The organism is Alteromonas sp. 4NS20-0143 (genome assembly GCF_057542855.1).
Window position 1 is genome coordinate 1 of the sequence record NZ_BAAJLR010000003.1, and the last position, 230,686, is coordinate 230,686.

A 230,686-nucleotide genomic window follows, 5' to 3' on the forward strand; every position below is an offset into this window, starting at 1 on the left:
TGCTGCAACCTCACCGTAAGCCGTTGCTTCTTGGTGACTCACTCCGTTTGAGTGAGGTGCGCATTATACGCTGGAAGTTTTTGCTGTCAACACTTTTTGAAATTTTATTTTCTGAAATGTTACTTCGAAACTCCCGCCTTTACTGGCCTTAGAGGTTAGTAGAGACTTGCTTCTCTTGCTAAGAGCTGGGTAAGTCGTTTTGCTTTTCCCCCGAAGCGGATGCGCATTTTACTTATCTCTAGCCCGCCGTCAATAGCCTTCTTAAAATACAAAGCAAAAAAGCGACCAAGTGGTCGCTTTTTAATCTTTTTGTCTATTTATTGTCAATAACGATAACCGTTCATCTGTGTTTAACACAAACCGTGTCGTTTTCACGGCTTTCACTGCGCCTAACACATCTCCCGTCTATGTAACCTTATCGTCATCGTTAGACTGAGTATTCGTATTGCTAGACTCATTTTTAAAGTCGGCATCTTCTTCATGGTCTCCAACAACATCATCCAAGGTAACTTTATCTACCGTTCTAAATGTATTGATTGGACCAGCGAGCGCATAAAGCGCAAACACTATAAAGAGAACCAACGCTGGCTCTGTTGCCACAACAACAAATATAAGCAGCACTAACAATAATGCAACGAAAGGTACTTTGCCGTGCCAATTCACTTCTTTGAACGAGTTATATTTAAAGTTACTCACCATTAATAACCCAGCCAGACCGGTAACGGCTGCAACAACAAGACCATAGTCTGTACCGACCACGTCGTATTCAACACCAACCCATACCAAGCCCGATACTACCGCAGCCGCTGCTGGACTTGCTAAGCCTTGGAAAAACCGTTTATCTGCAATACCCACCTGCGTATTAAATCGCGCTAGTCTTAAGGCAGCACCAGCGACATAGACAAATGCGGCAAGCCAACCTAGTTTTCCTAATTCAGTTAACCCCCAATTGTAAGCAACTAATGCTGGCGCCATACCGAATGACACCATATCAGCCATAGAGTCATATTCGGCTCCAAAATCGCTTTGCGTGTTTGTCATTCTTGCTACTCGGCCATCTAAACCGTCAAATATCATGGCAATAAAGATAGCGACCGCTGCAGCCTCGAATCGACCATTCATTGATGAAACAACCGCAAAGAAGCCCGAAAACAGACCCGCAGTAGTTAGTAAATTGGGAAGTAAGTATATCCCTTTACGCTTTTGTTCAGACATAGGTCCTCATAATTTAGCTTACTTATTTGTTAATTATTTCATATATATCACGCCGCGCATAGGAATAGAGAAATCGCAGGCGATTAAATTGCAGATAACAGAGTATGCGAACGCATACCGAACAATCATCTTGATACATCTACCATTACCGAACCATGTTGAAGTTCCTCGCGCAAAGCGCAGAGAGAACTTGTCCCTCTCAATTTATATAGGAAAATTGAAATGCGGTTAAGTTCGATAATAAAGATGTCTATCCTCACGACCGGCCTGCTGGCAATAAATGCTGCAATGGCAGGAAATCACAACAACAAAAACTATTCACATTGCAATATGACGTCAAAAGAGGCTTCAAGTGAATGTAATTCTCCTCTAGGTGAGAATGTTTACAATTTAGTGGATCACGGTATGGTTGAAAGTACTGATGCGTCCTCGTCTAAAATTTCCATTGGCGGAGTTAATATCGCTATTAGTGGATGGTCTGATACCTATGGATATAACGATGACATTGTTGTAGGTGCAGATAGCTATAAAATTTCTAATTACTATGGATATGGTGTAACGAATAGCGACTGGGAATCGTCAAGAAACTCTCCAGATCACGCAATCGACAATATCAATACGAAAAACGGAAATTGGCAAGATTTTGACTTTATTCTGTTTTCATTCGACGAAGCGGTATCACTTACGGGAGCAAGTTATTCTTGGGTGTACAATCAAAATGATTCACAAGTATCAGTTGCTGCTCTCGACAATATAGATACATTATCTTCTGGGTCGAACACTTGGGGCGATATTGTCAGCAACGCTGTTTCGTCATCGTATGACATTATAAAATATGATACTACCGACTCACATTTCAAATACACGTCAGAATTTGGGTTAAGTGCCTCCGCTAAGTATTGGCTAGTCGGTGCTTACAACACAGTGTTTGGAGATATTGGCGGTAACTCTTACGATGATGCGTTTAAGCTCACCGGCGTAGGCTTTTCTGTTAATGACTCCCCTTCCACTACTGAAACCACAGCCGTAAGTGAACCCAGTGCAGCGGGACTGCTCTTAGGATCAGGATTGCTTGTTATGTGGCGTAGAAAACGCAAGGCATCCCGCATTTAGACTTTAGGATGAAGCTGGCAGGTCCGACTTGTCAGTTTTTTTTACGCAATATTTCCTAAAATTAATTAAAGCTAATATATTCAGCAATATACGCCCTGGCACAGAATATGCTTATCAATGCATAGTAGTATAAAAATTTTGCTCCACCATCAGGGTAGTTTCATCAATGAATAAATTGAATTCAGTATTAATAGCAGGGATTCTGCTAAGCTCTCCAACACTTGTGTCAGCCACAGACTCACACATCGAAGAATATCGCTACGACATGATAGGTCAGGGTGTACACAGATCGATTGACGCGAACTCAAGTTCGATTCAAGTTAATGGCTCAGACATATTTGTCTCCTATTCAACCTGGGCAGATACCAATTGGTCTGATGATGATGGTGACGACAGAGTGATTCAGCAAAACGGGCTTGATTACTCAGGGGCGGACTTTGGTTACGCGATGAGGAACAAAGACCACGGTAATGGTTTGGACGACTGGCATACAATTGATAACAATCAAAGCGACATAAAGTTTGACTTTGATATGGTCCTTTTCTCTTTTAGTGAAAATGTGACTCTTACAGACACATCGTTCAAATACTTAACGGGTGCAGGAAACGAAAACCAACTTACTGTCGTCGGTTTCGATAGCGCAGATATCTTTAAAGGCACTAGTTCGAAACAGACAACTTGGACGGACATTGCGAGTTCAGATGCAATCACGTCTGTGTTCCATACTAAAATATCATCAAGTACAAATGGTAAAGGAAATTACTCGGTAACCTACCCTACTACGTTCACTGAAGCCAAATATTGGTTGGTGGGTGCGTATAACACTTTCTTTGACCCGACAACAAGCGAAACTGATATATCTGGTTCTGGGTTTAAATTATCTGCACTTGAATTTTCTGTAGATAACACTCCTACTACCACAACAGACGTTAGCGAACCAGGTGCTCTTGCATTAATGAGCTTAGGTCTTGGTTTAGTGCTTTACAGACGCAAACGTCGCGCTTAATTGTTTTAAAACAGTTAAAAAACACGTATCTTTAAAAGGTGGCTTAGGCCACCTTTTTTTATGCTATTTTTATGCTTGAGTAAGGCAAACCCAAAGGTAACTATGAACTTGTTTAATAATAAAAAGCGCTTTGTTAAACGCGCTCTCTTCTCTGTCATCGCCACCTCTTTTTTAACAGTGAACGGTTTTGCCACAACATCAGAAGATTACGAAAAGGCGTTAACTGCGTTCAATCAAAGTGAATATGACGAAGCCTATATACATCTTAAAAATAGCCTACAAAAAGACCCTGAAAATTTAGCCGCTAAAATTCTGATGGGAGAAATCCTACTTATTAATGGTTACCTTACCGCTGCAGAAATAGAGTTTGTTGAAGCATTAGAGATGGGGGCCGATATCAATTTAGTCGCTGAGCCCCTAGGAAATACCTGGCTGTTTTTGAACAAATACCAAGATATCGTCGATTTTAGCGAACTTGACAAGCTCTCTGGTGACTCTGAACAAGAATGGCTGCTTATTCGCGCCACGGCTTGCATTCGTTTAGAGGATGAAGCTTGTGCGCTTAAAGATTACAACGCATTGTTATCTCGCGTCCCCAACTTTGTGCCTGCGATAAACGGTTTAGCCTCCATTGCTCTACAAAACGAAGATTTAACGAAGGCGTCGACGCTTATCAACAGAGCGATGAATGCAGAGCCAGAGAATGCGATAACGTGGCGATTGAAAGGCCAACTCGCTTATCGTCAGGGCGACAAGGATGCGGCAACTGCACACTTACAGAAAGCATTAACCTTTAATCGAGACGATCCAATTGCTTTGCGTAATCTTGTAGATCTTTATTTAGAAGCTAAAGACTACGACACCGCTAAACTGTTTGTTGACGAGATTATCGAAGATACACCGAATGATCCTCTTGCTATTTTGCTCAATAGCTGGCTGCAAAGCAGAGACAATAAGCAAGCAATAGACAATGAAAAGCTAAAAGAGCTCAATGAGTTTATGGCGCAGTTAGACCCAGACCTTATTACCTCACAGCCAATGCTGCTGTATATCAGTGGGCTGACTAACTTTTTCAATAACAATATGGAAACCGCAGCTAAGGATTTCACCACTTACCTGCAAAAAGAACCTGACGATCTGCAAGCAGTGTTGATGCTAAGTCAGGTTTATATGGCCACGCAGCAGGATAAGCAAGCGCTACTACTTCTTGAACGCCATCAGGAAGCGCTTATGGAAGACCCCGATTCAGCGCTTATGCTTGGCAATCTATTTATTAGCCAAAACAAAGCGTTTAAAGCAGAACGTTTACTGCAAAACTTAGAATATAAATACCCTAACGAAGGCAAGTTACAGCTTTTCAAAATTAAGCTGATGGCCGCAAGGGGCAAACGAGAAGAAGCGCTTTCTATATTAGAAGACAATCTACCCGCGTACCGTGACAACGCGGGCTTCTTATTTACCTACTCACTAATGAACTTACAAGCCGAAAAATTCGAGAAAGCTCTTAGTGGCGCAGAACTCCTTGGTACCCTATTTCCGGATGAAGCGGAAGTGTATAACTTGAAGGCCGGCATTTTAATCCGTCAGGGACTTCTGGAAGAAGCAAAAACCAATATTGAAAAAGCGCTGGAACAAAACCCCACGTTATTCCCAGCGAAATTCAATTTAGCCGCCACGCAGAGTAGATTAGGCAATGTCGAGCAGTCTAATGAGCTTATCGAAGAGCTATTGACGCTATCCCCTCAGCACAATGAAACATTGATGCTAAAGGCATTTAACCTGTCAAAAGAAGGTGAGTTAGATAACGCTAAACAAATTTATCTCGATATTCTTACGCTATCACCATCAAACATGGCGGCAAGAGAACGAGTTTCATCTTTATATCAGCAACAAGGCGACACCAAAAGTGCGCTGTATCATTTAGATCTTCTGCTAAAAGACGACTTTGATAACGCTGACTACCTTCTTCGCAAGGCAGCCTTACAAATACAAACCAACGAGCGAGCTGATGCAGAGAAAACACTAAGTATTGTCCGCAACTTTATCAACGACGATGCCGGTAAGTTAATCACTTACATGGAGCAGGTTCGAGCCATAGGTAATAACGAGGCAGCAGAGGCTGCTATGGCAAGAGCCTATGAAATTGCCAATAGCAATACATTTGTGACCCTACGCTACGCCAGTTTATTGTTAGATTTGCAAAGCAATGATAAAGCAAAACGATTACTTGCCAATATTTCGAAGGAACAGCAACAGAGTCCGGTCTATCATTTCTTAACGGGTAGGCTTAATGCTAACCTGGGCAAAAGCGAGTCCGCAGTTAACGCCTATAAGCGCGCATTAGCAATTGATCCAAGTTTTGCCCAAGCGTTTATCGCTATTTATAACTATGCTCTTAACGAACAGTTTGTCGAAGTTTTTCTAAACACGGCCCGTAAAATGGTCGAAGAAAACACTAACAATCTACTAGCCAAAAATTTACTAGCGCAGTATCTGTTTTTTATTCGTGATTTTGAGGAGTCAACGGCTCTCTATGAAGAACTCGTCAAAGAGCCTAACCTTTTAAACCCAGCTGAAGCTTACAATCGATTAGCGATAATGAGTATAGAAGCGTCGCTGGTGACCGCGAGAAACTATGCGCAAAAAGCCTATGAACTACAACCAAACTCAGCAAGCATTTTAAATACCTACGGCCATATAAAAGCACTGCGGGGTGATTATGAACAAAGCTTACAAATGTTGCGAGACGCTTTTGCTAGAGACGCAAAGGATCCAAACATTCGCTATCACCTTGGGTTTACCCTTGCCAAGTTAGGTCGTATTGATGAAGCGAAAAAGGAGTTGGAATATGCGGTAAATGTAGAGCGCCCATTTTTCATGCGCCCTAAAGCCAAGGCACTGTTAGAGAGCTTATAATAGAACGCTGATTACGCGCTTTTCAGCTCTCGCTTTAGCGCTTTGGCTTGTCTTGGCTTGGCTTGGCTTGGCTTGGCTTGGCTTAACAAATTTCTATTAAGAGCTACCTGATTCAATACAAACATATAACAAACACTACCCGCAACATGCGCAGTTACGGGCGTGTTTTTCCATTTTGCCAATCCCCGGGTTAAACGTATTGGTGGGGTCTAATTCTTGATAAAAGCGTTGTAATGTAGCCTCTGCACCATATAGATGCCCTACATTATGCTCAGCTGGGTACTTTGCTCCGCGATTATCGAGCAGCGCTAGCATGTCAGCCTTAACCTGCTGAGCATCGGCCCCCTTTTTCAGTACATAGTCTTGGTGGAAGACATGGCAAAAAAAGTGACCGTAGTATAAGGCTTTATCGATATGCCGACTTATATGCTCAGGTAAGCTTTCTAGCCAGTTTTCATCGTTGCGCCTAAGTGCAATATCAAGGGCTAATACTTCTCCTACGTTATCTTCGTTAAGAGTTTGATAACGCATGGCTGCGCCTGCAGCAGCAAATCGCAACAAGAAAGCTTTCGACGCTTCCTCTTTATTGCAAATAATAAATGCGCCTTCTCTCTTCTCTGTATCGAAAAGATTACCTAAGTACCGCTTCGCTTCCTCTATTCCTTGATTACTCATTTTAAGAATAAGATGGTGTTCGTACTGGTCTCGAAATTGGGTTAAAGAATTAGGTAAAAACTGAGGAAAAAGACCACCCGCCAGCTGCATTGCTTTGTCGGTTAAAAGGTTAGGAAACACTGTTGAACGACGAAGCAACGCATCAATGCGGCCTTTAGCGGCAAATAATTTGGGAAGTGCTGCTGTACCTAAGTGATGAATACACAGGCAGGTGTCTTTTCCATACTTTTCTGCAATGTTGAACATGTCCCTATGCAAATACTCCCCCACTTCGGGAAGTTGCGAGAACTGAGCTAACATGTCCCGTCTGATTTGCGTTAACACCGACGGATCATTAGTGCCAATATAGAAGGTTTGCTCTTCTTGAGGTACTTCAAAAGTATCAACAACAACAGCGAAAATGGCTATTTTGCCAGCGCAGCCGCTGGCCTCGAATAAACGAGATGGGTCTGCGTTAAAGCGGCTAGGCGTATCGGCGTGAGTATTTCGTACTATCTCTTCATAATCACTGGCCGATGCTTTTTTATCAGTCCGTATTTTATCTTTCGCAAAATTGCCCGATGAAAGGTTTGCAATTATGTCTTCTGGCGTGTCACCCAATTCAATGCCCAGATGATTGACCAGCCCCAGTTTGCCATTGTTATCTACATGGGCGTAAAGCGATAGCTCAGTATACGCAGGACCGCGCTTAACCAGTGCACCGCCTGAATTATTGGCTATTCCCCCAACTATTGAGGCTCCTAAACATGAAGAGCCAATGACAGAGTGTGGCGCCCGCCCCAATGGTGCTAATTTCTTTTCAAGCTTGTGTAGAGTCGCACCAGGAAAGCTGATGGCTTGCTGACCATTATTAATGAGAACGATATCGTTCATCGCTAATGTGTTGATGACGACTACAGGTCTATCGTAATCACTGCCACTTGGCGTAGACCCTTCGGTAAGCCCCGTGTTTGCCGCTTGCATGATAATAATGCACTTTTCGGCTACGCAAATTGTAAGGGCTTCCCAATATTCCATAAGCGTTTTAGGGAAAAGAACAGCGATAGCATCACCGCCGCCTGAACGCCAGCCCGTCCTGTAGTGCTCGGTAACTTTACTGTTTACAGACACGCTGTCATCACCTAACGCACCTTGAAACTGTTCAATAATACTGTTTATTTTCACTGCCGCTCTTTTTTCACTTTCATTGTTTATGAATTCCTATACTACCGCCTCAGCACAAAGATGCCCATTAAATACAGACACAAAAAAGCGGGTGTTTAACCAACACCCGCTCGTTGTTTACCGCGCTAGCTTAGCTGTTTTTTTTAAAGCATTAACTCAATAAAAATTCGGCTACCTATTCATTCACAATAAACAATTTCTCATCGTTGGCATCTATCTTAACCGTAGACTCTGGCTCTAACTCTCCTGAAAGCAATTGCTGCGCTAACGGGTTTTCTATTTGAATTTGAATCGCCCGTTTAAGCGGCCTTGCCCCAAAGATAGGGTCGAAACCTGCTTCGGCTAGCTTGTCCATTGCGCGGCCAGTAAGGGTGAGCTTATACCCTTTCTCTGCAAGCCTCGCTCTTAATGATGCAAGCTGTATTTTTGCAATCGCCTTTATCTGCTCTTTGCCCAAGGGATGAAATACAACAATGTCATCAACACGGTTTATAAACTCAGGGCGGAAGTGCTGGCCCACCACATTCATCACCATCGACTTCATTTCATCGTACTGGCTTTCATCGTGCTTATCTTGAATGACGTCTGAACCAAGATTAGACGTCATGATCACTACGGTATTTTTAAAATCTACCGTGCGACCTTGGCCATCTGTTAGTCGACCATCATCAAGCACTTGAAGCAGAATATTAAATACATCAGGATGAGCTTTCTCCACCTCATCTAAAAGTATGACTGAATAAGGCTTACGGCGAACGGCTTCGGTTAAATAACCTCCTTCTTCATAGCCAACATAACCAGGAGGTGCACCGACTAAGCGTGAAACCGAGTGCTTTTCCATAAATTCAGACATATCTATTCTGATCATGGCGTCTTCGGTATCGAACATAAAACCGGCCAGCGTTTTACATAATTCAGTTTTACCTACGCCCGTAGGCCCTAGAAACAAAAAGGAACCAATTGGTCTATCGGGGTCTGCTAATCCTGCTCGAGAGCGACGAATCGCATTAGATACGGAGTGCACTGCTTCTTCTTGGCCTACCACTCGTTTGTGCAGTACATCTTCCATGCGCAATAACTTATCTCGCTCACCTTCTAACATTTTAGATACTGGGATGCCGGTCCATCGAGACAATACATCTGCAATTTCGTTGTCTGTTACCTTGTTCTTAACAAGCTTGGTTTCACGGGTTTCATTTTCAGCGGCGTGCTCTAATTTAGCTTCAAGCTCTGGAATTCGCCCATATTGAAGCTCAGACATACGATTGAGATCGGATGCTCGACGAGCTATCTCTAAATCTAATTTAGCTTGCTCGAGCTCAGACTTTATTGTCTGCGTGCCCTGCATGGCATCTTTTTCATCAAGCCATACTTTTTCGAAAGCCGCATATTTAGTTTCCGCCTGCTCACGTTCAAGCTCTATCATTTCTAAGCGCTTATGACTGGCATCGTCCGTCTCTTTTGCTAACGCTTGCTCTTCTAGCTTTAATTGAATTATACGACGCTCAAGCCTGTCCATATCTTCAGGCTTAGAATCTATTTGAAGTCGAATACTTGATGCGGCTTCGTCAATTAAATCGATGGCTTTATCAGGTAGCTGTCTGTCGCTTATATAACGATGAGACAAACTTGCAGCCGCTACGATAGCAGGGTCGGTAATATCAACAGAGTGATGGAGCTCGTAACGCTCTTTAAGGCCACGCAATATAGCAATCGTGTCTTCAACACTTGGCTCTTCCACTAATACCTTTTGGAATCTGCGCTCTAATGCTGCATCTTTTTCTATGTATTGACGATACTCATTGAGAGTGGTCGCTCCCACACAATGAAGTTCCCCGCGAGCGAGCGCTGGTTTAAGCATGTTACCTGCATCCATGGCGCCATCGCCTTTACCGGCTCCAACCATGGTGTGAAGCTCGTCAATAAAGAGAATGACTCGTCCTTCTTCCTTCGACAGTTCATTAAGAACCGCTTTTAAACGTTCTTCAAATTCACCGCGGTATTTAGCGCCAGCAATTAATGCTCCCATGTCTAAAGACAGAACTCGCTTATTCTTAAGCCCTTCGGGAACTTCGCCGTTAATTATTCGCTGTGCAAGGCCTTCGACAATTGCCGTTTTACCCACACCTGGCTCACCAATTAATACCGGATTATTCTTTGTACGACGCTGCAACACTTGAACAGTGCGGCGAATTTCATCGTCTCTGCCGATGACTGGGTCAAGTTTGCCCTGCTCCGCTCGTTCGGTAAGGTCGGTAGTAAATTTTTCTAATGCCTGGCGCACATCTTCAGCATTGGGGTCGGTAACTGTTTGACCGCCGCGCATATCATCAATTGCTGCCTCTACGATATCTTTGGTCACGTTAAGGCTTCTTAAAATTTCACCGAGTCGACCTTTATCGTCTATGGCGGCAACAACAAAAATCTCAGAAGTGATGTAGTCGTCTTTGCGCTGCTGTGCAATCTTGTCACACATATTCAGTAAGATAACGCTGTCTTTGCCTAACTGGACTTCACCGCCAATACCCTCAATGCGAGGAAGCCTTTCTATCGCCTGGCTTAACGCAGAACGCAGTGCGTTAACGTTAATTTTTGCTTGGTCAAGCAATGGTCGCACTGAACCGCCCTGCTGATTGAGCATGGCCGTCATTAGGTGGACAGGTTCGATATATTGATGGTCTCGACCCAATGCGAGTGATTGAGCATCGGATATAGCGAGCTGAAATTTACTGGTAAATCTGTCTAATCTCATAACCTCAACCTTAAAATGAATATTTCTTTATAGTCTATTTATGGGAGCTTATGAATGACGATTCAAGTAAGTAATGACAAAGATGATGAAAAACTTGATTGAGCGCAAAGTTAACGCAGGCCAATAACACTCACAATTCGACCTGTAGCCTGGTAATTGCTGTGCGTGGCTTTTCGATGGGAGTAAAACAAGTCGCTGCGGCAATAGGTACAATAATGACTTTGCTCAACGTGTTTAATACCAAGGTGTGTTAACTGCTGATTTGCTATGTGAGGTAGGTCTAACAGATACTTACCCGCTTGTTTTTTTGGCGTTACGCAGTTTTTGTAATAAGAAAATTTGTTGGCCAGCGTTTCGTTAACCTCGTAACACTGTCCACAAATGGCAGGGCCAATCCACGCTATGAGTTGCGACGGGTCAGTAGAAAAGTGCGTTACAGCATTAGCAATAATAGTGGCTTCCAGTCCCTTCCATCCGGCATGGATAGCTGCAACTTCCCTTCCTCTATTATCGCTTATCAATACCGGTACGCAGTCTGCTGTCATCACCGCACAAAATTGCGCCGAACGTGAAGAGAATGAGGCATCAGCTTCAACAGATAGCGTGGGCAAAGTGGCAACGGTGTTGCCATGTACTTGCTCTAACCATGTTATCTTATCGCTATGTGGCAAGCGCGCGCGATTCTCGCGAACGCTGATAATGTCATCGCCCACATGCGCCCCAACGTTGAGCCCCAGATAGTCACTTGTGCCCGAATTTTCTTGAGCAGTTTTAGCCTGAGCACTTTTACTCTGAGTAGCTTTACCTTGAGAAGATTTACCTTTACCTACTTGGGCGCTGCTATCTACTAGAGATTTATTGCTAACACCGCCACATCGAGTGGATGTATAGGCCACTACATTATCGGGAAAGCACTCTGGAATTATGAAACGCTCAGCGGATGACATGTGGCTAAATCATGTCTTCCGGATTGTCTTTTGTATCCTGTCTAACCGCTTCTAATAGCGACTGCATGTCGTTGGGCAACGGTGCTTTGAACGTCATCCATTCTTCACTTTCAGGGTGGAAAAACGAAAGTTGTGCCGCGTGAAGAGCCTGTCGCTGAAAACCTCTCAATGCATCGATAAAGCTTTCAGATGCGCCTTTAGGTAACCGAGGGCGTCCACCATAAGTTTGATCGCCTAGCAAAGGATGCTTCAAATGCGCCATATGTACACGAATTTGATGAGTTCTACCTGTTTCAAGCTTTAAGCGGATGTGCGTGTACGCTCGAAACTTTTCAATCACTCTAAAGTGAGTAATTGCGGGTTTACCATCTTCTCTTACGGCCATGTGCGTGCGCTTGGTTGCATGACGACCGATAGGTTCATCCACTACACCACCAGCAACCATGGTACCCATTGCAATTGCTTCGTATTCCCTACTCATCTCTCGACGCTGAAGCTGGTCGACTAAATGGGTTTGCGCTGGTACGGTCTTCGCAATAACCATCAGGCCCGTAGTGTCCTTATCAAGGCGATGAACAATACCTGCACGAGGAACGCGATCGATGTCGGGCACGTGGTTAAGCAGCGCGTTAAGCACGGTACCGCTTGGATTTCCGGCCCCCGGATGAACGACTAAGTCCGCAGGTTTATTTATCACCAAAATATGCTCATCTTCAAAAACGATGTTCAGAGCGATATCTTGAGCGACACTTGTTACCTGAACATCCATTTCTGCGCGAACGGTAATAACTTCGTCTATTTGCATTTTATGGCGTGGAACCGTGATAACCTCGCCATTTACTGCAACGTTGCCATCCTGAATCCAAGTTTTTAACTTTGAACGTGAATATTCAGGGAACAAATCGGCCAAAGCCTGATCTAAACGTAAACCAAAATGGGCGGCTTGTGTTGAAGCCTCTAATTGAATTGTGTTTGGCACTTGCGTCATGACACCTAACATTGCGTGTAAAAAGGGTATTATAACAAGTATTCACCCTGTACACTGCGTTGTTTGCGAATTTGTATGGTTTTTCTCATCGTTAGTACGTTAGAATGCGGGCAACGTGTTGTTGTTTAACACATGAGCGTAGACAGCGAAGTATTAAAACTGTTTAGCAGGAATATAGAATTATTATGAAATCATTTCGTCTTTTAGCGCCAGTTTTCCTAGGCGCTATGGTGACCTTAACGGGTTGCAGCTCTTCAGAATCTGAAGAGGAAAAAATTGTACTTGCAAACATGGGTGCACAACAACTTTACGACAGAGCTTCTGAAAGCATGGAAGTGGGCAATTTTAGCGCCGCTGCCCAAACGCTTAGCGCACTAGATTCTCGCTATCCTTTTGGCCCATTGTCTCACCAGGTTCAACTCGATCTTATCTACAGTTATTACAAGTCGGGTAAAATTGACGAAACATTGGCGACAGTTGACCGCTTTATTCGCCTTAACCCTAATCATTCAGATGTAGATTATGCGTACTATATGCGCGGGTTAACGAATATGGAATCAGACAGCAATCTTTTTCAAGAACTGCTGACAATTGACCGCTCGGATAGAGACCCATCAAAATCTCGTCAAGCATTTGAAGATTTCAGACGGCTAATTGAACAATACCCGAACAGCAAATACGCTCCTGATGCTAAAAAGCGCATGCTGCACATTAAAGACAGACTAGCCAGATATGAAATTGCTATTGCTCGTTTCTACATGCGCCGCCAGGCTTACGTAGCAGCAGCGAATCGCGGTAGGTATGTCATTGAACACTTTCCTGATACAACTCAGGTGAAGGACGCCCTTGAGATAATGGTGTCGAGTTACGAACAACTTGGATTGGATGACTTGCGTTTAAACGCTATGAAGACGTTGAAACTGAACTTCCCAGAAAGCGACTTTATCAGCTGATAAGGTTGCTGCTAACATCCACTAGCTCAAAGCAAAAAAAACGCACCATCGGTGCGTTTTTTATTTGTTGGAGCTTTTTCTAGCCTATCTGAAGAACAGATGACTGAACGGGTTGAGCAATCGAGCTAAACCTGACGTGAAGTGTAATGGCTGATCCACAATACTGAAAACCAAACACCCTTCCTTCGTATCCGACTTAGGGGTGTGGGTCTTATTACCATCCATAAAAATGAAATCGCCAGTATCGTAATTAGCTAAACCATCACTAAATTCACCGTCGATAACCAACGTATACTCAGTACCTCTGTGGGTATGCTCAGGAACACTTCCGCCACTGCCCATAAAGATAAAGTTCGCCACACCTTGATTACCTAAATCAACAGGTGCTTGCCAAAGCTTTCCGACCAAACTGGACCAATTGCCCGTTTTGTCGATATAGCGATGCAGTGTACGTGGTAATTTAAAGGTACGACCATCTAGCTCAATCGTTACCGACCTCTCTTTGAAGCTGCTCGTCTCTTTTGGTGTTCTAGCATCAGACTCTATTGACGACGGTGCCTGCGTTATTTGAGACAACATATCGCCGAACTGAGCGGACTCGTCAAAACTTTCTTCTATTTCTAACACCATGTCAGCCGCTAGGCTTTCAGTTTCGCTTTCAATTCGCATTTGACACTGCTCACACATGTCACAGTGTGCAGACACCAATAGCGATACAGCTGGCGTAAGACTGCCCTCAACGAATTCTGTAATCTGTTGAGGACTTGGGTGAAACTTAATCATTGTCGTTCAGCATACCTTTTAAACGTTGAAGTGCTAGTCGAGTTCTCGACTTCACTGTACCTAATGGAATAGATAGTTCATTTGCAACTTCTTGCTGAGATTTGCCATCTATATAGATAGCTTCAATTACTGCTTTTTGTTTAACCGGTAACGCTTCAAACATATACCCAATTTGCTCGAGCGTAACTTGCTCGTCAAGGGGAGCTTCGTTTAAATCTGCAGTTTGTTCACACAATACTGGCCACAAGTCATCAGAGCATACGTCTTCTTTTCTGTTTTGTAGCTTGCGCAGCATATCGAAACGTATGTTTCGTGCAATTGTGAATATCCATGTAGATGGCGACCCCTTTTCAGCATTAAAAAGGTGGGCTTTTTGCCACACATTAGACATTGTGTCTTGCACTAGCTCCATCGCTAAGGCCTCATTACCCATTTGTTTTAATGCGTAAGAGCGAAGGCGAGGTGCAAAATAATTAAAAACTCGAGAAAATGAGCGTTTACAGCGAGCGTCAGCAACCGCTACAAGGTATTCAGACATTTCGGTAGCACATTCTTTTGGTTTGATTGTGCTATTGCTTTGTTCCAATGGAATTCCAACTAACATAATATTCGTCCGCTTTTCCGTTTTGGTTGCATCATACTACGGCTTTTTGACTTAAAACGTTCGGAGAAATCGCACTTTTCGCGTTACGATTTTGTAATGAAGCTGTCATGTTGTTCAAATGACGCATTAACCTATTAATGTAGACAGATACTTTAGCAAGTTAGTGCATTCTCGTTGTTCGAGAAAATGCTGCTTTTGCGAACCGTCTACCGGTAATAGTTCTAGCCATCTATTTAATACCCAGTTCGGACTATCAAATTTCGGCTCATCGTATAACGATGCTAACTCTTCATAATTCCCGAATATTTCTTTAAGTCGCTCGTCCATAGGCGCTATTTGTTGAGTTGATAGGTCACAGTTCCATGAATCGATGGGATTACACACCCCCGTTCTCAATTCATCATGCTCGACAGCAATGTCTTCGACCTCAACTAGATGAGAACCAGCAACCTTTATGCCAAGCAAGCCATCGTCAAGCATATCAAAGTCGACCACCGTGGCGTACGTACCTATTTTATGTATATGTTCATTCGCCGACTTATCGCCGTTGGCATTTAACATACACATAACAAACCCTTTGTTTTCGGCGCATGCCTCTTTAACCATGCGCACATATCTGGGCTCAAAAATTCGTAACGCCATTCTACCCTCTGGTAACAGATGGGCAGACAATGGGAATAAGGGAAAACGATTATTACTCATACACCACACTTCCAAGAATACATAAAGAGTTACGGTAGTGGGTATGAATTGGATCCATATGAGAAATATTTTCACACTGTCTTTTTTACTCTTGATCTAATCTCTAGCAGAAGCGGTAATGTTGATAAGTTCATCGACTTTTACATTAGAAAGAGTTAATTAAATTCAAGAGCTTGTGTCATCTTTTGTAACGAGTCATTCTTTATAATAAGAAAACACACGAACACAGTAGCGCTGAACCTTGCGCACTAATAGCACACTAACACTGGTACACGGGCTGTATAAGATAAGTCATATATTGATTTATTTGATCAGAACCTATTACCTGAGAAGTAGACATGCCAAGGCGTGCAGAGGATTTAGTATGGAAGTCATTCAACGATTTTGTAAAATTTACACAGATATTTGTAAAATATCCACCGAGGATCTTAATGAGATTTATTCACAAAATATCGTATTCATTGATCCTATCACCACCCACCGAGGTCTTGATGCGGTGAAGTCATATTTCAGTAATCTTCTTGAGCAAGCCGAGACCTGTAAGTTCGATATCGCTAACATACTAGAATGTGCGCCCTCAAAGTGTAACGTTACACATATTGCAAATTGGACAATGACCTTAACCTTAAAAGGAAGCGATAAGGTTATTACTTTAGATGGAACCACTCAACTAGGAGTGAAAGACGACATCATTGTTTATCACAAGGATTATTACGATTTGGGCGAAATGGTCTATGAACACGTACCTTTATTAGGTTTCGTGATTAAGAAGATAAAAGGAAGGCTGGCCAAATGACAACATTGCTAATTACCGGAGCAACATCGGGGATCGGAAAAGCACTTGCTGAACATGCAGCTCAAAAGGGTTACGAAGTAATTGCGTGCGGCAGAAATGAAGAAGCGCTCAATGAGTTAGCACGCCATGAGAACATCACTTCATGTCAATTTGACGTGTCATCACTTGATGATACTAAAAATGCGCTAAAAGACATTCAGTTTGATATCGCAGTGTTAAATGCGGGTACCTGTGAGTATGTCGATATAGATCAATTTGAATCCGATATGTTTCGCAGAGTATTCGAACCTAATTTTTTCGGTGTAGTTAACTGCGTGGATGCCTTCATCCATAACCTGAAGGCAGGTAAGACCTTAGTGATTGTAGATAGTATGGCTAGATTGCTTCCCTTTACTCGTTCACAAGCCTATGGCGCGAGTAAAGCAGCATTGCACTATTTTACGAAAAGTCTTGAAGTAGACTTGCACGACAGGGGCGTCAAAGTACAAGCTGTGTCGCCTGGTTTTGTAGAAACGCCGTTAACAGAAAAGAATGATTTTGATATGCCAATGAAAATAACGGCTCAAGAAGCGGCCGAAAGTATGTTGAAAGGGATTGAAAGCGATAAACGTACGATCTTTTTTCCGAGAATGTTTGGCTATATATTAAGGTTCATGAATGTATTACCATCAGGTCTGCAAAAGCGATTGTCCCTATCCATGCGCAACGACAAATAAGTAGTTTAAGAGAAATATAATAATGACAAGAAAAGTAGCAATCGTGGGTACAGGTATCGCAGGTTTAACATGTGCTCACCTTTTAAATAAGAAAAACGACATCACTGTTTATGAAGCAAATGATTACATTGGCGGCCACACAGCAACAAAAGCTATTGTGGATGAAGGTGAAACCCACAACATCGATACCGGCTTTATTGTTTTCAATGATTGGACATACCCTAACTTTATTAAACTGATGACCACCCTTGGCGTAAAGTGTCAGCCAACTGAAATGAGCTTTTCTGTTACCAGCAAAAAAGCCAACCTTGAATATAATGGCAACACAATTAATAGTCTTTTCGCGCAGCGGAGAAATATTCTTCGCCCTAAATTCTGGCGCATCGTTCGCGATATTCTCAAGTTCAATAAAGCCTGTAAGTCAATGGTGGCCGAAAAGAGAGATACCTCTGCCCTTACGCTACAAGACATTATTGACGAGTTAGGGTTAAGCGATGATTTCGCTCGTTATTATATTTTGCCAATGTGCGCCGCTATTTGGTCGAGCAGCCTTGAGCAAACGCGCCGCTTTCCCCTTACCTTTTTCCTGCAGTTTTTTAATAACCACGGTCTCCTCAACATTACCGACAGACCACAGTGGTACACCATCGTTGGTGGTTCTAGTCAGTATATTGCGCCGTTAATCGCTCCTTTTGAATCGAAGATAAAGTTGTCTTGTGGTGTCAACAAAGTGACTAAAGACGGCGAGCTATGGTCCGTTACCGATGCAAAAGGTGGCGTGGCACATTTCGACGACGTGGTATTTGCCTGTCACAGCGACCAAGCATTAGCCATGCTGGATAATGCAACGGCCTCACACAAAGATATTTTGGGCAATATACCGTACGGCGAGAATGACGTGGTTATGCACAAAGATATTGGGCAATTGCCAAAGCGTAAATTAGCATGGGCTAGCTGGAATTATCGTCTTAAAGAAGACGCAACAGAAGAAATGCGCCCCGCGTCTGTCACTTATGACATGAATATTCTTCAGCGCCTAACTGCAAAAAACACCTATTCAGTCACGCTGAATAACACGAGTGAAATAGATAGAAGCAAAATTCTTGGCGAGTATCGATACTCTCATCCTCAATACAGCGCTGACATGGTTAATGCACAACAGCGCCGTTCTGAAATTTGTGGCGTTGATAATTTACATTTTTGTGGTGCATATTGGTACAACGGCTTTCATGAAGACGGTGTAGTGAGCGCCTTAGACGTATGTAAGCGTTTCGGTGAGACACTGTGACGGCAATGCATATAGAAAGTGCAATATACAAAGGCAGTGTTTATCACGAACGCTTTAAGCCAACGAAGCACAAATTTGTTTACGACATTTATTTATTTTGGTTGAAACTAGACGAGTCAGAACTCAACGCGTTATCAGAGAATTTAACACATTTTTCAATTCGCAAGTGGGCGAGAGCACGGTTTAAACGCAGTGATTACTTAAGCGATGATGGGAAACCTTTAAAAGACGCAGTGCTTGAAAAGATGACATCGTTAAACGGCGACATCGCGTTAGATGGCGACGTATTTATGTTGGGACAATTGCGCATGTGGGGGCTGTACTTTAGCCCTGTGAATTTTTACTATCTCAGGCAAAGTGACGGCTCGTTTAGCCACATGCTTGCGGAAGTCAGCAATACACCGTGGAATGAAAGGCACTATTACTTAGTCGATTTATCGACACAAGAAGATACGCCTAAAGCCTTCCATGTGTCTCCATTTAACCCAATGGACATGACGTATAAATGGCGCATAACGCAACCTTCAGATAAGCTATCATTGGTGATGGATTGCGTTAGAGCAGACAAAGAATTCTGTGCGGGAATAAATTTAAACAAATTTACTTTAGATAATGCGAATCTAACTAAAGTAATGAGACGTATACCTAGTATGACAATGAAAACTGTATTGGGAATATATTGGCAAGCACTTATGCTATTTATAAAAAAGACGCCTTTATATACACACCCAGAAAAGAGTCAGGAAAAATAAAAAATGTCTTTTGGTGAATCTGTATTACTCTCTACATCAGAGGTTTCGTTTGTAGACAAAACCTGTAGAACGCTGTTTCTTAAATGTTTGAAGCACCTCCCCCTTGGTAACCTTACTATTCAAGAAAATGGCGACACTATTGCAACGTTTGGCAACGAGCAGGATGAATTATCGGCCGTTGTTAATATTAAAGACGTAAAAGCTTATCGAAGCCTTTTGCTTGGTGGCAGTGTTGGTGCCGGCGAAGCCTACATGGATGGTCATTGGGACAGTAACGACGTGACCGCTGTGGTGCAGGTGTTCGCACGTAACCTGCCCACACTCGATGAGTGGGAGAATAAGTTTAAGTGGCTTACAATGCCCGTGATGAAGTTACAGCACTTTGCACGCCGCAACACCACTAGCCAAGCCAAAAAGAATATTGAAGCCCACTACGACCTGGGCAACAAACTCTATACCCGCTTTCTCGATGGTACAATGATGTACTCATCAGCAGTTTATCCAGACCCAAACGCCTCGTTAAACGAAGCACAGAATCATAAGCTTAAAACCATATGCGACAAGCTTAAGCTCAATGAAAATGACCATCTTTTAGAGATTGGCACAGGCTGGGGTGGATTGGCAGTATATGCAGCGAAGCATTATGGCTGTAAAGTCACCACGACCACAATATCTGAAGAGCAATATGCGTGGGCAGAAGACTGGATTGCGCGAGAACAACTGCAAGATAAAGTGACGCTTCTCAAAAAAGACTACCGATTATTAGAAGGTAAGTACGACAAACTTGTTTCGATTGAAATGATAGAAGCAGTGGGTCGTTCGTTTTTGGGTAATTTCTTCGAAAAGTGCTCGTCCCTGCTTAAAGAAAACGGTCTTATGCTTTTACAGTCAATTACCATTGATGATAGACGCTATGAGAGCTATTCAAAGAGCGTAGACTTCATTCAGAAATACATTTTCCCAGGTGGCTTTTTACCTTCTCAGTATCAACTTAATGCCCATCTTAAAAAGCATTCAGACATGATGATCAGAGACTTGCACGATATCGGTATCGATTATGCAAAAACACTAAATCACTGGTACGAAGCATTTATCGCTGCAAAAGATGACTTGCTTCAAGACGGATATGATGAACGTTTTGTTCGCATGTGGACCTACTATCTCAAGTATTGCGAAGGTGGCTTTTTGGAGAGAACTATTAGTACGGTACAGCTTGTTATTTCCAAGCCTCAATACAGAGACTTATTGGCCCGCGGAAATTAATTAGAATAAGAGTGAGGCCAAATTTACAGGCCTGGCAAACAAAAAACGACGCAATTGCGTCGTTTTTTTCTGTCTTTTTCTCAACGAATTTTTTTCTGACTTTTACCATCTGGCTTTTATCAACTGACCTTTATCAACTGGCGTTTATCGATTGAACAATCAAACGATGAGTGTCGGTTTTATTTGGCAGTCTTAATTGAAAGGCTTAAATGAAAGACTCAATTAAAAAGCTTATTTGAGAGCCTTATCTGACATCAGTCACCCTAATCATCGATGACGGAAATAGGTTTTGAAATCATAGGCTCGCCTTGGTTTATATTAATCTCAACCCGTCTATTTCTTGCCCTATCGGATGCTGATGTGGCATTTTCCACAATAGGATTGGTATCGGCCATCCCTACTACCGACATGCGGCTTTCGTCGAAGCCAGGTGCAGTTCGCATGGCCTCAGCAACAGCAACGGCTCGCTGAGCAGACAAGTCCCAGTTCGAGCGGTACAGCTCGTTTGCGATATGTTGCCCGTCACTGTGGCCGGATATGGCTATCTCACCTGGTACATCTGCCAGCAGTGTTCCGATTTTACGAATAACAGGCTGAAACTGTGGCTGTAAGAACGCAGAGCCCGCTGAAAACGAACCGTTTTCACGTATGCGAATGGTAAGCTGTTGACCTAACGACTCCATCTCAATTGAGCCATCGAGAATTTGTTTTTGAAGCTGCTGGGCCACTTTTTTCATTAACTCAGCCGTCTGAGACTCCTCTGAGCTTTGCGATGCGGAGGAGGACGAGTCTGTTGCAGTTTGCTGCGCTTGGCCGCCTCGTTGTTCGCCGCGTTGTTTCTGCCTGCCCCCAGCAGAGTCTTCATCACCTGCTTGAAACTCCAGCATCTGCTGCGTCATTTCAATGGTTTGCTGTTGAATGGTTTCAATTGGCGTAGGATCTGGCTTTCCCGGTCTAAACTCCATCGCAATAACGCTGGTGCCTTTTGGAATATCTTTCACTTCTATCTTGTTTTGCACACCAAACGCAAAACTCATAGAGCCTGCTATTTGCTTAAACTTAAGAACATCCATTTCTGAAAATGAAAGAAGCAGTACAAAGAAGCACATCAGCAACGACATTAAATCGGCAAATGTCCCCATCCACGCTGGGAGGCCTTCGGGTGGGCACTTAGGACATTCTTCTTCAGCCATTACTCTTCCTCACCTGTACTGCGCTTGCTCGCCGCTAGGTAATTTTTCAAGATGCCATCGATAACGCGAGGGTTTTGACCATCGGCTATACCTACAATTCCGTCTAGAATAAGGCTTTGATTCAGTTTTTCTTCAAGTGCCCGGTTAGATAATTTAACCGCGATAGGCAAGCATATAATGTTAGCAAAGAAGGCGCCGTAGAGAGTGGTAAGTAGTGCAACCGCCATGGCCGGGCCGATAGATTTAGGGTCGTCCATGTTAGAGAGCATGGCCACCAAGCCTATAAGCGTTCCTATCATTCCCATTGCTGGCGCAACGTCGCCCATACCTTTAAAGATAGTTGCCCCAAACTCATGTCGGTCGGTTGTCATCTTAATGTCTTTTGACAGCGTTTCTCTTACTACCTCAATGTCGTGACCGTCAACGAGCATGTCGACGCCTTTTTGCATAAATTCGTTACTTATTTCTGCTTCTTCTAGGGCTAAGAAACCACCTTTGCGGGCTGCATCAGCCATTTCTACAATTTTCTCGATAAGCTCTTCTGGCGTATCGATTTTAAACATAAAGGCTTTACCAGCCACTTTACCTGCACCAAAGAATTGGCCCAACGTGAACTGAGATAAAACAACAAACAAGCTTCCACCGAATACGATAAGAAGTGAAGGCACGTTGATAAACATACTCATGGTACCGCCCATCAACATCGCCATTACGATAAAGCCGATGGCTCCCAACATGCCTATTACGGTTGCTAAATCCACTCACTCTTCCTCTTAAATATGCAGCTAGTACTAGTGATATACTCTGATTCTATCGGCAAAGTATAGAAAATCTATAACAACATTGTTGAAAAATATCACAAATATCTCCTGTCTTTTACGCAATAGTAAATATTTAATGACTTTGTTGATAGCGATAACTATCTAGGTCGCTAATAGTATGTATAGCCTAACTTCATTATGTGTAATGTTTGTTGAGTAATCTTTTATATCACTACCATTTAGGGCGTATTAACCCTCCCTGTATATTTTCGCAACAAAGGTCAACACGTGCAAAGCCGCCCAAGCTTCGACAGGCTCAAGTGTTGACACTTCGAAGGCTGCTACACGAATGAATGACGCTGAGTAAAACTGGTCTTTACTAACTCAAAGAGACAAGGCCAAGCATTTGGTCAGACGCTCTGCCGGATGTTCGATATTGGGACAAACCATTTGACCCATCTGCTACCGTCCGTTAATGTGCGCCATATGGTGATTTTGCCCATTATCGAGCACTTTTATGACAAAAAAAACGGATACCGCAACGTTTGAAGAAACGCTTGCTGAATTGGAATCGATCGTCGATGAAATGGAAAACGGCGATTTGCCGCTAAATAAAGCATTGGAAAAATTTGAGCGCGGCATAGCGCTTTCTAGACAAGGCCAAAAGTCCCTTGAAACTGCTGAGCAGAAAGTACAAATCCTGCTTAATGAACAAGGCGAAGAAACACTTCAATCGCTCCCTGAGAGTGAGCAGCCCTAATCTGCTCACTTTTTAACTACAGGTAATTTAATGAATTTCTCTGCTCTGCATCAGCAAGTTAAGCAGCAAACTGATGCGTCTTTATTGAAACTAATCGAAGAACTTCCCGATTATGCACCGCAACTGAAGGCAGCCATGCGCCATGCCCTTCTGGCGGGCGGCAAGCGCATGCGACCACTACTGGTGCATGTTGTGGGCAACACTCTCGACGTACCAAAGAAAGATCAAATGGCCATTAGCATGGCTATTGAGTGTGTGCACGCCTATTCACTCGTGCACGATGATTTACCCGCTATGGACGATGACGACTTGCGACGCGGCATGCCTACTTGTCATATCGCCTTTGACGAAGCAACAGCAATTCTCGCAGGCGACGCACTTCAAACACTTGGGTTTAGTATACTCGCCGACGCTGAGCTTAGCGATTTTGGCGATACTAAACGCGCAAGGCTGCTTAGCATACTTGCAAAATGTGCGGGCTATCACGGTATGTGTGGCGGTCAAGCCATTGATTTAGCAAGCACTGGGCAAACCATAAACATTGATGCATTAAAAATGCTTCATAGGCTTAAAACCGGTGCACTGCTTCGCGCTTGTGTTGAGATGATTGCCACTGTTTGCGGCACTTTAGACAAGCAGTCAGAAGCTGACCTTTTGGTGTTCGCCAGCAACATTGGCCTCGCATTTCAAGTCCAAGACGATATTTTGGACGTAGAAGGTAGTAACGAGATTCTTGGGAAACCGGCAGGTTCTGATGAAGCCCAGGGAAAAAATACCTTCCCTGCAAAGCTTGGATTAGATGGTGCGAAAGAGGAACTGGCAGTGCTGCATCAAAAGGCACTACAACCCTTAGCCCGATTACCTTACAATACAGACAGTTTAATTGCGTTTAGCGAGCTTTTGGTAAAACGTGACCACTAGCCACGCGCCATGTTGAAAAAGATAATAAATAAATGAGTTTAGACCTCCAACATTACCCCACGCTTGCCCTTGCGCAGACGCCGGACAAATTAAGGCAGTTACCTCAAGAGAAGCTGCGCGAACTTGCCGATGAACTTCGCGAGTACCTTCTGACTTGTGTAAGTCAAAGTAGCGGACATTTTGCTTCTGGTTTAGGCACGGTGGAATTAACCGTGGCGCTTCATTATATCTATAACACGCCGTTCGACCGTCTTATATGGGATGTGGGCCACCAAGCTTACCCCCATAAAATAGTTACGGGGCGCGCAGATCGCATGTCAACCATTAGACAAAAAGACGGATTGCACCCTTTCCCTTGGCCTAGTGAGAGCGACTACGATACATTTGCAGTCGGTCACTCCTCTACGTCAATCAGTGCTGCTTTGGGTATGGCAGTTGCTGCAGAGAAAGAAGCAAAGGGCCGTAAGATTGTATCGGTCATTGGCGATGGTGCTATGACGGCGGGTATGGCTTTTGAAGCGCTCAATCATGCAGGTGATATCAAAAAAGACATGGTTGTTATCCTCAACGATAACGAGATGTCTATTTCTGAGAACGTAGGAGCCCTAAATAGCCATTTGGCGCGCCTGTTAACAGGTAACCTATTTAACTCTATACGCGACGGCGGAAAGAAGCTATTAAGCAATGTCCCACCCATTAAAGAGTTTGCTAGCAGAGCTGAAGAGCATCTTAAGGGAATGGTTGTTCCGGGTACTATCTTTGAAGAGCTTGGCTTTAACTACATTGGTCCTATAGATGGGCACGATGTAAACGCAGTGGTCGATACCTTACGCAACATGCGAAAATTTGAAGGCCCTCAACTTCTTCATGTTGTTACCAAAAAGGGGAAGGGCTATGCGGTTGCTGAAGAAGATCCAATTAAATTCCACGCGGTGCCTAAGTTTAACCCTGCCGATAACGCACTACCAAAATCAAAAGCAACCGCACCCACCTACTCCGCTATATTTGGCGAGTGGCTGTGTGATATGGCGGCCGAAGATCCCAAACTCATGGCGGTAACGCCAGCTATGCGTGAAGGCTCGGGCATGGTGGCATTTTCTCAGCAATATCCCGAGCAATACTTTGACGTTGCCATTGCAGAACAGCACGCCGTGACCTTTGGTGCAGGTTTAGCCAAAGAAGGCCTCAATGCAGTTGTAGCTATTTACTCTACGTTTCTTCAGCGAGCTTACGACCAGCTTATTCACGATGTAGCCATACAGAATTTACCCGTGCTTTTTGCTATAGACAGAGCCGGTATTGTGGGTGCTGACGGCCCTACTCATCAGGGCGCATTTGATATCGCGTTTTTACGCTGTATTCCAAATCTCATTGTAATGGCGCCCTCAGACGAAAACGAATGCCGCCAAATGCTATACACAGGCCATTTAGGTAACCAGCCAGCTGCCGTACGCTATCCTCGTGGCTCAGGCATGGGCGTAACGCCCGACAAAGTAATGACAGCACTAGAGATAGGAAAATCACGCACTTGTCGAGAAAGTAAGGCCAAGGAAAGCCAGCGCGTCGCCATTCTTAACTTTGGGTGCTTGCTCCCAAATGCACTTGAGGCGGCAGAGGCCGTCGACGCAACCGTTATTGATATGCGCTTTATCAAGCCCCTTGATGGCGATGCTGTTTTAAAGGCTGCACAAGAGCATGATGTACTTCTGACACTTGAAGACGGTTGTATCATGGGCGGTGCTGGTAGCGCGGTTATCGAACACCTTCAGCAACACGGTGTAATGAAGCGAGTTAAGATGCTTGGTCTTCCTGATAGTTTCATTTTGCAAGGCACGCAGCAAGAAATGTACGAAGAGCACGGATTGGATGCAAAAGGCATTGTAGCCAGCGCTTCTCAGTTTTTGGCATAGCTTTTAGCAACTGAGCTTTTAACAACTGGGCTTTCAGAGTTATAAACTCTAGCGCTAAAAAAAGAAATAGATACGAAAAAGCCCGCAATAATGCGGGCTTTTACTATAAGTCTCGTCAACTACCCTCTTGCACACCTTGATAAAACAGATGGCTTAAAAGCATATGCCTTTTTAAAACAGGGTAAGTACGGCAGGATACAGGGTTACACAAATATGCAAGCACGCGCATGCCATTGCACCTGCGAGTAGGTCATCAAGCATTATTCCCGTACCGCCATGTAACCGTTTATCGATAACGCCAATAGGCCAAGGCTTTAGAATATCGAATAGTCTAAATAACACAAACCCCAAAACGAGTGTTGATGCCGTTAGCGGTAAAAATAAAAACGTAACAAACATGCCTGCAATTTCGTCCCACACGATAGAACCATGATCGTGTACCTGCATATCATCAGCCGTTTTACCGCACAGATAAATGCCTACGACTGAAGCTATAAGCGTAACGGCAATGAAGGAAGGCGCAGATAGCCCCATACACAATAAAAGCAGTGGGATAGCGGCGAGAGAGCCAAAGGTTCCCGGCATAACGGGGACTAAGCCACTGCCAAACCCAAGTGCTAAGAAGTGCACTGGGTTCTTCATACTTACTCTAGCTCGAAACTCAGCCTGCATGTTAAATGTCCATATTAAAAGGTATGCTCGTAGCCTGTAGACTGCTTTGGCGTGTACTTTTCGTCATTTTTAAACAGTGAAAGCTTATCGTTGTGGCCAGTAAGCTGACCAATACACGTTGCCTTCACGTTTGTACTCGCGATAGAGGTTTCAAGGCTACCGCGCTGCTCTTCCGATACGGTAAAAATGAGTTCGTAATCGTCACCAGCAGAAAGCGCATATTCTATGGCTTGATCCTGTGATACCGCACTTGTTAGTGCTCTGGATAACGGCAGACGATCAACGTGAAGATTAGCACCACAGCCAGATGCACTTAAGATATGTTTTAAGTCGGAAATAACGCCATCAGATACGTCGATACAAGAAGATGCAATACGGCGCATTGCTGTTCCAACCGCAACGCGAGGTGTAGGGAAATAATGCCTATTTATCAGCACGTCTCTCGCCTCGCCGGCAACGTCTAGCTTACCTTGTAAGATATCTAAACCGGCACCTGCATCGCCCAGTGTACCAGTAACGTACACCCAATCACCGGGTTTGGCGCCACTGCGGGTCAGTTCTGAACCTGGAGGGATAAAACCTTGTGCAGTGATAGTCATGGCCATAGGACCTTTAACCGTATCACCACCAATTAGCTGTACAGAGTAGTATTGGGTAAGCTCGTAAAGACCGGTAACAAAGTCACTTAACCATGCTTCCTTAACCTCAGGTAGGGACAGGGACAGGCTGATCCAAGCTGGCTCTGCGCCCATAGCTGCCAAGTCACTAAGATTGGCTGCAACGGCCTTGTACGCCACTGACTTAGCGGGCGCATCTCTTAGAAAGTGGACATCTGCTACAAGCGTATCAGTAGTTACTGCGAGTTGCTGATTTTCAGGCACCATAGTAACGGCACAATCATCACCAATACCAATAACTACGTCTCGTCTTTTATGACCGCCAGCAGAAAAGTAGCGGCCGATAAGGTCGAATTCTTTCACGGTAATTTAGAAACCTTAAGTAACGTCCAGTGTCACTGAAATAGGTTAGTCGCGCTCGTCTTTTCGCAGCGTTTTCACTGCTTTGTCGAGTGCACCATTGATGAATTTGTGGCTGTCTTCAGCGCCGAATGATTTAGCTAGTTCAATAGCTTCATTAATGATGACGCGATATGGCACATCGATGCGCTCAGTCAGTTCCAGCGTAGCTATACGAAGAATCGCTTTTTCAATGGCGTCTAACTCTTCTGGCAATCGGCCAAGGTAAGGCTTAATCGTCGCATCCAAATTACTTGCGTTGTGTGCCACTCCTTTTAGGAGCGCTTGGAAATATGCCATATCAACCTTCTGCATATCATTACTGGTAGCTAACGCCAGTTCAATCTGCTGAATATCGTTATGACTCATTTGCCATGAATAAATGCCTTGCAAGGCTAATTCACGGGCTTTACGACGAGCTGAAACTTTCACTAAATAATTACCTTAAAGCTTTTCAACAGCATCGATAACGTTAACCATTTCTAGCGCGCCAAGTGCAGCTTCTGCACCTTTGTTGCCAGCTTTGGTTCCTGAACGCTCGATAGCCTGTTCAATTGAATCTGTTGTGATAACGCCAAATGACAAAGGTACGCCGTATTCTAACGAAACTTGCGCTAAACCTTTATTACACTCACCCGCTACGAAATCAAAGTGCGGTGTGCCGCCACGAATAACTGCGCCAAGTGCAATGATGCCGTCAAATGACTTTTTCTCGGCAAGTTTTTTAGCCACGATAGGTAGCTCATAGGCACCCGGAACACGTACTACTGTGATGTCGTCTCCACTTACTTCACCATGACGCTCTAGCGTATCCAGCGCGCCTTCTAGTAGGCTTTCAACAACAAAGCTGTTAAAGCGTGAAACTACAATAGCGAATTTTTTACCCGTAGCGCGGATGTTACCTTCAATTACTTGCATGTTTTCATTCCTCGAGAAAAAGCGGCGCGAAGTATACCACAACTGCACCTAAACTGAATCGATTGTTTTTTTATCCAACGACTTTGTTCGCCGCAGCCCAGAATCGTTTAAACTAGGTCGTTTAAACTAGGTCGTTGAAACCTGTGTAAATAGACAAAAAGTGCGCATCAGCACACTTTTTGTTTCTAATATAACGGTCATGTCACCAACGTGTTTTTGTGATAATTAAATTTAAAAACACGTTATTTCTACAATGACCTGTTAGTCGTGAACGTATTCTACAACTTCTAGACCATACCCTGATAGAGCATGGTACTTTATGGGTTTACTCAATAAACGCATCTTGTGTACGCCCATCGATGCCAATATTTGACTGCCCACACCAATAGTACGAGATGATCCCTGCCAGTCAGCACCGGCTGGCTGTTCGCCTCTGTCTTCAGCAGCGAAACGTCTCACTTGATTTTCTATTTGTTCATCTTTACCGAGTAGAACCAGCACGCCGCCTTCGTCTGCTATTTTTTGCATACCTTGAGAGAGCGTCATCGAGCGGTTGATACCCCGTGTAGAACCAAGCAGATCACTAAAAGTGTTGTGAAGGTGAACACGCACTAACGTTGGCGATGTTTCAGATACTTCGCCTTTTTTGAGGGCAAAATGAAGCTGATTGTCGATACTGTCTTTGAATGTATGCAGTTCAAAATCGCCGTATTCAGTAGGAATATTGCACTGGGCTACTTTCTCTATGGTCGTCTCATTCAAGTTTCGGTACTCGATGAGATCGGCAATGGTGCCAATTTTCAAATCGTGCTTCGCTGCAAACGTTTCTAGCTCTGGTCGACGCGCCATTGTGCCGTCTTCATTCAGAATTTCAACGATAACACCTGCGGGCTCAAGTCCAGCCAAACGAGGCAAGTCTACACCCGCCTCAGTGTGACCTGCACGATTTAACACACCACCCTCTTTAGCGATAAGCGGGAAAATATGACCTGGCTGAACAATATCCGTCGCCTTAGCATCTTTGCCAACAGCAGCCTTGATTGTTGTCGCCCGGTCTGCCGCTGAAATACCCGTAGTAACGCCAGTAGCTGCTTCTATAGAGACAGTGAAATTAGTAGAAAACTGAGCTTCGTTTTTGTCTACCATAAGAGAAAGGTTCAGTCGGCGACAGCGGTCCGGCGTCATAGGAAGACAAACAAGGCCCCTTGCATGCGTTACCATAAAATTTATGGCTTCTGGCGTCACATGTTCGGCCGCCATAATCAGATCGCCTTCATTTTCGCGGTCTTCATCATCCATCAAGATAACCATCTTACCCTGACGGATATCTTCTATTATTTCTTCTGATGTGTTAAATGCCATATTTTATACTTCTTGTAGGGTTATTTTTTTAAAAATCCGTTCTCGGCTAAAAACGCCATATCAATACCTTTTTCTGCAGGCTCAGCAGCTTTATCGCCAAGCATTAGGCGCTCTAGATATCGGGCAATGACATCAACTTCCAAATTGACTTCGGTGCCAACCTTATAGGTGCCTAGTACTGTTTCCTTTAACGTATGAGGGATGATCCACAGCATAAACTCTGCACCATTCACTTTGTTTACCGTTAAGCTGACACCGTCTACAGTGATACTGCCTTTGTGTGCAATATACTTAGCAATTGCCTCTGGAGCCTTGACCCAAATTTCAACGTAATCAGTGTGCTTAATAATTTGGCTTACTTCCCCCACACCATCTACGTGACCGGAAACAATGTGACCGCCGAAGCGATCCGTAGGACGCATTGCCTTTTCCAGGTTTACGGTAGAGCCTGCGCGATAATGCTTAAACCCGGTCAACTTTATGGTTTCAGTAGATACATCTGCGCAATAGTAGTCATCGCCAAAGTCAGTTACTGTTAAGCATACACCATTTGTGGCAATACTATCGCCAAGGGCTACATCAGACATATCAAGATGCTTGGATGATACCGTTAACCGGATATCTTTACCCCGGTTATCTAGCTTTTGAATTGTGCCTAATGCTTCAATAATACCAGTAAACATAGCTGTCCTCGTTGCCGCGTTTAATTACGCGGACTCATAGTGTCGGGGCGGTACGTAAGCTTAATATCGTTACCAACCTGACGATTTTCAATAAGAGAGAGCGAAATAGATTGTTCAATGGCCGTAAAACTAGGCAACGTGACCATGCTTCTTCCTTTATTGCCCAGCAAAATCGGCGCTTGATAACAAATCAATTCGTCCACCAGCCCGGCATCTAAAAGTGCGCCGGCAAGTCCAGGCCCAGCTTCAACCCACACTTCATTGTATTGCTTATCACCTAAAGCCTGCATAAGCGCGTGCAAATCAACGCGTCCCTGATTTTCCTTAATCAAAAGATAATGCTGTGCGTCCGTGTCCATATGCGCTTCGCATGTTGCTATAAGCGTGGTGTGCGCGTCGTTCAAGCATTGGTACTCACCATTAATCACGCCCTTGCTGTCAACAACAACACGAGCAGGCTGCCTAATTTCGTCCAGCGGATAGTCACTGAATTGCGCCTCAGATGGCCTAACCAGTAAACTGGGGTCATCGGCTAAGACGGTGCCAGAACCTGTGAGCACACAGCAGCTTTGTGCACGGTGACGCTGAACATCTCGTCTAGCCTGAGGCCCGGTAATCCACTGACTCACGCCGTTTTCTAACGCTATTTTTCCGTCTAAACTAATACCTAACTTCACCCTCACAAAAGGTGTTCCGGTAAGCATTCGCTTCACAAACCCCGGGTTGAGTGCAGCCGCTTCTGCAGCCATTACGTCACTCACCACTTCTATGCCAGCTTCTTGCAGCTTGCGGATACCATTGCCACTTACATTAGGATTGGGATCTGTCATCGCAATCACCACCCTTGCAACGTTTGCATTGATAAGCGCTTCAGCACAAGGGGGAGTACGACCGTAGTGGCTGCAAGGTTCAAGTGTGACGTAGGCAGTGGCGGCTTCTAAAGATTTTTCATGGGACTGTCGAGCTTGGTGTAGTGCATGAACTTCGGCATGGGGAGTGCCAGCTTTTACGTGATACCCTTGGCCAATACATTGGTTGTGTTCATCAACAATAACGCAACCGACTCTCGGGTTAGGCGACGTGGTGTAACGGCCCTTTTTTGCAAGTTGAATGGCTTTGGCCATCCAATAATAATCAGATTTAACGGTGTTTTGCTGCACGTGGTGTCCTGTGGTCAGTCTCCAAGCCTCGCAATTTCCTCACCAAATTCTCTTATATCTTCAAAGGATCGATAAACGGAAGCAAAGCGCACGTAGGCAACTTTGTCTAATTCCTTCAATGCTTTCATAATGAGAGTGCCAAGGAATTCGCTTTCAACCTCTCTTTCGCCGGTCGCACGAAGTTCGGATTTGAGGGATAATATACATTGTTCAACTTTTTCTGTGCTTACAGGACGCTTTTCTAGCGCTCGCTGCAGCCCAGCTCGTAGCTTATCTTCGTTGAACGGTTCGCGGGAGCCGTCTCGCTTGATCACACGAGGCATAACTAATTCAGCCCCCTCAAACGTAGTAAAACGTTCGTGGCACTGAGCACATTCTCTTCGTCTTCGTACCTGATACCCTTCTGCAACTAAGCGAGAATCAATAACTTTCGTTTCTTGCGCTGAACAAAAAGGGCAAAACATAGAATATCCTTTATAATTGCGTACTTAGGCTGATGCAAATTGCAGAGATGCAAGAGTGCATTAGTACCAAAGTACGCAATAAAAGACAAACCTATTTACTTACGAGTAAACAGGGAACTTTGAGCATAGTTCAACTACTTCACCTTGCACGCGCTTGATGACAGACTCATCGCCCATGTTATCAAGTACGTCACAAATCCAAGTAGCAACTTGCTGTGCTTGTTCTTCTTTAAAACCTCTGCGAGTGATTGCAGGACTGCCGATGCGAAGACCGCTCGTGACAAACGGTGAACGAGGATCGTTAGGCACGGAGTTCTTGTTCACTGTAATGTTTGCTGAGCCTAAAGCTGCGTCAGCGTCTTTACCAGTGATGTCTTTGTCGATCAAATCAAGAAGGAACAAGTGGTTATCTGTGCCACCAGAGACGATGTTGTAACCGCGCTCTTGCATCACTTTAACCATTGCTTTTGCATTTGCCACTACTTGCTGTTGGTATACTTTAAACTCAGGCTCTAGCGCTTCTTTAAAGGCAACTGCTTTTGCTGCAATAACGTGGCAAAGTGGGCCACCTTGGTTACCTGGGAATACTGAGCTATTGAATTTCTTGTATAGCGTTTCGTCGCCGCATGATGAAAGAATAAGACCACTGCGAGGACCGGCCAAAGTTTTGTGGGTAGTCGTCGTTACCACATGCGCATGTGGAAGTGGATTAGGGTAAACACCTGCCGCAACTAAACCTGCTACGTGAGCCATGTCCACAAGCAGATACGCGCCTACGCTGTCTGCAATTTCGCGGAACTTAGCCCAGTCAACAATGCCTGAGTATGCAGAGAAACCACCAATGATCATTTTTGGCTCGTGTTCTTTCGCTAGGGCTTCAACTTGCGCGTAATCAATTTCACCGGTTTCATTGTCAAGTCCGTACTGAACCGCATTGTAAGTTTTACCAGAGAAGTTTACATGTGAGCCGTGAGTAAGGTGGCCGCCTTCAGACAGGCTCATTCCCAATACCGTATCGCCTGCATCAAGCAACGCCATGAAAACAGCAGTATTTGCTTGTGAGCCAGCGTGAGGCTGGACGTTAGCGTATTCAGCACCAAACAGCTGCTTCGCTCTATCAATGGCAAGTTGTTCTACTACGTCAACATGCTCACAACCGCCGTAATAGCGCTTGCCCGGATAACCCTCAGCATATTTATTGGTTAATTGAGAACCCTGAGCTTCCATCACACGCGGACTACAGTAGTTTTCAGAGGCTATTAGCTCAATGTGATGTTCTTGACGCTGAACTTCATTGGCCATTGCTGTGGCTAATTCTGGATCAAAGTCAGCTATGTTCATTTCGCGAGAAAACATGGGGGCTCCTTAACTGCGATTATTTATGGCACGGTAAACAATGTTGCGCAAAAAGTGCAATCCTCAACTTGATGAGTCATGCTCAGACAGCGTAATTTTGGAGCCATATTCTAGTCATTTTCGATCACTTGTATACCGCTTTATGGCTAAATTAATTTAAATGGCCTAGGTTTAACGTAAATCCTCGGCTACAAGCACATCAGACCTGTTTTTCCAGTGCTTTCACTCGGTCAAATAGACTCCCAATTTTTTGTAGTCTTACCGTGTTTTTACGCCAGTCAAGATTGGTTTGAGCAGGCTGGCCTGATGAATAAACCCCAGGTGAAGTAATATCTTGCACCACCATTGTAAACCCTGTGATTTGCACATTATCACAGATGCTTATGTGCCCATTTACACCACAGCCACCCGCTATAATTACGTGTTTACCGATGTTGCAACTTCCTGCAATGCCTGTGGAGCCGCAGATGCAAGAGTGATCGCCAATGATGCAGTTATGGCCAATTTGCACCTGATTATCAATAATTACGTTATCGCCAATTATTGTGTCGTCTAAGGCACCGCGGTCAATACTGGTGCTTGCTCCAATTTGACTGTCATCGCCTATGCGTACCGAACCCAACTGAGGAATAGGTAACCACACGCCTTTATCATTGGCGTAGCCAAAGCCCGACGAGCCAACAACTGTTTGGCTGTGAATAGTCACTCGCTTGCCTATTACCACGTCGTGATAAATTGTCACGTTGGGGTAAAGCGTACTCCCTTGACCGATGTGAGTTCCCTTGCGTACCACGGAATTAGCGCCAATGCTCACGCCGTCTCCGAGTACTACATTATCTTCAATGATAACGTTCTCACCTAAAGAGACATCACTTCCAAGTCGAGCGGAAGACGCAATAATAGCGGTTTGAGCAATGTTTGATGCTACCGCAGGCGTGGTATCAAATAGCTGAGCGATACGCGCAAAGGCAACATGAGGGTTGTCTACAATGAGCGCTGCACACTGTACATCGCCTTTTACCTTATCGTGCACAATTACCGCACCAGCGTGTGTTTCTGCCAGCTGGGACTTGTATTTAGGGTTGGTCAGAAATGAAATCTGATGATGTTTAGCGCCTGCTAAAGTGGCAACTGAGGAAATAGGCGTAGTGCTGTCTCCTTGTACAACCCCACCAACATGGCTGGCAAGCTCGGCTAAACTATAGGTACCTTTATTAATGGCTGTCATACACTTAATTACCTGTTAACAATTTCATATTTAAATACACACGATAGAAGATGAGTGATCAGCACTTTTTCGATTCAAGCACCTTGCTCACGAATTTTTTGTATGCGCTTTTATCTGCTTTGAGCATATGTTTTGTATCACTATAGCCTTTTAAAAAAAGCGCTTGGGCTATAAACCCAAGTATCTAGCAAGCTCTCGCAAATTCGCAAATATGTTGCCAAGTTTATCCTAAATACTGGAGTGCTCCGATGCAATTTTCTGTACTTGCATGCTGAACGCACAAAAAACCATCAAGCACTTACTTCCATGGCGTTACAGACTAGCGCACGCTATAGTGTTGCGAGTACACTATGGTCAATTTTATCACCAAATCATAATCATCTGATTTTTCACCGCGTTTTAGCGAGGTTAGAGCATGGCTCAATACGTATACAGTATGCATCGCGTTGGCAAAATTGTGCCACCGAATAGACAAATTCTTAAAAATATCTCTCTCAGCTTTTTCCCAGGCGCCAAAATTGGCGTACTCGGTTTAAACGGTGCCGGTAAATCTACGCTTTTGCGTATCATGGCAGGTATCGACACCGATATTGAAGGTGAAGCACGCCCTCAGCCTGGACTTAAAGTAGGCTACTTATCCCAGGAGCCTCGTCTTGATGAAACAAAAGACGTTCGCGGCAATATTGAAGAAGCGGTAGCAGATGTTAAACATGCGCTCACACGCCTTGACGAAGTGTATGCAGCCTATGCCGACGCAGACGCCGACTTTGATGCCTTAGCTAAAGAGCAAGGTGAACTTGAAGCGATCATTCAAACCAAAGACGGGCACAACCTTGAAAACGTGCTTGAGCGTGCTGCCGATGCGTTAAGGCTTCCTGCGTGGGATGCTGATGTAACCAAGCTATCAGGGGGTGAACGTCGTCGGGTTGCACTGTGTCGCCTACTTCTTGAAAAACCTGAAATGCTGCTATTAGACGAACCCACTAACCACTTGGATGCAGAATCTGTAGCGTGGCTCGAGCGGTTCTTACACGACTACGAAGGCACCGTTGTGGCCATCACCCATGATAGATACTTCTTAGATAATGTAGCAGGATGGATTTTAGAACTTGACCGTGGTGAAGGCATTCCATGGGAAGGCAACTACTCATCGTGGCTTGAGCAAAAAGAGAGCAGACTAGAGCAAGAAGAGCGCATTGAGACTGCTCGTCAAAAGAGTATTAAACAAGAACTTGAATGGGTTCGCTCAAACCCGAAAGGTCGCCATGCCAAGAGCAAGGCCCGTATGGCGCGATTTGAAGAACTCTCGACGGGTGATTACCAAAAGAGAAATGAAACAAACGAGCTCTTCATTCCACCTGGTGAACGTTTAGGCGATAAGGTTATTGATGTATCGAACCTTAAAAAGTCCTATGGCGACCGCGTGCTTATTGACGATTTATCGTTCAGCGTTCCAAAGGGCGCTATCGTTGGGATTGTTGGTCCAAACGGTGCGGGTAAATCTACCCTGTTCAGAATGCTAACGGGTGCAGAGCAGCCTGATGCGGGAAGCATCGAGCTGGGCGATACTGTCAACATTGCCGCCGTTGAGCAGTTCCGTGACCACATGAATGAAAACAACACGGTATGGAAGGAAATCTCGGATGATCAAGACATCATTCGAATTGGTAACTTCGAAATTGCCAGTCGCGCCTACTGCAGCCGATTTAACTTCAAAGGTAACGACCAGCAGAAGTTTATCAAAGACTTGTCAGGTGGTGAGCGTAACCGAGTCCATTTAGCAAAGCTACTTAAAGCTGGCGGGAACGTGTTGCTACTGGATGAGCCCACGAATGACCTAGACGTAGAGACGTTACGTGCACTTGAAAATGCCTTATTGGAGTTCCCTGGTTGCGCGATGGTTATTTCGCACGATAGATGGTTCCTAGACAGAGTAGCGACTCACATTATGGATTACCGTGACGAAGGCAATATTAACTTCTTTGAGGGTAACTATGCCGACTATGAAACATGGCTCAAGCAAGAGTTTGGTAAAGATATTGTGGAACCTCACCGCTTGAAGTACAAGCGCATGTCTAAGTAGTTAATAACATCGTTGTGAACAACGCTGATAACCTTAATGATGCGTTAATAGCACGCTGACAACGCAGCTATTAACTCATTAGCATCAGTAAACAGCATTAAGTAACAATTTACAGTATTAAGTAACGATAAGGCCCTCTTCAAACAGAGGGCCTTTTTGTGTTACGACACGCCTACTAGCAGCCAAAATGAACAGCATCTCGCAAATTATTATTTCTTTACATTGATAACCCGCCGTTATTCGCTAATACTGTGGTTAATAGGACTTAAAGAGATAAGAGAGCATGACAGATAAGCGCCAATTTCAAAGGGTTGCATTAAATGTTCCGGGAAAGCTTGCCCACAACGATAGCGAAATAGATGTCATTGTTCATGATGTATCCCTACAAGGGATTAAGCTCCTCGCTACTGAGACTGAACTGGCGAAATTGCCTTTCGATAGTCATGACCCATACGTGGCTAACTTTAGGGCCAACGAGGATAGTCCTCTCATCACTCTGTATATAGAGCAGCTTTATCGACATTCAGATAGCCGCAAGTCGAAGGTATCTTTAGGATGTAAGGTGTCACAAATGGACATAAATTGCGTCAGTGCCCTGCGACGTTTAATTAGTTTAAATAGCCCAGATAACAGCATTGATGAAAAAGATCTCAATGCGTTGGTCAATGCTGTCTATGAACACGGTAATTAACACTTACTTGCAGATAGACCTTATCTTACTGTTCCAACGCATCTAGTGCTTCTGACAAACGGGCTACCGGTATTACCTTCATACCCTGCATGGCTTGCTTCGGCATATTAGCTTTTGGCACTATCGCACGTTTGAATCCGTGCTTTGCAGCTTCAATGATGCGTTCTGTGCCGTTGGGAACAGGCCTAATTTCACCAGCTAGCCCCACTTCGCCAAAGACAATAAGATCGTTAGGTAGCGAACGATTTCTAAAGCTTGAAATCATTGCTAATAGCAAAGCCAAGTCGGCACCGGTCTCTGTTACTCTTACCCCACCCACTACATTCACAAACACATCTTGATCGTTCATTTGAACGTTGCCGTGCCGATGAAGCACGGCAAGTAGCATCGACAGCCTATTTTGATCAAGGCCCACCGCAATCCGCCTTGGATTAGACATTTGTGAATAGTCTACCAGCGCTTGAATTTCTACAAGTAATGGACGGGTGCCTTCCCAGATAACCATAACGCTAGAGCCTGGGGTTTCATTTTCGTCACGACTTAAAAATATGGCAGACGGATTTTTTACCTCTTTTAAGCCTTTTTCAGTCATCGCAAAAACGCCCAGCTCATTGACCGCACCAAAACGGTTTTTATGGCTGCGCAAGGTGCGATAACGACCATCGCTTTCCCCTTCCAACATCATGGAGCTATCAATGCAATGCTCGAGCACTTTGGGCCCTGCAAGGTTGCCATCTTTTGTCACGTGGCCAACGATAAACATGGCGATATGATTTTGTTTGGCAAAACGGGTTAGATAGGCTGCTCCCTCTCGAACTTGAGACACGCTACCCGGTGCTGATTGAACGTCTGCAACGTGCATAACTTGAATCGAATCGATAACCATTATTTTGGGTTTTTCAGTCAGTGCTAGTTCACAAATTGTTTCGACGTTGGTTTCGGCTAGCATCATTAAGTTGTCATCGGGTAGGGACAAACGTTTAGCGCGCATGGCAACTTGCTGTAGCGATTCCTCACCGGTCACATACAGTGCCTTCTCAGTCTTCGCCATTTGGCACATTACCTGAAGTAAAAGCGTGCTTTTTCCTGCTCCGGGTGAGCCACCAATTAGCATTGCTGCTCCTGGAACAATGCCGCCGCCAAGAACCCGGTCTAGCTCTTTAAAGCCTGAAGAAAAACGAGGCAGCGCTTCGAGGTCAATGGCGTTCAATCTTTCAATCTTTGCCGCAGTTTGACCCGCGTACCCAGCGTTGACTTGACGCGTATTTTCTTTGGCGCTAGCCACTACAAACTCGCTGATGGTATTCCATTCTTTACACTCTGTGCATTGCCCCTGCCAACGAGGAAACTCCGCACCGCAGTCTGAACACACATAAGCAGTTTTACGTTTTGCCATTTTCCAGTTTTATCCACAACTTAAAAAGAGTATTCTATCATTAAACGGCTTTGGAATAAGTACAAGGCTTCTTGAATTTAAAGATGAAAAATGGACTTACCCGAGAAATTCAAAGGTTAAGGTCTTTTCTACCACGGCCGATAAAAACTAAAATGAAAAATGTAAACAACAAAGTTGCGCATAGATGAGTCAAGACTTAGCACAGTACGCTGACATAATCGAACAGTTAAAACCAATGGTGAACGAGCCTGAGTTCAACCAAGTTTTACTGCAAGTTGCCTCTGATATCCCAAAGGAAAAGCGCTTCCTGATTAAAATGGAAGTAAAGCGTCTTGCAAAACCTTGCATGCGCACGATTGACCTGCGTGGAAACGTAGACGGTAAATGTAAAAAATATCCCCATGAAGGTAGAAATCACTACATGGACGATATTGCCGTCGACAAGTTTGAAGAGCAGCTTCGAATATTTGGCCGCTATACGTATGGTGTTTATGAGGCTGTGCAAAGCACAGAAAATAACTTTCGCTTAATGCAGGAACGAGAGGTTGCACAAGAGCGGGTAGAAAAAGCACGTCCAGAGTTAAAGAAACGCTCGGCAGTATTAGAGCAATTCAAAGTACCTACCGTTAACTTACTAGACTACCGACAGCGCAATACCGAACGAATGAACTTCGCGGTAGCGGTAGAGATATTTAATAAATATAACGAATCAATGCGCGGCCTCAGTGTGGACATTTCTCTTGAGGGTCTGCAGGTCAAATTGTCGAAAGACACCATTTTCGAGAAAGGTGAACTACTTTTTATCTACTTCAGAGGACTCGAAAGTGAGTTCACGATGGATAAGAAAAACGGTATTGCTTATAAGCTGGTCAAAATCTTCACCAAGAACGACGTGAACTACCTCGCATTGCAGCGAGATTCAGACCATCCAAACAAAAGCTTTGATCAATTTTTAGAAAGTTTTATTCATGGCAACAAGCGTCGCTATAAAGTGAATATGAATAACACTATCGAAGCGATAACCAGTAAAACCTCTGAACAGTATTTTTCACCGCGCAGCCCAACATTACCGATTTATATCGATGTTGTGAATCAAACCTTGGTGCCCCGTTTTGCCATGATGAACGAGGTAAACCGGGAAACGTTACAATACTGGCAGGATGAAGAAGACAACTGCCGATTAAACTTTCTGCTGACTCAAGAGCGACTCAAACGCCTATTGCAGAAGTCTGAAGAAGTAAGAGAATGCTTTGTATACAGCTTTACCCATCTACAAAACAGTAAAGTGTATTTTTATTCGGCTTCTTTTGAAGAGTTAATGCAAAAAGACCTGCTTAAACAAGTGTTCTTGGGGTTCGGCTCTAAAAAAGCGAGCTGGAGGGTGTATAAGATAGCGCTTACCACTATGGTACCTGAACAGGCGCATATCCCCCTTTCCATCCCAGATTCTGTTGGGAGTAAAGTAAAGAAGCTCAATACTCCGCTTTCTGCCAGGCTTATGTCGAAGCTTAAAAATTTGCGCTACCTTGCCCATATCACCGATGTCACATCGATAACAGGGCAAGAAACTTACAACGATTTTACGTTTAATCGAGACAATCTTTCGCACTTGCGTAACTTTGGTCACCCCCGAAACCGTCCTACTGCTGACATTCAAGTTGTGCGATTCAAAAATGAAGAGTTAAGAATTGAGAGTCGCTATCGATTACGCACTCATATAGAGGCGCGTTTCAGTGGTGATGACACCGTTCATAAAGGTGTGAGCGAAGATATCTCAGTTCATGGTTTAGGCCTTCGAGTAGAGTTAACAAAAGAGTACGCCGGTAGCTTAGAGGGGCGGGTAGAAGTCGCATTCCCTCGCCTTCAAGCCATTACCACTTCGTTTGACGTCATGCAGTTACAGTACGAAATCATTTACCACAATGTAGATAAGAACATTCTGCATTTGAAAGCAGCACCGGGTGATGAAGGTAAAACAGCACGAAGCTTTTTTGAAGAGCTTATAAAGAAAAACAAAGCAAACCTGCATGCGGAGTCTGACGAAGAAGAGATCCCGGGTATGGGACAAGCGCTTCGCTGTATTAATGCTAGAAATGCTACCTCTCTTTCTTTTCTTATGAGCAAAGAAGGCGTTAGGTATACACCGCAAGCAGGCATCATTGGGAAACAAGATGAGCGAGTCACGCTTCTTACTACCCAGTACGCAGAGCGAGGCAAAGTCAATCTGGAATTTTTATTCCGAGATCGAAAGCAAGATTCCCCTTTTGTGCAAAGCGGCGTGAAAACCGTAAAGCTAGAAAACATGCCGTTGCGACAAGAACTGTTTGTATCTTTTGACAATAGCCAGAAAGACTCACGCATGGCTATTATTCCTCGCTACTCTCACAAATTTGAAAGCAACACACAGCGACAAAATTTCATTAAAGAGGCAATGAATCGAGGACAATTTATTGCCATACACGTGATGCTTACCACCACAGGCAAACCCGACCTATCAATGCTGCAGACAGAAATAAATTACGTCACTATGTATGCAATGCATAGGGCAAGAGAGCTTGAGAAAAAGATGTGGAGTATTGCAGCTTGTGCCCACCTTGTGGACGTAACCGATGAAGTATTAGTACGCTATGGTTTTACCCCAGCTGAAATTGCACAGAACCGAACGCTGGATGGGATGACTCAAACCCACAATCCGAAACGCACTTTAGCTGGCAGCGGGATTAACCTAGAAGGCGCTGGCAGTGAAAACAGCTCATCACCCCAAAAACCAGAAGCTCAAAACCCACAAAACGCCTAAAAGAGGGAGTCACTCCCTCTTTACTATTCGCTATAGGTTATTTATCTAAAAAGTAAAGCAAGCTGTGAAGGCTGCCTACACGTATGGCAACATCAGCCTTCTCGTTCACCACAGGCTTACCGTGACACGCTACACCAAGCGCCGATGTCGCCATCATGACAAGGTCGTTAGCACCATCGCCCATGGCCACAGTTTGGGTATCTGAAATATTCCATTTTGACGCCAGCTGTTTCACTGTTTCGGCTTTCACATCAGCGTTAACCACTTCGCCTTCTACTTTCCCAGTTAATAGACCATTTTCGATAACTAAGGTATTGGACGTGGCGTAATCAAGCTCTAATCTACGTTTTAAGTGATCAGCAAAATAAGTAAAACCACCCGATGCGATAGCTAGCTTCCAATTGTGCTTTTTCAATTCACTAAGTAACCCTTGAATGCCAGGCATAATAGGCAGGCTGTCTCTAATCTGACGCAGGTGCTCAACGGGCACACCCTTAAGACACGCAACACGGTGATGTAAACTTTCGTTAAACGCAATTTCTCCACGCATCGCCTTTTCTGTGACTTCGGCAACCTCCTGACCAACATCTGCCAACTTGGCAATTTCATCAATACACTCAATACCAATTACGGTGCTGTCCATATCCATGACTAACAAGCCCCCTTCAGAAAGAGAAGGCTGAGACTGCTGTACTCCAATATCAACGTTAAACGTTTCAGATAAGGCACCAAGTAGAGATTTTAAGATTGACGTGTCTTCGTCGAGCACATTTCCTTTTACCACCACCACATCATCACCAAATTGTTGATGTAAATGATGAAAAGTTAGACTTACTGTATCAAAGTGCGACTGGGTGTCAGTTAAAATATTGCCGACAATGTAGGGTGTAAGTGCCTGTCCTATAATAGTCATTGAGGCGTGAAAAGACGCATCACTTTGCTGCATGGCAATTATACCCGCTAGCGTTGAAGCGCAATGCATATCGTCTGCTGCGTTATCACCTAACAACTGTTTAAACGTGTCGAGCACTGGGAAATCCTTAAAAGTAGAAGTGGTTACATGCTACCGAATTGAGCAGAGTAATAAAATATCCGCTTTCAAATTAGTAAGATTTATCCTACTGTTACACTCATATTTACCCGTTAACGGAATTTCATGTTGGCAAAGGCTGAAACCAACTTATTGACCTCGTCAGCAAGTTATTCTCACTCGCTATATACCGTGGTTAAACGACTGGTGCATACAGTGCTGGCAAGCCTGGTAGTTGGCTTGCTTATTGCCCTGCTACTTATGCTTCAACGTTATCAAGAAGAGTGGCTACTTGCCCAAACCGAGTATGCCGGCAGTAGCGCTGCACGCCAATATGCAAAGCTTGTTTCCCCCATTATAGATACTACTGGTAATGCGAATTCCGACGCTAATTCTATTAACGATGCTACAAGAGCGCTGGCACTTAAAAGTACAGCCACTGTGTTAACCCAAGAGCCACATATTCTTGGCATTGCTATATTTGATGAAAAAGGACAGTACATTGCGCCTTTGCCAAAAACCGAAAGTGTCGTTGCTCTCAGCCAGTCTCAGGACGTGCGGCCTCTTACGTTTGTTGAGCCTATTGTAAATAGTAGCGACAACGTAATTGGTTACGTTCATATTCACATGAATACAAAAGTGATATTAGAAGACCCACTGGCCCTGCGAGCTCAGCTGCTGCTCATTGGGGTTATTGTTTTATTTTTAGCATTGGTGATAGGAATTTATTTAACCCGGGGCTTCTACAAGTTTAGACCTTGGGTAATCAACAAATTCGCCCAGTTGGGTAATGATTAATATTCATCACTATTTGCATCAAATAGTTTAAAAAAGAGATGGCTTAAAAAGGCGTGCATAGTTTGCAGATGTTATCGTATTAATCTCATTAGGCTCTATATCAGAGAGGCCTGAGAGGGCTGCAACCACATCTTTTAGGTAATGAGGCATATTCGGCTGACCTTGCCTACCTGACATTGGCATATCGGGCGCGTCGGTTTCAAGTAAAATACTCTCTGGATGATACCGAAGTAGATAAGCCACCGTATCTCTCGTTTTCTTAGCTCGCTCGTAAGTAATTGTGCCACCAATGCCTAAACAAAATCCTCTGTCTATATAGCGCTTGGCAACATCTGTACTGCCTGAAAATGCGTGGACAACACCCCTTCCCTCAAACGAAGATGCCTTCAAGGCTTCTAGCAGCAAGTGATGAGACTTTCGGTGGTGTAAAATAACGGGAAGCCCAAAAGAATCCGCTATATCTAAATGAGCATGTAACACCTGTTTTTGAACATTCATATCAACAGGAATATGACCGTCTAACCCTGTTTCTCCAATGGCTGAGAAACAGCCTTGAGCTGAGGATAAACAGCCTTGAGCTGAGGATAAACAGCCTTGAGCGGTGGATAAACTGCCCTGAGCGTTGAATAAACAGCCTTGAGCGTTGGATAAACAGCCTTGAGCGGCGGACAAACAGCCCTGAGCGCTGGATGAACTGCCTTGAGCTTCGGAAAGAAAACCTTGAGCGTTTTGTGAAGCCCCCTCAGCGACAGACAGACTTTCCTTAGCATTCACCGCCGCATCAGCAACGGCTTCTTCAAACTGTCTGAGTAAAGGAGGAATTTCATCGCGCTCTTTAGGCAGGAAGTAAGGGTGCAAACCAATGGCGGTATCGATGGGAAGCATATCGCAGTAGGGCTGACTGTTATAACTACTAAGCACTTTCCAAGACTCTGGCGTGATGCCTGGCACCATTATTCGCCTAACACCATTTTGCTTAGCCTGACGCAGCACTTCAGTAAGGTTACCCCCCAAGGGGGCCAAGTTAAGATGACAGTGACTGTCTATCATGTACCCCCTCCCCTGTACTCACTTCTTCGTGTAACAGTATTTATGATCTTAAAGTGCTGCTGATCATTGGACAAATGCTATGGCATTAGTCGCTGAGTGCTCCAGCTACCAGCTTCATCAACGTTGTATTCTATACGATCGTGAAGCCTATCTTCTCCGCCTTGCCAAAACTCAATTTGATGCGGGACAATTCTAAAGCCCCCCCAAAAGTCAGGCACAGGAAGCTCTTTGTTCGCAAATTTGTCTTTTAGCTGCTTAAATTGGGTAAGCAGGAGTGCTTTACTGCTAATTGGCTTACTTTGCTTTGAAGCATAAGCCGCTAACTGACTGTCTTTGGGACGGGAGAAAAAATAAGATGCATTTTCGCTGGTGGATAGCTTTTCTACCGTGCCACAAACACGCACCTGCCGCTCCATAAAAAACCAAGGAAAATGACACGATACTTTTGGGTTTAACGCAAGCTCTTTGGCTTTTCTACTTCCTAAGTTTGTAAAGAAAACAAAGCCGTCTTTATTTACATCTTTTAAGAGCACTATGCGCTGCGAGGGCTGACCGCTAGCATCCACTGTTGCCACTGTCATGGCTGTAGGATCTGGAATATTCGCATCAATGGCATCTTGCAGCCACTTATCGAATAGTTGAAAAGGTGTGTCGGTAACGTCTGACTCGCTCAAGGTTCCCTTTGAGTATTGTCTACGCATATCTGAAATAGCCATTAATTTCTCCTGCGCAATGCTCTAAAACAGTAAGAACGACTTTTTATAAAAAGTCATACTTTGACGGTAGACCATTGCGCATAAACAAATACCAATAAGACGTTAAAAACGAACAACCATCAGGAAGGGATCACACCAACTGCAACGACATGTAAATGGGTATTAAAAGTTGCTGTCGTCGCCGTATCCAAGAGAGCGCAACGCTCGCTCATCGTCAGCCCAACCCTGCTTTACTTTAACCCAAAGTTCTAAGAACACTTTATTGTCGAACAGGTTTTCCATGTCTTTACGGGCATGCTCGCCTATTGTTTTAAGGTGCTTACCGCCTTTGCCGATGATCATGCGCTTTTGCGTTTCACGTTCTACCAAAATAAGCCCGCTTATTCGGTACACGCCATTTTCGGCCATTTTAAACTGCTCAATTTCAACCGTCGTCGAGTATGGAAGCTCGTCACCGGTAAAGCGCATAAGCTTTTCGCGAATAATTTCTGCGGCCATAAAACGGCTAGAGCGATCAGTAATATAATCTTCAGGGAAAAAGAACTCGCTCGGCGGAAGAGACTTAGCAACTAACTCGCGAATATCATCCACCATTTTGCCCTGCTTAGCGCTAATTGGAATAATATGTTCGAAGGTATGCTTCTCGCCAAGCTGTCTAAGGTGGGATACAAAACCTTCTTTGTTCTCTACTTTATCCATTTTATTGACGATAAGGTAACAGGGTAGTTTTGATTGCTTTACCTTTGTCAGCACCATTTCGTCGTCTGCGTTCCAGCGATCACCTTCAATCACAAAAAGAATCAAGCCAACTTCTGCTAGCGAGCTAGAGGCGGCCCGGTTCATGTACCGGTTAATGGCACGCTTTTCATCTTGATGCAGCCCTGGCGTATCCACATATATAGCCTGATATTCACCGTCGGTATCAATACCTAGTATGCGATGTCGCGTCGTTTGCGGCTTTCTAGAGGTAATGCTGACTTTTTGCCCTAATAAACGGTTGAGCAAGGTAGATTTACCCACATTTGGGCGGCCAACGATAGCCACTAAACCACAGCGTGTCTGCGGTTGTGAATAATGTATTTCATTGTCATTGTTAGTCATCGAGCTTCTCCAGCGTTAGACGAGCTGCTTCTTGTTCAGCTTTGCGACGGCTGTTTCCTGACGCTTTAACAGGCTCAGGTAAATTTTCAACCGTGCAGCTAACTTGAAAGACCTGCGCATGATCTTTCCCAGAAATCGACAGCACCTCATAGGTAGGCAGAGGTAATTTTCGTCCCTGCAAAAACTCCTGTAGACGTGTTTTGTTGTCTTTAGGGTGAGCGTGGGGATCTAATTTATTAATACGCGTTTCCCACAGTCTGTCTATAACGTGGCGCACCTCGTCCATACCAGAGTCGAGATAAATTGCACCAAGCAACGCTTCTACCGCATCGGCTAAAATAGAGCTGCGACGATGACCGCCACTTTTAAGCTCGCCGGGACCTAAGTGAAGCAATTCACCCATACTCGCTTCACGAGCTAGTTCGGCTAACGTATCGCCTTTCACCAGCGTTGAACGCATACGGGTTAGTTTGCCTTCAGGCACGTCTGGAAAACGCTTGTATAGCGTCTCGCCAATAATCATTCCCAATATGGCATCACCTAAGAATTCTAGGCGTTCATTGTGCTGTTTTGCCGCACTTCTGTGCGTAAAAGCTTGATCGAGTAAAGCGATATTATTGAATGTATAGTCTATCGCCTTATAAAGACGACGATATTTATCTATTCCTTGCATTAACGAATGCCACCTGTACGCTCAAATCGAACGCCTGTTGGGATCCATGTTGGCAACATATCTTGTGGCTTACGTTCAAATTCAAACGAAACCCAAATTGCTACCGCTTTACCGACTAAGTTCTCATCGGGTACGAAACCCCAAAAACGGCTATCACGACTGTTATCGCGGTTATCACCTAACACGAAATAATTGTTCTCAGGCACAATCCATTCGTTGCGGCGCGTTCCCGGTTGCGTATAAAAATTCACTGGAGAAATATCGCGCAGCGGATGGCGTAAAATATCGTGCTCTATATCGCCAAGCGATTCGGTATAACGCATTAGCTGCGCCATATCTTGAACAAATTCACCACGCTCTTGGAAAGACAAAGGCACAGCCTCAAGTGCAGGACAGTTTTCGCTCTCGACACATTTAGGCTTTATGTACACCTGCTTATTTTGATAAACCACAGTATCGCCTGGCATGCCTATTACGCGCTTGATGTAATCGATGCCGGTATCCTCTGGATACTTAAACACCACCACATCGCCACGCTCTGGCGCTCCGGTCTCAATCAGCTTACTGCGAAATACAGGGTCTTTTACACCATACGCAAACTTTTCAACCAATATAAAGTCGCCAACAAGCAGTGTGGGCATCATTGAGCCAGACGGTATTTGAAATGGCTCATATAAAAATGAGCGCAACACCAGTACAAAGGCAATAACAGGGAATATTTGCTGCGATGTATCAACAAGATACGGTAACTGTGGATCTTCACCGTAATTGGCATTCTCGGCTACTGCTGACGCCTGTAAACGGGCTTTGCGCTTTGGCGCAAACACTACACTGTCAACCAGCCAAATAAGCCCTGTAATCAGCGTCAATGCAACCAAAATCAGGGAGAAGTAATTTGCCATTATTTACCTACCTTCAATACGGCAAGGAAGGCATCTTGCGGCAGCTCAACGTTACCAATCTGCTTCATGCGCTTTTTACCTTCTTTCTGCTTTTGAAGTAGCTTTTTCTTACGGCTAACGTCGCCGCCATAACATTTTGCAATAACGTTTTTGCGCAGCTGTTTAACCGTGCTACGAGCAACAATATGGTTACCAATAGCCGCTTGAATAGCAATATCAAACATTTGACGAGGTATAAGCTCGCGCAACTTCTCAACGAGTTCCCTACCGCGGCCTTGAGAGTTCTCTCTGTGGGTGATTACCGCTAGCGCATCAACGCGCTCAGCGTTAATCAAAATGTCCACTCTCACCATGTCTGAAGTTTGGAAGCGTTTGAAGTTGTAATCGAGTGACGCGAAACCTCTACTTGTTGACTTCAAGCGGTCGAAGAAATCAAGTACTACCTCTGCCATTGGCAGTTCGTAAGTCACAGCAACCTGCTTACCGTGATAAGTCATGTTGGTCTGCATACCGCGCTTCTCAACACACAAAGTAATAACGTTACCAAGGTATTCTTGAGGCACCAAAATATTAGCTTCAACAAGGGGCTCGCGAATTTCAGCAATGTCGTTTACTGGAGGTAATTTCGCCGGACTATCAACGGTGAGTATTTCGCCTTTAGTGGTCTCAACTTGGTAAATTACCGTTGGCGCTGTGGTAATCAGGCCAAGGTCATACTCTCGCTCGAGACGCTCTTGGATAATTTCCATGTGAAGCATGCCGAGAAAGCCGATTCTGAAACCAAAGCCTAGCGCTGCAGAGCTCTCTGGCTCGTAAAATAAAGACGCGTCGTTTAGGCTCAACTTTGCCAGCGCATCACGGAAGTCTTCATAATCGTCTGAACTGATGGGGAAGATACCCGCGTAAACCTGCGGCTTAATCTTTTTAAATCCAGGCAGCATTTCGGTGGCAGGTGCTTTTGCAAGCGTAATGGTATCGCCCACTGGCGCGCCCTGAATGTCTTTTATGCCGGCAATAATGAAACCAACTTCACCAGCGCGAAGAATACCGGTATCTAGCGCTTTAGGTGTAAACACCCCAATTTTATCCACTTGATGGCTTTGACCGTTAGACATAATTTGAATTTTGTCTTTCTTGTTGAGTTGCCCCTCAACAATACGTACCAATGAAACAACGCCTTGGTAATTATCAAACCATGAATCGATGATAAGCGCCTTTAGCGGCGCTTCTCTGTCGCCGCCTGGCGGTGGGATTTTATTGACGATAACTTCGAGTACGTCTTCAATACCAATGCCGGTTTTCGCTGAACAGCGAACTGCTTCTAGTGCATCAATACCGACAATGTCTTCAATCTCTTCTGCCACACGGTCTGGATCCGCTTGAGGTAAGTCGATTTTGTTTAGGATAGGCACAACTTCCATATCCATCTCAATGGCGGTGTAGCAGTTTGCCAAGGTCTGTGCTTCCACGCCCTGCCCCGCATCAACCACAAGTAGCGCGCCTTCACAGGCAGCTAGTGAGCGAGATACCTCATAGGTAAAGTCAACGTGCCCTGGAGTATCGATGAAATTAAGCTGATACGTTTCACCGTTTTGGGCGCTGTACTCTAGCGTTACGCTCTGCGCTTTTATTGTAATTCCACGCTCTTTTTCTAAATCCATGGAATCTAGAACTTGCTCAGCCATTTCGCGAGTTGAAAGCCCGCCACAATGCTGAATAAGACGGTCTGACAATGTCGATTTACCGTGGTCGATATGGGCGATAATACTGAAGTTACGAATGTGCGATTGTTGCATAATGCTGGAATTTACCTGCAGAAAAATTCATTAAACGAAAAAAATACTGCGCGCTATACGTTAAGACGTAAACGCGGCGCGTGCGGATTTTACCCATTTATGGGCGGAAAAGCGAATTAGCAGCGAGTATATTTTGCTAAACAGCACAAGCCATGAGACGAGACAGTAAAATTCAGCCTTAAAACGGCTTTTTACTCACGTTCTAGAGGTTCTGCTTTAAGCAGAACAGGTCGATACTTTGCAGACTCTACCCGCTGTAATTTCTTAGCCGTGTATCGATACGTGAACACCGTTACAATAATGCTTGGGAGTATTCCCCATAATTCATGATTTAAACCAATCATAGGCAAAAGGTAAGAGGCTAGCGAGAAGCAGCCAATAAACATAAATAAAGGAAGTAGATACAGCCATGCCGAGGCACTTAATACGCCGGCCTCGGGCACACCAATAGTGACACTCTGACCAACAGAAACCGTCATTGGTGTAGAGACCGTTAAGCGCTGCATTTTCGGGGCAAGCGCGCGAGATATAGCGCCCGTACCGCAATCGCTTTGTGCCTGACAACTGCTACACGTCGATTTGATTGCTGACTCTACAGTGACGCTATCACCGTCAATAGCCACCACCCTAGCGGACTCTTCAATCATTGCTGTTATTTACCGCGCTAATTGAGGTGGCAATCGCCTTTGCCGTTTGAAGTGGAATTTCGCCTAACACCGTTACCTGTGCTTTACCTGCTTTTAACGTAAGAAACGTACTCACCTCATTGCGCAAAGCGATATCGCCTCCCAGTGCATCCTCAATGGGTTGAACATACACAGACACATCTACCAAGCCATCACTGTACATTTTATACTCTACCACCTGACCGGTCAGTGCTAATCGTCGTGTGTCTCGTTTCACCTCTTTCATACCCACAGGAAGGTAGTTAACTTCCCACCCATGAGCGCGAGATTGACTGCTTGCCATCATAATTGGCTCCGGCAAAGACGACGGATTAATTCTGCCAAAATAGGGAGAAGGCGATGCCATTACAGAAAATGCGCTAATTTGTATTTGTTCTAGTAATGCGCCCTGTAAATCCAGCATATTAAGTTTTAATAGCATGCCCGACTCTTCATCAAGCCAAAGCTGGTAGCCAAACCGGGTGTTATCCCTGCTCACAATTCTAATTTGCTGTGCAGAACGTCCAGCGACTCTAGCCCGGCCAACTAATACAAATTCGTAACTTTCTAAGAGCTTCTGTGGGTTATGAAGAAGAATATTGGGAATGGGCCCATTGATAAAACGAGAGCGAATACTGTAAGGCTGTGTATCAGGCTCAAATACACTCACGATACCGTCAACGCGAATAAGCTCGCGGCCTGGTCCATTTTGTAAATTCAATTGCTCTACTTCAGTGCCATCATCAAGTACGCCGTGACGCCATAAATATGGCACCGTTTCTTTACCAACGGTGGTTTGAACAAACGATACCTGGTAATTGGCAGAAGATATGAGTGATTGAAGACGCTGTAACCACTGTACCGGTGTTTGCAGTGCGTTAGTTTCTCTCTCTACCACCTGCTCTGTTTGTTTTACTGTATCTGTTTTCGTCTCTCTTTCTGTTGCGCTTTCTGTTGCGCCTTTTGCTTGGTTATTTGACTCAAGGCTAGTTGGAAGAGACGAATCGCTTGATTGCGCATGAACACAGAGAGGCGTGAGAATTAATAAAGCCCCGGTGATGAGGAGAACAAATTGGTTACAGCGCATTTTCCTTGCCTTTAAAACAGACATACCAGCACGTGCAAGTGCTGGTATGCGAAGTTACTAATAATAAATACTAGTTGAAATAGTGGCGTTGCCGCAATCGCCTATGGGCGATTAGTATCGTCAGAGGCTTTTTCTTCCTCTTCGGCCTGCACCTGTTTCAATTTTATTTGTTGCTCATGGTCGGCAATAAGCGCGTTAATTTTACGCTTCTTCTCAAGCACTTCATTCATGTCGTTGCGTGGCAACGTCCGAGTTTGCTCAAGACTTACCGGCGCTAAACCACCTTGAGGACCCGCAGTGGGTGCCGTCATAAATGGCTCTGAAGGCGCTGGCTGGTTCAGGTGCTGAACACCTAGAATAACAGCCAAAGCTACCGACGCTGCAACGGCAAATTGACCAGATTGAGTTGCAAATGGAACCACATTCCCAATGATTGGGATTGAGCGCCAGCGAGACTCTTTTGGTGCAACAATCGCAGGCTCATCTGCCAAGGCCGCAGCAATGCTAGCCGTAATATCCATTTCTGGCGCTACGCTTGCTTCTTTGCGCATGGTACCACGGATGACATGGTATCGCTGCCATTTAGCTTGAAGCTCTGCATCATGCTTAATCGCGTCGATGATTTTATCGTCTTCTGCTTCACCATCCATGAATGCGGACAATTTTTCTTGCTGTTGCGTCATATATTCATATCCAGATCGTTTTGATCGTTAACTACCCTAACACAGCTGTTAGTCATCCCAAAAAAGAGAAAGTTCATCTTTTTTGAAGTTTATTTAAATTAATTTTCCAACAGCGGCTGAATAACCTTATCAATGGCTTCTCTCGCCCTGAATATACGCGAACGAACGGTACCTACAGGACAAGACATTACACTGGCAATTTCTTCGTAGCTTAGCCCTTCAATTTCACGCAGCGTTATCGCCATACGGAGATCATCAGGCAGTTTTTCCACCACTTTAAATAACGTCTCTTCTAGCTCATCCGAGAGCAAACTCCGTTCGGGAGTCGATTGCTCTTTTAGGGCGTCACTACCTTCATAGTAGTCGGCTTCTTCAGCATCCACATCGCTTGCGGGGGGCTTTCGACCTTGAGAAACGAGATAGTTTTTAGCGCTATTTACCGCAATGCGATAAAGCCAGGTGTAAAAGGCACTGTCTCCGCGAAAATTGGGGAGCGCTCTATATGCTTTTATAAAGGCTTCTTGTGTTACGTCAGCAACATCACCTGTATTTTTAACGTATCGAGACACTAGGTGCATAACTTTGTGCTGGTAACGGGTTACCAACAAGTTAAATGCGTTTTTATCACCACGTTGTACTCTTTCCACCAGTTGCTGGTCGGTTACTTGCTCGCTCATTCGAGCCATTACTCCCTACTTCATATCCACAATAGCTCTATTAAGCCTGCTTATAGACGTGTTCTATTTAAAAAAGTTCTGTTAAAGCATTAATTATTTTAAATAATACCATGTTCACGCCCTAAGAATTATTGTGTTTTGTCACTCATCCTTTAGACTTGCTGAACCTTTGCTCGTATATATTGATGTAAAAATACATGAAATCTGGATCGTCTTCACTAACTTCCACACCAAATGCCATAGAACATCGATGTGATGTGTTAATTATCGGGAGCGGCGCAGCTGGGCTAAGCCTAGCGTTGAGGCTCGCTGACCACTGCCAAGTTATTGTTTTGAGTAAAAGCGACCGAAATGAAGGCTCAACACGTTACGCCCAAGGTGGTATTGCTGCTGTATTCGATGAACAAGATTCAATCGATGCACACGTCAGCGACACGCTAATGGCCGGTGGCGGCCTTTGTGAGGAGCCAGCAGTTCGCTTTACCACCGAACGGGCAAAAGCGGCTTTGGAATGGCTAATTAGTTACGGAGTGCCGTTTGACAGAGAAAAAAGCGAATCTGGCGAAGAGAAGTTTCACCTAACCCGAGAGGGCGGTCATAGTCATCGCAGAATATTGCATGCCGCGGATGCCACCGGCGAAGCGCTGCAAATTACGCTTAACGATGCGGTATCTACCCACCCCAACATCCATTTCTTTGAGCGCTATAATGCCATTGACCTGATTCCATCGAAGACCGAGAAAAATCAGTGCGTGGGTGCGTATGTATGGAACCGTCAGCAAGAGCACGTTGAAGTTATCCGCGCGCCCTTTATTGCCTTAGCCACCGGCGGCGGCAGTAAAGTTTATCAATACACATCAAACCCAGATGTATCGAGCGGTGACGGCATTGCAATGGCCTGGCGCGCCGGATGTAGAGTGGCAAACATGGAATTTAACCAGTTCCACCCTACTTGTCTATTTCATCCTCAGGCGCGAAACTTTCTCATCACAGAAGCATTGCGCGGTGAAGGCGCTAATCTTTGTCACGCTGATGGCACTCGCTTTATGCAGAAGTTTGATGAGCGTGGCGATCTTGCGCCCCGTGATGTGGTTGCAAGAGCCATAGATTATGAAATGAAACGCTTGGGCGCAGATTGCATGTACTTAGACATCAGTCATAAACCTGCCGATTTTATTGTTAAACACTTCCCTAACATCTATCGCAAATGCCGCTCCTTGGGTATCGATATCACCCGTGAGCCAATTCCGGTGGTACCGGCAGCGCATTATAGCTGTGGTGGTGTGATCACCGACTTTAATGCAAAGACCGATTTAAACAATGTTTACGCTATTGGCGAAGTCGCCTATACCGGTTTACACGGCGCAAATAGAATGGCGTCAAACTCTTTACTGGAATGTGTGGTGTTTGCCAGTTCAGCAGCAGAGCACATTATTAGCTGCCTCCCCACTAAAGATAGTGACGAAACTATTGCCCCTTGGGATGAAAGCCAAGTATCAAACTCAGACGAAGAAGTTATTATTCAACACAACTGGCACGAGCTGAGACTGTTTATGTGGGATTATGTTGGTATTGTTCGAACCGATAAACGGTTAGAACGTGCTATGCGACGCATTAAGTTGTTAGAGCAGGAAATTACCGAATATTACTCCCACTTCCGAGTAAGTAACAACTTACTTGAGTTGAGAAACTTGGTCACAGTGGCAGAGCTCATTGTGCGATGCGCTATGGAAAGAAAAGAAAGTAGAGGCCTTCATTTTAATCTGGACCACCCAGAACAGCTAAGTGACACTAAGCCAACCGTGTTGGTACCTAATAACCAGCTGTCCGGAGAAAGCGTTGGGGCACTCATCACTGAAGGAAGCTTCAGCGATATGCGTTAAGCTTTAGACGTTAAGCGCCAACAAATAACTCGCTAGCTTTGCCCTGTGATTAATACCCTGTACTCGATGCTTTGTACTAGATGCTCTCTACTCAAGATAAGGTACACAGTGGTAATGTTAAACTCTAAAGGTGAGCGTTAAAGTAATCGGTAACGCCCACCTTTTTTAATAATGCAAAAACGCGTGTAAGTGAGTTATTGAGTCTTTCGCACTGGTCACTTCTAGCTCGGCACTATGTTTAACAAACGGGTTAGCACGCGACTTTGATGTTGCGCTTGCAGAACTAGTTGTTTTTTTACTGAACACCGTCAATTCATTTGGTAAATAAACGGGCTGTTTAAACTTACACGACACTTCTTTGATATAGCCGTTGCATAACGCTTTATCACCGACTGAGCCCTGCTCTTTTTCTGCGTTATCTGTGCTTTCGCCATTGGCTTCGACAGTGGCTTCGTCGGCAGTATTGTCAACAAATTGCGAGATTACACAGGCCAGTGTCCACATTCCGTGGGCAATAGCAGTTTTAAAGCCAAATGCCTTTGCAGAAACAGCCGATAGATGAATGGGGTTATAGTCTCCCGAAATAGCGGCATAGCGCCTTCCTGTGTCTGCACTTGCAGTGAGCGTTGATACTAACTCTCGCTGTATGGCCTCATCGCTCTTATCGGTTGAAACGTGCTCAGACTGCGCTGCTCTTGGAGCAACATGCACCGCTTTCACCTTAACTAAGTAACTACTTACAGCTTTATAAACGCACTTTCCGCCTTGCAATGCGTCAAGTAAAACATCCACTTCCCACCCTCTTGCATGAGGTCTAACATCACTAAACCTAACCCGACACTCAACAGGCTCAGAGAGATCGCAGTGCTCAAAAACCTCAACCTTGTTGGCGCAGTGAATTAATCCAAGTAAAGGAAACGGGCTTTGTTTGTCTAATAAACAGCGCATTTGCAAAGGAAGAGAAAGCATTTGCAGATATAAAGGATGAACGTGTTCACTCGCAGGCCAAGCCACTTCCTGACAAAATTTACCGTAGTGTTTATTGTCTATATTGAGGGTTTTGGTGTAAATGCGTTGCGGTAACCGTGGAGGTTTGAACTGCATTAACTGTCGCTTATCAACGCGCTTAAACAATGATTTTGTATATTCACGAAACATTCATTTTGTCCCTAAGTCCATATCCTTTTCTGACATAAATTACCGCTCTACATAATCTGCGATAATCACGTTCAGAACATTCGTTTTTCAGTACCCAGCAAAAGTGAGCGTGATCTTTATCGGACCATTTTTGTTTTACTCGAGCCATCTCCAGACAAATCCCCCAAGGGAAAAGCTGAGACGCACCGTGAAGCTGAAATATATCATTAGTCTGAGAGCTGGTAAGTCTTTTTCTTATCAGATTCATAAACTTGTCACAAGAGACGCCGTCTACAATATGCACGACACCCTCGTCCGACAACATCAAATCCAGTTGATTTAGAGAATTGGTCTGCATTGATTGACTTGGCTTTGATTGACAAAAAAGCGAACAGTGAATCCATATAAGAAGCAGGGGGAGCGTGAGAGCAATAAGAGTTGTCTCATCAATCCACGACAACAGACTTGATGGCAAACATTGCAATACGACTAACAGTAGAGCGGAGAGAGTGACGCGGTTGAACGTCACTCTATAAGGTGAGTACGATATGTGTATTCTATACTTTGACACGATTGACGACGGTTGAAATCATCGCCGCTAACTCAGGGTCGTCGCATTTTTGATGACCCATTATCCACGCGAACAAATCAGGATCGTCGCTTGTTAGTAAACGCTCGAAGGTGACTTTTTCTTCGTAGCTTAATTCGTCGAACGCTTGCTCTACAAAAGGCAGTAATAATACATCTAGTTCAAGCATGCCGCGGCGGCATGCCCACTTTAATCTCGCTAATCGTTTGGGTTCAAACATATATTCTTTAACCTCAATTGTTATCATTAAATAGTACCACGCGTGTCACCGAAGGATCACTGCTCTTTTGGTCTGATAAGCAATTAACGTAAAGAATTTACGACTGCCTGCCACCTCCCCCTTGATAAATCAGCTTTTTGCCATACCTTGAGATTATACGTTTCTAAAAAGAGCGCCATCATGTCACTAAAAACGCTAGATGCACTACCACAACATTATGCTGTAACACTTGGCAACACCATGATTATATCCCTCGAAGGTGAGCAAGTGGATAGCTATCTGCAGGGCCAACTAACTGTCAATATTAATAAGCTAGATGACAAGACGGTACGGCACTACGCCCATTGCGATAACAAAGGTAAAACATGGTCAACGGGGTACCTGGCGCGATTTGGCTCAAAAATACTGCTACTGACTAATGAAGACGCTGGTGCACGTACCCTGGCTGAGCTCAATAAGTACGGCGTATTTTCAAAAGTAGACATCGTTGATAGCAGCAGCGAATTCAGTGCTTTTTTTGTTTCAGGCGCTGAAGCGGTAGCCCTTTTAAGCAAACATTTCCCTGACGTGTCTCTAGACGAAACCGATAGCGACGGTTCTCTTATCAGTTATCAAAACGAGTATGGGCTTTGCTTTAAAACCGATACCGCGCAACAGGGGTACTTCGTAGTTCTGCACCAACAAGCTAGCGACGACGTTACAGCAAACATAGCCAAGAACGCACTTCCCTGTTATGCACAATCGGTGTTTGACGCCATAAAAATTGCTAATGCCCACGCGACAGTCAACGGAAGTACAGTGGGTGAATATGTACCGCAGATGCTAAACGTACACGCCCTTAATGCCATTGATTTTGATAAAGGCTGCTACATGGGCCAAGAAGTGGTGGCGAGAACCCGTTTTTTAGGGAAAAACAAACGTGCTGCATTCAGTTTTTGTATTGATGGAAATGTTGAGGTTTCTGCAGGAGACACTATTGAGAAGCAGCTTGGCGATAATTGGCGAAGAGCAGGCTTGGTAACAAGCGTTGCCCGTTTAGATAATGAAACTCACTTTATGGCGGTACTTTCTAACGATACCACCCCACAAGATTTACACAGGTTGGCTGATAATGAGGCTGTAACCTGTTACCCTTATGCTCTGCCGTACAGTATTGAGCAACAAGCCAGCAACATCATAAAGAAACGTCGCTGATTTTACGGCAAACGATTTACATTCATTACCCACATGGGAAAACTTAGGATTTTATATGACTATTACCTCTGATAGCGTTGTAACACTTCACTATACTGTTTCAACCGAAGATGGAACCACATTGGATTCTTCTGAAGGAAAAGAACCGCTAGTCGTGTTGCTTGGTCAACGCTTCCTTATTGAGGGACTAGAAGACGCATTAATTGGAAAAGACAAAGACGATAGCTTCAACGTTTCTATCGAGCCTGAAAAAGCATACGGAGAGCGTGTAGACGAGTTAGTTCAAACCGTTCCTCGTTCAATGTTTGAAGGTACAGAAGTTGAAGTAGGTATGTCTTTTCGTGCCACTACACCACAAGGCGAACAGTCTGTCATTATTATAGAGACCAATGATGAAGAAGTGGTTGTTGATGGTAACCATCCTTTGGCGGGTATTCCATTAACGTTTGACGTTAATGTGGTAGATATTCGAGAAGCGACTGAGCAAGAGCGCGAACATGGACATGTGCACGGACCTGAAGGTTGCGGACACGACCACTAAGCCACACGCTATAGCGAAAAAAAAGGGAGCAGCACGCTCCCTTTTTTGTGCGCTTTTACAGGGTTCGATTAGATAGCGTCTTCGTTCTGCTCACCGGTTCGGATTCGAACCGCACTTTCTACGTTATAAACGAATATTTTGCCGTCGCCAATTTTACCTGTTTTGGCAGCCGACTGAATAGCATCTAATGCTTGTTCCACGCGCTCGTCGTCGAGCACTAACTCAACCTTAATTTTAGGGAGGAAATCGACTTGGTATTCAGCGCCGCGGTAAAGTTCAGTATGCCCTTTCTGCCTGCCGAAACCTTTTACCTCAGTAACGGTCATCCCTGCAATACCGACTTCAGCTAATGCTTCCCTTACATCGTCCATTTTAAATGGCTTAATGATAGCTTCAATTTTTTTCATGACTACAACTCATCATAGATTGTTGGAATGGGTACACGCTTGTGCTGTGTACGTTCATAAATATAAAGCAATTTCTCTTCCACTTCAGCGGAAACTGGCTTACCTTCCAGAAAATCATCGATTTGATCGTAAGTCATTCCCAGCGCTTGCTCATCTGCTTTCTGTGGAGACAGGCTTTCCAAGTCTGCTGTAGGGGCTTTGGTGATCACGTTGTGAGGCGCACCTAAATGCGATGCCAGTGCTCTAACTTGACGTTTACTTAAACCAAAAAGCGGGGCTAGGTCGCAAGCACCGTCGCCGTATTTCGTATAGAACCCTGTAATATTTTCAGCCGAATGATCGGTACCTAGCACAAGCCCATCCACCATGCCGGCAATCTCATATTGCGTGACCATACGCGCTCTCGCTTTAACGTTGCCTTTCACAAAGTCTTGTTTGGCAGTACTGTCAGGAAGCAACCCCGTCTCTTTCAGTGCGTTTGTTGTAGAAGTATGTATGGCATCAACGCCTGGCTGAACATTGACGGTCACAGAATGTGAGGGTTGAATAAAGTCGATAGATTGCTGTGCATCATCTTCATCAGCTTGGGTGTCATAAGGAAGTCTGACTGCTATAAACTGGTAGTTTTCATGATTTTCTTTATTCAATTCATTGACGGCAAGCTGTGCTAATTTGCCCAAAGTACATGAATCTATCCCGCCGCTAATACCTAGCACTAAAGAGTTTAATCCTGAGGTGAGCAACTGTTTTTTTATAAATGACACTCTTCGCGCTACCTCAAATTCAACATCGATTTCAGGAAGCACTTGCATCTCTTCAATAACTGCTTGTTTTTGCATCATAATATCCACATGTTTTTTAAGCGTCTTAGTCAGTGAGTTTACGATATTATCCGTATAGATGTTAGTGGCAAGATTAAATGCCACCGTTAATCGTAGTACGTGTAGTAGGCTTATCATAAAGACGTATAGCGAACTATGCGCAATAGAAGTAAAACATACGCTATGCCCAACCACTTTAGTGTACGCTAAATGTTGGCGTTTTTGTTTATCAAATTCTGCATACGGGATTAAAAAAGTGTCAGATTTTGACCAAGAACTTTGAGTAATTATGATAAAAAGTCGAATGAAAAATAATAGACAGGTTACAGTAAACCAAGCAGGGCTAACCCTGCTAGAGCTGCTCATTGCCATAGCGATTGTTGCTATTATGCTGACGACGGTTGCCCCTGCTATACAAAGCATTCTGATAAAAAACAGGATCACTTCAGATCTTAACAGCTTAAGTGCAGTGGCCCAGCGTGCTCGATTTACAGCAGTAGATGAGCAATCAAACGTAGTTATGTGTCCAACCAAAAATTACACAAGCTGTGTGAGCAGCTGGAAAAACGCCACCATGATTTTTGTTGATGACAATGGTAACGGCTCCCGTGATACTTCTGAAACGCTTATCACCACCAGCGATCCACTCAATAGCGCAAATACAATTTACGGCATATCGGGCACTATCACCTTCAACGAGCAAGGCGGCATAAGTCAAGCAGCCACCATTACGCTCTGCCCAAAAGACAATAGCAGCGAATATGCGTCAGCACTGCTTCTCTCGCTGTACGGCCGAATTTCAGTGGCCATAGACAGTGATGGAGATGGCACGAAAGAAGACTTAACAGGCGCAGATTTGAGCTGTTCATAAGTAAAGTGAGCTTAATGAGCTAACCAACACTGCCTTGGCAATAAAGCCGTGTTGGTGACAACAAGCGTCCGGCAAGGGGCCTTGCTATCAAAATACGTGAGCACTGCCTTAAACTCGTAATGGCTATTACTGCTCGCTACTTCCTTAATTTTTACACCGCCAGTGTCTATGTTAGGTAACTTTGATAGCGGAACAAAGGCTCCGCTACTAAGCCAATACCGCGACTGAATGGCCTGAAGTTTTATCATGTGGCTTTTCGCCAAATAGCGAGACGTTACCCTTTTCCCTGATTCATAAGACTGCATTGTTAATGTGGTTAAAATACCCACAATACACAATACAATTAACAGCTCAACAAGGGTAAGCCCTCTCTTTTTAAAACAATTACCTTCCATAGTACAGATTACCTGCGTCTCAATTTCCCTATAGATTAACCATATCAATTCACCCTATATGGCATAACCGACCCCAAGCATGGTTTATAACAACGCCGTTAAGTACAAACAGCACATAGCTGGTTTAACATTACTAGAGCTAATGGTCACACTCTCCATCTTCATTATTACACTGCTTTTAGCTGCGCCTTCCTTTGCACAGTGGCACGAGGCGAACAAGTTTAAACAGGCTCTTCGTCATATCAGTAGCCTTGCAGAGACTGCAAAAGTAGTCGCCGTAGCCTCACAATCAAATGTGTCATTTGTGGTAGACGTTACTGGTGGACAATGTGCGGGAAGTAGCCGACTAGTATCCTGTGATTGCTCAGCCCCCAGTGCCTGTAGCATTGATGGAAAAGAGTATGCATTCTTAGCAACGCAATCAGGAATGACTCTGACAACCGCGAACAATAAGAATCGCATTGTTACCTTTAGCAAATTCGGCGCGGTAAACTTCTCAAACAATACGACAATCACGGTAAAAAGCCCGTCTCATTCTGGCAAGGTGGTGATAAGCGCCTTAGGACGAATTAAACACTGCTCCACATCCAGCCTAAGCGGTGTTGCCACATGTTGAAAAGTAAAGGGTTTAGCCTAGTTGAACTGCTTGTGGCCACTGGTATAGCAAGCACTTTACTGGTTTTGGCGTCCCGTCATACTGCATTCTTTTACAGTGCGCTGTTAAAAGTTCAACATACCGTTGCCATTGAAGCCGAAATTCAGTCACTGCAGCATGTTATTACTGCTCACTTAGAACAAGCAGGCTATATAGAGCAACCAATAGCGACACAGCTTGCCGTCTCTCATGCAAGCCTGCCGTCTATCGATGTTTCTCGTTTTAGCTCCGAAGCGCCAAATAGCTGTTTTACCTTCTCTTATGACAAAAACAGTGACGGCACTATTACGCTTACCCCAAATGAGTTTTTTGGTTTTAGATTACGAAATAAGGCTATTGAATATCGCGTTGGGAAACGAAGCTGTTCGCAAACTCACTGGCAAGACTTAACCGACACCAAAGATGTTAGCGTGAGTGAATTTTCGATTACCCGATTGCATGTAAGTGGATGGGGAGTTGCCTATGAAATATACATCAAAGCCTTTAGCAGTGTATTTTCTGGCGTTGAAGCCTCAACAACATTTATTGTGGAGGTGGCCAATGTTAAATAGCGCGTTGTTGAGTAGCTTATTATTCACTCGCTCTTTGTTAAAGAGCATCTCAGTTACAATGAAGACGCTGTGCACTTACCGACGAAAACAGCAAGGTCTTTTTATTATTTCGTCTGTGCTTGTACTTCTGAGCATTGCGGCATTCACCTTAACTAGCGTAACCGTTGCAGTTAGTGACTTTCAAGCAATTCAGGAAGCTTTAGGAGTTACCCAGGAACGCTACTTAGACACAAAAAAAGAAATGCGCAATATTAGCTCTCAGCTTCGTACTCAACCTCCCAACACAGTTGCACTAGGTAATACATCAATAGCACACACTATTGTATCTAGTAATTATCTTGGCGATGACGTTCAAACGGTGAAAGCCTTCGATATAGCGCTGCATCACGCTAAAACCGATACCAAAGTTAAACAACGTTTTTTACGATACCCATCGTTTATCAAAATACCTACAAAACTACAGGCCACCACACCAGATACACACCTCACCCAGTGGCTTTTTAACAGAAGCGCTTCTGCCCTAGTGCCAACCTATTTTCCGTTAAGTGTTGTTGCAAGTTCATGTACCGATTTAGATGAGGCAACCATGCATTGGATTAACGGAGATTGTGAACTTAACAACAACGACGTAGAGCATAGCAGCAGTACAAATCCGATGCTGCTTATCATTAAAAACGGTCATTTAACTGTGCTAGGCGGAACGTCTTTTTACGGCGTGATCATTTTATTATCAGACAATGGAATTGCTTACTCTGCGACAGTGGAGCACGGTGCTAGCATAAATGGAGCTCTCACCTCCTCACATACTATTACTTTGCAAAATGATGGTGCCGTCACATACTCGCCACATCTTTTGCGCACTCTTCAACGGGCACCCAAGCTGGCTAAAATTATTGCTGTTCCCGGTAGCTGGCATGCACAGTTTTAATGCAGCCATAAACACTATTTTGAGAGACAGAGAGATATGATGAAAACCATGAGCAGAATGTGTTGTGAAAACCGACATCATTTAAATAGAGAGCGCGCGCAACACGGAGGCGCATTGGTTGAAGTACTTATAGCGACTGCCCTATTTTTATCAGTCACAGTGGGTATGGTTGGAGCGTATACTCACACTGAATCGCTATGGATTGCCATTTATGACAAGAAGCTTTCTCGCAATACCGATATAAATACTGCGAGAGAGCAAATGATGATTGATAGCTATGAGCAAGCCTGGGCCGATGTTCAAGAATTGGGCCATTTAACACGTATACATTAACAATAATCCCTTAGCTTATCTTCTTGTAGTTTAAGCCTTAAGCGCTCCCAATAGTAACTTAGCAAGACCAACAGTACTCGCCAGTGTCTAGTGAGCCATTGTTGTTTCTATCCCAACCTTTTCGACCATCGCTGAAGTAAAATAAGGCGCCATCGTCTGCTTGCCCAGAGCCGCTCACAGGCGTGGCCTTGAGCTCATAGCTAGTGGCATTTGCGGCAACGATCGTTAAGTTATAGCGCTTGCTTGCCGCATTTTCAGATGATGGTGAATAGGTGGCAAATACAGCAGGCGCCCCCGTGTTGCTTCCACTACTGCCAGCGCCTTCATAACTAAACGAACCGCTTTGATGCCGCTCCATGGCAGCAGCAAAGGCGAGTAGGTCAGCTTGCCCTGTTCCTCTGTAGCCATCAGCTATAACCCCCTGATAAGAGGGATATGCAATACCTGCAATGATGCCAATAATAGTCACTACAATCATTAGCTCAATCAGTGAAAAGCCCTGTTGTTTTACCTTACTCACAATTATTGCTCTCGCTCTGTCTCTGAATGCCAACTTCCGCGCTGAATACGCTCGAATCGCCCGTAAATATTCTGCCCCAAACACTCAAAGGCAGAGGTACATGCTTCGTCGTTTCCGTCCTCATCTACTTCAATAACAGCAGAAACACACTCTGTACCTAAACACACAACCGGACTGGTAATGCTCTCAATCAGAATTTTGGTTTCTGGCGCAATCCCCGTCTGTTTGAGATCCGCAGCACGGTCACCGTCATCAAGAATACCGTTAATATTTAGGTCTGTAAGGGCATTACCGTTAAACAAATTAACCAAGTAAGCCCGACTGTTGCCAGTAGGCGGTGCACAGGCACTCGTGCTACTTGAAGATGGCACATACGTAGTAAAGAATACTTTATAGTCAATGATCAGCGGTGATGACAATACCTTCTCCCCCCCAGTGGAAAGATTGAGGTACCATCCAGCTTTATTGGCAAAGTCCTGAGCTGCAATCTCTCGCTCAGACTCAACCGAACTGGTTAATGCATGGCTGGTTGCGTTATACATATCGCTTTCAAACACCGTTGACATAAACTTATAGTCACCGTCTGTATCGCGGTTGAATACGCCGTCGTCTTTAAGCATGTAGAAGTTGTCTTCCACCGCAGTATCCAACGGTGATGCACGCCAGCCACTGCCTAATGCCACGCCGTAATACAATTCATCACCTAAAGCGACTTCGGACACATCAGGACCGTAATAGAAACGGCGATTTGACTCTGCAGTATCACCGCCAAAGTCGGCTAATCGAGCGCCCTTGATAAAGTCGGCCCCTGTTTCGCCATTATAGATATCAAGTCTAAATAGCTGCCCGCCAGTATCGGCCACGTACATATGATCGGCCAAACCATCGTTATCCCTGTCAATCACAGAAATTCGACCTGGAATACTGTATTGCATGCTCGTTAGGTTTAAATTGGCATCAGCATTACTGGCATGCCATAAAAGCGCACCGGTATCGGCATCGAACATAAAGACAGCATTACCAAAGTTATCGCCGCTCCTAGTTACTCTGTTATCTTGAGCATTGTCATATCCGCCGCCAACAATCATGACGTCTTTTACCACGCCCCCTATTTTGACTTTGGTAATTGTGGGTCGAGACCAAGTTTCGCCAAGCTTACTCAAACTACCAGTGCCACCTTCAATTTTGTACACTAATTTTGGCGATGTCTTTTGCGTCACATCAAAAACATAATAGTTGCGGCCACCTCTACGCATGCCAAGATAAAGATACATCTTGTTGCCAACAGTTCGCAGTACCATATCCCCATCAAGCCCATACTGATGATCATAAGAGGAGATATTTTCATAGAGATAATTAAGATTAGACAATAACTCTCTTGGCATTATGGCGAAGTTTTCATCGCCAGTCTTTGTATCTATGGAGTGCAACATACCGTGATTGGTTGCCACAAATATGGCTGAATCGTCTGTACTGTAATTCACAATTATAGGTTGTGAGTGTATTGGGTCGCCCATTCTAGAGACAAAGTCACTGGTACTGCCATCACCGTCCTCATCCTTAACGTCCACGCCGCGCGCCCATTTCAATAAAACATCTCGAAGCGCCTCGGAATCAGTTTCACTAACAATAGCTAAATCTGACTCAGTAATAGAGCTATTGTCTTCGTGCAGTTCATTGTTGCTGCTAATTATAGCGCCAGCCTCATCGAATACGTAGAGGTTGCGTTCAGACGTGAGTTTGCTTGCAGCACCGCCATTTCTTACATCGCTTCCGTCAGCAAACACAGACCAGAAACTATGCGAACTTTCAGAGAAAAAGCCGGTAACACTGTCTACCGCACTTGAATCGTTTTTATCCAAAACGTCTTCACCGCTCAATCGATAACGTTTCAAATTCCCAGGCCAAACAGCACCTTCACTGGGCTTAAATAAAGCGAAATAAAGCTCATCTCGATGGGTTAATCGGTTTAACTGGTTTACCGCCACACCTGGCGATACAAAGGTGGCATTAACGTCCTTAACAGAGCGCAATATGGTATTAAACGCTTCTAACAAATCTTCGCTGTTATCCGCTTGGTAGAATCCGCCCCCGCTTTGAATAGCAAGCTGATTTAAAAAGTTATTTGCAGTACTGTTAGCAGCAAAACCTATAGTGTGTGTTATCACCCGAGGGCCAATGGCTGAGGTTTCTGCTTTACTGATATTTTTGACTAAATTTAGCCCACATTTTTCATCACCGTTGCCTGTGCAGGTTTCCCCCAAAAGGGCTTGAATTTCATCAACGCTGTGATTATTGTTCGCCTCACCGTCTGATAGCAGCACAATATGATTATTCGTTTGACATTGAAGGTCTGAAACAGGAGAGATATAAGTAGCACCTACGGGAATTCTCTCGTTGATACAGTCACTATCGGACAGGTTTCCCTCGTTACAACCAGCAGGCCTTATAGGATCGCCACCAAGGTAAGATAACCGGTGGCTAACTCGGGTATTCCGCCTAACATCATCGCCAACTCCACTCTTACCTCTCTCTAGTCCATAATAAACTGAGTTTCCACCGAAGTAATTTGCTGCTTCATACAGGGTATCTACAATTGGGGTAAACCCACTTGTACTTAACTCGTCCACCTTACTGATTAAATGCTGTCTAACCGTAGAGGAAGACCCCGGAGTTGCTGCTCCCTTATATTTAACAATTAGACGTGGCGCCCCTGATGGTTGTCCATTGTATGAATATGCTCCCCGTCTACCGTTAAAATTGTTGAAGATAAATGCCATGTTGTTTCCAGGTTGCCATCCAGAGCGGTCAACAATTTCCTTTACTATGTTACTAATGTCAGGAGTACGATAGGCGCTATTTTTATAGAACTTTGGCATGTTCCATGTGAGCCCAGATGTTTTAGGAAGATTTTTTAAATTATTTTTATTATTTGAGCCGAATGTAGTAATGCTATCCCGTTCCACGCCGCGAATAAGCATACTGGCATTATTCGCCGTATTTGTTTCATAAGCTGTGAACTCTAGATAAGCTTCGTCAATCGTAGCTCCTTGGGGAAGATTGAGATTATTAAAGCGAACACCGACAAAGTTATTCCAGTCGTTTCTAAAGTTCAGATAACTCCCAGTGTTAGGTTTCCCCTTGGTATCTTCTTCCATATTGTCTGATTGACTAGCTACTTGGTAAACACTTTCTCCCTGTGTGCAACCAGTAGCAGTTGAATCATCGTAAGACACAACCAGTTGCGGGGCACCACTTACACCCTCGTCAATAGCTCTCACACGGCGGTCGCTTAATCCTGTAATACTACTGCCCTCAATAAGTACATTAAGGTCTTTACCACCGCACCAATCGTTAAGGTCGACGACTTCTTGTATAACACCGCTGATATCTGGCGTGGTAATAACCTCTCCTGTTGTGGGGAAGCTGTTAGCTGCCAACCACTCTACGTTTGTGGCCGTTTTAGGTCTTGAGGAGAGGTTGCTTGAAGATGAACTAAACGCTGTAGTGTCGGCCTGGCCCTCTGCAGAAATCACTAAGGAGGTGTCAGCAATATTAAACCCTTCTGACGTAAACCGAATATTAGCGCTCACAATCGTGGCGCCTTGGGGAATTTGCAGTGTTTCAAAACGAAACCCTGAGGTAACGGTATCGGTACCTTTACTGAGGATAACTTCATTTGAAGATGTTGTTACCGAGCCGTCTATCTCATGGGCATCGTTGTTACTTGAGCCGGTAGATACTACAATTTCAGGGCGAACCGCATTATCTATATCCTTGACAGGATATAGAATTGGGCCACCGTAATCAGAAAAACGCATAAGCCCAGCATTGATATTCGTCGCTGAACCGAGAGCATTTTTTAGTGCATTTTGTACGCGCAGCATACGGGACTTACCAGTACCATCTTTCCCACTCATACTTCCCGACGTATCCATGATAAAAATAACGTTAGGGTTGTAGGTTACTGCGCTATCCGCATTTCCAAGATAGATATCTAAATCGTCGCCAATGGCAGAAAATGCAATGCAGCTAAATAAAACCGTTGATGTGAAGTAACTAATTAACTTTTTCATATTACTACCTATTGAGATGCTGGGCCAAAGACCGACGCGGCGAGTGAATTTGCTACCACCGAAGGCTTACCGGAAACCTTCCCACATCCTCTAATAATAAAAACATGACAGTTAACATTGCTGCCACCAATAACGTTGCTCGAGCCTCGACAAGCCTGTTCTCGTATAAAAGCAGTTCGAGACCAACTCTTAGTCGACATAGACGACTGATAATTTCCTGAAGTAACGTGACGACTTCCCGTAGTTAAACCACCGGCAGTCATATGCCTGTCCGTCCAGTCTCCTTCATCAAAACAGCTCATTTCATCTGCATTAGGGTCGAAAATAGTCCCCTGCCTTGCCTCTGAAAGCGGATCGGTTAACGTATCGTCAGCAAGTAACACTTCATCCTCTGACTCAAAGAACACTCCGGCTATTGCTGATTCGGCCGCATCAAATGCTAGACCGCTTTGCTGCATCGACATGGCCATTTTCGATTGCGATAAGCTGCTAGTGACTGCGCTCACACCTAATACGGTGATAGAAAGCAGTACAAGTAGTGCAAACACCATGACTAAACCACGCTGTTTCATCGTGAACTCCTAACAAAATTTTTCATATTGCGAAGCGCAAGTGTCTTAGAAAAGACCTGATAGTAATGTGCTGTATCCATGGTTTTTGCGGCTTCGTTAAGTAATGCAAATTTTTGTGCGTTCGTTTGGCGCACTTCATTTTGATAACTCTTTAACATGAGCGCCCACCGAAGTGAGACAACCTGTTGATTCAATGTACGTAAGTTTCCAATCTGGTCAGATGTAACGTAAGTAACCGCCTGCCCCTGTGATGTCGTTACCGTATCTGACACGCCAAATTGAATTTGAAAACTTTCGATATTATCTAATAAGGTAACCGTTACTGGAGACACCGTTTGAGATTTAAGGCCGCGAAGTACCCTTCCATCAAAGCCAGTGCATTTAAGCTCACTGCCAACAACAAAGTAATGATTCACCACGTGAAATTCGGTGTCCACCGGGTAGCCATGTCTGCTGCCGGTACAATCATTAGCAGCCAAAAGATTCACCACTAGCTTGTCATTTCCACCGCTAGTGGTTTGAATACTGCCTAGCGTAGCGCTGTTAATGAAATCTCCGGGGATGGCAACAGGATTATTCTGAATGTAGGCTGATTCGGCTACAGTATCCACGGACGTATCCACGTTGGCAGTGATAAGGTCGTAACGACCCACTTCGTAAAACTCACTCGACAGTCGACTCATAATAAAACGACCCGATTCCTGTACTTGCGACACCGCCTGATTGAGTTTATTTGTTACGCTGCTGCTTACCAATACCTGAATGATGGCACCTGAGATAATAAGTCCAAGGGTGAGGGTTATCATTAACTCCACCAATGAAAAACCGCCTTGGTTAGCTCTAGGTGCGCTGCTTATGTAATTATTGTTCATATGATCAGTATTGAAAGAAACACTGCTTTTGGAAACACGCCTTTTAAAAGAGCGGCTCTTAAACAAAATAGCTAAGCACACATTTGAGCGCCTCATAACGTAATATCCTTAACAACACAGGCATTACTATCGCCGGTATCCGGATTACATCGGCTATTCTTGGTGTATTGTCGCGTGCTCGAAGACGCAACAGGCCATGTCAACATCACTTCAATGCGCGACCCAGTGCTGCAGGAATAAATATCTGCACTATTATTGTCATCGCAACTCACTGCAATCTCAGTTTGTGGGTTAGTTTGCACCGCCGAGCAGGATAACGCCCATCCATCGTACTCTGCCATCTGCAGTTCTGTGCAGTTATTACTTTCGCAGTTGGGAACACCGGCTGGGCGAGTTAGACAAAAGCACTGATAAGGTTGGCTAGAGCCGGTGCAGCTTAATGTGGAGAAGTTGTATGAATTGCTGGAGAAATAGGCATTATTTACTACCATACCATCACCAACAGTCGCAGGCCGTGCTGCTGCGCGCAAACGCTCAGCCACTTGTGCGGCAACTAATTCGGCTTGTGTTCTACTAATTGCATCTTTATTGGCAAATGACCCGGTAAATTGAAGCGCAGCAACACCTAACAACCCTACAGCAAGAATAAATAGGGTAATAAGGATCTCAATTAATCCTACGCCTCGTTGCGAGATAATGGGGTTATCCTTAACGTGCTTCATTGTTTCCTTATGCGTTGCCATAATTGTCTAACCAACTATTAGTCATTTACATTAATGCCAGTACAGCAGTTTAGACGGTAAGCGTACTAAAAAAAGTATCTTTGATGATTAAAACGTATAATTTAATAACATCATGCCTTTTAGTTTTTTCGCTCTTAATACCAAAGCTAAGCCAAATATATTTACCATCTCTCTCGAAATCTCTTGGCCTACGCAGGTAATCAGCAGGATTTTCATCGACAAACGTATTAGGCAGAAGCAATATTATCGGTATGATTATCCATTCTTTTCTGGTTTACGCCAGTAGCCTTTAGCATAAAAAAACCGCAGTAAAAACTGCGGTTTTTTTTAGCTTCACTGAGGTATTGTGATAGCGCCTTGATAGCTTTAGTCTTTGCTACCTTTGTTAAGCGAGTGCAACGTTATTGCGCTAAAACCTACTTGCTTGTACCCATTTGCTTACGCCCACCTACTTACACTACCTGCCTTACTCGAAGCTCTTTAGGCACCGCAAATTCAACGTTCTCTTCTCTACCCGAACGTTCGGAAGCAGAAACGGCTCCCCATGCTTTAAGTCGATCCACAACCCCTTGCACAAGTACTTCAGGAGCCGAAGCGCCAGCGGTAACGCCAACATGGTTAACATTTTCTAGCCAAGACTGTTGAATGCAGTTTGCATCGGCAATGAGATATGCTTTTGCGCCAATCTTCTCCGCAAGCTCACGCAGACGATTGGAGTTAGAGCTATTCTGCGCCCCTACTACCAACAACACATCACAATCTGTTGCCAAATCGCGTACCGCATCTTGTCGATTTTGCGTAGCGTAGCAAATATCGTCTTTACGAGGACCATTAATAGCGGGAAACTTCGCGCGTAGCGCGTCGATAACGTCAGCGGTATCATCTACCGACAGCGTAGTTTGACTGCAGTAATAGAGCCTTGACGGGTCTTTGACCGTTAGTTTTTCAACATCGCTTTCTGACTCGACAAGGTAGATGCCGCCATCTTCATTGCTATATTGCCCCATAGTGCCTTCAACTTCCGGGTGCCCTGCATGCCCAATTAAAATGCATTCAGTTCCAGATTTACTCGCACGGGTGACTTCCATATGCACCTTAGTCACTAATGGACAGGTAGCGTCAAATACTTTCAGGCCTCTCGAAGTCGCATTTTTGCGCACGGCCTGTGACACGCCATGCGCCGAAAAGATAACAATGCTGTCGTCTGGCACTTCATGAAGCTCATCCACAAACAGTGCGCCGCGCTCGCGAAGCCCATCAACAACAAACTTGTTGTGCACAACTTCATGGCGTACATAGATAGGCGGTTCAAACATCTCTAAAGCGCGCTCTACTATCGTGATTGCGCGGTCAACGCCGGCACAAAAGCCTCGTGGATTAGCTAAATGAATTTGCATAGTTATTTCTCGCCTTGAGCGCTAGCTCCAGATTTAACATCAACAATCTCGACATCGAAGACGACGGTTTGTCCTGCAAGCGGATGATTAAAGTCAACCGTTACAGAATCTCCCGCGACACTTCGGATTATGCCTGGAATTTCCGAACCATCTGGCTGAGCGAATGCCAAGATCATGCCTTCTTCGATGCTCAGATCTGAGCCGAAGCGGCTTCTGTCCATGTAGTGCATATTGTTTGGGTTAGGCTCGCCAAATGCATCGTTCGCTTCTAGCGTGAACGCTTTCTTATCGCCTTTTTTCAAACCTAAAAGACAGGCTTCAAAATTAGGAGTAAGGCTTCCATCACCCATTACCATTTTCGCCGGCTTATTATTAACCCGGGTACTGTCCGCCGCAGAGCCATCTTCTAACTTCAAGTCGAAGTGAAGGATAACTTCGCTGTCATTACCTATTACTAATGAGTCTGTCATATCTATTCCGATTACTGCTGTGAAGTTTTGCTGCTATCAGCCTGTGGTTTGTCTGTATGTTTATCACCGTTCTTAAACATATCTACAATCAATAAACCTGCTCCAATAAAAATTGCACTATCGGCAATATTGAACGCAGGCCAGTGCCAATTGTTTACGTAGAAATCAAGAAAATCGATGACATAACCATGCACTAAACGGTCGTAGACGTTACCAAGTGCACCACCAAGAATAAACGCAAAAGCCACTGGTAAAAGCTTTTGTGACCGTGGCGACTGTTTAAGCCACCACAAGATTACCGCACTGATACCGATGGCGATAGCGGTAAAGAACCAACGCTGCCATCCACCGGCATTGCTCAAAAAGCTAAATGCTGCGCCGTAGTTATGTACATAAGTCAGGTTAAAAAACGGAAGAACTTCTATCGATTGATACAAGTTCATCGAGTCTAACACCGCATACTTGCTCCATTGGTCAAGAACAAATGCCACCACGCTTATCCATAAAAAACGCAGACCAGTTTGACTAAAGAGCCTATTACCTGACACGTTGGAATTAGGCATATTGACGAACTTCCCCTTCGCCATCAATGTTGGTTACACAACGTCCACACAGCTCTTCGTGGTCAGCATGAGTACCAACATCTTCTAAGTGATGCCAACAGCGCACGCATTTTTCGCCTTTCGCTTTACTCACACTCAACCACAAACCATCAACATCGGTTTCTTGCGCGTCAGCAGGCTTACTGTCAACAAGGGTCAGTGACACACCTGAGGTAATCAGAACGAAACGAAGTTCATTGTCGAAGCTTGAAAGCGCATTGTATAAAGACTCTGTGGCATAAAGACTGATGCTTGCCTCTAACGAGCCTCCTAGCTGACCTTCTTTTCGGGCTTTTTCCATTGCTTGGTTAGCGGCGTCTTTCACGCTGATAACGCTATGCCAAAGGTCATCATTAAAGGTGTCGCTTTGTGTGAAGCCGTTAAAGCCTTCGTACCATGTTTCAGTAAATACGAATTCACTGCGTTTGCCAGGCAGTGCTTCCCAGATTTCTTGGGCTGTAAAGCTGGTGATGGGACCAATCCAGCGAACTAACGCTTCAATGATATGGTACATGGCAGTTTGGCAAGAGCGACGTGCTATACCGTCTGATTTAGCGGTGTACTGACGATCTTTAATAACATCAAGGTAGAACGAGCCAAGCTCAATCGAGCAGAAGTGGATGATTTTTTGCGTTACCACAAGCAAATCATACTTTTCATACGCTTCAAAAAGTTCGTCTTGCAATGCTTTTGCTCGTGCAACAATCCAGCGATCTAACGCAACCATTTCCTCTTCGGCTACCGCATCTTCCACATTAAATCCGTTGAGGTTTGCTAGTAGGAAACGAGCCGTGTTTCTAACCCGACGATAAGAATCTGCTGCGCGTTTTAAAATTTCATCAGAAACCGCAATCTCACCGCGATAGTCTGTCGACGCTACCCACAAACGCAGAATATCGGCGCCTAGCTTATTAGTCACTTCTTGTGGTGCAACCACATTACCCACAGACTTAGACATCTTCTTACCGTGGGCATCAACGGTAAATCCGTGAGTGAGTACTTCTTTGTACGGCGCATGACCGTGCATTGCAGTTGACGATATGAGTGACGACATGAACCAACCGCGATGCTGATCTGAACCTTCTAAATAAAGGTCAGCACTTGCAGGAAGGTCTTCTCTACGGTCAACCACAAAGTAATGGGTGACACCAGAGTCGAACCATACGTCTAGTGTGTCAGTCACTTTATCGTAGCTATCCGCATCGCTGCCTAAAAGCTGTGCATCGTCGATGTCCCACCAGGCTTGAATACCTTTCTTCTCTACTTCTAACGCGACTTTTTCCATGAGAGAGGAAGACTGAGGATGCACTTCACCAGTGAGTTTGTGAACGTAAAGTGGAATAGGAACACCCCACGTACGCTGACGAGAGATGCACCAGTCAGGACGCCCTTCCACCATTTTCTCAATGCGGTTTTGGCCCCACTCAGGGATCCATTTGGTTTGCTTAATTTGCTCTAACGACTCCCCGCGCAACCCTTTATTATCCATACTGATAAACCACTGCGGCGTTGCACGGAAAATAATTGGCGTTTTATGACGCCAACAATGTGGATAGCTGTGCTCGTATTTCACGTTCAAAACAAGGTTTCCCTTTTCTTGAACAGTGTCGATAATGGATTGGTTCGCTTTAAACACGAACTGACCTGCAAATAACGGCGTATTTTCAAGATACACACCGTTATTACCTACTGGGTTATACACCTCAATATCGTATTGCTTGCCTACATTGAAATCGTCAACACCATGAGCAGGCGCAGTATGTACACAACCCGTACCTGACTCAGTGGTCACGTGGTCGCCAAGAATAAGTGGTATTTTAATATCTAAAAACGGATGATTAACCTTAAGCTTATCTAGCGCTTCACCGGTACATGTTGCTACTTCGCGGAATTCGTCTACACCGTAGCGAGTCATGCAGCTTTCAAGCAAGTCTTGAGCTACCACATACCAATCGTTTGAAGGCTGAACTTCAACAATGGTATAGGTTAATTCTGGGTGTAAGCTTATCGCGCGGTTTGCAGGCAATGTCCACGGTGTGGTGGTCCAAATAACGACCCCAGTATTGTGAGCAAGCAGTTCGCTTTCTTCCACGCCAAATGCCGACGCGATGGCTGCTGAATCTGCAACCGGAAATTTCACGTCGATAGCTGGCGATACTTTATCTTGGTATTCAACTTCTGCTTCAGCTAAGGCCGAGCCACAGTCTGTACACCAGTGAACAGGTTTAAACCCTTTTTCAAGGTGCCCTGAATCTACAATTTTACTTAACGCTCGGATAATGTCGGCTTCAGAAGAAAAATCCATTGTTTTATAAGGATTATTCCATTCACCGAATACGCCCAAACGCTTGAAATCAGCCATTTGACCGTCTATTTGTTTTTGCGCATAGTCGCGACACTTTTGACGAAACTCGGCAGCGGTGACCTTTTTACCTGGCTTTCCTACTTTTTTCTCAACCATAAGCTCAATAGGTAAACCATGACAATCCCACCCCGGAACGTAAGGAGAGTCAAAGTCAGACAGGTTTTTTGACTTAACAATAATGTCTTTGAGAATTTTGTTAACCGCGTGTCCAATATGAATGTTGCCGTTCGCATAAGGAGGGCCGTCGTGAAGAATAAAAGGCTTTTTACCTTTTTTAGCTTCGCGGATCTTGGTATATACCCCTTTTTCCTGCCAGTCTTTAAGCATCTTTGGCTCGCGCTGAGCAAGGTTACCACGCATAGGAAACGCAGTTTCTGGAAGGTTCAATGTGGCTTTGTAATCACTCATAAAATTGTTTTATCCGGTTACCTTAAGTTTCATCCAATGTCGTTATGACACTGCGAAGGCGTTAAATGATGCCGCTGCACTTGCATTTAGTTGCATTTAAATGCGCGCTGCGACTTTATCACGATTAACTATGCTAACAACAGGCGCGCCTTGGCGGCGTCAGCCTGTATTTGATCTTTTAATGCTTCAAAGGAAGCAAACTTAATTTCATCTCGTATTTTTGCCATAGGCAGCACGGTGATAGGCTTACCGTATAAGTCTGCCGACAAATCGAAAATATGCACTTCTAACTGGTTTCTAACCCCATTCAATGTGGGTCTGGTACCAACGTTTGCAACCCCATTATAATGTTCACCGTCTATGTCCACCCTCACCGCAAACACGCCGTGAATAGGTGTTTTAAAACGCTTAAGCATGACATTAGCTGTAGGAAAGCCTATGGTCCGGCCTTTCTTTTCGCCGTGAACAACTCGCCCGTGAATAGCAAACGGACGACCTAGCATTTCTGTTGCTAGGCCAAAGTCGCTTTGCGCCAGTGCATCTCTCACGGCAGTAGAGCTTATGCGGTGGGCATGCATAGTGAAGCTTTGGGTACTAACCACATCAAAGCCGTAACGGCGCCCGGCAGCCTCTAGCATGGTGAAGTCGCCTTTGCGGCCAAAACCGAAGCGAAAATCATCACCTACAACAAGAAATTTAACGCCCAGATTATCAACCAACAAATCGTGGACAAAGGTATCTGCGCTTTGTTTTGCAAATTGAGCGTTAAAGCGCACGGCAAGCAGCCTGTCTACGCCCTGCTGGCTTAGCAATTCGTACTTTTCCCGAAGTGGGCTGATACGCGCGGGTGCCTTTTCTGGCGTGAAAACTTCCTCTGGCTGCGGTTCAAAAACCATCACAGTGGCGGGCAACGACAGCGAGCTCGCTTTCTCCATCACATTAGCGAGTACTGCCTGATGACCTCTATGTACGCCATCAAACTTGCCAATGGTGAGAATACACCCCTTATGGTGAGGTTTTACATTATTTAGCCCGCGGATAAATTCCACTGTTAACCACTACCTTTTTAACTGCTAGAAATTCAAAGCTCGCGATTATAGCTGACCCCGCCCGAATTACCAAGCGCCGTGCCAAGGAGACAAGCGTTCCAGCAATCAGGCAAATTCCCATACCGACGGGCTCAATTTTCACGATTCTTGCCCTTATACTCGCTATTTATTCGCCACCACTTCGAAAGTGCCGAGGTCTCATTCCCAAAAGCACCATGGTAGTAAGGAAGCCACCTACGGATAACAAAATGGTTAGCCCCACGTCTATCATTTGCTCAGAGAGTGCTAGATCGAAGAAAGCGAGTCCACGGTCGCGATAATAAATTAACGCTCCCATAACGGTGCTTGCTATCACGACACGGGCAATAAACAGTAGCGAAGTTCTACTTAACTCGAACACACCTTGCTTTCGCAATGTAATGTAAAGCAGCGCTGCATTTAGCGTGGCTGACATACTCGTTGCAATAGCTAATCCGACATACCCAAATGGAATGGCAAAAATGAGGTTAAACACCATATTGGCAATCATGCACCATATACCAAACCTAACGGGCGTTTTTGTATCTTGGCGGGAATAAAACCCCGGGGCCAGTACCTTCACCAACATAAAGCTTATTAAGCCAAAAGAGTAAGCGGTTAGTGAATAAGAGGCCATAATAGCGGTTTCTGCGGTAAATGCGCCCCGCTGAAAAATCACGGTCAGTATTGGACGTGCCATCGTGCCCAGGCCTACCGCCGCGGGTATGCCTAGCAAACACACCATTCGAAACGCCCAATCAATATTCGCAGCGAATGCTTTTGGGTTATTGGTGACGTGATTTCGAGATAGCGTGGGCAGAATGACAGTGGCAATAGCAATGCCGAATAAGCCCAGTGGGAACTCGAGTAACCTGTCGGAATAATATAACCAGCTGATGGAACCGGTCACTAAAAAGCTGGCGATAAATGTATCGAACAATAAATTAATTTGGCCGACCGAGACGCCGAATAATGCGGGGATCATCAGGGTGCGTACTTTAACCACGTTCTCATCGTGCCAGCCCCATTTGGGTTTTACCAATAGGCCCGCTCTGAATAAAAACGGCAGCTGAAAAAGAAATTGCACTATGCCACCAATAAATACACCCCACGCGAGAGCAAACGCGGGTTGTGACATACTGGGCGATAGGTATATAGCACAGGCGATAATACATACGTTGAGCAGTACGGGGGTAAACGCAGCAACGGCAAATTTATTTAATGTATTTAAAATGGCACCAGAAAGCCCCGTTAATGAAATGAAGGCGAGGTATGGGAAAGTAATTTTGAGCATGGTTGAAGCAAGTTCAAATTTATCCCCCGCTTCATCACCTTGTAGCCACGCAACAAACCAGCCGGTGCCAAATAATGCTGCAAGTACCGGCGATGCAATAATGCCCACAATAGAGACAATAAAAACAATTCCACCAAGGGTGCCGCTTATTTTAGCGACAAATTCTCGTAGTTCTTTCTTATCATCATTATTGTGAACTTCTGTGAGCACGGGGATGAACGCTTGAGCAAACGCACCCTCAGCAAAAAGCCGACGTAGAAAATTAGGAATTTTATTGGCAAAGAAAAATACATCGGCGGCAGCCCCATCACCCATTAGTTTAGCAACGACAACGTCTCGTACAAGACCTAAAACCCGTGAAACTAGGGTCATTACACTGACTATTAAGCCTGATTTGATTAACTTCCGTGACACGTGTGCTTTCCGATAGAGTAAACGAAGGGGAGTGAGCGGATCATGATAACCAAAGGCGCTAGCAGGTGAAATGATTTATTCAAAATAGTTGTGCATTTCTACGTATTTTATTGCTATAATCCGCGCCCGTTATGGGATGCAATGTTTAGGCATAGCTTTCGCGATGAATGCGCAACGTGTTGAGCACATTTACTGTTTTTTGCAGAGACTGTGTTTAATAGATTGTGCTTTCAAAATAGCCATCGATTTACATCGTTAAATCGTTTGACAATTTAGCGATTGGTAGGCACAATCCGCACCCTCGTTTTTGACATGAATTTATTTGGGAGTTACACCTTGGCTAACATTAAGTCTGCTAAGAAACGTGCAATCCAAGCCGAAAAGCGTCGTCAGCACAACGCTAGCCGTCGTTCAATGACTCGTACAAGCATCAAAAAAGTAGTTGCTGCTATCGCTAATGGCGATAAAGAAGGTGCACAAGCTGCATTATCTGCTGCTACTCCAGTACTTGACAGAATGGCTACTAAAGGCTTGATTCACAAAAATAAAGCTGCTCGTCACAAGAGTCGCCTAGCTGCGCAAATTAAAGCACTAGGTTAATCTTTACGATTAGCAATTAAAAAGCGCCCTAGGGCGCTTTTTTTATGTCTACATTTCTGTATACATGCTTTTTATATCCAAATGCTTCTTAAATCCAAATGCTTTGTAAAACCCAAATTCTTTGTAAAATCAGGTACATTGATAAAAAATGCATTGATAAACAAATGCATTCTCTTTATGAAGAATGCACTCGCTCCCTATCCCACTAACTCATTTTTCTTATTGTACTTGCAGGTGCAATGCGCATTACCCAGTGCAATAGTGCCCACGGCCAGCTAGGTACGAAAGCACTTGCCTTTTCTTTTTCTATTGCCTTGACCATTGCCCGACAACCCACATCGGTATCAACGATAAAAGGGACTTTCTCTACTTTTTCATTGATTTCACTGCGAATAAAGCCTGGATGAATACAGGTGACTTTAATCGGCGTGTTCATCACATCCATGCGTATTCCTTCAGACAGTGATGTAAGGCCGGCTTTAGTGGCCGCATACACGGTCATGGCACGCCTAAAGCCTCTCACCGCGCTGATTGAAGATATAGTTACTAGGTGGCCACTGTTCTGCGCTCTGAATATTGTCATCGCCGCTTCGCATTGTGCTAACGCTGACACAAAGTTGGTGGTAGCAGTTTGTTTATTCGCGTGAAAATAGCCCGTTCCTACAGATGCTCCCTTCCCCATACCGGCATTAACAATAACTCTATCAAGGCGTCCTAAATCTTGTTTAAATGCATCAAAAACCTCAAACACAGCGTCGTGATCATTAACGTCTAAAGACCGAATAAACACATTGATATCTGGGTTAAGTTCGAGTAACTCTGCTTTTAGCGTTTCAAGGTTTTCATAGCGCCTAGCACACAGTGCTAAGTTGCGACCTTGTTTAGCAAACTCAATGGCCATCCCTTTTCCAAGCCCAGAGCTTGCCCCAGTGATCAGAATATTTTCTCTTATAGTCATTATTTTTTTCCTGATGCTTTTATGGCCTTGTTGCAGCGCCACAGTAAGTAATGAATAAATACCCAAAAACGCTTAAACGCCGGGTTATTAGTTTGTCCGTGATGATAACGATAATAAATTTGCTGAGCGATCCCCGCTAAACGGAAAAGCCCATACACTTCGTAAAACGTGAAGTCTTCTACGTCAATATCCATCTTCTCGCAGTAGTAGGCGACAACTTGCTTGCGGGTAAACATACCCTCTAAATGTGTGGGCTGACGACGAGTAGATTGGGCTAAAAAGTCATCATCGGCATCAACCCAATAAGCTAGTGAATTTCCCAAATCCATAAGCGGATCTCCAAGGGTTGCTAGTTCCCAATCAAGCACCCCAATGATGTCAGTGTAATTATTTGGGTTAAGTACAACATTGTCGAAGCGAAAGTCGTTGTGGGTAATACATATACGTTCCTTGTCGGGCATGTGTCTTTCAAGCCAATGCATTACCTTTTTACCTGAGGGTACATTCCACGTTTTCGCTTTGCTGTAGCGCGCACTCCAGCCGCTAATTTGTCGCTCAATATAGCCCTTTCCTTTGCCTATGTGAGATAAACCGGCTTTCTCATGGTCTACCTTATGCAGCTCAATTAAGCTATCGAGCACATTGGTGCACAGCTGAGCCGTTTGTGCTTTTGTTGTGTTCAAATCTCGAGGTAGATTTTTGCGCGGTATAATGCCAGTGAACTTTTCCATCAGGTAAAAATCGGCACCAATAATCGATTCATCTTCACAATAGGCGTACATGGTTGGCACATAGCGATAAACCGGTTTTAGTGCTCGCTGAAGTTTATACTCTCGCTCCATATCGTGAGCACCTTTTGCTTTTGTGCCCGCCGGGCCTCGTCGCAAAATCATCGATGCATTGGGGTAATCTAAGCAGTAAGTCCAGTTGGATGCTCCACCTGCATACTGAGTTACTGCAGGCTCAGTTTCACAGCCATTACAACGGCCTTTCATGGTGTCATCGAGATTATCTTTAAGCCAATTATTTACCGCTTCTGCGCTTAGCTCTTCACCACTTCGCACTTGCTGTGCTTTATCTACAACGCCTTGGTTCATTCTTTCTCCGCTTTACACAGGTTAATGCTTTGCCGTTCTCGAGCTTTTGGATAAAGGACGTTAGCTGTCTCGCTTATCCATTACTTGCTTCATGGTTTTGGTCTGCGACAGCATCATTTTCAAATAGCGCGTCGATGACAACAGCTTTTTCAACAAAAAGGCGCGCTTACCTTCTTTGTGCGTCAAAATAAGAAACTGCTTAGCGTTTACTTGCTGGTAAATACTTAGTGCTACATCCTCTTTGCTCATGTCGGCTTTGGCGAAAAGTTTATTCAGCATTTTATGTGATGCAGGGTTGGCACTTCGCATCGACTCATCAAGATTAGTCTTGAAAAAACTGGGGCAAACCACACTCACCCCAATGTTATCTGGCGCAAGTTCCAATTTCATTGTTTCAGAGAAGGCCACCACCGCCGCTTTCATGGCGTTATAACTGCCCATATAAGGGATAGGCGTTATTCCGGCCTGCGAGGCAATATTTACGAAGTAACCGTGCCCCTGGGTTTGCATCAGTGGCAACAGCGCCCTACTCACTCGCACCATGCCTAACATATTGATATCGAATACCCATTGCCACTGCTCTGGCGTTTCATCAAGCAAGCTGCCGCCGGTGGCAACGCCTGCGTTGTTAAATACATAGTCGATACCCTGCCATTTAGCGCTTATCGTGCTGGCAAGTTCGTTAACATTCGTTTCCGATGTGATATCGCAGGTAACGTAGAAGGCGTCGGCTCCTATTAAGGTAAGTGCCTCGACGGTCTCATTGCCGCGAGCCTGATTGATGTCGGCAATACAAATTTTTATCCCTTTATGCTTTTCAGCCCACTTAATGGCAAGTGCCTTGCCCAGCCCGGTTGCTCCACCGGTGATGACGATACGCATAATAGTTCTACTCTTTGTTGTTACTGTTATCGAACATGGAAAACGGCATTGACCACGACGCTTTCGTATTGCTTTCTTTGCGTTGAACAAAAGCACTGGTTTGTAATTTCATGCTGACGCATTGATTTGTAACTTCATGGTGACGCATTAATTTATAACTTCGTGCTGAAGCACTGGGCGTAACAAGATACACACAATTTTTACATCTTGGAGTTTACCTTTTTTGCAGATGAATTCAAAAGTGTGATTACCAACAGATGCTGCGCAATCAGCCACATATTGTCTATCGGCTCTTTAATATTAGGTGCACATCTTCCTATGTATCCAGTTCAGAAATACGCACTGTAAAATAAGTGACAAAAAAGTATGTCAAAAACGTCACATTAGGTTGCTAGTGTTTGCAAAAAAACGAGAGAAGCTATGTTTACTGTCAACGACGTTTTAAACAAACATTATCCTCAGGTCGCGAACAATCCTCTTTTATTCAAATCGCTATCTTTCGCGCTAAGCCATCTTTTACACGAAAAAGAAATTCAGGCGTTTGGCGACACGTACCCGCACTACAATGATATTGATTTTGTTGAGCAAGTACTGGCGTATTTTAACGTCAGCTATTCCGCAAGAGACATCGAGAAAGAACGAATTCCTAGTGAAGGTCGTGTAGTGATAATTGCAAATCACCCTATTGGCTCTCTTGATGCACTTGCATTAATTAAACTCGTGAGTGAAGTTCGACACGATTTAAAAGTAGTCGCAAATGAAATGCTTATGGCCATTGAACCGCTGCACAGCATGTTGCTACCTGTGAACAATATGGAAGGCGGAACCCCAAAGCAGCATTTGTCAGCCATTCACCATCATCTATCACAGGAAGGTGCAGTATTAATTTTTCCCGCCGGAGAGGTCTCCAGACTTAGACCTCAAGGGGTTCGCGACACGCGCTGGCATTCAGGTTTTTTGCGCATTGCCCGTCACGCTAAAGCCCCTATTCTTCCCGTGTATATCGATGCTAAAAATAGCCCTATTTTTTATGGCGTGTCTATGATTTACAAGCCGTTGGCGACTGCGCTACTCGTGAAGGAAATGTTTAAGCAGCGGCGTAAACATTTGCCCATCCGCGTTGGGGAACTCATTGCATTTGAGTCTTATCAACAGCCAACTATAGCACTAAAAGAAAAAGTGAAGTTGTTTAAACGACATCTTTACCGCATAGGCAATAACAAAAAAGGCGTATTCGAAACCCAAGCAGCTATTGCAATGCCAGAGGACAGAAAAGAGCTCTCACGGGCTGTTCGCGCTTGTGAACATTTGGGGCAAACCGCCGATGGAAAGTCGATTTATCTTTATCAGCATACTCATTGCTCTCCCATTATGCGTGAGATAGGACGTCTTCGAGAAATAGCATTTAGAGCGGTTGGAGAAGGCACTAATAAGCGACGAGACATAGACCAGTACGACTCTCACTACTATCACCTAGTGCTTTGGGATGAGCGCGACCTAGAGATTGTAGGTGCCTATCGTTTTGGCGACGCCCAAGCGCTTAGCGAAGAAGGTCACCCTACGGGTTTGTACTCCGCTACGCTGTTTGATTACGATGAAAATAATGACGCCCTATTTGAGCATGGCCTAGAGTTAGGGCGAAGTTTTATACAACCTCGATATTGGGGAAAGCGAAGCCTCGACTATCTGTGGTTCGGCATTGGCGTTTTTCTTAGTCGCTATCCAAAGTACCGCTATTTGTTCGGGGCAGTGTCATTAAGCAATGCCTATCCTGATACTGCTAAGGATCTTTTAGTGCAGTTCTACTCAACATACTTTCCGGCTAAGTTCGGCAGTGTCACGTGTAAACAACCTTTTTGCCCCGCAAGAGAGCCCTTGCATGTGTTTACAGGTGACGATTATAAAGCCGAATTCACCATACTTAAGCACCTACTCGCTAATATGGGCGTAAATGTTCCCACGCTGTATAAGCAGTATTCAGAAATAGCGAAAGCCGATGGTGTCGCCTTTTTAGGGTTTAACGTTGATCCAGATTTTAACGACTGTATTGATGGTCTTGTGGTGGTTGATGCATTGGCAATTACTGAAAAAAAGCGCAAACGATACCTATGCCACGATGAGCTAAAGGCAACGGCTTGAAGACAGTTTAATAATGCGTCTTGAGCATTGAGAGACGGCAATAGGGCGTGTTGATATTAGCGGCTGATTTTTACTGTTAATTTTCACAGTCAATCTCTGCTACACATGTTCACAGCAAAGATTAACCCGCCCAAGTAGAGAATGAAATATCCGTTAGGTCGTTGGCATTTAATACCATACATTGATATAACAAGGCCTGAAATAACGTTTAGTCACTGTGAAGTGCGTAGCTTAGGGCCTTATATGATAAAAATAATTGTACTTATTCCACTTATTCTTTCGCTGCTGTGGTTCGGCTACTTGCAGGCAAACAAATATTCTTTAGAGCAAGGTAAGCAAGGCTTTCTCTATATTCTTGTGCTTAGTGGTGTTATCGCATTATTTTATACAGTGATGATATTTTTAACCCATTAACGGGCATTTTAAACACCTTTTCGCCATTTAAGCCTTATCTCATTGGGCTCAGTACTGCATGTCGGCCAACGGCGCTCTTTGGCTGCTTACAAACTAATAACTAGTGCGCCGCAACATTTTTTGGCTTTTGGCTTTTGGCTTATAGTTTCTAAGTTTCCCCCTCGCTTTATTTCTTTTTTATCTATTTCGCACCGCCGATAGTGGCGGTTTACTTCACCTCAGCGCTGATAATTTCGTTGTTGTGAACTTTGCAACCAGCATAGCGTAGTCATCTATATAAAAAATGTTTAATCAACACATTGCTCTTCATCTGTGTCATTCAAGCAGTTCAGCGAAGCGGTTCACTGAAACAGGGCTTAGAACGGCTGATAAAGAATCTATAGCTTGCTGTGATTACTGTGAAATATAATCACCTGTTAAGGCTTTCCTATGGGGCGCAATATAAAAGGAACTATTGAATGTCTGATAAAATGAAATGCCCCATCGCCGGTGGTTACGAGACCATCGAAAGTAAACGTATTGGCGGTGCGATAGGCACTCCTCCTATGAATGCGAATTGGTGGCCCGGTCAGCTGCCAATTGAACTTCTGCACAGCCAATCTCCATCAGCAAACCCGCTAGGTGAAGATTTTGATTATCCCGCTGCGTTCGCTTCTCTTGATTTAGACGCGGTAAAAAAAGATATTTTGGAACTGCTGACCACATCGCAAGATTTCTGGCCAGCAGATTACGGTAACTATGGCCCTCAGATGATTAGAATGGCGTGGCACTCTGCTGGTTCATACCGCGTATTCGATGGGCGTGGAGGCTCAGCGCAGGGGCTACAGCGTTTTGCACCTCTTTACTCTTGGGAAGACAACGGCAACATCGATAAGTCAATACGCCTATTACAGCCTATTAAGCTGAAGTACGGTGACAACATCTCGTGGGCAGATTTAATTATGCTAACGGGCAATCTTGCGCTAGAGCAGATGGGTTTCAAAACCTTTGGCTTTGGTGGCGGACGCATTGACTGCTGGGAGGCTGACGACGCCACCTATTGGGGCCCAGAAACTGAAATGGCCACTCAAGACAAGCGTTGGACAGGTGAGCCTGGTACAGAGGACTATGATCTAGAGAATCCGCTTGCCGCGTCTCGTCAGTCGCTTATTTATGTTCATCCAGAGGGCCCCTTTGGCAATATGGATCCCATTTCGTCAGCGCAAGAAATTCGTATTACCTTTGGAAGAATGGGTATGAATGACGAAGAGACCGTTGCGCTTATTGCAGGTGGTCACGCGTTTGGTAAAAGTCACGGCGGCTCGGATAAATCGCATCTAGGCCCAGAACCAAGCGGAGCACCTATTGAAAGCCAAGGCCTAGGCTGGTTAAACAGCAATGGCTCGGGCAATGCCCAGTACACCACCACAAATGGTATCGAGGGAGCATGGACATCAAACCCTACCCGCTGGGACCACGAATACCTAAAAAATCTATTTAAATTTGAGTGGGAACAAACAGAGAGTCCGGCTGGAGGTAAAGCATGGCGTCCTAAAAACGGGGAAGCTGCTGACCTTATACCTGACGCACATGTAGAAGGACTTCGCCATCCTCCTATGATGATGACCACCGACATTGCCCTTATCAAAGATCCTGCTTATTTGAAAATATGCGAAAAATTTGTTGAGCAGCCAGAACTCCTCGACGACGCATTTGCCAAGGCGTGGTATAAATTAATCCATAGAGATATGGGGCCTAAAAACCGCTTACTTGGCCCAGATGTGCCAGACGAAAGCTTAATTTGGCAAGATCCTATTCCAAAGTGCGACCATGAACTCATTGGTGAAGTTGACATTATTGCGCTTAAAGCCAGTATTCTTGCAACTGAACACAGTATCTCTGCGTTGGTAAAAACTGCATGGGGTTCTGCCTCAACGTTTAGAAAAACGGACCTGCGCGGCGGCGCCAATGGTGCACGAATTCAGCTTGAGCCAATGATCAACTGGGAAGTTAACAACCCTACCCAACTTAAAAGCGTACTCGAATCACTTAAAGAGATTCAAAAAACCTTTAACGATGCGCAAACAAGCAAACGAGTTTCTATTGCCGACCTTGTAGTATTAGCAGGTAGCGCAGCAATAGAAAAAGCAGCACAAGAAGCAGGCGTTGACGTTACCGTACCTTTTGAACCTGGGCGGATGGATGCTACGCAAGAGCAAACCGACGAGCACAATATCTCGGTTCTTGAGCCTCATGCCGATGGCTTTAGAAACTATGTAAAAGGTAAGTATGGTGCAGATACTGAACGCATGTTAATCGACAGAGCTCATCTGCTTGATTTATCGGCTCCTGAACTCACTGCACTAGTTGGCGGCCTTCGGGTTCTAGACACCAATTACGACGGCTCTCAACACGGGGTGTTTACGCAAACACCGGGGGTATTAACCAACGACTTTTTTGTCAACTTGCTAGATATCAATACTAAGTGGAAGCCAGTGACCGAAGACAATGAATTGTTCGAAGGGAGCGATGTGACCACGGGTGAGAAAAAGTGGTCTGCCACGCGGTGCGATCTTGTGTTCGGATCGAACTTACAACTAAGAGCAGTATGCGATGTATACGGTGCCTCAACAGGCCATGAAAAATTTGTTCATGCTTTCGTAAAAGCGTGGCACAAAGTCATGATGCTAGACCGTTTTGAACTGCAAAACGAACGGTATCGCAAATAAGCACTGCTTGTTCGCTAACGCTATCAAGCTAACAAAAAGCCCGGCCACATTATGCTGGGCTTTTTCTTTTACCCGCTCGGACACGCTTTTTCTAAACAAGGATGAAATATCACAAGGTTATGACAACATTTGATAATAACTACGTACAGGTACGGGGCTCTCGCGTTCACAATTTAAAAAGCCTCAATGTAGATATTCCAAGAAACAAAATTGTGGCATTTACTGGAATTTCTGGCTCGGGCAAGTCCTCTCTCGCCTTCGGCACGCTTTTCGCCGAAGCTCAACACCGCTACTTAGATTCGGTATCACCCTATGCACGACGGTTGATAGACCAAGTTGAAACTCCCGACGTAGACAGTATTGAAGGTCTTCCCCCAGCAGTGGGACTGCATCAGCAGCGAGGTGCTCCTTCAATCCGTTCATCAGTAGGCAGTATTACTACTATTTCTAATACCCTACGCATGCTGTATTCACGGGCAGGTGATTATCCGCAAGGGCAAACTATTATTTATGCTGATGCCTTTTCACCGAACACGGTAGAAGGTGCCTGTGAAACATGTCACGGGATAGGTAACGTATTTGATGTTACGCAAGAAAAGCTCGTGCCCGACCCTAGTTTAACAATTAGAGAAGGCGCTATTGCAGCGTGGCCTGGGGCATGGCAGGGCAAAAACTTAGTCAGAGTATTGCTATCACTTGATATTGACGTAGACGTTCCATGGACGGATTTGCCCGTAAAAACCCAAGAGTGGATTTTATTCACCGATGAAACGCCTCAAGTGCCAGTATATCGGCACTACAACTTAGCGCAGACACGTAACGCATTCGCAGAGGGTGAGCCTGCCAGCTACAAAGGAAAATTTGTTGGTGCTAGACGCTATGTGCTTGATACGTTTAAATCGACCCAGAAAGAAAAAATTAAACAGCGTATTGCAGAATATCTAGATGTGTCTATCTGCCCTAGTTGCGAGGGCAAAAAACTGAAAGCTTCGTCCCTTTCCGTAACAATTTGCAATCTGGATATCATCGAATTTTCTCGTTTATCCCTTAGCGATGTAGTGACTCATTTAACCACCTTAATGAACAATGTAGATAGTCAAAGTAACGAACGCGCCATGGTGATCCGTAATTTAGCCAGCGATATTATTGCCCGTATCACACCTATAATATCTCTTGGCCTTGGCTACCTCTCGTTAGAGCGCAGCACAACCACCGTCTCTGGTGGTGAATTACAGCGCTTGAGGTTGGCGACTCAAATTAAATCTAAATTATTTGGTGTGGTTTACATCATGGATGAGCCCTCCTCCGGATTGCACCCACATGATGTCAATGCGTTACTCAGTGCTTTTAGTGAATTGGTAGATGCTGGAAATACGGTTTTTGTTGTAGAACATAACTTGCGCGTTATACAGCATGCGGATTGGGTCGTGGATATTGGCCCACATGCGGGTGTAAGCGGCGGAGAGCTCATATTTAGCGCCCCAGCTGACAAGCTCAAAGACGCACCCGACTCTATAACCTCTCGTTTTTTATTTGACGATTCTCTCGCGCTGACTCACTTCAATAGAAAACCCACGGGATGGCTTTCGCTAGCACATATTAATAAAAACAACCTGAACGACTTCCACTGTGATTTTCCTCTTGGCACTATCACCACGGTAACCGGCGTGTCGGGCTCTGGAAAGTCGAGCCTAGTTAGCCATGCATTAGTCGAGCTGATTAAGCAAGCTATTGGCTCTGACAAATCGCAAAGTACGCCAGCAGGTAAAGACTTGAGTGAATCTGCATTGTTAAGAGGTAACGAGGAAACGCCTGTAGAAGGAACGATAACCAATGGTATAGAGCAGATTAAACGGTTAGTTGTTGTTAATCAGGCGCCAATAGGCAGAACGCCGCGTTCAAACCTAGCAACTTATACTGGCCTTTTTGACCACGTTAGAAAATTATTTGCAGCGACTGAGCTGGCGAAAAAGCGTCGATATGACGCGGGACGCTTTTCATTTAATACCACAAAGGGGCGTTGTGAAAATTGTGAGGGCGTAGGCTTTGTATCGGTAGAACTGCTGTTCATGCCCAGCGTCTATTCGCCTTGCCCAGTGTGCGATACCAAACGGTACAATGAAGACACCCTTGCCGTTACGTGGAATGATTTATCGATATCAGATGTATTGTCGCTTACTGTGTCTGAAGCCCATTGTATATTTGCTAACGAGCCGCCAGTTTACCGCGCTCTTGATGCACTTCAAAAAGTGGGGCTTGGCTATTTGCGCCTTGGTCAGCCTGCGACAGAGTTATCAGGCGGAGAAGCGCAAAGGATCAAACTTGCAACTGAACTAAAGCGCGCTGAAAAAAAGAATACGCTTTATGTGCTTGATGAACCTACCACGGGGCTTCACCCTGCGGATATCAGTTTATTGATGAAACACTTAAATGCATTAGTCGATGAAGGCAGTAGCGTGATAATGGTAGAACACAATATGAAGGTGGCATCAGCAAGTGACTACGTAATTGACATCGGCCCAGGAGCGGGCGATGAAGGCGGTTCAGTTGTGGCGCAAGGAACGCCTAGCGAAGTGGCTACAAGCGCGGTGAGCAAAACCGCACCGTTTTTAAAATAGAAGGTTGCAGGATAATAACCACATTTTATTTAAACGTAATAGCAGCATTTAAATACACTCGACATAAACGAGATTGATGTCGTCATAAAGAAGCCCTCTTTATGTCAACATATTTCAGGACAGGTCACAAACATAAAAAAGGGGCACTGTTTAGTGCCCCTTTGAAAGTAAACTTACTTTTAATACGCGTTAAACGCTTTCTGCAATAGTAACGTCTGCTTGAGAACGAAGCGCTTCAATGTACTGTTCGTACAAACGCTGTCCCTTCATCTGACCAAGACGTTCTTTAAGGCTATTGCCTAACTCGGCTTCAAGTACCGGCGCTGCATTAACCCCTTCTAGCTGAACTACCGCAACGTCACCATTCATGGTGGTTGCCACGTCAACACTTCCCTCACCTTCAGGTGCAAGAGCAAACAAGGTCTCAACAACCGCAGCAGCTAGTGTGCCACCGTTTCTAGGAACAGCCTTTGCCGTTTCCCACGTAGCAGACTTTTCAGATAAAAGCGCTGATACATCTTCACCGGCTCTTACTTTCACAGCAACATCTGAAGCCCAAGCCTGTGCAGCTTCTCTTGACTTCGTTGATTTTACTGAAGCGGTAATACTGTCGCGTACTTCATCCAGTGACTGTGTGCGCTGTGGCTCATGCTCAATGACACGAATCGCAACAATGTTTTCATCATCTAACTCGATGATGTCGCTGTTAAGACGCTCTTCGATAAGTTCTGGAGAAAAAGCGTCGTCTAATAGCGCCGGAAGATTTAACTCTTCTGGTGCCGTATTGCGACTGAATAACGCTGTTTCTTGCACTGGAAGATTAACCGCGTTAGCTGCATCTTCTAGTGTGTCAGGTACTTCAAACGCTATCTCGGCCAATGTATTTTGAAGCTCAAAATACTTTTCCATTGCTTGGTCGTAAAGCAACGACTCGCGAATATCACTGGCTACTTCTTCAAATGATTTAGTTTGCGCTTCATTGATATCAGTCAGTTTGATGATGTGGAAACCAAAATCCGTTTCAACAATATCAGATACGTCGCCTACGCTATCTAATGCAAATGCCGCCTCATCAAATTCAGCGTCCATCATTTCTGGCGTTATAAAGTCTAAGTCACCACCATTTTCAGCAGAAAAAGTATCGTCTGAATTTTCTGATGCCAGTGTGGCAAAGTCAGCACCGTTATCAAGCTGGGCTTTTAGTGCCTCTACTTCCGCTCTTGCAGCATCAACATCATCACCTGATTCGATCAAGATATGAGAAACGCGGCGTTCTTCTTCTTTACCGTAGCTAGGTAAATTCGCTTCGTAATAAGTACGAACTGCATCATCGTCTACAGACACTCTACCTTTAAGGTCTTCTACACTTAACTTCACATAAGCAAGCTTAACTTTTTCTTCGGTATCAAACGATGCAATGTTGTTGTTATAAAACGTTTCGATGTCGGCTTCAGACACTTCTACCGAATCGGCAAAGCTAGCAGCGCTTACCATTAGGTATTTTGCGTCGCGAGTTTGGCGTTGAAGCATGTTTGCCTCTTCCACTTCACTATCTAGTGCAAAAGCTGAGGTAGTCAGTGCAGCAGCCAACTGATTTTGTGTCATTTGAATGCGAAGGTAATTACGAAAATCTGCAGGTGAGAAACCGTTTTGACGAAGGATAGTTTGAAAACGTTCGTTATCAAATTGACCGCCAAATTGAAATTCTGGCATTTGCACTATGGTTTCGCGAATTTGTTCATCGCTTACACGCAAACCAATCTCTGATGCTTGTTGCTGAATTAGCTTTTCTGAAATTAAGCGATCCAACGCACTACGTCTAAAGTTTGCAAGGTACTCTTCACTGGAAAATAGTTGAGCTACGCTTTCGCCAAACTGTGATTCCATTTGCGCGCGCTGATTTTGATACGCACGGTCTAGTTCTTGGGCCGAGATCTCTTCGCCATTTACCGTAGCTACTGCAGACGTGCCTGGCGATGTAAGGTAACTTCCTACACCAGCAAATACGAAACTCAAAACGATTAGCGCAATGATTGCCATCGCCCATGGGCCTTGAGAACCTTCTCTGATTCTTTCTAGCATGATTATTCTTCAACTCCGTTGCTTACTACTGATACCTGACAATACTTTTTCGCAAAACGATGTAATAGCTGTCACTGGTAAAATAAGCGATGATTATAACCTAATGCCGATGAAGATAAACGACCTAAAACAAACTAATCTGTGTGTTTCTAAGACTTTCTTATTAGGCTTAGTGCAAGGTAAACGTTATTCGCGGCGGGGTTATTAATTATGTTGTGTACAAATAAAAAAGGCGATGGACTAGCCATCGCCTTTTTCTATATCTTTTGACTTAGTTACAAGCGTCTTTCAGAGCTTTACCGGCTTTGAAAGATGGAACTTTCGCAGCTGAAATCTGAATAGTCTCACCAGTTTGTGGATTACGGCCACTGCGAGCTGAACGTTCGCGAACTGAGAAAGTGCCAAAGCCCACTAGTGCTACTTGGTCGCCGTCTTTAAGCGCCGCAGTTACTGAGTCAGTGAATGCGTCAAGTGCGCGCCCAGCAGCTGCTTTAGAAATATCTGCACCAGCAGCAATTTGGTCGATAAGTTGAGACTTGTTCACTATTTTGATCCCCTTCAATTGTTATTATACTGTTTGTCCAAAAAATTGGTTTGGACGTTATAACAAGCTTGATTGTTAACATCAAGCATCTGTCACAATTAATTAACTTTTAAATTAACCGCTGCAATCCCTTTTGTGGCAAGGCTTTAAGCGATAACCATTTTAAGGTAACACAACTTTTCGGTCTTGAAAGCCCTAATTTTGAAAAAATCGGCAATTCTTTAATTTTACGTACATTTTTTAATCAAAAAGTACAAGAAAATGGCTACAACCCTTTAAAATTAAGCATTGTAGCCATTACTATTTACGATTTCTTTTCTACCTTAAAACTTTCCACGGGCTCCTGAAGTGCAATGTCGAGGACGTCATCAATCCATTTTACTGGGTGAATCGCCAAATCTTTTTTCACGTTATCAGGAATTTCTTCCAAATCACGTTCATTGTCTTTAGGAATAATGACCGTCTTAATACCGCCTCGGTGAGCTGCTAGCAGCTTTTCTTTTAGGCCACCGATGGCAAGTACTTCACCACGTAGCGTTATTTCACCCGTCATGGCAACTTCACACTTCACTGGGTTGCCAGTGAGTGACGACACCAACGCAGTGCACATGGCGATACCGGCACTTGGACCATCTTTAGGTGTAGCACCTTCTGGCACGTGCACGTGAATGTCTCGTTTTTCATAGAAGTCTTCGTTAATACGAAGCTTTTCTGCACGGCTTCTTACCACCGTCATGGCGGCCTTGATTGACTCTTGCATTACGTCGCCAAGAGAGCCTGTAGAGGTCATTTTACCCTTACCTGGCACCGATGTAGTCTCAATGGTAAGTAAATCGCCACCAACTTGAGTCCACGCCAAACCTGTCACTTGACCAATCTGGTTGTCTTTGTCGGCCTTACCATAGTCAAAGCGCTGAACGCCAAGATAATCTTTTAGATTGTCCTGAGTGACAGACACTTTGTCTTTGTTCTTTTTAAGAAGAACGTCTTTCACCGCTTTGCGGCACACCTTGGATATCTCACGCTCTAAACTACGTACACCCGCTTCTCGCGTGTAATAGCGAATCATGCCGATAACCGCGGAATCAGTGATTTCAAGCTCTTTGGCTTTAAGACCATTGCGCTCCATCTGCTTACCAATTAAATGGTTTTTCGCAATGTTCAGCTTTTCATCTTCGGTGTAACCAGATAGACGTATAACTTCCATGCGATCCAGTAACGGGCCCGGAATATTCATGCTATTTGATGTAGCAACAAACATTACATCAGAGAGATCGTAATCCACTTCTAAATAGTGATCGCTGAAGCTGTTGTTCTGCTCTGGGTCAAGCACTTCTAGCAGGGCTGATGCCGGGTCGCCGCGCATGTCAGATGAAATTTTGTCGATTTCATCAAGCAAAAATAGCGGGTTCTTCACCCCAACTTTCGCCATTTTTTGAACTAATTTACCAGGCAGTGAGCCTATGTAAGTACGACGATGGCCTCGAATTTCTGCCTCATCTCTCACGCCGCCTAGTGCCATACGCACATACTTTCTGCCAGTTGCTTTAGCTACAGACTGACCCAGTGATGTTTTACCTACACCAGGAGGACCCACCAAGCACAGGATTGGACCTTTCAGCTTTTTAACTCGTTGCTGAACGGCTAGATACTCTAGAATGCGTTCTTTGACCTTCTCAAGACCGTAATGATCTTCATTGAGCACTTCTTCAGCTTTTGCCAAATCTCTTTTCACAGGAGAACGTTTGTTCCATGGAACGTTCGTTAACCATTCAATGTAGCTGCGAAGCACTGTAGCCTCTGCAGACATTGGCGACATCATTTTCAGTTTTTGAAGTTCTGATTTGGCTTTGTCTTCTGCTTCTTTAGGCATTTTGGCGTCAGCAATCTTTTTCGCTAGCGCTTCAAATTCGTCAGGTGCATCGTCTAGCTCACCAAGCTCTTTTTGAATGGCTTTCATTTGCTCATTCAAATAATACTCGCGCTGGCTTTTCTCCATCTGTTTCTTAACGCGGGTACGAATTTTCTTTTCTACCTGCAACAGATCGATTTCGCCTTCCATAAGCGCCATTAAGTATTCAAGACGCTCGTTAACGCTTTGCATCTCTAATACTTTTTGCTTTTCCGTCAGCTTAAGCGGCATGTGAGCTGCCATCGTATCTGCTAAACGTGCAGCGTCCTCGATGCCGTTAAGTGAAGTGAGCACTTCAGGCGGTATCTTTTTATTCAGCTTTACATAGCCTTCAAACTGAGAGACTGCAGAGCGGATGAGAACTTCTTGTTCACTCTCTTCAATGCCTTCATCATCAATTTGGTCAACGGCAGCAACAAAATAAGGATCGGCTTGTTTATAGCTTTCGATTTGGCCACGTACACTACCCTCAACCAATACTTTCACGGTTCCATCAGGTAGTTTCAAAAGCTGTAAAATAGTCGCTATGGTACCTACCGTGTAGATATCATCAGATTCCGGTTCATCAACGCCGGCATCTTTTTGTGCTACTAAGAAAATTTGTTTGTCGTTTTCCATTGCCGCTTCTAGGCAGCGGATGGATTTTTCACGCCCTACAAAAAGGGGTATGACCATATGCGGGTATACGACCACGTCCCGCAGGGCAAGCACAGGAATTTCAATGCGATTTTCACGCTCAACTGTCATACTTGTTCTCAATTTATTTCCGATGTCGTTTTATATGGGGATGTAAGAGCAAAGTTCAATCAAAACTTATTAAAGTGCGTTAATTCCTTACCATCCCTCACCTTTTGCTTCAACACAAAGCAAATTAGATACGTGAATTAGATATTATCGATTACATTGCGTCGCGTTTATCATTAGCTCACACAAATACCATTATCGATTTTTGCGCTTAAGGCAATAGGCAGAGGGCAGATCTATATCAAAGGATGGACTTTATCGTGCTGTTAGCTCAAATAACAGACAGCTTAGCGGGCATAGCGCCGAAAATTGGACGCGGTGGGTAAGGCTCAAATATCAGTGCAAAATAATGTGCTAGAAACAAAAAAGGCCCAGAAGGGCCTTTTTTCAGCAAATTAATCGCTATTCAGATGCTGCTTTTTTCTCATTACTGTCGTAAATCAAAATAGGTTTAGACTCGCCGCGTATAACAGTTTCATCTATCACCACTTTACTCACATCGTCGGTCGACGGGAGATCGTACATTGTCTCGAGCAACACAGCCTCGACTATAGAACGAAGCCCACGGGCACCGGTTTTACGCTCCATTGCCTTCTTCGCAATAGCGTTTAACGCGTCTTCACGGAACTCAAGCTCAACGTCTTCCATTGAGAAAAGTGCACCGTATTGCTTGGTTATCGCGTTCTTCGGCTCGCGAAGAATTTGAATAAGTGCTTCTTCGTTTAGCTCTTCTAAGCTTGTTACTACAGGTAAACGACCGATAAATTCTGGAATTAATCCGTACTTCACCAAGTCTTCTGGCTCAACTTGCTTAAACAGTTCACTTATTTGCTGACCGTTTCCTTTCGACTTAACCGTCGCACCAAAACCTATACCTGTGTCTTTTTGTGCGCGTTGCTCAATCACTTTATCGAGACCTGCAAATGCACCACCACAAATGAATAAGATTTTGGACGTATCTACCTGCAAGAACTCTTGTTGAGGGTGCTTTCTTCCGCCTTGTGGGGGAACAGAAGCTACTGTGCCCTCAATAAGCTTCAACAGCGCTTGCTGTACACCTTCACCAGAAACATCTCGTGTAATTGACGGGTTGTCAGACTTACGAGAGATCTTGTCGATTTCATCAATATAGACAATACCGCGTTGGGCTTTTTCTACATCGTAGTCGCATTTTTGTAAAAGCTTCTGAATTATATTTTCAACGTCTTCACCCACGTAACCCGCTTCGGTTAGCGTAGTAGCATCGGCCATGGTAAATGGAACGTCTAACAATCTAGCTAGTGTTTCAGCAAGAAGTGTTTTACCGCTTCCCGTTGGACCAATAAGAAGAATATTACTTTTACCAAGCTCTACGCCATCGTGAACATCACCATTGCGCAAGCGTTTGTAATGGTTATAAACCGCTACAGAAAGTACTTTTTTAGCGTGGTCCTGCCCTATCACATAATCGTTAAGATGCTCGTGGATCTCGGCTGGTTTAGGTAAAGCATCCTGCTTTTGCTTAGGCGCAATTTCCTTGATTTCTTCGCGAATGATATCGTTACATAATTCAACACACTCGTCGCAAATGAATACCGACGGGCCTGCTATCAACTTTCTCACTTCGTGCTGGCTTTTGCCACAAAACGAGCAGTACAGTAGCTTGTTATCACCGTCACCGCTTTGCTTATCACTCATTACTTTTGCCTCTGCCTTGCCTGAGCCACACACTAAATCACACGATATTCTGGCTCAGATTTACTATAACTATACTACTTCGTTGCAGCAACGTCAGAACGGTTTGCCAACACTTGGTCAACTAATCCATATTCTTTTGCATCAGATGCATTTAAGAAGTTATCACGATCTGTGTCTTTTGCTACTTTTTCGTAGTCTTGACCGGTATGTTCGGCCATTAGGCGGTTTAGTTTTTCTTTGATATAAAGAATTTCTTTCGCGTGTATCTCAAAATCTGATGCTTGGCCTTGGAATCCGCCGAGAGGTTGATGAATCATCACTCGAGAATTAGGTAGACAGTAACGCTTGCCTTTGGCACCCGCTGAAAGCAAAAACGCTCCCATGCTAGCCGCTTGGCCCATACATACTGTGCTTACATCAGGCTTGATAAACTTCATGGTATCGTAAATTGCCATACCTGCTGAAACTGAACCGCCAGGAGAATTGATATAAAGGAAAATGTCTTTCTCTGGATTTTCCGCTTCTAAGAACAACATCTGCGCAACAATAAGGTTGGCCATGTGATCTTCAACTTGCCCCACTAAGAAAATGACATTTTCTTTTAATAGGCGAGAATAAATGTCGTAAGAGCGCTCACCTTTAGAGGTTTGCTCTACAACCATTGGAACAAGTGCATTCATAGGGTCAAACGGAGTGTTAGTCATAACTACCTTTATTATCTTGCGTTAAAAACAAAAATGCTCGGAAGGCTCCGAGCATTTAAGCAGTTGCTGACAAGTAATGTCAATCAGACAGTAAAAAATTACGCCTGTTTGTTCATTACCTCGTCAAAAGCTTTAGTTACTTCAGTAACTTTAGCTTGCTCAAGAACCCACTCGATAGCTTGCTCTTCTAGCGCAACGTTCTGCATTTGCTGCATTAGCTCTTGGTTGTTGTTGTAGTACTCTACAACTTCACTTGGATCTTCGTACGCTGATGCCGCTGTTTCGATCATCTCTTTTACGCGTTCTTCGTCAGCTTTAAGCTCGTTTTGCTTAATCACTTCACCTAGAAGTAAGCCAATTGAAACACGACGTTTCGCATTGTCTGTAAACAATTCAGCAGGCAGGTCTGGAAGATTTTGACCACCGCCCTGTTGGCTGAAACGCTGCTTCGCTTGTTCGCGAAGTGCATCGATTTCTTGATCGATAAGCGCCTGTGGAATGTCAATCTCGTTTGCATCTACTAGCTTAGAGATAACATCTTCTTTTACTTGTGCTTTAAGCGTTTGGTCTAACTCGCGCTGCATGTTCTTACGAACTTCTGCTTTAAGTGCGTCAACGCCGCCTTCTTCAACACCGAATAGTGTTGCGAATTCTTCGTCTACTTTAGGCAGTGCCTGACCTTCAACTTTCTTAATTGTCGCCTGGAATACTGCATCTTTACCTTTCAGGTTTTCTGCGTGGTAGTCCTCCGGGAAAGTCACTTCAATAGTCACTTCGTCACCCGCTTTCGCGCCAACAAGTGGTTTTTCAAAACCAGGGATCATACGGCCTTGACCAAGCTCTAATGAGAAGTCTTCCGCTTTTCCGCCTTCAAACTCTTCACCGTCGATAGTGCCAACGAAATCCATGACTACTTTGTCATCTTTCTTCGCTTTACGCTTAACTTCTTTCCAAGTCGCGTGCTGCTTCTGAAGCGTTTCCATCATGTTGTCTAAGTCTTCGTCAGTAATCTCTACCGCCGGCTTTTCAATCTCGATGTCGCTTACGCCCTTCACTTCAACTTCAGGGTAAACTTCAAAAGACGCTGTAAATTCTAAATCTTTACCATCTTCGTCTGTCGTTAAATCAAACTTCGGCATACCAGCAGGCTGAATTTTTTCTTGAATAACTGCTTGGTAGAAGTTTTGCTGCATGACTTCACCAGAAACTTCTTGGCGAACTGCTTGGCCGAAACGTTTTTTGATTACGCTTACTGGAACTTTGCCAGGACGGAAACCGTTGATGCGCTGTGTTTTCGCCAACTGTTGTAAACGTGACTTAACTGCTGAATCAACCGTGTCAGCTGGAACGGTGATAGTAAGACGGCGTTCTAAACCCTGGGTCGTCTCGACTGAAACTTGCATTATATTACCTCAACTATACGCCTTTTCAGGCGTTTTGTTTTCAATCCCCTCTCCCGTCATGCTTAATAAGCACATCACTCGGGGTAGAGGTCGTTAAAAATCGTTTATGGGTTCAAAATTGCACAATTCAAATAAGAATTTAAGTGTGTAAACACGCAACTTGAAATAAACGTATTGGTTAAAAAAAGACGCGGTAGTATACAGCCGCACACTTTGAGAGTCGAGAGGCAAAAACACGCTTTTAACATCGTTTTGCGCAATAAACGCGCAGAAAAGCAGAATTATTGAAAATTCGCGCAGAAAGCTATTAGAAATGATAAAAATAGGGAGATAAAGCAGTGGTCGGTGAGACAGGATTTGAACCTGCGACCCCTTGTACCCAAAACAAGTGCGCTACCAAGCTGCGCCACTCACCGACAATAGAAGTGCTGAAAAGCTTTTGAAAGAAGCTTGAACTTATGGTGCGGAAGGAGAGACTTGAACTCTCACGCCGTGAAGCACTGGAACCTAAATCCAGCGTGTCTACCAATTCCACCACTCCCGCGAAAAAGTGGGGTGGACGATGGGACTTGAACCCACGACAACCGGAATCACAATCCGGGGCTCTACCAACTGAGCTACGCCCACCACTGAGGTGTTATAGTTTACATGTGAATTGATAAACATGTAAACGTAAAGATTCTATCGATGTGGTCAGGACCTACCTGACCCGCATGGCGCGCCCGGCAGGATTCGAACCTGCGACCCACGGCTTAGAAGGCCGTTGCTCTATCCAGCTGAGCTACGGGCGCTCGACGAATCTTTTTTCTTTACAAACGTTCTTGTAAAGACCTCTGCAAACGTTGTTGCAAAGAATTGGTCGGTGAGACAGGATTTGAACCTGCGACCCCTTGTACCCAAAACAAGTGCGCTACCAAGCTGCGCCACTCACCGACAATGTAACTGCTTTCGAAGCGTTTTGCCTCTGTGCCGTTACGGGGTGCGAATATTACTGACTTGCCCCCACCTCGTCAAACACTTTTTGAAATAAAAAAATCAACCGCTCATAAAGCGTGCATTCTTGTGTTTTTTTATACAAACCGTATGCTTTTTGAACGTAAATTTGAGGTATTGGCCGTGGGTAAGCCGCGAAAACTTAAATACACAGATGACTGGAAAGCATAATTAAAAAGCACAAATGAAAAAAAGAATAGAAAATAAATTATTAAGCGCACTTGATATCTGCTCTTCTTAATTAGATATTTTAGAAAAGTGTCCTAAGTACTGCTTTTAAGAAGTCAAACTCTCTCCTTATCAGTCTTTAGTCAAAAGCTCAGATTTACCGAAATAATAAACTGGTTTCATATATTGGTTTTGTGAAACAATAAGCAACACTCATTAATTACTTTATGAATTTGTGTTTATGACTGCTCACCTAATTGATGGCAAACTAATTGCCAAGCAAGTTCGCCAGCATGTTGCTTCTTACGTCGACTCATTAATAAAAGCGAAAAAGCGTCAACCCGGCTTGGCCGTGGTTTTAGTTGGCAGTGACGCTACCTCTCAAGTCTATGTATCGAATAAACGAAAGGCGTGTGAAGAAGTAGGATTTATATCTCGTTCTTTTGACCTTCCATCAGACACCACAGAAGAAGCCCTTCTTTCATTGGTAGATGAGCTTAACGAAGACAAAGAAATAGACGGTATTCTTGTTCAATTACCGTTGCCAGCAGGACTGAACGCCGAGCGTGTCTTAGAGCGCATTCACCCGCACAAAGACGTAGATGGGTTTCATCCCTATAATATAGGCCGTTTAGCGCAACGGATACCGGCCCTTCGCCCTTGCACCCCTAAGGGCATAATGACAATGATTGAATCAACGAAACGCCCGGTAAAAGGTTTAGACGCGGTCATTGTTGGCGCATCAAACATTGTTGGTCGCCCAATGAGTCTTGAGCTGTTGCTGGCGGGATGTACAGTAACCACTTGTCATAAGTTTACGCAAGACTTAAAGAATCATGTTCAGCGCGCTGACTTGCTGGTCGTTGCCGTGGGTAAGCCCAATTTCATTCCTGGTAGCTGGATAAAACCTGGCGCCATTGTTATTGATGTGGGTATCAATCGTGTAAGCGACGGTTCATTAATTGGTGATATTGAATTTGAGCAGGCAAAAGAGCGTGCTGGATGGATAACGCCGGTGCCTGGCGGCGTAGGCCCGATGACGGTAGCAAGTCTTATTGAAAACACACTAGAGGCGTACGTAAAGTATCATTCTTAGTAGCGTTCTTAGTAACGTTATTGCCAAAGTTACAACGAGCATCACATACAACCTATGCGATGCTTTAAGTAACGCATTAACCTAGCGCTTCATAGAATGGCCTAGCTTATAGCTGGGCGTTTTCTTACAGCACACTCTTACAAACTTGATTGCTTCTTTACACTTGAGGCACATATTAGCGAACAGTGTTATTTGATGAAACCAGTTGAATCTTCAGGCGCTAAACAAGCGACACAGCACTCTAATGATGAGAGCTCTGGTAACGAGCAATCTAGCGACAGCCACGCACATTTCATAGAGGCGACTATGAAATGGGTTGATGACATTGTTATTCACCATAACTTTTGCCCCTTCGCGTCCTTCGTAAGAACGCCTAATCAAATTCATTGTTGTGTAATTGCAGGCAATACCGGTGATGTACTAGAAGCACTTTTTGAGGAATTAAAGCGCTTAGATAATGCTGACGATATTGCAACAACCCTTATAATTCTCTCAAATACGTCTTTCACAGACTTTAATGAATACTTAGATGTGCTGTCTATTGCAGAGGCCATGCTTCACGACTGGGGTTTTTCTGAGCGCTATCAGCTAGCCAGCTTTCACCCGAAGTATGTTTTTGAGGGCAACAGTATTGATGACTCTGAAAATTACACTAACCGCTCACCTTATCCGCTCTTACATATAATTCGAGAAAGCGACATTACTCGTTATATGAAAAATGAGGATGATGCACAAAAGATATATACCCATAATATCGCAAAAGCCAACGAGCTTGGCTGCCCTTATTTTGAAAAAACGTTGTCGTCTATCAAACAAGCAAAAAACAACAAAGATTCAACAAAATGACGATAAACGATGAATTTCGCATTAACGCAATTGCCACCATAGCAACACCATTCAAGCAAAAATTTGCGGTACCTCGGCAGGCTAACCTAAGCGCAGCAAAGGGAATTATTTCCTTTGCCACCGGTTTTGACGATATCAATATGCTAAAAGGTATCGAAAGTTACAGCCATCTCTGGCTTCTATTTGTATTTCACGAAACGATGGAACGAGGGTGGAAAAGTACTGTTAAAGCCCCTCGTTTAGGCGGCAATGCCACAATGGGAGTGCTAGCAACGCGAAGTACCCATAGACCCAATTCTATCGGTATGTCGGTAGTAAAGAATAATGGTATTCATACTATCGACGGCAAACCAAGATTAGTGGTTGAAGGCATAGATTTAGTAGACGGTACTCCCATCATCGATATTAAACCTTATCTGCATTACGCCGACAGTATTCAAAACGCCACAGATAGCCTTGATCAAATGCGTCCTATTCCTCAGCGACCGGTAGAGTTTTTAGATGAAATTTCACCACAGCTTCTAAAAGCCTGTGAGCAACACAGCGATTTCAAACTCCTAGTGCGTGAAATTTTAGCCCAAGACCCCCGCCCCGCCTATAAGCAAAACACAGAAAGTGATGACAAAACCTATAGGGTAACCCTCTACGATCGGGACATAGGATTTATGGTGAAGAACGGCATTGTTGTCGTCACACAGATAAATACAATATAAAACACACAGTATGTAGCGTAATGGCTCGTACTTAATTAGAATACATAAGATTAAATTTTATTTTACAGGAATACTGTTTTACATGCGCACTAGTCAATATTTGCTCGCCACGCAAAAAGAAACACCTGCAGATGCAGAGGTTATCAGCCACCAGCTAATGTTACGTGCTGGTATGATCAGAAAGTTAGCGTCGGGGTTATATAATTGGCTTCCTTCAGGCCTTCGCGTTCTCAATAAAGTGGCCAATATCGTTCGTGAAGAAATGAACAAAGCCGGCGCAATTGAAATATTAATGCCTGTTGTTCAACCTGCCGATCTCTGGGAAGAATCTGGTCGCTGGGAAGAGTACGGCCCAGAACTACTGCGTGTGAAAGACCGCCATCAGCGTGATTTCGTTTTAGGTCCCACTCACGAAGAAGTTATTACTGCTCTTGTACGCAATGAGGTGAGCAGTTATAAGCAGCTTCCGCTGAACCTGTATCAAATACAAACCAAATTTCGTGATGAAGTTCGCCCTCGCTTCGGCATTATGCGAAGCCGCGAGTTTACGATGAAAGACGCCTATAGTTTCCACTTAGAAGACTCGTGCTTAGAAACTACCTATCAAAAAATGTACGATGCCTACAGCAATATCTTCACCCGTTTGGGCCTAGATTTCCGTGCTGTTATTGCCGATTCTGGTTCAATTGGAGGTAATCATTCTCATGAGTTTCATGTATTGGCAGACTCTGGTGAAGACGCCATTGCGTTCTCTAATCAGAGTAACTATGCGGCAAATGTAGAGATGGCTTCTGCTACTGCACCTGAAAAAGCAATGGCCTCTGGCGCTTCGCGTGAGACTAAGCCTGTGAGTGGACACACTTTAGAAGAGGCTCTTAGCAGTATTAATATTGCAGCGAGCAACGCAGTAAACGTGTTCGTAGTGAAGGGTGCTGAAATCGATGAAGGCAACGCCGATGCTGCGCTAAACATTGATGAAAAATGGGTTGCACTTGTACTTCGCGCAGACCACACACTCAACGATGTCAAAGCAGAAAAAATTGATAGCGTTGCTACACCGCTAGTTCAGGCCTCTGCTGAAAAAGCAGCACAGGTACTAGGTGTTTCTCCTTTATTTGCCGATGCAACCACCTTAACTATTCCTACCTTTGTTGATTCAAGCGCAGCAGCGCTAGCCGATTTTACGTGCGGTGCTGGAGAGCAAAACAAATTAGCCATTAATTCAAATTGGTCTGAAGAGATTAATGCGGTTGATATTCGTAACGTCGTCGCCGGAGATGTATCTCCTGACGGTGAAGGAACACTCGACATAAAACGCGGCATTGAAGTGGGTCATATTTTTCAACTTGGTAGAAAGTACTCTGAAGCCATGAACTGCGGTGTATTAAGCGAAACGGGTAAGCACCAAACGCTTACCATGGGCTGCTATGGTATTGGAGTATCTCGTATTGTTGCCGCCGCTATAGAACAAAACCATGACAAGTTTGGTATTAAATGGCCTGACGCCATCGCACCTTTCAAGGTGGCGGTTATCCCGATGAACATGCACAAATCTCATCGCATAAAGGAAACGGCTGAAGCTCTTTATGAAGCGCTTCTAGCACTTGGTATAGACGTACTTTTCGACGACAGAAAAGAGCGTCCAGGTGTCATGTTTAATGACATGGAATTAATTGGTATACCTCATAGTATTGTTATTGGCGAAAGAAACTTGGATAATCAACAAGTTGAATACAAGAATAGAAGAACTGGCGATAAACAGTTATTAGATATCAGTGCCGCTAAAGACTTTATAGCCGCGCTCTAACTTCTGGCGTTGCCCAAATAAGTAGATGATGGGGCTTAGTATATGCGGTTAACATTTTATGGCGTTAGAGGTTCAATTCCGACTCCCGGTGCGGACTTCGTGCGCTATGGCGGAAATACTGCGTGTGTGCATATTGAACTTGAGGATGGTACCGATATCGTCCTCGATTCAGGCACAGGCATTCGCTTACTAAGCGCTCAACTTATTCAAAAGACGTCGCCAATTAATATTTTACTTAGCCACAACCACTGGGACCATATTCAGGGCTTTCCCTTTTTCACGCCGATTTATCAAAAAGACAGAGAAATAAATATTTTTCCAGGTCAGACTAATCTCGATGAACCAGATCAGATACTTCGGCAAATGGAAGGCTCTTTATTTCCCGTTCCACGAACTGCTTTACACGCAAAGATAGACATTGTGCAGCTACCAGCGGAGCAAGAAAGCTTTACTGTTGGCAGCGCACATATTAAGCGTGTACCAATGAATCATCCAGGTAAAGGAAGCGCCTACTGCATTGAAGCCGATGGATGCAAAATAGCGTACATTACTGACAACGAGCTCTATCCTCCTTACAAAAAAGAAACTGATTTTCAGACATTTGCTGCCTTTGCTTGCAATGCCGACCTGTTGATCCACGACGCCCAATATATGGGCTCAGATATGCCAGCTAAAAATGGCTGGGGCCATTCTGTTGCTGAAGAAGCGGTGAAACTTGCTATGGCAAGTAACGTTAAACAACTCGCTTTATATAGTCACGACCCAGAGCGCACTGACGACGACATTGATTTTGTGGTCGCGCACTGTAATGACTTTGTTGTTGCGGCTGAATCCCCGCTAACCATATTTGCTTCGGCTGAAGGTCAAACATTGAACTTCAACAAGCCTTAATTTAAACCTCAACTTAGAACCTTAAGATCATAACCCGGAGAGTAAAAGGTGAATTTAAAGCCTTTGTTTTTTTTAATTACATCTACGTACATTTTACTAGGTGCAAATACCCTTGCGCATGCGCAGGAGTCAGACTCAAGTGATGAACAAACAACATCTAGTGCTGCTAAGGAGGAAGACAAATCTGATTTATCTTTAGCTATTGAAGAAGGCATTGAAGTTATTGATATCATCAAACGAGATACCACAACAGAAAGTGCGCTGGATAATAGAATAGCAGGTGATAAAGAAGCCCTCGATAATGTGTTTGCTATTACTCAGCATCGTCAAAACTATCTACTTCCTTTTACGTATGTAAAAAACCCAAACTCCGCGGGTAATGAGGAGTTAACGGAGGAAAACGTAGACAGTAAAGAGGCAAAATTTCAGTTGAGCATGAAGCTGCCTTTATATCTTGAGGACACGGGTTTTGACGGACTGTATTTTGGTTTTACGCTTACCTCGTTTTGGCAACTCTATAATAGTGAAGTGTCTAAACCATTTCGTGAAACCAACTACGAACCAGAAATTTTTTGGCAGAAAACCGGTGACTACTCCGTATTAGGCTACAAATTTAATACCTTTCAATTAGGCTTCAATCATATGTCTAATGGCCAGAGCGGGCTTCGCTCTCGCAGTTGGAACCGCATATTTGCCTCAATTACATTTAGCGATAATGACGATATTTATTACTTAAAAACATGGTATCGCGTGCCAGAAGATGAAAAAGACGATCCATTAGATGCCAGTGGTGATGACAACCCAGATATCGAAGACTTTTACGGCCGCTTCGAGCTTGGCTATGGCAGAAAGATTGGCGCGTTTAAGATGCTCGCTCTTGTTCGAAATAACTTAGACTTTGATGAGAATAGAGGCAGCTTTCAACTGGATATGACCTACCCTATTTCAGACCGCTATGAGCTGTTAGTGCAATATTTCAACGGCTATGGCGACTCACTGATAGACTACAATCGCTCACAAGAGCGTATTGGCATAGGCTTCCAAGTAACGTTCCTTTAAGGTCTATTGGCAACTGCAAATAAGGTTTTACATTACTTGCAGTAAAGCTGGAAACCGCTATTCAACAACACCCGCGGCGCGATACAGTTGTATGTGCACATCAACAAGCGCCGCAATGTCCCGTTGATATCCCCCTCCGATTACCGCAGCAATTGGGAGCCCCTCCCTCTCTGCCAAGTCGAAAATAGTTTTATCTCTGTGATACACACCCTTTGTAGAAATATTTAATAGCCCCAAATCATCATTTACATGCACATCTACGCCAGCATCGTAAATGATGGCATCGGGCTGAAATTGGCGAAAAGCGAGTGTTATAGCCTGCTCCAACGTGGTGAGATATTCATCGTCCTCGGCCGCTTTAGGGAGGCCAATATCAATGTTGGATACCTGCTTTCTATGGGGAAAATTCTTTTCACCATGAAGAGAGAGTGTAAAAATGTCGTCATCGTTTTCGGCCAGCTTAGCGGTGCCGTCACCTTGGTGCACATCTAAATCGATAATAAGTACGTTATCAATGCCCTCGTGAGATTGCATCGCCTTGGCTGCCAAATACAAATCGTTGAATAGGCAAAAACCCGATCCGAAATCGGCAAAAGCGTGATGATAGCCGCCGGTCAAATTTAAGGCTTTGCCGGTCTCTATGGCAAGATTAGCAGTTTGGATTGTTCCGGCCACTGCGGTGCGCGTGCGCTCTATCAGTTGCTCAGACCAAGGGAAGCCTATTCTTCGCATCGCCTTTTTATCAAGGGTACCTGTGGTGAGTTGCTCCACATATTCAGGTGAATAGAAGCGTATTAACTCTTCGTTAGTCACTGGCGTTGGGGTGCTAAAACGTGATGGGCTCACTCCTCGAGCAATTAACTCATCTCTAATTCCCACGTATTTCTCGATTGGAAACCGATGCCGGTCTGGCAGAGAGAGTTGGCTATAGATGGGGTGAAATACTAGGGGTATCATGAAGTCGCAACAACCTTATAAACAGCATTAGTGGCAGAGGAAGCCAATGCCTCCTCAGTGAATACTGTCAAAGCAGGCTTAGCGGGTCAAACTGTTCACCACCTTTTCAACGTTGTATGACATATTTTTCATAGAGCGAGACATATCGTCACGCTGGGCGAGCTCGTGATAGCGCTCGGCAGAAGTCACCACACTACCAATAATGGATTCAACTTGCCCTAGCACCGCCTCTTGCTCATCAGCGGCTTCATTAAGCGCTACCACAACACTGGCTGTCTCCTGAATGTCTCTCACAACGGTATTTAGTCGTTCGAGGGCCGATTCCGCCTCAGCGGCGTTGGTATCGGATAGCTGTTTACCAGTATTCATGGCGGTTACCGCACTCATTGCCTCTGACTCGAAGCTGCTTAGAATATCGTTAATCTCTCTGGTGGACTGTTGCGTTTTCGCCGCTAACGCTCTTACTTCATCAGCAACCACAGCAAAACCTCTACCGTGCTCTCCGGCCCGCGCAGCTTCAATGGCAGCATTAAGTGCTAATAAATTAGTTTGGTCTGCTATTTCATTGATCACATTCACTACTTTTAAAATGTTAGTACTGCGAGATTGAAGCTCAGTCACAATGTCACTTGATGCTGTAACGGTTTGCGCAAGTTGCCTAAACCCAACGTTGGCTTTTTCGAATGTGGTGTAGCAACTTGCTACATTTTGTTCTGAATTGTTGGTGGCTACCGCTACCTGATCAGTGATTGCTACCAGATTTTGCACAATGCCCTTTAATTTATCCGTGCTAGTGTCCAATGAACGAGACGTGTCTCTTTGCTCATTGGCCCCTTGCATAATGAGGTCACTGACACTGGCAAGGGACGTAAATGCGCCGCTCATTTCCTTCTCGGCATCTTTTAATTGCCCTACCGATACGTTGAGTTTCTGTTGCAAGGCCCTTGCTGAATTCGCCAGTACACCCAATTCGTGGTCGCTGGTATATGTGAGGGCGTAGTCATAATCGCTGTTAGCCAGGTTAGAGATGCATTTAGCAACCTCTTTGGTAGGGTTGATCACCTGTGAACGTAGCCTTGCGATAACATAGCTTAACGACAATATTGACAGCACAATGGCGGCAAGAAGAATAAGCCACAGCATGTTACGCGTACTTTGCTTGAGTTCCTCTATCGCCGTGGCCGACTGTAGTGCTATGTCATCAGCAATACTGCCTAGAAGTTTGGCGGGTTCTCTATCGATTCCTCGTACATAACTATCACCGACTTTAGGATCGAAGCCTGAATTGACAAAAGCGTCGTACCCTTCGCGGTATTTGGTTGCCATAATGCCATGTGCTTTTTGAAACTGGCGAATCTCTGCTTTTGCTTCATTACTGATTACATCATTTTGCAGCATGGCACTAAACTTTGCTTGAATGTCACTTTCGCGCTGCTTAAACCGCTTCCAATACTTTTCTCTATCGGCTTTGTCATGGCCTCGAAGTAGCACATTCTTCCACTCTTGTACCTGAGTTTTAAAGGTACTTAGCACATCGTTAACGTCGCGCTCAGACTGAACCAGCGTATTTTCAAGTTCATCAAAAGCATTCAGTAGTGTGAATGACTTTAAAATTGACGCACCGTTGAGTAAAACAAGGAGAAAGAAACTGGCGAGGACGGGGGTAATAACCAAACGGCTTATACTTGTGTACTTGAACACGACATGACCTTTAACTTAAAGATTAACAGCACTATTAGATGATATTTTTATGACAGTTGCGTTACGCCAAAGGTATAGCAGGGTATACTTATTACTTGCACTTTATACCTATTACTTATTATGAAAGCGCATTGTCTTAAAAATAAGTACCTAAAAATCTAAAGCGAAAACCAGCACAGTCTATAAACTTTCGCTTGCGTAAATATAGTTGAGATTAAAAAGAATTGAGATTAAAAAGAAAGATGCGGTAGAAATAAAAAAGAGCCACGTGGGTAATGCCAGTCAGTTAAGCTGACTGGCATTTTTCTTTTTAGTAGGGTACTTGCTAGGTTTGGGTTTGACGCACCGAGGGTATAACCTGTCTTCTCGCCTTGTTGGAAGCTCGTAGTAAGTCAATTGGTTGATGAGGTTTTCATACAACACGGGCAGTTTTCCAGGGCTAGTGAGCACTGTCGTTAGTAGGAATGCCACGACCGCGCTTGAGCATCCGCTGAAGCTGAGCTGATTTGGCCAGATGCCTTTGCGCGTTGCGGCTTCGGTCATTGCCACTCTTATCAAGTTATAGGCAAGCAGTAATCCCCATAACTCTTGTTCAACCATGTCAGGACGCTTGCTCCTAAGCGTATATTCACTGTTCAGTAGCGTTTGTTTCATTTCGCGATACCCTAACTCAATCTCCCAGCGATGGGTGTATAAGTCTACAATGTCTTCACTGGGGTAGCGCATTACATCGGTAAGCGAGGTCAGAATTCGGCACTCTTTCCCTTTTATTTTCTTCGTCACCAGCCGCGCCTCAACTTCGTCTGGAAGCCCAGGGAACTTCTTTCTCGCTTGAGGTGTAGTTGTCAGTTTAACCCGTTTATCTACACGGCTATAACTTTCTAATACTTCAAACTGAAGCCCTTTTCTGGCGGGTATCATCCAGTGCCTTTCTTTTCCAGCGTTTTGCCACTGATGAAGTAAGCCTAAGGAATAAAAGCCACGGTCAAACATGGTCAGTGAATGATTAGGCGTATCGCTAATCAGCTGCTCTGCTAGCACCATCTCATTCGATTTGTATTTATCAAACGCACTGCTGATGAGTTGGTGGCTTGTCAGTTCCATTTGGCAGACCATGCGAATCTGAGGAAATGCAGTATCACCATGTTGAGTACTGCCAGAGCCATACTTATCGAGGTTTTCAGCGGTATCTGCCGTTCGCCAAACGACACCATCTACTCCGAGCAAATTCAGTCCGTTCCATGTTTCGAATTCATGTTGTTGATACCAATGTTTAGCCATCTTTTTAAAGGATTGTTCTACAGCCTCGGTTCCTAGGCGCTGTCGCGCCTGAACCATTGCGCTTGGCGCAATAAGGGGGGCTTTACCGGGGAGTGCGATATCCATCTTAGTGGCAATATTCCACACAGATTCCTGTCTAAAAAGGCTCATTCCCATGACACACCACATCACCGATTCAAGCGGTAAGCGACGCTTTCTGACCGTTGCCACACCTGCATCAACAAAAGCTTCATCAATGATAGTTGGGTCTAAGAAAGCTGAAAGCTTGTCAAATGAGTGAAACTGAGTACTGGCATTAAACGCGGTGTCTAAAGCTGTTTTAAAATTCATAAAAAAATCCGATGGCGAATGCTCATCGGATGGGTGATGATTACGTGTTCTCAGTTGATGGCGGTATGCTAACTCAACGGCAGATGTACTCGTGTTGGCGGGAGCTGATGTTGCTTATGGGATTGCCTGATTACAAAGATGACAACTTAACGTTTTACTCCCTTCGACATTTTGGAATTACTGAACGGGTTAGGTCTGGTGCCAAGTATCAAGACATAGCTCGAATTGCTGGTACATCGGTCATGCATATAGAGAACACTTATCTACATGCAGATGATGAAATGGATTTAGTTGTTGTGCTGAGTCGAAAATCAAAAAGGCTACTCATTTGAAGTGAGTAGCCTTTAAATAGCGAACAAACAACGTTTATTTAAGAACTCGTTTGCGGCGAACTGCCATACCTATCAAGCCTAGCCCAAGTAATGCAAACACTGAGGGCTCTGAAACATGTGTAGCTTCACCGACAGCAAAGGTATCAATAGTAAGAAAGATGCTATTTGCAGTAATAGGGTCATTTGGTATAACAAAATCGAATTCAGCAATGTAGTTTCCACTAATTGAACCACCGTTGGCAAGAATATCTTCGGCTGATAGAGAAAAAGTCCAAGCATCACCCAGTTGATCGATGCGAGCTTCTTCAGTCATATCAACTGTGCCGTTAATGCCTGTTCCACTGACTCGAGGATTATGAAGACCTGACAGCAAGTCGCCAGTCGTGAAATTAAATACATCGACTTGAATTCCTACAGCGCCATCAAAAATTGAGCCTGCGACACCGGAGAGTAATGCATTGATCGTGAATTCCACATTAAACGTGTACTTCCCATCTACGCCAGCTGTGTCTGAACCGTCATAGGCATAACCTCCAACTGCAGCATTGGCTAAACCACCGACGCTTGACCCAATGGGCGTTCCGGTGAGGTCGAGAAGAAGACTTGCGTTGGTGTTTGCACCACCCCACGCGGTACCATCAACACCACCACCTAGCGTAAATGTGAAAGGCGAACCAACAGAACTTACTGCTGAACCCTCACCCCAGGAAACGCCGGCACCATAGGTTTGACTGCCGGTAGTACCTCCACCGTAGCCGTTCGGATCGTCCTGCCCAAGGCTATTATTAACATCACCAAAACCACTTGCAGAAGGTGCAGCAGGCAGATTATTGCTTTGGCTATAGAATACCGAACCAGTGCCTTCAAGGGGGCGCACTAAATTAGCGCTGATTTCTGCGTCGAAAATCAGACCAGCAGTTGCGTTTGTACCGCTCAATATAGTTGTGAACATTATGGCAGACTTCAATACAAGTCCAAGTTTACCTTTCATTTAAAACTCCTGCTTACATTCATGAAACCGCTTTTCCAATAAAATCGCAAAAAACAAGCCAAAGCTTAAGCGATTGATATTTATTATATATATTAACGAAAAAATTAAATCTGTAAAAAAAACTGACACATCATGGCGAACAGGTGTTCTATTCCCCTAAAATTACTGATCTGACCATTCCTCGCTTACTCAACCCATCATAGTTGGGAGTATTTTTACTAAATTGAATGATTATAACGAAAAAGGCACAGCGTAAGCCAAGTTCAACATGCCGTTGCCGATGGTCTAGGTAAATCTGAACCATCTCAGAAACGGTGATACTGAATACTTTTTTACCAGCATTAACCATTGCTGTGATGTCAGCCCATTTGTTCTTGGCTCGGGCTATGGCAGTTCCCAAATGCTTTGTGCGCAATGACTCACGATAGTAGGCACCTTCACCACGAACACGCATACGAAATTGCCAGACGTCTTTGCTTTGTTTGGTGCGCAGCACTATAGCTTCACCATCTAAGACTTCGTGGCGTTCGGTGATATAAGTTGGATTGGACTTACGGCTTTTACTTTTTGAACTGGTTTTGGAATTGGGCATGGCTTTTATGGTCTGCAATAGCAACAATTGTTTGTAAAGATGCTAAGCATATAAAAGCCAGAAGCCTTGTTAATCAAGGCCTTGCATAGTTGTAAGGCCTTTTTATTGATATGAAATACCCATATTGATCAATGGGTTATGCGGGGTGTTTTTATTCCCACTCAATAGTAGCAGGTGGTTTACCTGAAATGTCGTATACCACACGAGAGATACCGTCTACTTCGTTGATAATACGGTTAGACACTTTACCTAGGAAGTCGTAAGGCAGGTGTGCCCAATGCGCCGTCATAAAGTCGATAGTCTCAACAGCGCGAAGGCTAACTACCCAGTCGTATTTACGCGCATCGCCCATAACGCCTACAGAGCGTACCGGTAAGAATACGGTGAATGCTTGGCTCACTTTTTGGTATAAGTCTGCGGCGTATAGCTCTTCAATAAAGATAGCATCGGCACGACGCAAGAGATCGCAGTACTCTTTCTTAATTTCACCAAGTACACGAACCCCTAAACCTGGCCCAGGGAAAGGATGACGATATAGCATGTCGTAAGGCAGGCCAAGCTCAAGACCAATTTTGCGCACTTCATCTTTAAATAATTCACGCAATGGCTCAACAAGCCCGAGCGCCATATCGTCTGGGAGACCGCCTACGTTGTGGTGAGACTTAATAACGTGGGCTTTGCCCGTGGCCGAGCCTGCAGATTCGATTACATCAGGATAGATAGTGCCCTGAGCTAACCATTTAGCATTAGCAAGCTTGCCGGCTTCTTCATCAAAAACGCGAACAAATTCGTTGCCAATGGCTTTGCGTTTAAGCTCTGGATCTTCAATACCTTCAAGGCGCGCTAAGAATCTTTCTTCAGCATCGATACGAATGATATTTAAACCAAAGTGGTCGCCAAACATCTCCATAACTTGGTCGGCTTCGTTTAATCGCAACAGCCCGTTGTCAACAAATACGCAGGTAAGGTTTTTGCCAATAGCGCGATGTAAAAGCATGGCCGTCACCGAGGAGTCTACGCCACCAGAAAGACCGAGTATGACCTCATCATCGCCGACTTTTTGCTTAATGCGCTCAATCGCATCTTCAATTATCGCACCCGCAGTCCATAGCTTTTCACACTTACACACGTCCATGACGAAATGCGTTAATAATCGCATGCCCTGGCGAGTGTGGGTAACTTCTGGGTGAAACTGTACACCGTAGAACTGTTTTTCTTCGTTATACATAGCCGCATGAGGGCAAGACGCAGTCTGGGCGATGGTCTCGAAACCAGCAGGAATAGCAGACACTTTGTCGCCGTGGCTCATCCATACATCAAGACGAGCTGCTCCGTTATCGCCGATAGCATCTTCAATCTTATCTAGTAATGGACTTGGTTTAATTACCTCTACTTGAGCATAACCAAACTCACGCTTGTCTGACCCAAGCACGCCGCCGCCAAGCTGGTGAGCCATGGTCTGCATACCGTAACAAATTCCGAAAACAGGAACACCGGCCTCAAACACATAATCAGGTGCTCGCGGTGACCCTTCTTCGGTTACCGACTCTGGACCGCCTGACAATATGATCCCTTGAGGATTAAATGCGCGAATTTGCTCTTCGGTTACATCCCAAGCCCATAGCTCGCAGTAAACGCCTATTTCACGCACTCGACGTGCTATTAGCTGTGTATATTGCGAACCAAAATCCAAAATAAGTATTCGTTGAGCGTGTATGTCTGAACTCATAAAAAGCCTTTTTTTCTTTTCAACCACTAAGCCACACTGTGACGTATTACGTCATATGGCGTCATATAGCGTGGGCAAAGTGTTTGTAAACAACCTGTCCGAGGCATGGATGCCGAGGCCAAGCTCCCATGGGTGGGTTTACAGCGTGGTTGTGTTAGACACTATACCCACGCTGAACGATAACTCGCCTTAACCTAAACGGTAGTTTGGCGCTTCTTTCGTAATACTCACATCGTGCACGTGGCTTTCACCCATACCCGCTGACGTTACGCGAACAAACTGTGCTTTGGTATTAAGCTCTTCGATAGTAGCGCACCCGGTCAAGCCCATTGCTGAGCGAAGGCCGCCCATTTGCTGATGAATAATATTGGCAATCGGTCCTTTATAAGCAACGCGACCCTCAATACCTTCTGGTACTAATTTTTCAGCATTATTGGATTCTTGGAAATAACGGTCTGATGAACCATGGCTTTGGTTCATGGCGCCTAACGACCCCATACCGCGGTAAGATTTGTAGTAACGGCCTTGGAAAAGCTCAACTTCACCCGGTGCTTCTTCGGTACCTGCAAGCATGCTGCCTACCATCACGCAGCTTGCACCTGCTGCTAATGCTTTGGCGATATCACCTGAGAAACGAATACCGCCATCAGCAATAACTGGAATACCAGTCCCTTCAAGCGCTTCTACCGCATCGGCAACGGCAGTAATCTGCGGCATACCACAACCGGTTACAATACGGGTTGTACAAATTGAACCCGGGCCTATACCTACTTTCACTGCGTCTACGCCCGCATCCGCTAGTGCTTTTGCACCTTCACGAGTGGCGACGTTACCAGCGATAATTTGTACATCAGGGTAATCTTGGCGTACTTTCTTCACGCGGTCGATAACGCCTTGGGAGTGACCATGTGAAGTATCAATTAATAGCACGTCAACACCCGCATCTACTAATAGTTTAATGCGTTCGTCAGTACCTGGGCCAACACTAACAGCCGCACCAACACGCAATCTACCTAGTGAGTCTTTACAGGCATTTGGTTTGTTTTCTGCTTTTTGGAAATCTTTTACCGTAATAAGGCCGGTAAGTTTGAATGCGTCGTCCACAACAAGAATTTTCTCGATGCGATGCTCATGCATCAAGTCAAGAACCACGTCAGAGCTAGCGCCTTCTTTCACCGTGACAAGGTCGTCTTTGCCCGTCATCACGTTACTAATAGGAAGCTCTAAGCGCTTTTCGAAGCGAAGGTCGCGGCCTGTCACAATACCAATGAGGTTATTTTCTTCATCGGTAACAGGGAAACCTGAGTAACCTTTGCTTTTCGATAAAGCAATAACGTCGCCAATGGTCGCGTCTTTAGTTACTGTAACAGGGTCGGATACTACACCGCTCTCATACTTTTTAACTTCAAGAACGTGTTTGGCTTGCTCTTCAGGCTTCATGTTTTTATGAATAAACCCGATTCCACCTTCTTGTGCCAATGCAATGGCTAAGGGAGCTTCAGAAACCGTATCCATGGCGGCTGACACCATAGGGATATTCATTGTCACATTGCGCGTAAGACGCGTTTGTAGACTTGCTGTGTGAGGGAGGACGGTTGAGTGGCCAGGAACTAGCAACACATCGTCAAAAGTAAGGGCTTCTTGGATGATACGTAGCATGCAACAACACCTATTCAGTTGAGGGTTAATTGCGGCGTGATTGTAGTGTTTTTTGGTTTTAAGGTAAACTCTATTTGTATTAAACCATGTGATTTTTTTTATGTTTACAAATTCGCCATCTACATCTCGACAAATTTTAACAGTAACAAAGCTAAATCGATTGGCTAGAACCGTGCTTGAAGGCGAAATTGGCCTGATTTGGCTGTCTGCTGAAATTTCCAATTTTGTCTGTGCAGCATCAGGACATTGGTACTTCACGTTAAAAGACAACAAAGCACAAGTACGTGCCGCCATGTTTAAGGGCTCAAACCGCTCGGTGCGTCAGCGCCCGAAAGAAGGCGATAAAATATTAGTGAGAGCGTCGGTGGGTCTTTATGAGGCTAGAGGCGACTATCAGCTAGTTGTTGAACACATGGAAAGTGACGGTGAAGGCGCTTTAAAACAGGCCTTTGAAGCGTTAAAGCTGAAACTCAACAATGAGGGGCTGTTCGACGCGTCAATAAAACGAAGCTTACCCACCTATATTACTCGTATTGGCGTGATCACCTCATCAAGTGGCGCCGCCCTTCACGACGTACTTAGCGTTTTAAAACGTCGAAGCCCGCAAACACAGGTTATTGTGTACCCCTCAATGGTACAGGGGGAAACTGCACCGGCTCAGCTTATTCAGGCTCTTAAGAAAGCCAATGAAAGAAATGAAGTTGACGTACTGCTTTTAACCCGTGGCGGTGGTTCGCTAGAAGACTTGTGGTGCTTTAATAATGAGGCATTAGCGCGAGAAGTGTCGGCCAGTCATTTACCTATTGTGAGTGCTGTTGGTCACGAAGTCGATTTTACTATTTCTGATTTTGTAGCCGATTTGCGTGCTCCAACCCCTTCTGCTGCCGCTGAGCTTTTAAGCCAAGATTCGAACGAAATTGTGCAAAAGCTGGTACAAAAACGCCAGCGTTTACACCGTGCAATTTCACAAAAGCTCGTGAACAACAAACAACAACTGACCATTCAACGTCAGCGATTACAAAACTTACACCCACAGAGTAAAATACAGCACCAATGGCAATCACTAGACCGGTTACAGCTGCAATTACTGCACAAAATGCAGCGAGATATAGCAGGCGCTGATAAACAACTGCAATCGCTAACTAGCCGGCTGAATAGACAAAACCCAGCACAACGCCTTGCGCAATCAAACAGTAACTTGGCCTACGTGAAAACGAGATTACTCAATAGCATGGCCGCGCTGCTTGGCACCAAAAAGCAACAGCTGGCCTCAAATGCATCATTACTTCAATCGGTAAGTCCACTGTCTACGCTGGCAAGAGGTTACAGTATTACTCTCGCTGAGAACGCTGCGATAACCAGTGTGGAGGCGGTGAATAATGGCGATACGATAACAACCCGAGTGACTGACGGTGAAATAACCAGTACAGTAACCAAAACGTTAAAGGAATAACTCAGCCAATTATGCCGACCTTTCGCAGCTTCGCTTTTCGAATAGCCTCCTTGTCTCTTGCTATGGTTTCAACTGGAGCACTCCTTTCTATTGGTACTTTTTCACCCATAGCACACGCCGTTGTGACCAACCCTGCTGTAAATAGTGTTTCTGCACCAGTCTCTGTGTTTTCCACTTACCCGTCGTCTGAGCTCGTGGCCTTGTGCAACGAGCCAGAGAGTCGCTGCGAAGAAGATAGTATTACTCCCGACGAATTTGTGTCTGCCCTAAAGGCAACCTCATATTTAACCTCGCTGCAGCCTTATGCAGAGAATAATGACTACGAACTGTTGATAGCCAATGTGGGGAAAGTATCCACTCAATTTGCTGAAATTACGCTGCAGTGGCGAGGAATGGAAATAAACTCCCATATTGTTAAGACAAGTGCACAGAAACAGGCTGAAAGTGGAAACCTTCAACATGCCGAAACGCTAATTAGGCAGTGGGAAGACAATGCAGTCAACGAAGGAATTTTTACAGCAGAATTCCTTTATCGCGCTCTTGAGGCAAGTAATTACCAGCATGACTTAGCAGTGCCTAATTCATTTGGGCAGTTTACTAAGCTAGACACCCAACTTTTTGCAGATCCATTTAGTGGCGCCATTACCCGATATACTCACCCTGCTTATGAAGATGCCCTCATTGATGTGATTGTTTACCCGTTTACACACAAAATAACTGAAGATGATCGCACGCTGTTAAACGAGCAACTCGATGTCGACCTAGCAAAAGCGAGTGCGGTAGCTAAAGCACAGCAACTTACTCTTACTCTCTCTAGCCCAGCAGCACCATATAAGGTAAAAGGAATTGCCGATGGGTGGCGACTTGGCATTACGGCTGAGTCTGAAAAAGCCCCCACACTTTATGCATCTACCTACGTATTTAGAAAGCACGACAAAATCATAAAAATAGCCACCACATTTCCTACCGATTTCTCAGATCCACTCGTGGATGAGCTAATACAGCGTGTTGATGTACCAAAAGAATCGTTGTTAATGAAGCGGGTTCGAAAGCTGTTATAAATAGCTATCCTAAAATACTGCTGTTCTGAAATGCTGCTGTAAAGAAATTGTTATTAAGCACGAGACAGGTATAAAACGGTAAAACTGAGCTTTAAAACAAAAAACCGACGAGTTACTCAAAAGTAATCGTCGGTTTTTTACTATTTTGCTCGTACTATTTGTCTTTATAGAAAGACATCATGCGACGGCGTTTACGCTGCTGCGCTAGCGTTAAGTTATTTTTCTTGCCTTCAAACGGGTTGGCCCCTTCTCTAAACTCAATCTTGATGGGCGTTCCCATGATCTCAAGTGCTTTTCTAAAGTAGTTCATTAAGAAGCGCTTGTATGAGTTAGGTAAGTCATCTACCTGGTTACCGTGTATAACAATAACAGGAGGATTATACCCTCCCGCATGGGCATACTTCATTTTAACCCTTCTGCCACGAACAAGCGGTGGCTGATGGTCATCTTGAGCCATTTCCATAATCTTAGTGAGTATTGATGTGTTAATGCGTTTAGTCGCGCTTGAGTACGCTTCCTGAACCGATCCAAATAGATTACCCACACCCGAACCGTGAAGGGCCGAAATAAAGTGGATGCGTGCAAAATCGACAAAGCCTAAGCGTCTATCCATTTCACGCTTAATATCGTCTTTCACATCGCTACTTAATCCATCCCACTTATTGACCGCTAGTACTAACGAGCGACCAGAGTTTAAAACGAAACCGAGCAAGCTCAAATCCTGATCGGTGATCCCCTCACGAGCATCAATAACCAACAGTACTACGTTCGCCTCTTCAATGGCTTGTAGGGTTTTAACAATGGAAAACTTCTCAACCGCTTCGTTGATCTTCTTACGCTTTCTTACACCAGCAGTATCGATAAGAACATATTCCCGTTCATCTCGTTCCATAGGAATGTAAATACTATCGCGGGTCGTACCCGGCTGATCAAAAACCACCACCCGCTCTTCGCCTAAAATGCGATTGGTTAGCGTAGACTTTCCAACGTTCGGTTTACCCACGATGGCAAGCTTGATAGGTAAGTCTTGAAGTCGTTGACGCTGTGCTTCCGCATCTTCTTCGCCTTCAGGCTCGATATCATCCACAATTTCCATGTCGGGAAAGTCGGCTTCAAGAGGCGCTAAACCGTCTTGTAGCAATTGACTCACACCTCGACCATGGGCGGCAGCAATTTGCTTAACCTCACCTAACCCAAGCTTGTAAAACTCAGCACTCTCACTGTCGCCGTCAATACCGTCTACTTTATTAGCAACGATAAAGACTTTTTTGTTGATGCGACGAAGATGGTCGGCTATGCCTTGATCTGCTGGCAGTAACCCTGCTCGTGCATCAACCAAAAACATCACAACATCAGCTTCTTCAATGGCTAGAAGAGACTGCTGGGCCATTTCAGCGTCGATACCTTCTTCATCACCCGTAATTCCCCCGGTATCCACTACGATGAATTGACGTCTTTCGAATTTGGCTTGGCCATATTTTCGATCTCGCGTGAGACCAGGGAAATCAGCAACAAGTGCATCGCGAGTGTTTGTAAGACGATTAAATAAGGTCGATTTTCCGACATTGGGACGGCCAACCAGAGCAACAACGGGTAACATTTATCAGATCCTAGAGGTCATGAAAGCTAAAAAGCATAAACCGCAAGCGTTTAATAACGAAGTAATCAATGCTTTAGATAATAGCATCAATGGCTCGTTGACAACTTGCGGTTTTGAATGTGCGCATTATACCCTTTAAGGGGGTTAATACCAATTCGGATTCATCACCTATGAGTGATGAAGAACTAATAACAAGGCTGGAAACGAAAAAGCGCCGTTATGACGGCGCTTTTTAGGTACTCTACTTGAGGAACCTCTCTAGGGAACCTTGACCGACGCCACTACACCGTTGCGAGTAATAGCAACTATCGCGCCTTCAACAACGATGGGCTCTACGTAAATAGAGTCATCTTCGTCATCGCCACCCACGTCTAGACGGGCAACAATTTCACCACTTTCCTTTTCAATCCAGTGCAGAAAGCCCCATTTATCACCCACAACCACATATTCACCCACAGGTGTTGCTGCCGTTAATGAGCGCTGCTTAAGCGTGCCTTGCGACCAAAGCTCCACACCATTTCGTCTGTCTAAGGCATAAACGTTAGACGCGTTATCGACAACAAAAATCTGATTACCATCAATATTTAGGTTGCGATATGAAGAGTACTCACGTTTCCAGATTACACGACCTGAACGCAGTTCAACTGCCGCCAACGTACCATTGTAAGACACAGTATAAATAGTTCCGCCATACAGCACAGGCGTGGTGTCAATATCAACAATACGCTCTAATTCGGTGGCACCTGAAGGCGTAGAAATAACGGTTTCCCATGCCAATACGCCAGTATCAATAAGGTTAACCTGAAGCTTGCCCGTTGGGGCACCCACAATCACACCGCCGTTTGATGCTATGGGCCCTGAAATACCACGTAATGTTAACGGAGGTGTATCGCCTTCATGACGCCACAGCTGCTCGCCGGTTCGTGTATTAAAACCGAATAAGCTGCCTGCGCCGGTGTTAACCACTAAAATACCGTCATCGGCTGCAGGAGCTGCTAATACTTCACCTGGCACGGTAGCATCCCACACTAGTTCGCCACTTTCGGCGTCTAGGGCAGCAACATAACCGTTTTCAGTGCCAACAAAAACATGTCTGTCAGCAACAAAAATACCACCAATACGGGCACTTTCACCACTGCTCCACAAATTGCTAACAGAGCTCAGCATGCCCTCAGTGCGAAACGTAGCAAAGTTCTTTTCCCATACTACGTTGCCTGTTTCGGGCTCCATGGCAACAACATTGCCGTGGCGGTCTGCAGCATAAAGTTTGTCGTACGCGTAAACCGGCTTAAGGCGTGAAAAGTAATGATTGACACCATCACCGATATCTCGCTCCCACTCTACCATTGGAGAAAACTTAGCTTCGATGGGCTTTAAGCGACGAATTTCAAGCTCTTCTTCATCAGCGAACCAGTCAGAAACGGTTGAACAGCCAGACAAAGTAATTGAAACCGCCAACGCCATTGAAATGGTGCGGGCAAATCGACCCTTACGGCCACAGGTGTTGTGAAACAAATTGCGTACCTCTTTAATTTTTATCAGCCTTTCGACCCAAGCTTACTGAGCTGCCGCAACAGCTAGATTATCAAGCTTCATTTGCAGCAGTGGGTTGTTGGCATTTTTTTCTAATGCACTAGAGTATGCTAAACGCGCGTCATCGAACTTATCTTGCTGCTGATATACATCGCCTTTAAGTTCGGATACTTCTGCAGAGAATGCGTCGTTTGATACATTGCCAAGCGTAGACAACGCAGCATCGAGCTGGTTCATTTCAATTTGCACACGGGCTAAACGAAGAGACGCTAATTCTTTCATTTGCGCATTTTCAGCAAATGTAATCACTTCGTTTAAATGAGAGGCCGCAGTGTCTAAATCACCTGAATCAGCTGCTTTTTTAGCGGCTAGTAAGTTAGCAATACTGGCATACCCGGTATCTTTATTTTCTTCGATAAACGATTTCAGACTGGCACTACTCCCCTCTTCTGCGAAGGTTTCTACTGCCGTTTGATAAGCAACAGAAGCAGCTTCTTTGCTTTCAATTTGCATATCTGAATATTGACGCCATCCGAAAAGACCACCAAGGCCTAAGGCAGCACCCACAATGATGGCAGTGCCATGCTCTTTCCAAAAACGCTTAATCGCTTCAACTTGTTGTTCTTCTGTTGCGAACTGTTCCATGATGTCCTCTTCTTATTTTTCGCTCAGCAGTTTTAAAACCGTATCTGAAAGGCTTTCAAAACTCACTGTAACTTGCTCTTGACCATCGCGAAGGGGCTTAACGCCTACTTTGCGTGATTGCATTTCGTCCGAACCTAAAAGTAGCGCTAGACGAGCACCGGTTTTATCCGCGCGCTTTAATTGTTTTTTAAAATTTCCGCCGCCACAATGCATCATGATACGCGTATCAGGCAATTGATTTCTCAAGTGCTCTGCGACTTCAATAGCATAAGACTGGGCATCATCACCCATAGCGGTCACATAGACATCAGCGAAACTGTCGTCTTGGCCTTCATCGGTCAGCGTTGTTAACAACAACACTAAACGTTCGATACCCATTGCAAAACCAACCGCCGGTGTCGCTTTACCACCAAGTTGCTCTACCAAACCATCATAGCGGCCGCCGGCGCATATTGTACCTTGTGCGCCTAAGCTATCTGTTACCCACTCAAACACCGTTCGATTGTAATAATCTAAGCCTCGAACTAATCGCGGATTCACTTCATAGGCAATGCCAACTTCGGTTAATCGTGCACAAAGAGTTTCAAAGTGCGCTTTCGATTCTTCGTCTAGGTGGTCGATAAGAGAAGGGGCATCGGCGATAGCAGCTTGAACGTCTGGATTTTTGCTATCGAGAACGCGCAGTGGATTAGTTTCCAATCTACGAAGTGAGTCTTCATCCAGCTGATCCGCTCTAGCCTTTAAGAATTCAACGAGCGTGTCGCGGTAAGCAGCACGAGCTTCATTAGAGCCTAGCGTATTGATTTGCAGCGTAACGTGCTTTTCGATCCCAAATGATTTCCAAAAACGAGCGCTGAGTAAAATAACTTCTAGATCAATATCTGGCCCATCTATTCCGTATGTTTCTACACCAAACTGATGAAACTGACGGTAACGACCTTTTTGTGGACGTTCATGGCGAAACATTGGACCCATGTACCACAAACGTTGCTGTTGGTTATATAACAGCCCATGTTCATTTCCGGCTCTTACGCAGCTGGCAGTTCCTTCAGGACGCAGCGTTAAGCTATCGCCATTTCTGTCCTCGAACGTGTACATCTCTTTTTCAACAATATCAGTGACTTCACCGATAGAGCGTTTAAAGAGGTCGGTACTCTCGACAATGGGCGTGCGTATCTCTTGGTAACCGTAATTCGCCACAACCTGTCGAAGTACAGATTCTACTTTTTGCCATGTACCGGAAATCTCCGGTAGGCAGTCATTCATGCCTCGTATTGCCTGAATAGTCTTAGCCACTTGAAATTCTCATACTGCTAAATAGTGAAAAGCCCCGCATTATAGGGGCTTTGGGAACAAACAACAACGTTGCAGGCTTAGTCTTTTACCGATACCTGAATTTTGTTTTCTTCGCTCATCCGCATTGCTTTCGCGCGAATTTTGGCTTCTAACTTATCAACGAGGTCGTCGTTAGCTAAACGCTCTTTTACGCGCTTGCCATCTTCGTACAAACCACTCATGTTGCGAGCGCCGGTAAGCCCTAAATCTGACACTTCAGCTTCTCCAGGACCGTTAACAACACAGCCGATAATAGATACGTCCATAGGCGTTAAGATATCTTCAAGACGCTCCTCTAGCGCATTCACTGTGCCTATCACATCAAACTCTTGACGAGAGCAGCTAGGACAAGCAATAAAGTTGATACCGCGAGAGCGAATACGTAAAGACTTAAGAATATCAAAGCCTACTTTTATCTCTTCTACAGGGTCGGCAGCAAGAGAGACGCGTATGGTGTCGCCAATGCCCTCGGCGAGCAACATTCCTAGCCCTACAGCGCTTTTAACCGCGCCTGCGCGCTGTCCGCCGGCTTCTGTAATACCGAGGTGCAATGGCTGATCAATTTTTTGCGCGAGCAGCCGATAGGCACCAACGGCCAAAAAGACATCTGATGCTTTCACGCTAATCTTAAATTGATCAAAATTGAGTTTGTCGAGAATGTCCACGTGACGCATGGCAGATTCAACCAGCGCTTCTGGCGTAGGCTCACCGTACTTCTCTTGTAAATCTTTTTCTAACGATCCGCCGTTAACCCCAATTCGAATAGGGATATTGTTGTCTTTAGCGCAATCTACTACAGAGCGTACGCGCTCCATGTTACCTATATTACCGGGATTAATACGCAGACAATCCACGCCATACTCGGCAACTTTTAAAGCAATGCGATAATCAAAATGAATATCTGCCACCAAGGGCACGCTTACTTGGCGCTTAATCTCTTTAAACGCTTCGGCTGCATCCATGGTTGGCACGGAGACACGCACAATGTCGCCGCCTACAGCTACAATTCTGTTAATCTGCGCAACAGTTGCAGCAACATCTGTAGTGAGCGTATTCGTCATCGATTGAACAGCAATGGGAGCGCCATCACCTATAGGAACATTTCCCACATTAATACGTGTGGACTTTCTGCGTTTAATAGGGCTTTCTGCAAACATCTAAATACCTATAAAGGAAGCGTGAAGCGAGCTATTTTTCCATTTTGAAACGATGAGATATCTGCTAGCTCGCCATTAACTGATATGCGCACATTATCAGGTGCGCCTAGTGTAACTGCAACAGGAGGAATACCTTGAATGTCCATAACCCGTCCCTGTTGCTTTACGCCAGTGGCGATAACCTCTCCGGTGGCATCCGCAATATTCACCCAACAATCTTCACTGAACGTAAAGGTCATGGATATAGGCGCAGCGGTCTCATTTAAACTTAAATCGGCGTCTTCCTCTTCTGTCATGCTGCTAACAAGCGCCGTGAGATTATTGCTGTCGTTAATTTCTGATGGCGGCGCTGAAATTGCACCGTTGTCTAGACCGTCGCGACTTGTAAGGTTAGAGGGAGAATTTGATAATGCTGACGAAGGAGCACTGCTAGTGTCTTGAGCATTTCGAGTTGAATTATCGCCAGACATTGATACAGCGCCTATAGAGGTTTCATCATCAGAGATTGAAGATTCAGGCTCTGGCGAACGTGCCTTCGCTATAGCTTCCTCTTTCACCGACTCGATTAACGATGAATCTGTCGCGGTGTCGTCTCCAGGCTGCTGGTACCACCACAACACCACGCCACCAATAATAATTAGCAGAATAATATAAGTCACCATCATCCAGCGGTCATCATGTGTCTGTTTTGCGACACGTTTTGAAAAGCTTTGAAGCTTATCGGATGACGGTACTTCAGATTGATTATGATAGTGCTCAAAGGCTTCAATAACCTCGTCTGAAGGCAACCCTAATTGCTTAGCGTAATTTCGAACGTATCCTTTTGTAAACGTAACCGATGACTTCTCATCAATAACATCATTTTCTAAATCATTGATTTGAAATGTTTTTAAGAAAAGCTTACTGGCAATTTCTTGTTGTGAGAGACCTAACGCTTCTCTGCGCTCTTTTAATAAGGCCCCAGGACTTGGCGTACTTTTTTCTTGTTGCGATGTGACTTCTTGACTCGCGTTTTCTTCTGACACCATTAACCTTTATTCCTCCTGCATACTCGGTGGTACTAACCAAAGCTTCTGACCAGCAATAATAGCGCCAGTATTGTCTAGGTTATTCCACTTTTGCAGCGTAGACATCCTAATATTGTATAGCAACGAAATACGATATAAGTTTTCCGCCTCTTTTACTACATGGAATTTACTCGTTTGGTCGGATAAATCAGGCTTTGCAGCGACATTTTCATTATCTGCATCTCGCGCCGCGGGTTCGCCCGCTTTCATCTTGTCAGCGCCAAGCTCTGAAGCGGCTGATTGGGCCACTGTTTTTGACTTTTCATCAGAGTTCGACTCTGGATCAGATTCAGGGGCTGGCGCTGATTGAGTTGACGGCTCGTCGCTATTCACAACTAACACTGTTTGCTTTGTGGTTGGTCTTAGTATCGAGCCACTCTGATTTGCACTTACACTGTTTCCATTTCTTGAATCTTTCACCACCGTCTTAACGGTTTTAATTACCTTCGCATTTAAATTTGAGCGCTCTGCTAAATAGCGTTTCGCTAACGTACTATTAGGAAATAACGACAGTAACATATCTCCATAACCCTTTGCGGCGACGTCATCTTTCTGACCCTTCGCAATATCAAATGCTAACCACAATGAATCAGGTGATACTTTGGCAACCCGTTCGTAACGACGAAGGGTAGATTTTGCCTTTTGCCACTGCTCAGTAGCGACGTAAAGCTCGGTAAGCAAGAATAGTGTTTTCGCGCGAGCGGGTTGATGCTTAAGCGCGTTCTCAAAATACGCAATGGCGTCTTGGATATTATTTTGTGATTGAGCGCAGAGGGCTAAATTTTCGTAAGTTTGTGCAGCATTTGAATACGAGCGATTATCGATAGCGCGTAGAAAATATGTTTTAGCTTCGTCGTACTGACTGTTCTGGCATTTAAATGCGCCAAAGCTGTTGGCGATATCACCGTTGTTAGGTTCAATATCCAGTGCGGCAATATAGTATTCCTCAGCACGCTGATTTTCCCCTACCAGTTGGTAGTAATAGGCCATTGCATATTGTACATCGGCCGAGCGCGGATCAAACTCTATGGCTTTATCAAGGTTGCGCTTCGCTTGAGTGTAATTGTTGTTTTGAAGGTAGGTAAGACCTAATGACATGCGCGTTCGAGCCGCTTCCTCAGGATCGAAATCAGCGCTGTTAATGCCTGTTTGGCTACTGCTTACACAGCCCACTATGAATAGCGATGCGCCCACTAACGCGGCGCGCATGCTGCTTTTTAATCCTTTTTGCAATCCAGTTGGCATAGTCTTACCCTAATATCTTAATGATTATTGGGCCATTTTTACTGAAATCGCTTCGCCCTTCACCTGTTTTTTTAACATTCTTTTTGTTCTATCAACAACGTCGCCTACTAATTGACCACATGCAGCATCAATATCATCGCCTCGAGTTTTACGAACAACTGTTGTAAAGCCATATTCCATTAGCACTTTAGCAAACCTATCTATTCTAGAATTACTAGAACAGGTATACGGTGAACCTGGATATGGATTAAATGGAATAAGGTTAATTTTACTTGGCGTATCTTTCAGTACTTTAGCTAGCTCGTGTGCCTGCTCGGTACTGTCGTTAATGTGAGAGAGCATAACATACTCAACCGTCACTCTGCCCTGGTTTGCCTTAGACTTTGCCAAATAACGACGTACGCCAGCTAGAAACGCTTCAATATTGTATTTTTTGTTTACCGGTACAATCTCATTGCGCAACTCATCATTCGGCGCGTGTAGTGAAATGGCTAACGCTACGTCAATCTGATCGCCCAGCATATCCAGCGCTGGCACTACACCTGATGTGCTCAATGTGACGCGACGTTTTGACAAACCAAAACCAAAATCGTCTAGCATGATGTCCATGGCTGGAACCACATTTTTAAGGTTGAGTAAGGGCTCGCCCATTCCCATCATGACCACGTTGGTAATGGGACGTTGGCTAGTATCTTTTGAAAGACCTAAAAATGTAGCTACGCGCCAAACCTGACCGATAATCTCGCTCACACTAAGATTGCGGTTAAACCCTTGCTGGGCTGTACTGCAGAATGTACATTCAAGGGCACAACCTACTTGTGAAGATACACATAGCGTGGCTCGCTCTTCCTCAGGGATCCAAACAGATTCTACTTCTTGGCCGCCCTCAAGTGTGAGTGCAAACTTAATAGTGCCGTCGCTGGCCTCTTGGAAATAGGCAATTTCGGGGGCTTTTATCTCGCAATTCTCAATAAGCATGGCACGAAGGTTTTTATTGAGGTTACTCATTTTCTCAAAATCACTTTCGCCTTGCTGATAAATCCACTTCATTAATTGATCAGCTCGAAATGGTTTCTCTCCTTTTTCCTTGAAGAAATTGCGCAAGCCTTCGCGATTTAGATTTAATAAGTTTGTTTTTGCCATGAATAAAATGACCCTTTTACCTTGCGAGGATTACTACCTCGAACTGCTTAATTGAGAGTGCTAGTACTGTGTGTTGTACTGAAGAAGCGACTAAAGACAGTCACACTTTTGCGAACAAGTGTGACTGTCTTTAGTGCTGCACATAAAACATAGATGCTTACGCTTTTTACTGTATTACTTCCTAACTTTCGCTAGGTTGCGGTTAAGCCGCTTGTACACGTTTTGCTAAACCTTCACCTAACCTTTGTAGTAAGGGTTTACATTAAACATTTGCGCTTAAAATTTGTGCAAATTCTACCATGTATGCCTTCGCATAAAAAGTAATACCAGTCCGCATTACCTTCACGCACTTCAGATATAAAAAAACGAGGCCGGAGCCTCGTTTCAGAGTTTGAAAAACTCTACTTCGATTTGACTACGTACTTAGCGAGTACGTGGGCAAATTTCTTCTTCTGAAAAGAAGTATGCAATTTCACGAGCAGCAGATTCAGGTGCATCAGAACCGTGAACCGCATTTTCGTCGATTGATGCAGCGTAGTCAGAACGAAGTGTTCCAGCAGCAGCATCAGCTGGGTTAGTTGCACCCATGATTTCACGGTTAGCTAGAACAGCGTTTTCGCCTTCAAGAACCTGAACCATAACTGGACCAGATGTCATGAAATCTACCAAAGCACCAAAGAAAGGACGTTCTTTGTGTTCTGCGTAGAAACCTTCCGCTTGCTCTTTGCTCATGTGTAGCATTTTAGAAGCAACAATGCGAAGACCAGCAGATTCAAAACGGTTGTAAATTGCGCCGACTACGTTTTTTGCTACCGCATCAGGCTTGATAATCGAAAAAGTGCGCTCAAGAGCCATGTTTTTTCTCCAAACAAATAAGTGTGTTTTCAATTTTGGCGGCGAATTATAGGCAATAATGACCGCAATGACTAGTGACTATTTGTAAAGCGACTCAGTCACCTTGAGCTTTAACGTTTTGCAATGTCTCATGAGCACATTAACGCATTGCTAATTTGCTACCAAACCATTGTACTTAAAGTATAAATTGCAAGAACGAGATTCATATAAGCAAAATACTAAAAGGTTAATTTCGTCTTTAAAAAAAGCCCGCCTACACGTTCGCGCGAGCCAAATCTTGTATTTTGCCTACGATGGCTCGAAGTCCGTTACCACGGGTGGGGGTAATATGACGCTCTAAATCTAAAGCTTCAAAGTATCCGTCCACATCAAACTGTGTGATGTCTTTCGGCGATTTATTGTTATAGGCAGCAAGCACTAGCGCCAGAAGGCCTTGAACAATGACCGCGTCGCTGTCTACATCGAACGTAATTTTACCGTTATCGAAAGATTCGACCAACCACACACTACTCTGGCAACCTTTTACCAAATGCTCTGGTGTCTTCTCACTTTCTGGTAAGCCAGGAATGGACTTACCTAAGTCGATAATATATTGATAGCGCTGTTCCCAATCATCGAAAAACGCTAAGTCATCAATAATTTCTTCACTGCTAGGCAACTTCATCGTTTGTCCTGTTTTTAATTTAAAAGAAAAGGCCAGCTTCTAGCTGCGCTTCTTCACTCATCATTTCACGAGACCAAGGTGGATCGAATACGAGTTCAACATTCACTTCATTGACATGAGGAACCATAGCAACGCGATACTCTACGTCGCCAACCAATACCGGACCCATGCCACATCCAGGTGCGGTTAATGTCATATCAATATCCACAACCCCACTCTCTTGTTGAATATTTACGGTGTAAATAAGCCCGAGAGAAACAAGATTAATAGGAATTTCTGGGTCAAAAATGGTTTCTAGCGCGTCCCACACTTGCTGTTTGCTTATGTTTCCATCGCTAGGCTTGTCAAAACTAAGCACCATTTCTTTACGGCCAATGGCCCCAGCATCGGTACCGTCGATACGGTACATATTGCCTTTCCAAGTAATGGTATAATTGCCACCTAACTCTTGGGTAATGCTGACGAATTCGCCTTCGGGGATAACAACAGGATTCCCCGCCGGTACCAAACGCGCTTTACATTCGCGCTCAGTTACCACCATTTTTTGCTTCATAAACTGCTAGTGCTCTATTGTATTTACGTGAGATCGTATTCTTGTGAGACTGTGTACTTGTGAGAATATGTGCTTGGGAGATTAACCTACGTTAAAGCTCTCGCCACAACCACACTCATCAACTACATTTGGGTTATTGTATTTAATCACCCCGTTAACACCTTCTTGCACGTAATCAATTTCAGTGTTTTTTAGCAGTCCCGTTGCATCAGCAGCAATAGCCACGTTTAGCATAGGTGAGATCTCAATAATTTCATCATCGTCTTTTGCGCTATCTGCAAAATCCAGCACATAGGCATATCCAGTACAACCACTCACTCGTGTTGATAGACGAATTAACTGACCAGGCTTTTCTTTAAGCTTACTTTCGAAATGCTTAACGGCACTGTCTGTTAGCGAGATGAGTTGTGTACTCGGTACAAACGTTTCAACACTCATAATGCCCCCTTAGGCCAACATCATTTTAGCTTTTTTAAGTGCAGCAAAAAGGCTGTCCACTTCTTCAAGCGTGTTATAAATTGAAAATGAGGCGCGGGCAGTTCCAGGAATACCAAAACGCTTCATTAATGGTTGCGCACAATTGTCGCCAGTGCGAATTGCAACACCTTGCCTATCGAGAATAAAGCCAATATCTGCAGGGTGTGCACCGTCGAGTAAAAAGCTTAACACACCAATTTTATTCGGTGCAGTGCCGACTATTTTCATTCCGTCGAGGGCTTCTGCTTGCTCTGTCGCATAAGACAAAAGAGCATGCTCGTGTTCATGCAACGCGGCTATATCGAGCTGCTTAAACCACTCAACCGCAGCGCCCATTCCGATAGCACCGGCAATATTTGGCGTACCTGCTTCAAGTCTATTTGGCAGTGATCCCCAAGTAGCCTCGTGGTAAGTGACGTCTTTAATCATCTCACCGCCTACTTGCCACACTGGCCAAGACTCTAAAATTTCTTTTTTACCCCACAAACAACCGATACCTGTAGGACCGAAAAGTTTGTGACCAGAAAAAACATAGAAATCGCAGCCGATGTCTTGAACGTCAACACCGCCATGAGCAATTCCCTGAGCGCCATCAACAAGCACCCAAGCGCCTACTTGCTTCGCTTTTTCTGTCAGCGTTTTAATCGGGTTTACCGTACCTAACGCATTTGATACGTGAGGAAATGCCACTAGCTTAGTTTTGCTTGAAAGCAGCTTTTCAAACGCATCAACGTCAAGTTCACCACTTTCGAATATGGGCACAATATTGAGCGTAGCACCCGCTTTTCGACAGGCTTGCTGCCAGGTAACTAAATTCGCGTGATGCTCAAGCTCTGTCACCATGACTTCGTCACCCTCAGCTAAAAGCTGAGCAAGACCGTTTGCCACTATGTTGATAGCTTCGGTTGTTCCTGCGGTCCAGATAACTTCTTCACGGGCATTCGCATTGATAAAGCTCGCTACGCTCGCTCTCGCGTTTTCATAGCGACGGGTTGCCTCATCTGACAAATGGTGCGCACCGCGATGTACATTAGCATTTGTGCCAGTATAAAAATCGACAATGGCGTCAATCACCGCCTGCGGCTTTTGCGTTGTCGCAGCGTTATCTAAATATACCAGCGGCTTCCCATCTACCGTTTTAGAAAGAATAGGAAACTGGGCACGAAGTGCAGCAACATCTAAGCTCATTTCACCTCCATCTGGGAAAAACGTTCACTGAGTAACGGCTGTAACCATTCGCGGATTGCGCTATTTGGCACGTCGTTAACCAACTCCTGAATAAACCCAAAATTAAGCATAACCAATGCTTTGCTGCGCGGTACACCGCGAGTAAGCAGGTAATAAAGTGCTTCTTCGTCAATTTCAGCTACGGTTGCACCGTGAGCACACTTAACGTCATCAGCATAAATCTCTAGTTCAGGCTTGGTATTAATCACACCGCGGCGAGAAAGCAAAAGATTGCGGTTGTTTAGCTCTGCCAAGGTTTTTTGAGCATCGCGGTGGATATGAATTCGGCCATTAAATACAGCGCGAGCCTTATCCCCCACAATACCCCGTGCATTTTCTTCCGTGGTACCGTTTGGCATTGCATGCTCAATGGTTGAGTGAAGGTCGAACAACTCACCTTCCGCCAACAAATAAATGGCATTCATTTTGGCATCGGCAAACTCACCAGCATGATGAATATCCACATCGAGGCGAGATAAATCACTTCCATAACCTACCATAGTAGAATTTAAAGTAGAGCGATTGTGTAATTTGAAGTGGCTTCCACCAAGCTGCTTGGCCGCTGCCGTAAACATGGCAAAGCGGTAGTGCTCTAGATGGGCATCATCGGCAATGTCGTATTCAGCAAAAGCAGTGGTTAAACTATCGGTGTCACCCACGCCTTGCTCAATCACAGTGGCGCTGGCACCCTTTGCTACTTTTACAACAACACGGGTATGTGCATCGACGTTTTGCGTAGCCATGTTAACAATACGCACTGGTGTATCAATTTTGGCATTTTCTTCAACGCTGATAAAAATACCGTGTTCACACAATGCATCATTGACTAAACCAAACATGTGTCGAGTAGGCTTAATTTGCCCGTAAATACTCGATATTGCTTGCTGAGTTGCCTTATCGTCGTGCTTAAGCGACGTGATTCTCATGCCTTTTGGTACATCTAGCGTATTCACTTGCGTGATCAATACGCCGTCAACAAACACCAAGTCGATAGCATTTAGGTTATCGATCGCGGGTACCGGCAGAACGTCTGCCTGCGTTGTCGTTTTTGCTTCACGCTTTTCTACAGAAGTAAGCGGCGTAAAACGCCAGCTCTCGTTTCTACGAGCTGGCCAACCATCGGCTTTTAATTGAGTTAAGGCCTGCTGACGCACGGGCGCTAAATAATCGTCGAATTGCGCCCCATCAATGACCTGTTGTAGCCATTGACTCATGCCTCTGCCTCCTCGTACGCCTTCCCTAGGAATGCGTAACCTTCTTTTTCCACCTCGTGAGCAAGTGATGCATCACCGCTTTTCACAATTTTGCCGTCGGCAAGAATGTGCACAAAATCTGGTTTGATGTAGTCAAGTAAGCGCTGATAGTGCGTTACTACTATGAAGCTACGCTTACCGTCGCGCTGGCTATTAACGCCATTAGCAACAACTTGAAGAGCATCAACGTCAAGGCCTGAATCTGATTCATCAAGAATGCACAGTGACGGCTCTAACAAAATCATTTGCATGATTTCGTTACGCTTTTTCTCACCACCTGAGAAGCCTTCGTTAACACCACGCTTAAGAAAATCTAATGGCAGCTGCACTTGTTTGCAGGCTTCTTTAGCCTTTTTCAAAAACTCAGCAGCTGTCAGAGCTTCTTCACCACGTTCTTCACGCATGGCATTTACAGACTCTTTCATAAATTCCATGTTGCTAACACCAGGAATTTCTACTGGGTATTGAAACGCTAAGAACAAGCCTTCACGGGCACGCTCTTCAACTTCAAGGTCTAGCAAATCTTTTCCATTAAGCGTTACGTCGCCTTCGCTCACTTCATAACCATCACGACCTGACAAGACATAACCTAACGTACTTTTACCGGCACCATTGGGGCCCATGATAGCGTGTACTTCACCCGGCTTAACTTCTAGGTTAAGACCTTTAATGATGTTTTTTTCTTCTACGCTGGCATGTAAATTCTTTATACTAAGCATTGATTACCCCACTGAACCTTCAAGACTAATTTCGAGCAGCTTGCCGGCTTCTACGGCAAATTCCATTGGCAGCTCTTTGAATACTTCTTTACAAAAACCGTTAACAATCATAGAAACGGCCTTCTCTGTGTCTAAACCTCGTTGGCGACACAAAAATAATTGTTCGTCGCTTACCTTCGATGTTGTCGCTTCGTGCTCAACTATTGCCGACGGGTTGCGACTTTCGATATACGGGAACGTATGTGCACCACACTTATCGCCAATAAGCAGCGAGTCACACTCGGTAAAGTTACGCGCGCCGTCTGCACGAGGCCCCATTTGCACGAGACCGCGATAAGCGTTGTTACTTTTACCTGCAGATATTCCTTTTGAGATGATGGTTGAGCGCGTATTTTTGCCCATATGAATCATCTTCGTACCGGTGTCGGCCTGCTGGCGTCCACGAGTAAGCGCTACAGAGTAGAATTCGCCTACGCTGTTGTCGCCTTTAAGGATACAGCTTGGATACTTCCACGTTACCGCTGAACCAGTTTCAACCTGCGTCCATGAGATTTTAGCGTTGGTGTGTGCAATTCCGCGCTTGGTCACAAAGTTGTAAATACCACCTTTACCGTTCTCATCACCTGGATACCAGTTTTGAACAGTGGAGTATTTAATCGTGGCGTCGTCCATTGCAACTAGCTCGACCACCGCGGCATGCAGCTGATTCTCATCGCGCTGCGGCGCAGTACACCCTTCAAGATAGCTCACATGACTGCCTTCATCGGCAATGATTAACGTACGCTCAAACTGACCGGTGTTCATTTCATTAATACGGAAATAGGTGGAAAGCTCCATTGGGCAACGAGTGCCTTTTGGAATGTAAACAAATGAACCGTCAGTAAACACAGCGCAGTTTAGCGCAGAGAAGTAATTATCCGTACGCGGTACTACTGACCCGATGTACTTTTTAACAAGGTCTGGATACTTTTGAATCGCCTCAGAAATTGGGCAGAAAATAACGCCAGCTTCTTCTAGCTTAGAGCGGAACGTTGTGACCACTGATACAGAGTCAAATACTGCATCTACTGCAACGCCTGCTAACATTTCTTGTTCGTGCAGCGGAATACCTAACTTTTCGTAAGTACGCAGTAGCTCTGGGTCTACTTCATCTAATGACTGAGGCTTGTCTTCCATACTCTTTGGTGCCGAGTAATACGAAATTGCCTGGAAATCAATTTTTGGGTATTCCACATGGGCCCAATCAGGCTCTTCCATTTCACGCCACGCATGATAAGCCTTTAGACGCCATTCGAGCATCCACTCAGGCTCGTTTTTCATTGCGGAAATGCGACGAATAATCGACTCATCTAGGCCGCTTTCAAACGTGTCCGATTCGATCTCTGAATAAAAACCAGCATCGTACTTTCTTTCTAACGCCTGTTCGATCTGTTCACTCATGTTTGGGTCTCGCTTGTTTGCCTGCATTTGCTGCCTAAGCCTTCCATTCACCTTGGCTTGGAAAATTACCCCACGGTCTTGGTAATTTCCCTTAATTCACCGCACAAACCTCGTGCAGTAAGCATTTTACAATGGTGGCAGCCTTAAAAATTGGTGCGGCATTATATAATACCTGAGTAATCCACTCAAATATTCAGCGACGTATTTTGCGCTACTTGCTTTAAAAAATCTTAAGCTAACGCCATTTGCCGCAATCGGTTTGTTACATCTGTTACTTTATTTACTACGTAATCGATGTCGTCTTGGGTCGTAAATCGTCCCACACTAAATCGAATTCCTGCATGAGCCAGTTCATCACTTCGCCCCAATGCTTTAAGCACATACGAAGGCTCTAAACTTGCCGATGTGCATGCTGAGCCAGATGACACAGCAATATCATTTAGCCCCATCATCAAACTTTCGCCATCAACATTGGCAAAGCTGACATTTAAAATACCTGCAATGCGCTTTTCTTCATGGCCGTTTAGGTATACACCCTCAATCTTGCTTAGCCCATTCCACAAAGCGATACGAAGCGCTTTAATACGCTCGTTCTCAGCTTCCATGTCTCGACTCGCTAATTCGAGTGCTTCGCCCATACCCACAATTTGGTGCGTTGCCAGCGTGCCCGAACGCATACCGCGCTCATGACCACCGCCATGAATTTGTGCTTCTAGGTTAATCTTAGGACGGCGGCGAACGTAGAGTGCCCCCATTCCCTTAGGCCCGTAAAACTTGTGTGCCGACATCGACAGAAGGTCTACCGGAAGCTCATTGAGGTTTATGGCAACCTTACCCACACTTTGTGCTCCATCCACATGAAATAACACACTATGTTGACGGCAAAGCTTTCCAATAGATTCGATGTCTTGGGTTACACCTAGTTCGTTGTTTACATGCATTACAGAGACTAAAATAGTGTCGTCTCTAATTGCGCCCTCTAGCTCCGATAAGTTAACTAGGCCATCGGCGCCTACCGTCAGATAAGTTACGTCAAAGCCCTGTGCTTGCAAATACTCACAGGTATCAAGCACTGCTTTGTGCTCAGTATTAACGGTAATGATGTGCTTGCCTTTCGATGCATAGCCATCGGCGACGCCTTTTATCGCTAAATTATTCGACTCGGTAGCACCGGAGGTAAATACAATTTCCCTTGGATCGCAATTAAGTGCATCGCTAACCTGATTACGGGCGATGTCAACGGCTTCCTCAGCCATCCAACCAAAGCGATAACTTCTTGATGCAGGATTGCCAAAATTACCGTCAAGAGTTAGGCATTTCGCCATAACTTGGGCAACTCGCGGGTCTACGGGAGTTGTGGCGGCGTAATCTAAATAAATAGGAGTAGATAGCGTCATAGTCATCAATGCCTTTTTTAAAGCCTAATGCTTACTTCAATATCGTTAGCTATATTGCGAAGTGCAGTATTGTTGTCTTGGCGCCCCGCCACCTCGCGAACATCATGCTTTTCCATTAACTCACCAAGAGTAATAGAGTGTAAAAAGCTTGAGATACGATCGCTTAAATCCTGCCATAAACTGTGGGTAAGGCAGCGATCGCCTCCCTGACAGTCAGCCTGACCTTGGCAACGTGTGGCGTCGATTGATTCATCAACCGCTGATATCACCTCGCCGATGGCAATCTCATTAGCGCTGCGGCCAAGTAAATAACCACCGCCTGGACCACGCACGCTGTCGACCAACTGCTCTTTGCGCAATCGGGAGAATAGCTGTTCTAAGTAAGATAGCGATATTTCTTGTCTTTCAGATATATCGGCAAGGGGAACGGGGCCACGCTTTGAATGCAATGCAACATCGAGCATTGCGGTTACCGCATAGCGACCTTTAGAGGTAAGTTTCATTATTGTCTCCCGCCTTTATATGAATAGCGGAATTTTCACATACCTGACTAAAATGGTCAAGTATAAGACCCAGTAATTTAGTCAGGTATTATTTCACAACAATTGTGTGGAGTTATTGGCGGAGAAGTTTGTGAAGCACTCGTTGATCGAACAAATTGTCTGAGTCTATGCCGTTAGCCTTCTTAAACTGCTTAATTGCTTCATGAAGTTGATCGGTAAGTCGTCCATCTACCTCCCCCTGATAAAGCCCTTCGTTTTTGAGGGCCTTTTGAACGCTTTCAACAACTTGCTTATAGACCTTTATGGAAGAGCCGTTTAAACCAAACTCTTGAGCACCAACGTATTCAATAATACGATTATTAAATAACTCATTTATCATTTGTGTGGATGCCTGGAAGTAGCTTAGATTAGAATTGCTACCGCAGTAATGGAACACATAATTAGAAAGTGTTTCGATACTTTCCCAAGATGTCACATCAAATGTATCGGGCCAATGTTGATTCTGACCAGTCATATATCCATTCAACCAACCCGCGAATAGATATTTTTGTGCATCATTTTTTTCAATAGCAGTTCTAAAGTCGCTACATGATGTATTCCCAACTCCCTTTACTGCGAACTTACCGTTCTTATCGATCGCTTGCGCATCAAAAATAAAAATAGATAATAAACAAATCACAGTAAAATATTTCATAACAAATCCTTTTTTAACAAGCCGCCGAAAGACTTCAGCGGCTGGTAGCATTTTAGTTAACGCTTTCTATCAATTCTTAAGTTTTCTGCGAACAAAAAACACGCTTGAAAATAAAAAGAGCGCCAACATTCCAGGTTCATTAACTTCTGCATCTGGGAGTGAATCTACTGTAAGAGCTGTCATTAGTAACTCAGACGCATCACCGGTCCAGTCAAGAAACAAAGGAAATGCAGTGGCGAATTCTGGATCCGCTACATCTAGCAACCGGTCAAGACCTACTAGACTAAATTCTGATATACCACCACCTAACGCTGCAAAATCGAAACTTTCTCCAGGGCTCAAAACTTCTACAACAGTTCCATCAACCACTAGTTCAATGTCACCAAACCCTAGTGCGGCACTTGGAGCCTCAATCCCTGAAAATGATGCTCCACCGGTTAAAGCATATTCAAAGCCATAAGCATATGGTGGATCAAACCAACGTCCAGGCTCAGGCGAAGTGAATACAAACTCTCCTGGAGCTGGAACGAAAGGTAATACAGGATTATCCTCATCTGAACCAGGCTCTATTCCTCCTACTCCACCAAAGCCGAACAGAAATGTAGCAGGTAGGCCAGCATCTGGTGATTCTGATTGCTGACCCAATGAATAAACATCTGCGTTTAGTAGCTCAAGGGCGGCGATTGCAGCATCTTCTCCAGCTGCGCTCCCGTAAAAAATATTGAACGTGCGGGCTCCTCCAACTTCAATTTCACCAAAAGCAAAATCAAAAACTGAGCCATGGTCGGCTGGTCCATTATCTTCGAAATCCACATTAACAGTCGCTGGGTCTACACTTCCAGCTGAAATTAATGGATTAACGTTAGCAAAGCCATTATCACTGGCATATCTTACATTGCCGCCGTTTGATTCCAAATTTGCTTCAACGCCAACATGAGTTACGTACTCGTTAAACTCAGTTGGTGGAATATCCCAATCCATTGCTCGTCGATAAACTACATCGTTAAGCACACTGTCGGTATTATTAGAAATAGTAATAGAAGCTTGAAAAACTCCTTCAGCCAAGGAACGACCATACGCATGTTGAACGCTAATTTCTGCGGCACTCAAATTTACATCCGAAGTAGCTGAGAACTCAGTAGACCCAAAAGTACCACCAGTCAGACCACCAATGCCACCATTGTCTACGCTAGCCCAGCCCGACACTCTTGTTTCCGTGGTAGTGGCTGCAACGCCCCATCCTTCGCATAAGCACCCTGGAGCGGTTGAATCCCCCAAACCATCTCGCCACAGTCCAACAGGCGCACCACTAAATTCTGCTATAAACTCGCTGGATAAACCATCAATGGAATTTGGCCTCACGTTGAGATGGCCTTCGTTATTTACACCTAAATAGGTATCGCCGTATTTTATAATAGTCGACGCTTTAGCTATAGGTATACTAATGCAGGATGCAACAACCGCTATACCAAGTAGCGTTTTACTGTTTTTCAGAAAACTCATATTTCAATCCTTTTATATGGAATCATCGCCACGCGCTTCATGTTGAAAGCACTTGACCACAGCAAAAAACGAACCAACCGGTAAGCAACTGAAAAACAAAGAAAAAATAAAATTTCATTTAAAAGGAGTAAAAATTACTGACACTTTAAATTTAAATGTGTGGCGAGTCTATTAGATTACAAATAAAAAGATCTAGGACAGTCAAATCGCTGGATCGAATGACTTATGGGTACTGCTATCTTGTTGAGCTTCATTTAACTCAAAGCCAGTATCAGCAAAATCTTCCGCGCTAATATTATGAAGGTTTTCTGTACACACATCGCCTCCAAGGGACTGAATAACCTTACACATCTCTTCTACTTTTGTGTCCATCTGGTGCATATGCTCAAGCATGATGCCCATTGCATTAGCTACTGGGTCAGGATTATCTGGCGCTACGGCATAGGCGTCGAAGCCGTATTTCTGTGCAATTTTATCTCTCTGAGGATTTAAAGAAGCACTCGCGTCTTTTTGCTTAGTAACAATAATTCTACCTGGAATACCCACCGCCGTAGCGCCGTCGGGGATATCTTTCACTACAACAGAATTTGAGCCCACTTTACCATTTTCGCCAATGGTGATAGGCCCAAGTACTTTTGCACCAGCACCTACCACTGCGCCGTTTTTAAGTGTCGGGTGACGCTTTCCGGCTTTCCAACTGGTTCCGCCTAATGTCACACCATGGTAAAGCGTAACGTCGTTACCAATTTCAGCGGTCTCACCAATAACCACTCCCATACCGTGGTCGATAAATACTCGTCGCCCTAACGTGGCACCTGGATGTATTTCAATACCCGTTAACCATCGATTAAATGTAGACAAAGTACGAGCCAGCCACTTCCACTCGGCTTTCCATAATTTGTGACTAATTCTGTGCAACCACACGGCATGCAGGCCAGGATAATTGGTTAAAACTTCAAACGTATTGCGCGCCGCTGGGTCGCGATGAAATACGCCTTGAATGTCGTCTTTTATTCGGCTAAACATGCTTTACTCATTACTGTTCTGATTAATTATTTCTCTGATCAATTACGATCCTGACTCGTCGTTTGAGCTGCTGATTCATCTGTCGTTTCTAATGAGGACGCTTGGCTAGCATCGTCATCACTTGCTTTAACCGACTTATCGATTGACGCTAAAATACCGCGCAAAATATTAAGCTCCTGTGATTCAGGACGAGAGCGATTGAATAATCTGCGTAACTTAGTCATAACCACTCCGGGGTGGCTCTTACGGATAAAAGAAGTTTTTTCCAGTGTAGACTCAAGGTGCACGTAAAAGCGCTCTAAGTCTTCGTTAAGAGGATATACCTCTTCAACTTCTGGGTAAGTTTCTCTATTCAAGTAGGCCATACGGATTTCATAACACAGAGTCTGTACCGCCGCTGCTAGGTTTAGTGAACTGTATTCTGGGTTTGCCGGGATACACATATGAAAATGGCACTGCTGCAGTTCTTCATTGGAAAGCCCGCTGTTCTCTCGGCCAAACACCAATGCGACGGGGTATTTACTGACTTCTTGTACCAACTTTTCACCACAGTCTCGTGGTCCTAGCATTGGCCATGAGTGAGTGCGAGAGCGTGCAGAGGTGCCAACAACAAGTCCACAGTCTTTTACTGCTTCTTCAAGGGTGTTGACAATTTTCGCATTGGCTAGCACGTCGCCTGCACCCGCTGCTAATGCGCTTGCTTGACCATCAGGTTCATTCACTGGGTCAACTAAATATAAGCTACTTAGCCCCATTGTTTTCATGGCGCGTGCAGTAGAGCCTATATTTCCTGTGTGAGAGGTGTTAACCAAAATAATGCGAATATTTTCAAGCATGCTTGCGATACCTATTTACTGAATAGTGAGTTGTTTTGTCTTATTACGGCTAGCGCTTAAAAAGCGGTGCCTTAGAAGGCGACGTTCATATGCTCTTACATACTGTGCTCTTACAAGCAAAGCTCTCAATAACTAGGTTAGTGACACCCAGTTCTAGCAACCTTAGCAGCAACAAACAGCCTGCTATAAGAGAATGGCAGGGACGTCTTTAATTAGCGCAAAGTGTAGCACAGCAGCGGTATAGATGGCTATTGGCTTACTTTTGACTCACTTGCCTATGACTCAATAATTTGCGGCATTAGAATTAGTGGTTACTAGGTGTATTTTGCACCGTGTAGCAGCACATGGGTAGCACCTAAATAAAGTGATAAAAGAAGACCTGCTAAGCAAATTCATTTGCATCGTTCATTGATTCTGTTAGACTCCGCCCGTTTTCGAGTTAGGCAAGCTATTTTTTGTACAGTTTTAATGCTGTTTTTAACAACATTATACAACTTGAACATTCTACAACTTGCGTAATTCATTGGTCTTTTACAATTGGTGGTTTATCTATGCATCCTATGCTGAATATTGCAGTGCGTGCTGCGCGTGCGGCTGGAACAGTTATTGTTCGTGGTTTTGAAAAACATAATGAAATTGCAACAGAGTCGAAGGGGTTGAACGACTTCGTTACTCAAGTTGACAAAGACGCAGAGCAAGCGGTTATCTATAAAATTCAGCAGTCATACCCAGATCATTGCTTTTTAGGCGAAGAGTCAGGAGAGATACTAGGCTCGGACACTGATTATCAGTGGATTATCGACCCGCTAGATGGCACCGCCAATTTTGTGAAAGGCATTCCTCATTTTGCTGTTTCTATTGCACTTCTTCATAAAGGCCGTTTAGAGCAAGGCGTTGTATTTGACCCAATCCGTAGTGAATTATTCACAGCCAGTCGCGGACAAGGCGCTCAGCTTAATGGTTACCGTATTCGAGCATCAAAGCCTCGTGATTTAAGCGAAACCATTATTGCTACTGGTCTGCCGTTTAAAAACAAATCACAGTTTGGCGAATATGCCCTTAGCCTTAATAAAATTTTCCACGAAGTGGGTGATTTACGTCGCGCAGGAAGTGCTGCACTTGACCTAGCATACGTTGCTGCTGGCCGTCACGACGGTTATTACGAGCGCGGTGTTAAGTCTTGGGATATTGCAGCGGGCGAGTTAATTGTTCGTGAAGCGGGCGGTTTGGTAACAGACTTTAAAGGCGGAAACGATCCACTGCACAAAGGCGAAATCGTTGCTGGGAGCGGCAAAGTAGTTCAAGGCCTCGTTAAGCACCTTAAGTAAGAAAACTTAAGTAGGCCACTTTAAAGTGCCTTATAAATAAAAAGGTCGCTGTTTACACAGCGACCTTTTTTTGTTTTTGCTTTTGTACCTACTTTTTATTCAGCCTATTCCTGACTTCCTTTTGAGTAGTCGGCGAAAGGCTAAAGCGGCTCTTGGTCAGCGCCCTCTTTCTCCACTTGTGGTGGCATGAGGTCTTCTTTGCTGATACCCAGCGCTAAAGCAACAGAACTTGCAATGTAAACCGATGAGTAAGTACCCACTATCACTCCAAATAGAAGAGCTGTTGCAAAACCGTGTATTAGTGCGCCACCTTTGTAGAACAAGGCAACAAGTACTAGTACGGTGGTTAACGAGGTAATTATCGTACGGTTTAAGGTTTGAGTCAGCGATATATTGATGATATCAATTGGCTCGCCTTTGCGAATTTTACGAAAGTTTTCACGAATACGGTCTGATACAACAATAGTATCGTTAAGTGAATAACCGATTACCGCAAGTACCGCAGCAAGTACCGTCAAATCAAACTCAATTTGAAGTACTGAAAACAAACCTAAGGTTAAAATAACATCGTGGGCCAAGGCCGATACCGAGCCAAGGGCGAAACGCCACTCGAAACGCATTGCCACGTAAATTAGAATACAGATAAGTGCTACTAGCATGGCAAGACCGCCCTGCTCTGTTAGCTCTTCACCAACATTTGGCCCGACAAACTCAATACGACGCATGTCAACTGTGGTACCGTCAGCACGTAACGCTGCAACAACTTGGTTACCAATAGTGACCGCTTTTACACCATCGCGAGGCGAAATGCGTATCAGTACTTCTTGGCTGCTGCCAAAGTTCTGTACTATGGCATCTTCAAAATCAGCGTTATTTAACTGAGCGCGAATTGACTCTAAATTAGCACTGTCTTCATAGCCAACTTCAATCAACGTACCGCCGGTGAAATCCAGTCCCCAATTCAGGCTATTAACGCCTAAAGAAACAAACGATCCCAAAATAAGTACAGTAGACAGCACCATCGCGGGAATGCGAAGGCGCATGAAATTGACGGTGTCGGCTAGTTTTAATAATTGCATGTTACGCTCCTTAAATCGCCAGTTTCTCTAAACGTTTTCCACCCCACACTGCGTTAACGATAACGCGCGTGACTAAAATAGCGGTAAACATAGAAGTGGCAATACCAATCATAAGCGTAATAGAGAACCCTTTAATTGGACCTGTACCTACTGCGAACAAAATAAGACCCGCAATAAATGTCGTGATATTCGCATCCAAAATCGTTGAAAATGCGCTATCGTAACCGTGATGTATAGCTTGTTGCGGACTTCGACCATCGCGCAGTTCTTCACGAATACGTTCAAAAATAAGCACGTTCGCATCTACCGCCATACCAACGGTAAGTACAATACCCGCCATACCAGGTAGGGTTAGTGTTGCCCCTGGGATCATCGACATAATGCCCACAATCATGACCAAGTTAGTCACCAGCGCCAAATTGGCCACAATACCGAATGCCTTGTAATACACCAACATAAAGGCAAGCACCGCAAGTAAGCCGTAAACAATGGCTTGAGTACCCAGTTCAATATTCTCTTTACCCAAGCTTGGCCCTACTGTGCGCTCTTCAACAATTTGAATAGGTGCAATAAGCGCACCTGCGCGAAGTAATAGTGCAAGGTCGCGGGCTTCCTTTGGCGAGTCTAACCCAGTAATTTGGAACTTGCTGCCAAGCTGTGCACGAATGGTAGCCACTGAGATAACTTGCTCTTCTTTTTCAAAAATAAGCTTATCTTCTTTAGTGCGCTCACCGGTTGCCTTGTACTCAATAAAGACGGTTGCCATCGGCTTGCCGATATTGCCACGAGTAGAGCGTGACATCTTGTTGCCGCCTTCAGAATCAAGAGAAATATTGACGTTAGGCAAGCCGTATTCGTCAACGCCGCTGTTGGCATCGATGATGTGGCTACCTGTAAGCATAATGCGCTTTTCCAAAAGCTGTGGCACACCCTGCTGGTCTTCAATAATTTGAGAGCCCGGCGGCACGCGGCCGTTTAGTGCATCGCGAACGTCGTTTTTCTGATCAAGCATGCGGAATTCAAGCGTAGCTGTGGCATTCAAAATTTCTTTTGCACGTGCGGTATCCTGAATACCTGGAAGCTGCACAACTATGCGATCAGCACCCTGTTTTTGAACAAGAGGCTCGGCCACACCAAGTTGGTTAACACGGTTACGGATAATGGTAATGTTTTGCTTAACCGCATTGTCGCGAATTTCTTGTAGCTTGCTTTCGGCAAACGTCGCTCGTAACGTCAGGTCATCAACGTCGTTAAACGTTAAGTCACGGCTTTGGTTACGCAGGAAAAATTTCGCTTTATCAAGCGCGTCTTCGTCGCGAAAGGTAATATCGATATGATTGCCCACTTGCTTAACGCCGCGATAGCGAATGTCTTCACCGCGAAGGGATGTTCTGAATCCGCTTTCCGCGTCTTCTAACGATTTAGTGATCACCTCAGACATATCAACTTCCATAAGGAAGTGGACACCACCACGAAGGTCTAGACCAAGCTTCATTGGCGTTCCGCCTAAGCTCTCTAGCCACTCAGGGGTATCAGGCGCTAGGTTCATCGCTACAAAGTAGTCGTCGCCAAGCAGCTTCTCTAGGGTTTCACGGGCAACAAGCTGGGTATCAGAATCTGAAACGCGAACAAGTATTTGCTCATTTTCGAATTCAATGCGCTTAGGCGTAATTGATTTTTCAGCTAGTGCAGACTCAACTTGCTCTACCATTGATTGGGTAACAACCGCATCGCGGCCTGCTGAAATTTGAACGGCGTGATCTTCGCCATAGATATTGGGGAGGGCATAAAGTGCGCACATTGCCACCACAAATAGCGCGCTTAATACTTTCCATATTGAATTTTTGTTTAGCACTGGATAATCCTTTCGTGCCGGTGCCGAGAAGCGTCTCGGCTCCGGCGTTTTTTACTTACAGCGACTTCATTGTGCCTTTTGGCAACACAGCAGTAACTGAAGACTTCTGCACAACTATGTTGCTTGCTTCGTTAAGTGCCATTTCAATAAAATCTTTATCGTCAGACACTTTTGTGATTTTTCCTACTAAACCACCTTGTGTTAGCACTTCATCACCTTTGCCAAGTGACGATACTAGGTTCTTATGCTCTTTAACACGCTTCGCTTGTGGGCGATAAAGCAAGAAATAAAAGATAAGACCAAACACTGCCAGCATGATTATCATTTCCATGCCGCCACCTTGTGAAGCACCACCAGCTGATTGTGCGTACGCGTTTGAGATAAATAGACTCATAAAATTCCCCAAGTATTCTCGTTATTCAAATATTTTCGTTATTATTTCGTTGTTAGAGTGCCGGTACCGGCAACCCTCTTTGTTCATAGAAATTATGTACAAACTCGTCCATTGTGCCTGCTTCAATAGCATCGCGCATACCTTGCATAACACGTTGGTAGTGACGCAAGTTATGAATAGTATTCAATCGTGCGCCAAGTATCTCATTACACTTATCTAAGTGATGTAAATAAGAGCGAGAATAATTTTTACAAGTGTAACAGTCACAATTTTCATCTAATGGTGATGTATCGTTGCGATGTTTAGCGTTTCGGATCTTAATAACCCCCTCGCCCACAAACAAATGACCATTGCGCGCATTACGGGTTGGCATAACACAGTCGAACATGTCGATGCCGCGACGAACCGCTTCCACTAAGTCCTCTGGCTTACCTACGCCCATTAAGTAGCGAGGCTTATCTTCGGGAATCTTTGGCGCTGTGTGATCGATAATGCGGATCATGTCTTCTTTAGGCTCGCCAACTGATAACCCACCAATGGCATAACCGTCAAAACCAATCGCTTCTAACCCAGCAAGAGAGACGTCACGAAGACCCTCATACATGCCGCCTTGAATAATACCGAACAATGCAGCAGGGTTGTCACCATGAGCCTCTTTGCTTCGCTCGGCCCAGCGAAGGGACATTTCCATAGACACTCGCGCTTCCTGCTCGGTGGCTGGGTAAGGCGTACATTCGTCGAAAATCATCACAATATCAGAGCCCAGGTCTCGCTGAACCTCCATCGACTTTTCAGGTGTGAGTAAGATCTTTTCGCCGTTAATTGGCGAGCGGAACGTTACGCCCTCTTCGGTGATCTTACGCAGGTCACCTAGGCTGAAAACCTGAAAACCGCCTGAATCGGTAAGAATAGGCTTATCCCAGTTCATAAAATCGTGCAGGTCACCATGCTGGCGAATAACACCCGTGCCCGGGCGAAGCATTAAATGAAAGGTATTACCCAAACAGATATGTGCCCCACTTTCTTTCAGTTCTTCCGGGGTCATTCCTTTTACCGTGCCGTAGGTACCTACCGGCATAAACGCTGGCGTTTCGACAACACCGCGCTCAAATACAAGACGCCCGCGCCTAGCGCGACCCTCTGTTTTTAATAACTCAAATTGCATGTAAGAACTTTCCCATCTTTGCGCACTCTTCGCGTTAAGTATAAAAGTGCTTTTGATATAATCGGTCTATAACGTGCGCCTGATAAAAAACGTGCGCTGGGTATAAAACTGGGTTTGAAATCATGGGGCGGGATTATACCAGTAATTTACGCGAGATCATTCCCTGTATCTATGTTTCTATTGAAGTGAACGAATATCTGGCCGTAAAAGAGGGTAATTAAGAATGAACGGCATTTGAAAATAGATGTTTGAGAATAGTCGTTTAAAGTAGAAATTGAGGGAGTTATCTAGGGAGTTGTTTAGATAGCTATTTAGGAAGCTAAGGAAAGCGCTATTTAAAAGCGCTTTCCAGAGAATCTATCCGAGAAGCCATTCCAAGAGGCTATTCTAAGAAGCTATTACAAAAACTCCGAACTAGCTTCTTTCGATAAACATGGAATCGCCATAGCTGAAGAATCGATATTCCTTATCAATGGCCTCTTGGTATGCATCCATCACATACTCTTTAGAAGCAAACGCACTAATAAGCATCATCAAGGTAGATTCTGGTAAGTGGAAATTAGTAAACATCGCATCCACTACTTTGAACTCGAACCCCGGATAAATAAAGATTTCAGTGTCATCGTAAAAAGTGCCAATGACATCACCATCGCTCCGCGAAGTACTGAATTTCGCCGCCGACTCTAAAGAGCGCACCGAGGTGGTACCTACGGCAATAACTCGCTTACCGGCTGCCTTAGTCTGCAGTACAGCATCCACCACGTTTTGTGGTACCTCAGCATATTCGGCATGCATTTTGTGCTCGGTAATATTATCTACTCGCACTGGTTGAAATGTTCCCGCCCCCACATGCAAAGTGACAAAGGCCAAGTTAACGCCCTTCTCTTTTAGCGCGTTGAGAATGTGTTCGTCAAAGTGTAAACCAGCGGTTGGCGCTGCTACCGCACCTGGCTTGTCGTTGTATACCGTTTGATAGCGTTCTTTGTCTGAGTTTTCATCAGGTCTGTCTATGTAAGGCGGCAATGGCATGTGCCCGTGAGCTTCTAATAGCTGCAAAACGGTTTCATTGTGGTCGAATTGCAAAATAAACAAAGCATCCTCACGGCCCGTCACGGTCACATTAACGCAATCTTCTAAAACAAGCTTTGTGCCTGGTTTAGGCGCTTTGCTCGCTCTCACGTGAGCAAGGGCGGTGTTGTCTGCGGTAATGCGTTCGATAAGCACTTCTACTTGCCCACCCGTTTCTTTCTTCCCGAGCAATCTGGCTGGGATAACTCGTGTGTCATTAAATACAAGCAGATCGCCAGGTTCAACAAGAGATAGCATATCAGCGAACATTGAGTGGGTAACGGTTCCCGTTTTTCCATCTAAACGCAAAAGGCGGCTAGCAGCACGCTGCTCAGTAGGATATTTCGCGATAAGTTTTTCAGGGAGCTCAAAGCTAAAATCAGAAAGTTTCATAACGTGGTGAGATACTCTTCTTACTTAGTTAATTTTAAGTTGCACAGTGCAGTCATTTCAAGCAGTGATTACAAGCAGTCGTGACAATAACCACAGTAAGTACAATAATAAGCCATTAAAATAAGGGCAATTAAATAACGAGAAACACGTTAAAAACAGTTAAAAACTATAAACGTCTTCGCGTAGGTGTTCGCGTAGGTATGATGTCATATAATCCGTTATGAAATTTCATACCACTTACAGCTGATTAAAATTAGTACAAACCAGCTTAATCGGTTAAGATGTAGTCCAGATAGTGATGATGTTCTCCCTGACAATTCTTTATCTTTGATACCCGGCAACGTGCTGGGTATTTTTTTGCCTGCTGCTTTTATGTCAGTCGGCATATTGACCGTCACATTAGCCTTTGACTCTCAATTTACTGCTCGTTTATTTGTACTTGCTATTGTTCCTGCTATTTCTATTATCATACCAAGATCATGGCTGAAGGTCAGTTAAGATCTCTTCTAGCACAGCGGCGTCTAAAGGCCGAGCTTTAAGCACATAAAGAACTTGCAGCATTAAATCAGCCCCCATAATACCTTTATTCACCTTATTTCTTAAATTATCAGCACTCTGCTCGATATCAATTGCAGCGAGCCGCTGGCTTAAGTCTTGATATTTCACGCCTCGCACAGACATTTCTGACTTAATCACCCGCGCTACGGTTTGTCTCCATGCATTTTTAGCACTTAATTCTTTGTTCAAAACCTGCCTCCACAACCCTTAAATTCCTCACTAAAAGCATCACTAAAAAAGACTCTTTTGTGACGTATGATTTACAAAAACACACTTTTTTACACTTAAGGAGCATATTTGTTATTGACGATTATGGCACAATGGATATACACTTCAAGTCAAGATGTTGGCGAAGATGAAAAATACTGGTTACAGTAGCAATGCCGAAGGTAACGGCACCTTTTTCATTTACGACATTATCGCTTCAATAATTTAAGGAGAACACTATGAGTTGGGAACTGGAAAGCATCGAAGCCTTACTAAAAGAGGTTGATGACTTTGTGGTAACACGAGAGGAAAATTGCTTACTCATTGCTAATCAAGATGGCATCGATGCCTGGCTAGCAATCAGTGGTGAGCAAATTTTAGTAGAAAGCCTCTTGTTTGCTGCTTCAGAAGTGAAAGACAAGCACGCGTTAGACCATGAAATACTGTCTTCTCACATGGTGTTTCCACTCACAACCGTTGGAATATCAACCATTGGTGGTGATGAGTACTACACCGCATTTGGTGCGCTAAGTGCGCAGTCTAAAGGCGAGAGTATTGTTATTGAAGTTGAAACCTTGTTTCAGAACGTTGCATCTTTCTTAGATGCTTACGAAATGCACCTTAACTAAAATTTACTTCGAAGGAGAAGCAAATGTCAGTGTGGAAAAAGTTAATTACCGCAGTAAAGGGTGGCGCTACCGAAGCAGCGCAGTCAGTGGCCGACAGTCAGGCCATCCGAATTCTGGAGCAGGAAATTAGAGAAGCGAAAGAAGAGTTACGCAAATCTGACCACGCACGTACTCAGATTCTTGCAAAATGTAAGCTTTCGCAGCAAAAAGTAGAAAGCTTTGATTCATCCATCGCAGAATATGAAGCACATGCTAGAAAAGCAGTAGACAATGATCGTCAACTTGCCCTCGACTGTGCACAAAAGGTGTCTGAGCTAAATGAAGAGCGAGCGCAAGAGCAGTCATATCTTGACCAGTTTAAGCAATCGGAAAAGCAGTTAGCGCAAAACATTCAGCAAGCTAAAGCCAACCTTCGCCGCCTTGAGCAGCAGGTTGATATGGTGAAAGCCACAGAAAGCGTGCAAAAAGCACAAGTTGCAGTGTCATCACGACACATGGGCGCAAACAGCAAAATGAAAACGGCCACAGAATCACTGTCCCGTATTCAAGATAAGCAAAAAATGCGTAATGCTGAGCTTCAAGCCGCCGAAGAGCTAGCGGGTGAAGAATCGAGTAGCGATCTTGAAAAACGACTGGCTGATGCGGGCATCAAGGGCGGAAAAACATCTGCTGACGATGAACTTGCTAGAATTTTAGGCAAGTAAAGAGATAGCAAAAAGGGGGAGCGTTTACGCTCCCCCTTTTTTTAGTTTTAGCACGGCTAGACAAGTTAAACGCTTCAAGGCACAGTTAACGCACGGAAAACACGGGTTACTTCTTTTATGTCCCCATGGATAAAACTGCGCAAAGTCATGCTGCAGTATTTCGCTGAATCTCGCTGGTATACCATTTTAGGCGTAACGGCGTTTTACGCAGTAAGTAGCTATTGGCTGCTTTATGCTGCAAATGAAAATGAACTCATTAACAGCGTCGACTTCTTTTACTGGTTAGCAGTAACGGCCTCGACAGTGGGCTACGGCGACTTGTCGCCGGTAACTTCGGCGGGAAAACTCATAGTGGCGATATACGTCATTCCGCTGGGCTTAAGTATTTTTGCCATGGTTATTGGCCGATTGGCCGCGTGGGTGTCTGAACAATGGAGAAAAGGGTTATTGGGTATGACAAGCTTAGATGTTAACAACCACATACTGGTTATCGGCTGGAATGAACAGCGAACCATGCTGCTACTTAACCTCCTGTTACAGGAGCGAAATGCAATGAGCCCTAAACCTGATATTGTGCTGTGCGTTAAAGCCGATATTAGTAACCCCATGCCCGGTGTTATCGAATTTGTCAAAGTAGACTCGTTCAACAAAGATGAAGACATGGACAGAGCCTGCGTTTCCTCGGCGTCGACTATTTTGCTAGATAACCCTTACGACGACGTCACCATGACCACTGCGCTTTATTGCACGAAGCGTAACCCCGATGCACATCAAGTGGCATATTTTGAAGACGAAAGCTTAGTCGACCTGCTGCAAGACCATTGCCCTAAGGTTGAATGTACCCCCAGCGTTGCCGTTGAAATGCTGGCAAAATCAGCCTTCGACCCTGGCTCGAGCATGCTGCACCACGACCTGTTGAGTATTGATGAGGGCCAAGCCCAGTTTTCGGTAAAAATTCCAGCGTCGAGCCCTGCAATCTCAATCGCAAAGTTATTTATGAACTTGAAACGCAAGCACGACGCCATATTTATTGGTTATGCGCCCCGCGGGCAAGTGAAAGACATGGTGGTGAATCCTCCATTAGAGGGCACACTGAATCCAGGTGACACCCTTTTTTATATTGCGCTAAGTCGAATCAATTCGATTGACTGGTTAACGCTGGACGCAGATTAGCCCGCAAACTAGGCTGTCAAAAAGGAGCCTCCATATGTTTGGTAAATTGTTTAAAAAAGCGAAACCTTCAGCACCAAAGACGCCTGAGGTGATGGGGCTATATTTAGGCGGTTCGTTTGAACTCGATAACCTTAAAATGTCGCTGCTAGAGCCATCGCTAACCATAGAAAAAGCGGCTCGCTCGCACCTTATACAAGCTGTAGGCGAGGCCCCCCTTGACACCGGCGGCACCATACTCAGATTTTATACCGATGACGATGGGTTTTTGCAGGTAATTCTCGATGGCGGAATGAGTGAAAACCACGTAACCGACGTCAAACTCTGGCATTTTTACGACACACAAACCATTGGCAGTGATGCGCAGTGGAATACGTGCTTGTCATCAATTATTAGCCAGCCAACCTATGACCTAGACGGCAACACCTTCACTCGCGTTTGGGGTGCCATTGGCGATGAGTCTCCCCCTGTGGCAGTAACAGAAACCACGTATGAGGAAGACGGTGATATTAGTAAAACAGACCAATTTATGATGCTTTACGAACGTCCAATAGATAATGAACGGGTGGAAACCCTGCTAGTCGTTGGAGAAGAGAAGCAAGTAGGTAATAATTTAGACCGATGCTTGGTAATTTCAACGGGCGTTGATATTCAACCAGCAGATATAACTATTAACGGATAGGAACAAAAAATATGACGGATACAATCATGCAATCACTTGCAGGACTAGATAACTTTGCTTTGTACTTTGGCCTTTCAATCCTGTTCTTATTTATTTTCAAATTGGTGTATGCGTTAGTCACACCGCATGACGAGTGGAAACTGGTTAAAGAAGACAAAAACGTTGCTGCAGCCATTGGTTTTGGAGGCGCTATTATCGGTTTTGCTATTGCTCTTGGAAGTGCCGCTTCAAACTCGGTTGCCGTAATCGACTTCGCCATTTGGGCCATTGTTGCCGTTATTGCTCAGTCTCTGGCTTTTGCTATTTTACGATTTAGCTTCATGCCAAAAATTGCTGAGCGCATTAACAACAACGAAATTTCTGCAGGTGTGATGCTTGCCAGTATGTCAATTGCCGTAGGCTTGCTCAACGCAGCATGCATGACCTATTAGGGAGCCGCTATGACAGACTCAACAGACAACACAAATAAACAGGGCCCGCTTGGCTCTACGTCTTTTGGTAGCAACTGCGAAAGTAGCTATAAAACCAGCTGTAAGAGTAACGTAACCAGCGAGAGCAGCTGGATGAGTACTCAAGCATTACCTGAGACGAACGCTGAGCCCGAAGCAAAAACCAAACGCAGTAAGTACATCAATTTAAGCCGGATGCGCAAAACGTTTAGCGTTAAACCCTTGGCGCTAGGCGTGGCCAGCGTAATGCTTTCTGCCTGTGGCGCCGAGCGAGAAGAAGCTAAGATTTATACATCAATTGATGACTGCAAGCAGGATTACCCTGATGCACTAGAAAAGTGTGAGGCAGCCTATAAAACCGCAGCTGATGAAGCGCTGCGCACAAGCCCACGATTTAATTCAGAATACGACTGTGAATACGAATTCGGCCCTAATCAGTGCCGCAACGTCAATACAAGTGGTGGCAGCTTTTTCATGCCGTTTATGGCAGGTTACATGGTGAGTTCACTGCTCTCACCAAACCGCTATTATTCACAACCTCTGTATACCTCATCTTCATACAACTCGCCTTTTCGCTCACGGTGGATAACGGCCGACGGACATGTGTTCGATGGCGATATTCGAAAGCGCAATTACCAAGTAAGTAAAGATCAGCTGAAACCAAAGCCTACCGTTAACCGCACTATGAAGCGAGGCGGCTTCGGCAGTAGCGTGCGCGCTAAATCGTCATGGGGTAGCAGTAGTCGCAAAGGCGGATGGGGCGGCTAGAGTGTTTAGAATGCCCTGCCAGCCGCGGCCAAACTGGCAGCAGCTAGCCTCAGAGTTCGGCTTTCATTTTCATACCATGTACGGACAGCCGTATTGGGATGAAAATGCCTATTATCAGTTTTCGCTAGCGCAAATTGAAAACGATATTGAAGCTCCCACCGCAGAATTGCATCAAATGTGTTTAGCAGTGGTGGAGAAAGTGGTTAACAGCGAATCATTACTTCGCCGGTTTGCCATACCCGAACAACACTGGAATTTGGTCCAATCAAGCTGGTTTAATGCCGCCCCCAGTCTATATTCTCGTCTAGACCTCGTTTATAGCGGTTCGGGCCCTGCAAAGTTACTAGAAAACAACGCCGACACGCCCACCAGCTTATACGAATCAGGTTTTTGGCAGTGGCTGTGGCTAGAGCAGAACGTGGATAATGGGAAACTGGCTAGGCATTCAGATCAATTTAACAGCCTGCAAGAAAAATTGGTTCATCGATTCCGTGAAATCGCCAAGCATTATAATATTCAGCAACTTCATATGGCCTGTTGCAAAGATACCGATGAAGACAGAGGTACCGTGCAATACCTTCAAGATTGCGCGGCAGAAGCTGGGCTGCTCACCGACTTCGTGTTTATTGAAGACATCGGCATTGCAGATACTGGTGTGTTTACCGATTTAAACGACAGTCCCATCACAGATTGTTTTAAGCTTTATCCGTGGGAGTTTATGCTTCGGGAAGAATTCGGCGACGCACTAGCCGCTGCAGAAGTGAATTGGCTAGAGCCTGCTTGGAAATCTGTTTTATCGAACAAAGCATTGCTTCCTATGCTGTGGAAAATGTTTGAAGGTCACCCTAACCTGCTACCATCGTATTTCAGCGATGAAGCTGATAAAGCGGTTGCGGCGGGTAAATGGATTAAAAAACCATTGTATTCACGGGAGGGGGCGAACGTTTCGATTCTTCAAGATGGCAAAGAGGATGAGCTAAGCAGCGGTCCCTACGGAGAAGAAGGCTTTATTGTGCAGGCCTTTGAACCTTTGCCCACCTTTGGTGATAATTACACGCTAATTGGCAGCTGGCTGGTAGATGATATGCCTGCGGGAATTTCAGTCAGGGAGGATACGTCTGCCATTACACAAGACCTCTCGCGCTATGTGCCTCACATTATTTTATAAACGAAAGGTTTTATGAACGCAAGAGTCTGTAAACGAAAGACTTTATGAACGCAAGAATCTGTAAACGAAAGATTTTATGAACGCTAGAATCTGTAAACGAAAGATTTTGTGACCATGTGCGCTCTAAAACCCATATTACTTGTACTACATTCTAGCACCGCAATATTAACACCGTGCTACTCACAATATTTATTTAGCATTATCGTAAAGGACACGTTATGAAGTCGCTATCGATGCAGCTGCGCATCATACTTACCATAGGCGCACTGTTAATTTTAATTGAAGTGGCAAACCTTTTAACGGGTAATTCACTCAATGCCTTTGGCGTTGTGCCACGCTCTTTAAACCACTTGCCATTTATTTTTACCGCCCCTTTTCTTCATGGCACTCCTACACACTTAATGGCAAACCTGTTGCCGCTAATGCTATTCATGTGGCTAACAATGCAATGGGGCAAGCGTACTTTTATTATTGCTACTATGTGTGCGCTGCTTATTGGCGGCCTCGGCGTATGGCTGTTTGGCCGAAGCGCAACCCATATTGGGGCTAGCGGCATGGTATATGGATACTTTGGCTTTTTGGTATTGGCTGGATTTCGAAGTAATAAGATTCGATATTTGCTCATTTCTTTGGTGGTCGCTGCGCTATACGGCGGAATGTTAGTCGGCGTGCTCCCCACATCGAAGTTTATTTCGTTTGAATATCATCTATTTGGCTTTCTAGGTGGGTTATTTGCCGCTTGGCACTGGGCACGGAAATAACTTTCCGTATAATCACACTACAGAATTTGAAGTTACAGATTGATATGTCAGCAGTACAACAACCTCAGCAAAAAAATCAGGGCTTTTTTGGCAACCTCGCCTTTAATATCATTATTCCCGTAGTGCTCATGAGCTATGCAAGCTCTGAGGACTATTTAGGCCCTGCGTGGAGCATAGTGGCGGCGCTAAGCTTTCCCATCGGCTACGGGCTTTATGATTTAAAGCAATCGGGTAAAGTGAATGGTTTCTCTATTCTTGGGATTATCAGCGTACTGCTTACCGGGGGATTTAGCCTATTAAAACTTCCCGCCGAGTATATTGCGATAAAAGAAGCCGCAATCCCTGGCCTTATTGGCATTGCAGTTTTAGTCACTCAATATACTGAAAAACCCTTAGTTAAGATGTTGATATTAAACGACCAAATTATCAATTGGCCTCATCTAAATCAGGTACTTGACGCCAAAGGCAAGCAGGTTGAGTTTAATAAAAAAGTGGCGGTAAGTTCGTATATTGTTGCAAGCTCTTTCTTTTTGTCTTCTGCGCTTAATTACATATTGGCAAAAATGATACTCGTCAGCGAACCTGGCACAACGGCCTACACCGAAGAGCTTGGCAGGATGACAGCACTAAGCTACCCCGTGATCGTCATTCCCAGTATGGTGTTACTGATTGCTGCATTGTGGTATCTGTTTGCTCAAATAAAGAAAATTACGGGTGAAGAGCTCGATAACTTTATTAATCAGTAGTGCTATTAAAGCGAATCTTTAGACCTGCTCGATAGGTGCCGCACCATATCTCTTGATTTATGTAGTACGGCAATTATTATCGGCTTTTCATTTGGAGGTGAAATGTAGGAGGTGAAACGTAGAAAACGAAGTGCTCTTTTACAATCGTAAATTTTACGTCGGGGAGTGTTTAAGAATAATGTTTACAGACAACAACATTTTTACCAATCTTGTCGAATTGGTTTCTCAATGCAGAGCGATATAGGTTTACTTGTGTTTCACCCCAGTTTCTTAGGGTATACCTAACTATTTCGCGAATATCATTTTCAGCATCTTTTGATAGAAGATATGAAGCCAAGTTACTGATCTGCTATCTCTTCATCGAATATTTCATCGAGTGTTTTGTTTGAAATGGCACCGCTTAATGCGCTGTTGGTCCTTTTATTCAAAAGGCTTTCCAACTTTTTAAATGCCTCAGATTCCTCGTGTGAAGGCAATGCACATTCTAACACATAGGTTTTTATGCTCTTGCCCTGAATAGCAGCTGCTGCTTTAAGAAACTGGTGCTGTTCTGCAGTAATATCAATTGAAAGTCTCATAGATAACTCCATAGGGGCGATGCTGAAAACGATAGTTCAGATACAACATTATGTCAATTTGTTGTTTTTCAATTTACCTCTCTTGCCCCCATTTACCATTATTCTTATTCTTGCTATTTTTTACTGCTCCAAAAGTGGTGAGGCAACGTAATCCTATCAGTAAGACGCAATAATAGAACAAGTTAATAGTTAGATTGAGATAGAAGGCTAGCATAAAGTTGGCGTCGGGATTGCTTTTTGAAAATCCTCCTGAGTTGCCAACCTGCGACCCTGAATAAATTGTTCTTTACTTCTATTACTCAAAACGGTCCCCCTGTCACCTATGTTGAAAATTGAAAAGTTAACAAAGTCGTTTGAAGGCGTTAGCGCACCTATCCTTTGTGATTTAGACCTTTCGGTACATAACGGCGATTCCGTGAGTATTCAAGGTGCTTCAGGGTGTGGCAAATCAACGCTGTTATCGCTTATTGCAGGCTTTGATACGCCTACCTCAGGTGCCATTTCAGTTAACGATTATTGTTTGTATGAAAGCAGTAAACGCCCATCTCAGGACGCTCCCTCCAATGCCCGTAATCTTGCTGCGGCTGAAAAAGGTATGGTTGGATCAGCGCCTGTTTTAAACAATGTAGTGAGAAATAAGCACAATGTGGATGACTTTCGAAAGAATCATTTAGGGATCGTATTTCAAAGCTATAACCTGTTTGATTGTTTTAATGCATGGGACAATATTGCTTTTACCGCACGATTAAAAGGTAACTACAACCCGCAATATCAAACTGAACTTATGGAACAGCTTAATATTTTGCCTCTTGCGAAAAAGCCAATATCTCAATTATCTGGCGGTGAGCAACAGCGCTGTGCAATAGCAAGAGCACTGGTACACAAGCCCTCTTTAATACTCGCCGACGAACCTACCGGTAATTTAGATGAAGCCACCAGCCAAGCTGTTTCCGATATTCTCTATGACGTTTGCAGCGCGATGAACACAACATTACTGGTTGTGACACACAGCCCTGATGTGGCTCAAAAAGCGAAGTTCCCATTGTGGCTACATAAAGGCAAATTGAACGAAGAAAAAGCGCCGATTAAGGAATTGCAGTGAACGTACTAATTGGCGCAAAAATGGGCGCAATAGTGAGAGCATTAGCAAGCGCAGTCGTTAATACAACAGCTAATACAATAGTCAATGCAATAGTTAATGCATGTGTCAAACCGGCCCATTATTTAAATGATGAAGTGTCCCTTTGCATAGAACCTTAAACCTCACCCTTAAAGCCCTTTTAGCCATGTCGCGGGTAAGACCGTGGGAGCCACTGCTCATCATGTTTGCTATCATTTTAGCAAATGCAGGCCTCATTACCGTGCTGCTCATTAACGAAGGCGCTTCGCAAGGTGAGCTAGCCAGTAGCCAATCTTCTATTTTCAATGGCGGTACTATTGTTTTTGTCGACAAGGCTGCTATTTCCAACAGAGCTGTTGATGAGGCTGCAAGTGAGCCTCAAATAGGTAAAGTGGATGAAGTGGATAAAGACTACTCACTCAGCAAAGCTGACTATGCCAATTTGAGAATGGCAGGGTTTACCCAACTGGTAGCGTTTAGCGAAAGACAATACAGGTTTTCATGCGCTGAAGGTGACAATAGCGGTAACCAAGTAGAAACGTCGCAAGAAACTTCAGAGCTGTCTCTTTTGGGAATAGATAACCAAGCCCTTTTTAGCTATCCAGCTGCTGGGGATAACGCAGACTCAATTTCAAATAGCATGGCTGGGTTAATATCAACAAATGGCGGCTCTGCTCAGCCCTATCATGTTGTGGGCGCCATACACCCAGCGACAAAATCAAAGCTCGGCTGCGATGTCTTGTTTTTCAGTGGCAGTCAAAAAGGTGGTCAAAAACGCAGTCAAAAAGGCAGTCAAAAAAATAGCCAACTAGCCAGTGGTGACACACAAGACGGCAAAGCTTCTTCATCAGGAGCTTCTTCATCAGGAGCTTCTTCATCAGGAGTTTCTTCATCAGGAGCCTCTTCAGCTGCCGCTTTACCTAAGGGGCCAGCTGAAGCGGCAGGTAAAACAGCAGGTGCATTGCCGCCCTCTTCTGACATCACTTCAACGTCGTCATCCTCCTCGGCCACTGTTGTGCAATTGAATGTGAGCACCGCAGTGCCTCAAGATACTGTTGTTGTGTCGCTAGCAGACTTTTATCGCCGTAATATTACTGAGCCTACCTGGCCCCTTTCGGGCTTTTTGTCCTTACAGACTCTCTCACAAAACGAGAAACTAGACATACAACAAAGGCTTCCACAAACCGTTGTGTTTGAAGATATCAGTACGCAGCAAGACACCGGCTCGTTACCAGATAGCTTTAAGCTGAATTTATGGGCTATGGGCGCGTTAATGGCCGTAGTGGCTCTCTTTATTGTGTTAAACGCGCTGAACTTGATGTACAGAACTCGATTACCCAACATTATTAGAATGAGGCAGTTGGGCATAAGCAGCCGCCATTTAACTACTGCACTACTTGCTGAGCTTTTACTTTATTGCGTATTGAGCGTTCCCATTGGTTGCGCCGCCGGTTTTTATGCCGCGTCGATGCTTTCACCCATTATTAGCGGCACCTTTTCTTCTCTTTTCGATGCCGTGTTTATTACCCCTGACGTCAACCTAATCAGCACACTCGCGCTCTCGGTTTTTGTTACCTTTTTATCGCTGGGCATATTTGCACTCATTCCAGCAAAACAACTCTTCACTGCATTAAGCACAAGCAAAGTAAAAGCCGCCCAGCCTATGGGAAAACGCTCTGTCCTTGTTTGGACAATAGCTGGCATTTCCCTATTAGCCATTACCCAAGCGTTGATATCAAATACGCTACATGCGCTGCTGTTTGTTGCACTATTATTGCTGGTAAGCTGCTCTCTGGTGATTATATGGTTGCCAATATTGGCCAACGGTGTGATGAAGGTTACGCCACCTAGTAAACCCGTTTTACACTTTATAGTGGCAAGTACTGCACATCTTTCTTCTCGTACCCGTCTTGCCGTATGTGCTTTTTTCATTGCGCTTACTGCTAACATTGGCATGAACGTTATGACCGATAGCTTTCGTGCAGCTACGGAAAGTTGGCTAACTCAGCGATTGTACGCCCCTGCGTATTTGTACACCGATAAAGCACTCTCTGAGCTTGTTATACCCGAAGGCGTTACCTCAACGCCATTGCTACGACTTCAAGGTAAACTCGTTGCCCAGTCTAGCGCTAATAGCAGTGGCTCTAAAAGCGCGGACGCTTCCACTGTTTCAATAAGCAGTTATCCTACCCATGATAATGGTCGTAATGCCCTTGTTGTAGACTCAAGTGCTCCCAATGCATGGGCCAAGTTTGAAAGCGGTGAAGGCATTTACATTAATCAACAGCTTGCGTTTTCCAATGATGTTTCACTGGGCGACACACTTTTTCTTGAAGAGATGAAGGCTGCCAATATCGATGAGAGCTCAAACAAAAATAACCATCGTTTCTTCAATAAACCACCCTCTTTTACCGTATTAGGCATCTACCCAGATTACGGCAATATGAAAGCGCAATTGCTGTTACCACTATCAAGCTTTAATAGAGATACCATTGGTGACGCCGCATTTTCTGGCGTGCTTGCTATCTCTTACGGTCAATCTACTTTCCCAGCTAATACACCTGTAGCGCCTCAAACCTTTGAGCAGCAGGAAACAACACTCGCTACCCAGGGCAATCTCTACAGCAGAGAAGAATTACTCACGCTTTCAATGGATACCTTTGATAGAACGTTTGTCCTTACTGATGGCTTAAATATCACAACGTTGCTTGTAGCGGGGATCGCCTTTGCAGTATCACTAAGTATATTATCGCTCAGTAATGCATCATCACTAAATGTGCTGCGGGCACTTGGGGTTAGTAAAACAGCAGTGAAGCTTAGCTTACTGGGACAATATATCTTTCTATGTCTACTCACCGCCTTACTAGCCGTACCGTTTGGTATTTATCTAGCCTATGTATTTATTTTCAAAGTTAATCGACTTGCCTTTAGCTGGGTGTATCCGCTAGCCGTCGACTTTGGCGTTATCGTAAGCAGCGTAACGGTGTCGCTCGTAATCATATGCTTGGTAATTGCCCTTCCACTAGGCCGGCTAAAGCCCAAAGTAGATTTACGACAGGATGCACCGCTATGAAACCAACGCTTAACCTGCTCTCAGAGATTTTTCCTACGCTCACAAAGAGAGCCGAGCCCTTCAAATTTTTCTTTCAAGTAGCAATGGCCGTTTGTGTATTGACCTGCAGTGCTTGCTCAGATGCGCCAGCACCTTCTCGTTTCTTTGGAGACCTATCAAAAAGTAACTCTGAAGATAGCTCTGAGAATAAGTCTGAAGATGGCAGTGGCAGCGACTCTTCAACCGGCTCGTTTCAATCTGTGAATAAAACAACTCCTTTAGCTTTCCCTAAGGATCATGGCAGCCACCCTGATTATCAGCTTGAGTGGTGGTACCTAACCTTTGTATTAGAAGATGATGATAAAAACGAATACGGCCTACAATTTACTTTGTTTCGATTTGCTACCGAAAAAGAAACTCAGATTGCAAGCTCATGGTCTACGCCACAGCAGTGGATGGGACATGCGTCATTACACTCAAAACACGAGCACTTTTTTGAAGAGCGCTTAGCCGCTGGAGGCGTAGGAAACGCCTTTGTTAAGCCAGCCCCTTTTAACGCCGTTATTGATGACTGGTCGTGGCAATCAAAAAACGACTCCCCTTTTCCCGCAACATTACAATTCTCTATCAATAACAACGTAGATATTGCTCTGTCACTCACAGCCAACGGCCCATTCGTGAAACAGGGTGATAAGGGCTACAGTAAAAAAACTGAAGACGCACGCCTTCGCTCCTACTATTACAGCCAGCCATTTATAGACGCAAGCGGTACTATTGATATCAATAACACAGCGTTTAACGTGAAGGGTTTAGGCTGGTACGATCATGAATGGACGAGCCACCTTGCTAACAGCAATGCCATGGGTTGGGACTGGTTTTCACTGCATTTAAACAACGGCAGTAAGCTGATGGCGTTTCGTATGCACGCCACTGGTGCCGGTACAAAAGATACAAAAAATAGAGGCAATGAAATATATACGACAGCCTCTTACATCACGGCATCAGGAGATAAAGAAACACTAGCATTGAATGAAATCAGCATAATGACTTTAGATAATGAACAAATTGCTACGTTAAACAACGAACGCGATGTGCCCACCACTTGGCAAATAACCATTCCTAGTAAAGGTGTGGATATTACTGTGTCGCCATTTAAATCTGGCCAGTGGAATAACAGCGTATTTGCGTATTATGAGGGAAGAGTAAGTGTCACCGGCACCCATAAGGGTGCTGGCTTCATGGAATTAACAGGGTATTGATAAATTGACGCTACCAAGGTTCGTAAAACGCGAGCCAATTAACGCGCTAATAAATAGACCAGTTAATTCGCTCACTTAACGAGGTTAATGCGGCCACGCCAAGTTGAGAGTTCCCGACACTGTTAAGAGCTGGCGAAAATACGCAAATGGTAAAGCGCCCAGGAACAACAGCTACAATACCACCACCTACCCCACTTTTACCTGGCAAGCCTACTTTAAAAGCAAAGCTGCCTGCTTCATCGTACATACCGCTAGTGGCAAGCAACGCATTAACCTGCTTAGTTTGATAAGGGGTTAGCACTTGCTCATTGGCACACGCTGACATGCCTCTATTGGCAAGAAAACTAATAGAGCGCGCCAAGTCTTCACAGCTCATCTCTAAAGCGCAATTATGAAAATAGTTGTGCAATACATCTTCAACTTCATTCTCAAAATTACCGTAAGCCTTCATTAAGTAGGCCATTGCCGCATTTCTTGAGCGATGCTGAAATTCCGACTCAGCCACCACCTTGTTCACCATAATTTCGCCGTTACACGATAGACGACGAACAAAGTCCCGCATAGCGATATGGGGAGAAGCGAAACGGGACTGCACCATGTCGCTGACTACTAATGCACCAGCATTGATGAACGGATTTCTTGGCATCCCATTTTCGTACTCAAGCTGCACTAGTGAGTTAAATGGCAATCCGGATGGCTCACAACCTACCCGATCCCACATGGTCTCGCCATAGTGATTAATAGCGAGTACCAAATTGAACACTTTCGAGATACTTTGAATAGAAAACGGCACACCGGCATCGCCAATCGACGTAATCTGGCCCTGAATATCGCAAATCGCAATGCCGAATTGACGTGGATTAACGGTTGCAAGGGCAGGAATATAATCAGCCACCTTACCCATACCCAGCATGGGCTCTACCTCGTCATAAATATCTTGAAGTAGCGCTCGCATGTCATAGTTCATCAAATCAATTTCTCCACCCAGTTACATTTATGGCGCACTCAACGTGCTAATACCTCATAAAGCCTCAAACCCGCGTTGAGTATCTACCTCAATAAACTATTTGTTTAAAGAGCTACCGTCTAACAAGGTAAATATAGTTTTGGCAATATCCGTGTTGTCTATTTGCCCGGTAAACGACGTGGCACCTGCACCAAATGCAAACACTTCAACATCAACACCGGTATGACCTGTGGTAGTCCATCCTGTGTTTGTTTTAATATCTAAAAAAGTTTTTACTGCAGCGTATCGGGTTTCTTCATCTTGATTTGAAACACTATCTAACATAGCGAGTTCTTCGCTGGTAAGCGACAGGCCTAATTGTTTTGCAGCGTATTCGCCCGGCATGTCTTCATCAACCATAGTCGCGGCTATAGTGCGTGCAGAAGCGGACATATTATGAAGATACTCTGGGCTCCAGCGGTAATCGCCACCAGCACCAATGGCCAAGCCACCCGTGCTATGGTCAGCGGTAAGCACTACCAATGTGTCTGGGTGCGTGTCTACATACTCACGCAGATACTCCATGGTTTGAGCTAAATCGTGCATTTCTGCCATGGCAGACCCCACATCATTAGCATGACCAGCCCAATCTACTTGGCTAGCTTCAACTAATAAGAAGTACCCCTTATCATTTTCAAGGTGCTTGATGGCATGTTCAGTAAGATACGCAAGGCGATCTTTGCGGTTATCGTCTAGCACCGCCGGAAGGGCGACAGGAGCGAATAAACCAATAACATCGCTTCCCGCTGGAATGGATGACAAGCCTTCGTAAGAGTCTGCGTATTCATAGCCTTCATCAACAAATTGCGATAACAGGTTTCTGTCTTCTCGCTTAAAATAAGCTGTTCCACCGCCAAGCATTACGTCAGCGACAGGCTCGCCATTTACGCGAATATCGAAAAAATCGTCGGCTATTTCGTTGTAGTTTTTGCGGCTTTCATTGTGTGCGATGTAAGAGGCAGGCGTGGCGTGAACAATCTGCGAAGTAACGGCCAGCCCAGTCCTCATGCCCTTTGATTTTGCATAGTGCATAACAGAATTAACAGGCTTTTTATCAACGTCAACGCCAATAGCGCCATTATATGACTTCACGCCAGTTGCAAGTGCGGTGGCCGCGGCGGCAGAATCGGTCACGTAACCAGATACTTTAGCAGGATACGTCGAAGCGTTGCCGAGAAGAATGTCATCGAAAACCACGCTCTCAATTTCAGGCGTAGCAGCATTATCGACATAATTGCGATAGGCGGTGGTATAGGCGGGTCCCATTCCATCTGCAACAACCATGATGATATTTTTCGGCGCGTTTGTTGGTGCGACTTGTTGAGCGTTATCGACACTTTCAGTCATTGTACAGCCTGCAATGAATGCGACAGACAAACTGCTTACTAATGAGGCACGTAATACGTGTTTAACCATGTTGAACTTCCCTGGGTAATAACATGCGCAATGTGTTTAGCAAAACGAAACGGCGCATACTGCTAAGTAATGTATTTAGAAATCATTGTTTTAGAAATCATTGTTCACGCCTGATCGTCTTGGCGCTTGTTGCACTTTAATCACTATAATACAACGACAAGTGAGGCTTTAACTAAAGCGCCGTCATGTATAAGTCATTGTTTATTAATTTAAAGATACCCTCTTTTAAACGATATTTATTTAGAGGAGTATGTGTTTACAAGTGCGTGTACTAATAAGGCATTGCTTTTCTTTATACAATTGTAAAGCAGACTCACCCCAACAACAAAACTAAAAGGTCGTAGGGGCGATGAAGTGAGGATAAAATAAGCACAAAGGCAGAAGCTGGCACAAATTTTTAGCGCTAGCGTGTATGGTTAGCTCATAGAATTGAATTTTAATCAGCTCGTGTTGCAGGGTCTTCTCTGAGATCACGTGCTTAAGCGCAGAGCCTGTCTATCTATCATGGAGGTGCTCTACTGTTTTTGCTCCGATAGATACTCGCGCATACGTTGCTGGGCAACATCTACCAGCATATCGGGCTGAAATTTAGAGATGAAACGGTCACAACCTACTTTTTCTACCATTGCATCATTAAAACTGCCGCTTAATGATGTATTAAGCGCAATAAACAATTTACTCATTCTTGGATCGCTACGAACCTCAGCAGTTAAGCGGTAGCCATCCATTTCTGGCATTTCGGCGTCAGTGAACATAAGCAAAATTTCGTCACAGGGGTTTTTACCCTCATCAGCCCATTGCTTTAACAATGCCAGTGCTTGTGCACCGTTTTTGCGCTCTATAATAGTAATACCCAATTGTTTGAGGGTATCGCTTATTTGTTTTCTTGCCGTACTGGAGTCATCCACAATGAGCACTTTTTTATCAATAAAGTGGTTCACAATGTCAGTGTCGAGAATCTCTTCAGAAATTGAAATATCGTAGTCAATGATTTCAGCAAGCACTTTTTCAACATCGATGATTTCTACCAGCTCGGTTTTACCTTCAACATTCACTTGCGTTATGGCGGTTAAATAGTTCGACTTACCCATTCCGCTAGGAGGCGGCTGAATGGTATCCCACGAGGTGTTAACAATGCTTCTGACTTGACCAATGATAAAACCCTGAACACTGCGATTATACTCGGTAATGATGACGTTTCTGGCAGTTTCGTCCGTGGCAACACCACGCATTTTAATCGATTGGCGCAGATCGATAACCGGGATCGCACTGCCTCTATAATTCATCACGCCTCGTAAATTATCGTGGGAGCCCGGCATCGCATTGAGCTTAGGCATATCGATAACTTCTTTGATTTTAAATACATTCATAGCAAAAATATGACGTGTACCTAGCTGGAACATCAGTAGTTCCAACCTATTTTCACCAACTAACTTGGTTCTTTGGTCGACAGACGACAATACACTTTTACTCATACTACTCACTTTTGTTTAGTATTCAGAGGGCAATGAAACCAACGCACTCGTTATCAATGTTACAGCGTGACGGGCTAGACTATCAGCCTTAACGACTGGTATGAATAGATTTGCACTAAAGTCTAAGCCCTAACGCACTCTCTAATGCACCATCTAATGCAATCTCCAATTCCTCCCCAATGTAATATCCGATGTGATAACCAAAGTAAGACCAATTAAAGCTACTTACCCCAAGTAATGAATATTTGGTGCACCATCCGCCATATGAGTGAACTTGCTAGTCGATTTTCCCGTCCACTTTTGGGCAGAGTTGTTAGCCCTTTTAGATGAAGTCTTATCCACTACCTTTTAAATATAGCCGTAAATGGCAGAATCTTCCTATTTTATTGGAGATGGATAACTAGGGTCTCGTCACCCCGCCGCATAGAATTTTAGCTCTATGACACATTGTATCGCTGCCACGCTCAAAATAGTCATAGCTTGTTCTTAAAGCCTGTCCTAAAGCCAATATCAAACCCAAAACCGATTTCAATTCAGTCGGACATTTGTCCTAACCATTCTTATATAGCCAGATGATTTTCAACACCATTACATTCACAAGATAAATGACGGCAATGCAAAATATATATTTCTATTATTCCGATAACCACACTAGGATGAAATGGAACTCACGGAAACGCCCTACAGCTGAATAGTTACGAACGAAAAGCAAGCTACATAAAAAACGCGTTAACGTAAAAATATAATCATAGACGGGAGAGACGCTCATGTCGCAATACCAACAAGATATTGATAACTTCGCAACTTTAAAAGCATCACAAAAAGGCGCATGGGAAGGTATTAATCCAGAATTCGCCGCTCGCATGAAGCTTCAGAACCGTTTCAAGACCGGTTTGGACATCGCTCGCTATACAGCGGCCATCATGCGTCAAGATATGGCAGACTACGATGCAGATTCTTCGCAGTACACTCAGTCGTTAGGCTGCTGGCACGGCTTCGTTGGTCAACAAAAAATGTTGTCTGTTAAAAAGCATCAGGGTACTACAAGCAAAAGCTACTTATACTTGTCAGGCTGGATGGTAGCGGCTCTTCGCTCAGAATTCGGTCCTCTTCCAGACCAATCAATGCATGAAAAAACATCGGTTTCATCACTTATCGAAGAGCTATACACATTTCTTCGTCAGGCCGACGCTCGTGAATTAGGCGACCTTTTCCATAAACTTGATGATGCAAAAGCGAAAGGCGGCGACGTTGCAGCCATTCAAGCAGAAATTGAAAACTATGAAACCCACATCGTTCCAATTATTGCAGATATCGATGCGGGCTTTGGTAACGAAGAAGCGACTTATTTGCTTGCCAAGCAAATGATTGAAGCTGGTGCATGCTGTATTCAAATTGAAAACCAAGTATCAGACGCTAAACAATGTGGTCACCAAGACGGTAAAGTTACCGTTCCTCATGAAGACTTCTTAGCGAAAATTAACGCGGTACGTTACGCGTTTCTTGAACTAGGTGTAGACGACGGTGTTATTGTTGCTCGTACCGATTCATTAGGTGCTGGCCTTACACAAAAAATACCGGTATCTCAGTCTGAAGGTGACCTTGCGGCTCAGTACAATGCGTTCCTTAAAACTAGCGATGTTGGCGGCGCTGACGATGTTAATGAAGGCGACCTTATCCTTAAGCAAGGCGGGAAGCTTGTTAAGCCAGAGCGTTTACCAAATGGGTTGTTCAGATTTAAAGACGGCTCAGGTTTCGACCGCGTTGTTCTTGACTGTGTTACATCACTTCAACACGGTGCAGATCTTCTTTGGATTGAAACTGAAAAACCTCACGTGGGTCAAATTGCGGAAATGGTTAACGCTATCCGTGAGCAAGTACCTAACGCGAAACTGGTTTACAACAACTCACCATCGTTCAACTGGACGCTTAACTTCCGCCAGCAAGTGTTCGACGCGTGGAGTGAAGAAGGTAAAGACGTTTCTGCTTATAACCGTGCAGGCTTAATGGCAGTAGAGTACGACGACACAGAACTTGCTGCTGCAGCTGATGAGAAAATTAAGAGCTTCCAAGCAGACGCTGCTCGCGAAGCCGGTATTTTCCATCACCTAATCACGCTTCCGACTTACCACACCACGGCGTTGTCAACTGACAACCTAGCTAAAGGGTACTTCGGTGAAGAGGGTATGCTTGCTTATGTACGCGGTGTTCAACGCCAAGAAATTCGCCAAGGTTTAGCGTGTGTTAAACACCAAGCAATGGCAGGTTCAGATTTAGGCGATACGCATAAAGAGTACTTCTCTGGTGATGCAGCGCTTAAAGCATCAGGTGATGACAACACAATGAACCAATTCGACGTTTAACGGAAAGTTCCCAACCTTTCCTTTACTGGGCACCTTCGGGTGCCCTTTTTTATAGTTATTCATAATATTTATGTTATATCTTGCTAATTTCATCATTAAAAAACTGAATAACCTTGCTCGTTTTACGAGCTATGCTAATTAAACAATTAGAATCATGAACTTAAAGTAAGCAGTCAAATTTTAATTAAGACTAAACGCTTATCTGACAACAGACACAAAACGCTTTACAATACACTTCTTTAATCATCTTCAGAAAGAGCATTACAGCAATGAATATAGCGAAGGTCGATCTTAATCTATTGGTTTATTTAGATGTCTTACTACGAGAGGGCAGCGTAACAAAAGCGGCAAACCAATTGAGCATTACACAGCCGGCCATGAGTAACGGCTTAAAGCGTCTTCGCGACTTATTTAAAGATCCTCTTTTAGTGCGAACAAGCGACGGTATGACCCCCACTAAACGCGCATTAGAACTTCAGCCTATTATTCGCGACGTGCTCGGCCGGTTAGAAAGTTCCATTCAGCCAGAAACCGAATTTGATCCGCTCACCAGCGAGAGAACCTTTCGTATCATGACTAGTGATTATGCCGAAAGTACGCTATTGCTTGAACTTGTTGGACGCTTAGCCGAACTGGCGCCAAATATTACTTTAGATTTGATTACACCCAGTGACGTGACATTTCACGATGTAGAGCAAGGCAAGGTAGACATGGCGATAAACCGCTTTGACGAACTCCCCCTTTCGTTTCATCAAAAGGTGGTGTGGTATGACACCTTTAGCTGCGTAATGAGCGCCGACCATCCTTTAGTGCAAAAATGTGACTTAGAAAGTTACATTAACGCACAACACATTTGGGTAAGTAAGACAGGTTTTGGCGTGGGCGTTGGTATCGACCCAAATGAAGTTCAAAAGCTTGGTTGGGTAGACGCAGAGCTCACAAAAATAGGAAAGCAACGGGCCATTCGTGTATTTACACGCCATTATCATGCGGCGCTTCAAATAGCGAAAAAACAAAAGCTTATTGCAACGTTGCCCAGTAAAGCAGCGAAGCTTTTCAAACACGATCCTGACGTGGTTATAAAAGAGCCTCCGTTTGATATTCCTCCTATTGCGCTGAAAATGGCATGGAGCGCACTACTTCATCACGACGCAGGTCATATTTGGCTACGCCGATTAATCAGTGATGTTGCGAGTGAAATGAATGCTGTTTAGTTGCAAATTACTATACTGGAAACACTAACATTCACAAAAATTATGACAGCAATACAAACCATAAATTAAAAAACTATCTCTATACGCACTACACTAGGCTAAGACTTTACTAAAACGTACTTTACTAAAATGTACTTTACTAAAAGTACAGTGAGCACGTAGTACATGCTTACCAAGTAAAACATTTCCTAGTAACACAATGTATAGAGGTAGTTATGCAAGGATATATCACGCACGGTCGACTTCAGGTTGCAGCGCAACTTGATAGCTTTATTAACGATCAGGCCATCCCAGGCACAAAAGTTCAGCCAGAATCATTTTGGAAAGGCGCTGAAGCCCTCTTTGCAGAATTCATTCCCCAAAATCGCGCACTACTTGAAAAGCGTGAACAGCTGCAGCGCGCTATCGATGATTACCATAAAGCAGGAAACCCCGCCCCGGGTAGCGAATATACCGCTTTTTTAAAGAAAATCGGTTACCTAGTAGAGCAACCTAGTAATGTTGCGGCGGCTACCACAAATGTGGATCCTGAAATTGCCACCATGGCAGGGCCTCAGCTTGTTGTACCTATCAACAACGCACGTTATGCGCTCAATGCGGTTAACGCGCGTTGGGGTAGCCTTTATGACGCGTTATATGGCACCGATGTTATCGGGACAGAAAATGGCGCTGAACCTGGCAAAGCGTATAACCCAGTTCGCGGCGCTAAAGTGGTAGAAAAAGCCAAAGCTTACCTAGACAGCATGATCCCCCTTGCAAAAGGCAGTCATGCAAATGCTGTAAAATACAAAATAGAGACGGGGAAGCTGTCGGTCCAACTTACCGATGGCGATGTGACTACGCTTGCCAATACCGAGCAGTGGCAAGGTTACCAAGGTGATATAAGCGCACCCTCTGCACTATTGTTTGCGCACAACGGCCTGCACTTTGAAATTCAAATAGACCCCACCCATCCTATTGGTGAAAGTGACTCAGCCAACGTAAAAGACGTTCTCGTTGAAGCTGCACTCACCACCATTATGGATTGTGAAGATTCAGTTGCGGCAGTAGATGCTGAGGACAAAACATTAGTTTACAGCAACTGGCTTGGGCTAATGAAAGGCAGTTTGCGCATTGAGATGACAAAGGGCGGCAAAAACATTGTGCGCGCTATGCATAGTGACCGTGCCTATCACCCGTCAAAGCACGTACCATCAGAAAAAACGACGTCACAAAACGAGCTTGTGCTATCAGGTAGAAGCTTGATGTTCGTTCGTAACGTAGGTCACTTAATGACAAACAACGCCATGCTGTTTGATGGCGAAGAAGTGCCTGAAGGAATAATGGACGGACTCATCACTTCTCTCATCGCAAAGCACGACTTACTCGGCAACAGCGATTATACAAATAGTCGTGAAGGCAGCGTTTATATCGTTAAACCTAAAATGCACGGGCCCGAAGAAGTGGCATTTTCCAATGTCTTGTTTGAACGTATTGAAGAGATTATCGATGTACCGCGTAATACGCTTAAAGTGGGCATTATGGATGAAGAGCGCAGAACCAGCGTTAACCTTCAAGCCTGCATTGCTGAAGCACAATCGCGCGTAGTATTTATCAATACCGGCTTTTTAGATCGTACCGGCGATGAAATTCATACTTCTATGTTGGCCGGCCCGTTTGCAGAAAAAGCCTCGTTAAAAGCAATGTCGTGGATTAAAGCCTACGAAACCGCAAATGTGGCGGTTGGTTTACGCTGTGGATTGTCTGGCAAAGCCCAGATAGGGAAAGGCATGTGGCCAACCCCTGATGAAATGCAAAACATGATGGACGCGAAGATTGGACACTTGAAGGCTGGCGCGAACACCGCATGGGTACCCTCTCCTACTGCAGCTACACTGCATGCCCTTCACTATCACGATGTGAACGTGTTTGACGTGCAAAAGCAGTTAGATGAAAACTTCGACGGTTTAAACGACATTCTCACTATCCCGCTTTTAGAAGACACTTCAAGCCTTACCCGTGACGGTATCAAACGTGAGATAGATAACAATGTTCAGGGCATTTTAGGCTACGTTGTTCGCTGGGTGCACCAAGGTGTAGGGTGCTCGAAAGTACCTGATATTAATGATGTAGGTTTAATGGAAGACAGAGCCACACTGCGTATTTCTTCGCAGCACATTGCCAATTGGTTAGAGCACGGCATTGTAAGCGTTGACCAGGTTAAAGAATCGCTGTCACGCATGGCTGTGTTGGTAGATGAACAAAATGCCAGCGATGCTGAATACATTCCAATGACGCCAGACTTGGAAAACTCCATTGGGTTTCAGGCCGCTAGCGACCTAATATTTAAGGGTAAGGAGCAACCATCGGGTTACACTGAGCCTCTACTGCATGCTAAAAGACGTGAAATGAAAGCAAAACTGGCGCAGTCATAATACTACTGATGCACTATGACAAACGGGTGCTTTTTAGCACCCGTTTTTTCTTTGTAAAGCAAAGGCTAATCATAAAAAAACTCAAAATATAAGTGGTGATTTATCGTCTCTACACTATGATTACTTTATGCATTAAATACTCTATAAACCTATCGCTGCACGCAATAACTATGAGAAAAGCATGCCAATAGAATCTGTACCCAATACGCGTATTGTTCCTATCTTTTCAGGCGGAGGAACTCGCCTTAGTGCACATATTGGCATCATTAAAGCGCTGCAAGACATGAACATCGAATTTTCCACCCTTGTTGGGGTATCTGGCGGCTCTATTGTTGCGTCATTATTTGCCAAGGGTTATTCCGTTGAGCAAATGCGCGAGCTAGCGCTTAACACTGACTTTAAGCAGTTTACTGCTTTCAGCCTGTTCAGATTACTTCGAGAAGGCGGTTTGTCGTCGGGAGATGTATTCCAGCAGTGGATTGATGAGCAACTAGAAGGCGCAACGTTTTCAGATATGCCAATGGCCTTGAATATATTAGCGACCGATGTGAATGGTGGTGGGCCAGTGCTGTTTAATCGGGCAACTACGCCAGACATGAAAGTGTCTGAAGCGGTGAGATATTCTATGTCTATTCCCCTAATATTCTCATTTAAGCCGTTCAAAGAGTACTTGCTGGTAGACGGCGCCATCCTATCAGAGGACGCACTATTTGAAGATTGGCAGGGTGACGGCACACCATCAGTATGTTTTCGCCTACAAAGCACCATGCAAAAACGCAGAATAATTAAAAAGAATGTATTACAGCTGCCCCAGTATGTGGGCATGCTTATCAGAACGTTTATGACGGCAATGTCTCGGGAATATGTAAACGCCCGTTATTGGCACAACACTGTTGTGGTGAATACAGGCGAAATTTCAGCGGTGGATTTTTCGCTAACGCCAGAGATAAAAAATACCCTTTTCGACCTTGGGTATTCTACAACCCGTGAGTTTTTGCCGAAAAAATACGCGGGATATATTCAAACAAATGGGAGGAGCAGCGGCCAAGGGGAAACTGGGCAAAAGAACACGGTGTTTTAACTGCTGCTGAACGCACTAATAAACGCTAAGCGACTGAATCGACTCAGCACTGTTGCGAGAGTCGATTCGCTTGGCCATCTACAACAACTGCAAGCTTAGATGTTGTAAAAATCTCGATACCAATCAACAAACGCTTTCACACCTTTGTCGATATTCGTTTTTGGCTGGTAGCCAGTGTCAGCCACTAAGGAAGACACGTCGGCGTAGGTGTCTGGCACATCGCCAGGCTGCATAGGTAACAGCTCTTTTTTAGCCTCTACACCTAATGCTTCTTCTAGGGTTTCAATGAACCGAAGCAGATGCACTGGCGTTTGAGCACCAATATTGTAGACCTTATAAGGGGCCTTACTGGTGCTTGGATCGGGTTGCTTGCCATCCCACTGCTCATTTGGCGATGCCACGTTATCAAGGGACTTTATAACACCTTCAACGATATCATCAATATAAGTGAAATCACGGCGGTGATTACCGAAGTTGTACACTTGAATAGTGTCGCCTTCTAAAATCTTTTTCGTAAATTTAAACAGCGCCATGTCAGGTCGGCCCCAAGGCCCGTATACGGTGAAAAAGCGTAAGCCTGTGGTGGGCAAGTTATACAAGTGACTGTAAGTGTGCGCCATAAGCTCATTGGCTTTCTTCGATGCTGCATAAAGGCTAACTTGATGGTCTACATTATGCTGCTCTGAGAACGGCATAGTTTCATTAGCGCCGTATACAGAGCTAGATGAGGCATACACTAAATGACCCACGTTATTGTGTCGACACCCTTCAAGAATATTCACAAACCCAACAATGTTTGAGTCTACATACGCATTGGGGTTTTCAAGTGAATATCGAACGCCAGCCTGCGCCGCTAAATGCACAACACGGTCGAATTTATGCTCTTCAAATAGCGCGGTCATTTTGTCCCGCTCTTCTACACCCATCTCGATAAACGTGAAAAGTGACGCCGCATGCGAAGCCTTGATATGTGCTAAGCGAGCGTGTTTCAGGTTAACATCATAATAGTCGTTAATATTGTCAATCCCGACAACATGGTCACCCCGATTAATAAGATACTGTGATACTGCTGCGCCAATGAAGCCTGCAGCGCCGGTGACAAGAATTTTCATAGTCCATTTCTTTTAGGTTTGGGCTTTCTGAAGAAGTACTCTCCGAAAGCAAGCTTAACTAAATTGCGATACGTTTTATAAGTTACTTGCTTAAAAAGAATATGAAGTGGCATTTTTGAGCAGTAACCTAAAACATAATTGACGCTGTCCCATAGCCATCTTCCATCATTTTGAATAAATAAGGAATTTGGCACTATAGCTTTTCTAAGAATAAAGTGTCTCATACGGATGTAAAGCGACAAATTAGCAGATGCGTGCTCAGAACCGATTTCGGTATTAAAAAAGTCGTCTAACAATAATGACAAAACTATCCATTCTTGTTCGAAACCTTCTTTGATAAACAGTGCCTCTGTTTCAGCGACGTTTTCACTCTCGCTTCCTTCGCCATAAAGCAGCACGAAAATGTCGGTTAAATCACGCAAGCCATTTTTTACATCTTCATTTAAAATAAGATGAAGGGCCGAGTGCAGAACGAGCCAAGCCCTCGAGGGAATGGTGGAAGAAAACTCACTCTCAGATTCACTGCTATGTATCAACGCATGGATATCTAATAATCGTCCTTTTATCGGAGGGATCAACGTATGATGAACATCAAGAACAACACCTTCGTTATCATGTTTCAAAGGCGGTATTTCATGTGACCATTCGCGGTAATACTTATCATCATGCTCGTCCATATTTTTAAAGGACCAACCAGCAACTAACAGAGCCTCCTCCGCCTTATCAATATTCTCTTTTTCAACACAAATATCGATATCGGTCATCAACCGACCCATACTATTTCTCTTGCTACCAAGAATGTATGCAGCGCCTTTTAAGAAAACAAACGGGATATCTATCGCATCAAATAGATGAATTAGCTTCTTACCCTGCACTTCTGTTTGAATGACCTGCGCATTGGCAAAGTTGATAGCAGACAAAAACATGTCTTCACAATATTCAGGAATACAGTAGAGTTGATTGCTTCGCTCTAAACGATGATAAAACGACGCTACAAGAGAATTTTCTCGCAGCACGCGAACAAACGAGTTCCATTTGTTAGCATCAAAATCATCAAAGCCTTTTAAGTAACAGTATGCATTTAAAAATTGCTTTTGGCTTAGCATACTACTCAACCAACCCACTCAAATAGTCATCTAAATCGTGTGCGTCACTATACTCAATCTGCATAGCTTGGCACGATGATGATATTTCACTGAGTGCTGAAAAACCCTGTTTGCCCATAATATTATAATTAAAAGCATTTCGGAGCAGCATGGCAAAAGTCTCTACACTGGACATCATTCTAATTGTTGTTTCTTTATGAGGGACATAGCGAGGAAAAACCACAAATTGAGGCTTTGATGGTACAAAGTGTCTAAATTGCTCACAAGTATATAGTCTGGCGTGTGCAATATCGCCCTTGTGAGTCCCACGCGTTATATTCGATAAATTGACGTTTTCACATAATGTACTTATCACATCAATTGATTTATTTTTCAAAGACGCTGGCCTGTACAAAGGAGACACCTGCAATGTGTTTGGGTCTATCAATGCCATTTCGTCAGAAAACATTTGCCAACCAGAGTAGCCTAAATAAGTAGCAAGAGTTGATTTTCCAGACCCCGATGAGGCAGGGAATAAAATAGCCTTACCATTCTTTACAACAACGGATGAATGCAAGCTTAGCTTAGTATGCTGATATGCCGCTACAGCCCAGTTCATAGCCCACTCAATCGAAGGGAGGAGGTGCTGATCTGAAATAGGGTTAAAGGGCTTTACGCCTTCAACGCTAATAATGCGCTGGCGACGAAAGAAACGGCGCAACGGCGACGTGTTTTCGATGGAAAGGGAGAAATCATAAAATCCATCTGTCTCCAGCGTTAATCTCTCTAAGTAAAGATGACTAAGTTCAGAAACAACAGGAGCAGAAAGGCCTTTAATAGAAAATGTATAGGGCCCGCTATCAATAGCTATAGTCAACGCTAAAAAATCCTTGAGCCACCAGTTCGCTTTTTATTTTACACCTAGATGGCTCATCAGACGACAAAAGGCGATGTAAATTAGGAAATTCTTTTTCTATGGCTGAGGTAACAAGCACTACCGATGAGTAATCGCTTTTCAGCAGTGCTATTCCCGAACCATCTTCAAATACTGTGAACGCCTCCGAGCTTTCGGAATCCAGCATTTTAATTCACTTTTAGAAGCGCTGAAGCCTTAATACTTAAAGGGTTACCAAACAACCCAGCTATCTTGGCCGTTAAGTCACTCGCAAAACCAGCGTCAGTGACATTTTCTAATACTACCGAAAGCAAATGTTCGCAATAAGTTCTTTCATTATAACCAGCAGGTATTCCGTTACAGAAGCCCGCTTTGAGATTAAGGTAAAGCGCTGCCACGTTTAGCGCAACGCCAGAACCGTTTTTGAGCTCATCGAGCACATTAATAGATGAAGTGTTTGCTTTACCGTCAGCTCCGACACCCGACACGTAAACCAAATCGATGTCAGCTAAATCTTCCAACTTAGAGCGAACAGCAAATAGCTCGCCCATGTGCCAAAACTTGCTAGCATCAAATTGCGCTTTTAATGTAGATTCAGACACTTTTGAAACATTAGCGTTTTTTGCGCCGTCTAGCTTTTTCAGATCGCCCTTTAATTCTGTGGACATCAAACTGCCGTTCCAGCCCACAATGTTCGTGATTTTGAACGCGCCATCGTAACGAAAAATTGGAAATTCATAGTGCACCGGCGAAGTCACTGAATAGTCTTCATCTAGCCATGTAGTTTTAGTAAACATGCCGCCAATGATCCCTCGTGCTTTTGCATCTGGAATTGGCGTGCGGTTTGAATTCATAGAAGTAAATACAGTATTGAATTGCGCTGCACTGAATCCTGTTGGGCTTACATTGGTTGAAGGATCCTCTTCAGGCGAAACACGACAAACGTTTTCTAGTGCTTGAGAACCACCTGAAACACCTGATGCATTGCACGCCCCCCATACCGACTTTGACGGGATGATTGTTACACCTGCAATTGCTCCAGAAGCCTTAATAAACTTGCGGCGACTATTCTTATCCTGATTATTCACACTCTTACTCCAAATTCTTGCCGTGATTAACACGAAACTTTAAATCTAACATGCAAAAAGTGCACCTAAAATAAATATATTTGAATTCATGAGCTTACGCTCTTGTTCCGATATCGTTGTAAACTAATTTGACACTTAGCGTTTTACTATTCTTTCGACATGAGGTTTAGTACATGCCTCACTGGTATGGCATATGATATACCTGTCGGCGCAGAAAGTGCACTTTCCTTTGTGTCTTTTACTAACACTTTATTTATCACACCTATTATATTGCCGGTAGCGGGGTCATAAACTGGGCTCCCACTATTACCAGGATAAGCAACAGCATCTAATTGATAAATTAAACTTGGGTTTTCTATTCTAGCCAACATACGCGACGTTAATTGGTTTGAATTATGAGCCGGTATGGCATCGGGAGTAATTGCCGATATATAACCTCTATGGGTTGCAGGATATAAACCAAGAATTGCACCAATCGGGAACCCAGTAAATGCGACCTCACTCCCAGGCGGTAAAAGAGCCTCGGTTGATAAATGAACGGCTGTCAATTTTTCATCTAATTTAAGTAGTGCAAGATCGTGCTGAGGGTCAATTTTTTCTAGCGTCGCTTTTATCTTTCTAACTTTGGTTCCTCTTCCACTTAATACAACGAAATGCTCCACTATAGAGGGATCTAATACGTCAGATACAACATGATAATTTGTGATAGCGTAGCTGCCATCTCCTACTACAAAACCTGTGCCTTGTATTTTTGGAGTCGAGTATTTGATGGGCGCCTCTATGGCAATAGCGAGGGTGCTGTTCGACACTTTATTTACTACGACAGGAAATTCTGCAGCGCTTGTCAACCAAGACATAGTCGCTGCAGAAAAAAACAATAAGAAAAGTATTAATAAGGGAAGAAGGCGAGGAGAATTCATGATAGCTTCAAAATTGAGACTCAATAAACCAAGACTAAAGCACCTAGGCCTATAAAGCAAAATGATTGTTTTTCGTGATATCATCTTTTTCTTAATCTCCCCCCTAAGTATTTTCCTTCTCGTGACTTTTTCTACCTATGCCTTTTTGAAAAGGGGGAGGCTGGCGATTGCTAAAATATTATTGATCTCGAACTTTGTTTTGATAAGCGTTTTATCTCAGCCATGGTTCGCCAACCTGCTTCTATATCCTTTAGAGTATCAACTACATGATGATGGGCGTTCGCTAGAGACTGCATCAGTTATTCATGTTCCAGCGTGTTATTACCAAACAAGTGGAGACCAACCTGAAGTATCAAAATGGCATGAATGTTCGATGCAAAGAATGATTAAGGCTAAATTTCTTTCAGCTGATCTAAATCTTCCAATTGCCGTGACCGGCGGAAACTTTCTCGCAGACGAAGACATAAATTTTGCTGAAAAATCAGCAGAAATGCTGGTAAGACTCGGTGTATCATCAGACAAAATCACTATAATACCTAATGGTTATTCAACCTATTCAGAGGTAATTGCGCTCGCAAGGCGATATGAAGGACATAACGTAATTTCAGTTACTAGCGCTACACATAGCTTCAGGTTAAAAGCCATGATGGAGAGAACGGGATTAAATCCTATAATTTCTCAAGTGGACTTTCACAGTTCAGGCAATTTAGAGCTATATCTAGCTATTCCATCACCTATGGCGTTAGAAAGAATTAGAAGAGCACTTTATGAATATATAGCTATCGCAAAGTTTAAAATAGTCGGAAATTAATATAAAAGGTTAAGATATTTTATATAAAACCTTTGCTAAACTGGTGAGAAGAAAAGAATTCTGCTCGAGAAAAAATTCAGTGACGAAAAAAACAATAATAGCAAAAGTAAAGCAATTAGTGGGAGCCCGCAGTAAGCTGGGAAAGGCACTGTCGGGCTATGAAAAACTACAAGAAGCCAAATTCATATCAACTCACTTTTCAGAGTTTTTGGAACCTGTAATTGCCAGAGCGAACACTTCAAGGCAAGAAAGTTACAACATCAGACACAGGGTTTACTGCGAAGAGCTAAACTTCGAGGCACCCCGTGAGAATAAACTTGAGACAGATGAATTTGATGAGTACTCCTCTCCTTGTCTAATTCGGCATAAAAAGTCTAAGCACTTCGCTGGAACAGTTAGGCTCGTTAAGCCGCAAACATCATCACAAATGCTGCCCATTGAAAAGTTCTGCTTAAACTCAATTACTCATAAAACCCTGAATCCGACCAACTTTCCAAGAAATGAAGTTTGTGAAATTTCTAGGCTAGCGGTGCCCCTCGAATTTCGAAAGCGTCAAATGGATAAATTTTCAGGAGCAGCGGTTGGTGTTATCAATCAGTATACCTATTCAGAAAATGAATTAAGATGTTTTCCATTTATCGCTGTAGGATTGTATTTCACGGCCGCAGCAGTAATATTAAATGAAAATATTAGCCACAGTTACGTGATGATGGAGCCAAGACTTGCGAGAAGCATGAAACTAATAGGCATTAACTTTGAACAAATTGGGCCTGTGATTGAGTATCACGGTAAGCGCGCTCCTTTCTATATAAACCCAAAGTTATTCTATAAGAGCTTACGGCCTGGTTTTTTAGTTATGTTAGAAAACATCAGAAACTCAGTAGATTAATTAAGGATATTACATGTTCGAATATGACTCAGCCTTCTCCAGAAATATCGGATGGGTTACAGAAGATGAACAACGAATCCTCAGTAAGAAAAAAGTAGCTATTGCTGGCTGTGGAGGAGTGGGATTCGAACATGCTGTAACATTGGCTCGCATGGGCATTCAAAACTTTAGCTTGTCTGATTTTGATTCTTTTGAAATACATAATATGAACAGGCAAGCAGGCTGTTTTCTAAGCTCGCAAAATGAAAAAAAGTTAGACGTATTAGAAAGAACACTTTTAGACATAAACCCAGCGTGCAATATCGAGAAATTCAGTGACGGCATTAATAAAGAAAACTGCAACGAATTCTTGCTAAATGCCGATGTCTATATTGATGGTCTCGACTTTTTTGTTCTTGAAGTCAGAGAAGTTATTTTTACATTGTGTCAATCACTTGGTATCCCTGCACTCACCGCTGCTCCGTTAGGCATGGGAGTTTCATTTCTATGTTTTACACCTGACAGTATGCTGTTCAAAGACTACTTTGGTTTTAAAAAAGCGAAAAACATTGAAGATAAAGCTATCCGCTTTTTACTGGGACTTAGTCCTCTGATGCTTCAAAAGAATTACTTGGTAGACTCATCTCGAGCAAATTTCAAAGAGCAACGGGGCCCTTCTACTCCATTCGCAGTTAAGCTATGCTCGGGCGTAATTGGTACGAATACATTAAAGATACTGTTAAAAAGAGGTCCGGTAGTAACTGCACCACAAGCTCTGCATTTCGACGCATACCACAACAAATTAAAAATTACTCGTCTCTCATTCGGCAACGATGGCCCCTTACAGAGAATCAAACTCAAGCTTGCTCGTCATTTGCTACTGCGCTAGATAATTAAAAACAACAGCTTTAGAAGCGTAACAATGCGCTTAAATTTCAGAGTTTTTTTCAATCAAAGCCTTAGTATCCAAATATGACTCGTTACTTGGATCTGCTTTAAGAGCCGCATTAATATATCGTTCCGCAGAATCAAGCTCTCCTTTCTGGTATAGAATAAAGGCAACATTATTCAATGAATCCGGACTTTTATTTAGTATGGCTCGTGGAACAGAAAGGTATGCATCCAACGCCTTCTCTGGCTCATTCTCAACACTTATCATTGCAAATAGTAGCACTGCATTGCTATGGCTAGCGAACGAGCTTATGTGCTGCTCCAAAAGAGCTGAGGCTTTCTCTACTTGAGCACTTTTCAAGAAAAAATACGCATAGTTTATTGTAATCTTCTCTGTTGGCGAAATCTCATATGCTTTATCCAACAATTCTCTTTGCAGTATTCTATTGCCCTCTAACCCTGCTATTCTCGAAAGCTCATAGAACAGCTCTCCGTCAAAAGGGTTCTTTTCAACGAGAGCGTTTAAAAGTAATTTAGCCTTTGAGACTTCATTCTCGGCCAGATAAGCTCTCACTAATGCTCTTTCAATAACCTCTGTGGACGCCTCTGTACTTGAAACAGGCTCTAGTACTGCAATCAACTGTTCATGCTTTCTCTCTGCTAACAACAGCCTTGCTACTGCTTCAAGCGGCACTGAAGAATCAGAATCTATGCTCCACTTTTGCAAAAACTTCACAAGCTCTTCGCTACGCTCAGTAGCAAGTAAGGAAGATATAACCAAATTTGTTAACGGATCCTGAGTACTATGAGAGTAGTTCGTTGGAACGATTTGCAGAGCTTCATCAAAGGCCTTCGCCTCAATCATTTTTTGACTAAAAAAGGCTTTTATTGTTAATGGCTGTGCTGATACATTCCGCTTTAACCATTCTAGACTCGAACCTTCTGAGCCCTGCAACATCGAAATAGTTTCCAGAGAAAACAAATCTAAACCTTGCTGTTTTGCAACTTTTCTCAATTCATCTAAATTCATTTTAATAGCAGTATGTTCGGATGCACTCAAGGCAAGATTTAATGTCGCATTTGAACCTTTACCCTCTACTATCATTTTTTTTGCCGCTTTATAAGCGTCTTCATAGCGTTTTTCAATGAACGCAATATTAATACTGATGTGCCCTCTTACACTCTCATCCTGAATAAACTCATTAAACTTTCTTGCTGATTCGGTGTCTTTTTCTTTCAAACTTTTGTAAATGAGCGCAATAACGACCCGCTCATTATCAGGATCTTTATCCATTAACTTTTCTAATGAAAGTGACGGTTGTTTATTTAATGAATCACTTATTAAATTTTGTGTAGCAACTGAATAAATATTGTCTGGATACATTGATGACAAGCTATCAAAGAGTAGTGCCGATAGATATTTTTCATCTTTCTGCTGGCTTAGCCTGTAGGTAATTCCTGAAACGATTGATGCCACATCGCTTTTAACATTTCGCTTGAATACATCTTTTTCTAAACGCGCGAAAGAGCTTTCGTCATCTAATTTAACCGCAGTAAGAAGTGCAAAAGCTGTTGCGGCACTACTTTCTGACGTTCGAATACTTACACTTAGAAGATCATTAAAAGCTGTTTCATAATTCCCAACAACATATGCACTAACACCTCTTAAAAGTTTGGCCTGTAATTCAACTTCGTTGGCTATTTCTGCCTGACTGGCATTATTATACGCATCCTCAACACGCCCCTCTCTGAGTGCGGTCACCCCAAGGATATAATTACCGTACGGGTGACTTTCTACAACATCGGTCAGCAATTGTCCGTATTCTTTAGCAATTTCCCAGTCACCAGCAGCAACAGCACTTCGAGCTATAAAATATATACTTCTTGCATCTCTAGGCCTTAATGCGAAATAGTCTTGAAAAGCGATCAATGCTTTCTCTGGTTGAAACAGCCTGTGGTGATATATGCCCTTGAACCAAAGAGCGTCTGCATTTTTTTGATTTTCGTAAAGTGCTTTATCAACAAGTTGAAGCGCCTTTTGAACTTCATCTTTTCTCGCAGCTAGTAATGATTGAGAAAGAGATGAATAGCTTCCTTCACCTAATTTTTTTGAAATCTTATTTACTAGACGAATATTATTTTGCGAGAGCGCAGCGTAAAGCGCAAAAAATTGCCCCATTTGATTAATCGAATCAGATTCTGCGTATAAGTTTAAAGCATAATCATATGTTTCATTTAAAACTGCACTTGCTATGAGCTCATTCGTAAACTTCAACTCTCCTACTTCTTGAACTTTTTCAAAGTTGCTTTGAGCATCAGGAAATGAGCCGCTTTGGAACTGAGCATTTGCTAAAATTATGCGCGCTTCTGTATCCTGAATGTTTTTTTGTAAAAGAGACTTAGCAATTACCTGAGCGCTTTTGTAATCATTATCAAGAAGAGCTTGCTTCGCCTTTTCTACCTGTGAACTATCAGTAGGTGAACAGGAAATAACAAAAAGGGTAGTTAGGAGAATTTTTACAGCGCGCATTTATTTGCCTCAATTAAAAAAGGGCCACATATGTGACCCTATACTAACTTACAGTTTCGTTTTCTTAAAAGAACTTTCTGCGAAGGCCTAACATCATAAGACCTAAACCGCCAATTAACAATGAACCTGGTGCAGATGCGTTAATTACCGCGTTGCCGTCTAGCTCTGTAGTTCTTGCTAATAGGTTGAGGTCACACGCAGCGAATCTGCTATCAGAATCACAACCTGCAGCTTGACGTATTGTTGCGCGAAGGTCGTCCCAAAGGCTATCTGCTGGGCCATTGCTGCCGATGATGCTCGAACAACCACCGAATGAAATATCATCAGGGTTAGTTCCACCAACTCCAGGACACGTATTAGCATTAGCAGTTACTTCTGCAGCTGTTAAGTCTGTTCCTGTGAAGTAATATAGCTGCTCGCCGTTTGCATTGCCAGCAGGGTTTGATGTACCCACTTCGCCAGACTGAAGTGTACCTGGCGCTTTATCAGCCTCTTCAATCGTAGTATTAAACGTAAGAGTTGGTGGTAGTGCAGAACCATCGCTTAAAATGTCTGCAAAAGAATTTCCATACTGATCGAAAAGAAGCCCTTGTTCAGCTTGAATCAAGCTTCCAAGCACTTCAAGGTTAACTCCCCCAGCAAGGTTTAACACTGTGTTATTAACACCAAAGGAGCCGGCAAAACCTACGCGATTGCCATCAGTGTCAGCTAAGAACAGGTTAAAAATACCTTCCGTCAAGTTCGCCGCTAACAATTCGTCAGATGAACTACCATCGAGTGTCGTTTCATTGTTGACCGCAGCAATGTCATTACAGAGGGTTTGAAAGACAACAGAAGTGCTTGTACAGCCGTTTGAGTCAATAAAGATTTGATCAATATATTCGCTAACAGATATCCCTGCGCTCGTTGCTCCAGCTTGCAAGTTAGCAGCAGCCTCACCGTCGGTAACTATCGCATCACCGATCAAAAGGTAGTCAGCGACTAACGTGTAAGCTGCAGTAGAAGTTGCTCCAAACGAAGCTTGCGAAACACCACCAAGAGAAAGTTCGCCAATGCGAAGGTCAGTACCGAAGTCGAATACAAACTCACCATTGTCAACGAACCCACTTCTATCTTCGTCTATGTAATAAGAAACAGGGAAGAAAGGCGGTAAATCGATAGTATCGAATTCAACTGTACCATTTGCTCCACTTACTTTGCTGTAATCTAGCGTCACTACGCTGGCCGCTGCAGATGCAGACATAGCCAAGCTAATCATTGTACCTAAAAGTAACTTTTTCATTGTTTGCCTCCAAAGCGGCGTCATCAAGAATCGATATTACCAAAGCAAGCAATAAGCCAACTTTAAAAAAACCAATAAAAACAGCACCCTATTTAATTTCCATTATGTTCCTATACTTTAGTTGTAAAAAAAATCGACAGATATAATTAGTAGATAATTTTTATTGCCAGCTTTTATTCAGGAGTAACTACACTTTGCGATTAAAATAACGAGTTTTACGCAATATAGTTTGGTACCTTAGAACTATGTAAGAGCCAAATGGTTGATAAACAATGGCAAAACCATTTAAAAAGATAGGCACTGTCAAACTTTATGCGAACCCATCAATTGAGTTTTTTAGAAAGATTTGGAGTGCTGTCTTCGACGAATCGGGCATATCAAGTCCTTTTTTAGATTATCGTTGGATTGGTAAGTGGTACCATACTGTCACCTCTCCGCTTCTTTTTGCCGTGTATTTTGTAGACTCAAAACCAACAGGCGCATGCATAGTTGGAGAAAAGATTAAAAGCTCACGCGGATTTACTTTCAAGACTGCACTTATAAATCAGACAGGAATTGAGGAGTTTGACCAAGCGTGGATAGAGTACAACGACATACTTTGCCCTATTCATTGTAAATCAGACTTCATTTTCAATCTTTCAAAAATGCTAAAAGAACAAAAATACGATCTTCTGCATATTTCAATGATTTCAGAATCAGCGGCTTTTCACGTAAAGAACACAATTACAAGTTACGTATCCTCGGACATAACTCCCGGGTACTCTACAAAATTAATAGTAAACGGCGAACCATTTTCATTAGATAGTCTTTCAAAAAACACCCGCTCAAAGATAAAACGGAGTGATAAAAAATTAACTGCGCTATATGGCCCTATTTCTGTAGAAATAGCTGAAAATATTGAAGAAGCAAACTGCTTTCTAAAAATACTCGGCCAATTCCACAAAGAGCAGTGGTCTAGAACAGCAGACGGTAGTGGTTTTGACAACACTTCATTCCTTGAACTACAAAAGCTTCTCTTGAGCTCTTCAGAATTAATTGAAATTGCTTGCGTGTCTGCAGGCCAACAAATTTTAGGGTTAAGCATTAACTTATTGTATGAAGGGAAAGTGTTTTTCTACTGCTCTGGCATAAACCATATACTTGCATCAAATCACATTAAGCCAGGCTATACTATGCATACGAAGCTGATGCATCACTACGCCCAAAGAGGCTTTTCCGAATATGATTTTTTAGGAGGGGAAGCACAATATAAACAAAGCCTCTCGAGCAAAATTTATTTGTTCGAGTCTTTAACATTACCTTTAGGTACGTTTAAAGGGAGAATTGCTTCGCTTTATTTAAGAACTTTAGAACTTTGCGGTCGAAAATAGATGAAATAGGCTTGGTATCGATGGTGTATTGCCAGACATCATATTTTAAAAGCATGCCTTCCTTATTACTTTAGCGGGATTCCCCCCAACAATAACGCCCTCTGGAACATCATCAACCACTACAGCGCCAGCCGCCACAATACTCCCAGCCCCAACATTAGCCATCACCAACGCGCCATTGCCTAGCCAACAATTTTCGCCTATTTTAACTTTGGCAAATGTACCGCCCTGGTCCTTTATTGGCTTTGAAGGGTCTGAAAAGTTGTGCTGCCCTTTTCCACTCATGATATGGACACCACTACCTAATAATGTGTTCTTACCAATGCTGCATTTGCCGATATTGCATTGAGGCCCAATATACACACCCTCATCAATGCTCGTGTCTTGCTGAGAAAACAACGTACCAAAAGAAATAACCGCATCAGGAGAGCATTTTTTAAAAGCAAACCGATAGAAGCCGCTGCGTAAATAACTACCCAACTTGCCAGGTAGCAGCGACAGAGCTTGACTATAACTCGCTATCAGAGCATCTTTATTTACAAGCAACGACAATAGTTTATAAGAGATCGTAACAGGGCTAATAAGAAGCGCTAAAACCCAAAAAACAATATGCTTGATAAGTTGCTTCATATTCTTTCCAATGCCTGTTTAAGCGGCTGTAACTGCTGATTCCAAGAATATGTGCTGTGTAACGCATTATATGCGTTATCTGCTAGATGTTGCGCTGTGTCAGTTTTTTTTACGCAATCTACACAGGCGTCTATAAAGCTGCTTTCTTCGTTTGCAATATACATAGTATTCTCACTCGCATAGCTAATTCCCTCGGCCCCCATGCTAGTGGTTATCACGGGTAATTTGCATGCAGCAGCCTGTAGCACTTTGTTCTGAACGCCCCTCGCAAGTCGAAATGGAGCAACAAAGGCAGTCGCTTTATGAAAGAAAGGCAGCATATCGTCTACAAACCCAGTAACTTCAATCGCTTTGTCTCGCTCTGATAGTTGCTGTATCTCTTTTGTCGGGTTCATGCCACCTACTGTAAAGGTGGCGCCAGGCAATCGTTGCTTTATTGTTGGCCAGCAATACTCTACAAACCACATAACTGCGTCTACGTTTGGTTTATAATCCATAACACCAGTGAAGAGAAAATTTGTGTCGTTCGCGGGAGTTGGGGCAGGAAAAAATGCAGAAAAATCTAACCCGTTTCCTAGTACTTTAACCGGTTTGAACGCACTCACTGTTTTTTCAAATAATCGGGTTTCTTCTTTCGCAATAAGGAATGTGTCTTCAAAGTCTCTATTTGCTCTAGATTCAAGTCTATTTATTCGCTTACTCTCTCTACGATATATCGCGCTCATAGGAAATGAACTTGACTCAGCATATTGTCTCCATTTATCAGAGTCTACATCCATCATATCCATAAAAAGCGCACACGTTCTATCGTTATAATTAGAAGCCTTGAACACATAGTATCCAAGACTTGAAGCGCTAAATAATAGTGCGTCGCAGCCATTTATTAAACGGGCATTCACTTCTTTTTGAAGCGCACTGCTATAAAACGCGCCAACGCTAATAGCTTGCCGATGTAGTAGTGCCCAACTATAGCGCTTAACTTTGTGAGGAAGAGGGAATACTGTCACCGAAATATCTAACTTCTTACCAAGTTCTCTTGCGTCGGCACTATCTTGTTCGTTTTCACCTAAACAAAGAACCTCTACGCAATAGCCTAGCTGAGTTAAAAACTCAATCTGATGATAAGTACGAAGCTTTTCGCCTTTATTAGGCGGGTAAGGTACCCGTTGAGATACTACAGTGATGTTGCGAAGCTTCGCCATTATTACGTCCGTTAGCAAAATTTTTAATTCCCGTTGCTATAGTACGTTGTAGGCTGTAACTCGTCAAAATAACGAATAGTAGAAGTTTTAATTCCAAAAGATTTACTTTGCCTTACACCTAAGGTTAAAAAGCTCTGTTAGCATTTTTCTAGCCTTGTTACCCCCCTTTTTGTGCGATCGTATGAATAGGCAAACACATTGGCATTACATACCAAGTAATATAAAGTATTATCGAGTTGTCAAACCGCCTATCACGGAAGAAGTATAAGTAGCCCAATGCAGCATATTGTTTTTAGTTTACGTAACGCGAGTTCGCGCACACAACGCGGCTCATTCTGTGTTGGAGTGCCTTGCCCTGAAGGTATGTTCTCGGTTTCAGAACCACTCGAATTAATTGATGAAAATGGTGAGTATGTAAGAGCTTCACTGGAAGTTCGGCATTTGTGGCACAACGGTTCAATAAAATGGCTATACATCACGGGTATAACTTCTATACCGTCAAATGAAACCATAAATTACTCGCTACAACTGGCTAAAGTCATTCAGCCTACTTACATTAATCCCGTTAGGCCAAGAGACTCGAAGGGCTTAATAGACATCACGCTATCAAACGGCAAGATGGTTACGGTAAATCGCAATCATCCAGGTTGTTTAAACTTCAATAATGAACTAACAGCGTCGTTAACCCACTACAACGACAATAAATACAACGCCCTGCACTTTGTGCATATTGACGAATTTAGTTATGAAGTGTTGCGAAGCCATTGCCATGACGTTGCAGTAAGAATTAAGCAGAAAGCGCAGTTTGAGATTCAGAACAAAGCGCTGGATATTGAATATCAAAGTACGATTGTTTTAGCTAATGGTGACGTGTTAAGCGACATAACCATAACAAATCCAGCGGCGTCACTTCATCCGAATGGTCAGTGGGATTTGGGCGACCCTTCATCTATCTATATAAATGAGTTGTCACTATCTGTAAGTAAACAAGCTAATACACTAAATATCAACGATGAAAAGGTACTTGAGACTTTTGCAGAAAACATCAACATTCATCAGGCCTCCAGCGGAAAGGCACATTGGCAAAGCCCTGTGCACGTTAATGCAGCAGACCAAGTAAACTTAGCCCATAAAGGCGTTAAAGTTTATCGCAATGGTGAACTGGAATACGAGGGGGATCAATGCCAACCGCTTGCCACATTTGAATTAGATGACAACTCAAATTTTGTGCTTGAAGCCAAAGAGTTTTGGCAGCACTTTCCCTCAGCAATGACCACAACAAAAGATAGTACGCTTGTGAGCTTAGTAGGTGCTAAAGGTAGCGAACCACAAGAGTTACAACCGGGAGAGCAGATAACCCGCAGTGTAACTTTTTCGGCAGGCCCACTTACCACCTTCGAAGTAACACTGTGCAAAGATTGGGTTCAGCACACTTCATGCCTTCCCTTTACGCCCTTTAATGCCCCTCAACAGCTGCAGCAACTTGTGGAAAAAGGAATAAAAGGCGACAACTCATTTTTTCACAAGCGTGACAGTATCGATGAATTTGGCTGGCGGCATTTTGGCGAATTATATGCCGACCATGAAAAGGCGTTGGCCCCAGACGCAACTTACTTTGTCTCTCATTACAACAATCAGTACGACCCGCTTTGCGGCATGCTATATCAATGGACGGTGAGTGGCGATCAGCGCTGGAAGGAGTTAGCAGATAACTTGGCAAAACATGTTGCCAATATTGATGTTTATCACACCTCCCTTGATAAGCCTGAGTACTCTGGGGGGCTTTTTTGGCATACCGATCACTATGTACCTGCACATACTGCAGGCCATAGAACGTATTCAAAAAACCAACCGACAGGTGTATACGAAGACCACGCTGGCGGCGGCGGCCCAGGCGGACAGCATTGCTATACCAACGGCTTGCTGCATCACTACTTATTAACCGGAAGCAGCACCTCCAAAAACGCTTTGCTAGAAATTTGTGACTGGATAGGAAGATACTATGAAGGTGATGGCACGCTGCTAAATGCGTTATTGTTGGTCAAAAATTCAGGAACAGAAGGCCTTAAAAACGTAAAAACAGGTCATTACCCATTAGACAGAGGAACGGGTAATTATCTGCAGGCTTTAATGGATAGATATGCTTTATTAAGTGAAACAGAAGATTTAAAAAAGTGTGCACATATCATCCAGCACACGGTGTCGCCAATAGATGAAATTAGTGAGAGAAATTTAGACAATGTTGAAGCAACATGGTTTTATACTGTCTTCTTTCAGGCAGTTTGCAGGTTTATTCAACTTAAAGAGCTGCACCAGCAAAATGATTACGACTATGCCTATGCAGTTAAAGCACTATCGCATTATGTAACCTGGATGGTTAACAACGAATATGTGTATTTAGAAAAGCCTGACATTTTAGAATTTCCGAATGAAACATGGACAGGTCAAGATTTACGAAAGCTTTGTTTACTCGCTTTTGCCAAAGCCTACCTACCAAACTTAGTGAGCGAAATAGAAGACAAAAAGCACGAATTACAAACCAAGATTATTGATAGACTTAATAGCACCGAAGAAAGTGAAACTACACGCCTGCTGTGTTTAATGATGCAAAACATGAATTTTGAATCTTTCGAGGAAGTACCTCGCCCCATGTTGATAAACAACAGCATTAAGATAGAAACACACTCAGAGAGTCTTAGAAAGTTTCTGTTTACTTCAATTCGTAATTTTTCCCTTAGCAAAGAACGCACCCAAGCAGTAAAGCGCTTTGCGCAACTTCAACAATGGCTGGGTAAACCGTGAGAGAGCTAAAATGACCACATTAATTAGCTTTATAATCCCTCACAAAGGTAGAGAGAAGATGCTTATCGACACCCTCGATAGTATAAAGCATCAAACCCTGCCAGCAGATCAATTTGAAGTGGTTCTTGTTAGCCAAAATACCAATGTATCGCCTAGGCTCAAAGAGTTTGAGCAGTTCTTTTCTTTAAATATCATTTACAACGACGATGCAAAAAGTATTTCGCATTCTAGAAACCTAGGCGCGGAAAAAGCGACAGGGACTTATTTTGCATTTCTCGATGCTGATGTCAGTCTTGCAAGTGACTATGCGTTGGTAATGCTTCAAAAACTACAGCAATCATCTTCACTTGCCTTAGTTGCTGCAATGCAAATTAACTCTGAAAATGCGCCTCCGCTAGAGCGAATAAGAACCGCGCTTAGCAATGCTGAATTAGATACCACCGTAAGCTTTTTGCCTGGTAGAAATCTGTTTTTGCACAAAGACATCTTTGCAAAAGTAAATGGCTTTCCAGAACACCTTTTAACCTGCGAAGATTATTATTTTACTGGCCAGGTTAACGAACATGGCGACCTTTACTACACCTCTGAGGCCCATTACGTGCACTTAGGAGAAGACAAAGCCTTCGGCCCCATGTTCAAAAAAGAAATTTGGCGCGGACAATCAAATATAGCGTCAGCCAGTGGCAGGCCGATACCGCTTCGTGAGCTACCCAGCTTTATAGTTCCTTTTGCCGTTACCATAGGCATTATAATTTTATTGCTTTGCCTACTGTATTCACAAACCAACTTCGCTATTATATTCAGCATAATCGCAGGAGCACCTCTTTTGGCATATACATTTAGGCTTAAAAAGTTGGTAGGCAACACAGTATCGTTTTTTAATTGCCTACGCTTTTACCTTGTATACTTTCCAGCAAGAGCCATAGGAACACTATTAGGAGCACGCGGCGCGGTAACCACCAGCTCGCATAAATAATAATGAAAATATTGCAGTTTATTTGTTCTACAGGGTTTTATGGCGCAGAACGCTGGGTATTAGCACTGTCTAAACACATGCCTGGCAATGTGATTAGCGAGCTGGCAGTAACGTTAGAGCCCGGCACGGAAGATTTAGAACTCGTTAAACAATTCAGTCCCATCGGTAAAACCCATCACATTCCTATGCATGGCCGGTTCGATTTAGGTGCAGTCAAAAAACTCGCTGCACTCATAAAAGACAACAACATCGATATTATTCATACCCATGGTTACAAATCGGATATTTTAGGGGTGATGGCGGCTAAAAAAGCAGGCATTCCCTGCGTAGTGACGCCACATGGTTTTGAAAATGCGGCAGACTTTAAGCTTCGCCTATTTATTTGGGCCGGATGCCAGGCAATGCGCTTTGCAGACAAAGTGGTGCCACTTTCCAAGCAGCTAATGTCCGATGTAAAGCAATTCAATATTGCTGAAAATAAATTGGCTTATATTCAAAATGGCGTAGATTTATCAGAAGTTGAAGCTGTGAGAGTAACTAAGCAACCAAAGCCGGAAAACAGTAAAAAGATAATAGGTTTTGTGGGCCAAATGATAAGCCGCAAAAACATTACCGCCATACTAGACTGCTTTGATGCACTCTATAAAAAGCGTAATGATATAGAGCTAGTATTTCTTGGAGATGGTGAAGATAGGCTAAAGCTAGAGTCTTATGCAAAGGAGCTTCACAGCGAGAGTGCAATATCGTTTTTAGGTTTTAGAAACGATAGACTCGAGCAACTTCGTGATTTTGATATGTTTGTAATGACATCCACACTTGAAGGCATTCCGCGTTGTTTAATGGAGGCCTGCGCCATGGAAATTCCTGTGTCAGCTTATGACATTGCTGGTATTGACCAACTTATTACTCACAAAGAAAGCGGATTACTCACGCCGCTTCATGATACTCAGCAACTTAAAAAAGACTGGGAAACGTTACTAGACGATACAAATTACGCTCAGCAGCTAGCGCAAAACGCGCGCTCATTTGTGCAAGACAATTTCTCAGCACAGCGAATGGCTGATGAATACCATGAATTGTTCTCTACTATGCTAAACGAGCAACAAAATGGGTAAACCAAACGTACTGTTTGTACTCACCATAGACACTGAAGAAGAATGGCAGTGGGACAATGAGTTTCCTCAGCATGATTGTTCAGTAAAAAATGTTGAGAAGCTTCCTGCATTTCAAGACTTTTGCCAATCATTAGGCATTAGACCAACCTACTTTGTTGACTATGCAGTTGCTAACAATGACGACGGTAGCCGTATTCTTCGAGAATTTGTAAACTCGAAGCAGGCAGAGGTTGGTGCGCATTTGCACCCATGGTGTAACCCGCCCTACTTTGGTAAAACAACAGAAGCGGAATCCCATGTTATTAATTTGCCTGAAGAACAAGTTGTACAAAAACTGGATGAACTGAACCGTGTTATCAATGAAAAAATAGGGGTTACGCCGCGCTCCTTTAGAAGCGGTCGTTGGGGTATGAAAGGTAAAACGCTTGAACTGCTTGCATCGCGTGGAATTACTGTAGATAGCAGCGTGTATCCGTTTTACGAAAACCCATTCTTTCACTGCAAGGGCGCACCTAATACTCCATACTACCCTAGCTTTGACAATGCCCTTCAACCTGGCAGCCAGCGGAATATAATGGAAATCCCCGTTACTGCAGGGTTTAATGTAATGAACGATAGTCGGGCGGATAAAATACACTCAACACTATCTAAACCTCCATTTTCAGCGTTCAAAATGGTTGGAATGCTTTGGCACACCAAAATTCTTAAGAAAATTTACCTCAGTCCAGAAATGACTGACGCGAAAAGTATGATAGAGCTATGTGACTCTTCTCTTAAAAAAGAACACCCTGTTATTCATATGTATCTTCATAGTTCTAGTTTAATTGACGGGGCTACTGGATTACTGACTGCCGACAACGCTTTTTCACTCATTTGCACACGAATAGCAAAGCTTCTTAAACATTTAGAAAATCATACTAATGTATCTTTTTGTACAATCTCAGAAGCCGCAACTCTGTTATCTAATAAAAATGATGTAGTTCAACCTTACTCATTGAAAGAGGCTAGCTATGAGTAAAGGTGATACGCAACAAAACAATGAAATAATTATAGAGCGGGCGTCCGCAATAGATGCTATCTCGTGGGATAGATACGTTAATTCTCACGGCTTCGCGTCGGCCTACCACCGCTTTGCTTGGTTGCAAGCAGTTAAAGACGCTTATGGCCACGAAAGCTGTGGCATCATAGCTAAAAATAAAGAGACTCAGTGCATCGTAGGCGTAATGCCCTCAGTGCTTATGAAAACGCCTTTCTTAGGCACACAGCTTTGCGCCCTTCCCTACTGTGATGTGGGCTATGCTATTGGTGACAACGCTGAAATTGAAGAACAGTTGCGGCAGTACCTAGTGCAACAAGTCACTACAGCGAATATTAAGCGGTTAGAAATACGAAATATTAATAGCGCAGCTCAACAGCCTGAATCACTTAAACACCAAAAAGTGCGAATGCTTATGCCTCTACCTGAAAGTAGTGAAGTGCTATTGGCAGGTTTTAAATCTAAGCTTCGCAGTCAAATTCGCAAAGCTGAAAAGAATGGCTTAACTGCAGCTCTTGGTACTGAACAAAAATTCATTGACGAATTTTACAGCGTTTATGCAACGAACATGCGAGATTTAGGCTCTCCTGTACACGCTAAAAAGTGGTTTCAACAGGTAATTAAAGCATACGGCAGCAATAGCGTTATCGGTGTGGTTTACTTCGACGGCAAAGCAATTGGTGCAGGGTTAGTTATCAAAAATAACACTAATGCCTCTATTCCGTGGGCTTCAACACTTCGGGAATACAACAAACTTGCACCTAATATGCTTTTGTATTGGTCGTTATTAGCTCATTGTGCAGATAACAGTATCGAATGTTTTGATTTTGGACGCTCTACCTTTGAAGAGGGTACTTACAAATTTAAAAAGCAATGGGGTGCTGAGCCGCAATTGCTTAACTGGCAAAAGTACAATTCAGCAGGTAGACCGATTACAGAAGAAATTGATTCGTCGCAACAGAGTAAACTGCGTTCAATGGTAGAAAGCATATGGCAAAAGCTACCGCTTAGTATAACCGTTTCAGCAGGGTCGTTAATTCGACCTTACATTTCATTATAGGGATCGTAACGTATGTGCGGCATTGCAGGGTTTAGCCTGTTTAATTATCAGGAAGGTGGAAATGCTTCCTTAGAAGCGATGCACAAAGCCATCGTGCACAGAGGCCCCGACGCAAGCGGTATATATTTAGATGAACATATTGGTTTATGCCATCGCCGGCTCAGTATTTTAGATTTATCGGAAGCGGGCAATCAGCCCATGTATTCTGCCAACAATAATTTAGTTATTGTATTTAACGGTGAAATTTATAACTTTCTAGAACTACGAGCAGATCTTGAGCAACAAGGCGTTACCTTTAAAAGCCATACCGACACTGAAATAATCTTAGCGCTTTACGCGCGAGAAGGTGTTAAATGCCTCGACAAACTAAACGGTATGTTTGCTTTTGCCCTTTGGGATAAAACAAAACAAGAGCTATTTATTGCTCGCGATCGTTTAGGCAAGAAACCGCTGTACTATTTTTCTGACAAGGGCCGCTTTGCGTTTGGCTCAGAAATTAAGGCCATACTTGCACTGCAAGATATTCCAAGAGAAATACGGTTAGACGCAGTGCACGACTTTTTTGCCTATCAGTACGTGCCCGACCCCAAAAGCATTTTTAAACACATTCACAAGCTTCCCCCTGCGCATTACCTTATTTTAGATAAAAATGGGTTTTCAATAAAAGAGTATTGGGACCTAAGTTTCAAACATGTCACAGGGGACAGCGAAGAAACGAACAAACAAAAGCTTAAAACGCTGCTAGAAAAAGTAACGAAGCAGCGCATGATTAGTGATGTACCTTTAGGTGCCTTTTTAAGCGGCGGTGTAGACAGCTCTGGTGTGGTTGCCATGATGGCCGAAGCAAGCGACACGCCCGTTAAAACGTGTACCATTGGGTTCGACAATAAAGCATTTAATGAAGCGGATTTCGCACGCGAAATAGCTGAAAAATACCATACCGAGCACCATGAATTTACCGTACATCAGAATGTTGCAGAGCAATTAGAACACATTGCCAGCTTTTTTGATGAACCCTTTGCCGACCCTTCATTAGTACCCACGTTTTTTGTGTCTGAACTGGCCAGAAAGGCAGTGACCGTTGCATTAGCAGGCGATGGCGGCGACGAAATGTTCGCCGGCTATGAAAAATACACCACAGACAATATCGAAAACAAAATTAGAAATAAATTTTCTGAAAGTATTAGAAAATCGATATTCCCAAGCCTTGCAAAAATAGTCGGCGCATTACCAGGATCGCTCGGAAGAAAAGGGAAATCGCTACTTACCAGTTTATCGCACGACCCCGCCATGGGCTTTTTCATCACAAACAGTATGATGACCGACGACATGTGGAATAAGCTGGTGAAACCAGAGGTAGCCAAAACGCTTAACGATTACCACCCAAGCCAATACACGCTAGATATGTACAACAAGGCCGATGGACCAGACCATTTGAGCAAAATTTTGTACACCGACATAAAAACCTACATGACCGGCGATATATTGGTGAAAGTAGACAGGATGAGTATGGCTAACTCTTTAGAAGTACGAGCCCCAATTCTCGACTATCAAGTTGCAGAGTTTGCGGCCACCCTGCCCTCTTCACAAAAATACCGAGATGGGGAGAAAAAGTATTTACTTAAAGAAGTGTTTAAGCCCTTTATTCCAGAGTCTTTGTTATACAGGAAAAAGATGGGGTTTAGTACGCCTTTGGATGAATGGTTTAGGGGGGATTTGAAAACGTTGTCAGAATCCAGAATCATCCACGCTGCGTCTGGTTTAAAATGTCTTTTTAGAGCAGATATGATAGAAAAAGTGTGGCTAGAGCATCAATCACGCCAGCGAGATCATGGCATTGTGCTATGGAGCATGCTGATGTATCAAATGTGGTATGACCGTTATGCAGCGTAATTTTGCATTAGACTTTTTTAGGGCCCTTGCCATTATGCTAGTTTTTACTGGTCACAGTGTTTTGGCTGCAGGTTCCCCCATTATGCTTGCTCCACTTCAATTTGGAGGCACTGGCGTAGACCTCTTTTTCGTACTGTCCGGATGGCTTATCGGCAATCAACTGCTACTTGAAAAGAAAAAGTTTGGTAGCATACAAGTCCAACGATTTTGGGTACGACGTTGGATGCGGACGATGCCTGCATATTATGCCGTTTTGACATTAACTATTTTACAGTTGTATCTCACAAAAGATAATTTTTCATTTCCCTTCGCTCACCTTCTCTTTCTACAAAATTACACAGGCGACTTAAGCATTTTCACTGTAAGTTGGTCTTTATCAGTCGAAGAGCAGTTTTATCTTTTTATTGCCCCATTATTTGTGATAACTCTTAAACTACCTACACGATATCAAATATCTGTTTTACTTACATTATTAGCCTGCCCAACATTCTTTAGATTCATGGATTTCTATACTACACTTAATGAAACACACGTGCGCCTTGATTGCTGCGCTATGGGTGTACTTCTTGCCTATATGAAACATCATAAAGAGAGCCTTTGGAGTCTATTTCAGAGTAAAGCCAACCTGCTCTTCATTGTTTCTATTACCGCCTACCTCATTTTCTATATCGCAAGATATAACCCAGAACTAGATATCAGCGGCCCCAGTAAATTGCTTCTGGCATTAATATTCGGGATATGGGTTTTATGGAGCGACCAAACAAATTATTCATCTAACAATCTATTCACCAAAATTGTGATGCATATATCAACGCGCTCATATGCAATGTATTTGTTACATGTGGATGCTCTTTCATTACTGAAAAAGTTAGAATTAGAGGGGAATTTCTTTGCATTTTTTGCTCTAGCACTAGCGGTAACAATGCTTTTGTCCGAGTGCCTCTATAGAGCTATCGAGCTCCCTTTTATGAAGTCTCGAAGCAGGTTTGCTTTTTCAAAGTCTCGCAGTGCAATGCATCATTCTTCTAGGAATGCAAAAACGGTATGATTAAGGTCCTACATGTAACATATGATATGCGCATTGGCGGCACTGAAATGGTAATTAAAAATATCATCGAAGGGTGTGACAACAAATCATTCCAAATGTCAATTTACTGCATAGAGCCAAACCTTGGCCCATGGGGGCAAGATCTAAAGAACCGCGGACTTACTGTTTCTATTTACGAGAGGCGCCAAGGATTTGACTTTTCTTTAATTAAGGCACTCAGAAAGTATATCAGAGACAACAATATAGATATTATCCACTGCCACCAATACACCCCATGGGTTTATGGGGCACTAGCGTCATTAATGTTGAATACCAAAGTTTTATTTACCGAGCATGGCAGATTCTACCCTGACACAACTAGCTGGAAGCGCCGGTTAGTCAACCCAATATTAAGCTTTCTGACTGATGGTATAACTGTCATTGCAAAGGCAACTAAGCAAGCACTAGTAGAATATGAATTCCTCAAAGAAGAGCGCATTAAAGTCGTTTACAACGGAATAGAAGCAGTAAATGTAGATAAATCTAGATATGGTATTTTAAGAAGTTCTTTGAAAATACCTGTCGATGACCATGTCATTGGAACTATAGCCAGACTTGACCCTATCAAAAATCAAGCGATGCTGCTTCGCTCATTCGCTTTAGTCCTTGAAGAAATCAACAATGTTACCTTACTCATTATTGGTGATGGTGAGGAAAGAGAGCAACTTGAGGAGCTTGCAAAAAAATTGGGCGTGAGGGAACAAGTTATATTTACAGGTTATAAGCCTAACCCTTACGAGTATTTGAAGTTAATGGAACTTTTCTTACTCCCTTCATTTTCAGAGGGCACATCAATGACTTTGCTTGAATCTCTAAGCTTGGGAGTTCCGTGTGTGGTTACAAATGTTGGTGGCAACCCAGAGATAATCGAACATAATTTCACAGGGTTAGTGACTCCCTCTGATGAACATGAAAAATTTGCAAGTGCGATAGTTGAGTTACTCTTCGATAGCGAGCGTTGTGTTCAATTTTCTATAAATGCCAAAAAAGCATTTCAATCTTGTTTTACGCAACAAATCATGCAAAGACAATACGCAGCGATGTATCAACAGTTGGCTGAAAAAAACCAAAGTAGAGGGCTCACTGAATAATGGGCAATACACTAGTTTTACTACTTTTACCAATACTACTTATATATTCAATAAAACGCCCGTGGTTTGGTATTACGATGTATTACCTCTTTTCTATTCTCCAACCAAAGTATATTTGGTTTTGGATTTTTCCGCCTGACTTATCCATTACAAAATATTTGGTAGTCTCAACCTTTTTAGGTGTTTCTTATCGCATAGTTAAAGGAGAATACAAATTAAGCTTTTTCTCATCGAAACAAAACATTTGTATATTTATACTTTTCATTTGCTTGTATATCAGTCATTTCTTATCTCCCTATCCAAACCTTATTCCCTCGCTTGGAGATAGCCTGATTCTAACTACAATGAATACCATTGTGGCCGTATATTTCTTAGGTCAAATGTGTAAACCAACAGAAAAAGAATTGTTTCAACTTGGACTGATTTTCGCAGGAATCGTAGTCTACTATGCCTACTGGGCAAATATGCAATATATCAGTGGCGAGATGTATTTCTATAGCATAAACGGGCGCTTACGGGGACCACAAGGCAGTACCTATTGGGATGAAAATGGCTTTTCTGTTGTATTTATTTTGAGCTTACCTTTCTTGGCCTTCTTATATTTTGTTTTTACTAAAATATGGTTGCGCGTTTTTATTATTGGCGCCACGTTCGCCGCGTTACATGGATTAATTCTTATCGGCTCAAGAGGTGCCTTATTGGCATTTGTAGCAATGGCACTTTACGCATTATTCTTTTTAATAAAGAACAAAAAAGGTCGTAGACCCTACGGGCTGATCATAACAATAATTGCTAGTTTGATACTCGTTTTCATTTTTCAAGGGGGGCAATTAAGAGAACGAACCAACTCAACTGTTGCAGCAACACAATCGGAGGCATCCGAACCTGTAGACCCTAGAATAAGTGCGTGGTCGGTAGGAAAAGATATGATTTTCGACCATCCTTTGTTTGGTGTCGGCGTTCAGCGCTTCTTACTTGCAGCACACACAGAGTTCCCAGGAAGAACTGTAAATGTTGCGCACAATACGTTTATACAGATAGCGGCGAACTCGGGACTGATTGCAGGTAGTATGTGGCTATTGACATTGTGGTTTACATTTAAACAGTTAAAAAGTCTTGGCTCTAATGCTCAGCTGTCTACTTCAACTCAATATTTGGTAAACGCAACGCGCACTTCTTTAATTGGCTATATTATTGTTAGCGTATTCCTTGATTTGCTAATCGCGGAACAGTTTTATGCATTAATATTACTCTCTTTTTTGTTAATTAGATTTTCCAAACTGAACGTTTCTGAATAAATTCTATCTTTAGATACACTAGTCGCTAAAACACATAATTTCGATCTATTAGCTTTTACTGACGAATGTGAGCAAGTAAATATGACTTCCACTTTTTAAGAGAGAGTGGGTCAAAACGCAGCCCATTTCGCATAAAAATAAGCCTATCTTCTTTTAAAGGGCTATGGCCGCCTAAATGCCAAAAATAAAAATCTGAAATCTTTTTGTGTACTATTTTGAGCTCACGCTTATTTAGTTTCACGTACTTCTCGTACTGTTTATAGCCAAATATGAGCTCTAAATATGTTGCACTTACTTTGTGGTGATTTTCTTTTCCTGAACTAGTGGTATTATTTTCATGCTCAAACACACTTACCAAAACATCAGTTATAAACCCCCCTCGCAGCTTGTGTTTTAGCAAAATTACAGCCATTAACCGGTCTTCGCCTATTCTTATGTTTGGAATAGTTATTCGGTCGAAAACGGCTTTTTTAAAAAGAGTATTTTGAAACCCCATATAGAGGCCACTCCTAAGCTGCTCCTCAATTGCTCTCTCAGAATTTAACTTATAAACATTGTGCTCTAATATTTCAGAAAAGGTGACGAATGGCCTAGGTTTATTATTAACGTAGAAGCTGTTTGGGACCAAAAGCTTATTGTCGCCTAAACTACGTCTTTCAATAGGACAATAAACCCAGTCTAATTCATTCCTCAAAATTACGTTTTGAAGTGATTCAAGGTAAGACTCAACCCAGAGGTCGTCACTGTCAAAAAAAGCTATAAACCTCCCTTTCGAATGCTTAACGCCAGCTTGTCTCGCGGCCGCAGCCCCCTGATTATATTGAAAAAAATAAGATATTGAGAAAAAATATTTACTTCTAATACTTTCGACCATTTCACGTGTGTTATCAGTGCTGCCATCGTCAACTATTACAACTTCTATTTCTTTGAAAGATTGAGCACTGATATTGTCGAGCGCGCGCTGTAGAAATGAGGCTCTGTTGTAACAGGGCATTACAATACTAATCATTATCTATTACCAATAAATTGAATCTAAAGTGGCCAACCGTAACCGTAATAATTACGGTTGAATTCTATCTTAAAATTATGATTCAGAGAGAATAAACTCTTCAATAATCTAAAAGGCGTGGATTCCGCATCATTCGCTATATTTAGCTGAACATAGTCGAAACTCAACGGATTTTGATTGCGCAATTTTGGGAAGGTAATGCGAACCAAGCATAGAAGGCTTCTTTCCGGTATCGTTATCACTCGCGTAACTGCTTGTAACTCATAGTGATGCTCATCTTCTTTAGCGGCTTAAATTTGGCGGAAATAGTGCTAACTCCTAAAAATCTAAAAGCGTACCCAAATTACACCTGAAGCTGCAGGTGGCCTTCATTGTTTAGTAGTGATTAAAACTAAACTTCTTTTTCACTAAATTCAAATTTTCTAGAGATAACTCCTATGGTTCTTTCGAATATTAACTTCCAAAGGAAGTGAAGCCTAACCTCTAAAACCCTATTTATAAAAACTGATAGCAACAACACCAGTAAAAATACTACTGACATAACAAAATATTTATTATCATTGTTAGCAAATTCATTTAGGACAATGTAACCAAAGTGCATATGAATAAGGTATATTGGGTACGTAAGACTACCAGCCAATCTAGAAAATATTAGTTTTAAAGTTCTGCCGCGCATAGATATTTGATACAAAAAAATAGCAAAAAACATCGTCACTATCATCCAACCAACTTGACTGCTGTACTCCATATTATTTTTGATTGAGGTAATCTGAACATTAGTAATAGTGTAATTCACACAGAGATAGTATGTAGTAAGTAAAGATAGAACTCTGGCCGTAGACACTTTCTCACTTAAAGTGGCAAAAATTGCTCCCGCAGAAAAATAACTAAAGTACCCACCAAGGAAAATAAAGTTATCTAATCCGAAAATAAGGGCTAGTAACATGACAAATGGCCAGCTCATAAATATTTGGACAAGATACTTTTTTAAGCCAAGCAGTATCAAAAGATATACAGCAATGTAGAATTCAATCTCGTAAACTAAGGTCCAATAAACGCCGTCCACATGCATAATGCCTAAAAAGCTTTGCAACATTGTCAGATTTAACAAAACTTGAGATATATAAACCTGGAGTTGCTCTCCCCCAAAAGCTAACGACACAATTGATGTAAAAATAACGGCAAACCAATATGCCGGGTACAAGCGAACAGCACGGTTGACTATAAACGAAGATGCGCTTCTTTTAGTGGCTGAAAGGAAAATAACAAAACCACTAATCATAAAGAACAATTCAACCCCCAAATAACCATACTTAGTAAATGATGAAATAATCTCATCAAATTGAAAGCTATTCACTTTGCCAACATTTACTCCAGAGAACGTATAGTGATAGGTTAACACTGAAAGTGCTGCAAAAAATCGACAATAATCGAGCAGTTCTAATCGCTTCATTTTATCTGGCTACCGCCTTGACGATTATGTTTTTAATTTCCATATTTAGCAGGAATACCAAAAACAGCCACACTACGGCCATTGCGATAAACGCACAACACAGTAAAGAGAGTAATGATAGCCCTAAATCTGACAATACATTTTGGACAGCTGCTGATGCTAATAGGCAGGCAATGGTTAGTATAAACGTTTTGTTAAACGACTTGAGTAACGCTAACCACGAGACGTCTAGTGACTTTGATACCAAACAATGCGTATATATGAAAATTGCTACTGCTGAACAAGCCATACCAATAGCTGAGCCATATAACCCATCAAAATAAAAACCAATAGAAACCCCTAATACAGTCGTTAAAAGTTGCAGTACTGAGCGGTACATAAGACTGTTTTCACCTTGTTTTACCAATAGTATTTGGCGATAAAAAGGGTGGATATTAATGAAAGCTCCCCAGACTGCTAAAGGAGCCGCTAGTAAACTAGAAATCTCCCATTGGTCACCGAACAACAAAAGCACAAGCGAGCCTCCAAAAGTTGCTAGACTCAAGATAATAGGAAGTGATATGGCATGAACTAAGTTTGTGGCGTAAACATAGCTGTTTACATCTTGTTTATTCTTCGAAGAAAAGTAGGGCATTGCTACAGGCTTAAAGCCGGCGATCAGCATATGAGCAATCAAATTTATAGTGCTCATACCTTTCGATTGAAATGCGACATCTGCTGGTGTGCTCATTTTTCCCACCAGTACTTCTGGCGCACTAATAGCAATCCTTTCAACAAGCGTCGAACCAATAATCTTACCACTATAACTAACGATGTCTCCGACTCCAGAAAATGAAGGGAGATAACGCATTCCCGGTGCACGTAAAGCCAAACTTGCTAATAATTGTGCAACTGACCCCGCAACGATACCACCAATAAGTGCGTAGATCGAACTGGTAAACTTATATATACAAATAGTCGTTCCCATCATTATTATCGTTTGTGCCCAATCAATAATAATTTTGTGCAAAAACAAAAAGTGTCGAGTGAGTAATGCGGAATTTACGGAGATCAGTGGAGATAAGAAAAAATTAGTAGATGCCAGTAAAATAAATAACTTGAGTTCTTCAAACTCAAAGAAGCTTTCTATATAGCTAGATGATAGCGCTAATACACCTCCCGCAAAGAAAGAAAATAATGTTGTCACTCCAAGACATAACTTTACTGTCTCTTTTGATAAATCTTTTTGTCTTATTAAATAGTCACCAATTCCGCCAGATTTAAGGGCTTCACAAATACCAACAACGGCAAGTGTCAAAGACAGAACTCCCAGCTGCTCGGGGGTGAATAGCCTAGCAACATACATTGAATAACCTAACGAAACTAGTTGGAAAGAGTAAAGAGACAATGCTGATACTATTGATGCGGATTTAGGCGAAAGTGCTCTCAAAAACGACCTCTCAGGTATTTCAAGGTAGCTCTAAACACCTTAAAGCTAGATACATTATTTAAAAAATAATTAAAACGAGTTGGCTTCATATATATTTTGTAATTCTTCTATCTTATTCCTAGAACATTGTCACAAATTCCGCGATTAAAGCTTATGCGTTTTGACTAGGAGGGATTGATTATGATGAATAAATCTAAAATCCAAGGATTCAAGTCATAGGAGCACCACACTAAGTATATTTGACCGCACTGAGTAATTTAACGCGTTGAACATAGCCTTAAATCTACTCATGGTTCGGCGGTGACTAATCAGCCCACCTTAGCCGCCTATTCACCAATACTCAATAGCACGATAGGAGTACTAATACACAATTTTAAGCAGAACGACTTCACCACTTAATTACTTCGGACTATATAATCTCATAAGGGTAACAAGTTCCACCCGTTTCATGGTGCCGAATCTCACAAATTATTATCCTGCCACTTACGTCCAAACAATTTCCGATTTATCAGTAACTAAAACCCACATTAGGAAATCTGCTATCAGGTATCGCTGCCTCCGCTCTGCTTGTAACTCATGAAAATACTCATTTTTATTTGGCAAATAGAGAGTAGCATCACAAGGCAGTTGCAAGCTTCCCGCAGCAAGAAAAGACTGGTCATTCTCGTAAAAAACGTTCATTTTGAAGCTCGTAAACTTTACACTAAAGGCAGAATATTTTCTTCGTCATATTAAATAAAAAATAACTTCTTAATATTTTTTATCATTCTTTTCGCTATCATTCATGTTAATCGACTGGTAAATTTGCGCCATTTTCATACGTCTTTTTTCGAAAGAGAACTTATCCCCAGTTGTCGCCATTCCTTGCTCTCCAATTTTTCTTCTTTTTCCTGGTGATTCGATTAATTCAGGTAGAATATCAACTAATTGGCGAGTGATGTGGTCTTTAAAGTCGCTAGGCAGTGTTGAAACATAGCAGCCCTTGAACATCTTTTTGCATTCATAACTACTAATATCAACCATATAACCGTTAACACCATGTTCAATCATTTCAGGGATTGCCATATAGTTTGTTGAAACCACAGGGATCCCAAACGACATTGCTTCAAGTACAGCAAATCCAAATGCATCGCCGTAAGTCGGGAGCAAATAAATATCCGTTTGAGGAAGTATTTCATTTAAAAAAACCTCTCTTTTTACTCGCCCCATGGTAATTGATGGGTTACTCCTTATTCTCTGTAGGTAAGAGTCCCGCATCGTCGCATCATCAGTATGAAAATCGATAGTTTCATTGCAACACAGCCTTAACTTTATATTGGGGTAGGTAAGTTGCAGTTGTTCAAATACATCAACAACATTGGCGCCGCCTTTAATGAAAAAATTACCGTTAAACAAAAATTGGACGCTCTTCGACTCTGAGTACTGAATTAGGCTTTTAGGAGCAGTCCGAATCGCCGGATAAACAACATGCGACTTATTCCAAATTCGTTCATCTTTAATATTTCCGTAGTTCTTGAGTGTTTGCCTACCAGCTTCGCTCCAAAACAATAATCCTTTGAAATTGTCACATAAAAAAAGCCTGTTCATTAAAGCTATTCTTAGTGCTTTCGGCAATGGAAGCCCAATAAAATTAAAAGCAACAGCTTCCTCGTAACAGGCTAGAGAATATAACCACGGTTTATTTGTTTTGGCTGGCGTTAAAATGGCTTCTACGAGGTCAACTTCACTGTCTTTATAGGAACTCATAAAACCTTTCATTGGGCTTTTAAGCCATAAAGATCCCTTTCGTTGATATTCCAAGAAGTGGTAATTTATACCCGTTGGTGGCACTTTAGCTTGTTCCTGCGCCATTCCATGCTGTTCAGTCAGCCCAATAATCATTTCCACACCTGACATCGATTAAATTAGTTTCAAAGAAACAGTGTAAGCATATTCTATTTGCGCGCAATCGCCTGTTAAGCCAAATGTCATTACTTTGACCTCCCCTTTTGCGTTAGATATCTTTTTAGAGATTTTGACTTTGCTAGGGAAAGAGGTCTCTATCGCCACAGTCTGCCCTGTTCCGTAATCAATGGTATAATTCCTTTTATTGAAAGATACAACATTATCAAGCAAAATCGGCCATGAAAAAAGCACGTCTTTTCGACTTAGCATTACTCCAATTATTTTTGTCTCAATAACTAGTTGCCCGTCAATTAGTCTATAAATTCTTTCTACTTCAGCGCCTCCATATTGATGAGACATAATTACTGCGTTATTTGAATCACATTCTAGCTGACCACGACCAAAAGGTAACTCCTCATTTATAACAGGAAAGTCACTCGTAAAAATTTGGCTGGCGTAGTGTAAATTCAAACACGGAAGAAGGCTCTTAGCCCCCCTCTTTCCGAATAAAGCTATTCCTGCGCCACCGGTGATATGTTTTCCTTCTGACCATGCATAAGATTTGTCACAACCACTAAAAATTACTAAATACAAACTTGAATCAGAGACTGTTGCGTATCCGGCGTCATTAGCTATATATGTTTTACTTTCTTGTAAAGGCAAATCACAGCTGGGTACACTTATCTCTTTAGATATGTCCAGTGCACGTAATAAAAAGTAACCGCACAAACCGTTATAGGGAGTTTCACAGTGGTTCCACCCCATTCGCTGTTTGATGTGAGGATTCAAGCCCGTCGGTACCATGCCATTGGAAGTTTGAAAATCACGAATACGCTTAACAGCTAAGTAAGCAGCTTTGAGAAACTGCTCTCTTTCACTTTTATATTCTGTTATTTGAGCGGCTTTATGAAAAGCTAAAGCACAGCTTGCTGACTGGTGTAGGTTATTTGATGCACGCCCCACATATGCAGGCTCGCCTTCGGGCCCAAAAACAGCAAGAGAAAAACGAACTGCTTGCATAAAACTCTTTTTCAGAGTTGCACTATCTGAGTAGAACAGGGCTTGTGCAAGACAAGCCGTCGAATATTGATGATAAGTTAAATCATGAGCATCTGGATAAGCTTCTATATTGTCGTGATATAAGCCGTCTGCAGTCTGATCAGAAACAACTCTAGCTAAATCTGTTTCAATTTTTTTATCCGTTGATAATTGCAAGTGATGACAAAGTGCCTTCCAGTGGCATCTCAATGCAAAAACATTTGTTGGCTCGTAAAAATCTTCAACTAACGCGTGTGGGAATGTGGAAAACTCAGGAAGCTTTTCACCAAATTGATGAATAACTTCTAATATTGCCGCATTTTTGAAATCTGAATGATGCCATGCTATGTGACTGGGTCTGTATCGAGGATAAATGCGATTAAGGAACTCCCATGTTTTCCGCGCCGCCTCAAGCCAACATAGCTCTTTAGTTCTCTCGTAAATTTTAAGAAAAAGTAGGGTAGAATAGCCATCAGCATAATAATTTCCGGGAACTTGCGGGGGATAGTGTATTCCTTCTGCATTAATATGCTCATCATAGATACCACCGTCATCATAACACTCTAGAATGTACGATCCCTTACTGTCTTTTTCAATATGAAAGCAGATCCCTTGGAAGTGTGATAATTCAGTTATTTCAGGTTTTTCACAAGCATTTTTTATCTTTTTTAAACTGTCGAATATGAAAGGGAACTTCTTGATAACTTTCTTCAAGGCATGCTGTGTGCCAGGTTTATGCCCGTTTTCACTCGGGAGTTCTCCCTCTGATGCGACTTTATTAAATTGTTGCAGTCCGTTAAAGTCGTTTAACGTGTACAGTTTTCCACTATTATCTAACTTAAAAAACTGTCCGATTTTTACGTTAATTTCTGATTTTTTTGAAATTAATTGATAACTCTCTTCTGTTAACTTGACTATTCTTAAAGAAATATCGGGTTTAGCACAAAACGAAAATGCGCGAATGTAAGTGTTGGTTTCATCTTCTAACAGTTGAACGCTCGGTTGGCAAATCAATTGCCTCTTTAGGAATAAACCTTGTTGATATGCGACAGAAAAATACAAATCATTAAAAGACTCAGACTGAATGTTATCCACGTTGAACGGTTCCATAGAAGTTGATTAGCTGCTTTACATAAATTTCTGGAGAGGCGAGCTTTTCAACATATGACCGTGCGAACTGCCCCATTTCGTCTAAGTTAGCATATTTAGATTTTTGCATTCCATTCACCACGCTGCTCACATCATTCGCATCAACTAACCACCCAGTTTGGTTATGTACAACTGTTTCAGGAAGCCCATCTACGTCATTTACAATACTTGGCACCATGTAACTAGCTGCCTCTAAAGGGGTTCTTCCTAATGGCTCACTTAGCGATAACAGCAACAACACGTTCAAACTTGAGTAAAATTCCGCAACATCGTCAATATGCCCTAACCAAAACACACGATTCTCCATACCGTGCTCTTCTACTATTTCCATACATTGTGACTTGTATTTCTCACCTTTACTGGGATCTGCTCCGGCAATAAAGAGAAAATCCTCCGAGAATTCTGGAGATGCAAATGCAAGCAATAACGTTTCAAGGTTTTTAACCGGCGAAATCTGACCAACGTAACCAAACACAAAACTATCTGCCTTAACAGCCAGTTTAGATCTCAGTGTATTCTCCACTTTTAACACGCCGGCCTCACTTGTGTCTTTTAACTCAATAGGGTTAATTATTTTTTTTGATGTTGCTATGAGCTTATTATCAACGTAACAATGCAGCTCATCAAAAATATGGCTTGAAATTGCCACAGCACCATCAATTCCCCCTTTTAACCACCAGTTTGAAGAGCCGTCAATTGGGTCCCTAAAATGAGATATAAGAGGAGTATTGAAAATGCGTTTAGCAAACTGCAAGGGGGGAACACTCCATATCTGGTTACTATGAAGCACATTAACCCTCTCCCTTTTGAGCGCTAACAAAATCTTGTGTTGATTGATTGCATAGCGCAGACTGTGACGCCAGGAAAAGATGTCTAAGCTCACCGAATATACTTTGATATTTTGACCTATCGCCCAAGAAATCATTGGTGAGGTTGGAGGACAAAAAAGAACGCAACTCACACTTTCGTTAATTAGGCTTTTAATGGTTAGTTGAAGTGAGCGCTCTGAACCACTAATAAAAGGTGCTAACGCGAAAAATGCAACTTTCATGACATAACTGCCTGATAGATAATGTTAATTTTTTCGGCTAGTTGCTTTGCATTAAATTCGCGAAATGCCCTTTCTTTTCCTTTCTCTGCCATATCTCTTAAGACTACGGGCTGATCGATAAACTCCAATACGCGCTGAATTAATAGCTCTTTATTGCATTCATCAATGATTCCACGTTCATCGGATAGAACTTCTTTAACAGACCCCCCTGCGTAGCCAAATACAGGTTTTTCAAAGGCCATTGCTTCACAAACACTCATACCAAATGTTTCTAACTCGCTTGTACTGACAAATAAATCAATTGCCTGATAAAAAGGTGCTACATCTTCTGTATTTCCTGGCATAAAAACAAAATCATCCATATCAAGCGAACTTATTTTTGCCTTTAGTTCATCAAAGTAAGCTTGTTCACCAAACTTACCTCCCCCGAGTATAACACCGTATGCGCTTTTCCCTGTCTGCTTGAGTGCCACCACTAGATCTATAAAATCTTCTAGCCTTTTTCTTCGTCTAATGACGCTTGCTGTTCCGAGAAATATTGCTTCATCAGGTACATTGAACGAGTTACGAAAGTAATTACGTTGATTCTTGAAAGCAGTTAGCTCATCGAGATCTCTGCCATTTCCAACTACGCTCACCCGAATTGGCGGGGTCGCCTCAGGGATATCATGTTTACTCTTTAGAAGCTGATCCTCGGAGGTAAACATCAATGCTTTCGGACCCATTTTTCCACCAAAAGCCCACTGACCAAAACCATCTCCCAGAACGAAACGAACCCCAACCACCACTGGAATTCTTAACATATAAGCAGCTAGTTTAATGGAGGGGAAGTTATCGTGTTCATTTACGTGAACTAACTCGATATTCTCGTTTCTAAGTATTCGCAACCACTCCAAAGTCGTTTTAATGCTTCTGACGGGGCTTGTTAACTGTATGGTATCGAAGCTTGCATCATAAACTCTGATCCCATCTGACTTTAGTTTTTCTTTCCAAGGCCCCTCTGAATTAAACGCAACAACTGGGTTAATATTATAGATGTCTTTATTACTGAAAAGTGCATCTAAAACACACGTGGTACTTCGGAGAGAAGAATTGTGCGTAACATATAAAATATTCATTTTTAGCTTTTTCTTATACGATTATTAGATTCAAGTTTTTTCGACTTCACAAAAGTGATTTGAAGCGCTTCACATGCGCATCCCAACCCAAGTTTTCTTCTACAAACATTCTAGAGCTCAATTCCCATTCTCGAAACGTATTATTCTGTAAAATTGGTAGTAGACCTTCATAGATCTCTTCAGGACTATTGCAGTCTATTATGCTACCTGTTTTACCAATAGACATCGTCTCTCGTGTACCTCCAGAATTGCCCGCGACGACCCCTTTTCCACATGCTTGTGCTTCAACCAAAACCATCCCAAAGCCTTCTATGTCATTGCCAATAGTTCTGTTTGGTAATATAAACAAATCACAGTTTTGGTAACCGCAGATTAAGTCATCATCATTGAGAGTTGTTAAGATTTGAACAGATTTTTGTAATTTCAGCTCATCAACTTCTTTTAACAAATCGTCGAGACAGTCTCCTCTACCAACAATAACGTACAGTAAATTGGGTACATACTTTAAAAGTTTTGGCAAAGCTTTGATCATGTAATCTTGTCCTTTGCGCCTTTGCAAACGACCAACAGTCAGAAGCACCGTTTTTCCTTGCCACCCCATTCTGTCTCTGAATTCGGTATTCTCTTTCACAGGGCGGAATAACTCTAAATCTACCCCAGGGGACAGCACCTTGCACTTGCTCGGATTTGTATACCCTAATTCAACAGCGAGTCTCGCGGAGTTTTCACTATTGCATATTAGATACTTACTACTTTCACAAACTTTCTTGACCATCCAGAATTGTTCGCGACTAGACGAGGCTGTTTCTATATCTTCGCCATGGATAAAGCATATAAAAGGTATGCCCGTAATTTTTTTAAGCAGCCACGCGATAACGCCCTCGTGAATCACTCTTCCACAATGAATTTCTTTGATATCAAATTCTTTTACTATTTTCTTTAACTGCTTGATAGCTTGCCAGTAAAAGCGAATACCTTCTTTACTCACAAATCCCCATTCTGGTGAGGAGAGCGGCATTCTAATTACATTTAGCGAATGCGATTTATCGAATTCTTGTCCGCCTTCACACGAATTAGTTGCAACTACAATACTTTCTTTAGGTAGTCGACTGTATAACTCCCAAAACCATCTGCCAGAGCCCCCTTCTAAAGGGGGAAAGTTCTCTGTGAGCACTAAGACTTTCTTCAATGTTCGAAACCTTATTCAGTAATGAGTTTGTAAAAATTATGTTTTTTTCCAAGATATTCAACACCTTCTATAGAAAGGTGTCCGGGATCTCTGTAATAGTAGATATTTTGCTCGAACGTACGACAATTGGTATCGTCACACATCATTTCTCTTAAATCATAATATTTCAAATGATAATTAAACTTCTCTAAGAAATTGAAAACATCATAATTTCTAACCTCTCCGCTATTATTCGCAAAATTACAACGGTTCTTTTCACCACCAAACCAATCAGATTTTGCTAAACATGCCCCAATGTTTCTGCCCGTTACTGGAGGGGGAGAAACTATTACAGGAGTAGCGCCCAAAGATGCTATAAATTCGAGCGTTGAAGACCACGCCCTTCCAACTTCATCATAATTCAGCTTTTTAGTCTCACTGGAGTTAGTTAAAAATTCACTGGTTAATTTAAGTGACGAACCTAAAGCAGAGGACACAACGACGAACTCAATCTTATTTTCTGTAAGCCAACGTTTTACGTTTCCGTTGAACTCCAGGCACTGCTCAGCGTTTTCGATGCCACCTAATTTAGTTACAGCAGCAATGCCGTCGAGCGGCGCACAACCACTCAAAGTATGTTGTATTAGCTTTGCATTAGGGTTAGATGACTGAATCCCTCTCACTAAGTGCATTGCATAAGAGTCACCCCATATGGCAATGTTGGGGCTTTCATCAGTTCTGCACTCACCCGCCAATGTAAACTGTCCATCACAGGCATAGCTTAAACCTTTGTTAACTTGAAGTTTTTCGGCTAAGTTTCGCATAGAAACTGCTCCGTTTTCTCTGTCCTGAAACCCTTTGTTAAAATGGCCAAGCGTTCCGATTATGAAAATAGCCGCCAAGCCCGCAGCTGAGAAAGAGAATACTGCCATCGTGCCTATTTTTTCTTTTTTTCGGAAAGGTTTTTCGACAAAGCGCCATGTCAAATAAGCCATTAAAAAATTCAAAATAATCAGTAAACCAAAAGAAATATGGGAAGGCTCATTTATAGTTATATTCCTTATGAAAGCAAAAAGAGGTTGATGCCATAAGTACGCGCTGTAACTAAGCACACCCAAAAAAATAACGTATTTTTGCGAAAGTACTTTATATAACGACGAGCTTTCATGTATGAATAATATTACCAATAAAGTTCCAACTGTTGGCAAAAGGGTATAAAAGCTCGGGAACAGGGTATTTTCATCGTAATAAAAGATGGAGCAAGCAATTAAAAGAAAGCCAAAGTTAGCAACATTTGAATTAGGATTAATGTTGCTTTTATGGTTGTTATAAAAAAATGCGCCAGCACTTCCGACAAAAAGCTCCCACGCCCTAAAAGGTATTAAATAGAATGCTGTTTGAGGATTTGAAACCACCATTTCATGCGATGCAAAGAAGCTGACAAGTAACAATATCAATACCCCAGGAAATATGTATTTTTTATTAAATTTGTAACCAAGCAGCATTAGCACTGGAAAAAAAATATAATACTGCTCTTCGACAGCTAGGCTCCAAGTATGTAAAAGAGGTTTTAACTCACTGATAGTGGCCCAATAGTCGGCTTCTAACCAAAAAAGAATGTTCGAAGAAAAAGTAGATACCGCAATTAAACTTTGAGAGAAGTCTTTCATCTCTACCGGGAATAGTGAAACCCAAGAGAGTAATACTGATACAGAAATTACTACGAAAAGTGCTGGCAATAACCTTCTTGCTCTTCTCTCATAGAACGAGACGACCGAAAATGAGTTTGATTCTAATTCCTGAATAATAATCGAAGTTATCAAGAAGCCACTAATGACAAAAAAAACATCAACTCCAACGAACCCCCCTTCAAAGAGAGGAAGCTTTGCATGAAAAAAAATAACAGGAAGAACAGCAACAGCTCTTAGCCCGTCTATTTCGGGACGATAATTCACACTTTTTTATCCGTAAAATTAACTTTATCCATTTTTCAAACTTACCTCTTGAAGCATCTCTACTGCATGATAACCAATAACCTTGCGAAGTTTATAAGCAGGTAGTCTTTTTTGTGAATTATCGAGCCAACCTCCGCTATTCTGGTCAAGATAATTATTGACGGTAAAACTACAACTTTTTGCAAATGCCCCAACAAGGGCAACAGAACTACTTTGCATTCTAACTTTATAAGCCAAGAGCCTCATTAACTCGGCCTGTGCCCACCAAACGGGCTCGGCAACGATAAGATTGCCTTCATAGTCACTTCTAGCCGATAAACTGCCAACTTTGCTATCCCAACCTGCAATTGTTGCAAAGTCGTACAAGCGCTCAGCTACTTTCCTAAAACGACTATCAAGGCCCTTGTCGACCGCCGAGTGTAACAAATAGGCCCATTCAATCTGATGACCTAACTCGATGTAACCACCATCGCCAATAGGAAGTGGTGCGTCAACATTAACGTAGTACTCAGCGAGATAACCTTCTTGCTGCAGCAGTTTTTCTTCAACGAATTGAGCAGTAAATTCAATATCTTGCCACACACTTGGGCTTTGCGTTACATCATATAATACAAGCAATGCCTCAAATAAATGCATAAGTGGGTTGATTGACCATGTGTCGGTAGACGCTTGCGAAAGGTTTCCTTGCTGTGAAGCTCTGGCCATCGTTAAGCCCATAGATAATTCGCCAAGCATCCAGGTTTTAAGTGCCGCATCTAAATAGCGTTTGTCATGCGAAACCCTATAAGCATGAGCCATGGCGAATAGGGCAAAAGATGTACTGTACTCCGTTGGTCCATAGCGTTTTTCTGTATCGTTTCGATTTATACTTGAATGCCATAACACTCTGGTTTCATCAAACATGGTTTCCAGCATGAGATCAGTACTTTTTACCATTGCATGCAAATAACGAGGTTCTTTTGTGACGTCATAGCCCTTGGCAAACAAGTACACCTGCCTAGCTTGACTGTAAGTTTCCACCTTATCCGTAGAAGCAATCTGCCAATTAGTATCGAAGGTTTGAACCATGTAATTGTTATTATCCTTTGCCCAGTTAAGCCTAGGATCGGTTAAGTGCAACATCTGCTTTTTAGCCAACTCTGGACTAAGCATTATTCCTGCTTGCTTGTTTGCAGCATCACACCCATACAGTATTAGGCTAAGCACGCAAAGAAGTGATAATGTGAACAGTTTTCGAATCATAGTTTTCCCCTGTACCAGCTTGCTGGCATACGCTGCAGAACTAATTGCTTTAATCTAACCAGATGATATTGCTTGCTAACATGGAGCAGTAGTGAAAACAATACGACATAAACCAAACCAAACATAATCAATTCTGCGGCTGCTTGAATATAATGGCTTAGCGCTAACTGCGCGTTTGGAAACGGCTCAGTCACTAATAACCAAGCGGGTACCATAGCGGCAACTGTAAACCCTACTATCAAAACGCAAAGTAACACCACAGGCGTTAACAATCGCCAGTGACCTTTAAAAAACCAAACAAGCAGCATAAGCGCCATTATCAGCCCGGTAATCGAACGCGCCCAAGCAAGGTGCTTCAAACTAAACTCGTTGGCAATCGACCAACCAAGGGCCAGAGCAATGGTGGCGAGAGAAAGCAGATCAAACATAAACAAAAACTGCACTTTCCCCATAGCAATTAGAGCAGCATCCAAAACTTGTACAATGCACCAGTAAAAAAATAGGATTGACAGCACCGGCAGCAGTTCAGCAGCAATAAGCCAATTTTCGCCAAGTAATATATACACAATCGGCTTGGCATAAAAATAAAGCGCCGCTAGTAAAGGAATGCTGATCACGAATACTACCAGTAATGAAAAAGCCACATTATTGAGTAGTTCTGCTTCGTTTTTCCTGTCATTTTTAAATACTGCAAGTAACGGCTCGATAGCTGGGCTCAGCAAATAATGAGCAGGCATCATAGCCAGTTCGCGAGACATGTGGTAATTACCTAACAAGCCCGCATTAAACCATTTGGCGACTACAAATGTGTCAATTTGTGAGCGCGCATAACCTAATAAGTGCTTCCCTAACATCCACTGGGAAAACGCCCACTGTCGCCTGACATGCTTAAACGTAAAGTATGGCTTACCTTTTAACACAACGAACGATAATACCAGGCCGAATAGAGCTACCATCACATCGGTGACTAAAAATGCCCAGTAGTTGCTCAAAACTAAAGCTAGTGTAATTAAAACAGGCAAGGCAAACAGTCTCTCCAATAACGAAAGCCAAAAAAGCGGTTTAAAGCGCAACTGCCGTTTTAGTAGCATGAGCTTATGACTTTTCAAGGCCTGTAAGGGGAGAATAATAGCACTAACCCTTATTGCGTCAGTCAAATGAACAGCATCAAAAAAATTCGCAACTAAAGGGGCGGTTACCACTATACCGAGCGCTATAGCTACCTTTAGCAGAAGGTTTAACGACCATGCAGTATGCAAATCAGAATGCGAGACAATATTTTTTTGTATGATGTACTGCTCACTCGCTGCATGGGAAAGAATATCAAACAAGTATAAGACCATGCTGACAATGGCAATAAAGCCGAAGTCTTCAGGAGCCAGTATGCGCGCAACAATGAATATGCTAATTAAGCCAAGTATTTTACCCAGCAACTTTGCAGCAACTGAAAAAAATGCACTATTGACTACGCGATTGGCATCAGACATCGGGCTTACTTTGCCGCTTGTGAAATGGCATGGTGGGAGCCATTGCACCAAAGAGCATGAAGAAGAACCACATTCCCGTACGCGCCGAATCAGTTGGGTCACCAAACAATCCAAAGGCTAATTGGCCGGCCAAAAAAGCGGTAAACACGGCTGAAGGTAAACTTAATAACTGATGACTGCGATAAAAAGCAATGTAAGCCGAAACAATTAACGCTGCTATGAGTGCCCCCCCAATTAAGCCAAACTGATAGGCAAAACTCAGGTAAATATTCTTTACATGCCAAACTAAATGCTCGAAATCATAATAAAAAAACCAAAAATCGCTGCCGTTAGCAAATGAGGGGTTGCGAAGCAACTGCTTCCCAAAGGCATCAGTAAGCGTTACTGACTCAATAAGTAAAGGCACTTTACCCAGCGTAGCCTTAAAGGTGAGCGCAGCAGGAAGAGAAAAAATATTGTCTGGCGTTGCCGTAAGACCCATTAAATAGGTTCTACTTTGCCCTTCATGCGTAGCAGGTAAGCTCTGTTGAATGGTATTACCACACCCTCCTGCCCAAAACTCAAAAATGATCATGTTACGCCTGCAAATAGCCGCTGCCACTTTTACTTCTTCCTTTGCCTGATAAGTTATTTCAAACAAATAAGCCCCCTCTGAGTCTGCACTTAATCTTTGGGCGAACATCAAATCTGCCCCTGGAATAACATTTAATGTATCATTCCGATTATCTAGGGCAAATGTACCAATTCTGTCTAATTCGCCCTCACCCGAGAGCGCGTAGTTGGTTGGCATGGTTCCTAAACCATGTCCTAGCGCTATATTAGAGGCACTCCATCTACCGCTATCGATAATACCCTGCCAATGTTCCATTCGCGTATTAAAGTCGCTAGCACTTGTTTCTGCTCGAATGTTTATTCGGGCTCCTGAAAAGGCTGCTGCCAATAACACACCAAATAACACCAGTGTAATCGTTTCGGTAACTAAGCGCGGTAATTCAAATATGCCGTGGCGTTTTATGACAAAAAGCGACGTGAACGCAATAAGCGGCAGGCTAGTCGCAATATAAAGTGCCGATGTAGAAACCGTATTAACATCAACCCACTGACTATTATTGAAACTATCAACATTAATGTAGAAAAAGCCAATATGACCAATAATCATTCCAATAAGTTTTATGACTAAGTTAATGCTGCGAACTTGGCTTAGCGCAATGGTTATTATGTACAACAAACCTGCTGATAGCTCGGCATAATAGCCTGTGTATTGATGTAGTGCGTAAACCGAGTATACTAAAAACGAATAAGCCAATAGATTTCCAACAACCAAACTAAACGTCATATTGGAATATCCTGGCTCTCCTATGTTGTCTACATTAGGTGCAGAGGTGCTGCGCCACCTTTCAAAAAAGTACAATGTGCTACATACAGCCATTGAAATAAAGCTTGCTGCGTATGTTGCCCGGGTGAACCCCATTAATACGCAATACATAACTGCAACAACCGCTGCAATTGCAATAAACCGAACTGCATTTTGTTTAAAGAAGAAACAAGCGCCGAACACAAGGGGCAGTAACGTAAGGTAAAGGCCATCAATACTCTCTCCACCGGTATGCATACCACTTACAATGCCCGTTGTTCTATAAGCGGAGCTTAGGTTGAAAAAAGTGTTTACCTTAGTATAACCATCTGCGCCTGAGAATAATGTTCCAAGCACCTGCTTTTCCCACATCACAATCACAAATGACGCAAACGCAGCCAACATACTAGCCTGCAAAAGATGCTTCAGTGCCCTTGTGCTATCACTTCGTTTTTGTTGATTAAACGCCCATACCAGTACTAATGCCCATACAAAACCCTTAAATATAACGAAGCCGTTTAAAGGCGATACATAAAAATTAACAGAGAGCGGCTCGAATACGTTAAACCACGAAGAGTCAAATGATGTTAATAAACAAAATACAACTAGCAACACGCTAAGAAGCAAGTGGCGCGATACTTCATATTCATTTCGGTATTTTATGAAAAAGTAAGCGCCAGTGATCGCAACAAATATGTCTAGTTCGTCTACTAAATATCGCCCTGTCCACGGAGCTAAATTTATTGCGAAAGTGGCAAATAAAAGCACGTAAAGCCACGTAAAATTGAAGTATCGCAATGCCGCGATATAAGCTGACGCCGTTAGCAGCAGGGGGATGTGGTAAGAAGGGAAAGTAAATAAGCCCACACAAGCGAACAAAGCCAAAAGCGCTGCAAAAAATAGTGGCAGCAAACCACGAGAGGATAAAATGGTATGATTCATTCGGTCGCTTACTCCGTGCGATTAAGAGGTTAATAAAGTATTAATGCTGTAATTGCACAAAAGTTTGACCAAGCACCTTAAGGTCGTCGTCTTCAGACATTGCTACCCACAATCTACCGCCGGTATTTTTGCCCCCTAGAACGTTCACTGTTTGACGAAGCTTTGCCTGTATAGCATTTGTGAACACTGTGCCTTCTATCTCGTACCACTTTACTATACTCAACGTTTTGCCACTTAAAGAAACCACGTCGTAAACAACAAAATTGTATTGGTCTATGTTCAAGGTACGCGTGCCCCGCAAAGAAAAACGTTCGGGGTCGAACACTCTATGCAAATCGCTTACTAACTCGTTGCCTTGCTCACTGAACCACGCTGTATGAACTTTTACCCTACAATTTGTGCCTTCTATGAAAGCCTCTTCTTCTATATCTGGGTTTTGAATTAAAGGGCTCCAAACCCTTTGATTGCATTTATCCGTTGTCACACCACTAAGTACAGGCGAGGGTACTGATAAAGGGGTGTCGCTTAAATTTGATATTTTCGCCACCCATAATATTGCTAAAGAACATGTAATTACCGCAGCAAAAATAACGAAACGCTGCACGCCAACAATGGGAGCAAGCAATGTTAAACTAGGCTTAGGTGTTGCTTGCTGCCTCATCAACTCACCAATGCCCAATAAACAAATAATAACAAACGCAAAAAAGAACCAGCCATAAATTAGGTGATCTGCTCCAGCGGCGTGCTCCATGTCTGTGCAGTAAGCAATAAGTATGATGCCGTAAACCCTGACAACGTTAGCTACGATTGGGAATAGCAACGATATTCCCACAAAAATAACGCGACGTTTTACTGTTACTAAATTTAAGTAGGCATACAAGCTACCAATAACAAAGCTTGCAATAAAAAAGCTTACCCCTGAACAAGCTTCGGCCACAAGAAAACGCCCCTGCGGTATTTCGATATATAGACCGCTGCGAAATAGTGGTATTCCCGACAGCCTCAGTAATGCAACCGAGCCATCGGCTGCTATTTCTTGTAAATAAGGAATTAGCTGTTCGCCTACTGGCACGCTAAAAAACATAAAGCATAGTGGGAATAATATAACCCTAGCGGCCGCGGTGCCTATCATTAGCCAAATAAGTGCAGGCAACAAGGTGAAAGTGGCTGCATGCATAAAAAGCTGAACGTCGCCAGCCACACCCAATACGTACAAAAAAATAGCCGGTAGAATGACGATGAACGCAAGCGGCGTGGTTAGGATAGGTGTAGAAAGTAATTCTTGGCGCTTAAGATATATAAGGTACAGCGAGCCAGGTACGATGAAAAAGCCGTGATTGAAGATTTCATTTCCGTACCATACGCTTACAACAGTGATTACCCCCTGCCACGAAAACACTAGCCATAGGCCAAGTATTAATAAAAAAGAGAGGTAAAATGCTTTATTAGCGCCGAACGAAAAATTGCCACGACCCTGTGATGTTTCCCCGTCATGAGCAGTTACATTTTCCATTGCTACGTCGCCCTCTTATTATTTTATTGGCTAGCGTGAATATACCATCACCGAACAGGTTTATTCGATGTGATAAGCCGCCTGCATGGTTGTCCAGTTAAAATCTTTTAGTAAACGCTCTACTTTACCTTCCATTTTTGAAAGATTGATATAATGGCGCACTTTAGACTTCCAAGGTGCAGTGTCGAACTTAGGCTGCTGTGCGTCTATTTCCCAAGGGTGAAAATAAAAACTGTATGGCGCATTTTCGGTTTTCATAAACTCACTAATACGACGTTTGGAAAGCCAGTACGGATAAAGTCTAAAATAGCCACCACCGCCTATACCGATATTGGTTTCTTTTTTCCGTATCGTAGGTATAGGAATTTCAATTAGCCCATTATCTCGCTGATATTTAAATCGCGGCCACTCTGGTACTCCATACAAATCATGGTTAATTGGGTAGGTACTTGATGAGTAGGTAAAACCCAACTCTTTTAACACATCGTAAGCCCAGGTATTAGAGTCATTAATTGAGAAGCTGGGAGCTCTATAACCTTTCAGTTCTATCCCAGCAATGTTCTCTAAAATATCTTTGCTTTGCCTTACATCTTCACGAAATTCTTCTTCAGACATTGTGGTGGCGCGCTGATGCGCCAAGCCGTGACTAGCCAACTCATGCCCTTCATTAACAATACGCCTAATTACATCTGGGCAACGCTGTGCAACCCAACCAAGTGTAAAAAACGTGCTTTTAACATTATTTTTTGCAAACAAATCGAGCAGTCGATTGGTGTTGTCACTTACCCGTAAACTTATGCTGTCCCAATCTTTCTTTTGAACAACACCTTCAAATGCAGAAACCTGAAAATAGTCTTCAACATCCACTGTCATCGCATTTAAACGATTATCTAATTTCATTTTCTAGCGACCCTTCCCAAACAAGACAATTTCAACGGTTCTAATAAGAATTAAAATATCCAAAAGTAAGCTTTGGTGCTTAACGTAGTAAAGGTCGAACTTAAGCTTTTCCATAGAATCCTCAACGCTTGCGCCGTATGGATAATTTAGTTGCGCCCAACCAGCCAAGCCAGGCTTAACGTTATGACGTTGATTGTAATATGGAACTTCACGCACTAATTGTTCAACAAATTGAGGGCGCTCAGGACGGGGGCCGATAAAAGACATTTCGCCTTTAAACACATTGAGCAGCTGGGGTAGCTCGTCTACGCGATATTTACGAATAAAATTGCCTATGCGCGTTACTCGTGTGTCATTTTTGCTAGCCCATTTAGCACCATCTTTTTCAGCATCGGGGCGCATGCTGCGAAATTTTATTATATTAAAGAGCTTACCGTTAAGACCTACGCGCTCTTGCTTGTAAAATACTGATACGCCTGTTCTCCGCCCGTCGTCTAGGTAAATTACCAATGCAGTAAACAACATAATGGGCCACACAAAGAAAAAGATTACAAAAGCTATTAGAGCGTTGAATGTGTAATCGAGTGAATCTCGCAGGTAGTTTTGGGTTTGAAAACCATTCGAATAAATCACCCAACTTGGATACATGAGATTAACAACGATTTGCCCTGTTTCACGCTCCATAAAATCAAGTAATTCTGTAACTTCTATACCGCGTAATCTGCAGTCGAAAAGCACTTCTACAGGTAAGGTGCCGCGGCGCTGGTCACATGCTATTACTATTTCCTCTATTTCATTATCTGATATAAACTGCTGAAAGCTATCATCTATTTTAAGGTGTATTAGCTTTTCTTTCCGTATGCCCTCTTCGCGGTTATCTCCAGGAATTGGAACAAACCCGACTAGCTCAAAGCCAATTCTGTCTACATCTCTTCTCATTCGCTTTTCGATAATAGACGCTCGCTCTCCTGCTCCGAGTACTAATATTCTTGCCTTTCCAAGCCCAAGAAGACCCAAGCGGTTAGTAAAATAGCGAAATATTACTAGCGTAATTATTATGGCGCTGACGGCTGCAGGTAGGAAATAGGAATCCATGAGAAGATTATCGAAGAATGCACGACTTAGTACTTCAACTAGGAAGTAACTCAAACCTACGCTCACAAATATTCTGCGTATAATACCGCGGAAAGTCTCACGCAACTTCGCTTCGTACAACCCAACAGAGAGAGAACAGAGCAATATGGCAACAGTTAACATTCCAACATTAACAATAAGCTTCTCTATGGAGACGGGCGATGACATTTCCATTTGAGTAAGAATGAAATGAGAAATGTACCCCATGTAAGAAATAAGCAACGCTTCAGACAACACTAAAATATTTGAACGTTTACTTTGATTACGTTTGTTACTTGCCACCCCTGGCCTCCAAAAAAACTACAGCACTACTTCTATCATAAAGGGATTTATTGCAATAGACTAGAATTGTTATTGGCATTATAGTGACGTTTCCCGTAGGGTAAACGTGAAAAGCACAAAATAACCATAATGAGTGTAGGAAGATCTCTTATGTTCCGTTCTAAAAAGCTATCTAAATGTTGTATCTCTCTTGTTTTACTTGGCTTATATGGCTGTAGCAATACAGGGGTTCTACCTGAAGCTACTACAAGAGCATCACTAACCACTGACGTCAACGCCTACCAATATTTAATTGGCCCCGGCGATTCGCTTACTATTTTTGTTTGGCGAAACCCAGAAGTATCTGGGCAATTTATTGTTAGACCAGACGGTAAAGTTACCACCTCTCTTGTCGAAGATATTGATGTAGCAGGTAGAACGCCAACAATGCTAGCTCGACAAATTGAAGAGCAGCTGAGCAAATATATCAATAATCCACGTGTAACGGTAAGTGTGAATAACTTTACTGGGCCATTAAGCGAACAAGTTCGCGTTATTGGTGAAGCAACGAACCCCAGTGCCGTTAGTTATACAGAGCACATGACACTACTAGACCTAATGATTGCCGTAGGTGGGTTAACAGAGTTTGCAAACGGTAACGACGCTAAATTAGTACGTGTGGTTAACGGTAACCAACGCACCTACGAAATTAATATCGACGACTTGATAAGAGATGGGGATATTTCTGAAAACGTAGATATGTTACCGGGCGATATCGTTATAATACCAGAAGCTTGGTTTTAAACTTCATTCAAAAGCCAATGTATAAGTAGTTAACGGAACAAAACACAATATGCAGGATTTACAACAAACGCTTACCCAAATTCTCGATTACGTAAAAGGAGTTTGGATAAGAAAGCGTTACGTAATTATATTTTCATGGCTGATATGTCCTATCGGCTTTTTTTATGTCGCCTCATTACCCGACACCTATCAATCGAAAGCGCAGGTTTTTGTTGATACACGCTCAGTATTACAACCCCTCCTTCGTGGTTTAGCTATACAGACTAATCCGGATCAAGAAATTCAAATGATGGCAAAAACATTACTGAGTAGAAGTAATGTGGAAAAAATTGCACGTGAAAGCGATCTAGATATTACAACAGCTACAGAAAGCGAGTTTGAAGAACTTGTTACCTCGTTAACTAAAAGCATCAACCTATCGTCCACTAATAGAAGCAATATATACAACATATCATTTTCAAACGAGAAGCCGCTCATTGCACAACGCGTTGTTCAAGAAACTCTTGATTTGTTTGTTGAAGGCTCTTTAGGCAATAGTAGACGAGATACCGACACAGCTGGGCGATTTTTAGACGAGCAAATTGCTGAATACGAATCAAGACTGGCAGAAGCTGAGCAACGTCTTGCAAATTTTAAGCGCCAATATAACGATATTTTACCGTTATCTGGTACCTACTACTCTAGACTTCAAGGGTTAAATGGCGAGCTCGAAGCCACTCAATTACAAATAAAACAAACTCAACAACAAGCCGCATCACTTAATGAACAAATAAGCGGCGCAAAGCGCACCGATAATTTTGGTGTTTCCAACCAGGACGAGCCCGCCTTACGCACTCGGTACGATGAGCGTATTAGGGGATTAGAAGAAGAACTAGACCGACTTACATTGCGGTTCACTGATTTACACCCAGATGTTGTAGAAACCAAAGCATTGTTAGAAAGCTTAGAAGAATCTCGAGCAAAAGAAATAGATGCATTTTTAAATCAGTCTGATGAAAATGGTAGCCAGCCGCTCACTGAGTTGAACAGAGAGATTAAACTTGAAGCTAGCAGGCTCCAAAGCCAAATAGCATCACTTCGCGTTAAAGAAGCTGACCTACAGAACAAGATTATAGGCTTAGAAAGTAAGGTAGATTTAATACCTCAGATAGAGGCAGAGTCTACAGCACTTAACCGCGACTACAGCGTTACGCAGCAAAAGTATCAAGAATTATTGTCTAGAAAGGAATCTGCAGATCTTTCTAGGCGAGCAGATGTTTCTTCCGAAGATCTACAGTTTCGTATTATTGAGCCACCTCTGTTGCCCAAACGCCCCTCAGGCCCGAATCGCCTAATATTCTATACAGCGGTACTTGTAATTGGATTTGGAGCTGGTATAGCTGTTGCGTTTTTGGTTAGTCAGTTAAACCCCGTATTAATAAGGCCTAAACAGTTGCTAACGTTGTCAGATTTCCCTATTTGGGGAACAGTTACGCATTTGAACATAGAACAAATTAAGAAAAGTAACCGAACACGGTTAATTGTTTTCTTAATGTCCAGCGGTACAATTTTAGCTATGTACAGCATTTTGATGGCAGCAGAAGTTATGAACATTGATTTATTTGGAGGGCTTATTTAATGAAAAACACTATTGAAAAAGCGCTTCAGAAACAAAAGCAAAATAAAGCAGCTGAACTTGAGAACGCGAAAAATGCTGAAGAAGTTAATGTTGCACAAGAGCTTCCTGCTGAAGCAAAAAGTGTACTCACTGCCAACGCGGGCATAGTTGTTGAAAAGACAACAGCGAGTGCTGAGACAACTGTGAAAGCAGAGAGAAAGAAGCCTGAGCAGTATGGCTTCACAATTGATTTTGAACGCTTGGATAAAAACGGGCATATATCGCTTAATGGCGAAAGAAAACAGATAAATGAAGAATACCGAGAGATAAAACGTAAATTGTTGGCTAATTCATTTGGGGCTTTAGCTAAAACACTGCACAACCCGAACATTATTATGGTCACCAGTAGCCGACCTTCAGAAGGTAAGACTTTTACTGCTACTAACCTAGCCATGAGCATTGCCTCTGAGCAAGATAAAACGGTTTTATTGGTAGATGCTGATGTACTTAAGCCAAACGTGCTTAGAACATTAGGCCTCGAGAACAGGCAAGGGCTTATGGAGTACTTAAAAGGTGATGTAGAAGATATTTCTGACGTACTTTACCCAACCAATATTGATAAGCTTAAAATAATCCCAGCTGGTCGATCTCACCACCTCTCAACAGAATTGCTTGCCAGCCAAAAAATGCACGATACTGTAGATGAATTTGCAAATCGCTATCCCGACCGAATTGTTATTTTTGACACTCCACCATTAATCGGAATAAATGAAAGTGCTATTTTGGCAAACTTTGCAGGACAAGCCGTAGTGGTTGTTGAAGAAGGAAAAGCTAAAATGTCAGATATTAAATTGTCTGTCGAACGACTTAATCCGGAAATGGCGATAGGTTTTGTGGTTAATAAGTCGGTGCACAATGATACCGATGGAAGCGGATATTATGGATATTATTATGCCGAGCGAACTAATTAACACAAAAACAAAGAGACTTGCAGTCGCTACCTTGGCATCTGCTGTATCTCTAGCTTGTGGCGGCCATGCGAGCGCCAATTTGGAGGTAACAGCAACAGCGTCTGCAGAAAGTGTCTTTCAAGATGTTGATTCACAAGAAAACGGTACATTTTCGTTTACAACGCTTTCTATTAATCCAACGGTGAATGCTTCTTATCAGTCGCGAACTTTTAACGGTTTGTGGCAGGGTAAACTTACGCATCTTGAACGCGACCAAAACGATGCAAGTCGCGAAGACACCTACGGTGAGTATAGCTATTCAGCCAACTGGGCTCCGCTCGATGAACTTCTTGTTTTTCAAGCGTCAGGGGCGCTCAATTATCAAAATGCACAAGCTGGTAATTTTTTAGTTTCTGATTTTTTTACCAATGCTGATGCATTGGCGAAAACGCGCTCAAACAGAATAGGTGTTACTACCACCATATCGCAAGGTGACTGGATTCGAGGTACCGGGCAAGCCTCATATTCTGATGTCGCCTCTGAACGAAATGCTTTAAATAATGGCTTCGCGCTTAATAACGATACTTACCAGTTATCTGGAACCCTAACTAACGGCGACGAGGCTGAATATTTAATCTGGAATGTTAGCGGCAGTTTTCAAAACACCGATAGAGCTCAGGCTAGTCAGGGGGAGTTTATTTCACGTAATGCTTCTGGATTTGCCGATATTCATTTTTTACCGAATTGGGCGGTGAGGGTTACTGGAACTCACGAGGGCAATCAGATATCGGCCCGAACTGACACCTCGAGCTTGGTACGTAAATTCGACTCTTATGGTGCGGGTATTACCTATCGCCAAAGCACAAACCGCTTCATATCGTTAACAGCAAACACAACAAGTTCAGACTTAGATGATGACGACAACGAAACCTTTATAGGTTTAGACGCCCAGTGGGCCTTAAGTACTCGAACACAAATTTCAGCGACTTACGGTAGACGTTTTTTTGGTGAAACCGCCTCTGCAAACATCAGCTATAACTCAAAATATTTTCGAACTGCTTTCGGTTACTCTGAAGATGTTACTAACGTTTCACGATTACTTGCAAATCCAGAGAATTTAGGTGTGTTTGTATGTCCAGCTAATTCTGGTTCAATTGCCAGCTGTTTCCAACCCAATAGCTTAAGTTATGTGCCGAGCGCAGATGAGCAGTTTGTTCAATTAACAACGCAAAACCTTGAGTTTAACGACGACATCATTATTCGAAAAGCAAGCAACTTTCAGATGGGGTATGACTTTTCACGAGTTACCATTGGTATGTCTTTTCGTTATTCTGAAGACGATGCTATTGACCAAGACAGGCTAACTCGCACTTATTCTGTTGGCTCTACGTTAGCTTATAGACTAGGAAGCTATACCAATATTAATGCCAGCGTTAACTACGCAGAGATAACTCAACGATCAGACACTTTTGAAGGTGGAGACAGTGAAAACTGGAATGCTTCACTTGGGTTAGAGAGAACCTTCGGTAGGTCGCTTACCGTGAGTGCAGATTTGAATTATGTTGATAGAAGTGGCGATCTACTGAACGGCGGTGGCGGAATAGGCAACGGCTTCTTCGGTGCAAACTTCACTGATAGACGCTTAACGCTAGGTGTAACTTATACCTTCGATTGATTCGCCTTATTGATGCAAACTCGATAGTCTGCAACACTAAAGCACCGTTTTGTTGTAGAGAGGGCGCAATTACATCGCCCTTTCTACAACCACCAGCCTTTATCTTTTAAGTCGCTCTAAGATAAAATATGGCAGGTTTTAAGAAACTACACAACAATACACTGACTGCGTATTACTCCACCTTACTATCATCACTCTTAAGCCTTACATAAGTCTTAAACTTCTTCTTCATCAACTTATCGACGTACTGCGTCATTTTGACTTTTTGCGATATTGCCGCATCTAGGGCATCCACCAGCTCAGCCAGCATATCTAGGTAATACTTTGTATCGCGAATAACGTTACCCTCAGGCGTCATTATCGTTTTGCTTTCAGGGCTGTCGGCAAAACCCATGTGCTCTGTAATCTCTGCGCCCGATTTATCAGGCTCGAACATTTCAGCTTTCACTTCTTCAATCACTTCATCGATTGATTCCGCGTTAAAAGTGTCTAATTCTTCTAGGAAACCGTAAAGCATGATTCTATCCATTAGGGTATTCACTTTACGCGGAATACCGCGGGTGAATATATGGATTCGCTCAAACGCCTCATCAGAGAAAAGCTGTGCACCGTTCCACCCAGCATGATGCAACCGATACTCAATATAGGCTCTACACTCTTCCAAGGTAAGAGGCGCCAAATGACACGACGCCACGATACGCTGTCTAAACTGCTCCATATTAGGGGCGCGCAATATAGGTTGCAGTTCTTCTTGCCCCAACAGAAAGCTTTGAATAAGGGGCTTACCATTGAATTGAAAATTACTGAGCATACGCAGCTCTTCAATAGACTCTAGTGGCAAATTTTGCGCCTCGTCTACGAGAAGCAGCGCGCGACGCCCTGCTCTATTCAAATCGTATAGAAAAATTTCTAAGGCTTTTAAGATGTCTGCTTTGCTTCTGCCTTCAGTCGCAATATCAAATTTCGACGCCACCATTTTCACCAATTCATCTGGCGACAGCTTCGGCGTCACAATTTGCGCAGCGGCGATATCATCTTCAAGCTCTTCGAGCAGGCTATTGGCAACTGTGGTCTTCCCTGTGCCTATGCCGCCGGTTATCACGATAAACCCTTCGGCTTGAGACAATCCATACTGTAGATATGACATTGCTCTTTTGTGCCACTTACTAGCGAAGAAAAAAGCAGGATCAGGCGTTAGCTGAAACGGTTTCGAGTTAAGTCCGTAATAACTTTCGTACATGAAAAATACCGTGTGATGTTGCTGTTATCAAAGCGCAGAAAATAACGCGCGTCTCTGTTTATATTGGCTGTTTGTATTAGCTGTTTATCTTGCCTATTTGCAAAAGCTAGATGTAACTGGCTGAAGCATAAAGTGGTGTATATTACACCACCTTTTACTTGCCCTAGCCCAACTTATTTTTTGTTATTCGTTCAATAATACCTGTTGTCGAAACGCCATCGGCAAAGCTAAGTACTTTCACTTCTCCGCCGTTTTCCATAACGTCTGTACCACCCGCTATCTGGCCAACGCTGTAATCGCCACCTTTAACTAGTACATCGGGCAGTAGTCGAGCAATAATACGCTGGGGCGTGTCTTCACTAAAGGGCACAACCCAATCTACTGCACTTAACCCTGCTAGCACAGCCATTCTTCGACTTTCGTTATTTACCGGTCGGCCAGGCCCTTTAAGCTTGGTTACCGAACTGTCAGTATTCACCGCAACAATTAACCTATCTCCTAGCTGCGATGCCTCTTCTAAATAGGAAACATGGCCCGCGTGAAGGATGTCAAAGCAACCGTTGGTCATTACTATGCGTTCACCTCGCTCTTTTGCCGCTTTTATCGCAATAGCGAGCTGATCTTCATTCATTACGCCGCCATCAAGATGGACAGACTCTTCGCCCAAAGCTAGCGCTAGCTCTGTGTTCGACACCGTAGATGTACCTAGCTTACCTACCACCACGCTTGCGGCCAAGTTAGCCAGCACGCAGGACGCTTGAAGGGGAAGTTTACTCGCCATTCCCACTGCAATGGTAGAGACTACCGTATCTCCGGCACCAGTGACGTCGTATACTTCTTTGGCTTTAGCGGGCAAATGAAATTCTGTATTGTCACCTTCAAACAGCGTCATACCATCTTCAGAACGGGTAACTAAGAGCGCGCCGATATTTAGCTCTTCCTTTAGTTTGCCTGCTTTTTCTACCAGCTCTTGTTCAGAACTTACTTCACCAACCACGCCCTGAAGCTCATCCATATTTGGCGTAATAAGCGATGCACCTGCGTATTTTTTGAAATCGCTTCCTTTGGGATCTACAACCACCCGCTTACCTTTCGCTAGCGCTTTTTCAATTAATGCCGCAGGATTACTTAAACATCCCTTTGCGTAGTCGCTTAAAATGACAATATCAGCTACGTCTAGGGCATCATCAAAGGCCTGCTCTAACGCCGATTTGTCAGTATTAGCAAAACTTTTTTCAAAATCTAAACGAAGTAACTGTTGGTTGCGGCTCATTACTCTTAGCTTGGTGATCGTATCGAAACCGTCGACGGGGAAGAACTCACAGTTAATGTCGTGAGTGTGCAGACGTTCTTTTAAAATGTTGGCGTTTTCGTCATTGCCACACATACCCAGCAAGGTCACTTTTGCACCCAACGTCGCTACATTTACCGCTACATTGGCGGCGCCGCCTGGGCGGTCTTCTGCACTATTGACGTTAACAACAGGTACGGGGGCTTCGGGAGATATGCGCCCGGTACCGCCACTCCAATACCGGTCTAACATGAGGTCGCCGACAATAAGCACTTTCGCTTTGGTAAAATCTGGTAATATCATGGCAAAACAACCCTTTCCGATCTTTAAAACTATTGGAACGAGTATAACAGCCATGTCGAGCAATACCCACCAGCG

Annotated in this window: 198 protein-coding genes and 5 tRNA genes (1 of these 203 cut by a window edge); 73 read left to right on the top strand and 130 right to left on the bottom strand. The window is 43.6% G+C overall.

Annotated features, from left to right (window positions below; all coding sequences use genetic code 11):
• Nucleotides 1–405: 405 nt before the first annotated feature.
• Nucleotides 406–1,215, bottom strand: coding sequence for a CDP-diacylglycerol--serine O-phosphatidyltransferase (gene pssA / locus AC27HD_RS07275; RefSeq protein WP_487104729.1), 810 nt, complete (start codon nucleotides 1,213–1,215; stop codon nucleotides 406–408).
• Nucleotides 1,216–1,437: 222 nt separating this feature from the next.
• Between pssA and xdp1 (AC27HD_RS07280) the strand changes: the two genes are divergently transcribed.
• From xdp1 (AC27HD_RS07280) to prsT, 3 genes are all read left to right on the top strand, one after another.
• The gene (gene xdp1 / locus AC27HD_RS07280; RefSeq protein WP_487104731.1) at nucleotides 1,438–2,328 is read left to right on the top strand and encodes an exosortase-dependent surface protein XDP1; all 891 of its coding nucleotides are present in this window, start codon (nucleotides 1,438–1,440) and stop codon (nucleotides 2,326–2,328) included.
• Nucleotides 2,329–2,494: 166 nt separating this feature from the next.
• The gene (gene xdp1, locus AC27HD_RS07285) at nucleotides 2,495–3,334 is read left to right on the top strand and encodes an exosortase-dependent surface protein XDP1 (RefSeq protein ID WP_487104732.1); all 840 of its coding nucleotides are present in this window, start codon (nucleotides 2,495–2,497) and stop codon (nucleotides 3,332–3,334) included.
• A 102-nt stretch (nucleotides 3,335–3,436) separates the two neighbouring features.
• Nucleotides 3,437–6,250, top strand: coding sequence for an XrtA/PEP-CTERM system TPR-repeat protein PrsT (gene prsT, locus AC27HD_RS07290; protein ID WP_487104734.1), 2,814 nt, complete (start codon nucleotides 3,437–3,439; stop codon nucleotides 6,248–6,250).
• 135 nt (nucleotides 6,251–6,385) lie between these two features.
• Here prsT and dld read toward each other — a convergent pair whose 3' ends face one another.
• The 4 genes from dld to rluD all read right to left on the bottom strand — a co-directional run bounded on the left by dld (nucleotide 6,386) and on the right by rluD (nucleotide 12,776).
• A complete protein-coding gene (gene dld, locus AC27HD_RS07295; RefSeq protein ID WP_487105538.1) occupies nucleotides 6,386–8,074 on the bottom strand; it encodes a D-lactate dehydrogenase in 1,689 nt (562 codons plus the stop codon).
• 190 nt (nucleotides 8,075–8,264) lie between these two features.
• Entirely contained in the window at nucleotides 8,265–10,841 is a 2,577-nt protein-coding gene (clpB, locus tag AC27HD_RS07300) for an ATP-dependent chaperone ClpB (RefSeq protein ID WP_487104736.1), read from the bottom strand.
• 110 nt (nucleotides 10,842–10,951) lie between these two features.
• Entirely contained in the window at nucleotides 10,952–11,788 is an 837-nt protein-coding gene (gene pgeF / locus AC27HD_RS07305) for a peptidoglycan editing factor PgeF (protein WP_487104738.1), read from the bottom strand.
• 4 nt (nucleotides 11,789–11,792) lie between these two features.
• Nucleotides 11,793–12,776: a 23S rRNA pseudouridine(1911/1915/1917) synthase RluD gene (gene rluD, locus AC27HD_RS07310; protein ID WP_487104739.1), complete on the bottom strand. Its 984-nt coding sequence runs from the start codon at nucleotides 12,774–12,776 to the stop codon at nucleotides 11,793–11,795.
• Between the two features lie 185 nt (nucleotides 12,777–12,961).
• Here rluD and AC27HD_RS07315 point away from each other — a divergent pair, with 185 nt between their 5' ends.
• The gene (locus AC27HD_RS07315) at nucleotides 12,962–13,729 is read left to right on the top strand and encodes an outer membrane protein assembly factor BamD (RefSeq protein WP_032096939.1); all 768 of its coding nucleotides are present in this window, start codon (nucleotides 12,962–12,964) and stop codon (nucleotides 13,727–13,729) included.
• An 84-nt stretch (nucleotides 13,730–13,813) separates the two neighbouring features.
• Here AC27HD_RS07315 and AC27HD_RS07320 read toward each other — a convergent pair whose 3' ends face one another.
• The 3 genes from AC27HD_RS07320 to AC27HD_RS07330 all read right to left on the bottom strand — a co-directional run bounded on the left by AC27HD_RS07320 (nucleotide 13,814) and on the right by AC27HD_RS07330 (nucleotide 15,818).
• A complete protein-coding gene (locus tag AC27HD_RS07320) occupies nucleotides 13,814–14,512 on the bottom strand; it encodes a ChrR family anti-sigma-E factor (RefSeq protein ID WP_487104741.1) in 699 nt (232 codons plus the stop codon).
• On the bottom strand, nucleotides 14,505–15,116 hold the full coding sequence (locus AC27HD_RS07325; protein WP_032096937.1) for a sigma-70 family RNA polymerase sigma factor: 612 nt from the start codon (nucleotides 15,114–15,116) through the stop codon (nucleotides 14,505–14,507). Before AC27HD_RS07325 ends, AC27HD_RS07320 begins: the two co-directional genes overlap by 8 nt.
• 126 nt (nucleotides 15,117–15,242) lie before the next feature.
• Nucleotides 15,243–15,818 carry an LON peptidase substrate-binding domain-containing protein gene (locus tag AC27HD_RS07330; RefSeq protein WP_032096936.1) on the bottom strand — a complete coding sequence of 192 codons (576 nt, stop codon included), beginning with the start codon at nucleotides 15,816–15,818 and terminating at the stop codon, nucleotides 15,243–15,245.
• A 364-nt stretch (nucleotides 15,819–16,182) separates the two neighbouring features.
• Between AC27HD_RS07330 and AC27HD_RS07335 the strand changes: the two genes are divergently transcribed.
• The 5 genes from AC27HD_RS07335 to AC27HD_RS07355 are packed head-to-tail and all read left to right on the top strand — an operon-like array spanning nucleotide 16,183 to nucleotide 20,633.
• On the top strand, nucleotides 16,183–16,614 hold the full coding sequence (locus tag AC27HD_RS07335; protein WP_487104743.1) for a nuclear transport factor 2 family protein: 432 nt from the start codon (nucleotides 16,183–16,185) through the stop codon (nucleotides 16,612–16,614).
• On the top strand, nucleotides 16,611–17,330 hold the full coding sequence (locus AC27HD_RS07340; protein WP_487104745.1) for an SDR family NAD(P)-dependent oxidoreductase: 720 nt from the start codon (nucleotides 16,611–16,613) through the stop codon (nucleotides 17,328–17,330). The genes AC27HD_RS07335 and AC27HD_RS07340 overlap by 4 nt, the downstream gene beginning before the upstream one ends.
• A gap of 22 nt (nucleotides 17,331–17,352) precedes the next feature.
• On the top strand, nucleotides 17,353–18,618 hold the full coding sequence (locus AC27HD_RS07345; RefSeq protein WP_487104747.1) for an NAD(P)/FAD-dependent oxidoreductase: 1,266 nt from the start codon (nucleotides 17,353–17,355) through the stop codon (nucleotides 18,616–18,618).
• Nucleotides 18,619–18,623: 5 nt separating this feature from the next.
• A complete protein-coding gene (locus tag AC27HD_RS07350; RefSeq protein ID WP_487104749.1) occupies nucleotides 18,624–19,370 on the top strand; it encodes a DUF1365 domain-containing protein in 747 nt (248 codons plus the stop codon).
• A 3-nt stretch (nucleotides 19,371–19,373) separates the two neighbouring features.
• Nucleotides 19,374–20,633, top strand: a complete 1,260-nt coding sequence (locus AC27HD_RS07355) for a class I SAM-dependent methyltransferase (RefSeq protein WP_487104750.1) — start codon at nucleotides 19,374–19,376, stop codon at nucleotides 20,631–20,633.
• 263 nt (nucleotides 20,634–20,896) lie between these two features.
• Here AC27HD_RS07355 and AC27HD_RS07360 read toward each other — a convergent pair whose 3' ends face one another.
• Together AC27HD_RS07360 and pomA are read right to left on the bottom strand one after the other, a co-directional pair.
• Entirely contained in the window at nucleotides 20,897–21,826 is a 930-nt protein-coding gene (locus tag AC27HD_RS07360; RefSeq protein ID WP_163105033.1) for a flagellar motor protein MotB, read from the bottom strand.
• Nucleotides 21,826–22,587, bottom strand: coding sequence for a flagellar motor protein PomA (pomA, locus tag AC27HD_RS07365; RefSeq protein WP_032096930.1), 762 nt, complete (start codon nucleotides 22,585–22,587; stop codon nucleotides 21,826–21,828). The genes AC27HD_RS07360 and pomA overlap by 1 nt, the downstream gene beginning before the upstream one ends.
• A gap of 517 nt (nucleotides 22,588–23,104) precedes the next feature.
• Here pomA and xseB point away from each other — a divergent pair.
• From xseB to dxs, 3 genes are read left to right on the top strand one after another with little or no spacing between them, the layout of a single operon-like run.
• On the top strand, nucleotides 23,105–23,347 hold the full coding sequence (xseB, locus tag AC27HD_RS07370; protein ID WP_032096929.1) for an exodeoxyribonuclease VII small subunit: 243 nt from the start codon (nucleotides 23,105–23,107) through the stop codon (nucleotides 23,345–23,347).
• A 30-nt stretch (nucleotides 23,348–23,377) separates the two neighbouring features.
• Complete coding sequence (locus AC27HD_RS07375; RefSeq protein ID WP_487104753.1) at nucleotides 23,378–24,268, top strand: farnesyl diphosphate synthase; 891 nt, start codon at nucleotides 23,378–23,380, stop codon at nucleotides 24,266–24,268.
• Between the two features lie 32 nt (nucleotides 24,269–24,300).
• Nucleotides 24,301–26,178, top strand: a complete 1,878-nt coding sequence (gene dxs / locus AC27HD_RS07380) for a 1-deoxy-D-xylulose-5-phosphate synthase (protein ID WP_487104754.1) — start codon at nucleotides 24,301–24,303, stop codon at nucleotides 26,176–26,178.
• Nucleotides 26,179–26,349: 171 nt separating this feature from the next.
• On the opposite strand, the gene AC27HD_RS07385 is transcribed toward dxs, so the two are convergent.
• From AC27HD_RS07385 to lpxD, 10 genes are all read right to left on the bottom strand, one after another.
• Nucleotides 26,350–26,850, bottom strand: coding sequence for a phosphatidylglycerophosphatase A family protein (locus AC27HD_RS07385; RefSeq protein WP_487104755.1), 501 nt, complete (start codon nucleotides 26,848–26,850; stop codon nucleotides 26,350–26,352).
• Between the two features lie 14 nt (nucleotides 26,851–26,864).
• Nucleotides 26,865–27,830 carry a thiamine-phosphate kinase gene (gene thiL, locus AC27HD_RS07390; RefSeq protein ID WP_487104757.1) on the bottom strand — a complete coding sequence of 322 codons (966 nt, stop codon included), beginning with the start codon at nucleotides 27,828–27,830 and terminating at the stop codon, nucleotides 26,865–26,867.
• A gap of 45 nt (nucleotides 27,831–27,875) precedes the next feature.
• Entirely contained in the window at nucleotides 27,876–28,298 is a 423-nt protein-coding gene (nusB, locus tag AC27HD_RS07395) for a transcription antitermination factor NusB (RefSeq protein WP_032096924.1), read from the bottom strand.
• Between the two features lie 12 nt (nucleotides 28,299–28,310).
• Nucleotides 28,311–28,784, bottom strand: a complete 474-nt coding sequence (gene ribH / locus AC27HD_RS07400) for a 6,7-dimethyl-8-ribityllumazine synthase (protein ID WP_032096923.1) — start codon at nucleotides 28,782–28,784, stop codon at nucleotides 28,311–28,313.
• Between the two features lie 261 nt (nucleotides 28,785–29,045).
• Nucleotides 29,046–30,146 carry a bifunctional 3,4-dihydroxy-2-butanone-4-phosphate synthase/GTP cyclohydrolase II gene (gene ribBA, locus AC27HD_RS07405; protein WP_487104760.1) on the bottom strand — a complete coding sequence of 367 codons (1,101 nt, stop codon included), beginning with the start codon at nucleotides 30,144–30,146 and terminating at the stop codon, nucleotides 29,046–29,048.
• 20 nt (nucleotides 30,147–30,166) lie between these two features.
• Entirely contained in the window at nucleotides 30,167–30,829 is a 663-nt protein-coding gene (locus AC27HD_RS07410; RefSeq protein ID WP_487104762.1) for a riboflavin synthase, read from the bottom strand.
• Between the two features lie 20 nt (nucleotides 30,830–30,849).
• Nucleotides 30,850–31,989: a bifunctional diaminohydroxyphosphoribosylaminopyrimidine deaminase/5-amino-6-(5-phosphoribosylamino)uracil reductase RibD gene (ribD, locus tag AC27HD_RS07415; protein WP_487104764.1), complete on the bottom strand. Its 1,140-nt coding sequence runs from the start codon at nucleotides 31,987–31,989 to the stop codon at nucleotides 30,850–30,852.
• Between the two features lie 14 nt (nucleotides 31,990–32,003).
• Nucleotides 32,004–32,453, bottom strand: a complete 450-nt coding sequence (gene nrdR, locus AC27HD_RS07420; RefSeq protein WP_032096920.1) for a transcriptional regulator NrdR — start codon at nucleotides 32,451–32,453, stop codon at nucleotides 32,004–32,006.
• 99 nt (nucleotides 32,454–32,552) lie between these two features.
• Nucleotides 32,553–33,809, bottom strand: coding sequence for a serine hydroxymethyltransferase (glyA, locus tag AC27HD_RS07425; protein WP_487104766.1), 1,257 nt, complete (start codon nucleotides 33,807–33,809; stop codon nucleotides 32,553–32,555).
• A gap of 199 nt (nucleotides 33,810–34,008) precedes the next feature.
• Entirely contained in the window at nucleotides 34,009–35,037 is a 1,029-nt protein-coding gene (lpxD, locus tag AC27HD_RS07430) for a UDP-3-O-(3-hydroxymyristoyl)glucosamine N-acyltransferase (protein ID WP_487104768.1), read from the bottom strand.
• 415 nt (nucleotides 35,038–35,452) lie between these two features.
• Between lpxD and ettA the strand changes: the two genes are divergently transcribed.
• Both ettA and AC27HD_RS07440 read left to right on the top strand, forming a co-directional pair.
• Nucleotides 35,453–37,120: an energy-dependent translational throttle protein EttA gene (gene ettA / locus AC27HD_RS07435; RefSeq protein WP_349376989.1), complete on the top strand. Its 1,668-nt coding sequence runs from the start codon at nucleotides 35,453–35,455 to the stop codon at nucleotides 37,118–37,120.
• Nucleotides 37,121–37,403: 283 nt separating this feature from the next.
• Nucleotides 37,404–37,811 carry a PilZ domain-containing protein gene (locus AC27HD_RS07440; protein ID WP_487104770.1) on the top strand — a complete coding sequence of 136 codons (408 nt, stop codon included), beginning with the start codon at nucleotides 37,404–37,406 and terminating at the stop codon, nucleotides 37,809–37,811.
• 25 nt (nucleotides 37,812–37,836) lie between these two features.
• Here the strand turns inward: AC27HD_RS07440 and radA are convergent, their stop codons facing one another.
• The gene (gene radA, locus AC27HD_RS07445) at nucleotides 37,837–39,207 is read right to left on the bottom strand and encodes a DNA repair protein RadA (protein ID WP_487104772.1); all 1,371 of its coding nucleotides are present in this window, start codon (nucleotides 39,205–39,207) and stop codon (nucleotides 37,837–37,839) included.
• A 184-nt stretch (nucleotides 39,208–39,391) separates the two neighbouring features.
• Between radA and AC27HD_RS07450 the strand changes: the two genes are divergently transcribed.
• Complete coding sequence (locus tag AC27HD_RS07450; protein WP_487104774.1) at nucleotides 39,392–42,004, top strand: PilZ domain-containing protein; 2,613 nt, start codon at nucleotides 39,392–39,394, stop codon at nucleotides 42,002–42,004.
• Between the two features lie 37 nt (nucleotides 42,005–42,041).
• On the opposite strand, the gene serB is transcribed toward AC27HD_RS07450, so the two are convergent.
• Complete coding sequence (gene serB / locus AC27HD_RS07455) at nucleotides 42,042–42,986, bottom strand: phosphoserine phosphatase SerB (RefSeq protein WP_487105540.1); 945 nt, start codon at nucleotides 42,984–42,986, stop codon at nucleotides 42,042–42,044.
• 174 nt (nucleotides 42,987–43,160) lie between these two features.
• On the opposite strand from serB, the gene AC27HD_RS07460 reads away from it, so the two are divergent.
• A complete protein-coding gene (locus AC27HD_RS07460; RefSeq protein ID WP_487104776.1) occupies nucleotides 43,161–43,832 on the top strand; it encodes a hypothetical protein in 672 nt (223 codons plus the stop codon).
• A 27-nt stretch (nucleotides 43,833–43,859) separates the two neighbouring features.
• On the opposite strand, the gene AC27HD_RS07465 is transcribed toward AC27HD_RS07460, so the two are convergent.
• The 10 genes from AC27HD_RS07465 to rpoE all read right to left on the bottom strand — a co-directional run bounded on the left by AC27HD_RS07465 (nucleotide 43,860) and on the right by rpoE (nucleotide 53,182).
• Entirely contained in the window at nucleotides 43,860–44,882 is a 1,023-nt protein-coding gene (locus AC27HD_RS07465) for a TatD family hydrolase (protein WP_487104778.1), read from the bottom strand.
• Nucleotides 44,883–44,959: 77 nt separating this feature from the next.
• Nucleotides 44,960–45,598, bottom strand: coding sequence for a pyridoxamine 5'-phosphate oxidase (pdxH, locus tag AC27HD_RS07470; protein WP_487104780.1), 639 nt, complete (start codon nucleotides 45,596–45,598; stop codon nucleotides 44,960–44,962).
• A 162-nt stretch (nucleotides 45,599–45,760) separates the two neighbouring features.
• The gene (gene era / locus AC27HD_RS07475) at nucleotides 45,761–46,699 is read right to left on the bottom strand and encodes a GTPase Era (protein WP_487104782.1); all 939 of its coding nucleotides are present in this window, start codon (nucleotides 46,697–46,699) and stop codon (nucleotides 45,761–45,763) included.
• The gene (gene rnc, locus AC27HD_RS07480; protein WP_032096910.1) at nucleotides 46,692–47,372 is read right to left on the bottom strand and encodes a ribonuclease III; all 681 of its coding nucleotides are present in this window, start codon (nucleotides 47,370–47,372) and stop codon (nucleotides 46,692–46,694) included. The genes era and rnc overlap by 8 nt, the downstream gene beginning before the upstream one ends.
• A complete protein-coding gene (lepB, locus tag AC27HD_RS07485) occupies nucleotides 47,372–48,274 on the bottom strand; it encodes a signal peptidase I (protein ID WP_487104784.1) in 903 nt (300 codons plus the stop codon). Before lepB ends, rnc begins: the two co-directional genes overlap by 1 nt.
• On the bottom strand, nucleotides 48,274–50,070 hold the full coding sequence (lepA, locus tag AC27HD_RS07490) for a translation elongation factor 4 (RefSeq protein ID WP_487104786.1): 1,797 nt from the start codon (nucleotides 50,068–50,070) through the stop codon (nucleotides 48,274–48,276). Before lepA ends, lepB begins: the two co-directional genes overlap by 1 nt.
• A gap of 191 nt (nucleotides 50,071–50,261) precedes the next feature.
• Nucleotides 50,262–50,717, bottom strand: a complete 456-nt coding sequence (locus AC27HD_RS07495) for a SoxR reducing system RseC family protein (RefSeq protein WP_487104788.1) — start codon at nucleotides 50,715–50,717, stop codon at nucleotides 50,262–50,264.
• Complete coding sequence (locus tag AC27HD_RS07500) at nucleotides 50,710–51,846, bottom strand: MucB/RseB C-terminal domain-containing protein (RefSeq protein ID WP_487104790.1); 1,137 nt, start codon at nucleotides 51,844–51,846, stop codon at nucleotides 50,710–50,712. Before AC27HD_RS07500 ends, AC27HD_RS07495 begins: the two co-directional genes overlap by 8 nt.
• 77 nt (nucleotides 51,847–51,923) lie before the next feature.
• The gene (locus AC27HD_RS07505; RefSeq protein WP_032096905.1) at nucleotides 51,924–52,505 is read right to left on the bottom strand and encodes a sigma-E factor negative regulatory protein; all 582 of its coding nucleotides are present in this window, start codon (nucleotides 52,503–52,505) and stop codon (nucleotides 51,924–51,926) included.
• A 98-nt stretch (nucleotides 52,506–52,603) separates the two neighbouring features.
• Complete coding sequence (gene rpoE, locus AC27HD_RS07510; RefSeq protein WP_032096904.1) at nucleotides 52,604–53,182, bottom strand: RNA polymerase sigma factor RpoE; 579 nt, start codon at nucleotides 53,180–53,182, stop codon at nucleotides 52,604–52,606.
• A gap of 197 nt (nucleotides 53,183–53,379) precedes the next feature.
• On the opposite strand from rpoE, the gene nadB reads away from it, so the two are divergent.
• Nucleotides 53,380–55,065: an L-aspartate oxidase gene (gene nadB, locus AC27HD_RS07515; RefSeq protein ID WP_052010266.1), complete on the top strand. Its 1,686-nt coding sequence runs from the start codon at nucleotides 53,380–53,382 to the stop codon at nucleotides 55,063–55,065.
• 165 nt (nucleotides 55,066–55,230) lie between these two features.
• Here nadB and AC27HD_RS07520 read toward each other — a convergent pair whose 3' ends face one another.
• The 3 genes from AC27HD_RS07520 to AC27HD_RS07530 are packed head-to-tail and all read right to left on the bottom strand — an operon-like array spanning nucleotide 55,231 to nucleotide 57,038.
• The gene (locus AC27HD_RS07520) at nucleotides 55,231–56,223 is read right to left on the bottom strand and encodes a MaoC family dehydratase (protein WP_487104793.1); all 993 of its coding nucleotides are present in this window, start codon (nucleotides 56,221–56,223) and stop codon (nucleotides 55,231–55,233) included.
• Entirely contained in the window at nucleotides 56,213–56,773 is a 561-nt protein-coding gene (locus tag AC27HD_RS07525; protein ID WP_487104794.1) for a protein YgfX, read from the bottom strand. Before AC27HD_RS07525 ends, AC27HD_RS07520 begins: the two co-directional genes overlap by 11 nt.
• On the bottom strand, nucleotides 56,760–57,038 hold the full coding sequence (locus tag AC27HD_RS07530) for an FAD assembly factor SdhE (RefSeq protein ID WP_200883152.1): 279 nt from the start codon (nucleotides 57,036–57,038) through the stop codon (nucleotides 56,760–56,762). The genes AC27HD_RS07525 and AC27HD_RS07530 overlap by 14 nt, the downstream gene beginning before the upstream one ends.
• A gap of 153 nt (nucleotides 57,039–57,191) precedes the next feature.
• Here AC27HD_RS07530 and ygfZ point away from each other — a divergent pair, with 153 nt between their 5' ends.
• Nucleotides 57,192–58,205, top strand: coding sequence for a CAF17-like 4Fe-4S cluster assembly/insertion protein YgfZ (gene ygfZ, locus AC27HD_RS07535; RefSeq protein ID WP_487104796.1), 1,014 nt, complete (start codon nucleotides 57,192–57,194; stop codon nucleotides 58,203–58,205).
• Nucleotides 58,206–58,260: 55 nt separating this feature from the next.
• Complete coding sequence (locus AC27HD_RS07540) at nucleotides 58,261–58,746, top strand: FKBP-type peptidyl-prolyl cis-trans isomerase (protein WP_032096902.1); 486 nt, start codon at nucleotides 58,261–58,263, stop codon at nucleotides 58,744–58,746.
• 68 nt (nucleotides 58,747–58,814) lie between these two features.
• Here AC27HD_RS07540 and AC27HD_RS07545 read toward each other — a convergent pair whose 3' ends face one another.
• Both AC27HD_RS07545 and nadE read right to left on the bottom strand, forming a co-directional pair.
• On the bottom strand, nucleotides 58,815–59,153 hold the full coding sequence (locus tag AC27HD_RS07545) for a P-II family nitrogen regulator (RefSeq protein ID WP_032096901.1): 339 nt from the start codon (nucleotides 59,151–59,153) through the stop codon (nucleotides 58,815–58,817).
• Between the two features lie 2 nt (nucleotides 59,154–59,155).
• Complete coding sequence (nadE, locus tag AC27HD_RS07550; RefSeq protein ID WP_334031664.1) at nucleotides 59,156–59,992, bottom strand: ammonia-dependent NAD(+) synthetase; 837 nt, start codon at nucleotides 59,990–59,992, stop codon at nucleotides 59,156–59,158.
• Nucleotides 59,993–60,278: 286 nt separating this feature from the next.
• On the opposite strand from nadE, the gene AC27HD_RS07555 reads away from it, so the two are divergent.
• Nucleotides 60,279–60,845 (top strand): GspH/FimT family pseudopilin, encoded by a 567-nt coding sequence (locus AC27HD_RS07555; protein WP_487104799.1) that lies wholly within the window; start codon nucleotides 60,279–60,281, stop codon nucleotides 60,843–60,845.
• Nucleotides 60,846–60,856: 11 nt separating this feature from the next.
• Here the strand turns inward: AC27HD_RS07555 and AC27HD_RS07560 are convergent, their stop codons facing one another.
• The gene (locus AC27HD_RS07560; protein WP_032096900.1) at nucleotides 60,857–61,240 is read right to left on the bottom strand and encodes a type IV pilin protein; all 384 of its coding nucleotides are present in this window, start codon (nucleotides 61,238–61,240) and stop codon (nucleotides 60,857–60,859) included.
• A 79-nt stretch (nucleotides 61,241–61,319) separates the two neighbouring features.
• Here AC27HD_RS07560 and AC27HD_RS07565 point away from each other — a divergent pair, with 79 nt between their 5' ends.
• The 4 genes from AC27HD_RS07565 to AC27HD_RS07580 are packed head-to-tail and all read left to right on the top strand — an operon-like array spanning nucleotide 61,320 to nucleotide 63,707.
• Nucleotides 61,320–61,856, top strand: coding sequence for a hypothetical protein (locus tag AC27HD_RS07565; RefSeq protein ID WP_032096899.1), 537 nt, complete (start codon nucleotides 61,320–61,322; stop codon nucleotides 61,854–61,856).
• A complete protein-coding gene (locus tag AC27HD_RS07570; protein WP_487104802.1) occupies nucleotides 61,850–62,446 on the top strand; it encodes a prepilin-type N-terminal cleavage/methylation domain-containing protein in 597 nt (198 codons plus the stop codon). Before AC27HD_RS07565 ends, AC27HD_RS07570 begins: the two co-directional genes overlap by 7 nt.
• Nucleotides 62,447–62,504: 58 nt before the next feature.
• Nucleotides 62,505–63,374: a hypothetical protein gene (locus AC27HD_RS07575; RefSeq protein WP_487104804.1), complete on the top strand. Its 870-nt coding sequence runs from the start codon at nucleotides 62,505–62,507 to the stop codon at nucleotides 63,372–63,374.
• Nucleotides 63,375–63,410: 36 nt separating this feature from the next.
• On the top strand, nucleotides 63,411–63,707 hold the full coding sequence (locus AC27HD_RS07580) for a hypothetical protein (RefSeq protein ID WP_487104806.1): 297 nt from the start codon (nucleotides 63,411–63,413) through the stop codon (nucleotides 63,705–63,707).
• A 58-nt stretch (nucleotides 63,708–63,765) separates the two neighbouring features.
• On the opposite strand, the gene AC27HD_RS07585 is transcribed toward AC27HD_RS07580, so the two are convergent.
• The 11 genes from AC27HD_RS07585 to murJ form a co-directional block, all read right to left on the bottom strand.
• A complete protein-coding gene (locus AC27HD_RS07585; protein ID WP_032096951.1) occupies nucleotides 63,766–64,230 on the bottom strand; it encodes a type IV pilin protein in 465 nt (154 codons plus the stop codon).
• Nucleotides 64,230–68,303, bottom strand: a complete 4,074-nt coding sequence (locus AC27HD_RS07590; RefSeq protein WP_487104808.1) for a PilC/PilY family type IV pilus protein — start codon at nucleotides 68,301–68,303, stop codon at nucleotides 64,230–64,232. The genes AC27HD_RS07585 and AC27HD_RS07590 overlap by 1 nt, the downstream gene beginning before the upstream one ends.
• An 8-nt stretch (nucleotides 68,304–68,311) precedes the next feature.
• Complete coding sequence (locus AC27HD_RS07595; protein ID WP_032096894.1) at nucleotides 68,312–68,875, bottom strand: pilus assembly PilX family protein; 564 nt, start codon at nucleotides 68,873–68,875, stop codon at nucleotides 68,312–68,314.
• Nucleotides 68,872–69,747, bottom strand: coding sequence for a PilW family protein (locus AC27HD_RS07600; protein WP_487104810.1), 876 nt, complete (start codon nucleotides 69,745–69,747; stop codon nucleotides 68,872–68,874). The genes AC27HD_RS07595 and AC27HD_RS07600 overlap by 4 nt, the downstream gene beginning before the upstream one ends.
• 92 nt (nucleotides 69,748–69,839) lie before the next feature.
• Nucleotides 69,840–70,469, bottom strand: coding sequence for a type IV pilus modification protein PilV (gene pilV, locus AC27HD_RS07605; protein WP_052010264.1), 630 nt, complete (start codon nucleotides 70,467–70,469; stop codon nucleotides 69,840–69,842).
• Between the two features lie 473 nt (nucleotides 70,470–70,942).
• Nucleotides 70,943–71,887 carry a 4-hydroxy-3-methylbut-2-enyl diphosphate reductase gene (ispH, locus tag AC27HD_RS07610; protein WP_487104812.1) on the bottom strand — a complete coding sequence of 315 codons (945 nt, stop codon included), beginning with the start codon at nucleotides 71,885–71,887 and terminating at the stop codon, nucleotides 70,943–70,945.
• 2 nt (nucleotides 71,888–71,889) lie between these two features.
• A complete protein-coding gene (gene fkpB, locus AC27HD_RS07615) occupies nucleotides 71,890–72,357 on the bottom strand; it encodes an FKBP-type peptidyl-prolyl cis-trans isomerase (protein ID WP_032096892.1) in 468 nt (155 codons plus the stop codon).
• Nucleotides 72,358–72,368: 11 nt separating this feature from the next.
• A complete protein-coding gene (lspA, locus tag AC27HD_RS07620) occupies nucleotides 72,369–72,920 on the bottom strand; it encodes a signal peptidase II (protein WP_032096891.1) in 552 nt (183 codons plus the stop codon).
• Nucleotides 72,913–75,732 carry an isoleucine--tRNA ligase gene (ileS, locus tag AC27HD_RS07625; protein ID WP_487104814.1) on the bottom strand — a complete coding sequence of 940 codons (2,820 nt, stop codon included), beginning with the start codon at nucleotides 75,730–75,732 and terminating at the stop codon, nucleotides 72,913–72,915. Before ileS ends, lspA begins: the two co-directional genes overlap by 8 nt.
• 128 nt (nucleotides 75,733–75,860) lie before the next feature.
• Complete coding sequence (gene ribF / locus AC27HD_RS07630; protein WP_487104816.1) at nucleotides 75,861–76,781, bottom strand: bifunctional riboflavin kinase/FAD synthetase; 921 nt, start codon at nucleotides 76,779–76,781, stop codon at nucleotides 75,861–75,863.
• A 166-nt stretch (nucleotides 76,782–76,947) separates the two neighbouring features.
• On the bottom strand, nucleotides 76,948–78,507 hold the full coding sequence (gene murJ, locus AC27HD_RS07635; protein ID WP_487104818.1) for a murein biosynthesis integral membrane protein MurJ: 1,560 nt from the start codon (nucleotides 78,505–78,507) through the stop codon (nucleotides 76,948–76,950).
• A 336-nt stretch (nucleotides 78,508–78,843) separates the two neighbouring features.
• Here murJ and rpsT point away from each other — a divergent pair, with 336 nt between their 5' ends.
• Nucleotides 78,844–79,107, top strand: coding sequence for a 30S ribosomal protein S20 (gene rpsT, locus AC27HD_RS07640; protein WP_032096948.1), 264 nt, complete (start codon nucleotides 78,844–78,846; stop codon nucleotides 79,105–79,107).
• 205 nt (nucleotides 79,108–79,312) lie between these two features.
• Here rpsT and AC27HD_RS07645 read toward each other — a convergent pair whose 3' ends face one another.
• The 3 genes from AC27HD_RS07645 to AC27HD_RS07655 are packed head-to-tail and all read right to left on the bottom strand — an operon-like array spanning nucleotide 79,313 to nucleotide 82,044.
• Entirely contained in the window at nucleotides 79,313–80,065 is a 753-nt protein-coding gene (locus AC27HD_RS07645) for an SDR family oxidoreductase (protein ID WP_269520233.1), read from the bottom strand.
• The gene (locus tag AC27HD_RS07650) at nucleotides 80,065–81,162 is read right to left on the bottom strand and encodes a phosphotransferase family protein (RefSeq protein WP_487104821.1); all 1,098 of its coding nucleotides are present in this window, start codon (nucleotides 81,160–81,162) and stop codon (nucleotides 80,065–80,067) included. Before AC27HD_RS07650 ends, AC27HD_RS07645 begins: the two co-directional genes overlap by 1 nt.
• Before the next feature lie 60 nt (nucleotides 81,163–81,222).
• Nucleotides 81,223–82,044, bottom strand: a complete 822-nt coding sequence (locus tag AC27HD_RS07655; RefSeq protein WP_487104822.1) for an SDR family oxidoreductase — start codon at nucleotides 82,042–82,044, stop codon at nucleotides 81,223–81,225.
• A gap of 420 nt (nucleotides 82,045–82,464) precedes the next feature.
• Between AC27HD_RS07655 and olsF the strand changes: the two genes are divergently transcribed.
• From olsF to AC27HD_RS07675, 4 genes are all read left to right on the top strand, one after another.
• Nucleotides 82,465–84,183, top strand: coding sequence for a bifunctional ornithine lipid synthase OlsF (olsF, locus tag AC27HD_RS07660; RefSeq protein ID WP_487104824.1), 1,719 nt, complete (start codon nucleotides 82,465–82,467; stop codon nucleotides 84,181–84,183).
• 243 nt (nucleotides 84,184–84,426) lie between these two features.
• Nucleotides 84,427–84,597 carry a hypothetical protein gene (locus tag AC27HD_RS07665; protein WP_032096947.1) on the top strand — a complete coding sequence of 57 codons (171 nt, stop codon included), beginning with the start codon at nucleotides 84,427–84,429 and terminating at the stop codon, nucleotides 84,595–84,597.
• A 545-nt stretch (nucleotides 84,598–85,142) separates the two neighbouring features.
• Nucleotides 85,143–87,305 carry a catalase/peroxidase HPI gene (gene katG / locus AC27HD_RS07670; RefSeq protein ID WP_487105542.1) on the top strand — a complete coding sequence of 721 codons (2,163 nt, stop codon included), beginning with the start codon at nucleotides 85,143–85,145 and terminating at the stop codon, nucleotides 87,303–87,305.
• Nucleotides 87,306–87,424: 119 nt separating this feature from the next.
• Nucleotides 87,425–89,923: an excinuclease ABC subunit UvrA gene (locus tag AC27HD_RS07675; RefSeq protein WP_487104826.1), complete on the top strand. Its 2,499-nt coding sequence runs from the start codon at nucleotides 87,425–87,427 to the stop codon at nucleotides 89,921–89,923.
• A 189-nt stretch (nucleotides 89,924–90,112) separates the two neighbouring features.
• On the opposite strand, the gene AC27HD_RS07680 is transcribed toward AC27HD_RS07675, so the two are convergent.
• From AC27HD_RS07680 to AC27HD_RS07730, 11 genes are all read right to left on the bottom strand, one after another.
• On the bottom strand, nucleotides 90,113–92,005 hold the full coding sequence (locus tag AC27HD_RS07680; RefSeq protein WP_487104828.1) for a SurA N-terminal domain-containing protein: 1,893 nt from the start codon (nucleotides 92,003–92,005) through the stop codon (nucleotides 90,113–90,115).
• Between the two features lie 271 nt (nucleotides 92,006–92,276).
• Nucleotides 92,277–92,549 carry a nucleoid-associated protein HU-beta gene (gene hupB, locus AC27HD_RS07685; RefSeq protein WP_012518978.1) on the bottom strand — a complete coding sequence of 91 codons (273 nt, stop codon included), beginning with the start codon at nucleotides 92,547–92,549 and terminating at the stop codon, nucleotides 92,277–92,279.
• 304 nt (nucleotides 92,550–92,853) lie between these two features.
• Nucleotides 92,854–95,208, bottom strand: a complete 2,355-nt coding sequence (gene lon, locus AC27HD_RS07690; protein ID WP_032096880.1) for an endopeptidase La — start codon at nucleotides 95,206–95,208, stop codon at nucleotides 92,854–92,856.
• A 399-nt stretch (nucleotides 95,209–95,607) separates the two neighbouring features.
• Complete coding sequence (gene clpX, locus AC27HD_RS07695; RefSeq protein ID WP_032096879.1) at nucleotides 95,608–96,882, bottom strand: ATP-dependent protease ATP-binding subunit ClpX; 1,275 nt, start codon at nucleotides 96,880–96,882, stop codon at nucleotides 95,608–95,610.
• A gap of 74 nt (nucleotides 96,883–96,956) precedes the next feature.
• Complete coding sequence (clpP, locus tag AC27HD_RS07700; RefSeq protein ID WP_032096878.1) at nucleotides 96,957–97,586, bottom strand: ATP-dependent Clp endopeptidase proteolytic subunit ClpP; 630 nt, start codon at nucleotides 97,584–97,586, stop codon at nucleotides 96,957–96,959.
• Between the two features lie 98 nt (nucleotides 97,587–97,684).
• A complete protein-coding gene (gene tig / locus AC27HD_RS07705; protein ID WP_032096877.1) occupies nucleotides 97,685–98,989 on the bottom strand; it encodes a trigger factor in 1,305 nt (434 codons plus the stop codon).
• 339 nt (nucleotides 98,990–99,328) lie between these two features.
• Nucleotides 99,329–99,405: transfer RNA gene (locus tag AC27HD_RS07710), tRNA-Pro, on the bottom strand.
• 43 nt (nucleotides 99,406–99,448) lie between these two features.
• Nucleotides 99,449–99,533, bottom strand: a tRNA-Leu gene (locus tag AC27HD_RS07715).
• A 7-nt stretch (nucleotides 99,534–99,540) separates the two neighbouring features.
• Nucleotides 99,541–99,616, bottom strand: a tRNA-His gene (locus tag AC27HD_RS07720).
• A gap of 87 nt (nucleotides 99,617–99,703) precedes the next feature.
• Nucleotides 99,704–99,780 (bottom strand) — tRNA-Arg (locus AC27HD_RS07725).
• 65 nt (nucleotides 99,781–99,845) lie between these two features.
• Nucleotides 99,846–99,922: transfer RNA gene (locus AC27HD_RS07730), tRNA-Pro, on the bottom strand.
• A gap of 469 nt (nucleotides 99,923–100,391) precedes the next feature.
• Here AC27HD_RS07730 and folD point away from each other — a divergent pair.
• The 6 genes from folD (at nucleotide 100,392) to AC27HD_RS07760 (ending at nucleotide 106,562) form a co-directional block, all read left to right on the top strand.
• On the top strand, nucleotides 100,392–101,246 hold the full coding sequence (gene folD / locus AC27HD_RS07735) for a bifunctional methylenetetrahydrofolate dehydrogenase/methenyltetrahydrofolate cyclohydrolase FolD (RefSeq protein WP_487104831.1): 855 nt from the start codon (nucleotides 100,392–100,394) through the stop codon (nucleotides 101,244–101,246).
• A gap of 195 nt (nucleotides 101,247–101,441) precedes the next feature.
• Complete coding sequence (locus AC27HD_RS07740) at nucleotides 101,442–102,092, top strand: DUF1415 domain-containing protein (protein ID WP_487104833.1); 651 nt, start codon at nucleotides 101,442–101,444, stop codon at nucleotides 102,090–102,092.
• Nucleotides 102,089–102,805, top strand: a complete 717-nt coding sequence (gene tsaA / locus AC27HD_RS07745) for a tRNA (N6-threonylcarbamoyladenosine(37)-N6)-methyltransferase TrmO (RefSeq protein WP_487104835.1) — start codon at nucleotides 102,089–102,091, stop codon at nucleotides 102,803–102,805. The genes AC27HD_RS07740 and tsaA overlap by 4 nt, the downstream gene beginning before the upstream one ends.
• An 82-nt stretch (nucleotides 102,806–102,887) precedes the next feature.
• On the top strand, nucleotides 102,888–104,612 hold the full coding sequence (locus tag AC27HD_RS07750; protein WP_487104837.1) for a proline--tRNA ligase: 1,725 nt from the start codon (nucleotides 102,888–102,890) through the stop codon (nucleotides 104,610–104,612).
• Between the two features lie 42 nt (nucleotides 104,613–104,654).
• Nucleotides 104,655–105,503 carry an MBL fold metallo-hydrolase gene (locus AC27HD_RS07755; RefSeq protein ID WP_487104839.1) on the top strand — a complete coding sequence of 283 codons (849 nt, stop codon included), beginning with the start codon at nucleotides 104,655–104,657 and terminating at the stop codon, nucleotides 105,501–105,503.
• Between the two features lie 48 nt (nucleotides 105,504–105,551).
• Nucleotides 105,552–106,562, top strand: coding sequence for a phospholipase A (locus AC27HD_RS07760; protein WP_487104841.1), 1,011 nt, complete (start codon nucleotides 105,552–105,554; stop codon nucleotides 106,560–106,562).
• A gap of 57 nt (nucleotides 106,563–106,619) precedes the next feature.
• Here the strand turns inward: AC27HD_RS07760 and AC27HD_RS07765 are convergent, their stop codons facing one another.
• From AC27HD_RS07765 to AC27HD_RS07775, 3 genes are all read right to left on the bottom strand, one after another.
• Nucleotides 106,620–107,519: a histone deacetylase family protein gene (locus tag AC27HD_RS07765; RefSeq protein WP_032096870.1), complete on the bottom strand. Its 900-nt coding sequence runs from the start codon at nucleotides 107,517–107,519 to the stop codon at nucleotides 106,620–106,622.
• A gap of 78 nt (nucleotides 107,520–107,597) precedes the next feature.
• Entirely contained in the window at nucleotides 107,598–109,220 is a 1,623-nt protein-coding gene (locus AC27HD_RS07770; protein WP_487104843.1) for a methyl-accepting chemotaxis protein, read from the bottom strand.
• A gap of 282 nt (nucleotides 109,221–109,502) precedes the next feature.
• Nucleotides 109,503–110,831, bottom strand: a complete 1,329-nt coding sequence (locus tag AC27HD_RS07775) for an IS4 family transposase (protein WP_487104845.1) — start codon at nucleotides 110,829–110,831, stop codon at nucleotides 109,503–109,505.
• 11 nt (nucleotides 110,832–110,842) lie between these two features.
• Between AC27HD_RS07775 and AC27HD_RS07780 the strand changes: the two genes are divergently transcribed.
• The gene (locus AC27HD_RS07780; RefSeq protein WP_487104847.1) at nucleotides 110,843–111,163 is read left to right on the top strand and encodes a hypothetical protein; all 321 of its coding nucleotides are present in this window, start codon (nucleotides 110,843–110,845) and stop codon (nucleotides 111,161–111,163) included.
• 34 nt (nucleotides 111,164–111,197) lie between these two features.
• Here AC27HD_RS07780 and AC27HD_RS07785 read toward each other — a convergent pair whose 3' ends face one another.
• From AC27HD_RS07785 to guaB, 4 genes are all read right to left on the bottom strand, one after another.
• Complete coding sequence (locus tag AC27HD_RS07785; protein WP_487104849.1) at nucleotides 111,198–112,154, bottom strand: PEP-CTERM sorting domain-containing protein; 957 nt, start codon at nucleotides 112,152–112,154, stop codon at nucleotides 111,198–111,200.
• Between the two features lie 148 nt (nucleotides 112,155–112,302).
• Entirely contained in the window at nucleotides 112,303–112,746 is a 444-nt protein-coding gene (locus tag AC27HD_RS07790) for a hypothetical protein (protein WP_487104850.1), read from the bottom strand.
• A 151-nt stretch (nucleotides 112,747–112,897) separates the two neighbouring features.
• Nucleotides 112,898–114,475 carry a glutamine-hydrolyzing GMP synthase gene (gene guaA / locus AC27HD_RS07795; protein ID WP_163104981.1) on the bottom strand — a complete coding sequence of 526 codons (1,578 nt, stop codon included), beginning with the start codon at nucleotides 114,473–114,475 and terminating at the stop codon, nucleotides 112,898–112,900.
• A 189-nt stretch (nucleotides 114,476–114,664) separates the two neighbouring features.
• Nucleotides 114,665–116,134, bottom strand: a complete 1,470-nt coding sequence (guaB, locus tag AC27HD_RS07800; RefSeq protein ID WP_032097100.1) for an IMP dehydrogenase — start codon at nucleotides 116,132–116,134, stop codon at nucleotides 114,665–114,667.
• Between the two features lie 100 nt (nucleotides 116,135–116,234).
• On the opposite strand from guaB, the gene xseA reads away from it, so the two are divergent.
• Both xseA and AC27HD_RS07810 read left to right on the top strand, forming a co-directional pair.
• Entirely contained in the window at nucleotides 116,235–117,587 is a 1,353-nt protein-coding gene (gene xseA, locus AC27HD_RS07805) for an exodeoxyribonuclease VII large subunit (RefSeq protein WP_487104853.1), read from the top strand.
• An 11-nt stretch (nucleotides 117,588–117,598) separates the two neighbouring features.
• Nucleotides 117,599–118,648 carry a hypothetical protein gene (locus tag AC27HD_RS07810; RefSeq protein ID WP_487104855.1) on the top strand — a complete coding sequence of 350 codons (1,050 nt, stop codon included), beginning with the start codon at nucleotides 117,599–117,601 and terminating at the stop codon, nucleotides 118,646–118,648.
• Between the two features lie 154 nt (nucleotides 118,649–118,802).
• Here AC27HD_RS07810 and der read toward each other — a convergent pair whose 3' ends face one another.
• From der to trmJ, 22 genes are all read right to left on the bottom strand, one after another.
• Nucleotides 118,803–120,248 (bottom strand): ribosome biogenesis GTPase Der, encoded by a 1,446-nt coding sequence (gene der / locus AC27HD_RS07815; protein ID WP_032097102.1) that lies wholly within the window; start codon nucleotides 120,246–120,248, stop codon nucleotides 118,803–118,805.
• Nucleotides 120,249–120,506: 258 nt separating this feature from the next.
• Complete coding sequence (gene bamB, locus AC27HD_RS07820) at nucleotides 120,507–121,763, bottom strand: outer membrane protein assembly factor BamB (protein ID WP_287008732.1); 1,257 nt, start codon at nucleotides 121,761–121,763, stop codon at nucleotides 120,507–120,509.
• 42 nt (nucleotides 121,764–121,805) lie between these two features.
• The gene (locus tag AC27HD_RS07825; protein WP_032097103.1) at nucleotides 121,806–122,426 is read right to left on the bottom strand and encodes a YfgM family protein; all 621 of its coding nucleotides are present in this window, start codon (nucleotides 122,424–122,426) and stop codon (nucleotides 121,806–121,808) included.
• Between the two features lie 12 nt (nucleotides 122,427–122,438).
• A complete protein-coding gene (gene hisS, locus AC27HD_RS07830; RefSeq protein WP_487104858.1) occupies nucleotides 122,439–123,722 on the bottom strand; it encodes a histidine--tRNA ligase in 1,284 nt (427 codons plus the stop codon).
• Between the two features lie 77 nt (nucleotides 123,723–123,799).
• A complete protein-coding gene (gene ispG, locus AC27HD_RS07835) occupies nucleotides 123,800–124,918 on the bottom strand; it encodes a flavodoxin-dependent (E)-4-hydroxy-3-methylbut-2-enyl-diphosphate synthase (protein WP_032097105.1) in 1,119 nt (372 codons plus the stop codon).
• Nucleotides 124,919–124,926: 8 nt separating this feature from the next.
• Nucleotides 124,927–125,946 (bottom strand): RodZ domain-containing protein, encoded by a 1,020-nt coding sequence (locus AC27HD_RS07840; RefSeq protein ID WP_487104861.1) that lies wholly within the window; start codon nucleotides 125,944–125,946, stop codon nucleotides 124,927–124,929.
• Between the two features lie 6 nt (nucleotides 125,947–125,952).
• Nucleotides 125,953–127,194 carry a type IV pilus biogenesis/stability protein PilW gene (pilW, locus tag AC27HD_RS07845; RefSeq protein ID WP_487105544.1) on the bottom strand — a complete coding sequence of 414 codons (1,242 nt, stop codon included), beginning with the start codon at nucleotides 127,192–127,194 and terminating at the stop codon, nucleotides 125,953–125,955.
• A 60-nt stretch (nucleotides 127,195–127,254) separates the two neighbouring features.
• Complete coding sequence (rlmN, locus tag AC27HD_RS07850) at nucleotides 127,255–128,373, bottom strand: dual-specificity RNA methyltransferase RlmN (protein ID WP_487104863.1); 1,119 nt, start codon at nucleotides 128,371–128,373, stop codon at nucleotides 127,255–127,257.
• A 423-nt stretch (nucleotides 128,374–128,796) separates the two neighbouring features.
• Nucleotides 128,797–129,228, bottom strand: coding sequence for a nucleoside-diphosphate kinase (ndk, locus tag AC27HD_RS07855; RefSeq protein ID WP_032097108.1), 432 nt, complete (start codon nucleotides 129,226–129,228; stop codon nucleotides 128,797–128,799).
• A gap of 253 nt (nucleotides 129,229–129,481) precedes the next feature.
• Nucleotides 129,482–129,892 carry a SufE family protein gene (locus AC27HD_RS07860; protein ID WP_032097109.1) on the bottom strand — a complete coding sequence of 137 codons (411 nt, stop codon included), beginning with the start codon at nucleotides 129,890–129,892 and terminating at the stop codon, nucleotides 129,482–129,484.
• A gap of 19 nt (nucleotides 129,893–129,911) precedes the next feature.
• On the bottom strand, nucleotides 129,912–130,445 hold the full coding sequence (gene sufT / locus AC27HD_RS07865; protein ID WP_032097110.1) for a putative Fe-S cluster assembly protein SufT: 534 nt from the start codon (nucleotides 130,443–130,445) through the stop codon (nucleotides 129,912–129,914).
• Nucleotides 130,446–130,526: 81 nt separating this feature from the next.
• Entirely contained in the window at nucleotides 130,527–130,883 is a 357-nt protein-coding gene (locus tag AC27HD_RS07870; RefSeq protein ID WP_032097111.1) for a HesB/IscA family protein, read from the bottom strand.
• 9 nt (nucleotides 130,884–130,892) lie between these two features.
• Entirely contained in the window at nucleotides 130,893–132,110 is a 1,218-nt protein-coding gene (locus AC27HD_RS07875) for an aminotransferase class V-fold PLP-dependent enzyme (RefSeq protein ID WP_487104866.1), read from the bottom strand.
• Nucleotides 132,107–133,363, bottom strand: a complete 1,257-nt coding sequence (gene sufD / locus AC27HD_RS07880; protein WP_032097113.1) for a Fe-S cluster assembly protein SufD — start codon at nucleotides 133,361–133,363, stop codon at nucleotides 132,107–132,109. The genes AC27HD_RS07875 and sufD overlap by 4 nt, the downstream gene beginning before the upstream one ends.
• Nucleotides 133,360–134,121 carry a Fe-S cluster assembly ATPase SufC gene (gene sufC / locus AC27HD_RS07885; RefSeq protein ID WP_032097114.1) on the bottom strand — a complete coding sequence of 254 codons (762 nt, stop codon included), beginning with the start codon at nucleotides 134,119–134,121 and terminating at the stop codon, nucleotides 133,360–133,362. The genes sufD and sufC overlap by 4 nt, the downstream gene beginning before the upstream one ends.
• A 3-nt stretch (nucleotides 134,122–134,124) precedes the next feature.
• Nucleotides 134,125–135,561 carry a Fe-S cluster assembly protein SufB gene (gene sufB / locus AC27HD_RS07890; protein ID WP_487104869.1) on the bottom strand — a complete coding sequence of 479 codons (1,437 nt, stop codon included), beginning with the start codon at nucleotides 135,559–135,561 and terminating at the stop codon, nucleotides 134,125–134,127.
• Between the two features lie 230 nt (nucleotides 135,562–135,791).
• Complete coding sequence (locus tag AC27HD_RS07895) at nucleotides 135,792–136,958, bottom strand: IscS subfamily cysteine desulfurase (RefSeq protein ID WP_487104870.1); 1,167 nt, start codon at nucleotides 136,956–136,958, stop codon at nucleotides 135,792–135,794.
• A gap of 17 nt (nucleotides 136,959–136,975) precedes the next feature.
• A complete protein-coding gene (gene iscR, locus AC27HD_RS07900; protein WP_032097116.1) occupies nucleotides 136,976–137,461 on the bottom strand; it encodes a Fe-S cluster assembly transcriptional regulator IscR in 486 nt (161 codons plus the stop codon).
• Between the two features lie 112 nt (nucleotides 137,462–137,573).
• Complete coding sequence (locus tag AC27HD_RS07905) at nucleotides 137,574–138,155, bottom strand: peptidoglycan-binding domain-containing protein (RefSeq protein ID WP_487104872.1); 582 nt, start codon at nucleotides 138,153–138,155, stop codon at nucleotides 137,574–137,576.
• A 69-nt stretch (nucleotides 138,156–138,224) separates the two neighbouring features.
• Nucleotides 138,225–139,658 (bottom strand): hypothetical protein, encoded by a 1,434-nt coding sequence (locus AC27HD_RS07910; protein ID WP_487104874.1) that lies wholly within the window; start codon nucleotides 139,656–139,658, stop codon nucleotides 138,225–138,227.
• Between the two features lie 201 nt (nucleotides 139,659–139,859).
• A complete protein-coding gene (gene cysE / locus AC27HD_RS07915; protein ID WP_487104876.1) occupies nucleotides 139,860–140,684 on the bottom strand; it encodes a serine O-acetyltransferase in 825 nt (274 codons plus the stop codon).
• Between the two features lie 38 nt (nucleotides 140,685–140,722).
• The gene (gene trmJ, locus AC27HD_RS07920; RefSeq protein ID WP_487104878.1) at nucleotides 140,723–141,520 is read right to left on the bottom strand and encodes a tRNA (cytosine(32)/uridine(32)-2'-O)-methyltransferase TrmJ; all 798 of its coding nucleotides are present in this window, start codon (nucleotides 141,518–141,520) and stop codon (nucleotides 140,723–140,725) included.
• Between the two features lie 551 nt (nucleotides 141,521–142,071).
• Between trmJ and suhB the strand changes: the two genes are divergently transcribed.
• Nucleotides 142,072–142,848: an inositol-1-monophosphatase gene (gene suhB, locus AC27HD_RS07925; protein ID WP_032097239.1), complete on the top strand. Its 777-nt coding sequence runs from the start codon at nucleotides 142,072–142,074 to the stop codon at nucleotides 142,846–142,848.
• Nucleotides 142,849–142,988: 140 nt separating this feature from the next.
• Here the strand turns inward: suhB and secF are convergent, their stop codons facing one another.
• The 6 genes from secF to AC27HD_RS07955 form a co-directional block, all read right to left on the bottom strand.
• A complete protein-coding gene (secF, locus tag AC27HD_RS07930) occupies nucleotides 142,989–143,927 on the bottom strand; it encodes a protein translocase subunit SecF (RefSeq protein ID WP_487104880.1) in 939 nt (312 codons plus the stop codon).
• A gap of 10 nt (nucleotides 143,928–143,937) precedes the next feature.
• On the bottom strand, nucleotides 143,938–145,782 hold the full coding sequence (gene secD / locus AC27HD_RS07935) for a protein translocase subunit SecD (RefSeq protein ID WP_487104882.1): 1,845 nt from the start codon (nucleotides 145,780–145,782) through the stop codon (nucleotides 143,938–143,940).
• Nucleotides 145,783–145,837: 55 nt separating this feature from the next.
• A complete protein-coding gene (gene yajC / locus AC27HD_RS07940; RefSeq protein ID WP_032097120.1) occupies nucleotides 145,838–146,176 on the bottom strand; it encodes a preprotein translocase subunit YajC in 339 nt (112 codons plus the stop codon).
• A 52-nt stretch (nucleotides 146,177–146,228) separates the two neighbouring features.
• The gene (gene tgt, locus AC27HD_RS07945) at nucleotides 146,229–147,341 is read right to left on the bottom strand and encodes a tRNA guanosine(34) transglycosylase Tgt (RefSeq protein ID WP_032097121.1); all 1,113 of its coding nucleotides are present in this window, start codon (nucleotides 147,339–147,341) and stop codon (nucleotides 146,229–146,231) included.
• 414 nt (nucleotides 147,342–147,755) lie between these two features.
• Nucleotides 147,756–148,802 (bottom strand): tRNA preQ1(34) S-adenosylmethionine ribosyltransferase-isomerase QueA, encoded by a 1,047-nt coding sequence (gene queA, locus AC27HD_RS07950; protein WP_487104884.1) that lies wholly within the window; start codon nucleotides 148,800–148,802, stop codon nucleotides 147,756–147,758.
• Between the two features lie 477 nt (nucleotides 148,803–149,279).
• Complete coding sequence (locus AC27HD_RS07955) at nucleotides 149,280–149,549, bottom strand: DUF6471 domain-containing protein (RefSeq protein WP_268746526.1); 270 nt, start codon at nucleotides 149,547–149,549, stop codon at nucleotides 149,280–149,282.
• A gap of 257 nt (nucleotides 149,550–149,806) precedes the next feature.
• Between AC27HD_RS07955 and AC27HD_RS07960 the strand changes: the two genes are divergently transcribed.
• The 9 genes from AC27HD_RS07960 (at nucleotide 149,807) to AC27HD_RS08000 (ending at nucleotide 156,644) form a co-directional block, all read left to right on the top strand.
• On the top strand, nucleotides 149,807–150,196 hold the full coding sequence (locus AC27HD_RS07960; protein ID WP_032097124.1) for a DUF2170 family protein: 390 nt from the start codon (nucleotides 149,807–149,809) through the stop codon (nucleotides 150,194–150,196).
• Between the two features lie 23 nt (nucleotides 150,197–150,219).
• Nucleotides 150,220–150,900, top strand: a complete 681-nt coding sequence (locus AC27HD_RS07965) for a PspA/IM30 family protein (protein ID WP_032097125.1) — start codon at nucleotides 150,220–150,222, stop codon at nucleotides 150,898–150,900.
• 117 nt (nucleotides 150,901–151,017) lie between these two features.
• A complete protein-coding gene (locus AC27HD_RS07970; RefSeq protein ID WP_334064031.1) occupies nucleotides 151,018–152,073 on the top strand; it encodes a potassium channel family protein in 1,056 nt (351 codons plus the stop codon).
• A gap of 34 nt (nucleotides 152,074–152,107) precedes the next feature.
• On the top strand, nucleotides 152,108–152,752 hold the full coding sequence (locus tag AC27HD_RS07975; protein WP_487104887.1) for a YjfK family protein: 645 nt from the start codon (nucleotides 152,108–152,110) through the stop codon (nucleotides 152,750–152,752).
• Between the two features lie 11 nt (nucleotides 152,753–152,763).
• On the top strand, nucleotides 152,764–153,183 hold the full coding sequence (locus tag AC27HD_RS07980; RefSeq protein WP_032097128.1) for a DUF350 domain-containing protein: 420 nt from the start codon (nucleotides 152,764–152,766) through the stop codon (nucleotides 153,181–153,183).
• Nucleotides 153,184–153,315: 132 nt separating this feature from the next.
• Complete coding sequence (locus tag AC27HD_RS07985) at nucleotides 153,316–153,969, top strand: DUF1190 family protein (RefSeq protein WP_487105546.1); 654 nt, start codon at nucleotides 153,316–153,318, stop codon at nucleotides 153,967–153,969.
• A gap of 1 nt (nucleotide 153,970) precedes the next feature.
• On the top strand, nucleotides 153,971–155,137 hold the full coding sequence (locus AC27HD_RS07990) for a glutathionylspermidine synthase family protein (RefSeq protein WP_487104889.1): 1,167 nt from the start codon (nucleotides 153,971–153,973) through the stop codon (nucleotides 155,135–155,137).
• 218 nt (nucleotides 155,138–155,355) lie between these two features.
• Complete coding sequence (locus AC27HD_RS07995; protein ID WP_032097130.1) at nucleotides 155,356–155,898, top strand: rhomboid family intramembrane serine protease; 543 nt, start codon at nucleotides 155,356–155,358, stop codon at nucleotides 155,896–155,898.
• A gap of 44 nt (nucleotides 155,899–155,942) precedes the next feature.
• A complete protein-coding gene (locus tag AC27HD_RS08000) occupies nucleotides 155,943–156,644 on the top strand; it encodes a VC0807 family protein (protein ID WP_032097241.1) in 702 nt (233 codons plus the stop codon).
• Between the two features lie 338 nt (nucleotides 156,645–156,982).
• On the opposite strand, the gene AC27HD_RS08005 is transcribed toward AC27HD_RS08000, so the two are convergent.
• A complete protein-coding gene (locus AC27HD_RS08005; protein ID WP_487104892.1) occupies nucleotides 156,983–157,222 on the bottom strand; it encodes a type II toxin -antitoxin system TacA 1-like antitoxin in 240 nt (79 codons plus the stop codon).
• A gap of 322 nt (nucleotides 157,223–157,544) precedes the next feature.
• On the opposite strand from AC27HD_RS08005, the gene AC27HD_RS08010 reads away from it, so the two are divergent.
• From AC27HD_RS08010 to AC27HD_RS08020, 3 genes are all read left to right on the top strand, one after another.
• A complete protein-coding gene (locus tag AC27HD_RS08010; RefSeq protein ID WP_487104894.1) occupies nucleotides 157,545–158,324 on the top strand; it encodes an ABC transporter ATP-binding protein in 780 nt (259 codons plus the stop codon).
• 142 nt (nucleotides 158,325–158,466) lie between these two features.
• Nucleotides 158,467–161,415, top strand: coding sequence for an ABC transporter permease (locus AC27HD_RS08015; protein ID WP_487104896.1), 2,949 nt, complete (start codon nucleotides 158,467–158,469; stop codon nucleotides 161,413–161,415).
• Nucleotides 161,412–162,653 carry a lipocalin-like domain-containing protein gene (locus AC27HD_RS08020; protein ID WP_487104898.1) on the top strand — a complete coding sequence of 414 codons (1,242 nt, stop codon included), beginning with the start codon at nucleotides 161,412–161,414 and terminating at the stop codon, nucleotides 162,651–162,653. The genes AC27HD_RS08015 and AC27HD_RS08020 overlap by 4 nt, the downstream gene beginning before the upstream one ends.
• Before the next feature lie 46 nt (nucleotides 162,654–162,699).
• On the opposite strand, the gene glsB is transcribed toward AC27HD_RS08020, so the two are convergent.
• The 3 genes from glsB to AC27HD_RS08035 all read right to left on the bottom strand — a co-directional run bounded on the left by glsB (nucleotide 162,700) and on the right by AC27HD_RS08035 (nucleotide 166,550).
• Nucleotides 162,700–163,608, bottom strand: coding sequence for a glutaminase B (gene glsB, locus AC27HD_RS08025; protein WP_032097243.1), 909 nt, complete (start codon nucleotides 163,606–163,608; stop codon nucleotides 162,700–162,702).
• Nucleotides 163,609–163,716: 108 nt separating this feature from the next.
• The gene (locus AC27HD_RS08030; RefSeq protein ID WP_487104900.1) at nucleotides 163,717–165,075 is read right to left on the bottom strand and encodes an alkaline phosphatase; all 1,359 of its coding nucleotides are present in this window, start codon (nucleotides 165,073–165,075) and stop codon (nucleotides 163,717–163,719) included.
• 515 nt (nucleotides 165,076–165,590) lie between these two features.
• Nucleotides 165,591–166,550 (bottom strand): chemotaxis protein CheV, encoded by a 960-nt coding sequence (locus tag AC27HD_RS08035; RefSeq protein WP_032097135.1) that lies wholly within the window; start codon nucleotides 166,548–166,550, stop codon nucleotides 165,591–165,593.
• Nucleotides 166,551–167,317: 767 nt separating this feature from the next.
• On the opposite strand from AC27HD_RS08035, the gene AC27HD_RS08040 reads away from it, so the two are divergent.
• From AC27HD_RS08040 to AC27HD_RS08055, 4 genes are all read left to right on the top strand, one after another.
• A complete protein-coding gene (locus AC27HD_RS08040) occupies nucleotides 167,318–168,913 on the top strand; it encodes an isocitrate lyase (protein WP_487104902.1) in 1,596 nt (531 codons plus the stop codon).
• A 269-nt stretch (nucleotides 168,914–169,182) separates the two neighbouring features.
• A complete protein-coding gene (locus tag AC27HD_RS08045; RefSeq protein ID WP_334031617.1) occupies nucleotides 169,183–170,127 on the top strand; it encodes a LysR family transcriptional regulator in 945 nt (314 codons plus the stop codon).
• Nucleotides 170,128–170,342: 215 nt separating this feature from the next.
• Nucleotides 170,343–172,541, top strand: a complete 2,199-nt coding sequence (locus AC27HD_RS08050; protein ID WP_487104905.1) for a malate synthase G — start codon at nucleotides 170,343–170,345, stop codon at nucleotides 172,539–172,541.
• A gap of 181 nt (nucleotides 172,542–172,722) precedes the next feature.
• Complete coding sequence (locus tag AC27HD_RS08055; RefSeq protein ID WP_487104907.1) at nucleotides 172,723–173,622, top strand: patatin-like phospholipase family protein; 900 nt, start codon at nucleotides 172,723–172,725, stop codon at nucleotides 173,620–173,622.
• A gap of 95 nt (nucleotides 173,623–173,717) precedes the next feature.
• Here AC27HD_RS08055 and AC27HD_RS08060 read toward each other — a convergent pair whose 3' ends face one another.
• The 6 genes from AC27HD_RS08060 to AC27HD_RS08085 form a co-directional block, all read right to left on the bottom strand.
• The gene (locus AC27HD_RS08060; protein ID WP_487104909.1) at nucleotides 173,718–174,734 is read right to left on the bottom strand and encodes an NAD-dependent epimerase; all 1,017 of its coding nucleotides are present in this window, start codon (nucleotides 174,732–174,734) and stop codon (nucleotides 173,718–173,720) included.
• Nucleotides 174,731–175,840: a nucleotidyltransferase family protein gene (locus tag AC27HD_RS08065; protein ID WP_487104911.1), complete on the bottom strand. Its 1,110-nt coding sequence runs from the start codon at nucleotides 175,838–175,840 to the stop codon at nucleotides 174,731–174,733. Before AC27HD_RS08065 ends, AC27HD_RS08060 begins: the two co-directional genes overlap by 4 nt.
• A 1-nt stretch (nucleotide 175,841) precedes the next feature.
• The gene (locus AC27HD_RS08070) at nucleotides 175,842–176,696 is read right to left on the bottom strand and encodes an HprK-related kinase A (RefSeq protein WP_487104913.1); all 855 of its coding nucleotides are present in this window, start codon (nucleotides 176,694–176,696) and stop codon (nucleotides 175,842–175,844) included.
• On the bottom strand, nucleotides 176,680–176,901 hold the full coding sequence (locus AC27HD_RS08075) for a hypothetical protein (RefSeq protein ID WP_487104915.1): 222 nt from the start codon (nucleotides 176,899–176,901) through the stop codon (nucleotides 176,680–176,682). Before AC27HD_RS08075 ends, AC27HD_RS08070 begins: the two co-directional genes overlap by 17 nt.
• Nucleotide 176,902: 1 nt before the next feature.
• The gene (locus AC27HD_RS08080) at nucleotides 176,903–177,802 is read right to left on the bottom strand and encodes a hypothetical protein (RefSeq protein ID WP_487104917.1); all 900 of its coding nucleotides are present in this window, start codon (nucleotides 177,800–177,802) and stop codon (nucleotides 176,903–176,905) included.
• A gap of 146 nt (nucleotides 177,803–177,948) precedes the next feature.
• On the bottom strand, nucleotides 177,949–178,659 hold the full coding sequence (locus tag AC27HD_RS08085) for a S1 family peptidase (RefSeq protein ID WP_487104919.1): 711 nt from the start codon (nucleotides 178,657–178,659) through the stop codon (nucleotides 177,949–177,951).
• Between the two features lie 124 nt (nucleotides 178,660–178,783).
• On the opposite strand from AC27HD_RS08085, the gene AC27HD_RS08090 reads away from it, so the two are divergent.
• The 3 genes from AC27HD_RS08090 (at nucleotide 178,784) to AC27HD_RS08100 (ending at nucleotide 181,290) form a co-directional block, all read left to right on the top strand.
• Complete coding sequence (locus AC27HD_RS08090; protein WP_487104921.1) at nucleotides 178,784–179,533, top strand: YdcF family protein; 750 nt, start codon at nucleotides 178,784–178,786, stop codon at nucleotides 179,531–179,533.
• 79 nt (nucleotides 179,534–179,612) lie between these two features.
• Nucleotides 179,613–180,422 carry a PEP-CTERM/exosortase system-associated acyltransferase gene (locus AC27HD_RS08095; RefSeq protein ID WP_487104923.1) on the top strand — a complete coding sequence of 270 codons (810 nt, stop codon included), beginning with the start codon at nucleotides 179,613–179,615 and terminating at the stop codon, nucleotides 180,420–180,422.
• Between the two features lie 13 nt (nucleotides 180,423–180,435).
• Nucleotides 180,436–181,290 (top strand): ThiF family adenylyltransferase, encoded by an 855-nt coding sequence (locus tag AC27HD_RS08100; RefSeq protein ID WP_487104925.1) that lies wholly within the window; start codon nucleotides 180,436–180,438, stop codon nucleotides 181,288–181,290.
• A gap of 39 nt (nucleotides 181,291–181,329) precedes the next feature.
• Here the strand turns inward: AC27HD_RS08100 and AC27HD_RS08105 are convergent, their stop codons facing one another.
• Nucleotides 181,330–183,822, bottom strand: coding sequence for a tetratricopeptide repeat protein (locus AC27HD_RS08105; RefSeq protein WP_487104927.1), 2,493 nt, complete (start codon nucleotides 183,820–183,822; stop codon nucleotides 181,330–181,332).
• Nucleotides 183,823–183,886: 64 nt separating this feature from the next.
• The gene (locus AC27HD_RS08110) at nucleotides 183,887–185,104 is read right to left on the bottom strand and encodes a hypothetical protein (protein ID WP_487104929.1); all 1,218 of its coding nucleotides are present in this window, start codon (nucleotides 185,102–185,104) and stop codon (nucleotides 183,887–183,889) included.
• A 272-nt stretch (nucleotides 185,105–185,376) separates the two neighbouring features.
• Here AC27HD_RS08110 and AC27HD_RS08115 point away from each other — a divergent pair, with 272 nt between their 5' ends.
• Complete coding sequence (locus AC27HD_RS08115) at nucleotides 185,377–186,474, top strand: GNAT family N-acetyltransferase (RefSeq protein ID WP_487104931.1); 1,098 nt, start codon at nucleotides 185,377–185,379, stop codon at nucleotides 186,472–186,474.
• 45 nt (nucleotides 186,475–186,519) lie between these two features.
• Here AC27HD_RS08115 and AC27HD_RS08120 read toward each other — a convergent pair whose 3' ends face one another.
• On the bottom strand, nucleotides 186,520–187,104 hold the full coding sequence (locus tag AC27HD_RS08120) for an acyltransferase (RefSeq protein WP_487104933.1): 585 nt from the start codon (nucleotides 187,102–187,104) through the stop codon (nucleotides 186,520–186,522).
• The gene (locus AC27HD_RS08125; protein ID WP_487104935.1) at nucleotides 187,101–188,306 is read right to left on the bottom strand and encodes a glycosyltransferase; all 1,206 of its coding nucleotides are present in this window, start codon (nucleotides 188,304–188,306) and stop codon (nucleotides 187,101–187,103) included. The genes AC27HD_RS08120 and AC27HD_RS08125 overlap by 4 nt, the downstream gene beginning before the upstream one ends.
• 276 nt (nucleotides 188,307–188,582) lie before the next feature.
• Here AC27HD_RS08125 and AC27HD_RS08130 point away from each other — a divergent pair, with 276 nt between their 5' ends.
• Genes AC27HD_RS08130 through AC27HD_RS08170 form a run of 9 tightly spaced genes read left to right on the top strand, consistent with a single transcriptional unit; the run spans nucleotide 188,583 to nucleotide 200,664 of the window.
• Nucleotides 188,583–191,108 (top strand): hypothetical protein, encoded by a 2,526-nt coding sequence (locus AC27HD_RS08130; protein ID WP_487104937.1) that lies wholly within the window; start codon nucleotides 188,583–188,585, stop codon nucleotides 191,106–191,108.
• A gap of 10 nt (nucleotides 191,109–191,118) precedes the next feature.
• Nucleotides 191,119–192,084, top strand: coding sequence for a glycosyltransferase family 2 protein (locus AC27HD_RS08135; protein ID WP_487104939.1), 966 nt, complete (start codon nucleotides 191,119–191,121; stop codon nucleotides 192,082–192,084).
• A gap of 2 nt (nucleotides 192,085–192,086) precedes the next feature.
• On the top strand, nucleotides 192,087–193,199 hold the full coding sequence (locus AC27HD_RS08140) for a glycosyltransferase (protein WP_487104941.1): 1,113 nt from the start codon (nucleotides 192,087–192,089) through the stop codon (nucleotides 193,197–193,199).
• Nucleotides 193,192–194,217 carry a polysaccharide deacetylase family protein gene (locus AC27HD_RS08145; protein ID WP_487104943.1) on the top strand — a complete coding sequence of 342 codons (1,026 nt, stop codon included), beginning with the start codon at nucleotides 193,192–193,194 and terminating at the stop codon, nucleotides 194,215–194,217. Before AC27HD_RS08140 ends, AC27HD_RS08145 begins: the two co-directional genes overlap by 8 nt.
• A complete protein-coding gene (locus AC27HD_RS08150; RefSeq protein WP_487104945.1) occupies nucleotides 194,210–195,295 on the top strand; it encodes a GNAT family N-acetyltransferase in 1,086 nt (361 codons plus the stop codon). Before AC27HD_RS08145 ends, AC27HD_RS08150 begins: the two co-directional genes overlap by 8 nt.
• A 12-nt stretch (nucleotides 195,296–195,307) precedes the next feature.
• A complete protein-coding gene (gene asnB, locus AC27HD_RS08155) occupies nucleotides 195,308–197,188 on the top strand; it encodes an asparagine synthase (glutamine-hydrolyzing) (protein ID WP_487104947.1) in 1,881 nt (626 codons plus the stop codon).
• A complete protein-coding gene (locus tag AC27HD_RS08160) occupies nucleotides 197,178–198,236 on the top strand; it encodes an acyltransferase family protein (RefSeq protein WP_487104949.1) in 1,059 nt (352 codons plus the stop codon). The genes asnB and AC27HD_RS08160 overlap by 11 nt, the downstream gene beginning before the upstream one ends.
• A complete protein-coding gene (locus tag AC27HD_RS08165) occupies nucleotides 198,233–199,366 on the top strand; it encodes a glycosyltransferase family 4 protein (protein WP_487104951.1) in 1,134 nt (377 codons plus the stop codon). Before AC27HD_RS08160 ends, AC27HD_RS08165 begins: the two co-directional genes overlap by 4 nt.
• A complete protein-coding gene (locus tag AC27HD_RS08170) occupies nucleotides 199,366–200,664 on the top strand; it encodes an O-antigen ligase family protein (RefSeq protein ID WP_487104953.1) in 1,299 nt (432 codons plus the stop codon). Before AC27HD_RS08165 ends, AC27HD_RS08170 begins: the two co-directional genes overlap by 1 nt.
• A 55-nt stretch (nucleotides 200,665–200,719) precedes the next feature.
• Here the strand turns inward: AC27HD_RS08170 and AC27HD_RS08175 are convergent, their stop codons facing one another.
• The 16 genes from AC27HD_RS08175 to AC27HD_RS08250 all read right to left on the bottom strand — a co-directional run bounded on the left by AC27HD_RS08175 (nucleotide 200,720) and on the right by AC27HD_RS08250 (nucleotide 222,772).
• On the bottom strand, nucleotides 200,720–201,673 hold the full coding sequence (locus AC27HD_RS08175; RefSeq protein ID WP_487104955.1) for a glycosyltransferase family 2 protein: 954 nt from the start codon (nucleotides 201,671–201,673) through the stop codon (nucleotides 200,720–200,722).
• Between the two features lie 391 nt (nucleotides 201,674–202,064).
• Nucleotides 202,065–203,126, bottom strand: a complete 1,062-nt coding sequence (locus tag AC27HD_RS08180) for an acyltransferase family protein (RefSeq protein WP_487104957.1) — start codon at nucleotides 203,124–203,126, stop codon at nucleotides 202,065–202,067.
• A gap of 1 nt (nucleotide 203,127) precedes the next feature.
• A complete protein-coding gene (locus tag AC27HD_RS08185; RefSeq protein ID WP_487104959.1) occupies nucleotides 203,128–204,555 on the bottom strand; it encodes an oligosaccharide flippase family protein in 1,428 nt (475 codons plus the stop codon).
• 483 nt (nucleotides 204,556–205,038) lie between these two features.
• Nucleotides 205,039–205,236, bottom strand: coding sequence for a hypothetical protein (locus AC27HD_RS08190; protein ID WP_487104961.1), 198 nt, complete (start codon nucleotides 205,234–205,236; stop codon nucleotides 205,039–205,041).
• A gap of 69 nt (nucleotides 205,237–205,305) precedes the next feature.
• Nucleotides 205,306–206,436: a glycosyltransferase family 4 protein gene (locus tag AC27HD_RS08195; RefSeq protein WP_487104963.1), complete on the bottom strand. Its 1,131-nt coding sequence runs from the start codon at nucleotides 206,434–206,436 to the stop codon at nucleotides 205,306–205,308.
• An 18-nt stretch (nucleotides 206,437–206,454) separates the two neighbouring features.
• A complete protein-coding gene (locus AC27HD_RS08200) occupies nucleotides 206,455–208,572 on the bottom strand; it encodes a hypothetical protein (RefSeq protein ID WP_487104965.1) in 2,118 nt (705 codons plus the stop codon).
• Nucleotides 208,565–209,677 carry a glycosyltransferase family 4 protein gene (locus AC27HD_RS08205; RefSeq protein WP_487104967.1) on the bottom strand — a complete coding sequence of 371 codons (1,113 nt, stop codon included), beginning with the start codon at nucleotides 209,675–209,677 and terminating at the stop codon, nucleotides 208,565–208,567. The genes AC27HD_RS08200 and AC27HD_RS08205 overlap by 8 nt, the downstream gene beginning before the upstream one ends.
• A complete protein-coding gene (locus AC27HD_RS08210; RefSeq protein ID WP_487104969.1) occupies nucleotides 209,674–210,795 on the bottom strand; it encodes a glycosyltransferase family 4 protein in 1,122 nt (373 codons plus the stop codon). Before AC27HD_RS08210 ends, AC27HD_RS08205 begins: the two co-directional genes overlap by 4 nt.
• A gap of 46 nt (nucleotides 210,796–210,841) precedes the next feature.
• Complete coding sequence (locus AC27HD_RS08215; RefSeq protein WP_487104971.1) at nucleotides 210,842–211,984, bottom strand: glycosyltransferase family 4 protein; 1,143 nt, start codon at nucleotides 211,982–211,984, stop codon at nucleotides 210,842–210,844.
• 11 nt (nucleotides 211,985–211,995) lie between these two features.
• Complete coding sequence (locus AC27HD_RS08220; RefSeq protein WP_487104973.1) at nucleotides 211,996–213,918, bottom strand: acyltransferase family protein; 1,923 nt, start codon at nucleotides 213,916–213,918, stop codon at nucleotides 211,996–211,998.
• A gap of 24 nt (nucleotides 213,919–213,942) precedes the next feature.
• The gene (locus AC27HD_RS08225) at nucleotides 213,943–215,160 is read right to left on the bottom strand and encodes an AGE family epimerase/isomerase (protein WP_487104975.1); all 1,218 of its coding nucleotides are present in this window, start codon (nucleotides 215,158–215,160) and stop codon (nucleotides 213,943–213,945) included.
• Entirely contained in the window at nucleotides 215,157–216,647 is a 1,491-nt protein-coding gene (locus AC27HD_RS08230; protein ID WP_487104977.1) for an oligosaccharide flippase family protein, read from the bottom strand. The genes AC27HD_RS08225 and AC27HD_RS08230 overlap by 4 nt, the downstream gene beginning before the upstream one ends.
• On the bottom strand, nucleotides 216,640–218,943 hold the full coding sequence (locus AC27HD_RS08235) for a hypothetical protein (RefSeq protein ID WP_487104979.1): 2,304 nt from the start codon (nucleotides 218,941–218,943) through the stop codon (nucleotides 216,640–216,642). The genes AC27HD_RS08230 and AC27HD_RS08235 overlap by 8 nt, the downstream gene beginning before the upstream one ends.
• Before the next feature lie 40 nt (nucleotides 218,944–218,983).
• A complete protein-coding gene (xrtA, locus tag AC27HD_RS08240; protein ID WP_487104981.1) occupies nucleotides 218,984–220,456 on the bottom strand; it encodes an exosortase A in 1,473 nt (490 codons plus the stop codon).
• A 60-nt stretch (nucleotides 220,457–220,516) separates the two neighbouring features.
• Nucleotides 220,517–221,356, bottom strand: a complete 840-nt coding sequence (locus AC27HD_RS08245) for an XrtA system polysaccharide deacetylase (RefSeq protein WP_487104983.1) — start codon at nucleotides 221,354–221,356, stop codon at nucleotides 220,517–220,519.
• A gap of 3 nt (nucleotides 221,357–221,359) precedes the next feature.
• Nucleotides 221,360–222,772: a TIGR03013 family XrtA/PEP-CTERM system glycosyltransferase gene (locus AC27HD_RS08250; RefSeq protein ID WP_487104985.1), complete on the bottom strand. Its 1,413-nt coding sequence runs from the start codon at nucleotides 222,770–222,772 to the stop codon at nucleotides 221,360–221,362.
• Between the two features lie 150 nt (nucleotides 222,773–222,922).
• Here AC27HD_RS08250 and AC27HD_RS08255 point away from each other — a divergent pair, with 150 nt between their 5' ends.
• From AC27HD_RS08255 to AC27HD_RS08270, 4 genes are read left to right on the top strand one after another with little or no spacing between them, the layout of a single operon-like run.
• On the top strand, nucleotides 222,923–223,555 hold the full coding sequence (locus AC27HD_RS08255; RefSeq protein WP_487104987.1) for an XrtA/PEP-CTERM system exopolysaccharide export protein: 633 nt from the start codon (nucleotides 222,923–222,925) through the stop codon (nucleotides 223,553–223,555).
• Between the two features lie 49 nt (nucleotides 223,556–223,604).
• Nucleotides 223,605–225,173, top strand: a complete 1,569-nt coding sequence (locus tag AC27HD_RS08260) for an XrtA system polysaccharide chain length determinant (protein ID WP_487104989.1) — start codon at nucleotides 223,605–223,607, stop codon at nucleotides 225,171–225,173.
• The gene (locus tag AC27HD_RS08265; protein ID WP_487104991.1) at nucleotides 225,173–226,123 is read left to right on the top strand and encodes an XrtA-associated tyrosine autokinase; all 951 of its coding nucleotides are present in this window, start codon (nucleotides 225,173–225,175) and stop codon (nucleotides 226,121–226,123) included. Before AC27HD_RS08260 ends, AC27HD_RS08265 begins: the two co-directional genes overlap by 1 nt.
• Nucleotides 226,104–227,777 (top strand): TIGR03016 family PEP-CTERM system-associated outer membrane protein, encoded by a 1,674-nt coding sequence (locus tag AC27HD_RS08270; RefSeq protein ID WP_487104992.1) that lies wholly within the window; start codon nucleotides 226,104–226,106, stop codon nucleotides 227,775–227,777. The genes AC27HD_RS08265 and AC27HD_RS08270 overlap by 20 nt, the downstream gene beginning before the upstream one ends.
• A gap of 172 nt (nucleotides 227,778–227,949) precedes the next feature.
• Here the strand turns inward: AC27HD_RS08270 and AC27HD_RS08275 are convergent, their stop codons facing one another.
• Nucleotides 227,950–229,017: an XrtA/PEP-CTERM system-associated ATPase gene (locus AC27HD_RS08275; RefSeq protein WP_487104994.1), complete on the bottom strand. Its 1,068-nt coding sequence runs from the start codon at nucleotides 229,015–229,017 to the stop codon at nucleotides 227,950–227,952.
• Between the two features lie 163 nt (nucleotides 229,018–229,180).
• Nucleotides 229,181–230,611, bottom strand: coding sequence for a bifunctional D-glycero-beta-D-manno-heptose-7-phosphate kinase/D-glycero-beta-D-manno-heptose 1-phosphate adenylyltransferase HldE (gene hldE, locus AC27HD_RS08280; protein WP_487104996.1), 1,431 nt, complete (start codon nucleotides 230,609–230,611; stop codon nucleotides 229,181–229,183).
• Between hldE and AC27HD_RS08285 the strand changes: the two genes are divergently transcribed.
• Nucleotides 230,610–230,686, top strand: the 5' portion of a protein-coding gene (locus AC27HD_RS08285) for a GIY-YIG nuclease family protein (RefSeq protein WP_487104998.1). It continues 358 nt past the right edge of the window; only the first 77 of its 435 coding nucleotides appear in the window; the start codon lies at nucleotides 230,610–230,612; its stop codon lies off the right edge, out of view. The two genes, hldE and AC27HD_RS08285, sit on opposite strands and share 2 nt — an antisense overlap.

Coding starts and splice junctions, on each gene's coding strand:
- rluD (WP_487104739.1), bottom strand. CDS start 12,776: ATGACGCAAGTGCCAAACACAATTCAATTAGAGGCTTCAACACAAGCC.
- AC27HD_RS07545 (WP_032096901.1), bottom strand. CDS start 59,153: ATGAAAAAAATTGAAGCTATCATTAAGCCATTTAAAATGGACGATGTA.
- AC27HD_RS08195 (WP_487104963.1), bottom strand. CDS start 206,436: ATGATTATTGGGCTGACTGAACAGCATGGAATGGCGCAGGAACAAGCT.
- AC27HD_RS07505 (WP_032096905.1), bottom strand. CDS start 52,505: ATGACGCAACAGCAAGAAAAATTGTCCGCATTCATGGATGGTGAAGCA.
- AC27HD_RS08115 (WP_487104931.1), top strand. CDS start 185,377: ATGGCAAAACCATTTAAAAAGATAGGCACTGTCAAACTTTATGCGAAC.
- AC27HD_RS07675 (WP_487104826.1), top strand. CDS start 87,425: ATGACAACATTTGATAATAACTACGTACAGGTACGGGGCTCTCGCGTT.
- pssA (WP_487104729.1), bottom strand. CDS start 1,215: ATGTCTGAACAAAAGCGTAAAGGGATATACTTACTTCCCAATTTACTA.
- der (WP_032097102.1), bottom strand. CDS start 120,248: ATGTTACCCGTTGTTGCTCTGGTTGGCCGTCCCAATGTCGGAAAATCG.
- AC27HD_RS08065 (WP_487104911.1), bottom strand. CDS start 175,840: ATGCTAAGCCAAAAGCAATTTTTAAATGCATACTGTTACTTAAAAGGC.
- AC27HD_RS08245 (WP_487104983.1), bottom strand. CDS start 221,356: ATGAAATTAGATAATCGTTTAAATGCGATGACAGTGGATGTTGAAGAC.
- AC27HD_RS07665 (WP_032096947.1), top strand. CDS start 84,427: ATGATAAAAATAATTGTACTTATTCCACTTATTCTTTCGCTGCTGTGG.
- tig (WP_032096877.1), bottom strand. CDS start 98,989: ATGCAAGTTTCAGTCGAGACGACCCAGGGTTTAGAACGCCGTCTTACT.
- AC27HD_RS08120 (WP_487104933.1), bottom strand. CDS start 187,104: ATGAAGCAACTTATCAAGCATATTGTTTTTTGGGTTTTAGCGCTTCTT.
- AC27HD_RS07325 (WP_032096937.1), bottom strand. CDS start 15,116: ATGTTAGTTGGAATTCCATTGGAACAAAGCAATAGCACAATCAAACCA.
- AC27HD_RS08260 (WP_487104989.1), top strand. CDS start 223,605: ATGCAGGATTTACAACAAACGCTTACCCAAATTCTCGATTACGTAAAA.
- AC27HD_RS07330 (WP_032096936.1), bottom strand. CDS start 15,818: ATGAGTAATAATCGTTTTCCCTTATTCCCATTGTCTGCCCATCTGTTA.
- trmJ (WP_487104878.1), bottom strand. CDS start 141,520: ATGCTTGAAAATATTCGCATTATTTTGGTTAACACCTCTCACACAGGA.
- AC27HD_RS07655 (WP_487104822.1), bottom strand. CDS start 82,044: ATGCGTATCGTCATCACCGGTGGAGCAACCGGGCTGGGCAAGGCACTT.
- AC27HD_RS07530 (WP_200883152.1), bottom strand. CDS start 57,038: ATGATAACAATTGAGGTTAAAGAATATATGTTTGAACCCAAACGATTA.
- AC27HD_RS07780 (WP_487104847.1), top strand. CDS start 110,843: ATGGCGAATGCTCATCGGATGGGTGATGATTACGTGTTCTCAGTTGAT.
- AC27HD_RS08035 (WP_032097135.1), bottom strand. CDS start 166,550: ATGAGTAAAAGTGTATTGTCGTCTGTCGACCAAAGAACCAAGTTAGTT.
- AC27HD_RS07375 (WP_487104753.1), top strand. CDS start 23,378: ATGAATTTCTCTGCTCTGCATCAGCAAGTTAAGCAGCAAACTGATGCG.
- glsB (WP_032097243.1), bottom strand. CDS start 163,608: ATGCGAGCGCTACTTCAAGATATTTATGACGAGGTAGAGCCCATGCTG.
- AC27HD_RS08090 (WP_487104921.1), top strand. CDS start 178,784: ATGATTGTTTTTCGTGATATCATCTTTTTCTTAATCTCCCCCCTAAGT.
- AC27HD_RS07750 (WP_487104837.1), top strand. CDS start 102,888: ATGCGCACTAGTCAATATTTGCTCGCCACGCAAAAAGAAACACCTGCA.
- AC27HD_RS07650 (WP_487104821.1), bottom strand. CDS start 81,162: ATGAACCAAGGCGTTGTAGATAAAGCACAGCAAGTGCGAAGTGGTGAA.
- AC27HD_RS08255 (WP_487104987.1), top strand. CDS start 222,923: ATGTTCCGTTCTAAAAAGCTATCTAAATGTTGTATCTCTCTTGTTTTA.
- xdp1 (WP_487104732.1), top strand. CDS start 2,495: ATGAATAAATTGAATTCAGTATTAATAGCAGGGATTCTGCTAAGCTCT.
- asnB (WP_487104947.1), top strand. CDS start 195,308: ATGTGCGGCATTGCAGGGTTTAGCCTGTTTAATTATCAGGAAGGTGGA.
- AC27HD_RS08000 (WP_032097241.1), top strand. CDS start 155,943: ATGTCAGCAGTACAACAACCTCAGCAAAAAAATCAGGGCTTTTTTGGC.
- folD (WP_487104831.1), top strand. CDS start 100,392: ATGACTGCTCACCTAATTGATGGCAAACTAATTGCCAAGCAAGTTCGC.
- sufC (WP_032097114.1), bottom strand. CDS start 134,121: ATGCTTAGTATAAAGAATTTACATGCCAGCGTAGAAGAAAAAAACATC.
- glyA (WP_487104766.1), bottom strand. CDS start 33,809: ATGTTTTCTCGCGAAATGAACATAGCTGACTTTGATCCAGAATTAGCC.
- AC27HD_RS07785 (WP_487104849.1), bottom strand. CDS start 112,154: ATGAAAGGTAAACTTGGACTTGTATTGAAGTCTGCCATAATGTTCACA.
- AC27HD_RS08205 (WP_487104967.1), bottom strand. CDS start 209,677: ATGAAAGTTGCATTTTTCGCGTTAGCACCTTTTATTAGTGGTTCAGAG.
- ettA (WP_349376989.1), top strand. CDS start 35,453: ATGGCTCAATACGTATACAGTATGCATCGCGTTGGCAAAATTGTGCCA.
- AC27HD_RS08275 (WP_487104994.1), bottom strand. CDS start 229,017: ATGTACGAAAGTTATTACGGACTTAACTCGAAACCGTTTCAGCTAACG.
- AC27HD_RS07965 (WP_032097125.1), top strand. CDS start 150,220: ATGTCAGTGTGGAAAAAGTTAATTACCGCAGTAAAGGGTGGCGCTACC.
- rlmN (WP_487104863.1), bottom strand. CDS start 128,373: ATGGCAAAAACAAACTTATTAAATCTAAATCGCGAAGGCTTGCGCAAT.
- olsF (WP_487104824.1), top strand. CDS start 82,465: ATGTTTACTGTCAACGACGTTTTAAACAAACATTATCCTCAGGTCGCG.
- AC27HD_RS08175 (WP_487104955.1), bottom strand. CDS start 201,673: ATGATTAGTATTGTAATGCCCTGTTACAACAGAGCCTCATTTCTACAG.
- AC27HD_RS07980 (WP_032097128.1), top strand. CDS start 152,764: ATGACGGATACAATCATGCAATCACTTGCAGGACTAGATAACTTTGCT.
- AC27HD_RS07595 (WP_032096894.1), bottom strand. CDS start 68,875: ATGAAACAGCGTGGTTTAGTCATGGTGTTTGCACTACTTGTACTGCTT.
- fkpB (WP_032096892.1), bottom strand. CDS start 72,357: ATGACAGACTCATTAGTAATAGGTAATGACAGCGAAGTTATCCTTCAC.
- lepA (WP_487104786.1), bottom strand. CDS start 50,070: ATGCAACAATCGCACATTCGTAACTTCAGTATTATCGCCCATATCGAC.
- pilW (WP_487105544.1), bottom strand. CDS start 127,194: ATGCGCGCCGCGTTAGTGGGCGCATCGCTATTCATAGTGGGCTGTGTA.
- AC27HD_RS07590 (WP_487104808.1), bottom strand. CDS start 68,303: ATGAAAAAGTTAATTAGTTACTTCACATCAACGGTTTTATTTAGCTGC.
- AC27HD_RS07320 (WP_487104741.1), bottom strand. CDS start 14,512: ATGATTAAGTTTCACCCAAGTCCTCAACAGATTACAGAATTCGTTGAG.
- AC27HD_RS07335 (WP_487104743.1), top strand. CDS start 16,183: ATGGAAGTCATTCAACGATTTTGTAAAATTTACACAGATATTTGTAAA.
- AC27HD_RS07570 (WP_487104802.1), top strand. CDS start 61,850: ATGTTGAAAAGTAAAGGGTTTAGCCTAGTTGAACTGCTTGTGGCCACT.
- sufB (WP_487104869.1), bottom strand. CDS start 135,561: ATGAGTGAACAGATCGAACAGGCGTTAGAAAGAAAGTACGATGCTGGT.
- AC27HD_RS07520 (WP_487104793.1), bottom strand. CDS start 56,223: ATGTTTCGTGAATATACAAAATCATTGTTTAAGCGCGTTGATAAGCGA.
- AC27HD_RS08135 (WP_487104939.1), top strand. CDS start 191,119: ATGACCACATTAATTAGCTTTATAATCCCTCACAAAGGTAGAGAGAAG.
- AC27HD_RS08045 (WP_334031617.1), top strand. CDS start 169,183: ATGAATATAGCGAAGGTCGATCTTAATCTATTGGTTTATTTAGATGTC.
- AC27HD_RS07790 (WP_487104850.1), bottom strand. CDS start 112,746: ATGCCCAATTCCAAAACCAGTTCAAAAAGTAAAAGCCGTAAGTCCAAT.
- AC27HD_RS07895 (WP_487104870.1), bottom strand. CDS start 136,958: ATGACGCTATCTACTCCTATTTATTTAGATTACGCCGCCACAACTCCC.
- AC27HD_RS07495 (WP_487104788.1), bottom strand. CDS start 50,717: ATGATTGAAGAGTCCGCTAGGGTGGTGGCTATTGACGGTGATAGCGTC.
- lpxD (WP_487104768.1), bottom strand. CDS start 35,037: ATGACAGCCATTAATAAAGGTACCTATAGTTTAGCCGAGCTTGCCAGC.
- clpP (WP_032096878.1), bottom strand. CDS start 97,586: ATGACTAACACTCCGTTTGACCCTATGAATGCACTTGTTCCAATGGTT.
- AC27HD_RS07765 (WP_032096870.1), bottom strand. CDS start 107,519: ATGATACCCCTAGTATTTCACCCCATCTATAGCCAACTCTCTCTGCCA.
- AC27HD_RS07315 (WP_032096939.1), top strand. CDS start 12,962: ATGAAATCATTTCGTCTTTTAGCGCCAGTTTTCCTAGGCGCTATGGTG.
- AC27HD_RS07645 (WP_269520233.1), bottom strand. CDS start 80,065: ATGACTATAAGAGAAAATATTCTGATCACTGGGGCAAGCTCTGGGCTT.
- AC27HD_RS08075 (WP_487104915.1), bottom strand. CDS start 176,901: ATGCTGGATTCCGAAAGCTCGGAGGCGTTCACAGTATTTGAAGATGGT.
- xrtA (WP_487104981.1), bottom strand. CDS start 220,456: ATGGAAAATGTAACTGCTCATGACGGGGAAACATCACAGGGTCGTGGC.
- iscR (WP_032097116.1), bottom strand. CDS start 137,461: ATGAAACTTACCTCTAAAGGTCGCTATGCGGTAACCGCAATGCTCGAT.
- AC27HD_RS07460 (WP_487104776.1), top strand. CDS start 43,161: ATGTTGGCAAAGGCTGAAACCAACTTATTGACCTCGTCAGCAAGTTAT.
- AC27HD_RS07360 (WP_163105033.1), bottom strand. CDS start 21,826: ATGGCTGAAGAAGAATGTCCTAAGTGCCCACCCGAAGGCCTCCCAGCG.
- AC27HD_RS07840 (WP_487104861.1), bottom strand. CDS start 125,946: ATGGTGTCAGAAGAAAACGCGAGTCAAGAAGTCACATCGCAACAAGAA.
- suhB (WP_032097239.1), top strand. CDS start 142,072: ATGCATCCTATGCTGAATATTGCAGTGCGTGCTGCGCGTGCGGCTGGA.
- AC27HD_RS07810 (WP_487104855.1), top strand. CDS start 117,599: ATGCCGACCTTTCGCAGCTTCGCTTTTCGAATAGCCTCCTTGTCTCTT.
- AC27HD_RS08040 (WP_487104902.1), top strand. CDS start 167,318: ATGTCGCAATACCAACAAGATATTGATAACTTCGCAACTTTAAAAGCA.
- hldE (WP_487104996.1), bottom strand. CDS start 230,611: ATGATATTACCAGATTTTACCAAAGCGAAAGTGCTTATTGTCGGCGAC.
- AC27HD_RS08160 (WP_487104949.1), top strand. CDS start 197,178: ATGCAGCGTAATTTTGCATTAGACTTTTTTAGGGCCCTTGCCATTATG.
- lon (WP_032096880.1), bottom strand. CDS start 95,208: ATGACAGTTGAGCGTGAAAATCGCATTGAAATTCCTGTGCTTGCCCTG.
- AC27HD_RS07465 (WP_487104778.1), bottom strand. CDS start 44,882: ATGATAGACAGTCACTGTCATCTTAACTTGGCCCCCTTGGGGGGTAAC.
- tgt (WP_032097121.1), bottom strand. CDS start 147,341: ATGCAATTTGAGTTATTAAAAACAGAGGGTCGCGCTAGGCGCGGGCGT.
- AC27HD_RS07870 (WP_032097111.1), bottom strand. CDS start 130,883: ATGAGTGTTGAAACGTTTGTACCGAGTACACAACTCATCTCGCTAACA.
- AC27HD_RS07975 (WP_487104887.1), top strand. CDS start 152,108: ATGTTTGGTAAATTGTTTAAAAAAGCGAAACCTTCAGCACCAAAGACG.
- AC27HD_RS08265 (WP_487104991.1), top strand. CDS start 225,173: ATGAAAAACACTATTGAAAAAGCGCTTCAGAAACAAAAGCAAAATAAA.
- AC27HD_RS07960 (WP_032097124.1), top strand. CDS start 149,807: ATGAGTTGGGAACTGGAAAGCATCGAAGCCTTACTAAAAGAGGTTGAT.
- nrdR (WP_032096920.1), bottom strand. CDS start 32,453: ATGTTTTGCCCTTTTTGTTCAGCGCAAGAAACGAAAGTTATTGATTCT.
- AC27HD_RS07345 (WP_487104747.1), top strand. CDS start 17,353: ATGACAAGAAAAGTAGCAATCGTGGGTACAGGTATCGCAGGTTTAACA.
- sufT (WP_032097110.1), bottom strand. CDS start 130,445: ATGAAGCAAAAAATGGTGGTAACTGAGCGCGAATGTAAAGCGCGTTTG.
- AC27HD_RS08225 (WP_487104975.1), bottom strand. CDS start 215,160: ATGATTCGAAAACTGTTCACATTATCACTTCTTTGCGTGCTTAGCCTA.
- AC27HD_RS07340 (WP_487104745.1), top strand. CDS start 16,611: ATGACAACATTGCTAATTACCGGAGCAACATCGGGGATCGGAAAAGCA.
- AC27HD_RS07995 (WP_032097130.1), top strand. CDS start 155,356: ATGAAGTCGCTATCGATGCAGCTGCGCATCATACTTACCATAGGCGCA.
- AC27HD_RS08055 (WP_487104907.1), top strand. CDS start 172,723: ATGCCAATAGAATCTGTACCCAATACGCGTATTGTTCCTATCTTTTCA.
- era (WP_487104782.1), bottom strand. CDS start 46,699: ATGACTAACAATGACAATGAAATACATTATTCACAACCGCAGACACGC.
- pgeF (WP_487104738.1), bottom strand. CDS start 11,788: ATGTCATCCGCTGAGCGTTTCATAATTCCAGAGTGCTTTCCCGATAAT.
- AC27HD_RS08100 (WP_487104925.1), top strand. CDS start 180,436: ATGTTCGAATATGACTCAGCCTTCTCCAGAAATATCGGATGGGTTACA.
- AC27HD_RS07565 (WP_032096899.1), top strand. CDS start 61,320: ATGGTTTATAACAACGCCGTTAAGTACAAACAGCACATAGCTGGTTTA.
- cysE (WP_487104876.1), bottom strand. CDS start 140,684: ATGTTTAGCCGAATAAAAGACGACATTCAAGGCGTATTTCATCGCGAC.
- AC27HD_RS08165 (WP_487104951.1), top strand. CDS start 198,233: ATGATTAAGGTCCTACATGTAACATATGATATGCGCATTGGCGGCACT.
- katG (WP_487105542.1), top strand. CDS start 85,143: ATGAATGCGAATTGGTGGCCCGGTCAGCTGCCAATTGAACTTCTGCAC.
- AC27HD_RS07555 (WP_487104799.1), top strand. CDS start 60,279: ATGAAAAATAATAGACAGGTTACAGTAAACCAAGCAGGGCTAACCCTG.
- xseA (WP_487104853.1), top strand. CDS start 116,235: ATGTTTACAAATTCGCCATCTACATCTCGACAAATTTTAACAGTAACA.
- AC27HD_RS08050 (WP_487104905.1), top strand. CDS start 170,343: ATGCAAGGATATATCACGCACGGTCGACTTCAGGTTGCAGCGCAACTT.
- AC27HD_RS07600 (WP_487104810.1), bottom strand. CDS start 69,747: ATGAACAATAATTACATAAGCAGCGCACCTAGAGCTAACCAAGGCGGT.
- AC27HD_RS08020 (WP_487104898.1), top strand. CDS start 161,412: ATGAAACCAACGCTTAACCTGCTCTCAGAGATTTTTCCTACGCTCACA.
- tsaA (WP_487104835.1), top strand. CDS start 102,089: ATGACGATAAACGATGAATTTCGCATTAACGCAATTGCCACCATAGCA.
- AC27HD_RS07910 (WP_487104874.1), bottom strand. CDS start 139,658: ATGAGTTTTCTGAAAAACAGTAAAACGCTACTTGGTATAGCGGTTGTT.
- queA (WP_487104884.1), bottom strand. CDS start 148,802: ATGAAACTTTCTGATTTTAGCTTTGAGCTCCCTGAAAAACTTATCGCG.
- AC27HD_RS08005 (WP_487104892.1), bottom strand. CDS start 157,222: ATGAGACTTTCAATTGATATTACTGCAGAACAGCACCAGTTTCTTAAA.
- clpX (WP_032096879.1), bottom strand. CDS start 96,882: ATGAGTGATAAGCAAAGCGGTGACGGTGATAACAAGCTACTGTACTGC.
- pilV (WP_052010264.1), bottom strand. CDS start 70,469: ATGAAGCACGTTAAGGATAACCCCATTATCTCGCAACGAGGCGTAGGA.
- AC27HD_RS08190 (WP_487104961.1), bottom strand. CDS start 205,236: ATGAACGTTTTTTACGAGAATGACCAGTCTTTTCTTGCTGCGGGAAGC.
- AC27HD_RS07680 (WP_487104828.1), bottom strand. CDS start 92,005: ATGCTAGAAAGAATCAGAGAAGGTTCTCAAGGCCCATGGGCGATGGCA.
- ribBA (WP_487104760.1), bottom strand. CDS start 30,146: ATGGCATTTAACACATCAGAAGAAATAATAGAAGATATCCGTCAGGGT.
- AC27HD_RS08235 (WP_487104979.1), bottom strand. CDS start 218,943: ATGAATCATACCATTTTATCCTCTCGTGGTTTGCTGCCACTATTTTTT.
- nadB (WP_052010266.1), top strand. CDS start 53,380: ATGAAATCTGGATCGTCTTCACTAACTTCCACACCAAATGCCATAGAA.
- rnc (WP_032096910.1), bottom strand. CDS start 47,372: ATGCAAGGAATAGATAAATATCGTCGTCTTTATAAGGCGATAGACTAT.
- AC27HD_RS07385 (WP_487104755.1), bottom strand. CDS start 26,850: ATGCAGGCTGAGTTTCGAGCTAGAGTAAGTATGAAGAACCCAGTGCAC.
- AC27HD_RS08130 (WP_487104937.1), top strand. CDS start 188,583: ATGCAGCATATTGTTTTTAGTTTACGTAACGCGAGTTCGCGCACACAA.
- ispH (WP_487104812.1), bottom strand. CDS start 71,887: ATGCAAATTCATTTAGCTAATCCACGAGGCTTTTGTGCCGGCGTTGAC.
- AC27HD_RS08270 (WP_487104992.1), top strand. CDS start 226,104: ATGCCGAGCGAACTAATTAACACAAAAACAAAGAGACTTGCAGTCGCT.
- pdxH (WP_487104780.1), bottom strand. CDS start 45,598: ATGGCTATTTCAGATATGCGTAGACAATACTCAAAGGGAACCTTGAGC.
- AC27HD_RS07575 (WP_487104804.1), top strand. CDS start 62,505: ATGAAGACGCTGTGCACTTACCGACGAAAACAGCAAGGTCTTTTTATT.
- AC27HD_RS07540 (WP_032096902.1), top strand. CDS start 58,261: ATGACTATTACCTCTGATAGCGTTGTAACACTTCACTATACTGTTTCA.
- dxs (WP_487104754.1), top strand. CDS start 24,301: ATGAGTTTAGACCTCCAACATTACCCCACGCTTGCCCTTGCGCAGACG.
- rpoE (WP_032096904.1), bottom strand. CDS start 53,182: ATGAGCGAGCAAGTAACCGACCAGCAACTGGTGGAAAGAGTACAACGT.
- AC27HD_RS08230 (WP_487104977.1), bottom strand. CDS start 216,647: ATGTCTGATGCCAATCGCGTAGTCAATAGTGCATTTTTTTCAGTTGCT.
- AC27HD_RS07875 (WP_487104866.1), bottom strand. CDS start 132,110: ATGAGCTTAGATGTTGCTGCACTTCGTGCCCAGTTTCCTATTCTTTCT.
- AC27HD_RS07580 (WP_487104806.1), top strand. CDS start 63,411: ATGATGAAAACCATGAGCAGAATGTGTTGTGAAAACCGACATCATTTA.
- ndk (WP_032097108.1), bottom strand. CDS start 129,228: ATGGCTCTTGAGCGCACTTTTTCGATTATCAAGCCTGATGCGGTAGCA.
- ileS (WP_487104814.1), bottom strand. CDS start 75,732: ATGAGTGATTACAAAGCCACATTGAACCTTCCAGAAACTGCGTTTCCT.
- AC27HD_RS08140 (WP_487104941.1), top strand. CDS start 192,087: ATGAAAATATTGCAGTTTATTTGTTCTACAGGGTTTTATGGCGCAGAA.
- AC27HD_RS07410 (WP_487104762.1), bottom strand. CDS start 30,829: ATGTTTACTGGTATTATTGAAGCATTAGGCACAATTCAAAAGCTAGAT.
- AC27HD_RS07860 (WP_032097109.1), bottom strand. CDS start 129,892: ATGAAGTTGCCTAGCAGTGAAGAAATTATTGATGACTTAGCGTTTTTC.
- sufD (WP_032097113.1), bottom strand. CDS start 133,363: ATGAGTCAATGGCTACAACAGGTCATTGATGGGGCGCAATTCGACGAT.
- AC27HD_RS07970 (WP_334064031.1), top strand. CDS start 151,018: ATGTCCCCATGGATAAAACTGCGCAAAGTCATGCTGCAGTATTTCGCT.
- prsT (WP_487104734.1), top strand. CDS start 3,437: ATGAACTTGTTTAATAATAAAAAGCGCTTTGTTAAACGCGCTCTCTTC.
- secF (WP_487104880.1), bottom strand. CDS start 143,927: ATGCAATTATTAAAACTAGCCGACACCGTCAATTTCATGCGCCTTCGC.
- AC27HD_RS07825 (WP_032097103.1), bottom strand. CDS start 122,426: ATGGAACAGTTCGCAACAGAAGAACAACAAGTTGAAGCGATTAAGCGT.
- xdp1 (WP_487104731.1), top strand. CDS start 1,438: ATGCGGTTAAGTTCGATAATAAAGATGTCTATCCTCACGACCGGCCTG.
- ribH (WP_032096923.1), bottom strand. CDS start 28,784: ATGCAAGTAATTGAAGGTAACATCCGCGCTACGGGTAAAAAATTCGCT.
- AC27HD_RS08125 (WP_487104935.1), bottom strand. CDS start 188,306: ATGGCGAAGCTTCGCAACATCACTGTAGTATCTCAACGGGTACCTTAC.
- serB (WP_487105540.1), bottom strand. CDS start 42,986: ATGCATTGCGCTTCAACGCTAGCGGGTATAATTGCCATGCAGCAAAGT.
- ispG (WP_032097105.1), bottom strand. CDS start 124,918: ATGTTTGCAGAAAGCCCTATTAAACGCAGAAAGTCCACACGTATTAAT.
- AC27HD_RS07740 (WP_487104833.1), top strand. CDS start 101,442: ATGAAACCAGTTGAATCTTCAGGCGCTAAACAAGCGACACAGCACTCT.
- xseB (WP_032096929.1), top strand. CDS start 23,105: ATGACAAAAAAAACGGATACCGCAACGTTTGAAGAAACGCTTGCTGAA.
- yajC (WP_032097120.1), bottom strand. CDS start 146,176: ATGAGTCTATTTATCTCAAACGCGTACGCACAATCAGCTGGTGGTGCT.
- nadE (WP_334031664.1), bottom strand. CDS start 59,992: ATGCAAAAACAAGCAGTTATTGAAGAGATGCAAGTGCTTCCTGAAATC.
- AC27HD_RS08180 (WP_487104957.1), bottom strand. CDS start 203,126: ATGAAGCGATTAGAACTGCTCGATTATTGTCGATTTTTTGCAGCACTT.
- AC27HD_RS07350 (WP_487104749.1), top strand. CDS start 18,624: ATGCATATAGAAAGTGCAATATACAAAGGCAGTGTTTATCACGAACGC.
- lepB (WP_487104784.1), bottom strand. CDS start 48,274: ATGGCAAATTACTTCTCCCTGATTTTGGTTGCATTGACGCTGATTACA.
- guaB (WP_032097100.1), bottom strand. CDS start 116,134: ATGCTACGTATCATCCAAGAAGCCCTTACTTTTGACGATGTGTTGCTA.
- clpB (WP_487104736.1), bottom strand. CDS start 10,841: ATGAGATTAGACAGATTTACCAGTAAATTTCAGCTCGCTATATCCGAT.
- radA (WP_487104772.1), bottom strand. CDS start 39,207: ATGGCAAAACGTAAAACTGCTTATGTGTGTTCAGACTGCGGTGCGGAG.
- AC27HD_RS08030 (WP_487104900.1), bottom strand. CDS start 165,075: ATGGTTAAACACGTATTACGTGCCTCATTAGTAAGCAGTTTGTCTGTC.
- AC27HD_RS08170 (WP_487104953.1), top strand. CDS start 199,366: ATGGGCAATACACTAGTTTTACTACTTTTACCAATACTACTTATATAT.
- AC27HD_RS07355 (WP_487104750.1), top strand. CDS start 19,374: ATGTCTTTTGGTGAATCTGTATTACTCTCTACATCAGAGGTTTCGTTT.
- AC27HD_RS08085 (WP_487104919.1), bottom strand. CDS start 178,659: ATGTCTTGGTTGACAAGCGCTGCAGAATTTCCTGTCGTAGTAAATAAA.
- AC27HD_RS07500 (WP_487104790.1), bottom strand. CDS start 51,846: ATGTCTGTTTTAAAGGCAAGGAAAATGCGCTGTAACCAATTTGTTCTC.
- AC27HD_RS08105 (WP_487104927.1), bottom strand. CDS start 183,822: ATGCGCGCTGTAAAAATTCTCCTAACTACCCTTTTTGTTATTTCCTGT.
- AC27HD_RS07755 (WP_487104839.1), top strand. CDS start 104,655: ATGCGGTTAACATTTTATGGCGTTAGAGGTTCAATTCCGACTCCCGGT.
- AC27HD_RS07560 (WP_032096900.1), bottom strand. CDS start 61,240: ATGGAAGGTAATTGTTTTAAAAAGAGAGGGCTTACCCTTGTTGAGCTG.
- AC27HD_RS07905 (WP_487104872.1), bottom strand. CDS start 138,155: ATGAAATATTTTACTGTGATTTGTTTATTATCTATTTTTATTTTTGAT.
- AC27HD_RS08060 (WP_487104909.1), bottom strand. CDS start 174,734: ATGAAAATTCTTGTCACCGGCGCTGCAGGCTTCATTGGCGCAGCAGTA.
- ygfZ (WP_487104796.1), top strand. CDS start 57,192: ATGTCACTAAAAACGCTAGATGCACTACCACAACATTATGCTGTAACA.
- AC27HD_RS07440 (WP_487104770.1), top strand. CDS start 37,404: ATGACAGATAAGCGCCAATTTCAAAGGGTTGCATTAAATGTTCCGGGA.
- AC27HD_RS08145 (WP_487104943.1), top strand. CDS start 193,192: ATGGGTAAACCAAACGTACTGTTTGTACTCACCATAGACACTGAAGAA.
- guaA (WP_163104981.1), bottom strand. CDS start 114,475: ATGAGTTCAGACATACACGCTCAACGAATACTTATTTTGGATTTTGGT.
- AC27HD_RS07775 (WP_487104845.1), bottom strand. CDS start 110,831: ATGAATTTTAAAACAGCTTTAGACACCGCGTTTAATGCCAGTACTCAG.
- AC27HD_RS07985 (WP_487105546.1), top strand. CDS start 153,316: ATGAGTACTCAAGCATTACCTGAGACGAACGCTGAGCCCGAAGCAAAA.
- AC27HD_RS08150 (WP_487104945.1), top strand. CDS start 194,210: ATGAGTAAAGGTGATACGCAACAAAACAATGAAATAATTATAGAGCGG.
- AC27HD_RS08010 (WP_487104894.1), top strand. CDS start 157,545: ATGTTGAAAATTGAAAAGTTAACAAAGTCGTTTGAAGGCGTTAGCGCA.
- AC27HD_RS08110 (WP_487104929.1), bottom strand. CDS start 185,104: ATGAAAAAGTTACTTTTAGGTACAATGATTAGCTTGGCTATGTCTGCA.
- lspA (WP_032096891.1), bottom strand. CDS start 72,920: ATGCCTAATTCCAACGTGTCAGGTAATAGGCTCTTTAGTCAAACTGGT.
- AC27HD_RS07450 (WP_487104774.1), top strand. CDS start 39,392: ATGAGTCAAGACTTAGCACAGTACGCTGACATAATCGAACAGTTAAAA.
- AC27HD_RS08210 (WP_487104969.1), bottom strand. CDS start 210,795: ATGAATATTTTATATGTTACGCACAATTCTTCTCTCCGAAGTACCACG.